The organism is Pseudomonas typographi, from assembly GCF_014694385.1.
Classification (GTDB): domain Bacteria; phylum Pseudomonadota; class Gammaproteobacteria; order Pseudomonadales; family Pseudomonadaceae; genus Aquipseudomonas; species Aquipseudomonas typographi.
The window spans coordinates 1-229628 of the sequence record NZ_JAAOCA010000003.1 but is presented as its reverse complement, the minus strand read 5'-3'; the positions used below and the strand labels follow the sequence as shown (position 1 = coordinate 229628).

At 64.3% G+C, this 229628-nt stretch carries 193 protein-coding genes and 3 pseudogenes (1 of these 196 running past the window's edge); 102 read left to right on the top strand and 94 right to left on the bottom strand.

Going from position 1 to position 229628, the window contains the following annotated elements:
* From HAQ05_RS29365 to HAQ05_RS03515, 7 genes and pseudogenes are all read right to left on the bottom strand, one after another.
* Nucleotides 1-811: pseudogene (locus tag HAQ05_RS29365) on the bottom strand (cache domain-containing protein); its annotated part reaches 191 nt to the left of the window's first position; the annotation flags it as partial.
* 318 nt (nt 812-1129) lie between these two features.
* Nucleotides 1130-1627 carry a methylated-DNA--[protein]-cysteine S-methyltransferase gene (locus HAQ05_RS03540; protein ID WP_190417430.1) on the bottom strand — a complete coding sequence of 166 codons (498 nt, stop codon included), beginning with the start codon at nt 1625-1627 and terminating at the stop codon, nt 1130-1132.
* A gap of 123 nt (nt 1628-1750) precedes the next feature.
* Nucleotides 1751-2620 (bottom strand): c-type cytochrome, encoded by an 870-nt coding sequence (locus HAQ05_RS03535; RefSeq protein ID WP_190417428.1) that lies wholly within the window; start codon nt 2618-2620, stop codon nt 1751-1753.
* Nucleotides 2613-4190, bottom strand: coding sequence for a GMC family oxidoreductase (locus tag HAQ05_RS03530; RefSeq protein WP_190417426.1), 1578 nt, complete (start codon nt 4188-4190; stop codon nt 2613-2615). Before HAQ05_RS03530 ends, HAQ05_RS03535 begins: the two co-directional genes overlap by 8 nt.
* A complete protein-coding gene (locus tag HAQ05_RS03525) occupies nt 4183-4671 on the bottom strand; it encodes a sugar dehydrogenase complex small subunit (RefSeq protein WP_190417424.1) in 489 nt (162 codons plus the stop codon). Before HAQ05_RS03525 ends, HAQ05_RS03530 begins: the two co-directional genes overlap by 8 nt.
* Before the next feature lie 77 nt (nt 4672-4748).
* A complete protein-coding gene (gene mltA, locus HAQ05_RS03520) occupies nt 4749-5906 on the bottom strand; it encodes a murein transglycosylase A (protein ID WP_338050104.1) in 1158 nt (385 codons plus the stop codon).
* Between the two features lie 297 nt (nt 5907-6203).
* Complete coding sequence (locus tag HAQ05_RS03515) at nt 6204-7271, bottom strand: NAD(P)-dependent alcohol dehydrogenase (protein WP_190417422.1); 1068 nt, start codon at nt 7269-7271, stop codon at nt 6204-6206.
* A 260-nt stretch (nt 7272-7531) separates the two neighbouring features.
* Here HAQ05_RS03515 and HAQ05_RS03510 point away from each other — a divergent pair, with 260 nt between their 5' ends.
* From HAQ05_RS03510 to HAQ05_RS03500, 3 genes are all read left to right on the top strand, one after another.
* Complete coding sequence (locus HAQ05_RS03510; RefSeq protein WP_190417420.1) at nt 7532-7858, top strand: thioredoxin family protein; 327 nt, start codon at nt 7532-7534, stop codon at nt 7856-7858.
* Nucleotides 7859-8007: 149 nt separating this feature from the next.
* Nucleotides 8008-8787 carry an AraC family transcriptional regulator gene (locus tag HAQ05_RS03505; RefSeq protein WP_190417418.1) on the top strand — a complete coding sequence of 260 codons (780 nt, stop codon included), beginning with the start codon at nt 8008-8010 and terminating at the stop codon, nt 8785-8787.
* A gap of 69 nt (nt 8788-8856) precedes the next feature.
* Nucleotides 8857-9822 carry a quinone oxidoreductase family protein gene (locus tag HAQ05_RS03500; protein WP_190417416.1) on the top strand — a complete coding sequence of 322 codons (966 nt, stop codon included), beginning with the start codon at nt 8857-8859 and terminating at the stop codon, nt 9820-9822.
* Here HAQ05_RS03500 and metH read toward each other — a convergent pair.
* On the bottom strand, nt 9819-13517 hold the full coding sequence (gene metH / locus HAQ05_RS03495; RefSeq protein ID WP_190417414.1) for a methionine synthase: 3699 nt from the start codon (nt 13515-13517) through the stop codon (nt 9819-9821). The genes HAQ05_RS03500 and metH overlap by 4 nt on opposite strands.
* A gap of 217 nt (nt 13518-13734) precedes the next feature.
* On the opposite strand from metH, the gene HAQ05_RS03490 reads away from it, so the two are divergent.
* Nucleotides 13735-14772 (top strand): acyltransferase family protein, encoded by a 1038-nt coding sequence (locus tag HAQ05_RS03490; RefSeq protein ID WP_190417406.1) that lies wholly within the window; start codon nt 13735-13737, stop codon nt 14770-14772.
* A 57-nt stretch (nt 14773-14829) separates the two neighbouring features.
* Entirely contained in the window at nt 14830-15414 is a 585-nt protein-coding gene (gene nfuA, locus HAQ05_RS03485) for a Fe-S biogenesis protein NfuA (protein ID WP_190417404.1), read from the top strand.
* A 6-nt stretch (nt 15415-15420) separates the two neighbouring features.
* Here nfuA and cobM read toward each other — a convergent pair whose 3' ends face one another.
* Both cobM and HAQ05_RS03475 read right to left on the bottom strand, forming a co-directional pair.
* The gene (gene cobM / locus HAQ05_RS03480) at nt 15421-16173 is read right to left on the bottom strand and encodes a precorrin-4 C(11)-methyltransferase (protein ID WP_190417402.1); all 753 of its coding nucleotides are present in this window, start codon (nt 16171-16173) and stop codon (nt 15421-15423) included.
* A gap of 3 nt (nt 16174-16176) precedes the next feature.
* Nucleotides 16177-16575, bottom strand: a complete 399-nt coding sequence (locus tag HAQ05_RS03475) for a cobalamin biosynthesis protein (RefSeq protein ID WP_190417400.1) — start codon at nt 16573-16575, stop codon at nt 16177-16179.
* A gap of 264 nt (nt 16576-16839) precedes the next feature.
* Here HAQ05_RS03475 and HAQ05_RS03470 point away from each other — a divergent pair, with 264 nt between their 5' ends.
* Both HAQ05_RS03470 and HAQ05_RS03465 read left to right on the top strand, forming a co-directional pair.
* A complete protein-coding gene (locus tag HAQ05_RS03470) occupies nt 16840-17040 on the top strand; it encodes a hypothetical protein (RefSeq protein ID WP_190417398.1) in 201 nt (66 codons plus the stop codon).
* 60 nt (nt 17041-17100) lie between these two features.
* Entirely contained in the window at nt 17101-17280 is a 180-nt protein-coding gene (locus HAQ05_RS03465) for a hypothetical protein (protein ID WP_190417396.1), read from the top strand.
* 127 nt (nt 17281-17407) lie between these two features.
* On the opposite strand, the pseudogene HAQ05_RS03460 reads toward HAQ05_RS03465, so the two are convergent.
* Nucleotides 17408-18246: pseudogene (locus tag HAQ05_RS03460) on the bottom strand (c-type cytochrome); the annotation flags it as partial.
* A gap of 383 nt (nt 18247-18629) precedes the next feature.
* On the opposite strand from HAQ05_RS03460, the gene HAQ05_RS03455 reads away from it, so the two are divergent.
* From HAQ05_RS03455 to HAQ05_RS03420, 8 genes are all read left to right on the top strand, one after another.
* Complete coding sequence (locus HAQ05_RS03455) at nt 18630-19586, top strand: site-specific integrase (RefSeq protein ID WP_190417394.1); 957 nt, start codon at nt 18630-18632, stop codon at nt 19584-19586.
* A 214-nt stretch (nt 19587-19800) separates the two neighbouring features.
* On the top strand, nt 19801-20781 hold the full coding sequence (locus HAQ05_RS03450) for a DNA-binding protein (protein WP_190417392.1): 981 nt from the start codon (nt 19801-19803) through the stop codon (nt 20779-20781).
* Nucleotides 20782-21013: 232 nt separating this feature from the next.
* Nucleotides 21014-21466 carry a MarR family winged helix-turn-helix transcriptional regulator gene (locus HAQ05_RS03445; RefSeq protein WP_190417390.1) on the top strand — a complete coding sequence of 151 codons (453 nt, stop codon included), beginning with the start codon at nt 21014-21016 and terminating at the stop codon, nt 21464-21466.
* Nucleotides 21467-21494: 28 nt separating this feature from the next.
* Complete coding sequence (locus tag HAQ05_RS03440) at nt 21495-22058, top strand: cysteine hydrolase family protein (protein ID WP_190417388.1); 564 nt, start codon at nt 21495-21497, stop codon at nt 22056-22058.
* Between the two features lie 2 nt (nt 22059-22060).
* Nucleotides 22061-22390, top strand: a complete 330-nt coding sequence (locus HAQ05_RS03435; RefSeq protein ID WP_190417386.1) for a hypothetical protein — start codon at nt 22061-22063, stop codon at nt 22388-22390.
* A complete protein-coding gene (locus HAQ05_RS03430) occupies nt 22387-23631 on the top strand; it encodes an MFS transporter (RefSeq protein WP_190417384.1) in 1245 nt (414 codons plus the stop codon). Before HAQ05_RS03435 ends, HAQ05_RS03430 begins: the two co-directional genes overlap by 4 nt.
* A gap of 724 nt (nt 23632-24355) precedes the next feature.
* Nucleotides 24356-25051 carry a response regulator gene (locus tag HAQ05_RS03425; RefSeq protein ID WP_190417382.1) on the top strand — a complete coding sequence of 232 codons (696 nt, stop codon included), beginning with the start codon at nt 24356-24358 and terminating at the stop codon, nt 25049-25051.
* Nucleotides 25048-27390, top strand: coding sequence for an ATP-binding protein (locus tag HAQ05_RS03420; RefSeq protein WP_190417380.1), 2343 nt, complete (start codon nt 25048-25050; stop codon nt 27388-27390). The genes HAQ05_RS03425 and HAQ05_RS03420 overlap by 4 nt, the downstream gene beginning before the upstream one ends.
* On the opposite strand, the gene HAQ05_RS03415 is transcribed toward HAQ05_RS03420, so the two are convergent.
* The 4 genes from HAQ05_RS03415 to HAQ05_RS03400 all read right to left on the bottom strand — a co-directional run bounded on the left by HAQ05_RS03415 (nt 27379) and on the right by HAQ05_RS03400 (nt 30967).
* Nucleotides 27379-28308, bottom strand: a complete 930-nt coding sequence (locus tag HAQ05_RS03415; RefSeq protein ID WP_190417379.1) for an AEC family transporter — start codon at nt 28306-28308, stop codon at nt 27379-27381. The two genes, HAQ05_RS03420 and HAQ05_RS03415, sit on opposite strands and share 12 nt — an antisense overlap.
* Nucleotides 28309-28453: 145 nt before the next feature.
* A complete protein-coding gene (locus HAQ05_RS03410; RefSeq protein WP_190417377.1) occupies nt 28454-28867 on the bottom strand; it encodes an NUDIX hydrolase in 414 nt (137 codons plus the stop codon).
* A complete protein-coding gene (locus HAQ05_RS03405) occupies nt 28864-29949 on the bottom strand; it encodes a tartrate dehydrogenase (RefSeq protein WP_190417375.1) in 1086 nt (361 codons plus the stop codon). Before HAQ05_RS03405 ends, HAQ05_RS03410 begins: the two co-directional genes overlap by 4 nt.
* A 100-nt stretch (nt 29950-30049) precedes the next feature.
* Nucleotides 30050-30967 (bottom strand): LysR family transcriptional regulator, encoded by a 918-nt coding sequence (locus HAQ05_RS03400; protein ID WP_190417373.1) that lies wholly within the window; start codon nt 30965-30967, stop codon nt 30050-30052.
* Between the two features lie 99 nt (nt 30968-31066).
* On the opposite strand from HAQ05_RS03400, the gene HAQ05_RS03395 reads away from it, so the two are divergent.
* On the top strand, nt 31067-31930 hold the full coding sequence (locus HAQ05_RS03395) for an aldo/keto reductase family oxidoreductase (protein WP_190417371.1): 864 nt from the start codon (nt 31067-31069) through the stop codon (nt 31928-31930).
* 22 nt (nt 31931-31952) lie between these two features.
* Here HAQ05_RS03395 and HAQ05_RS03390 read toward each other — a convergent pair whose 3' ends face one another.
* The 3 genes from HAQ05_RS03390 to HAQ05_RS03380 are packed head-to-tail and all read right to left on the bottom strand — an operon-like array spanning nt 31953 to nt 36041.
* Nucleotides 31953-33392: an efflux transporter outer membrane subunit gene (locus HAQ05_RS03390; protein WP_190417370.1), complete on the bottom strand. Its 1440-nt coding sequence runs from the start codon at nt 33390-33392 to the stop codon at nt 31953-31955.
* A complete protein-coding gene (locus HAQ05_RS03385; RefSeq protein ID WP_190417368.1) occupies nt 33389-34960 on the bottom strand; it encodes a DHA2 family efflux MFS transporter permease subunit in 1572 nt (523 codons plus the stop codon). The genes HAQ05_RS03390 and HAQ05_RS03385 overlap by 4 nt, the downstream gene beginning before the upstream one ends.
* Nucleotides 34953-36041: an HlyD family secretion protein gene (locus HAQ05_RS03380; RefSeq protein WP_190417366.1), complete on the bottom strand. Its 1089-nt coding sequence runs from the start codon at nt 36039-36041 to the stop codon at nt 34953-34955. Before HAQ05_RS03380 ends, HAQ05_RS03385 begins: the two co-directional genes overlap by 8 nt.
* Before the next feature lie 101 nt (nt 36042-36142).
* Between HAQ05_RS03380 and HAQ05_RS03375 the strand changes: the two genes are divergently transcribed.
* Complete coding sequence (locus tag HAQ05_RS03375; RefSeq protein WP_190417364.1) at nt 36143-36850, top strand: CerR family C-terminal domain-containing protein; 708 nt, start codon at nt 36143-36145, stop codon at nt 36848-36850.
* Between the two features lie 62 nt (nt 36851-36912).
* Here the strand turns inward: HAQ05_RS03375 and HAQ05_RS03370 are convergent, their stop codons facing one another.
* From HAQ05_RS03370 to tauA, 7 genes are all read right to left on the bottom strand, one after another.
* Complete coding sequence (locus HAQ05_RS03370; protein ID WP_190417362.1) at nt 36913-38289, bottom strand: CoA transferase; 1377 nt, start codon at nt 38287-38289, stop codon at nt 36913-36915.
* Between the two features lie 60 nt (nt 38290-38349).
* Nucleotides 38350-38880, bottom strand: a complete 531-nt coding sequence (locus HAQ05_RS03365) for a Dps family protein (protein ID WP_190417360.1) — start codon at nt 38878-38880, stop codon at nt 38350-38352.
* A 149-nt stretch (nt 38881-39029) separates the two neighbouring features.
* On the bottom strand, nt 39030-40217 hold the full coding sequence (locus tag HAQ05_RS03360) for an MFS transporter (RefSeq protein ID WP_190417358.1): 1188 nt from the start codon (nt 40215-40217) through the stop codon (nt 39030-39032).
* An 80-nt stretch (nt 40218-40297) separates the two neighbouring features.
* A complete protein-coding gene (gene tauD / locus HAQ05_RS03355) occupies nt 40298-41131 on the bottom strand; it encodes a taurine dioxygenase (RefSeq protein WP_190417356.1) in 834 nt (277 codons plus the stop codon).
* A gap of 25 nt (nt 41132-41156) precedes the next feature.
* Nucleotides 41157-41990, bottom strand: a complete 834-nt coding sequence (gene tauC / locus HAQ05_RS03350; protein ID WP_190417354.1) for a taurine ABC transporter permease TauC — start codon at nt 41988-41990, stop codon at nt 41157-41159.
* Nucleotides 41987-42775: a taurine ABC transporter ATP-binding subunit gene (gene tauB / locus HAQ05_RS03345; protein WP_190417352.1), complete on the bottom strand. Its 789-nt coding sequence runs from the start codon at nt 42773-42775 to the stop codon at nt 41987-41989. Before tauB ends, tauC begins: the two co-directional genes overlap by 4 nt.
* Before the next feature lie 9 nt (nt 42776-42784).
* The gene (gene tauA, locus HAQ05_RS03340; protein WP_190417350.1) at nt 42785-43768 is read right to left on the bottom strand and encodes a taurine ABC transporter substrate-binding protein; all 984 of its coding nucleotides are present in this window, start codon (nt 43766-43768) and stop codon (nt 42785-42787) included.
* Nucleotides 43769-44067: 299 nt separating this feature from the next.
* Here tauA and HAQ05_RS03335 point away from each other — a divergent pair, with 299 nt between their 5' ends.
* From HAQ05_RS03335 to HAQ05_RS03315, 5 genes are read left to right on the top strand one after another with little or no spacing between them, the layout of a single operon-like run.
* Nucleotides 44068-44886 carry an ABC transporter permease gene (locus HAQ05_RS03335; RefSeq protein ID WP_190417348.1) on the top strand — a complete coding sequence of 273 codons (819 nt, stop codon included), beginning with the start codon at nt 44068-44070 and terminating at the stop codon, nt 44884-44886.
* The gene (locus HAQ05_RS03330) at nt 44873-45631 is read left to right on the top strand and encodes an ABC transporter ATP-binding protein (protein WP_190417346.1); all 759 of its coding nucleotides are present in this window, start codon (nt 44873-44875) and stop codon (nt 45629-45631) included. The genes HAQ05_RS03335 and HAQ05_RS03330 overlap by 14 nt, the downstream gene beginning before the upstream one ends.
* Nucleotides 45632-45659: 28 nt before the next feature.
* Entirely contained in the window at nt 45660-46670 is a 1011-nt protein-coding gene (locus tag HAQ05_RS03325) for an ABC transporter substrate-binding protein (RefSeq protein ID WP_190417344.1), read from the top strand.
* Nucleotides 46671-46672: 2 nt separating this feature from the next.
* A complete protein-coding gene (locus HAQ05_RS03320; RefSeq protein WP_190417342.1) occupies nt 46673-47884 on the top strand; it encodes an acyl-CoA dehydrogenase family protein in 1212 nt (403 codons plus the stop codon).
* On the top strand, nt 47881-49182 hold the full coding sequence (locus tag HAQ05_RS03315; protein ID WP_190417341.1) for an LLM class flavin-dependent oxidoreductase: 1302 nt from the start codon (nt 47881-47883) through the stop codon (nt 49180-49182). The genes HAQ05_RS03320 and HAQ05_RS03315 overlap by 4 nt, the downstream gene beginning before the upstream one ends.
* A 42-nt stretch (nt 49183-49224) precedes the next feature.
* Here HAQ05_RS03315 and HAQ05_RS03310 read toward each other — a convergent pair whose 3' ends face one another.
* The 4 genes from HAQ05_RS03310 to HAQ05_RS03295 all read right to left on the bottom strand — a co-directional run bounded on the left by HAQ05_RS03310 (nt 49225) and on the right by HAQ05_RS03295 (nt 54279).
* Nucleotides 49225-50853: a rhodanese-like domain-containing protein gene (locus HAQ05_RS03310; protein WP_190417339.1), complete on the bottom strand. Its 1629-nt coding sequence runs from the start codon at nt 50851-50853 to the stop codon at nt 49225-49227.
* A 142-nt stretch (nt 50854-50995) separates the two neighbouring features.
* Nucleotides 50996-52333: an LLM class flavin-dependent oxidoreductase gene (locus tag HAQ05_RS03305; RefSeq protein ID WP_190417337.1), complete on the bottom strand. Its 1338-nt coding sequence runs from the start codon at nt 52331-52333 to the stop codon at nt 50996-50998.
* Nucleotides 52330-53289, bottom strand: coding sequence for an aliphatic sulfonate ABC transporter substrate-binding protein (locus tag HAQ05_RS03300; protein ID WP_190417335.1), 960 nt, complete (start codon nt 53287-53289; stop codon nt 52330-52332). Before HAQ05_RS03300 ends, HAQ05_RS03305 begins: the two co-directional genes overlap by 4 nt.
* Nucleotides 53290-53433: 144 nt before the next feature.
* Complete coding sequence (locus HAQ05_RS03295; protein ID WP_190417333.1) at nt 53434-54279, bottom strand: LysR substrate-binding domain-containing protein; 846 nt, start codon at nt 54277-54279, stop codon at nt 53434-53436.
* Between the two features lie 206 nt (nt 54280-54485).
* Here HAQ05_RS03295 and HAQ05_RS03290 point away from each other — a divergent pair, with 206 nt between their 5' ends.
* Genes HAQ05_RS03290 through metC form a run of 10 tightly spaced genes read left to right on the top strand, consistent with a single transcriptional unit; the run spans nt 54486 to nt 64927 of the window.
* Nucleotides 54486-55283, top strand: a complete 798-nt coding sequence (locus tag HAQ05_RS03290; protein ID WP_190417331.1) for a transporter substrate-binding domain-containing protein — start codon at nt 54486-54488, stop codon at nt 55281-55283.
* Nucleotides 55284-55298: 15 nt separating this feature from the next.
* Complete coding sequence (locus HAQ05_RS03285; RefSeq protein WP_190417329.1) at nt 55299-56135, top strand: transporter substrate-binding domain-containing protein; 837 nt, start codon at nt 55299-55301, stop codon at nt 56133-56135.
* Nucleotides 56132-57562, top strand: coding sequence for an FAD-binding oxidoreductase (locus tag HAQ05_RS03280; RefSeq protein WP_190417328.1), 1431 nt, complete (start codon nt 56132-56134; stop codon nt 57560-57562). The genes HAQ05_RS03285 and HAQ05_RS03280 overlap by 4 nt, the downstream gene beginning before the upstream one ends.
* Nucleotides 57559-58773: an aminotransferase class I/II-fold pyridoxal phosphate-dependent enzyme gene (locus tag HAQ05_RS03275; protein WP_190417326.1), complete on the top strand. Its 1215-nt coding sequence runs from the start codon at nt 57559-57561 to the stop codon at nt 58771-58773. Before HAQ05_RS03280 ends, HAQ05_RS03275 begins: the two co-directional genes overlap by 4 nt.
* A complete protein-coding gene (locus HAQ05_RS03270) occupies nt 58770-59504 on the top strand; it encodes an amino acid ABC transporter permease (protein ID WP_190417324.1) in 735 nt (244 codons plus the stop codon). The genes HAQ05_RS03275 and HAQ05_RS03270 overlap by 4 nt, the downstream gene beginning before the upstream one ends.
* Nucleotides 59494-60168 carry an amino acid ABC transporter permease gene (locus tag HAQ05_RS03265; protein WP_190417322.1) on the top strand — a complete coding sequence of 225 codons (675 nt, stop codon included), beginning with the start codon at nt 59494-59496 and terminating at the stop codon, nt 60166-60168. The genes HAQ05_RS03270 and HAQ05_RS03265 overlap by 11 nt, the downstream gene beginning before the upstream one ends.
* Entirely contained in the window at nt 60155-60976 is an 822-nt protein-coding gene (locus tag HAQ05_RS03260) for an amino acid ABC transporter ATP-binding protein (RefSeq protein ID WP_190417320.1), read from the top strand. Before HAQ05_RS03265 ends, HAQ05_RS03260 begins: the two co-directional genes overlap by 14 nt.
* Before the next feature lie 29 nt (nt 60977-61005).
* Nucleotides 61006-61602: a cysteine dioxygenase family protein gene (locus HAQ05_RS03255; protein WP_190417318.1), complete on the top strand. Its 597-nt coding sequence runs from the start codon at nt 61006-61008 to the stop codon at nt 61600-61602.
* The gene (locus HAQ05_RS03250; protein ID WP_190417316.1) at nt 61599-62240 is read left to right on the top strand and encodes a glutathione S-transferase family protein; all 642 of its coding nucleotides are present in this window, start codon (nt 61599-61601) and stop codon (nt 62238-62240) included. Before HAQ05_RS03255 ends, HAQ05_RS03250 begins: the two co-directional genes overlap by 4 nt.
* A 2-nt stretch (nt 62241-62242) precedes the next feature.
* Nucleotides 62243-64927 (top strand): cystathionine beta-lyase, encoded by a 2685-nt coding sequence (gene metC / locus HAQ05_RS03245; protein WP_190417314.1) that lies wholly within the window; start codon nt 62243-62245, stop codon nt 64925-64927.
* Nucleotides 64928-64952: 25 nt separating this feature from the next.
* On the opposite strand, the gene HAQ05_RS03240 is transcribed toward metC, so the two are convergent.
* Nucleotides 64953-65804 (bottom strand): LysR family transcriptional regulator, encoded by an 852-nt coding sequence (locus HAQ05_RS03240; protein WP_190417312.1) that lies wholly within the window; start codon nt 65802-65804, stop codon nt 64953-64955.
* A 109-nt stretch (nt 65805-65913) separates the two neighbouring features.
* Between HAQ05_RS03240 and HAQ05_RS03235 the strand changes: the two genes are divergently transcribed.
* Entirely contained in the window at nt 65914-66459 is a 546-nt protein-coding gene (locus HAQ05_RS03235; protein ID WP_190417310.1) for a DUF4865 family protein, read from the top strand.
* A 63-nt stretch (nt 66460-66522) separates the two neighbouring features.
* Here HAQ05_RS03235 and HAQ05_RS03230 read toward each other — a convergent pair whose 3' ends face one another.
* The 10 genes from HAQ05_RS03230 to HAQ05_RS03185 form a co-directional block, all read right to left on the bottom strand.
* Complete coding sequence (locus tag HAQ05_RS03230; protein WP_190417308.1) at nt 66523-68205, bottom strand: dipeptide ABC transporter ATP-binding protein; 1683 nt, start codon at nt 68203-68205, stop codon at nt 66523-66525.
* The gene (locus HAQ05_RS03225) at nt 68202-69077 is read right to left on the bottom strand and encodes an ABC transporter permease (RefSeq protein ID WP_190417307.1); all 876 of its coding nucleotides are present in this window, start codon (nt 69075-69077) and stop codon (nt 68202-68204) included. The genes HAQ05_RS03230 and HAQ05_RS03225 overlap by 4 nt, the downstream gene beginning before the upstream one ends.
* Before the next feature lies 1 nt (nt 69078).
* Entirely contained in the window at nt 69079-70029 is a 951-nt protein-coding gene (locus HAQ05_RS03220) for an ABC transporter permease (protein ID WP_190417305.1), read from the bottom strand.
* Entirely contained in the window at nt 70026-71684 is a 1659-nt protein-coding gene (locus HAQ05_RS03215) for an ABC transporter substrate-binding protein (protein WP_190417303.1), read from the bottom strand. Before HAQ05_RS03215 ends, HAQ05_RS03220 begins: the two co-directional genes overlap by 4 nt.
* Nucleotides 71685-71809: 125 nt before the next feature.
* Nucleotides 71810-73396, bottom strand: coding sequence for a rhodanese-related sulfurtransferase (locus HAQ05_RS03210; RefSeq protein ID WP_190417302.1), 1587 nt, complete (start codon nt 73394-73396; stop codon nt 71810-71812).
* The gene (locus tag HAQ05_RS03205) at nt 73393-74001 is read right to left on the bottom strand and encodes a cysteine dioxygenase family protein (protein WP_190417300.1); all 609 of its coding nucleotides are present in this window, start codon (nt 73999-74001) and stop codon (nt 73393-73395) included. Before HAQ05_RS03205 ends, HAQ05_RS03210 begins: the two co-directional genes overlap by 4 nt.
* Nucleotides 73994-75094 carry an LLM class flavin-dependent oxidoreductase gene (locus HAQ05_RS03200; RefSeq protein WP_190417298.1) on the bottom strand — a complete coding sequence of 367 codons (1101 nt, stop codon included), beginning with the start codon at nt 75092-75094 and terminating at the stop codon, nt 73994-73996. Before HAQ05_RS03200 ends, HAQ05_RS03205 begins: the two co-directional genes overlap by 8 nt.
* A 233-nt stretch (nt 75095-75327) precedes the next feature.
* Nucleotides 75328-76122 (bottom strand): class II aldolase/adducin family protein, encoded by a 795-nt coding sequence (locus HAQ05_RS03195; protein WP_190417296.1) that lies wholly within the window; start codon nt 76120-76122, stop codon nt 75328-75330.
* Between the two features lie 13 nt (nt 76123-76135).
* A complete protein-coding gene (locus HAQ05_RS03190) occupies nt 76136-77350 on the bottom strand; it encodes an acyl-CoA dehydrogenase family protein (protein ID WP_190417295.1) in 1215 nt (404 codons plus the stop codon).
* A 168-nt stretch (nt 77351-77518) separates the two neighbouring features.
* Complete coding sequence (locus tag HAQ05_RS03185; RefSeq protein ID WP_420825739.1) at nt 77519-81634, bottom strand: type III effector; 4116 nt, start codon at nt 81632-81634, stop codon at nt 77519-77521.
* A gap of 998 nt (nt 81635-82632) precedes the next feature.
* Here HAQ05_RS03185 and HAQ05_RS03180 point away from each other — a divergent pair.
* From HAQ05_RS03180 to HAQ05_RS03165, 4 genes are all read left to right on the top strand, one after another.
* On the top strand, nt 82633-83181 hold the full coding sequence (locus tag HAQ05_RS03180) for a GNAT family N-acetyltransferase (RefSeq protein WP_190417293.1): 549 nt from the start codon (nt 82633-82635) through the stop codon (nt 83179-83181).
* Nucleotides 83182-83419: 238 nt separating this feature from the next.
* Nucleotides 83420-84217: an energy transducer TonB gene (locus HAQ05_RS03175; protein ID WP_190417291.1), complete on the top strand. Its 798-nt coding sequence runs from the start codon at nt 83420-83422 to the stop codon at nt 84215-84217.
* A 24-nt stretch (nt 84218-84241) separates the two neighbouring features.
* Nucleotides 84242-84955, top strand: coding sequence for a MotA/TolQ/ExbB proton channel family protein (locus HAQ05_RS03170; RefSeq protein ID WP_190417289.1), 714 nt, complete (start codon nt 84242-84244; stop codon nt 84953-84955).
* Between the two features lies 1 nt (nt 84956).
* The gene (locus tag HAQ05_RS03165) at nt 84957-85358 is read left to right on the top strand and encodes an ExbD/TolR family protein (protein ID WP_190417288.1); all 402 of its coding nucleotides are present in this window, start codon (nt 84957-84959) and stop codon (nt 85356-85358) included.
* Nucleotides 85359-85385: 27 nt separating this feature from the next.
* Here the strand turns inward: HAQ05_RS03165 and HAQ05_RS03160 are convergent, their stop codons facing one another.
* Nucleotides 85386-86294, bottom strand: a complete 909-nt coding sequence (locus tag HAQ05_RS03160) for a LysR family transcriptional regulator (protein WP_190417287.1) — start codon at nt 86292-86294, stop codon at nt 85386-85388.
* A gap of 391 nt (nt 86295-86685) precedes the next feature.
* Here HAQ05_RS03160 and HAQ05_RS03155 point away from each other — a divergent pair, with 391 nt between their 5' ends.
* From HAQ05_RS03155 to HAQ05_RS03120, 8 genes are read left to right on the top strand one after another with little or no spacing between them, the layout of a single operon-like run.
* Nucleotides 86686-87861, top strand: a complete 1176-nt coding sequence (locus HAQ05_RS03155; RefSeq protein WP_190417286.1) for an LLM class flavin-dependent oxidoreductase — start codon at nt 86686-86688, stop codon at nt 87859-87861.
* On the top strand, nt 87858-88841 hold the full coding sequence (locus HAQ05_RS03150; RefSeq protein WP_190417285.1) for an ABC transporter permease: 984 nt from the start codon (nt 87858-87860) through the stop codon (nt 88839-88841). The genes HAQ05_RS03155 and HAQ05_RS03150 overlap by 4 nt, the downstream gene beginning before the upstream one ends.
* Complete coding sequence (locus HAQ05_RS03145) at nt 88838-89662, top strand: ABC transporter permease (protein ID WP_190417284.1); 825 nt, start codon at nt 88838-88840, stop codon at nt 89660-89662. Before HAQ05_RS03150 ends, HAQ05_RS03145 begins: the two co-directional genes overlap by 4 nt.
* On the top strand, nt 89659-90447 hold the full coding sequence (locus tag HAQ05_RS03140; protein WP_190417283.1) for an ATP-binding cassette domain-containing protein: 789 nt from the start codon (nt 89659-89661) through the stop codon (nt 90445-90447). Before HAQ05_RS03145 ends, HAQ05_RS03140 begins: the two co-directional genes overlap by 4 nt.
* On the top strand, nt 90444-91448 hold the full coding sequence (locus HAQ05_RS03135; RefSeq protein ID WP_190417282.1) for an ABC transporter ATP-binding protein: 1005 nt from the start codon (nt 90444-90446) through the stop codon (nt 91446-91448). The genes HAQ05_RS03140 and HAQ05_RS03135 overlap by 4 nt, the downstream gene beginning before the upstream one ends.
* Nucleotides 91445-92644 (top strand): acyl-CoA dehydrogenase family protein, encoded by a 1200-nt coding sequence (locus HAQ05_RS03130; RefSeq protein ID WP_190417280.1) that lies wholly within the window; start codon nt 91445-91447, stop codon nt 92642-92644. Before HAQ05_RS03135 ends, HAQ05_RS03130 begins: the two co-directional genes overlap by 4 nt.
* A gap of 18 nt (nt 92645-92662) precedes the next feature.
* Complete coding sequence (locus tag HAQ05_RS03125; protein ID WP_190417279.1) at nt 92663-94312, top strand: ABC transporter substrate-binding protein; 1650 nt, start codon at nt 92663-92665, stop codon at nt 94310-94312.
* Between the two features lies 1 nt (nt 94313).
* A complete protein-coding gene (locus tag HAQ05_RS03120) occupies nt 94314-94712 on the top strand; it encodes a hypothetical protein (protein ID WP_190417271.1) in 399 nt (132 codons plus the stop codon).
* On the opposite strand, the gene HAQ05_RS03115 is transcribed toward HAQ05_RS03120, so the two are convergent.
* Nucleotides 94709-98401 (bottom strand): autotransporter outer membrane beta-barrel domain-containing protein, encoded by a 3693-nt coding sequence (locus HAQ05_RS03115; protein WP_190417269.1) that lies wholly within the window; start codon nt 98399-98401, stop codon nt 94709-94711. The two genes, HAQ05_RS03120 and HAQ05_RS03115, sit on opposite strands and share 4 nt — an antisense overlap.
* A gap of 376 nt (nt 98402-98777) precedes the next feature.
* Here HAQ05_RS03115 and HAQ05_RS03110 point away from each other — a divergent pair, with 376 nt between their 5' ends.
* Genes HAQ05_RS03110 through HAQ05_RS03100 form a run of 3 tightly spaced genes read left to right on the top strand, consistent with a single transcriptional unit; the run spans nt 98778 to nt 104468 of the window.
* Nucleotides 98778-101048, top strand: a complete 2271-nt coding sequence (locus HAQ05_RS03110; RefSeq protein WP_190417262.1) for a TonB-dependent receptor — start codon at nt 98778-98780, stop codon at nt 101046-101048.
* Nucleotides 101049-101058: 10 nt separating this feature from the next.
* Nucleotides 101059-103800, top strand: a complete 2742-nt coding sequence (locus HAQ05_RS03105) for an exo-rhamnogalacturonan lyase family protein (RefSeq protein WP_190417260.1) — start codon at nt 101059-101061, stop codon at nt 103798-103800.
* A gap of 35 nt (nt 103801-103835) precedes the next feature.
* Nucleotides 103836-104468 (top strand): DUF6250 domain-containing protein, encoded by a 633-nt coding sequence (locus HAQ05_RS03100; protein WP_190417258.1) that lies wholly within the window; start codon nt 103836-103838, stop codon nt 104466-104468.
* Here the strand turns inward: HAQ05_RS03100 and HAQ05_RS03095 are convergent.
* Nucleotides 104449-105420: a LysR family transcriptional regulator gene (locus HAQ05_RS03095; RefSeq protein WP_190417256.1), complete on the bottom strand. Its 972-nt coding sequence runs from the start codon at nt 105418-105420 to the stop codon at nt 104449-104451. The two genes, HAQ05_RS03100 and HAQ05_RS03095, sit on opposite strands and share 20 nt — an antisense overlap.
* Nucleotides 105421-105640: 220 nt before the next feature.
* Here HAQ05_RS03095 and HAQ05_RS03090 point away from each other — a divergent pair, with 220 nt between their 5' ends.
* Nucleotides 105641-106435 (top strand): MetQ/NlpA family ABC transporter substrate-binding protein, encoded by a 795-nt coding sequence (locus HAQ05_RS03090; protein ID WP_190417254.1) that lies wholly within the window; start codon nt 105641-105643, stop codon nt 106433-106435.
* A gap of 133 nt (nt 106436-106568) precedes the next feature.
* On the opposite strand, the gene HAQ05_RS03085 is transcribed toward HAQ05_RS03090, so the two are convergent.
* Nucleotides 106569-106850, bottom strand: a complete 282-nt coding sequence (locus HAQ05_RS03085; protein ID WP_190417253.1) for a hypothetical protein — start codon at nt 106848-106850, stop codon at nt 106569-106571.
* Between the two features lie 454 nt (nt 106851-107304).
* Here HAQ05_RS03085 and HAQ05_RS03080 point away from each other — a divergent pair, with 454 nt between their 5' ends.
* The 5 genes from HAQ05_RS03080 (at nt 107305) to HAQ05_RS28530 (ending at nt 111159) form a co-directional block, all read left to right on the top strand.
* A complete protein-coding gene (locus HAQ05_RS03080) occupies nt 107305-107970 on the top strand; it encodes an ABC transporter permease subunit (RefSeq protein WP_190417251.1) in 666 nt (221 codons plus the stop codon).
* Complete coding sequence (locus tag HAQ05_RS03075; protein WP_190417249.1) at nt 107951-108607, top strand: ABC transporter permease subunit; 657 nt, start codon at nt 107951-107953, stop codon at nt 108605-108607. The genes HAQ05_RS03080 and HAQ05_RS03075 overlap by 20 nt, the downstream gene beginning before the upstream one ends.
* A complete protein-coding gene (locus HAQ05_RS03070) occupies nt 108607-109368 on the top strand; it encodes an amino acid ABC transporter ATP-binding protein (protein WP_190417247.1) in 762 nt (253 codons plus the stop codon). Before HAQ05_RS03075 ends, HAQ05_RS03070 begins: the two co-directional genes overlap by 1 nt.
* On the top strand, nt 109365-110252 hold the full coding sequence (locus HAQ05_RS03065) for a transporter substrate-binding domain-containing protein (RefSeq protein ID WP_190417245.1): 888 nt from the start codon (nt 109365-109367) through the stop codon (nt 110250-110252). The genes HAQ05_RS03070 and HAQ05_RS03065 overlap by 4 nt, the downstream gene beginning before the upstream one ends.
* A 418-nt stretch (nt 110253-110670) precedes the next feature.
* A complete protein-coding gene (locus HAQ05_RS28530; protein ID WP_238935040.1) occupies nt 110671-111159 on the top strand; it encodes a hypothetical protein in 489 nt (162 codons plus the stop codon).
* A gap of 1 nt (nt 111160) precedes the next feature.
* Here the strand turns inward: HAQ05_RS28530 and HAQ05_RS03055 are convergent, their stop codons facing one another.
* On the bottom strand, nt 111161-111778 hold the full coding sequence (locus tag HAQ05_RS03055) for a helix-turn-helix domain-containing protein (protein WP_190417243.1): 618 nt from the start codon (nt 111776-111778) through the stop codon (nt 111161-111163).
* Nucleotides 111775-111942 (bottom strand): hypothetical protein, encoded by a 168-nt coding sequence (locus HAQ05_RS03050; RefSeq protein ID WP_190417241.1) that lies wholly within the window; start codon nt 111940-111942, stop codon nt 111775-111777. Before HAQ05_RS03050 ends, HAQ05_RS03055 begins: the two co-directional genes overlap by 4 nt.
* Before the next feature lie 215 nt (nt 111943-112157).
* Here HAQ05_RS03050 and HAQ05_RS03045 point away from each other — a divergent pair, with 215 nt between their 5' ends.
* Nucleotides 112158-112976 carry a CmcJ/NvfI family oxidoreductase gene (locus tag HAQ05_RS03045; protein ID WP_190417239.1) on the top strand — a complete coding sequence of 273 codons (819 nt, stop codon included), beginning with the start codon at nt 112158-112160 and terminating at the stop codon, nt 112974-112976.
* A 72-nt stretch (nt 112977-113048) separates the two neighbouring features.
* Here the strand turns inward: HAQ05_RS03045 and HAQ05_RS03040 are convergent, their stop codons facing one another.
* Nucleotides 113049-114623 (bottom strand): alkaline phosphatase D family protein, encoded by a 1575-nt coding sequence (locus HAQ05_RS03040; RefSeq protein ID WP_190417237.1) that lies wholly within the window; start codon nt 114621-114623, stop codon nt 113049-113051.
* Nucleotides 114624-114632: 9 nt separating this feature from the next.
* A complete protein-coding gene (locus tag HAQ05_RS03035) occupies nt 114633-116918 on the bottom strand; it encodes a TonB-dependent receptor (RefSeq protein WP_190417235.1) in 2286 nt (761 codons plus the stop codon).
* 361 nt (nt 116919-117279) lie between these two features.
* Here HAQ05_RS03035 and HAQ05_RS03030 point away from each other — a divergent pair, with 361 nt between their 5' ends.
* Complete coding sequence (locus tag HAQ05_RS03030; RefSeq protein WP_190417233.1) at nt 117280-118365, top strand: sigma-54 interaction domain-containing protein; 1086 nt, start codon at nt 117280-117282, stop codon at nt 118363-118365.
* A 12-nt stretch (nt 118366-118377) separates the two neighbouring features.
* On the opposite strand, the gene HAQ05_RS03025 is transcribed toward HAQ05_RS03030, so the two are convergent.
* The 7 genes from HAQ05_RS03025 to HAQ05_RS02995 are packed head-to-tail and all read right to left on the bottom strand — an operon-like array spanning nt 118378 to nt 127358.
* The gene (locus HAQ05_RS03025; protein ID WP_190417231.1) at nt 118378-119499 is read right to left on the bottom strand and encodes an LLM class flavin-dependent oxidoreductase; all 1122 of its coding nucleotides are present in this window, start codon (nt 119497-119499) and stop codon (nt 118378-118380) included.
* Nucleotides 119489-120505 carry an LLM class flavin-dependent oxidoreductase gene (locus HAQ05_RS03020; protein WP_190417229.1) on the bottom strand — a complete coding sequence of 339 codons (1017 nt, stop codon included), beginning with the start codon at nt 120503-120505 and terminating at the stop codon, nt 119489-119491. Before HAQ05_RS03020 ends, HAQ05_RS03025 begins: the two co-directional genes overlap by 11 nt.
* Nucleotides 120506-120542: 37 nt before the next feature.
* Nucleotides 120543-121580: an LLM class flavin-dependent oxidoreductase gene (locus tag HAQ05_RS03015; protein ID WP_190417227.1), complete on the bottom strand. Its 1038-nt coding sequence runs from the start codon at nt 121578-121580 to the stop codon at nt 120543-120545.
* A 5-nt stretch (nt 121581-121585) separates the two neighbouring features.
* Nucleotides 121586-122602, bottom strand: a complete 1017-nt coding sequence (locus HAQ05_RS03010; RefSeq protein WP_190417225.1) for an LLM class flavin-dependent oxidoreductase — start codon at nt 122600-122602, stop codon at nt 121586-121588.
* Nucleotides 122599-123540 (bottom strand): 5'/3'-nucleotidase SurE, encoded by a 942-nt coding sequence (locus HAQ05_RS03005; protein WP_190417223.1) that lies wholly within the window; start codon nt 123538-123540, stop codon nt 122599-122601. The genes HAQ05_RS03010 and HAQ05_RS03005 overlap by 4 nt, the downstream gene beginning before the upstream one ends.
* Nucleotides 123537-124877 (bottom strand): LLM class flavin-dependent oxidoreductase, encoded by a 1341-nt coding sequence (locus HAQ05_RS03000; protein ID WP_190417221.1) that lies wholly within the window; start codon nt 124875-124877, stop codon nt 123537-123539. Before HAQ05_RS03000 ends, HAQ05_RS03005 begins: the two co-directional genes overlap by 4 nt.
* Nucleotides 124878-124922: 45 nt before the next feature.
* The gene (locus tag HAQ05_RS02995) at nt 124923-127358 is read right to left on the bottom strand and encodes a TonB-dependent receptor plug domain-containing protein (protein WP_190417219.1); all 2436 of its coding nucleotides are present in this window, start codon (nt 127356-127358) and stop codon (nt 124923-124925) included.
* A 404-nt stretch (nt 127359-127762) separates the two neighbouring features.
* Between HAQ05_RS02995 and HAQ05_RS02990 the strand changes: the two genes are divergently transcribed.
* Nucleotides 127763-128773 carry a P1 family peptidase gene (locus tag HAQ05_RS02990; protein WP_190417217.1) on the top strand — a complete coding sequence of 337 codons (1011 nt, stop codon included), beginning with the start codon at nt 127763-127765 and terminating at the stop codon, nt 128771-128773.
* Here the strand turns inward: HAQ05_RS02990 and HAQ05_RS02985 are convergent.
* The gene (locus HAQ05_RS02985) at nt 128721-130115 is read right to left on the bottom strand and encodes a tetratricopeptide repeat protein (protein ID WP_190417215.1); all 1395 of its coding nucleotides are present in this window, start codon (nt 130113-130115) and stop codon (nt 128721-128723) included. The genes HAQ05_RS02990 and HAQ05_RS02985 overlap by 53 nt on opposite strands.
* A gap of 246 nt (nt 130116-130361) precedes the next feature.
* Between HAQ05_RS02985 and HAQ05_RS02980 the strand changes: the two genes are divergently transcribed.
* From HAQ05_RS02980 to HAQ05_RS02955, 6 genes are read left to right on the top strand one after another with little or no spacing between them, the layout of a single operon-like run.
* Nucleotides 130362-131954 (top strand): ABC transporter substrate-binding protein, encoded by a 1593-nt coding sequence (locus HAQ05_RS02980; RefSeq protein WP_190417213.1) that lies wholly within the window; start codon nt 130362-130364, stop codon nt 131952-131954.
* A complete protein-coding gene (locus HAQ05_RS02975) occupies nt 131951-132940 on the top strand; it encodes an ABC transporter permease (RefSeq protein ID WP_190417211.1) in 990 nt (329 codons plus the stop codon). Before HAQ05_RS02980 ends, HAQ05_RS02975 begins: the two co-directional genes overlap by 4 nt.
* The gene (locus HAQ05_RS02970) at nt 132940-133779 is read left to right on the top strand and encodes an ABC transporter permease (protein ID WP_190417209.1); all 840 of its coding nucleotides are present in this window, start codon (nt 132940-132942) and stop codon (nt 133777-133779) included. Before HAQ05_RS02975 ends, HAQ05_RS02970 begins: the two co-directional genes overlap by 1 nt.
* Nucleotides 133776-135413, top strand: a complete 1638-nt coding sequence (locus tag HAQ05_RS02965) for a dipeptide ABC transporter ATP-binding protein (RefSeq protein WP_190417207.1) — start codon at nt 133776-133778, stop codon at nt 135411-135413. Before HAQ05_RS02970 ends, HAQ05_RS02965 begins: the two co-directional genes overlap by 4 nt.
* On the top strand, nt 135410-136636 hold the full coding sequence (locus HAQ05_RS02960; protein ID WP_190417205.1) for an LLM class flavin-dependent oxidoreductase: 1227 nt from the start codon (nt 135410-135412) through the stop codon (nt 136634-136636). Before HAQ05_RS02965 ends, HAQ05_RS02960 begins: the two co-directional genes overlap by 4 nt.
* Nucleotides 136629-137510: an alpha/beta fold hydrolase gene (locus tag HAQ05_RS02955; RefSeq protein WP_190417203.1), complete on the top strand. Its 882-nt coding sequence runs from the start codon at nt 136629-136631 to the stop codon at nt 137508-137510. The genes HAQ05_RS02960 and HAQ05_RS02955 overlap by 8 nt, the downstream gene beginning before the upstream one ends.
* A 35-nt stretch (nt 137511-137545) precedes the next feature.
* Here the strand turns inward: HAQ05_RS02955 and HAQ05_RS02950 are convergent, their stop codons facing one another.
* Nucleotides 137546-138364, bottom strand: a complete 819-nt coding sequence (locus HAQ05_RS02950; protein WP_190417202.1) for a class I SAM-dependent methyltransferase — start codon at nt 138362-138364, stop codon at nt 137546-137548.
* A gap of 219 nt (nt 138365-138583) precedes the next feature.
* On the opposite strand from HAQ05_RS02950, the gene HAQ05_RS02945 reads away from it, so the two are divergent.
* Together HAQ05_RS02945 and HAQ05_RS02940 are read left to right on the top strand one after the other, a co-directional pair.
* Nucleotides 138584-139507: an aliphatic sulfonate ABC transporter substrate-binding protein gene (locus HAQ05_RS02945; RefSeq protein WP_202988034.1), complete on the top strand. Its 924-nt coding sequence runs from the start codon at nt 138584-138586 to the stop codon at nt 139505-139507.
* The gene (locus HAQ05_RS02940) at nt 139504-140823 is read left to right on the top strand and encodes an NtaA/DmoA family FMN-dependent monooxygenase (RefSeq protein WP_202988033.1); all 1320 of its coding nucleotides are present in this window, start codon (nt 139504-139506) and stop codon (nt 140821-140823) included. Before HAQ05_RS02945 ends, HAQ05_RS02940 begins: the two co-directional genes overlap by 4 nt.
* Nucleotides 140824-140860: 37 nt before the next feature.
* Here the strand turns inward: HAQ05_RS02940 and HAQ05_RS02935 are convergent, their stop codons facing one another.
* From HAQ05_RS02935 to HAQ05_RS02870, 14 genes are all read right to left on the bottom strand, one after another.
* Nucleotides 140861-142081 carry an acyl-CoA dehydrogenase family protein gene (locus HAQ05_RS02935; protein WP_190417198.1) on the bottom strand — a complete coding sequence of 407 codons (1221 nt, stop codon included), beginning with the start codon at nt 142079-142081 and terminating at the stop codon, nt 140861-140863.
* A gap of 81 nt (nt 142082-142162) precedes the next feature.
* The gene (locus HAQ05_RS02930; protein WP_190417196.1) at nt 142163-143851 is read right to left on the bottom strand and encodes a dipeptide ABC transporter ATP-binding protein; all 1689 of its coding nucleotides are present in this window, start codon (nt 143849-143851) and stop codon (nt 142163-142165) included.
* A 19-nt stretch (nt 143852-143870) separates the two neighbouring features.
* Complete coding sequence (locus tag HAQ05_RS02925; protein ID WP_190417194.1) at nt 143871-144746, bottom strand: ABC transporter permease; 876 nt, start codon at nt 144744-144746, stop codon at nt 143871-143873.
* A gap of 22 nt (nt 144747-144768) precedes the next feature.
* The gene (locus HAQ05_RS02920) at nt 144769-145719 is read right to left on the bottom strand and encodes an ABC transporter permease (protein WP_190417192.1); all 951 of its coding nucleotides are present in this window, start codon (nt 145717-145719) and stop codon (nt 144769-144771) included.
* The gene (locus HAQ05_RS02915; RefSeq protein ID WP_190417189.1) at nt 145716-147329 is read right to left on the bottom strand and encodes an ABC transporter substrate-binding protein; all 1614 of its coding nucleotides are present in this window, start codon (nt 147327-147329) and stop codon (nt 145716-145718) included. Before HAQ05_RS02915 ends, HAQ05_RS02920 begins: the two co-directional genes overlap by 4 nt.
* 100 nt (nt 147330-147429) lie before the next feature.
* Nucleotides 147430-149106, bottom strand: a complete 1677-nt coding sequence (locus HAQ05_RS02910) for a dipeptide ABC transporter ATP-binding protein (protein ID WP_190417187.1) — start codon at nt 149104-149106, stop codon at nt 147430-147432.
* On the bottom strand, nt 149103-149969 hold the full coding sequence (locus HAQ05_RS02905) for an ABC transporter permease (RefSeq protein WP_190417185.1): 867 nt from the start codon (nt 149967-149969) through the stop codon (nt 149103-149105). The genes HAQ05_RS02910 and HAQ05_RS02905 overlap by 4 nt, the downstream gene beginning before the upstream one ends.
* Nucleotides 149959-150975, bottom strand: a complete 1017-nt coding sequence (locus HAQ05_RS02900; RefSeq protein ID WP_190417183.1) for an ABC transporter permease — start codon at nt 150973-150975, stop codon at nt 149959-149961. Before HAQ05_RS02900 ends, HAQ05_RS02905 begins: the two co-directional genes overlap by 11 nt.
* Nucleotides 150976-150988: 13 nt before the next feature.
* Nucleotides 150989-152659, bottom strand: a complete 1671-nt coding sequence (locus HAQ05_RS02895) for an ABC transporter substrate-binding protein (protein WP_190417181.1) — start codon at nt 152657-152659, stop codon at nt 150989-150991.
* Nucleotides 152656-153852, bottom strand: coding sequence for an acyl-CoA dehydrogenase family protein (locus tag HAQ05_RS02890; protein ID WP_190417179.1), 1197 nt, complete (start codon nt 153850-153852; stop codon nt 152656-152658). Before HAQ05_RS02890 ends, HAQ05_RS02895 begins: the two co-directional genes overlap by 4 nt.
* A gap of 23 nt (nt 153853-153875) precedes the next feature.
* Nucleotides 153876-155258, bottom strand: coding sequence for an NtaA/DmoA family FMN-dependent monooxygenase (locus tag HAQ05_RS02885; protein ID WP_190417177.1), 1383 nt, complete (start codon nt 155256-155258; stop codon nt 153876-153878).
* A gap of 59 nt (nt 155259-155317) precedes the next feature.
* Nucleotides 155318-157366, bottom strand: a complete 2049-nt coding sequence (locus tag HAQ05_RS02880) for a TonB-dependent receptor family protein (RefSeq protein ID WP_238936449.1) — start codon at nt 157364-157366, stop codon at nt 155318-155320.
* 372 nt (nt 157367-157738) lie between these two features.
* On the bottom strand, nt 157739-158674 hold the full coding sequence (locus HAQ05_RS02875) for a LysR family transcriptional regulator (RefSeq protein WP_190417169.1): 936 nt from the start codon (nt 158672-158674) through the stop codon (nt 157739-157741).
* A 123-nt stretch (nt 158675-158797) separates the two neighbouring features.
* Nucleotides 158798-159751: a Bug family tripartite tricarboxylate transporter substrate binding protein gene (locus HAQ05_RS02870; protein ID WP_190417167.1), complete on the bottom strand. Its 954-nt coding sequence runs from the start codon at nt 159749-159751 to the stop codon at nt 158798-158800.
* 143 nt (nt 159752-159894) lie between these two features.
* On the opposite strand from HAQ05_RS02870, the gene HAQ05_RS02865 reads away from it, so the two are divergent.
* The 4 genes from HAQ05_RS02865 (at nt 159895) to HAQ05_RS02850 (ending at nt 164194) form a co-directional block, all read left to right on the top strand.
* On the top strand, nt 159895-161214 hold the full coding sequence (locus tag HAQ05_RS02865; RefSeq protein ID WP_190417165.1) for an LLM class flavin-dependent oxidoreductase: 1320 nt from the start codon (nt 159895-159897) through the stop codon (nt 161212-161214).
* On the top strand, nt 161211-161672 hold the full coding sequence (locus tag HAQ05_RS02860) for a tripartite tricarboxylate transporter TctB family protein (protein WP_190417162.1): 462 nt from the start codon (nt 161211-161213) through the stop codon (nt 161670-161672). Before HAQ05_RS02865 ends, HAQ05_RS02860 begins: the two co-directional genes overlap by 4 nt.
* Nucleotides 161673-161678: 6 nt before the next feature.
* Nucleotides 161679-163181, top strand: a complete 1503-nt coding sequence (locus tag HAQ05_RS02855) for a tripartite tricarboxylate transporter permease (RefSeq protein ID WP_190417160.1) — start codon at nt 161679-161681, stop codon at nt 163179-163181.
* A gap of 107 nt (nt 163182-163288) precedes the next feature.
* On the top strand, nt 163289-164194 hold the full coding sequence (locus tag HAQ05_RS02850) for a LysR family transcriptional regulator (protein ID WP_190417484.1): 906 nt from the start codon (nt 163289-163291) through the stop codon (nt 164192-164194).
* A gap of 55 nt (nt 164195-164249) precedes the next feature.
* On the opposite strand, the gene HAQ05_RS02845 is transcribed toward HAQ05_RS02850, so the two are convergent.
* From HAQ05_RS02845 to HAQ05_RS02835, 3 genes are all read right to left on the bottom strand, one after another.
* Entirely contained in the window at nt 164250-166493 is a 2244-nt protein-coding gene (locus tag HAQ05_RS02845) for a TonB-dependent receptor (RefSeq protein WP_238936450.1), read from the bottom strand.
* A gap of 142 nt (nt 166494-166635) precedes the next feature.
* On the bottom strand, nt 166636-167754 hold the full coding sequence (locus HAQ05_RS02840; RefSeq protein ID WP_190417156.1) for an aryl-sulfate sulfotransferase: 1119 nt from the start codon (nt 167752-167754) through the stop codon (nt 166636-166638).
* Nucleotides 167755-167823: 69 nt separating this feature from the next.
* Nucleotides 167824-168807 carry an ABC transporter substrate-binding protein gene (locus HAQ05_RS02835; RefSeq protein WP_190417154.1) on the bottom strand — a complete coding sequence of 328 codons (984 nt, stop codon included), beginning with the start codon at nt 168805-168807 and terminating at the stop codon, nt 167824-167826.
* A gap of 31 nt (nt 168808-168838) precedes the next feature.
* On the opposite strand from HAQ05_RS02835, the gene HAQ05_RS02830 reads away from it, so the two are divergent.
* Complete coding sequence (locus HAQ05_RS02830; RefSeq protein ID WP_190417152.1) at nt 168839-169945, top strand: GlxA family transcriptional regulator; 1107 nt, start codon at nt 168839-168841, stop codon at nt 169943-169945.
* Between the two features lie 13 nt (nt 169946-169958).
* On the opposite strand, the gene HAQ05_RS02825 is transcribed toward HAQ05_RS02830, so the two are convergent.
* On the bottom strand, nt 169959-171086 hold the full coding sequence (locus tag HAQ05_RS02825; RefSeq protein ID WP_190417150.1) for an LLM class flavin-dependent oxidoreductase: 1128 nt from the start codon (nt 171084-171086) through the stop codon (nt 169959-169961).
* A 279-nt stretch (nt 171087-171365) separates the two neighbouring features.
* Between HAQ05_RS02825 and thiM the strand changes: the two genes are divergently transcribed.
* The 3 genes from thiM to HAQ05_RS02810 are packed head-to-tail and all read left to right on the top strand — an operon-like array spanning nt 171366 to nt 174224.
* The gene (gene thiM / locus HAQ05_RS02820) at nt 171366-172202 is read left to right on the top strand and encodes a hydroxyethylthiazole kinase (protein ID WP_190417148.1); all 837 of its coding nucleotides are present in this window, start codon (nt 171366-171368) and stop codon (nt 172200-172202) included.
* A 3-nt stretch (nt 172203-172205) separates the two neighbouring features.
* Nucleotides 172206-173054, top strand: coding sequence for a sulfurtransferase (locus HAQ05_RS02815; protein WP_190417146.1), 849 nt, complete (start codon nt 172206-172208; stop codon nt 173052-173054).
* 39 nt (nt 173055-173093) lie between these two features.
* The gene (locus HAQ05_RS02810; RefSeq protein WP_190417144.1) at nt 173094-174224 is read left to right on the top strand and encodes an LLM class flavin-dependent oxidoreductase; all 1131 of its coding nucleotides are present in this window, start codon (nt 173094-173096) and stop codon (nt 174222-174224) included.
* A gap of 78 nt (nt 174225-174302) precedes the next feature.
* On the opposite strand, the gene HAQ05_RS02805 is transcribed toward HAQ05_RS02810, so the two are convergent.
* The 10 genes and pseudogenes from HAQ05_RS02805 to HAQ05_RS02760 form a co-directional block, all read right to left on the bottom strand.
* Nucleotides 174303-175493 carry an acyl-CoA dehydrogenase family protein gene (locus HAQ05_RS02805; RefSeq protein ID WP_190417142.1) on the bottom strand — a complete coding sequence of 397 codons (1191 nt, stop codon included), beginning with the start codon at nt 175491-175493 and terminating at the stop codon, nt 174303-174305.
* The gene (locus HAQ05_RS02800) at nt 175490-176119 is read right to left on the bottom strand and encodes a peroxidase-related enzyme (RefSeq protein WP_190417139.1); all 630 of its coding nucleotides are present in this window, start codon (nt 176117-176119) and stop codon (nt 175490-175492) included. Before HAQ05_RS02800 ends, HAQ05_RS02805 begins: the two co-directional genes overlap by 4 nt.
* Nucleotides 176120-176137: 18 nt before the next feature.
* Nucleotides 176138-176710: a peroxidase-related enzyme gene (locus HAQ05_RS02795; RefSeq protein WP_190417137.1), complete on the bottom strand. Its 573-nt coding sequence runs from the start codon at nt 176708-176710 to the stop codon at nt 176138-176140.
* Between the two features lie 232 nt (nt 176711-176942).
* Nucleotides 176943-177365, bottom strand: a pseudogene (locus HAQ05_RS02790) (dienelactone hydrolase family protein); the annotation flags it as partial.
* A gap of 86 nt (nt 177366-177451) precedes the next feature.
* Nucleotides 177452-178363, bottom strand: a complete 912-nt coding sequence (locus HAQ05_RS02785) for a hydroxymethylglutaryl-CoA lyase (RefSeq protein WP_190417135.1) — start codon at nt 178361-178363, stop codon at nt 177452-177454.
* Nucleotides 178360-180267: an acetyl/propionyl/methylcrotonyl-CoA carboxylase subunit alpha gene (locus tag HAQ05_RS02780; protein WP_420825738.1), complete on the bottom strand. Its 1908-nt coding sequence runs from the start codon at nt 180265-180267 to the stop codon at nt 178360-178362. Before HAQ05_RS02780 ends, HAQ05_RS02785 begins: the two co-directional genes overlap by 4 nt.
* Before the next feature lie 2 nt (nt 180268-180269).
* Nucleotides 180270-181061 carry a gamma-carboxygeranoyl-CoA hydratase gene (locus tag HAQ05_RS02775; RefSeq protein ID WP_190417132.1) on the bottom strand — a complete coding sequence of 264 codons (792 nt, stop codon included), beginning with the start codon at nt 181059-181061 and terminating at the stop codon, nt 180270-180272.
* A 4-nt stretch (nt 181062-181065) separates the two neighbouring features.
* Nucleotides 181066-182673 carry a carboxyl transferase domain-containing protein gene (locus tag HAQ05_RS02770; protein WP_190417130.1) on the bottom strand — a complete coding sequence of 536 codons (1608 nt, stop codon included), beginning with the start codon at nt 182671-182673 and terminating at the stop codon, nt 181066-181068.
* Between the two features lie 47 nt (nt 182674-182720).
* Nucleotides 182721-183902: an isovaleryl-CoA dehydrogenase gene (locus tag HAQ05_RS02765; protein ID WP_190417128.1), complete on the bottom strand. Its 1182-nt coding sequence runs from the start codon at nt 183900-183902 to the stop codon at nt 182721-182723.
* A gap of 25 nt (nt 183903-183927) precedes the next feature.
* On the bottom strand, nt 183928-187494 hold the full coding sequence (locus tag HAQ05_RS02760; RefSeq protein ID WP_190417126.1) for an indolepyruvate ferredoxin oxidoreductase family protein: 3567 nt from the start codon (nt 187492-187494) through the stop codon (nt 183928-183930).
* 315 nt (nt 187495-187809) lie between these two features.
* On the opposite strand from HAQ05_RS02760, the gene HAQ05_RS02755 reads away from it, so the two are divergent.
* From HAQ05_RS02755 to HAQ05_RS02720, 8 genes are all read left to right on the top strand, one after another.
* Nucleotides 187810-189471 (top strand): DUF1302 domain-containing protein, encoded by a 1662-nt coding sequence (locus HAQ05_RS02755; RefSeq protein ID WP_190417124.1) that lies wholly within the window; start codon nt 187810-187812, stop codon nt 189469-189471.
* A gap of 113 nt (nt 189472-189584) precedes the next feature.
* Complete coding sequence (locus HAQ05_RS02750; RefSeq protein WP_420825741.1) at nt 189585-190919, top strand: DUF1329 domain-containing protein; 1335 nt, start codon at nt 189585-189587, stop codon at nt 190917-190919.
* A gap of 48 nt (nt 190920-190967) precedes the next feature.
* Nucleotides 190968-191768, top strand: a complete 801-nt coding sequence (locus tag HAQ05_RS02745; protein ID WP_190417121.1) for an SDR family NAD(P)-dependent oxidoreductase — start codon at nt 190968-190970, stop codon at nt 191766-191768.
* A gap of 24 nt (nt 191769-191792) precedes the next feature.
* Nucleotides 191793-192239 carry a limonene-1,2-epoxide hydrolase family protein gene (locus HAQ05_RS02740; RefSeq protein ID WP_190417120.1) on the top strand — a complete coding sequence of 149 codons (447 nt, stop codon included), beginning with the start codon at nt 191793-191795 and terminating at the stop codon, nt 192237-192239.
* A 54-nt stretch (nt 192240-192293) separates the two neighbouring features.
* The gene (locus tag HAQ05_RS02735) at nt 192294-193670 is read left to right on the top strand and encodes a phosphotransferase family protein (protein WP_190417118.1); all 1377 of its coding nucleotides are present in this window, start codon (nt 192294-192296) and stop codon (nt 193668-193670) included.
* 26 nt (nt 193671-193696) lie between these two features.
* Complete coding sequence (locus tag HAQ05_RS02730) at nt 193697-194512, top strand: SDR family NAD(P)-dependent oxidoreductase (RefSeq protein WP_190417116.1); 816 nt, start codon at nt 193697-193699, stop codon at nt 194510-194512.
* A gap of 25 nt (nt 194513-194537) precedes the next feature.
* Complete coding sequence (locus tag HAQ05_RS02725) at nt 194538-195773, top strand: MFS transporter (RefSeq protein ID WP_190417114.1); 1236 nt, start codon at nt 194538-194540, stop codon at nt 195771-195773.
* A gap of 81 nt (nt 195774-195854) precedes the next feature.
* Nucleotides 195855-196781: a quinone oxidoreductase family protein gene (locus HAQ05_RS02720; RefSeq protein WP_190417112.1), complete on the top strand. Its 927-nt coding sequence runs from the start codon at nt 195855-195857 to the stop codon at nt 196779-196781.
* 130 nt (nt 196782-196911) lie between these two features.
* On the opposite strand, the gene HAQ05_RS02715 is transcribed toward HAQ05_RS02720, so the two are convergent.
* On the bottom strand, nt 196912-197820 hold the full coding sequence (locus HAQ05_RS02715; RefSeq protein ID WP_190417110.1) for a helix-turn-helix domain-containing protein: 909 nt from the start codon (nt 197818-197820) through the stop codon (nt 196912-196914).
* A gap of 153 nt (nt 197821-197973) precedes the next feature.
* On the opposite strand from HAQ05_RS02715, the gene HAQ05_RS02710 reads away from it, so the two are divergent.
* The gene (locus HAQ05_RS02710; RefSeq protein ID WP_190417109.1) at nt 197974-198885 is read left to right on the top strand and encodes a LysR family transcriptional regulator; all 912 of its coding nucleotides are present in this window, start codon (nt 197974-197976) and stop codon (nt 198883-198885) included.
* 102 nt (nt 198886-198987) lie between these two features.
* On the top strand, nt 198988-200034 hold the full coding sequence (locus HAQ05_RS02705; RefSeq protein ID WP_190417107.1) for an amidohydrolase family protein: 1047 nt from the start codon (nt 198988-198990) through the stop codon (nt 200032-200034).
* Between the two features lie 120 nt (nt 200035-200154).
* On the opposite strand, the gene HAQ05_RS02700 is transcribed toward HAQ05_RS02705, so the two are convergent.
* Entirely contained in the window at nt 200155-200997 is an 843-nt protein-coding gene (locus HAQ05_RS02700) for an SDR family oxidoreductase (RefSeq protein ID WP_190417105.1), read from the bottom strand.
* Between the two features lie 389 nt (nt 200998-201386).
* On the opposite strand from HAQ05_RS02700, the gene HAQ05_RS02695 reads away from it, so the two are divergent.
* The 8 genes from HAQ05_RS02695 to HAQ05_RS02660 all read left to right on the top strand — a co-directional run bounded on the left by HAQ05_RS02695 (nt 201387) and on the right by HAQ05_RS02660 (nt 212609).
* Nucleotides 201387-203006 carry a DUF1302 domain-containing protein gene (locus HAQ05_RS02695; protein ID WP_190417104.1) on the top strand — a complete coding sequence of 540 codons (1620 nt, stop codon included), beginning with the start codon at nt 201387-201389 and terminating at the stop codon, nt 203004-203006.
* Nucleotides 203007-203089: 83 nt separating this feature from the next.
* Nucleotides 203090-204397: a DUF1329 domain-containing protein gene (locus HAQ05_RS02690; protein ID WP_420825740.1), complete on the top strand. Its 1308-nt coding sequence runs from the start codon at nt 203090-203092 to the stop codon at nt 204395-204397.
* Between the two features lie 138 nt (nt 204398-204535).
* Nucleotides 204536-205675, top strand: a complete 1140-nt coding sequence (locus HAQ05_RS02685) for a WD40/YVTN/BNR-like repeat-containing protein (RefSeq protein WP_190417100.1) — start codon at nt 204536-204538, stop codon at nt 205673-205675.
* A gap of 35 nt (nt 205676-205710) precedes the next feature.
* A complete protein-coding gene (locus HAQ05_RS02680) occupies nt 205711-208218 on the top strand; it encodes an efflux RND transporter permease subunit (RefSeq protein WP_190417098.1) in 2508 nt (835 codons plus the stop codon).
* Nucleotides 208219-208295: 77 nt separating this feature from the next.
* The gene (locus HAQ05_RS02675) at nt 208296-209267 is read left to right on the top strand and encodes a VOC family protein (RefSeq protein WP_190417096.1); all 972 of its coding nucleotides are present in this window, start codon (nt 208296-208298) and stop codon (nt 209265-209267) included.
* Nucleotides 209264-210079, top strand: a complete 816-nt coding sequence (locus HAQ05_RS02670) for an enoyl-CoA hydratase/isomerase family protein (RefSeq protein WP_190417094.1) — start codon at nt 209264-209266, stop codon at nt 210077-210079. The genes HAQ05_RS02675 and HAQ05_RS02670 overlap by 4 nt, the downstream gene beginning before the upstream one ends.
* Nucleotides 210080-210116: 37 nt before the next feature.
* Complete coding sequence (locus HAQ05_RS02665) at nt 210117-210935, top strand: SDR family NAD(P)-dependent oxidoreductase (protein ID WP_190417093.1); 819 nt, start codon at nt 210117-210119, stop codon at nt 210933-210935.
* 63 nt (nt 210936-210998) lie between these two features.
* A complete protein-coding gene (locus tag HAQ05_RS02660; RefSeq protein WP_190417091.1) occupies nt 210999-212609 on the top strand; it encodes a phytoene desaturase family protein in 1611 nt (536 codons plus the stop codon).
* A gap of 8 nt (nt 212610-212617) precedes the next feature.
* Here the strand turns inward: HAQ05_RS02660 and HAQ05_RS02655 are convergent, their stop codons facing one another.
* The gene (locus tag HAQ05_RS02655; protein WP_338050094.1) at nt 212618-213277 is read right to left on the bottom strand and encodes a TetR/AcrR family transcriptional regulator; all 660 of its coding nucleotides are present in this window, start codon (nt 213275-213277) and stop codon (nt 212618-212620) included.
* Nucleotides 213278-213637: 360 nt separating this feature from the next.
* On the opposite strand from HAQ05_RS02655, the gene HAQ05_RS02650 reads away from it, so the two are divergent.
* The 5 genes from HAQ05_RS02650 (at nt 213638) to HAQ05_RS02630 (ending at nt 218593) form a co-directional block, all read left to right on the top strand.
* Nucleotides 213638-214918, top strand: a complete 1281-nt coding sequence (locus HAQ05_RS02650) for a cytochrome P450 (RefSeq protein ID WP_190417088.1) — start codon at nt 213638-213640, stop codon at nt 214916-214918.
* Between the two features lie 44 nt (nt 214919-214962).
* On the top strand, nt 214963-215994 hold the full coding sequence (locus HAQ05_RS02645; protein WP_190417086.1) for a hypothetical protein: 1032 nt from the start codon (nt 214963-214965) through the stop codon (nt 215992-215994).
* Nucleotides 215995-216065: 71 nt separating this feature from the next.
* Nucleotides 216066-216854, top strand: a complete 789-nt coding sequence (locus tag HAQ05_RS02640) for an SDR family NAD(P)-dependent oxidoreductase (RefSeq protein ID WP_190417084.1) — start codon at nt 216066-216068, stop codon at nt 216852-216854.
* Nucleotides 216855-216905: 51 nt separating this feature from the next.
* Nucleotides 216906-218177 carry an MFS transporter gene (locus HAQ05_RS02635; RefSeq protein WP_190417083.1) on the top strand — a complete coding sequence of 424 codons (1272 nt, stop codon included), beginning with the start codon at nt 216906-216908 and terminating at the stop codon, nt 218175-218177.
* Nucleotides 218178-218236: 59 nt separating this feature from the next.
* Nucleotides 218237-218593, top strand: coding sequence for a nuclear transport factor 2 family protein (locus tag HAQ05_RS02630; protein ID WP_190417081.1), 357 nt, complete (start codon nt 218237-218239; stop codon nt 218591-218593).
* Between the two features lie 30 nt (nt 218594-218623).
* On the opposite strand, the gene HAQ05_RS02625 is transcribed toward HAQ05_RS02630, so the two are convergent.
* The 4 genes from HAQ05_RS02625 to HAQ05_RS02610 are packed head-to-tail and all read right to left on the bottom strand — an operon-like array spanning nt 218624 to nt 222384.
* Nucleotides 218624-219463, bottom strand: coding sequence for an oxidoreductase (locus HAQ05_RS02625; RefSeq protein ID WP_190417079.1), 840 nt, complete (start codon nt 219461-219463; stop codon nt 218624-218626).
* 45 nt (nt 219464-219508) lie between these two features.
* Nucleotides 219509-220744 (bottom strand): NAD(P)/FAD-dependent oxidoreductase, encoded by a 1236-nt coding sequence (locus HAQ05_RS02620; RefSeq protein WP_190417077.1) that lies wholly within the window; start codon nt 220742-220744, stop codon nt 219509-219511.
* A gap of 33 nt (nt 220745-220777) precedes the next feature.
* Entirely contained in the window at nt 220778-221098 is a 321-nt protein-coding gene (locus tag HAQ05_RS02615; RefSeq protein WP_190417075.1) for a 2Fe-2S iron-sulfur cluster-binding protein, read from the bottom strand.
* Between the two features lie 17 nt (nt 221099-221115).
* Nucleotides 221116-222384, bottom strand: a complete 1269-nt coding sequence (locus HAQ05_RS02610; RefSeq protein ID WP_190417074.1) for an MFS transporter — start codon at nt 222382-222384, stop codon at nt 221116-221118.
* Nucleotides 222385-222697: 313 nt separating this feature from the next.
* Here HAQ05_RS02610 and HAQ05_RS02605 point away from each other — a divergent pair, with 313 nt between their 5' ends.
* The 6 genes from HAQ05_RS02605 to HAQ05_RS02580 all read left to right on the top strand — a co-directional run bounded on the left by HAQ05_RS02605 (nt 222698) and on the right by HAQ05_RS02580 (nt 228135).
* On the top strand, nt 222698-222922 hold the full coding sequence (locus HAQ05_RS02605; RefSeq protein WP_190417072.1) for a ferredoxin: 225 nt from the start codon (nt 222698-222700) through the stop codon (nt 222920-222922).
* 60 nt (nt 222923-222982) lie between these two features.
* Nucleotides 222983-223744: an SDR family NAD(P)-dependent oxidoreductase gene (locus HAQ05_RS02600; RefSeq protein ID WP_190417070.1), complete on the top strand. Its 762-nt coding sequence runs from the start codon at nt 222983-222985 to the stop codon at nt 223742-223744.
* Nucleotides 223745-223804: 60 nt separating this feature from the next.
* The gene (locus tag HAQ05_RS02595; RefSeq protein ID WP_190417068.1) at nt 223805-224746 is read left to right on the top strand and encodes a VOC family protein; all 942 of its coding nucleotides are present in this window, start codon (nt 223805-223807) and stop codon (nt 224744-224746) included.
* Between the two features lies 1 nt (nt 224747).
* Nucleotides 224748-225629 (top strand): fumarylacetoacetate hydrolase family protein, encoded by an 882-nt coding sequence (locus HAQ05_RS02590; protein ID WP_190417482.1) that lies wholly within the window; start codon nt 224748-224750, stop codon nt 225627-225629.
* Nucleotides 225626-227257, top strand: coding sequence for an MFS transporter (locus HAQ05_RS02585; protein ID WP_190417066.1), 1632 nt, complete (start codon nt 225626-225628; stop codon nt 227255-227257). Before HAQ05_RS02590 ends, HAQ05_RS02585 begins: the two co-directional genes overlap by 4 nt.
* An 83-nt stretch (nt 227258-227340) precedes the next feature.
* Nucleotides 227341-228135, top strand: coding sequence for an IclR family transcriptional regulator (locus tag HAQ05_RS02580; protein WP_190417065.1), 795 nt, complete (start codon nt 227341-227343; stop codon nt 228133-228135).
* Between the two features lie 26 nt (nt 228136-228161).
* Here the strand turns inward: HAQ05_RS02580 and HAQ05_RS02575 are convergent, their stop codons facing one another.
* On the bottom strand, nt 228162-229352 hold the full coding sequence (locus HAQ05_RS02575; RefSeq protein ID WP_190417063.1) for a thiolase family protein: 1191 nt from the start codon (nt 229350-229352) through the stop codon (nt 228162-228164).
* Nucleotides 229352-229627, bottom strand: a complete 276-nt coding sequence (locus tag HAQ05_RS02570; protein WP_338050093.1) for a Zn-ribbon domain-containing OB-fold protein — start codon at nt 229625-229627, stop codon at nt 229352-229354. The genes HAQ05_RS02575 and HAQ05_RS02570 overlap by 1 nt, the downstream gene beginning before the upstream one ends.
* Nucleotide 229628: the final 1 nt, after the last annotated feature.

The window sequence follows — 229628 nt, the reverse complement described above, 5'->3', positions numbered from 1 at the left end:
CGACGATCAACCAGGTCAGATGCACGGCCTTGGCCATGACTTCATCGCGTTGGATCAAGCCGATGAAATGCCAGCCCAAGCTTTGCGAGGTCACCACGTTGGCCATGTAGGTCACGCCGCCCAGAGTCACTTCGGTGCTGCCCTGTTGCATGCCATTGAGCGCCGCGTAGTCCGGCCCCAACGTGCTCAATTGTTTGAAGGTGTGCTGGGCATTGGCCGGGTTCACCAGCACGTTGCCATCAGCCTCGGTCAACATCAGGTAGCCGCTGTTACCCAAGTGAATACTCTTGACCCGCTCGGTCAATTGCTTGAGCGACACATCCAACCCCACCACGCCGCGCACGTTGCCCGCCGGGTCGGCCACCGTGTGCACGGTGCCAATCAATACGGCGTCGTCTGGCGCCCAGTAATACGCGCCGGTGCGGGTGGTTTTACCCGGCGCGGCCATGGCTGCCTCGTACCACGGGCGTTTGCGGGGGTCGTAGCTGGCGGTCTTGGGGTCGTCCGGCCAACTGGCGTAGCCACCGTCCTGCAGCCCAACGGACAAATACGCGGTGCTGGGATGGGTTTTGGCAAAACTGTCGAAAATGCTCAGCATCGCTTGGTTGTTGGGGGTTAGCGGCAACGACGCGGCGTCGGCACCCAGGTAGTACTTAAGGTCCGAGACGCCGGCAATGCGCGGGTCTCTGGCTAGAAAATCCACGTTCTGGCTGATACCGTCGAAAAACTGCTGCATGGTGTTGTCGATTTGGCGGATCTCGCGGCCGCTGTTATCGACGAAATCATCCTTGGCCTGCTCGCGCTGGTTCATGATCACCAGGCTGGCGATAACGATCACGGGTAAACAGGCGATGGTGGCAAAGGCGAAGGTAAGCTTGTGTTTGATATTCATGAAGCCAATCCCGAAACGTGGTGACCGCATGGGCATGCGGCGGCGGGGCAGCAAAAAGCGGGTTTTTTAGCGGCTTTACAACGGCCGGGTGTTGCCCTATGGCCACCCCATCGGCGCGGGCTGGGCGAACTTGAACGAAAAGAAAGGATCCAGGGCCAACGGTATGCCGGGCTTAGGCCGCCCAGCGGCAGTTGGCGCGCAAGCGGTGGTGGCGTAGCCGCCGTATCAGCCGCGTCGCTATTGAAACAACGGCCCCTGGGGGCATTCGTGGCCCAGCAGCCACTGCTTGGCGCCAAGGCCGCCGGCGAACCCAGTGAGGGCGCCGCTGCTGCCCACTACACGGTGGCAGGGGGCGATGATCGAGATCGGGTTGCGCCCGTTGGCGGCGCCCACCGCACGCACCGCCAGCGGGTTGCCGATGTATTCGGCGACCTGCCGGTAGCTACGGGTTTCGCCGAAAGGGATGGCCAGCAGCGCCGCCCACACTTGGCGTTGAAACGGTGTGCCGTTGAACGCCAGCGGTAGGTCGAAGCGGCGGCGGGCGCCGGCGAAGTATTCCGCCAATTGCGCCGCGGTGGCCTGCAATACTGGGTGCTCGCCGGTAGGCACCCATTCGCCCAACGGCACCCGCGCGGCGTGATCGTGCTCCCACAGTACAGCGCACAGGTGGCTGTCGTTGGCGATCAGGGTCAGGGACCCCACCGGGGTGGGCAGGCACTGCGAATACAACGGCATCGGGGGACCTCAAGGTTGCAGGGGGCCTCGGCGCTGGGCCGATTTCGCTGCGCAGCAGCGCTCGGTAGCGCGGGGTGGGCCTGTTCGTTTCGTCCCCACCGTACCAGCCTTCGCTGCTGGTCGCTATAGCCGGCGCCGCGCGCGGGCTGCAGCGAAACGCCAGGCTACCACGCACAGCGCCAACAGGCTCGCGCCGACCACGGCCCAGGTGGCCCCCTGCCACCCAGCGGGCCCCTGTGCGCGCCGGCGCCTGGCTACGTCGGCCGGCTGCAACGCTGTTGCACCCTCGCCGGCCAGGGCGTTGGCCAGGGTAGCGACCTGGCGGTCGGTCAGGTCCCGGCTGAAGCTCGGCATGCGGGTGCCATCGGCGCGCTGCACCCCTTGCAGAATCACCATCACCACGTTGGCGCCGCTACGCCGGGCAAGCGCGCCGGTATCGTCCAACGCCGGCAAGCCGCGCCCGGCTTGCCAGTGGCAACTGGCGCAGTAGGCATCGAACAATTGGGCGGCGTCCAGCGCCTCGGCGTCGGCGGGCCGTGCTTGCCCGCGCGGCACAGCCAAGGTTAGGGCCGGTGCCGGGGCCGCTGCCGGGGCGGGTGCCGCGCCGGGCAGTTGCTTGAGGTAGCTGGCGATGGCGGCGAGGTCCTGCTCGCTGAGCCGGCTCACACTGTGGTCGATCACCTCTGCCATGGGCCCGGCGGCGCGGGCTTGGCCGGGGACGTCGCCACTGCGCAGGTACTGCACCAACTGCTGCTGGGTCCAACCTTGCAGGGCTTGGGCATTGATCGCGGGCGCCGCCCAGCCCTGCACCCAGCCACCCTGTAGCGGCGCGTCGCCGCGCTCCTGTAGCCATAGGCCCCGGGGCGTATGGCAGGTACCGCAGTGGCCCAGGCCGCGCACCAAGTATTCGCCACGGCTGGCGCTGGCCCCAGCCTGGGCGATGTCGGCCAGCAGGCAAACCCCTATCAGCCAGCCCCAGCGCACGTTAGGCACGCGCCGCAGGCATCGGCCGAATCTGCTCGGCACTGCGCAATGCCAACGCCACGGCGGTGAGCGTGGCGTTCATGGTCCCGGAGGTGGGCATCACTGCCGTACCGCATAGGTAGAGGTTGTCATGGTCATGGGCTCGCCCGTAGCGGTCGCACACCGAGCGGGCTGGGTCGTCGCCCATGGCCAATGTGCCGGTAATGTGGTGGTTGGCGGAAAACTTGCCGGCGGCGCTGTAGCGCAAACGCTGCCCGCCCATGCGCTCGGCGATAAGCGCGAAGTCCTGCTGCGCTGCCTGGGCGCCACGGCGCACATAGTCGTCGATGCGGTAATGCACCTGGGGGGTGGGTAGGCCCAAGGCATCGGTGCGGCCCGACAGCACGATGCGGTTGGCAGGGTCTGGCAGCACTTCCAGCACATTGCGCACTCCCATCTCGTGGGCCACGCGTCGGCGCAGTTGTTGTTCGAAGGCTGGCCCGTAAACACCTTTTTCGAGCAAATCGTTGGTCACGCTGTCAACTCGCGAGATGTTGGTAAAGTCCAGCCGATAGGCGGCGTGTTCGCGGCGAAACTCTCCGTCGCGGCGGCTGTTGATCGCGCTGGGGCTTTGCGGGCCCCGGCCCAGCCACAAGGGTTCGTCGGCCTCGAAGGTGAGCGCGGTGCTTAAGTGGTCCATCAAGTTACGCCCCACCTGGCCGGAGCGGTTGGCAAGGCCCGACATCAACAACAGCTTGGGGCTTTCCACGCCATTGGCCGCCACGATGAACACCTGCCCGCTCACCTGCCGCGGCTGCCCGTCCGGCGTGAGGTAATGGGCGGCGCGGATACGCCCGCCGGCGTCAGCCTCTAGGCGGTGTACCACGGCATGGCTTTGCAGGCGCGCGCCCGCATCCAGGGCCGAGCGGATGGCGAGCCCGCCGTGGTACTGCGCATCGATCGGGCAGATCGGTTGGCAGCTGTTGTTGCCACAGCATGCGGGGCGGCCGCCATAACTGCGGCTGTTGCGCGCGGCGGTGTTGGCCGTGACCGCGTACAGCGGCGCCAGGCGTTCGCGAATGCGGCGCATCGCCCAGGGCTCGGCCACCGGCGCCATGGGGAACGGCTGGCTGCGCGGCGAGCCGGTGTCTTCGGCGCCTGCCACGCCCATCAATTCTTCGGCTTCCTGGTACCAGGGGTCGAGTTCCTCGTAGCTGAGCGGCCAGTCGACGCCGACGCCGTATAGGCTGGCCAGGCGCAAGTCACTGGGCAGCAAGCGCCAAGCCTGCGCGGCCCAGTGCCAACTGGTACCGCCAACGCCACGCAGGTATTGCACCGGCCACGGGTCAGGGCCGGCCTGCACGAGGTAATTGTTTTCTTCGGGTAAATACAGCGGGTGGGGCGCCCACGGGTGGTAAGGGTAGGGCGCTAGCCAATCGCTTTTGCGCGGACTGTCCCGAAACGCCGCCACGACCTGCCCGCGCTCGATCGGCCCGCCCGCTTCGAGCACCAGCACGTCGGCCCCGGCCAACGCTAACCGGCGCGCCGCCAGTGCACCGCAAATCCCCGAACCGATCACCACCACTTCGGCGTCAGGCATCGCTGCGCTCCGCGCTGGCCCAGCTGCCGTAGGCACCGTAGGCATAGCTGGGCGGGCGTAGTACGTCGCCGACCATCTGCGCGTTCAGGGCGGTTTCATAGGCCAGGCAGCGCGCCTTCGTGCCGCTGCCCACCACGCCTTGCAACCAGGCCCGCGCGACCTGCCGCGGCAGTGCGGCCAGGGGCGAGGCTTCGGCGTCGAGCACGCGCTGCAATGTGGCGGGGTCCAGTTGCCGCGCCTGAATTTGCGCCAGCAGTGCCAGGCAGCGGTTGGGAAAGTCCCCCGCCTGCGCCTTGAACGCTTCGAACAACGGCTTGCCTTGCGCGGGGTCAACGTAGCTGCGCCCCACCAGCAGCGCGCTTAAATCAAGGAAGGCCGCTTGCCCGGCATCGCCGGGGGCCGCCCACGCGGTAGGCAGCCAGGCGGTGGCATAGCCAGCGAGCACAGCCTTGAGCAGCAAGCGGCGGGTAGGTGAAGGCATGGGGTAATGTCCGTGACGCGGTATTCCACTAGGAGCGATCGGGCCGAGGTTCGTTCCGCCGGCCCACTGACATTGCTTCAGGGCGCCACTGCCGGCACCGCAGGCAAGGCTGCGCCCTTGGGCCACAGCAGCCAGAGCTGCCCACGCTGTTTCATGTTGCCGGCCAGTTCCCCAGCGGCATCGCCCGTGCCCCAGAACAGGTCGGCGCGTACTTCACCGGCAATGGCGCCGCCGGTGTCTTGGGCGGCAACCGGGCGGCTGACCGGGCTGCCATCCGGGCGGGTGGTGCCCAGCCACAGCAGGCTGCCCAGCGCGATCACCTTGCGGTCGATAGCAACACTGTAGCCGGCAGTAAGTGGCACATTGAGCGAGCCGCGCGGGCCCTCGTTGCTGTCCGGGCGGGTGCTGAAGAACACATAGCTAGGGTTGCTGTCGAGCAACTCGTTCAGCCGCTGTGGGTTGGCATCGGCCCAGGCGCGGATACGCGCCATGCTGATTTCTTCCTTGGGCACTTGCCCCTGTTCGACCAACCAACGGCCCACTGGCTTGTACGGGTAACCGTTTTGATCGGCGTAGCCGATGCGCAGTTGCCGGCCGCTTTCCAATTGCACACGGCCAGACCCTTGGATCTGCATAAATTGCAGGTCCATGGGGTTCTCCAGCCAGGCCAGCACCGGCGCATTAGCGCCGCGGGCACGCAAGGTGGCGGCGTCGTCGTAAGGTTTGAGCACGTGGCCCTCCAGGCGACCGCGCAGGCGCTTGCCCTTAAGCTCTGGGTAAACGCTGTCCAGGGCCACCACGATCAGGTCGTCGGGCACGCCATACACCGGCACGGTGTGCTCGGCATCGCGGGTGAGCGAACCGCTGTACACCGGTTCGTAATAACCGGTAATCAACCCCTCGGCGCCAGCCGCTGAGCGCAGGCTGTACACCTGCAACTGCGCCTGCAGGAAGGCGCGGATGGCCTGGGCCTCGGCCGGCACTTGCATGGCGCTGGCGCACACCGGCGCCCACACCGGGTCACGGGTGAGCTTTGCGCAACCCGTGCGCCAGGCGGCGAAGCCTGCGGCCAGTTCGGTATCGCTGGTAGTGGGTAGGTCTTGCCACTGTGCTGGGGCGTAGGTGGTGGGTGCGGGCGGCACCTTGCCCCTGTCGCAGCCGGCGAACAGGGCGCAAGCCAATACCAGGGGCAGGGCGCGCCCTAAGCGCAAAGAGGTACACAAAGCAAAAAGCACGGTGGCAGGCTCCGATGGAACAAAGCCGCCTAGCTTGCGCAAGGTGATCGCGGCCGTCAAATGCTGGCGAAGTAAACGACCTGCCACGAACCGGGTATGAGCCGAAGAATGCATCGCCGCTGGGCGGTGCTGATCAGCCTGGGGTGGGGCGAAGTACGGTCCGTGCGCCTTCATCAGGCATGAACCGACTTTCACTTAGCGGGCGAAGGGCAGGGGTATGCTGCTCAACGATTGCTCCTTCAATCAATCTTACCGCCGGGGCTGCTGCCAGCGCCCGGCGGTTTTTTTACCAAGGTGTCACGCCGCTTCGGCTTCCTTCTTCAGCGATGCGATGTCGATCACGAAACGGTACTTCACGTCACTTTTGAGCATGCGCTCGTAAGCGTCGTTGATGTAGTTGATGTCGATCTGCTCGATGTCCGAGACGATGTTGTGCTTGGCGCAGAAGTCGAGCATTTCCTGGGTTTCGCGAATGCCGCCGATCAGCGAGCCTGCGATGCTGCGGCGCTTGAAAATCAGGTTGAACACCGTAGGCGAGGGGTGCGGGTGTTCCGGGGCGCCCACCAGGGTCATGGTGCCGTCGCGCTTGAGCAAGTTCAGGAACGGGTCCAGGTTATGCGGGGCGGCGACGGTGTTGAGGATAAAATCGAAGCTGCTGGCGTGCTGCGCCATCTCTTCGGGGTTCTTCGACACCACCACTTCCTTGGCGCCCAGGCGCAGGCCGTCGGCGCGCTTACTTTCGGAAGTGGTGAACAGCACCACGTGCGCGCCCATGGCCGCCGCGATCTTCACCCCCATGTGGCCCAGGCCGCCGAGGCCGACGATGCCAACTTTTTTACCGGGCCCGGTTTTCCAGTGAGCCAGCGGTGAGTAGGTGGTGATGCCGGCGCAGAGCAAAGGCGCGACCGCCGCCAGGTGTTTTTCCGGGTGGCCGATATGCAGCACGAACTGCTGCTTGACCACGATTTGGGTGCTGTAGCCCCCGTAGGTATTCTCGCCGCCGAACACCGGGCCGTTGTAGGTGCCGGTGAACCCGTTTTCGCAGTATTGCTCTTCGCCTTCGTTGCACGAAGCGCACTGCTGGCAACTGTCGACCATGCAGCCCACACCCGCCAAGTCGCCGACCTTGAAATTTTTCACATTGGCGCCGACGGCGGTCACCCGGCCAACGATTTCGTGGCCCGGCACCGAGGGGTACAGGGTGTTAGCCCACTCATTGCGGGCCGTGTGCAGGTCGGAGTGGCAAACGCCACAGTAGAGAATGTCGATTTGCACGTCATCCGCGCCCGGGTCCCGCCGTTCGATCACGAAGGGCGCCAGTTTGGCTTTCGGGTCTTGGGCGGCGTAGGTGTAGGTCTTGACCATTGCGGATCATCTCCTAGGGGTGGGTAATGGGCTGAGTATACCGGCGCTCACTCGCTTTACCGTGAAATCACTTGGAACACTGCAGCCATGCTGTGTTTCAGCGATTCGCACGGGCATTGACGCGTGAGTACTGTTGTTGCGCGCTGCGGCGCAGCAGCAGTAGGCGCGGTAAAATTGTGCAGCCAATGCTGGAACATCACATTAGCCTGCTGTTCTATTGCAACACGGGCTGGGCCATGGTTCTGAAGAAGGAGCAAAAGATGCAGACCACCTACACCGCCGAGACGTTCGACCGGGCTGCGGTAGAACAGCATAAAGGTTTGCAGGTGCTGGAGTTCGGCACAGGTTGGTGCGGCCACTGCCAGGCGGCGCAGCGGTTGTTGGCGCCAGTGTTCGCCGAGTACCCGCAGGTCGAGCACCATAAGATCGAAGACGGCCCTGGCCGGCCCTTGGGCCGCGCGTTTCGGGTCAAGCTGTGGCCGACCTTGGTGTTTCTACGCAAGGGCCAGGAAGTGGCCCGGCTGGTACGCCCCGGCGACGTTGGCCAGGTCGAGGAAGCGTTCGAACAGTTAGCTGGTGAGGGCTGAACGGCCTGCGCCTTTGCTTTAGAGGGGCGCCCCATGGTTGGTTGCCCCCCTTGGCGGTACCTTTCGCTGCCGGGCCGCGGGTTAATTGCCACAGCTTGCGCGAAACGCTGCAACATTCCGCCCGCACTGGAATCGGTGATAGCAACTTTATGGCCCTGGCTACCCCTCCTGAACTTCCCACCCGCGGTGCGCCCGTGCAACCGCTGGCGCGCACGTATCCGCGTGGGCTGCGCATCGAACCGCACAGCCACGCATGGGGCCAATTGCTGTATGCCATGAGCGGCGTGATGTGGGTAGACACCCCCGAGGCGGCGCTGGTGGTGCCGCCGCAGCGGGCAGTGTGGTTGCCGCCAGGGCTGGCCCACGGCATTCGTGTGGCCAGCGACCTGCAACTGCGCAACCTTTACCTGCGCCCAGCGTTGGCGGCCGAGGTGGGTGGCACGATGCGGGTGCTGCAAGTACCCTCGCTGTTGCGCGAGTTGATCATCGCCCGGGTGGCCCAAGGCGACCAGCCTGGCGAGTACCAGCAAGCACTGGATGCGCTGCTGGTGCTGGCACTGCAACGGGCGCAGCCGGCCGGCATGCAGGTACCGTTGCCTACGCAGGGGGATCGGCGCCTGCGCGCGGTATGCGAGGCGGTGCTGCGTGAACCGTCGTTAGTGGTTTCATTCGAGCAGCATGCCGAGCAGGTGGGCGCCAGCACTCGCACCTTGGCCCGCCTGTTCAAGGCCCAGTTAGGCCAAGGCTTTACCGAGTGGCGCCGGCAAGTGCACTTGGCCTATGCCACCACCCAACGTTTGCAGGGGGTGCCGGTAAGCCGTATTGCCGCACAGTTGGGGTATGCGCCGGCTAGCTTCAGCGACATGTATCGCCGCGCGCTGGGGGTGGCGCCGTCGGCGGTAAGCGGCCCAGTATGTCCGATTGGCTGAAGCCTCTGGCCGGTAGCGGGTGTGCTGGGTGGGTAGGCTTGTAGGCCTGTTCAACCAGAGGATACCGCCATGCAAGCGCTGCAATTTACCGCCACCGGGAGCTTGGACCACCTGCGCTTGGTGGACCTACCTAGACCCGTACCGGCCGAAGGCGAGCTACTGGTGCGGGTAGAGGCGGCTGGCCTGAATCCCAGCGACGTGAAAAATGTGCTCGGACGCTTTCCTTACACTACCTTGCCGCGGGTGCCGGGGCGCGATTTCGCCGGGGTGGTGGAACAAGGCCCCGCCGAGTGGGTAGGGCGGCCAGTATGGGGTACCGGCAGGGGGCCGGGTTTTACCCGTGATGGCGCCCATGCCCGCTACCTGGCGGTGCCGGCGGGCGGGGTAGCGGTAAAGCCGCAAGCGCTCAGTTTTGTGCAGGCCGCGAGCCTTGGCGTGCCCTATACCACTGCCTGGGACGCGGTCGAGCGCTGCGTCGTGGCGGCCGGCACCACCTTTTTGGTGCTCGGCGCCAAGGGTGCAGTAGGCAGCGCTGCCTTGGCGCTGGCCAAGGTGCGGGGCGCGCGGGTGCTGGCGGCGGTGCGCCGGCCCGAACAGGCGCAGGCGCTGCGTGATCAGGGCTTCGAGGTGCTGCTGCTGCTGCTGGCCGCGCCCGAGCAATTGGCCGCACAGGTGCAGGCCATATGGCCGGGCGGCGCGGAAGTGATCTTCGACACTACCGGCTTCTGGCTGCCGGCAGCGGTGAGCGCACTGGCCCCGTTCGGCCGGGTCGGCATCATCGCCGCCCCGGCCGACGGTATGGTGGCGTTCCCGGCGTTGGCGCTGTACCGCAAAGGCGGCGTGCTGGTGGGGGTGAATTCGCTGCTGTACGACACGGTACAGTGCGCGGCGATGCTCCGGCAGTTTGGGGCCGACTTCGACCGCGGCGTGTTGCCGGTGCCCCAGCATATCCGCGCAGTACCGCTCGGCAATGCGCTGGGGCAATACCGGGCGGTGGAGGCGGGCAGTAGCGAGAAAGTCGTGTTGGTGCCTTAAGGTACAGGGTCATAACCCAAATTCGGCGACAACCACCGTTCGCTCACGCTCACCGGCTGCGCCTTGCGCTTGGAGTAGGCCTCGATTTGGTCCTTGTCGACCTTGCCCACAGCGAAGTACTGCGCCTGCGGGTGGGCGAAGTACCAGCCGCTGACAGCAGCGGTGGGGAACATGGCAAAGTGCTCAGTGAGGGTGACGCCGCTCTGGTTGTTTTCATCGAGCAAGGCGAACAGCGTGGCTTTTTCGGTGTGGTCCGGGCAGGCTGGGTAGCCAGGGGCCGGGCGAATGCCCTGGTACTGCTCACGAATCAAGGCGTCGTTGTCCAGCGCCTCCTGCGCGGCGTAGCCCCAGAACTCCTTGCGCACGCGTTGGTGCAGCCATTCGGCGCAGGCCTCGGCCAAACGGTCGGCCAGGGCCTTGACCATGATCGAGTTGTAGTCGTCGCCTTGGTCCTGGTAGTGCTTGGCCAATTCATCGGCGCCAATGCCGGCGGTGGTGATGAAGCCGCCTACGTAGTCCGTCAGGCCGCTGCTTTGCGGCGCGACGAAGTCGGCCAGGCACAGGTTTGGCTTGCCGTCGGGTTTGATGGTTTGCTGGCGCAGGTGGTGCAGCTTGGCCAAGGGGGCGCCCTGGTCATCGAACAGTTGTATATCGTCGTCGTCGACCTGGTTGGCCGGCCAAAAACCCACCACCGCGCGGGCCTTGATCAGCTTTTCGTCGATCAATTTGCGCAGCATGGCTTGGGCATCGCTGAACAGCGCCGTGGCGGCCTCACCCACCACCTCGTCGGTGAGGATGCGCGGGTATTTGCCGGCCAGGTCCCAAGAAATGAAGAACGGCGTCCAGTCGATGTACTCGGCCAGGGTGGCCAGGTCGATATCATCGAGCACGCGCACCCCGGTAAAGCTCGGTTGGGCCGGCCGGTAGCTGGCCCAGTCGAAGCCGGCCTTGGCCTTGAGCGCGTCGGCATAGGGTAGGCGTTCGCTACGGCTGTTGCGTGCAGCGGTGCGTTCACGCACCTGGGCGTAGTCGGCGCGGGTACGTTCCACGAAACCGGCCTTTAACTCCTTGGACAGCAACTGCGTGGCCACACCCACCGCGCGCGAGGCGTCGGTCACGTACACCACCGCATCGTTGCGGTAGCCGGGCTCGATCTTGACCGCGGTATGCGCCTTGGACGTGGTTGCGCCACCGATCATCAACGGCAGGGTAAAGCCCTGGCGCTGCATTTCGCGGGCAACTTGGACCATTTCGTCGAGCGAGGGGGTAATCAGGCCCGACAGGCCAATGATGTCGCACTTTTGTTCACGGGCGGTTTGCAGGATCTTCTCCGCCGGCACCATCACCCCCAGATCGACGACGTCATAGCCGTTGCAGCCAAGCACCACACCGACGATGTTCTTGCCGATGTCATGTACGTCGCCCTTGACCGTGGCCATGAGGATCTTGCCCTTCGCCTCGGGCTTGTCGCCTTTCTCCGCTTCGATGAAGGGGATCAAATGGGCCACCGCCTGTTTCATCACCCGCGCCGACTTCACCACCTGCGGCAGGAACATCTTGCCGGAGCCGAACAGGTCGCCGACCACGTTCATCCCGGCCATCAAGGGGCCTTCGATCACTTCGATCGGGCGCGTGCACTGCTGGCGGCAGGCTTCGGTGTCTTCTACGATCCAGGTGGTAATGCCCTTGACCAGCGCATGTTCCAGGCGTTTTTCCACAGGGAAGCTACGCCACTCTTCGGTTTCGGCTTCCTTGACGGCGCCGCCGCCCTTGAACTGGTCGGCGATGGCCAGCAGCGCTTCGGTGGCGTCGGGGTTGCGGTTGAGCACCACGTCTTCGACCTTGTTACGCAACTCGGCGGGGATTTCGTCGTAGATTTCCAACTGGCCGGCGTTGACGATGCCCATGGCCAGGCCGTTCTTGATCGCGTGGTACAGGAATACCGAGTGGATGGCCTCACGCACCGAGTTGTTACCACGGAAAGAGAACGACACGTTCGACACACCGCCGGAACTGAGGGCGTAGGGCAGGTGGTCGCGGATATAAGCACAGGCGTTGATGAAATCGACGGCGTAGTTGTTGTGCTCGTCGATGCCGGTGGCCACGGCGAAGATGTTTGGGTCGAAGATGATGTCTTCCGGCGGGAAGCCCACCTCGTTGACGAGGATGTCGTAGGAGCGTTTGCAGATCTGGGTTTTGCGCGCTTCGGTGTCGGCCTGGCCCTGTTCGTCGAAGGCCATCACCACCACCGCGGCGCCATAGCGCTTGCACAGGCGGGCGTGGTGCTTGAAGGCCTCGACGCCTTCCTTCATGGAGATGGAGTTGACGATGCCCTTGCCCTGGATGCATTTGAGGCCTGCTTCGATCACTTCCCATTTGGACGAGTCGATCATGATCGGCACGCGGGAGATGTCCGGCTCGGAGGCGATCAGGTTGAGGAAGGTGACCATGGCCGCCTTCGAATCGAGCATGCCCTCGTCCATGTTGATGTCGATCACTTGCGCGCCGGCTTCAACTTGCTGCTGGGCCACCTCCAGCGCTTCGCTGTACAGCTCTTCACGGATCAGCCGGGCGAATTTGGCGGAGCCGGTGATATTGGTGCGCTCACCCACATTCACGAACAGCGATTGGCGGTCGATGGTGAAGGGTTCGAGGCCGGACAACCGGCAAGCACGGGGGATCTCGGGAATGCTGCGCGGGGGGTATTTGGCCACCGCGTCAGCGATGGCCCGAATGTGCGCTGGGGTGGTGCCGCAGCAACCGCCGATAATGTTCAGCAGCCCGGCACTGGCGAACTCTTCGACCACCGCGGCCATTTGCGCCGCGGTTTCGTCGTACTCGCCAAAGGCGTTAGGCAGGCCAGCGTTGGGGTGGGCAGAGACGTAGGTGCCCGCTTTGGCCGATAGCTCGGCCAGGTAGGGGCGCAGTTCCTTGGCCCCGAGCGCGCAGTTCAACCCCACCGACAGAGGTTGAGCGTGGCGCACCGAATTCCAAAACGCCTCGGTGGTTTGCCCAGAAAGCGTGCGGCCAGAGGCGTCGGTGATGGTGCCGCTGATCATGATCGGCAGCTCGACGCCGGTTTCTTCGAACACCCCTTGCACCGCGAAAATCGCCGCCTTGGCGTTGAGCGTATCGAAGATGGTTTCGATCAGGATCAGGTCGGCACCGCCTTCGATCAGGCCGCGGGTGGCCTCAGTGTAGTTTTCGACCAGTTCGTCGAAGGTCACGTTGCGATAGCCCGGGTCGTTCACGTCAGGGGAGAGCGAGCAGGTGCGGCTGGTGGGGCCTAGCACGCCGGCAACGAAGCGCGGTCTGTCGGGGGTTTCCAGGGTTTTGGCGTCGGCCACCTGGCGTGCGATGCGCGCGCCCTCGACATTGAGTTCATACACCAGCGCTTCCATGCCGTAGTCGGCCTGCGACACGCGGGTGGCGTTGAAGGTGTTGGTTTCGAGAATGTCGGCCCCGGCATCGAGGTAGGCCTTCTCGATTTCGCCGATCACTTCAGGGCGTGTGAGCAGCAGCAGGTCGTTATTACCCTTCACGTCGCTGGGCCAGTCGGCGAAACGCTCGCCGCGGTAGTCGGCCTCTTGCAGCTTGTAGCTCTGGATCATGGTCCCCATGCCACCATCGAGGATCAGGATACGTTGCGAAAGGGCGTGCTGAAGTGCCTGGCGGCGGGCGCTGCGATCGGGCATGAGGGAAACTCTGCAATAAACCGGTGAAAGGCGCTGATCATAGCAAAGCTGAAGCGTTTTTGAGCCTCTGTGGCTGCTGCATGAATGGGATTCATGTTCACGCGATTCGACGGCCGCTGGTCAAACCGACCGAGCAGCCTAACCATTTTGTAGTCACAACTTCGGTGGGTGCATGCAGTGGGTGCACATTAGCCGTCGCAGTAAAGGGCAATACCCGATGTTGATTTCGATTCAGGCGCTACGGGCGCTCGCCGCGTGGATGGTTGTGTGCCACCACTTCATGCAGATTTTTTTCGATTTTCATGCCGAAGGCCCCATTGGCCATTTCTTTAGCAGCCGAGGGGCTGCAGGGGTGGACATTTTCTTCGTGATCAGCGGGTTGGTGATCTACTTGTCGACCCTCAGCAAGCCCCAGACACCGCAACGTTTTTTGCTTAACCGGCTGCTGCGCATCGTCCCGGCGTACTGGTTCTATACGGTGCTGACGGGGTTGCTGTTGGTCAGCGCGGGGGCCTACCTGCCGCATCCAGAAGTGACCTGGGCGACTTTCGTGCAATCGCTGCTGTTCATCCCCACCGAAAACCCGGGCGGTTACGGCCTGTATCCCACGTTGAACGTGGGCTGGACACTTAACTACGAGGTGTTCTTTTACCTGGTGTTCTCGTTGATGTTTCTGGCGCCGCGGCGGTTACGGCCGATGCTGGTAGCGGTGGTGCTGTTCGTGATCGTGGAAGGCGCAACGCGGTTTGGCTGGGCGAGCCGATTTTACGCCAATACTATTGTTTATGAGTTTCTGCTTGGTATTGCCATTGGTGTGGCTTGGCGGCGGGGCTGGATCCGAGCGGGGCTATGGTGGCCACTGGCATTGGTCGGCATGGGCGCTGTGGCGATCTACTGGCTTGAGCCGAACGACCGGCTGATGGATTGGGGGTTACCCAGCGCGTTGATCGTGCTCGGCTGCGTAGCGCTGGAGCCCTATTTCAAAGGTGCGCGGGTGCTCAAGGCATTGGGGGACCGGTCGTATTCGGTGTACCTGGTGCACCTGCTGGTGTTGTACGCCGGCCGCTGTATCGTTCAGCAATGGGGCGCCAGCGCCTATGGGGTGTTTTTCGGGTTCTGCGTGCCGCTGATCGCGGTCGTATCGTCGCTCAGTTACGCATTACTAGAAAAACGCCTGTATCGGTGGGCCAAGGCCTGGGCACCTCGCACGCGCGCTCAACCGGTGGCCCTACCTCTTACCCGACAAAATTGGTAGGACTTTATTCCGGGGTAGGGTTGGCGTACACTGCCGGTAAGTCTGTGAGGAACCTACATGAGCGCTATAACCATTACCGACGCCGCCCATGATTACCTGGCTGATCTGCTCTCCAAGCAGAACACCCCGGGCATCGGCATCCGCGTATTCATTACCCAGCCGGGCACCCAGTACGCCGAAACCTGTATTGCCTACTGCAAGCCAGGGGAAGAAAAACCCGACGATACCGCCCTGGGGCTGAAAAGCTTTACTGCCTACATCGATGCGATCAGCGAGCCGTTCCTGGAAGCGGCCGTGGTCGACTATGCCAGTGACCGCATGGGTGGCCAGCTCACCATCAAGGCGCCGAACGCGAAAGTGCCGATGGTGGGTGAAGACAGCCCGCTGAACGAGCGCATTAACTACTACCTGCAAACTGAGATCAACCCGGGGTTGGCCAGCCATGGCGGGCAGGTGAACCTGGTGGACGTCGTCGAAGACGGTGTGGCCGTGCTGCAGTTCGGCGGCGGTTGCCAAGGCTGCGGCCAGGTAGACCTGACCTTGAAAGACGGCGTGGAGCGTACCCTGCTGGAGCGCATCCCCGAGCTTAAGGCGGTGCGCGATGTGACCGACCACACCCAGAAAGAAAACGCCTATTACTGAACCCGGTTATTTCCCCGGCCGGTACAGGTGGGCGTGGCCGGCCCGGTAGAGGTTCGACGCCTCGAACGGGTCGCTGCCCAGCACCCGCCCCACCAGGATCAGCGCCGTGCGGCGAAACCCTTGCTCGGCCACCTGCCGTTCGAGGGTGGCCAAGGTGCCCCGGGCGATGGCTTGGTCTGGCCAACTGGCCCTGTGCACCACCGCAGCCGGGCAGTCGGGGCCGTAGTGCGGCAACAGTTCGCCGACGATCGCTGCAAGGTGTTTGACCCCCAAATGGATTGCTAGTGTGCTGCCGTGGCGTGCGAGGTCTGCCAGCGTTTCGCCGGCGGGCATCGGCGAGCGGCCAGCATAGCGGGTAAGGATCACGGTTTGCGCAAGCCCGGGCAAGGTCAACTCGGTTTCCAAGGCGGCCGCGCAGGCCGCGGCGGCGGTCACCCCGGGGACGATCTCGAAATCGATGCCGAGGCGGCGCAGCTCACGTATCTGCTCACCGATCGCGCCATATAGGCTCGGGTCACCGGAGTGCACCCGTGCTACATCTTGGCCGCGGGCATGGGCCCGGGCCAGGTGCTCGATGATTTGCCCAAGGTTCAGCGCTGCGCTGTCGATCACTGCCACGGCGCGGTGGCCGTCAAGCACCGCCGCTGGCACCAGCGAGCCCGCGTAGACGATCACCGGGCAGGTTCGGATCAAACGTTGGCCCTTGACGGTGATCAACTCCGGGTCGCCTGGCCCGGCCCCAATAAAATAAACGGTCATGAACTAAGCATCGTGCAGTAAAAGAGGTTCGGCCAGCGCCAGGGTTGCTTCGGCACTGGCCAGGCGCGGCATGCTGAGGGCTGCCGGGCGCCCGGTCAAGTGTTGGCAATGGGCGAGGGCGGCGCTTTCGGCCACGCCCGCGCAACCGGTGTGGCGCAGGCTGGCGGCCGAGCGGTGGCTGAGCTGGCTGTCGAAGGCGCTTAACCGCGCCGCGCTGTACACAGCCAATGGCAGGCCCAGGTGCTGCGCTAAGCGCTGTAGCCCCGGCTCATGTTGTTTTTGCTCGATGCTGGCCAACCCCTGCACAGCGCCGAGCGGGCGCCCGGCCAAGCCGTGTTCGAGCAGACCGAGCAAGGCTTCGAAGCTGGTGCCACGGCGGCAACCGATACCGGCAATCAACATGGTGCACCTTCAAGTGGGGGCGGCAAAGGCCGGTAGGGTATTTGAGACGCTCGCACAAGCATTGATGGGTGAATGTTGTTGTTGGGCAAGGTGCCTGATAAGCCATCGAGGGCTGTGGCGATGGGCGGCCTGGCAACGAAAGGCACCGCTGGTGTTGTGCAGCGAGCTAATGAAACACCCTAACAGCATTATAGGCCAGTGCTATATTTCGACCCCGGCCGCCCATAGGTTATGCTCTGCCGGTGAGCTACCAAGGGGGGTGCAGTGCAAAGAGAAGAGCGCGATGCATTGGAGTTGGAGCGGCTGATCGCAGAAGCCCGCAAGCTTAATGCCGAGGCACGCAAGCTCGTGGCCGAGGAGCGCAAATACCGCCGCGACGCGGTATTTTACCCGCTGTTCGTCGGTGCCGCGATCTTGACCGCGATTGCCGCGATGGCGCGTTTTCTGCTTCACCCTCTTACTTGAAATTTTGATGGCGAAGGTTCACATTGGCCCTGCGCACCTGAGCCAGCACAGAGGTAAGACATGAGCCGCCAGGAACTTCAAACACAACTTGACGCCATCCGCCGCGAAGGGGCCGCCGTCGACGCCTTGCTGCAACGGCGCGAAACGTTCTTGACCCGCTATGGCGTGATTCCGTTTGGCATCGGTGCCGGGTTTGCCGCAGCGGTATTGTACTCGATGGGCGTGTTCAAGCTGTTTTAATGTGGTGCACAACCATTGGCGCAATCACGGCTCTGCTGAGGCCCAGCGCTCTACAACTGGCACTGAACATCGCACAAGGGCGATAAAGGCAGTTTGAAAGCCGCCTTCATCGCTGTGCCAGCCGGCACTAAGGTGACGTCACCTGCCCCACGTCGTCCTTGGAGGCACGGGGCAGGTCGGTTTTACGCACATCGGCCACTTGCCCCGCCGTGACCGCGCCGGCCTGGTTGCCCCCCGCTGCTGCGAATGAAGTTCACCACGTCGGCCACTTGTTGGTCCTTCAGCCACCAGCCGAAGCTGGGCATGGCGAACGTCGAGGGCGCCGTGCGGGTGGCCACCCACCTATTGCCGCGCAGTACGGTGTGACTCAGCGACGTGGCATCAGCCGTTTGCACCACCGGGTTGCCCGCCAACTGGGAACACCCGGGTTTAGCCGCGGCCGTCGGTGCGGTGGCAGGCGGCGCAATTGTCCAGGTACGCCGAGGCCCCGGGCTTGGTGTCGTCACCCTTCCACAACGCGTGGCCGACCGCGCCATCGTACTGATAGGGCGCGTCGCCGGCATTCACCGGCGGCAGGCTTTCAGGTAACGGGCGATCGCGGTCAGGTCTTGATCGCTCAGGTGCTGCAAGCTGTGCTCGACTACGTCGCTCATGCCACCGAACACCGCACTGCGGTCGCTGTGGCTGGGCTTGAAGAAGGCCATCAGTAGGTCTTCGCTCCAGCTACCCAAGCCGTCCTTGTGGTCGCCCCGCAGGCTTTTGGCGATCCAACCCTCCAAGGGTTCGCTGCCAGAAAGAAACGCGTTACCGTCGGCCTCGTTCAGGGCTTTTTCCTGCAGGGTCAGGGCCCGCGGCGTATGGCAAGCACCGCAATGACCCCAGGGTTTGCACCAGGTAGGCAGCCCGGTTGACCACCGGGTCGGCTTGCGGGCTTGGCGTGAACGGCGCCACCTCCGGGGTGAACAGTTTGCTTGCCATAGTGCTGGTTGCACCAAGCATCGGTTTCGCTGATGCCATGGCGGTAGATCCCCTGGGGGGGTGGCGGGTACGCCTGCTGCGCAGGCGGTTCTGCGTTATCTGTCGCGCTGCGTGCATATAGCGCCGCCGGGCTACCACGCCACGGTTTGGCGAAGATGGCAGCGGCCGCCCCTTTGCGGACAGCGCTGATTACGACCAGCAGGTGAATTTTCAGGGGTCTTCTGTACCATGGTATGTATCCAAATGGTATGTACTATAAAACGGTAATAAAATTTATTAGCTCCTAATAATCTGATATTTGATAATATCGGTTATCAAACGTTGACCGCCATTCGGGTGCCCAGGGCCGCCCCTCCCGTACTGGAGCCGTTATGCAAGACCCCTCGGCAGTCGAGCGCTACCGTGCCGCTGGCCGGCGCGCCAATACCCAGCGCAGTTACCAGGCTGCGGTGGACCATTACGAGCAGCATTGGGGTGGTTTTTTGCCGGCCACCGGCGACACTGTCGCGGCGTACCTGGCGGCCTACGGCGCGGCGCTGTCGATCAATACTCTCAGGTCGCGGCTGGCGGGCCTGGCCCACTGGCACGCCGCACAGGGTTTTCCCGACCCCACTAAGGCGCCCATCGTCAAGGAAGTATTGCGTGGCATCCGCGCCAGCCACCCGCAGCCAATCAAACAAGCCCAGCCGTTGCAGTTGGCGGCGCTCCAGCGTTGTGTGCGCTGGCTGCACGGGCAAATCGAACAGGCCCGTAGCGGCGGCGACGTGCGCCGGCTGCCGCGCCTTTATCGCGACCAAGCGTTGTTGTTGCTGGGGTTCTGGCGGGCGTTTCGCAGCGATGAGCTGTGCCGGCTGCAGGTGCAATGGAACGTGGTGCAGCGGGGGCAAGGCATGAAGCTGTTCCTGCCAACCACCAAGAACGATCGGCAGAACCTTGGCACGCACTTTCACGTGCCATCGTTGCAGTCGCTGTGCCCGGTGCAGGCTTACGAGGCCTGGATTGCACACGCCGGCCTGGCGCATGGCCCAGTGTTTCGCCGGATCGATCGCTGGGGCCGGGTGGGTGAACAGGCGTTGCACCCGTATAGCGTCGGCGGCCTGTTACGTAGGCTGCTGTGTGAGGCGGGGGTGGCGGAGCAGGGCATCTCCAGCCATTCGTTGCGCCGCGGCTTTGCCGGTTGGGCGGCCAGCAACGGCTGGGACCAGAAATCATTGATGAGTTATGTGGGCTGGCGCGACCCGGTTTCGGCGCTGCGCTACCTCGATGCCAACAGCGGGCTCACCGACGGCCGCTTGTGGCGCCTGCCCACCGCGCAAGCCCCGGCATGACGGGCACTTACGGTAGAATCAGCGTCTAGTGTGGTGTTTCACACGTTCGCACAGGCAGTGATTCATGAGTGTTGCTCGCAGGCACGGCGCCCTGATGCGTCATAGCAGGCTATGGCGAGCAGGGGCAATGCAGGCCGGCACAGTGAACAGGGTGCAGGCAACTTCTGAAACACCACACCGGCATTAACAGCGGTATGAAAGGCGGAGCAGGCAGATGGCCCGAGGTGGCATCAATCAAGACAGCGTGCAGCAGGCACGTGACGCAATACTGGCGCGTGGCGAGCACCCCAGCATCGACGCCGTGCGTATCGAGCTTGGCAACACCGGCTCGAAAACCACCATCCATCGTTATCTCAGGGCATTGGAGGCAACCGAGGGCTCGCTCAGCGCAGGCGCGGGCTCGATCAGCGATGAACTCACTGCGTTGGTGGGGCAACTGGCGCAGCGCCTGCTGGGGGAGGCGCAAGCGCGTATCGACGAGCTCCAGGCCCAGCACCAGGGCGAACGTGACGAATGGGCGCGGCAGGCAGGCGATTACCAGGCGGCGCTGGAACAGGCGCGGCAACAGTTGCAAGTGACCACCCAGGCCCTGGCCAGCGAAACCGAAGCACGGGAAACCGCCCAAGCCTCGTTGCAGGCTGAACAAACACGCAATGCCGGGCTGGGCCAAGCCAATGCCGGCCTGCAGATGCGTGTCGACGACAAACAAGCCCAGGTCGCGTCGCTCGAAGAAAAACACCGCCATGCCCGCGATGCGCTGGAGCATTATCGCACCGCCGCCAAGGAGCAGCGCGAGCAGGAACTGCGCCGGCATGAGTTACAGGTGCAGCAAGCCCAGGCCCACGCGCTGCAATTGCAGCAAAGCTTGGTGGTGTGCCAGGGCGAATTGAGCCGGGTAGAGCGCGAACGCGAGCGCCTGCTGGCTCGCTGCGAGCAAAGCGAGCAGGCGCTGGTGGGCGCGCAACACGCGGCCGCCGAGCAGGCCCATGCCCTGGCCGGGCTACAGGCGCGCACCGCCCAAGCAGAGGGCGCCCGAGGCGTGCTGCTGGAGCAACTCGCCGAATTCAAGGCCGAGCGTGTGGCATTAGAGCAGTTGCTGCAGGGCAGCCACCAGGCACTGGCGCAGGCACGCGAAGCGCTGGCCGTGGCCAATGCCAACAACGCACGCTTGGCCGCGTTAGAAGCCGCGCGATAGTAACCGCTTATCGCTGGGCCCCACTGCCCTGCCAGGGCGGGGCGGGGCGCCAAGCGCTTTGCCGTGGGCAGGCGCAGCCAGATGTTTTGTGCGTATGCTTGGGCAGATTTCAATGAATACCACAGGCTTGATCCCGCAAAAAAGCCATACAGGGTAGGCACCCTGCGCCGCCCTACAACGTTAAATACAGCTAATCTGTACAGGCTTTCTGCATATATGGTAGGGTCGGTGCATGGTTAAGTCATCACTCACATCCGCAGCGCCGTCGGCGGCCTCGCTGGCCGGTGAACTGCGCATTTCCCTGGGTAAGCTGGTCAGGCGGCTGCGGGAGCAAGCTCATCCCAATGATTTCACGTCTGCGCAAAAGTCGGTGCTTCTGCGCCTGGACCGCGACGGGCCGGCGACGGTGTCCGCGCTGGCCCGGGCGGAAAGTGTTCGCCCGCAGTCCATGCGGGTCACGGTGGCCGGGCTGGAGGCGTTGAAGGCCGTCAGCGGTAAACCCGACCCCACCGATGGGCGGCAAACCCTGATCGACCTGACGCCACGTTTTCGCAAAACCCTTACGGCAAACCGGGCCGCTAAAGACGATTGGCTGTTCCGTGCCCTGCAAGAGCAACTGACCCCCGAGGAACAAGGCGAATTGGCAGCCGCGGTGAAGCTGCTGCAGCGCCTCGCCGACTTCTGAGCCCATCCCTGCCATTTCAGGAAACAACATGGCCGTCACCACGCTCGACCCCCATAGCGCCCTGATCATCGTCGACCTGCAAAAAGGCCTCGTTGGCTTCCCCCTCAGCGAGCCCATGGGCCGAGTCGTGGAGCGCGCCCGCGCGCTGCTTGACGCATTTCGCGAACGCGGCTTGCCGGTGGTGCTGGTCAACGTCACTGGGGGCGCTCCGGGGCGCACCGAACGGCGGCGCCAGCGCGGGCCGTTTCCGGACGATTGGGCGCAGTTCATCCCCGAGCTCGGCCAGCAGCCCAGTGACATCGTGGTAACGAAGCGAACCTGGGGGGCATTCGCCAGCACCGACCTGGACAGCCAATTGAAGGCGTTGGGCGTGACCCAGGTTGTGATCAGCGGGGTGGCCACCGGTACCGGGGTCGAGTCGACCGCCCGCGAGGCGTATGAGCAGGGCTTCAACGTGACCCTGCCCCTCGACGCCATGACAGACCCCCGCCCGGAGGCACACCAGCACAGCACCCAGCATGTGTTCCCGAAGCTGGGCGGAACCGGCACCGCTCAAGCCATCATCGAGCTGCCCGCCACGAGGAGCGCCTGAATATGCAATGGCTTTATTGGGTGGCCTACGTCTGCGGCGGTGCTCTGTTGGTGAACGCCGTGCCGCACGTCGTCAGCGGCGTAATGGGTGGCCGGTTCCAGAGCCCGTTCGCGAAACCGCCGGGGCAGGGGTTGTCATCATCGACCGTGAATGTGCTCTGGGGCTCGTTCAATATCGCTATCGGCTACTTGCTCGTTGGCCGCGTCGGTGATTTCGGCTTCAGAAATACAGCCGATGCCCTGGCGCTTGGGCTCGGCGGCCTGGCTATGGGCCTGTTTTGCGCGCGCTATTTTGGCCGTTTCCACGGTGCCCATACGCAGGGGCAACCGTGAACGCCCAGCGAACAGGCGTCTTTCGTTCGCTGAGGAACGCCAATTACCGTATCTGGGCGGCCGGCGCGCTAGTCTCGAATGTGGGTACATGGATGCAACGCACCGCCCAGGATTGGCTGGTGCTGACCCAACTCACGCATCACAATGCCTCGGCGGTGGGCGTGGTCATGGCGCTGCAGTTCGGGCCGCAGTTGCTGCTGTTGCCCTGGACCGGCTTCGCAGCCGACCATTACAACCAGCGCAAGCTGCTGATGGCCACACAAGCGGCCATGGGCGTTCTTGCCTTGGCGCTCGGCCTGCTCACCGTCACGGGTATCGTCCAGCTTTGGCAGGTGTACGTGTTTGCCTTTTTGTCGGGCTGCGTGGCGGCATTCGATGCGCCGGTGCGCCATACCTTCGTGGCGGAGCTGGTGGGCGACGCGGACCTGCCCAACGCGGTGGCGCTCAACTCGACCTCGTTCAATGCCGGGCGAATGATCGGGCCGGCGGTGGCCGGGCTGGTCATCGCTTCGGTAGGCACGGGCTGGGCGTTCCTGCTCAATGGCGCCAGCTTTATGGCGGTGCTGGCTTCGTTGAACCTGCTGCGCGTCTGCGCCTTGCGAGCGAATGCGCGGGCACAACGGGCCAAGGGTAGCCTCACCGAAGGGTTTCGCTATGTATGGGCCCGGCCGGACCTCAAGGCGATTCTGTTCATGCTGTTCTTGATCGGTACATTCGGGTTAAATTTCCCGATCTTTATCTCGACCATGGCCGTCAGTGCATTGCACACCGATGCACGGGGCTACGGCCTGCTGTCGGCGACCATGGCCCTCGGCACCGTCTCAGGTGCGCTGCTTGCCGCCGGCCGCGGGCGGCCACGGTTCACGTCGCTACTGATCGGCGCCATTGTTTTCGGCCTGGGCTGCACACTGGCCGCCATCGCCCCAACCTATCGGCTGTTCGCCGGCGCGCTGGTCATCATTGGTGTGGCCGCGTTGACTTTCACCAACACCACCAACAGCCTGATGCAACTTACTACCGAGCCGGCCATGCGCGGCAGGGTAATGGCACTGCGCCTGGCCATAGCGCTTGGCTGTACGCCGATTGGCGCACCGGCCGTAGGTTGGGTAGCTGACCATCTAGGCCCACGCTGGGCATTGGGCGTCGGCGCCGCATCGGGCTTCGCCGCGGCTATCGTGGCCATCTACGCCATGAAGCGGCAGCTTCATCAGCCTCGGCAGGCCGAACTTCCGAAGGCGTAGCCCCCGGTTGATATCGCACGGCACGGCCCACGGGCCGTCGATCAGCAGTCGTTTTGGCTGGGTTGTGCCGATTGCCATGGGGTACCGTGCCCCCAATAGCAACTTCGCCTTACCGAGCCGGTGGCAGCAGCAGGCCCTAGCAACAGTGAATGATGAGGGCGGGGTAGGGCGTGAACTTCGCTGCCAGCGCTGGGCTGAAATAAAAAAGGCCACCGCCCAAACGGGGGTGGCCAACAAGTATCACCAAAGGACTGAAGTGGAAACGGCCCGCCACGCCAGACGGCGGGGGGTGCCTGGCAGGCCGGGCAGGTTCGTGCTTCAGGAACTACCCTATCACCGTTCAAACGAATAGCCGCATTACACCTATCGATAGCAATTATCATCCGAATGCATTAAGGCCAGCGCAGCCGCCGGGTTGGCCCGGGCAGCGCCTGTGGTGAACATTTGCCTGCACGCGTGCCTGCCTTCCATCAGTTTGGGATTAATCTTATATTCCCCGGTGTGGGGGTTACATTAAAGTCGGCGAAGGCTAATAAAGGGCCGGCACATCAACTATATACTGTCGTAATAAACGGCTGCAGGGCAAGGTGCAAGTGTATGGGTTACTTGCAGCGGTATAACCGCCGAAACTTTTTTTTCATAACGCCTACTTTTGAAAAAAAAGGCCGACGATAGATAGCGAACAGGCCGGCGTCCCGGCGATCCAGGCTTCAGGAAGAAAATGATGAGCGTAAAGTTGAAAGGCGCCCCGGTTCGAGTCGCGTTGCTCGATGATCACGAGCTAATCTTGGAAGGCATGGCGCAAGCCTTGCGCAGTGACCCCCAGATCGAAATCGTGGGCGCCTATACTCGCAGTGTAGAGATGTTCGAAGCGTTGGCCGGCAAGCCGGTGGATATCATACTGACCGATTTCTCACTTGCGCCGTCGGAAAACGACGGGGTGAACCTGATCCGCCAGATCGAACGGCGCTTTTCAGGTACTTATTGCATCGTAATCTCCGCGCTGCATACGCCGGCCATGGTATCTCTAGCCCTCAAGGCTGGCGCGCGGGGCTTCTACGGTAAAGAACTCAGGGCCGAAGACTTACTCGAAGCGGTGCACAAGGTGGCCCAGGGTGAAGTCTGGGTACATGCGCCCATGCAGGAGCGCATTAGCGAGGCCAGTATTCATAGCGTGCCACTGGATGCGGACCTACCGCCGGTAGAGTCTTACGTACGCAATATCAGCGTGGCGGCACTGACCCCGCGGGAAAATGAAGTGCTGCGCTGCATGCTCGAAGGCATGACGGTTACCGATATTGCAAATAAATTTTCACGCAGTATTAAAACGATCAGCGCGCAAAAACAATCGGCCTTCCATAAGTTGGGCATTTGCAATAACAACGAACTGTTCAAAAACCGCGAGCGCTTGGGCATTTGAGCAGGTGCCATTACTGGGGCCGCATCGTTTGGGCTTGCGCCTGGCTGCTGTTGCCCTGGTCGGCCAGCGCCGCCATTTTTACCGAGGCAGAGCAGGCATGGATGGCGCAGCACCCGGTGGTGCGTTATGCCATCCGGCCCAATTGGCCCGTTGAATATGTGGTTAATGGTGAGCACCGCGGCCTCACACGGGCGTATATCGACCGGATAGCGTCCATCACCGGCCTGCGCTTTGAATTGGCCCCGAGTGCCAGTTGGCACGAAACCGTTCGGCGCCTGCGCAGTGGCGACCTCGACCTCGTGCCTGCGGTGTCGGTACGCCTGGCCAGCGACCGGGTGCTGGACCAAATGTTACTGAGCGACCCCTTTTTTGTTGGCGCCTCGGTGATCATTGGGCGCGACGACAGCCCATTGATGTTCAGCCCACAGAAGCTCAAGGGTAAAGTGGTCGCCATTCGCCGCAGTGGCGGTTATGAACATTACCTGCGCGAAGTGTGTGCTGATATCACCTTGTTGCAATTCGACCGTAGCGACCAGGCGCTTAACGCGGTAGCCAATGGCGAGGCGTTCGCGGCGGTGGGCCTTGACCTGGTGCTGCAGCCGGCCATGCGCCGGGATTACCCCGAAACCCTACGCATCGCTGGCATCCTCGCGGATATGCCGGTGGTGCTCAGCATGGGCGTTGCCCCCGGCAACCCGACACTGCAGCATATCGTCGACAAAGCCCTGGCGCAGTTAAGCAGCATGGATCGCAATGCCATCGAAGCACGCTGGGTCGACACCGGGAACCTGGGCAAACCGACCCTGGCAGCCATCGCCTACCACCGCTGGCCGGAAGCGGCTGGCTTGCTCGGTGTGTTGTTGCTGCTGGCCTGGCTGGCACGGCGCGCCCGGCTGGCGCAACGGGTCGCGCAGGCGAGCGAAAAAGCCAAGTCCAGCTTCTTGGCGGTCATGAGCCACGAAATTCGCACACCGATGAATGCGGTACAGGCATCGTTGGAGTTGTTGCGCCGTACCCCCCTCAACGACAGCCAGCGTAACCTGTTGAACTTGGCCAACGACTCTTCCAGCGCCTTGCTCGAACTGCTCGATGATGTACTGGACGTATCGCGGCTCGACGCGCGCAAGCTGCAACTCGACGAGCAGCCCACCCATGTGGTGCGCTTGCTTGAATCGGTCGCCGACATCCATCGCCTGCAGGCCCAAACCAAAGCGGTAAGCCTGGTGCTCGACAGCCAGGGTTTGAGCGCCCAACCGGTGATGTGGGTAGACCCCGTGCGTTTGCGCCAAGTGCTGTCGAACTTGTTGTCCAACGCAGTGAAGTTCACCGAGCACGGCGTTATCGACGTGCAAGCGCAGTTGCGGCCGGGGCCGGAGTTGTACGTGAGCGTGCGCGATTCGGGTATCGGTATTACCGCCGGCCAGCAAACCAAGCTGTTTCAAGCCTTCAGCCAAGCTAGCCAGGCGACGGTGAGGGAATACGGCGGCAGCGGCCTGGGCCTGGCGATCTGCAAGCAATTGCTGGAACTGATGGGTGGCAGCATTGCCGTTCGCAGCCAATGGGGGCAGGGCAGTACCTTCAGCTTTAGCCTGCCGGTGCGCCTGGCTGATGCCGCCGAAGCCACGGTCGCGCCGGGTTGCGAGGCCGAAGCCAACCACGCGTCAGGGGCGGCGGGCACGGTGTTGGTGATTGAAGACCACCCGATCAACCGCCAGGCGTTAGCGTTGCAACTGAACGCATTGGGCTATGCCTATGTGATGGTCGCCGACGGCCACCAGGGCCTTGCCCGGCTTCAGGCGGGCGAGGCTTACGCGGCGTTGCTGCTCGATTGTTATCTGCCGCAAATCGACGGCTATGAAGTGGCCCGGCGCATCCGCCAGTTGGAAGCCCAGCGCGGGTGGCGGCGCCTGCCGATCATCGCCATATCCGCGGCGACCGATGAGCGCCATCGTACCCGGGCGCTCGAGGCTGGCATGGACGCGATACTCACCAAACCCCTGCGCCTGGCCCAATTGACCGAGCAGTTGGCCCATTGGCTGCCGGCAGCCGACGAGCCTGCGCCGGCCCCGGCGAAGCCATCGCTGCAGGCCATGTTCGTGACCGCCTGCGAGGCAGACCTGGCCGAGCTTCGGCAGGCATTGGCCGGTAGCGATTGGCCGAAGGTGCGGCACCATGCTCACCGAATCCTCGGCGCTGCCCTGGTGGTCAAGGTACAACCGGTGGCCGACTGTGCCGCGCAAATCGAAGCCTGCGCCAGTGCCGAACCGCCAAAAGCGCCCGGCGAAGCCCTGCTCGGTGCGCTGGAGCACGCCCTACGGCAGTGCCGCTCAAGCACCTAACCAGAACAGGCACAATGACAAGGTGAGCAACGAACACAAGGTGGATAACAAAATGCTGCGCGACACCACGCCCGCTTCGCGCTGGTAGTACTCGGCCAACATAAAGGGGCCGGTGCCGGTCGGTAGCGCACTGAGCAGCAATGCTGAATGGGCCCACAGCGGCGGGAGGCTGAACACCCGGTAGGCCAAAAAGGCCGTGAGCGCCGGTTGGCCTACCAGCTTGATCAGCACCAACGGCCAGGCCCCGGTTTGTCGGCCTTGCTGTTTTTGCGCCAAGAACAGCCCAAGGGAAATCAGCGCACAGGGTGTGGTCGCCGTGGCCAACATATCGAGCAAGTGCAACACCGGCTCGGCCAGCCCGAGGCCGCTGGCCGCCCAACCGGCACCAAGAATAGGAGACACTACCAGCGGGTTACGGGCCAAGGCCTTGATCACCGTGAACAGCGCCCGGCCAAGGTGTTTTTCTTGCTGCAAGCCCACCTCGATACACACCACGGCGACGGCAAACAGCACACAGACCACGATCAACGAGGCGATCAGTGCCGGCTCCAAGCCTTGTTGGCCGAACACCAACAGGCACAACGGGATGCCGATGTACCCGGTATTGGCGTAACCGGCGCTTAACCCGTCGATGCTGGCCTCTACCAGGTTATGACCTTGGCGCAGGCGCCAGCCCACGGTAGCCGCGAACACCAGCAGGCAGCCGGCGCTGAACGACAGCACGAAACCCGGCTGCCAGATCTGCGCCCAGGTGGTGGTGGCGGTTACCTTGAACAGCAGGGCGGGCAGGCACAGCCATACCACCATGCGGTTGATCTCCGAGGCCGCCGCCGGCCCCAGCCGGTCAGTGCGCCGGCACAGATAGCCGAGCAGGATCAACGCGAAAATCGGCAATACGACAGCAACGACGGTGTGCATGTAAGGCTCTAGCGCAAGGTTTTGGAACCGGCGAGGGTACCCCTGACGGTTTATATCGTCCAATGCTTAATGCGCCCGCTGCGATGGGGCTGCCAACCATCGCTTACCCTGAGGCTAATGGTGCAGCGCCTTGCCCAGGGGCAAGTCAGCGGCCCAGTAAGGCACGCAAGCGCTGTTGCAGGTGCGGCACCGCGTCGTCGCGGGCGATAAAGTCGCCGATGGGCAGCACCGCCCAGCGCTGGCCTTCATCACCGAAGCGCACCTGGCCAAAGGTGCCCGGCCCCACATGGGCGATAAAAAACCAGGTGGGCAAGGCCCCGGCGCTGCGCCCCGGATACACCTGGCCCACGCTGACAGTGGCCGGGTCGATGGTCAGTGCGAACTCCTCGAAGGTTTCGCGCAGCGCGCATTCCAGCGGGCTTTCAGCGCCTTCGCGGCCGCCGCCGGGCAGGTCCCATAGCCCTGGCCAGGGAATATCCGGCTTGGCGTCGCGCTGGTAGGCCAGTACCTGCCCATCACACAGCACGGCTATTTTTGCCCCGGAAAACGCCCTGCTCATCCGCTCACCGCCGCAGCGATGGCGCGGCCCAAGGCCTCGGTGCTGCCGCTGCCACCGATGTCGCGGGTCAACGGGGCGTGGTCCGGGCCCTTGGCGAGCACCGCCTCGATGGCCTGGACCACCGCCGCGCCCGCTTCGGCATGGCCCAGGTGTTCGAGCATCATGGCGCCACACCAGATCTGCCCGATCGGGTTGGCGATGCCAAGGCCCGCGATGTCGGGGGCCGAACCATGTACCGGCTCGAACAGGCTGGGGAAGGTACGCTCCGGGTTGATGTTGGCGGACGGCGCAATACCAATGGTGCCCGTGCACGCAGGGCCCAGGTCGGAAAGAATATCGCCGAACAAGTTGCTCGCCACCACCACGTCGAACCAGTCCGGGTGCAGCACGAAGTTCGCGGTGAGGATGTCGATGTGGTACTTGTCGACCTTTACCTGCGGGTATTGCGCGTGCATGGCAGCGACGCGTTCATCCCAGTAAGGCATGGTGATGGCGATGCCATTGGACTTGGTGGCTGAGGTGAGGTGTTTCTTCGGCCGCCGCTGGGCCAACTCGTAGGCGAACTTCAGGATGCGGTCCACGCCCACGCGGGTCATCACGGTTTCCTGGATCACGATCTCCCGTTCGGTGCCGGGGAACATACGCCCGCCCACGCTTGAATATTCACCCTCGGTGTTCTCGCGCACCACCCAGAAGTCGATATCGCCCGGTACGCGCCCGGCCAGCGGCGCCTTCACGCCGGGCATTAGCCGGCAGGGCCGCAAGTTCACGTACTGGTCGAACTCCCGACGAAACTGCAACAGCGACTGCCACAACGAGATGTGATCCGGTACCACGTCTGGCCAGCCAACCGCGCCGAAGTACAGCGCGTCGAAGCCTTTGAGGGTGGCAAACCAGTCGTCTGGCATCATCTTGCCGTGGGCCAGGAAATAGTCGGCACTGGCGAAATCGAACCACGCCCAGTGCAGTTCGATACCGAACCGCTCGGCCGCGGCGGCCAATACCCGCACGCCTTCGGGCATCACCTCCTTGCCGATACCGTCGCCCGGAATTACTGCAATCGTGTAACGCGGGGTGCTCATACTCGCCTCCAAGGTCAATGTAAGGCACCAGTCTAAGCTTAACTGGCCAGGTGAAACCAACGGTTGGCCGGTAGCAAAAGCCACCGTCGAAACGATGCAGTCAGCTTTCCTCCACGGGCCACGGCGTTTGCTTGATGTAATCCACGAACGCGCGCAACGGGGCGGGCAGCAGGCGCCGCCCCGGGTAATACAAAAACGGCCCAGAAAAGCTTGGCCACCAAGGCTTGAGCACTGGCGCCAGCGCACCGCTAGCCAGGTGTGGGCGTAGCCAGTCTTCGAACAGAAACACGATGCCGCTGCCCGCCATCGCCAGCTCGACCGCCAGTTCCGTGCCGGCACCGATGCGCACCTCCAGCGGCCCTTCGGGGTCGACGTGGATTACCTGGCCGTCGCGCTCGAACTCCCAGCTGGCCACTACGCCGCTGGGAAAACGACCGCGCAGGCAGGCGTGCTGCAGCAACTCATTGGGGTGCTGCGGCTGGCCATGCCGGGCCAGGTAAACCGGCGCCGCTGCGGCAGCGAAGCGTTGCAGCCGGGGGCCGATCGGCACCGCGACCATGTCTTGCTCCAAACGCTCTTCGTAGCGAATGCCGGCGTCGCAGCCGCTGGCCAATACGTCGACGAAGCTGTCTTCGGTGATCACCTGCACCTGTATATGCGGGTACGCCGCGAAAAAACCCGGCAACAGCTTGGGCAGCACCAGCCGCGCCGCCACCACGGGCACGTTCAGCCGCAGCGTGCCGGCCGGCAGGTCACGAAAACCATTGACCACATCCAGCGCGCTATTCACCTCATCCAGCGCCGGCAGCAAACGGTCGAGTAATTGCTGGCCGACCTCAGTGAGCACCACGCTGCGGGTGCTGCGGTGTAATAGGCGCACGCCCAATTGCGCCTCTAGCCGGCGCAGGGCATCGCTCAACCGTGACGCGCTGCTGCCCGTGCGGCGGGCACCGTCACGAAACCCCCGGGCTTGGGCGACGGCGATAAATGCACGCAAGTCGTTCAGGTCGACGTTCATTGTTCGTGATTCCGTACAGGTTGTGCACACTATAGCCGATTGTCGTGCAGTGAAAGTGCGCCTATCGTGAGCCTTGTTGCCACTTACGGAGAGATCAACATGAGCTTATCGACCGCCGCCGGTACCTACCGGCTGGGAGACCGCACGGTGACCCGCTTGGGCTATGGCGCCATGCAATTGGCCGGCCCTGGTGTGTTCGGCCCGCCGAAGGACGTGGATGGGGCGCTACAGGTGTTACGCGAGGCAGTCGCCCAAGGTGTGGACCACATCGATACCTCGGACTTCTATGGGCCGCACATCACCAACCAATTGATCCGCCAGGCGCTGCAGCCATACCCCGAGGGGCTGACGCTGGTCACCAAGGTCAGCGCCCGGCGCGGCCCCGACGGCGCCTGGTTGCCAGCGATGGCGCCGGCGGAACTGGTGGCCGCCGTGCACGATAACCTGCGTAACCTCGGCCTGGAGCAGTTGGAGGTGGTGAACCTGCGCAGCATGCACGGGGTGCACGGGCCGGTCGAGGGCTCGATCGAGGAAGCCGTGACAGCCCTGGCCGAGCTGCGCGAGCAGGGGCTGATCCGCCACGTGGGGGTGAGCAACGTCACTGCGGCGCAGGTGGCCGAAGCGCGGCGCATCGTGCCCATCGCCTGCGTGCAAAACTTCTACAACCTGGTCAATCGCGCCGACGACCCATTGATCGACGTGCTGGCGCAGGAGGGTATTGCCTACGTGCCGTTCTTCCCGCTTGGCGGCTTCACCCCGTTGCAGTCGAGCGAACTAGACGCCATCGCGCAATCACTCGGTGCCACGCCGATGCAGGTGGCGATCGCCTGGCTGCTGCAGCGCTCAGCCAACATTTTGCTGATCCCCGGCACCTCCAAGGTCGAGCACCTGCGGCAGAATTTGGCCGCCGCGCAGTTAAAGTTGCCGGCCGAGGTGGTGGCGCAGTTGGATGCCCTGGCTTAACCTGCCCAGGCGGCGCTGCACCTTAGCCGTGTTGCGCCGTGGTGACCGCCGCCACTTGCCAGCCCATGCCCAGGGCCTTGTGCAGGGCGGTGAAGTCCTTGAGTAACTGGGCATCGGCGCCGATGCGATTTTGCCGGGCGTCGTACAGTGTGCGTTCAGCGTCGAGCCAATCCAAGGTGCTGGCGGTGCCGGCCTCATAGCGTTGGCGGGTGAGCCCGGCAGCGCGCTCGGCGCTGGCTTGCACTTCGGCCAACAGCACCGCGTTCTGCCGTTGATGGCCGTAGCGGGCCAGGGCCACATCGGCATCCTTAAGGGCGTTGAGCACCACGCCTTGGTAATGGGCCAAAGCTTCGTCGCGGCTGCCTTCGGCGTTTTCCACCCCCGCGCGCACGCGGCCGAAATCAAGAATGTTCCAGCTCAGCCGTGGCAAGGCCAGCCAAGTGCCGTTCGCATTGCGCAGCAAGTGGCCGGGGTCGGCGGCGCTGAACGACAAGTCCCCGGTCAGGCTCAGCTTGGGAAACCATTCGGCTTGTTGTTGGCCCACCTGCGCGGTGCGCATGGCCAACTGCCGTTCGGCGGCGCGCACGTCTGGGCGCGCCTTGAGCAGGGCGGCCGGGTTTGCCAGTGGCACTTGGGCCGGCACCTGCGGCAGCGGCGCGGCGGCCGCCAGGCGGTTGTCCAGCTCGCCGGGTTCAAGTCCGCATAGCAGGGCCAGTTCATCCTGCGCTTCGATCAACTGTGTTTGCAATGGCAGGCGCTGGGCCTGGGTGTTTTGTGCCTGGGTCAGCACCTGTTCGAACTGCAATTGCGAGGCCACACCGCGCTCCAGCCGCTGTTGGGTCAAGCCCAGCGCTTGTTGCTCCACCGCCAGTGTGGCATCTACCAGCGCCAGCCGCGCCTGGCGGTCGCGCAGGTCGGTATAGGCCTGCACCACCTCGGCGGCCAGTTGCACTTGGGCGTCGGCCAGGTTCGCCCCGGCCGCCTGTGCCTGGGCGTCGGCGGCCTGCACCGCGCGGCGGGTGCCACCGAACAGGTCCACCTCCCAACTGGCGTCAAAGCCTGCCAGGTACAGGCTCAGCGGCCCGCGCCCTGTGCCATCGAAGCCAAAATCGGAGGTGTCTGGCGAGCGCATGCGCAGCAGCATGGCATCGCTGCTGAGCTTGGGCCTGCCAGCGGCCACTTCGCTTTGCAGGTTGGCCCGGGCCTGGCGCACCCGCGCTTGGGCCTCGGCCACGTCGGGGCTGTGCGCCAGCGCCTGGCTGACCAACAGGTCCAACTGCCGGTCGCCCAATGTTTGCCACCAGCGGGCGATGGCCCCAGCGCGGCCGGGCGTGGCGGTGTCATGGGCCAGGTGGCCGGCTTGCAGGCTGTGCGGGGCCACCGGTGGCGCGCCGGTGTAGTCCGGGCCCACGGTGCAGCCGGCCAAGGCGCACAGGGCAAACAGGTAAAGGGGTGTGTTCATCGTGCTGGCGCTGCCTGTGCCGTGCGCTGCTTGATCAGGAAGGCCAGGGGCAGGCAGGCGAGCATGGCCAGGCCCAAGGCGAAAAACGCGTCGTTGTAGGTCATCGTCGAGGTTTGCTGGGCAATTTCGTTGGCCAGTTGGCCCAGCGCCTGCAGGTTGGCCCAGGCCGGGTCGCCATGCTGGGCGAGAAAACCGGCGCTGCGTTCGGCCATTTGGCTTTGCGCCGATTGGCTGTTGGCCAATACCGTTTCGCGCAGCGCGGCGTCATGGAAATGCTCGCGGCGGTCGATCAGCACCCCCAGCAGGGCCAGCCCGAGGGTGCCGCCGAGGTTGCGTGACATGTTGTAGAGCCCGGCCGCATCGCCGGCCTGGTGCGTCGGCACTGAACGCATCGAGAGCTGGCTCAGCGGCATCATCACCAGGATCTGCCCCACGCCGCGCAGCAATTGCGAGGTCGCGAAGTCGTGGCCGACGCTCTGGCTGGTCAAGGTGGTGTCGACAAAACAACTGGCCCAATACAGCACCAAACCCAGCACCACCAGCAGGCGTAGATCGTAACGGCCCAATAGCCGCGGCAATATCGGCATCATTAAAAAGGCCGGTAGGCCAGAGAGCAGCATCACCGAACCTGCCTGTTCGGCGTTATAGCCACTGATGACCCCGAGAAACTGCGGCACCAGGTAGGCCGTGCCGTACAGGCCGGCGCCTACCACGGTGCCGATCAACAGCACACTGGCAAAGCGCCTGTTGGCCAGCAGGCCCAATTGCAGGATGGGTTGCCGGGCAGTGGCTTGGCCTGCGGCCAATGCGGTAAAGCCGCAGGCGCAGGCCACGCTCAGCCAGCAGATCAAGCTGGAGTCGAACCAGCGCTCGCGCTGGCCTTCTTCGAGCACCACGGTCAACGTCGAAAGCCCCACCGCTAAACCGAAAATGCCCAGCCAGTCGGCCTTGAACAACGCCTGCAGGTTGGCTTTTTCCGCGGGCAGGCCGGTCCACAGCAGGGTGACCAACGCCGCGGTGACCGGCAGGTTGAGAAAGAAACACCAGCGCCAACTGAAGTTTTCTGTCAGCCACCCGCCGATCACCGGCCCCAACAGCGGCCCGAGGATCACCGTCATGCCAAACAAGGTGGTGCCGATGGGTAATTGGTGGGCGGGCAGCCGGGTGCGCATGATGGTTTGCGCTGTGGGGATCATCGCCCCACCGGTAAAACCCTGGCCGATGCGGCAGAGGATCATCCCCGCCAGCGAGCCGGATAACCCGCAGCCGACCGAAAACACGCTGAACAGTACCGCCATTACGATCAGAAAGCGCCGCAACCCCATAATCCGGGTGAACCACGCCGCCAGCGGAATCATCACGATTTCCGACATCAGGTAGCCGGTGGAAATCCATGTGCCTTCGGTGCCGGTGGCGCCGATCTGGCCTTGTATCTGCGGCAGCGCGGAGTTGGTGATGGAAATATCCAGGGTCGCCAGCAAGGCACCGAGCGAGCCGGCCACCACCGCGATCCAATCGGTCAGCGAAGCATTGGCTACCGGCGTGGCGGCGCTCGAGGTATCAGCCATGGGCGGCGCCCCGGGTGTCGACCTCGACGGTGGCCGACAGCCCCGGTAGCAGCACCCCTTGCAGGTCATCGGGCACGTCCAGGCGGATGCGTACTGGCACCCGCTGCACGATCTTGGTGAAGTTACCCGTGGCGTTGGCCGGCGGCAGCAGGGCGAACTGCGCCCCGGTGCCCGGTGAAAAACTGTCGATGTGGCCGAGCAAGTCACGGCCGGGCAGGGCATCGACATGCACGGTGACCGCTTGCCCCGGGCGCATGCTGCCAATCTGGGTTTCCTTGAAGTTAGCACTGAGGTACAGCGCTTGCAGCGGCACCACAGTGAGCAAGCGGGTGCCGGGCTGCACATATTGGCCTAGGCGCACGCCGCGGTCGCCGACACGGCCGTCGATGGGGCTACGCACCTCGGCGTCGTTGAAATCCAGCCGCGCCTGGACATCGCTGGCGCGGGCGACGCCCAACTGCGCTTTGGCCTGTTGTACCTGGGCTTGCAAGGTCGCATAACGGCTTTGCGCCGAACGCAGCGCGGCCTGGCGGGCGGCCAAGGTGCTTTGCGCGCGGGCTTGTTCGTTGGTCAGCTCGGCCAGGCGCTCTTGGGTTTCCGCGCCGGAGCGGGCCAACGGGGCATAGCGCTTGACCTCGGCCTCGGCGTGCAGCGCATCGGCTTGGGCGCCGAGCAATTGCGCGCGGGCTTCGGCGATGCTCGCGTCCTGTTGGGTGAGGTCGGCCTCGGCCTTGGCCTGGTCCGCTTCCCGTGCGGTAATAGTGGCTGAGGTTTCGTCGGCGGCGGCGCGATACTTGCGGCCGTCCAGGCGTACCAGCACGTCGCCGCGGTGCACCGGTTGGTTATCGGCCACCAACACCTGCGCCACGTAGCCGCTGATTTTCGGTGCCACGGTCAGGCTGTCTGCCTGCAGGTAAGCATCGTCGGTGCTTTCGATAAAGCGCCCGGCCAACCACCACCAGGCGCCCCAGGCCATAGCCCCGGCCGCTGTCACCGCGGCCAAGGCGAGCAGGGCGCGGCGGGCTTTACCCCGTTGGGTATCATTCGAAGGCGAGGGGGGGGCTGCGAGCGTGCCGGCCATCAAGGGGTTCCAAATTATTCCAGTTGGAATAAAATCGCCGGGGAGACATATTTTGTCAACAGTTATACGCTGGGCCGGTTTACATTCAGGGCACTTCGAACATGGCACGCTACAAACCCACCCATGAAGGCGGCTACCAACGCGGTGCGCAAACTCGCACCAGGCTGGTCGAGGCGGCGGTGCGGGTGTTCGGCGAAAAAGGCTACGATGCCGCGTCCACCCGCGACATCGCCAGTGCCGCTGGCCTTAACGCCCCGGCGTTGCAGTATTACTTCGAAAACAAAGAAGGTGTGTACCTGGCGTGCGTGGAACACATCATCGAGCGCTTGTGGGAGCAATTGGGTAGCGCCACCGCTGCCGCCGAAGGCGTACTGGCCGACCCCGGCGCCGCGGATGCGCGGCGGGTCGACGCGGTGCTGGGCATTCTTTCAAGGATGATCGCGTTGATCGACGATGGCTCCGGCGCCAAGCCCTGGCGTGAGTTCATGTCACGCCAGCAAGCTGGCCAGTGCCCAGCCAGCGCCCACGCGCTGATGAACGAGCGCTTCAAACCGCGCATCGCAGGGGTCATCCGTGGCCTGGTAGCACACTTGAGTGGCTACCCGGTGGACGACGAACGCACGATTTTGCACGCCTTCGGGGTGTTCACCCAGGTGGCGGCGCTTCGTGTGCAACGGCAAAGTTTACTCGACTCGCTGGGCTGGGACGCCATAGGCCCGGTGCGGATGGAAAAAGTGCGCGACGTGGTGTTGGCGCAGGTGCGTTTCGCCCTGGAGGGGTTGGTCAGGTTGCGGGCGGGCGCCCGGTAATGGCTATGCGCCCGTGAGCCTGGGCCGGTTCCACGCCCGTGTGCAGGGTAGCCGCGCTCGGGTTACCACGTGGGCGCATCCGTGCCCGGCGGGCTCGACGGTCGGCCGTACCCCAGCGGGGTGCGTGCCAGTTGTGGGCTGGGCCGCACGGCCCGCAGTTCGCCGAAGCCTGAGCGGTAGGTTTCAAGGTAGGGCTCCAGGTAGGGCGCCTGTTCGCTCTGCGCCGTGCCGATACGCGGCAGCCCGCGCAACCACTGCGCGGTTTGCGCCAGCGACAGCTGAACATGCCAACTGCCCCCTTCCAGTTGCTGCCTGCGCAGCGCTGCCGCCACGGCAAAGGCAATCAGGTAACCGGTGGCTTGGTCGAGGATCTGCATCGGCATGGCCCGTGGCCGGGTATCGCCGAAGGCTTCGGCCTCGGCCTGGTTGAAACCCATGGCGGTCTGCAGCAATGAATCGAACCCCCGGCGCTCCGCCCATGGCCCGCGGTTGCCATAGGCCGAGAGTGACACGTAGACGATGCCCGGACGGCGCTCGGCCAAGGCCTCGGGGGAAAACCCGCGCGCGGCCAGCGCACCGGGGCGGTAGCCCTGGAGGAACACATGGGCCTGGCCCGCCAACTGCCACAGTTGCTGGTGGCCACTGGCGGCGCGTAAGTCGATGTGCACAGAGCGTTTGCCACGGCTGGTATCGGCGATTGCGGCGATATTAGGCAGGTAGGGCGCATTGACCAGCATCACGTCGGCCCCCGCCTCGGCGAGGGTTCTTCCAGCGACTGGGCCTGCGAGGATACGCGTGAGTTCCAGTACACGCACACCGGCCAGCGGCCGCTGGCTTTGGTCTAGAGTGGGCAAGGGCAAAGGCGCGCCCTCGCCGATACGCTCCACGGTGAACAAGGGCTGGCTGGCCACCGCTTGCCCCTGGGCAGTAGCGTCCCATTCAGCGAAGCTGCGCAGGGCACTGATCACCAGCCCGCGTTCGGCGGCCTGGGCTTCCAGGCTCAACGCCTGCCATTGCAAGGCAGCCGATTCCGCCATCGCGCGGGTGGCGGTTGCCGGGTCAAGCCCTAGCAATGCCAAGGCACCGTTACGGTGGTGTTCGAAGTTGGCGTGTATGCGTACGTAACCGTCGGCGCAGCGGTACAGGCCACTGAAAGCGTCCCAGGCGCTGGGCACCTCGCCGTTCACGCTGAACCAGCCACTGGCTTGGGCCTCGGCGTGCCGCCGTTCAACAGCCACATGCTGGCGCGCCGCACCGCGCAGAAAGCCCAGCTCACAGGCGGCCAACGCCGCCGCGCCGAGGCAAGCCTGGGCGGCGAGGCCCACGGCGAACGACGAGGCGAACAGCCCCGGCCCGGCCGGTAGGTAGCCATGGCCCAGGGCCTCTTCGGGCAGGTGCTGGCTGTGCCATAGCCCCACCAGGAGTTGCTCAGCGATCATGCGAATCCTTCGGAATAAGCAAAGCCCCGGGCGGTGCCGGGGCCTTTGGGCAGTGCAGTGTTATTGACCGACGGTTTGGCCGAGGAACCAGGCACGTTCTTCGGCTTGGTCGACCCATTCCTCCAGCAAGCTGGTGGTGGCAATATCGTTGGCTTCGTCGGTAATCGTGTGGGTGGAGCGCATGAACGCTGCCAGCGATTGGTTATCGTCGTGCAGTTCAATCAGCATTTGCTCAGGCGTCAGGCCTTCGACTTCGCTGCTGGCCAGGCGCTTAAGCTGAACCATTTGCTCAAGCGAGCGCACGGTAGGTTGGCCGATCTTGCGCGCCCGCTCGGCGATCACGTCGGTGATGGCATACAACTGGGTGGCTTGTTCTTCCAACAGCAAATGGTAGTCACGGAAGTGGCTGCCGCTCATATGCCAGTGGTAATTCTTGGTTTTGATGTACAGCGCGAACACGTCAGACAACAGCACCGCCAATGCTTTGCCGACTTCGGCTTGGTTCTCGATGCGGGTGTCTTCCGGCTGCTCGGCTTTAGCCTTGACGTTAGCGACGGTCTTGAGTTCGGCTTTGGTATTGGCAACGGCCATAAGGTTTCTCCCCTTTTAGGTGACAATGAGCGGATGGCGGCTGCGCCACCCGGCCTTAATGAATCGACCACAACCCGGTGAAAAGGGTCAGTGGGTTTTCTCTATCACAACAATAGGCCTGGCTAAACATGCCGGTGGCTGTGACCCCATTATAGAGCATCGGCGCATGGCGGGCGCTGCGCCGCAGTGATCCATGCGGGGCATAGGCTGAGCAAGCCGAGCAGGGCCATGCCAGCGCCCACCCACAGTGGCGCGCGCAGGCCAAAACCGGCATCGATCACCCAGCCGCCGGCCCAACTGCCAAAGGCGAGGCCCGTGGTAATCACGGTAGTGTGCAGGGTGTTGACCAGCGCTCCGGGTTCGGCGGCGTTCATTACCCGGGCCACCATGGCAGGGTTGAGTGCCACGCCGGTCAGGCCGATGGCGACGAAGCACACCAAACTCAGCCACTGGGGCCCGCTTACTAATGCCAGCGCCGCCAGGGCCAGTACCAGCAAGGCCAGGCCCCAGCCCTGGGCACCTAGGGTGTGGCGGTCGGCGACCCGGCCGACGACCATATTGCCCAACACGTTGGCCACACCATACAGCGCCAGCAGCGGGGCCACCTGCGCAGGTTTCACGCCCACCACGTCGATGAGAATCGGCGCGCAGTAGCTGAAGGCGGCAAAGGTGGCGCCAATGATCAGCCCGCTGGTGCTGTAGGCCGCCCATAGGCGGCGGTTATTCAATGCCCGCAGTTGCTCGCGCAACGGCGGCGCGCTGCCGGCAGGCGAGGCGGGCAGGCGCCACGCCGCCAGCCAGGTACACAGCAACGCCAGCAGCACCACCAGCCAGCCGCTGGCACGCCAACCGAAGTGCTGTTGCACCCAGGTGGTCAGCGGCACACCCGCCACCGGGGAGAGCATCAACCCGGCCAACACCACCGACACCGCGCGCCCGCGCACCTGGGGCGCGACCAGCCCGGCGCACACCGTCATGCACAGGCCGATGCAGGTAGCGCTGGTCACCCCCATGATCACCCGTGCCCAGGCCAGCACCGGGTAGCTTTCGGCCAGTGCCGCCATCACCCCAGCGGCCACGTACAGTGCCAGCAAACCCACCAGTGCGGCCTTATGGCCGACGCGCAAGGCCAGCAGCACCACCGTGACCGGTGGCCCGCCCACGGCCATGCCCAGGGCGTAGAAGGCGATCAGGTTGCCCACCTGGGCCAGGCTTACCGAAAACGCCTCGCTCAAGGCCGGCAGCATGCCGGCGACCATGAATTCGGCGGTGACCAACGAAAAGATCGTCAAACCCAGGAGGTAAACGGTGGGGGGCAAGGCGGGGCGGGCGGCCATGGTTACGTTTCCTCACAGTGGGGCGCTACCCTAAGCGCTGCTGAACACGCGGTCAAATAGCGCCGGGGCATACCCGCCCCTCAGTGTGGCGCATCCCCCAACACCGTCGCGCGGTGCATCACCCGCCGTTGCGGGCGGTAGTCGTCCACCGCGTAATGCTGGGTCACGCGGTTGTCCCAAAAAGCCAGGTCGCCGGTGCGCCATTGCCAGCGTACGCAGAACGGCGGCAGGGTCGCGTGCTGGAACAACAACCTGAGCAGCGCATCGCTTTCATGGGGCTCCAGCTCGTTGATGCTCAAGGTAAAACCTTCGTTGACGAACAGCGCTGGGCGCCCACTGGCCGGGTGCGTACGCACTACCGGGTGGGACACTGGCGGGTGGCGCCGGCGGGTGGCTTCCCAGCGTTGCAATGCTTCGGGGGTGTTGCCGAAGCGTGCCAGCGGGAACGACTTGCTGAAGTCGTGGGTGGCGCTCAAACCGTCGAGCAGGCGTTTGAGCGGGGCGCTCAGCGCCTCGTAGGCGGCCGTACCGCTGGCCCACAGGGTGTCGCCACCGTAGGCGGGCACCTCGCGGGCCAACAGCACGCCGGCCATCGCCGGCTTGGGCAGGAAGCTCACATCGCTGTGCCACAAGGCGTTGTCGCGTACATCGGTGACCGCGGTGTCCAGCACCAGGATCTGCGGCTGCTCCGGTAGGTGGGGGTAGATCGGGTGAATGTGCAGCTCGCCGAAGCGCTGGGCGAAACCCATGTGTTGGGCCGGCGTAAGCTGCTGGCCACGCATAAACAGTACCTGGTGATCGAGCAGCGCCTGCTCGAACCGGGCCAGGTCGGCATCGCCCAAGGGCTGGCGCAGGTCCAGCCCGTCGAGTACTGCGCCAAGCGCTGGGCTTAAAGGGCGAAGGGTAAAAGCCATAAGTGGCTACTCGGCTGAACAAGGGTCAATGGGACTGCCCGTGCCACGGCACCAGGCGCCGCTGCAGGGCGCGCAGGCCCAGCTCCAGGGCGAAGGCAATGATCGCGATCAGCAGGATGCCCAGGATCACCACATCGGTGACCAGGAACTGTGCCGCGGACTGCACCATAAAGCCCAGCCCCTCGGTGGCGGCGATCAGCTCGGCGGCCACCAGGGTAGACCAGCCTACCCCCAGGCCGATGCGCAGGCCGGTGAGGATGTCGGGCAGCGCACTGGGCAAAATCACGTGGCGCAGCAACTGTGCGCGGCTGGCCCCCAAACACTGCGCGGCGCGAATCCGCGCCGGGTCTACGGTGCGCACGCCGCTGGCGGTGGCGATGGCAATGGGCGCGAAAATAGCCAGGTAAATCAGCAGCACCTTCGACAGTTCGCCAATCCCACACCAGATCACGATCAGCGGCAGGTAAGCGAGCGGCGGCACGGGCCGGTAGAACTCGATCAACGGGTCGAAAATACCCCGAACAATGCGTTGGCGGCCCATGGCCAGGCCCAACGGAATGGCCGTAAGCACCGCCGCCACCAGGCCAATGCCGATGCGCCCCAGGCTCGCCCCCAGGTGGCGCCACAGGCTCACATCCATATAGCCCTGGTTCAACAGCTCCCAGCCCTTGGCCAGCACCGCCCCAGGCCCGGGTAAAAACAACGGGTCGATCCACCCCAGGTGGGTCACCGCCCACCAACTGAACAACAGCGCCGCCACCGTGGCGGCACTCACCCAGCGGGTGCCTTTGTCGCGCTGCCGTGGCACCGGTGTGGCGGCGTCGGCCGGCGGGCTGGCAGGCAGTTCCAGTGCGCTCATGGGGTGGCCTCCAGTTGGGGTTGTTGGGCGAACACCTGGGCCAGCACATGCTCGCGGGTGGCGATGAAGGCGGGGTCCGATTTGATCGCCCGCGCCGGTTCCCCAGCCGAATGGCGGCGGCCGAAATCCAGCGCCAGGCGCTCAACGATGCGCCCCGGGTGTGGTGCCAGCAGCACCAGGTCGGTGGCCAGGAACACCGCCTCTTCGATGTCGTGGGTGATCAAGAACACCGGTTTACCGGTGCGCCGCCAAACGTTCAACAGCAGCACCTGCATCTGTTCGCGGGTGAACGCGTCCAGCGCGCCGAACGGTTCGTCCATCAGCAGCACCCGCGGGTCGGCGGCCAGGGCGCGGGCCAGGCCCACCCGCTGGCGTTGGCCGCCGGAAAGCTCCCACACCTTGCGTTGCTCGAAGCCTGTAAGGTTAACCAGCGCAAGCAGCTCACGCGCCTTGGCCTCACGCTGGCGCCGCGATACACCCGCCAATTGTAGGCCGAAGGCGACGTTGGCGAGTACGTTCTGCCAGGGCAGCAGCACATCGTCCTGGAACACCACCCCGCGGTCCGCGCCAGGGCCGTGCACCGCTTGGCCATCGAGCGTCAGCCGCCCCGCGCTCGGCGCCACGAAGCCGGCGATGAGGTTGAGCAGGCTGGTCTTGCCGCTGCCGGAAGGGCCCAGCGCCACCAGCAACTGGCCGGGGCCCAGTTGCAGCGATAGGTCATGCAGTACCGGTTGCGCTGCGCCTGGATAGTGGGCGCTCACGCGGTGCAGTTCGAGGGTCGCCATGGCTGCGGCTCACTGAATGAATTGGGCGCTGACGTAAGGGCTGTAATCGGGTAACACGTCGGGGATCTTGCCTTGCTCCTTGAGAAACGCCGCGGTGCCGGCGATGTCCTTGGCGGTGCCGCCACCCAGTAACGTGGCACTGGTTTGCGCTTGGGCATCGGGATAGGCGGCGCCGGCCAGCAACTCAGGCACGTCGCTGGCGTTGGCGCCGGTCAGCCGGGCGATTTTCTTCACGGGGTCCGACTCTGGCGTCCACTCGGCCTTGTGCGCGGCGTAGTCGGCATAGGCTTTAAGGGTCACGCCGGCGAACTGGGCGATCACCTCGGGGTGCTTCTCGGCGTAATCCTTGCGCGCCACCCACACTTCGAAGGTCGGCGCGCCCCAGGTGCCGACTTCGGCGGCATCGGTGAGGGTTTTGCCGGTTTTGCGAATCTCGCCGAGGGCCGGCGACCACACGAATGCGCCGTCGATGTCCCCACGCTTCCAAGCTGCGGCGATTTCCGTGGGGTTGAGGTTCACCACCTTCACTTGCTTGCTGTCCAAACCCCAATGCTTGAGGGCCCCCAGCAGGCTGTAATGGGAGGTCGACACGAACGGTGTGGCAATGGTCTTGCCCTTGAGGTCTTCGGGTTTGTCGATGCCGCTGCCGTTACGCACCACCAGGGCTTCGGAGGAGTGGATCTGCGCTGAGACGATGAACGCGACGATCGGCAATTTGCGCGAGGCGGCCGCCGCCAACGGGCTGGAGCCCAGGTTGCCGATTTGCACGTCGCCGGAGGCCAGCGCCGTGACCACTTCCGGCCCGCTGTTGAAACGGCGCCAGTCAATGCGCTGGCCGGTGGCTTTCTCATAGGCGCCATCGGCTTGCGGCACTTTGCTGGGGTCTACACCGGTTTGGAAGCCGACCGTGAGATCGGCCGCCTGGGCATGCCAGGCAGCGCCAGCGAGCAGTACGGCAGTGAACAAACGGCGAGTGGTGGGCAGTGCGCGCATGGTACGGGTGGCCTTATTAGATGTGATAAGGGCACCAATCTATTGGATCTAAAAAAGAACGATCCAATACTATTTGTGAATAAGAATATGTTGCCAACGCACACTTCCAGCGGTGGCGCACGGGCCGAAAAGTGCGTGCCGCGCCCTTCGCTATCGGCATAACGATAGTGCCGTAGCGTATTGGCCGGTGGTTAATTTCCGTGCCTATAGTCGGCCGCACATTCGTTCTGCCACGGAGCCGTGCTCATGCGTTACCTGTTCAAGCAAGGCCGCCCAGCGGCCGGGGAGGGGCCGGGCCGATGACGGTGAAAACCCTCGAATACCGTTTCGACAGCCAAGCGCCTGCCAGCCGCGCGCACGGTTCCAGCGCCGCGCTGCGGCTGTTGGTGCCGGTGGTGTTGGTGGTGGCCTGGCAACTGTGTGCCAGCCTGGGCTGGCTCGACGACTTCGTGCTGCCCTCGCCCTGGCACATTTTGCTGGCCTACCAAGAACTGTGGCACACCGGCGAGTTACAGGCGGCGCTGCCGGTATCGCTGGCCCGCGCCGGCTTGGGCTTGGCCATCGGCGGGGGCTTAGGGCTGGTGCTGGGGGTGATCGCCGGTTTGTCGGCCCATGCCGAGCGCCTCTACGACGCGCCGTTGCAAATGGTCCGTACCATTCCCTTCATCGCCTTGGTACCGCTATTCGTGGTGTGGTTCGGCATCGGCGAGCTTGCCAAGGTGTTGCTGATCGTAGGCGCGGCCATTTTTCCGGTGTATCTAAATGCCTACCACGGCATTCGCGGCATCGACAAAAAGCTGCTGGAACTGGGCAACAGCTTCGCCATGAGCCGTGCCGAACAAGTTCGTTTGATCGTATTGCCCTTGGCCATGCCGTCGATCCTGGTGGGCTGGCGCTACGCTGCCGGCAGCGCGCTGTTGGGGTTGGTGGCGGCCGAACAGATCAACTCCAGTGCAGGGTTGGGCTACATCCTCAATAACGCCAACCAGTTCCAACGCACCGACATCATCATCGCCGGCATCTTGATCTACGCCCTGCTGGGTGTGTTGGTGGATATCATCATGCGCCAGTTGGAGCGCGTTCTTCTGACCTGGAGGCCCCGCCATGACCAGCCATAATGCCGCACCACGGTTTGCCACGGCCACGCCAAGCCCCCTGGCTGGCGCCGCGCCGGTGGTGCACATCCACGGCCTGAGCAAACATTACGGCGAACAAACCGTGCTCCAGGCGCTGGACTTCACCTTGCAAAAGGGCGAGTTCGTCGCCTTGGTCGGGCCCTCTGGCACTGGCAAAACCACCTTGCTGCGCATCATCGGCGGCCTGGAGCAGGCCAGCAGCGGGCGAGCGCGCATCGCCGAGAAAACCGCCATCGTGTTCCAAGACCCACGGCTGATCCTGGCCCAGCGGGTGTGGAAGAACGTGGTGCTGCAAGACGCGCGCAAGCCCGGCGCACAGGCCAGGGCCCTCGATGCGCTGGCCGAGGTGGGGCTGGCCAACAAAGCCCAGGCCTGGCCGGTGAGCTTGTCGGGCGGCGAGGCGCAGCGGGTGGGCATTGCCCGTGCACTGTACCGCGAGCCCGACCTGTTGCTGCTCGATGAACCGTTCAGCGCACTGGACGCCTTCACCCGGCGCAAAGTCCAAGACCTGGTCGTGGACCTGTGGCAACGCCACCGCCCCGGCGTGTTGCTGGTCACCCACGACATCGAAGAGGCGGTGCTGCTCGCTGACCGTGTGCTGGTGCTGGGCGGCGGGCTGGTCAAGGCTGACGTGCCAGTGACCCTGCCGCGCAAACGCGACACCACCTCGGCGGAGTTCAACGCCATCAAGCGCCGCATCCTGGAACATTTGGCCAGCGCTCACTGAAACCCCCAACTGCCATACGGAAAACCCCATGAACCACACCCTCAAGGGCCTGTTGCTAGCGGCCTCGGTTGTGCTGTCGGCGCACGCCGGCGCGGCCGACCGCGTGACCCTCAACATCGCTTACCAAGATGCCGGCTTCCCGGCGCTGATCCAAAAGTCCGGGGTGCTCGACGGCGCTTCGTTCGACGTGAAATGGGTATTGCTGACCGGCCCTGCGGCCAACCTGTCGGCGCTCTACGGCAAGGCGATCGACCTGGGCCATATGGGCGATACGTCGTTATCCATCGAGCAGGCCAACGCCCGTGAACCATGGACGGCGCAGAACGCCCCGCTGAAAATCGTCGCTGGCTGGCGCAACGATTATTCGGCCAGCTTCGCGCGGCTGGTCACCGCCGTGCGCACCTCGGCGCACATTGACACCCCGCAGGCGTTGGCCGGGCATACCTGGGCCTGGAACTACGGCGGTTACAACCACGCCCAATACCTGGTGTCGTTAGTCAAGGCCGGGATTACCGAAAAAGACATCAAGCCGATCAAGTTCAACGACGGCGCCTCCTCGGCCGCCGCGTTCGTGTCGGGGCAAACCGATGCATATTCCGGCGACTTGGGGGCGATCCTGCCGGCGGTTAAAAAAGGCGACGCCAAGGTACTGCTCAACGACCGCGACACCGGCATTCCGGCCCTCGGCGTATGGACCGCGCGCAGCGACGTGCTGGCCGACCCGGCCAAGAACAAGGCGCTCGAAGAATACTTCAGCCGGCTCTCCGGGTATTGGGCATGGCACCGCGACCATCAGGCGGAGGCGACCGAGGTGTTGCAAACCACGCTTAAGCTCACCCCCGAGCGCGCCGCCTACGAATACCAGGTGCGCGCCGGTGCCTTCCGGCCGTTCGACGACGCGCTGCTGGCCCAGGAGCAAAAGGTCGCCGATGCGCTGTACGACGGCGGCGCCATCAAGCGCAAGGTAGATGTGCGCTTGGGCTTCGACGGCCGCTATAACGCTGCACAGCAAGCGGTACCGGCGCGCGAGGTGCAATGAGCATGGCCCATGCAGACGCTTTTATTGGCGAACTCAAGGCACTGTGCGCCACCATTGCCAAAGGCGCCGCCGAGCGTGACCAGCAGCGCCAATACCCGCTGCAGGCCATCGCTGCGCTGCGTGCGCTAGGCTTCTGGCGCCTGAACGTGCCCGTTGAATACGGCGGCCTGGGCTTCGACCAGCAGGTGCTGGTGCAAGCGCTGGCGCTGCTGGCCGCCGCTGACGGTAGCCTGGGGCAAATACCGCAAAACCACTTCAATGCCGTGGAGCGCCTGCGCCTGGCCGGTACCCCGGCGCAGCGCGAGCATTACTTGGGCCGGGTGGGCGCTGGGGATTTTTTCGGCAATGCCACCGCCGAACCCGGCGAAAGCCACCCGGGCCAGGCGCAAACCGCGTTGCGCCGCGAGGGCGAGCAGTGGCGCCTGGATGGCCACAAGGTGTACGCCACCGGCGCGCTGCTGGCCAATCACATCAGCGTGCAGGCATTGGACGCCGCCGGGCAGGTGGTGTCGGTGATCGTTGACCGGCAGCACCCGGGTGTAGAGGTAATAGACGACTGGGACGGGCTTGGCCAGCGCACCACCGCTTCGGGCAGCGCGCGGTTCACCGCGGTGCCGGTGCAGCCCTTGGCGATCGTGCGCCTGCCCGGCGACCCACAGGTGGCCTATCGCATCGCCGCGCAGAGCCAACTGTTGCACGCGGCTATCGACGTCGGCCTAGCCGAGGCCGCGCTGGAACAGGCCATAGCCTTGGCCCGCCAGGTTCACGGTGGGCGCGGCAGCGGCGCGGCGGCGTTCGCCGACGATGCGCTGGGGGTGAGCCTGCTCGGTGAATTGGCCCTGGAAACCCGCGCGGCGCGGCGCTTGACCGAAGCCGCCGGGCGCCTGCTGGCGCTGCTGTCGCCGGCCAGCGACCTGCGCGAGGTACTGGAGGCCTACTACGAAGTGGCCCAAGCCAAAATACTCAGTACCCGTGCGGTGCTCAGCGTCACCAGCAAACTGTACGACATCGGCGGCACCCGCGCGGCGCGCCAAGGCAATGGCCTGGACCGTTATTGGCGCGATGCCCGCACCCATACCTTGCACGACGCCGTGCGCTGGAAACCTCACGCGTTGGGGCGGTGGTTGTTGCAAGAAGCCGTTGCCGACCCCTGGAGCGTCGCCCACCCCTACCGACCGTTGGCCGAGCTTCAGGCCAAGGAGCCCACAGCATGAGTACACGCACCCTGCATTTGAACGTGAACGTGAACAACAGTGGCCGCCATCCCGCCTCATGGCGCGTCGCCCAAGACCCGCTGGCCTTTCTGGACTTGGCCTTTTACGAAAACATCGGCCGCCTGGCCGAGCGCGGCAAGCTCGACGCGGTGTTTTTCTCCGACGGCTTCGACTACGGCCTGCCCGAGGTGTCGCGCCCCTGGCAAGCACTGGACCCATTCATACCGCTGACCGCCATCGCCCGGGTCACCGAGCGGGTAGGGCTGGTGGCCACGGTGTCGTCGAGTTTTAACCACCCGTACAACATCGCGCGCAAAATTGCTTCGCTCGATTACGTCTCTGGCGGGCGCGTGGCATGGAATGTGGTAGCGACTCGCAATGCCCATTCGGCCGGGCTGTTTGGCCTGGAGCAATTGGCCGGGCACGATGAACGCTACGGCCGCGCGGCCGAGGCGGTGGAAGTGGTCAAGGGGCTGTGGCGCAGTTGGCGCCGCGATGCCCTGGTGGCCGACCAGGCCAGTGGCCGTTTCGCCGACCTGCAAGGTATCGTGCCGATCGACCACCAGGGCGATTACTACAGGGTCAAGGGCGCGCTGAACGTGCCGCGCTCACCGCAAGGCCAGCCGGTGTTGTTGCAGGCCGGGGGTTCGCCGCAAGGCATCGCCCTGGCGGCCCGCCACGCCGATGCGGTGTTCACGGTGAACCACAGCCTGCCAGCGGCGCAGGCGTTTTACCGCGAGTTGAAGGCCCAGGCCAGCCACCATGGGCGCAACCCGGACCATGTGTTGATCCTGCCAGGGCTGTTTCCCATATTGGGCGGCACTGAAGAAGAGGCGCAGCGGCGCAAGGCATGGTTGGATGAGGTGTCCGGTTTCGATGAAGAACTGCGCACCCTGGCCGCTGCGCTGAACATACCGGCCGAGGCGCTGGAACTGGACGCACCGTTGCCCTGGGCGCAGATCGACGCCGCGGGTGCCAAGAGCAGCCAGGGCTTCGTTGGCGCAGTGCTCGACCTGGCCCGCCGCGAGGGCCTGAGCGTACGCCAAGTGCTGGCACGCAACCCCAACGGGCACCGCAGTATCGTTGGCACCCCCGAACAGGTCGCCGACTCCATTGCCCAGTGGTTCAATGAGCGCGGCGCCGATGGCTTCAACCTCAACGCCGACTTCTTCCCCGAAGGGCTCGAGGCGATCGTCGAGCACCTGGTGCCGGAGTTGCAAAAGCGCGGGCTGTTTCGCCGTGACTATGAAGGCAGCACACTGCGCAGCCACTTGGGCTTGCCGTTGCCGTTCGATTGACGGTTGCCTGCCGCGGCCCTTGGCGGGGCCGCGGCAGAACGGTCACGCCGCCGGGGCGTGGGTGAAAAAGCCCACGGTGCCATCGCGTTGGATTTGTTCGACCAGGCCCACTTCCCAATCCAGGTAGGCCTTGAAAGCTGCCAGGCGATCGCCACCGGTGTGGTATGGCGAGCGCGGCACATCGTCGGTGTCATCCCACAGGTGGCTGGGGCCGGTGTCCAGCGGCAAGCCGGCCGCTACCCAGCCAGCGGTGCCCTCGGCCAACGCCTTGAGCGGCCGGCGCAACACCGGCGCCAATTCGGCCACGGCGTAGCGGGCCAGCACACCGTCGGGGGAGGTCAGTATCAGCGGGCCGCTGCCGGGCAGGCTGGCCGCACGGTCAAGCAATTTGGCGCGCACCGCGAACCAGGCGCCGGGTATGTGCCCGGCCTCATAGCGCGGGCTGTCGGCAAGGTCGAGCAGGGTGGCCTCGCCCGCCCGCAACGCGGGGGCGAGGTCTTGCGCGGTCACCAGCGGCACCTGCGGCACCGCCCCGGGCAACGGCGGCTGCGGGGCCCCACGCACCAAGGACTGGGCGGTGGCCAGCGGCAGGATGCTCACCTCGCCCCAGCCCAGTTGTGCCAGCCACGACCCGGCCACCGCCGCGCGCAACGCGTGCTCATCATCGATGAGTACGATTCGCGCGTGCTGGATACCCACATGCTGGTCCACGCCCTGCACCAATTGCCCAGCCTCGGCCCATTGCGCACCGGGCAGGTGGCCTTGGCGGTACTCCTGCGATGTGCGCACGTCCAGCAAGTACAATGCCCGGGCCTCGGCTTCGGCTTGGTAGCGCGCCAACGTATCGCTGTCGATCAGCGCCAGGTCGAACCGCCGGCGCAGCCGTTCGGCGGCCTCGACGGCCGCGCCCAGCGCCTCGGGGCCCGGCGCGGGGGCGGCATTGAGCACCCCATGCTGCAGGCTGAAGCCTGCCTTGAGCCAGTCCATGGTGCCGTTTTCTAGGGCCACCACCGGGTTGGGCAAACCGGCATTGATCAGGGTTTGTGCGCCGATGATCGAGCGCGTGCGCCCAGCGCAATTGACCACCACCGTGGTGGTGGGCGAAGGCAGCAAGGCCGGTAGCCGGTGCAACAGCTCGCCGTTGGGGATGGCGTAGGCACCGGGAATGCTGAAGGCCTCGAACTCGCTCAGGGTGCGGCCATCGACCACCAGCAAGTCTTCGCCCGCTTCGAGCCGTTCATGTAATTGTTCGGCACTGATGTGCGGGGTGCTGTAATGCAGCTCGACGAACTCGCCAAAGCCTTTGGACAACGCGCTGGTGCCGGTGAACAACTCACCGCCCTCGCGTTGCCAAGCGGCGGTGCCGCCGGCCAGGATGCGCACCTGGGTGTAGCCGAAGCCGGCCAACGCTGCCGCCGCGCGCTTGGCTAGCGCGCCGTCACCGCCGTCGACCACCACTATCGGCACCGCCCGGCGTGGCAGCAGGCGCACCAGGTTCAGCTCCAAGGTGCTCAGCGCCAAGTTCACGCTGCGCAGGATATACCCGTCACGGGCTTGCACGCCGGGGTCGCGCACGTCGACCACGGCCAGTTCGGTTGAACCGGCCAAGGCCTGGCGCAGTTCGGCGGGGGTGATGGGCAGCACGGGGTGAAGGGGCTGTTGGGCAGTCATGGCAGTTACCTTACTGGAAAATGAAGGCCTACACCCTGCGGCAGCGGCGCCGCGGTTTCCAAGACCGTATCGGCATAACCACATAATCACGCGTGCGTAGCCGGTTGGCCCGTTGAACACCGTGAAGGCGCCGCACCATGTGTTACGCCCGCTGGCTGAAACGGCTCGGCGGCCGGGCCAGGCCCAAGTGCTCGCGCAGGGTACTGCCCTGGTAATCACGGCGGAACAAGCCGCGCCGTTGCAGTTCGGGCACCACCTGCTCGACGAACGTGTCCAGCCCCTCGGGCAGGTACGGTGGCATGATGTTGAAGCCGTCGCAGGCGCCGCCCTCGAACCACTGTTCAAGGTCATCGGCGATGTCTTTGGCGGTGCCGGCCAATACCCGGTGCGAGCGGCTGCCGCCAAACCGCTTGCCCAGCTCGCGCAAGGTCAAACCCTCACGCTGAGACAGCTCCTGCACCAGCTTGAAACGGCTTTGGTTGCCGCGAATCTCGGCCAGCGCCGGCAGCGGTTCATCCAACGGGTACACCGACAGGTCGTGGTTCATGCTGTCTGCCAGCAGCGCCAGGCCTGCCAGCGGGTGCACATTGGCTTCCAGCTCCGCGAAGCGCGCTTGCGCTTGCTCGCGGCTGGCGGCCACGAACGGCATCACCCCGGGCATGATCTTCAGTGCGCCCTCGGCGCGGCCATGTTCGCGTACCCGTTGCTGCACCCGCTGGTAAAAGGCCTGGGCCTTGGTGATGTCTGGCTGCGCGGTGAAGATCACATCCGCCAGTTCGGCGGCGAAATCCTGGCCGGTATCGGAAGAGCCGGCCTGGATCAGCACTGGCCGGCCCTGGGGCGAACGCGGCACATTCAACGGGCCACGCACGCTGAAGTATTCGCCCTGGTGGTTGAGGTAATGCACCCGTGACGGCTCGGCGAACTCGCCCGTATGGCCGTTGTGCAGCAGGGCGTCGTCTTCCCAGCTGTCCCACAGTCCTAGGGCGACCTCGACGAATTCCTTCGCCCGGCGGTAGCGCGCCTCGTGCTCGAGGATCGGCTGGTCGCCGAAATTGAGCGCTTCCCCGTCGTTGGTGGACGTCACGATGTTCCAGCCGATACGCCCTTCACTTAGGTGGTCCAGGGTGGCGAAGCGCCGCGCCACGCTAAAGGGGTCGTTGAAGGTGGTCGAGGCGGTGGCCGCCAGGCCAATGCGCGATGTCGCCCCGGCGAGCAGGCCCAGCAGGGCGACTGGGTCCAGGCGGGAGCCGGCCAGGTAGCGCACGCTGGCATCGAGGTTGTTGCCGTAGCGGTCAGAGAGCGCCAGGCGGTCGGCAAAAAACAGGTAATCGAACTTGCCGCGCTCCGCCGTTTGCGCCAGCGCCTTGAAATAGCCCGGCCGGGTCAGGTTGGCCGGCGCAGCGCCCGGTAAGCGCCAGGCGGCGGCGTGGTGGCCGACGCCCATGATGAACGCGCCCAGGTGCAGTTGCCGGCTCATGGCTTGACCTCCACCACGGCGTCCGCCACCCGCACCGGTTTGGGGATCAAATGGTAGCGGTAGAAGGTATCGGCCACCTGCTGCTGGCTGGCCACCACCTCGGCCGGGAATGGGTAGTGCACGCCCCAGTTCTGCCGCGCCAGTGCCTTTCGCCACACCGGCAGCGGTACCCGGGTGTCGTCGCTCAGTACCTGCGCGGCGTCATCGAGGTGGGCCTTGGCGTATTGCTCGGTGGCATTCAGTTGCGCCAGCACCTGGGCCAAGGCTTTGGGGTACTGCTCGGCAAAACCGCGTGGCGCGATGTAGAAACTGTATTGCGGCGGCAGTTGCCGGGCGCTGAGTACGGCGCGCGCGCCGTTGGCCAGTTGGGTGTCGGCCAGGCGCGGGTCGGGCACCACCCAGGCGTCGACATCGCCACGCTCGAACGCGGCGCGGCCTTCGCTGTAGCCCAGGTAGGCCTCGTTGATAGCGGCCAACGGCCAGTGGGCTTGGTCCAGCGCCGAGAGCAACAGGTATTCGCCGGCCGAACCCTTGGCCACGGCGATGCGCTTGCCCTTGAGGTCGGCGAAGCTGTTGGCGGTGCTGCCCTTAGGCACCACGATGGCGTAGTTGTCCTGGTAAGGCTCGCTGTAACCCACGTACACCACCTCCGGTGCGGCGCCGGCCTGGGCGAGCACCGGCGGCGGCGCGCCGACGAAGCCGATATCGATACTGCCGGCGTTGATGCCTTCGACCAGCGGCGGGCCAAAGGCGAATTCGTGCCACTGCACCTCAACGTGGTAGGGCGCCAGGGCTTTTTCCAGGGTGCCGCGGCTTTTGAGCAGCACCAGGCTGTTGCCCTTTTGATAGCCGATGCGCAGTTGGGTGGGGTAACCGTCGGCAGCCAACGCCGGGGCGCTGGCCAACAAGGCAGTGGTGAACAGCACGGCTAGGGAATAAGCGAAACGTTTTGGCAACACGGCGGCACGCTCGGATCATGGGTGGGTTTGACGCGCAGGGCGCACGAAAGGGCCGGTGATCCGGTGCGCGGCACTTTAGCGGCGCTGCCGGTAGCGCTGAAATGCCGTTTGCGACTGAGCTTATAACGCCGGGGCGCCCGCTTATGGCTCGCTGATCAGCTCGTAGGCCTTGCGCACCAGCGGGTTCACCGAGCCTGGACGCACCCACAGGTAATAGGTCACGTCCGGCAGGCGCGGCAGCCCGTGGTGCTCACCCAGCACACGCATGTCCGGGCCGAGCAGCTCCATGCTGCGCGGGGTGATGCCCAGGCCCGCGCGCACCGCCGCCTTGATGCCGATCAGGTTGGAGGCCACGTAGGCCTGGCGCCAGGCGATGCCCTCGCGCTCCAGCGCTTCGAGCGCATAGCGCCGATAAATGCTCGGCTCATCGACCAACACCAGCGGCAGCGGTTGGCTGGGGTCATGGCGGTAATGGGCAGCGCAAATCCACCACACCGGCGAGGTACGCAGCGCCAAGCCTTGCAAGCGTTCGTCACGGCGGGTGGAAATCACCATGTCGACCTTGCCCCGGTGCAGGTCATCCATCAAAAACGGGCTACGGCCCACGTCGATCTCCAGCCGCACATTGGGCGCGGCGCGGGCGATACGGGTGAGCAGCGGCGGCAGGATGGTGTCGGCGATATCGTGTGGTGAACCAATGCGCAGTACGCCGCTGGGCCCGTCCTGGCGCAAGGCACCGACTGCTTCATCGTTGAGCGCCAGCATCTGCCGGGCATGGCGCAGCAATTGCCGGCCGGCGTCGGTGAGCTGTTTGCTGCGCCCCTGCTTGCGCAGCAACGCCACCCCGACGCTGTGTTCCAGCCGTTGCAGGTGCTGGGTCACCGAGGATTGTGTACGCCCCAGTAGTTGGCCGGCTTCGGCGAAGCTGCCGGCATCGGCCACGGTCACGAAGGTGCGCAGCAGGTCCAGGTCCAGGGCAGGGGTCATATCAAGGCCATCAATTTTCTAATAATGGTTCGTAATGTATTTCAATCCCGGCAACAAAGTGAACCCTTATTTTACGGGGTATATATCAAGGAAGTCGTCCGGCCTTGGGTGGAAAGTTATAACGATAGGAAATATTTGAATTTCCCCTGCGGTGGCCACCTCCCTAGCATGCCGCAGCGTGATCGTCCGCTTTCAAGGAGTGCCCCATGGGCCTGTGCCGCGCTGTAAGGTTGTGTGTGGGTATGCTCGCCGTGCTGTGCGCCGGGCAGGTAGTGGCCGATGCCACGTTGGAGCGAGCCCAGGGCCGCCAGCAGTTGAATGTTGGCGTGATGCTCTCCGGCGGGCCGTTCGGCGCCCTGGACCCAGCCACCCAACAGCCGGTGGGGCTGAACGTGGACTTGGCCGAGGAATTGGGCCGGCAATTGGGCTTGAAGGTCGAGCTGGTGCCGGTGCTGCCGGCCAACCGCGTGCAATTTTTGCAGCAGGGCAAGGTAGACCTGCTGGTCGCCAACATGGAATGGAACCCCGAGCGCGACGCGCTGCTCGGCCATGTGCCTACCGCGTACTACAAGGTCGGGGGCACCGCCGCGCTGCCGCCGGGAAGTGCGATCAAAACCTGGGCCGACCTTGCCGGCCAGCCGGTGTGCACCTCCCAGGGCAGCAGCTACGTCAAGCCGCTGACCGAGCTAGGGGCCACGATCAAGGCGTTCAAAAGCTCCTCCGAATCGCTGCTGGCGTTGCGCGGTAACAACTGTGTTGCCGCCGTGCATGACGGCACCCTGATCAAGCCGTTACTGGCCAACAACCCGGAATGGCAGGGTTACACGGCATTGGCGCCAGAGCTCAACCCTGCGCCCTCGGTGATCTGGACGCGCCTTGGCGAAACCGACACCCAGGCCCGCCTCGACCCGATCATCCAGCAGCTGCACCGCAGTGGTTGGCTGGTGGCCACCGAACAGCGCCACCACATCGAACCGCTGCCCGCCGACCAATTCGGCCTCTGACACAGGACGCTCTGCATGAAACTGAAAACCCTCGGGCTGCTGCTCGCGCCTTGGCTCGCCCTGCACGCGGCCAGTGGCAGTGCCGATGCCACCCTCGACAAGATCAATGAACGCCACCGCATCAGCGTGGGGGTAATGCTCACCGGGCTGCCGTTCGGCACCCTGGACCCGAAAACCCGTGAGCCGGTGGGCTACAACGTGGAATTGGCCAATGAACTGGGCAAGCGCCTGGGCGTGGAGGTGGAAACGGTGTCTGTGCTGCCGCCGAACCGTGTGCAGTTTTTGCAGCAGGGCAAGGTCGACGTGCTGATCGCCAACATGCAGTTCACCGACGAACGCGCGCAGATTCTCGATTACCCACCCACCCCTTATGAACAAGTCGGTGGCGCGGCGGTGATCCGTAAAGGCGCCGGCATCACCCAGTGGGCCGACCTGGCGGGCAAACCGGTGTGTGTGTCCCAGGGCAGCAACTTCATCGAGCCGTTGGTGCAACAGTACGGCGCACAGATCAAAGCCTTCCGCAGCCAGTCAGAATCATTGTTGAGCCTACGCGGCAACGGCTGCGTGGCGGCGGTGCACGTAGCGCCGACCATGCGTGCACTGCTTAAACAGGGAGAATGGGCCGATTACGAAACCCCGCTGCCCAACGAGCTGATTCCGTCGAATTCGGTGATGTGGGTGCGCAAGGGCGAGCATGACTTCCAAGCGCGGCTGGATGCGATCATTCGTGACTGGCACCGCAGCGGTTGGTTGATCGAGTTGGGCAAGCGCACCGGCATGGAACCTTCGCCGGCGTTGTATGCGCTGCACGACAAATTCAGGGACGCCGCGCCGTTGCAGGCCGCCCAATGACCGACCCGTTATTGCATGCCCTGGTGGCGCTGCTCGGTGAGCGCTACGCTGAACCGGGCGCTGCCGCCGGCGCGCGCCTGAGCGACAAACACCAGCGTTACCACGGCAAGGCCCGCGCCTTTGTGCGCCCGGCCAGCACCGAACAGGTGGCCGCGGTGGTGCGCCTGTGTGCTGAACATGCCGCCTGCGTGGTGGTGCAAGGCGGCAACACCGGGCTGATGGCGGCGGCCACCCCAGACGACAGCGGCCGCGCGGTGCTGGTGAGCCTTGAGCGGATGAACGCCATCCGCGAGGTCGACACCGCCAACGACACCCTGACCGCCGAAGCGGGCTGCATCCTACGCCAGGTACAACTGGCCGCCGAAGGCGCCGGCCGGCTGTTCCCGCTCAGCCTGGGTGCCGAGGGCAGCTGCACCCTGGGTGGTAACCTAGGTACCAACGCCGGCGGCACCGCGGTGCTGCGCTACGGCAACGCCCGCGAACTGACCCTGGGGCTTGAGGTGGTCACCGCCGAAGGCGAGATATGGCACGGCCTGCGCGGGCTGCGCAAAGACAACACCGGCTATGACCTGCGCGACTTGTACATCGGCAGCGAAGGCACCTTGGGTATCATCACCGCCGCCACCCTCAAGCTGTACCCGCTGCCAGCCAGCCGCGCCACGGCCTACGTGGCATTTGCCAGCCTGGCCGATGGCGTCGCCTTGCTCGCCCATGCCCGCGCGGGCTTCAGCGCCGCGCTCACCGGTTTCGAGCTGATGGCGGCCGATTGCCTGGCATTAGTGGCCGAGCAGTTCCCCGGCAGCGTGTTGCCGTTCGACCGATTGACGCAACCCTGGTACGCGCTGTTGGAAGTGTCTTATCACGGCGACCATGCCGACGCCGTGGCGCTGATGGAACGGGTGCTCGAAGGCGCCCTGGAGCAGGGGTTGATCACCGACGCCAGCCTGGCCCAAAGCGTGGCGCAGAGCCATGCGATGTGGCAGTTGCGCGAGCACATGAGCGAAGCGCAAGCCCGTGAAGGCCGTAACATGAAGCACGACATCTCGTTGCCGCTGTCGCGTATCGAAGCCTTCGTCGCCAGCACCGCGGTGCAATTGCAGGCGCAGTTCCCTGGGGTACGCCATTACACCTTCGGCCACCTGGGCGACGGCAATCTGCACTACAACATCGCCAGCCCGCGGGGCATGAGCGTGGCCGCACACATGGCCCGCTACCACGCCCTAAGCCGGGTGGTGCACGACAACGTGCACGCCCACGGCGGCTCGATCAGCGCCGAGCATGGCATCGGCCAGCGCAAGCGCGATGAACTGCCGCGCTACAAAAGCACCGTTGAGCTGGGCCTGATGCGGCGTATCAAGCGCGCCCTCGACCCGCACAACCGCCTGAACCCCGGCAAGGTCATTGCCCTGGAGAACGACACCCTATGAGCCTACGCCTGTCCCAACGCGTGCAGCGCGTGGACCTTTCGCCCAATGCCGCGGCCAAGGCCCGCGCCAATGAACTGCGCGGCAGCGGCCACGACATCCTCGACCTGACCACCGGCGAGCCGGATTTCGACACCCCGGCGCACATCAAGGCGGCCGCCTGGGCGGCGATCCAGGCCGGCGCCACCAAATACACCGCCACCCCGGGGGTGAAAGCCCTACGTGAGGCGGTGCTGGCCAAGCTGGCGCGGGAAAACCAACTGCAGTACAGCTTGCCCGAGGTGGTGATCGCCAACGGCGCCAAGCAGGTAATATTCAACGCCTTTGCCGCCACCCTCGACGACGGCGACGAGGTGATCGTGCCGGTGCCGTACTGGCCGACTTTTCCCGACGCGGTGCGCTTCAACGGTGGCCTGCCGAAGCTGCTTGAATGCCCGTTGGAACAGGGCTGCAAGCTGCTGCCCAAGCAATTGGAAGCGGCGATCGGCCCGCGCACCCGCTGGTTGATCCTCAACAGCCCCGGCAACCCTAGCGGGGCGCTGTACAGCGACGCTGAGCTTGCCGCCTTGGCCGCCGTGTTGCGCCGCCACCCACAGGTGTGGGTGCTGCTCGATGAGCTGTACGAGCATATCCGCTTCGACGGCGGCCAGCCGCGCAACCTGCTGAATATCGCCCCTGACCTGCAAGGGCGCACGCTACTGGTGGGGGGCGTGTCCAAAACCTATGCCATGACGGGTTGGCGCATCGGTTTCGGTGCGGCGCCAGCGGCCTTGGCCAAGGCCATGGCGGTGGTGCAGTCGCAGGCGGCCTCCGGCGCCAGTTCGGTGAGCCAGGCCGCCGCATTGGCGGCATTTGAAGGGGGCCTGGGGTTTTTGGCCGAGCACCTGGCCGCCTACCGCGAACGCCGCGATTTGTTGGTCGGGGCATTGCTGGGCGTGCCAGGCCTTGAGGTGCTGCAACCCCAAGGCGGTTTTTTCGTGTTCGTGCGCTGCGCCGGGCTGATCGGGCGCTATCGCCCCGATGGGCAGCGTATCGACAGCGACGCCGACCTCGTCGCCTGGCTGCTCGAACAGGGTGTAGCGGCAATTGCCGGCAGTGCTTACGGGCTCTCGCCCTGGCTGCGGTTTTCCATCGCCACCGAAACCGCCGCCGTTGCCCAGGCGGGCCCGCGGGTGGCTGCGGCCTGTGCGCTGTTGGCCGAGGCGCAACCATGAACGAGGCGCTGCATGCCTTGGTGCAGGCAGTGGCTGGGTGGGGGCTGGACTACCGTTTTTTGTTCGATGCCTATAGCCGCGCCAGCCTGGTCGATGGTGCGCTGACCACCTTGGCGCTGTGCCTATGCGCCGCGCTGGGCAGCCTGGCCGTGGGCCTGGGCTTGGCCTGTGCGCTGGTCAGCCCGCGCCCTGTGCTGGCTATGCCAGCGCGGGCGTTCGTCGATGTGACGCGCAATACCCCGACGCTGGTGCAGCTGTACTGCGCCTTTTTGGTGTTGAACATGCTGCTGACCCAAGCCGTGGGCACTGGCAACCCATTCACGCCGTTCGCCTGGGTGGTGATCGTGATCTCCCTGCACAAGGGCGCCTTCCACGCCGAAGCCCTGCGCGCGGGGTTGCAAGCGGTGCCGGCGACCACCTTGGAAGCGGCAGGCTCGCTGGCCTTCAGCGCACCGCAGCGGTTTATCTACGTGCAGTTGCCGCTGGCGTTGCGCTTTGCCCTACCGGCCTTGGTGAACAACCTGATCGACCTGGTGAAAATGACCGCGATCGCCTCGGCCATCGCGGTCAACGATGTGACGTATGCCTCGATCATGATCTGGACGCAAAGCGATAACGTGATCGAAATGATGGTCCTGTTGCTGGCCTTTTATGGCGCGCTGGGGTTGCTGGTAAACGCTATTGGCCGCTGGCTCGAAGCGCGCCTGAGGATGCCCGGCTATGGCCAATGACACACTCGCGGCATTGGTTGAATGGGCACCGGCGCTGCTGGTGGGCCTGGGCCAGAACGTGCTGATCAGCCTGACCGCCATCGCCGCTGGCAGCGCCGCCGGATTGTTCATCGGCGCGCTTAACTTCTCCCCGCTGCGCCCGCTGGCGCGGCTGTGGGTTCAGGTGTTTCGCAACGCGCCGTGGCTGGTGCTGATCTACTTCACCACCTACGTGTTTCCATTCGAGGTGCACCTGTTCGGCCGCTACCTGGCGTTCCCGGACTGGCTGAAGGTGACCCTGGGCCTGGCCTTGCCGGCCAGCGCCAATGTGGCGGAAATTCTCCGTGGGGCAGTGGGGTCGATCCCCGCTACCCAGTGGGAGGCGGCCCGTTCTATGGCGTTCAGCCGCGCCCAGGTGTTCACCCAGGTGATTCTGCCGCAGTGCTTCACGCGCATGCTGCCGCCGTGGATGAACCTTTACGCGATCATCACCATGGGCACCGCGCTGGCCTCGCTGGTGGGCGTGCACGACGTGATCGACACCGCGCAAATCGCCAGCAACACCGTTAACCGCATCCCCTTCACCGTGCTGATCTACTTCAGCTTGCTGGCGCTGTTTTTCGCCTGGTGTTTTCCGATTTCCCGCCTCACCCAACGCCTGGAGCGCCGCTATGCCTTCCACTGACACCCCTTTGGTCCGCTTGCGCGACGTGCATTTGGCCTTCGGTGCCACGCCGGTGCTCAAGGGCATCGACCTGACCGTGGGCAAAGGCCAGGCGGTGTCGATCATCGGCCCCTCGGGCTCCGGCAAGTCGACCATCCTGCGCTGCCTCACCGGGCTTTTGAAACCGCAGCGTGGCGAACTCACCGTGGCTGGTACGGCCGTGCATCAGTTGCACGGCGAGGCCGCCCACCGACCACTGCGCCAGCGGGTGGGGTTCGTGTTCCAGCAATACAACCTGTTCCCACACCTGTCGGTGCTCGACAACCTCACCGTGGCACCGCGCAAGGTACTCGGGTTGCCGGCGCGGGAAGCGCGCGAGCAGGCGCTGGCGCTGCTGGCCAAGGTGCGCATGCAGCATAAGGCGGCGGCCTTTCCCGGCGAATTGTCCGGTGGCCAGCAGCAGCGGGTGGCCATCGCCCGGGCACTGGCCATGCGCCCGGAGTTGATCCTGTTCGACGAAGTCACCTCCGCGCTGGACCCTGAAATGGTGGGCGAAGTGCTCAACGTGATCGGTGAACTCACCGAAGAGGGCATGACCTGCGTGCTGGTGACCCACGAGATGCGCTTTGCCGAAGGCATCAGCGACCAGGTGTATTTCACCGAGCACGGCGTGATCGTCGAGCACGGCAGCGCCGAGCAACTGTTCAACCATCCCGGCGAGGCACGAACCCAGGCGTTTTTGCAGCACGCCCTGGGCCAACCTGGCCGCCGGCGCATACCGGACACCTACGTGCTGCGCAACCTCAGCCCCTATCACTTGAGCGTGTGAAGCGCTCGCCGCCACCAGAGGAACGACACATGAGCCACCCCCGTGCCGCCGTGATCCAGGGCTTTCTCGAGCAAATCCGCGCCATCGACGCCGCCGGTGTCGACCGTGCGGCCCTTGGCCGCATCACCGCCCTGCTCGAAGGCCTGACCGCACACACCGAACTGTTCAATTTCGATGAATTCCCACCCCCCGCGCCGGGGCAGGGCAAAAGCGCCTTTCGCTACCGCCTCAACGATGACGGCGAAGGCCCCACGCTGTACCTGAACTCACTGCTGCCGGGCAAGCGCACCGTGGCCCATAACCACGAAACCTGGGCGGTGATCGTGGCGGTACAGGGCCAGGAACTGAACACCGTGTATCAGCGCGAAGACGACGGCAGCGACCCCACCCTGGCGCGGCTGGCAGTGGCGCGCCAGGTGGTGGTGCAGCCGGGTACGCCGATCAGCTTTTTGGGCGATGACCTGCACAGCATCCAGGTCGATGGGCAAACCCCCACCTTGCATTTTCACCTCTATGGCCGGCCGCTGGAGTCGCTTGAGGGCCGTTACGGGGTGCAGGACGACGGCCGCGTGGTGGCCTACAACAAATCACAAATGGAACCGTCCATCGAGGCTTACGGACAATGATCGACCTCTACTACTGGCCCACCGCCAACGGCCTTAAAGTCGGCATCCTCGCCGAAGAACTGGGGCTGGATTACCGCCTGGTGCCGGTGAACATCCGTACCGGCGAGCAACAGGCCGAAGCGTTTCAGGCCATCAGCGCCAACGGCCGTATTCCCGCCATTGTCGATCACAGCACGGGGTTGTCGCTGTTCGAGTCCGGGGCGATCCTCAACTATCTGGCCGGCCAGCAGCAGCGCCTGCTGCCCCCGGCCGGCAGCGCGGCCTATCACCAGGTGCAGCAATGGCTGTTCTGGCAGGTGGGCCACGTGACGCCTTACCTAAGCCAACTACAGCTGTTCCGGGAAAAAGCCCCCACGCCGATTCCGTTCGCCCTGGACCTGCTACAGCGGGAAGCCGAACGCTTGTATGGAGTGCTTGAACGGGCCTTGGCCGGTGGGCAGTACGTGGCCGGCGAGTATTCGATTGCCGATATCGCCATCTTCCCGTGGCTACAGCCTATGCGCCAAGGCATCGCCCTGGCCGCGTACCCGGCGATCGCCGCCTGGCGCGAACGGATCAAGGCCCGGCCGGCGGTGCAGCGGGCCTATGCGCGGGGGCGTGACCTGGCGCCAGCGGAAAAATCCTTGGTGGTGCAATGACCATGAGCGAAACGATCACCAGTGCCGAACTGGAACAGTGGCTGTTCGACGGCCAGGAGCTGGCCCTGTTCGACGTGCGCGAACACGGCCAATACGGCGAAGCCCATTTGTTCTTTGCGGTGCACCTGCCCTATAGCCGCCTGGAAATAGACGCCCCGCGCCTGGCCCCAAACCGCCACGTGCGGGTGGTGCTGTACAGCCAAGGCGACGATGGCTTGGCCCCCCGCGCCGCCGCGCGTTTGCGCCAGCAGGGTTACGGCAATGTGCGGGTGTTGGCCGGTGGCGCCGAAGGTTGGAAGGCCTCGGGCCGCGAGCTGTTTGCCGGGGTGCATGTGCCGTCCAAGGCCTTTGGCGAACTGATCGAGCTGGCCTGCCACACCCCCCACGTGAGCGCCACCCAACTGGCCGCCTGGCAAGCCAGCGGGCAGCCGCTGGCGGTGCTCGACGGCCGGCCGCTGGATGAGTTCAGCAAGATGAGCATCCCCGGCGCGGCGTGTTGCCCCAATGGAGAGCTGGGCCTGCGTGCTCAGGCGATGGTACCGGCGCCGAGCACGCCGATCGTGATCAACTGCGCCGGGCGCACCCGTAGCATCATCGGCGCGCAAACGCTAATCAACCTCGGCGTGCCCAACCCGGTATTCGCCCTGGAAAACGGCACCCAAGGTTGGTTTTTGGCAGACCTCGAACTGGAGCACGGCCAACATCGCCCGTACCCGCCGGCACCGGCGGAACAGGCGGCCCAGCGCCAGGCGGCCGAACGCCTGGCCCAGCGTGCCGGGGTGGTGAGCGTGGCCGCTGGCCAGGTCCAGCAGTGGGCCGATGACCCCAGCCGCAGCCTGTTCCTGTGCGATGTACGCACCCCGGAAGAGTTTGCCCAAGGCTCATTGCCCGGCGCCCAGCACGCCCCTGGTGGGCAGTTGATCCAGGCCACCGACCTGTACGTGGGTGTGCGCCGGGCGCGGGTAGTGGTATTTGATGACGACGGCGTGCGCGCACCCATCGTTGCCAGTTGGCTGCGCCAGTTGGGCCATGAAGCATTCGTGCTACAGGGCGGATTGCACAGCGGCCTGGCCTTGGCCACGGTGCCGCTACCCGCGGTGAACCTTGCGCCAGCCACGCCTGCCGAAGGCTCGGCCACGGTGTTCGACCTGCGCGCCAGTGCCGCCTTCATCAAGCGTCGTGCCGCCGGTTCGCGCTGGTCGAGCCGTAGCCGCCTGGCCACGGATGCCGAAGGGGTGCAGGGCCCGTTGTGGCTGCTGACGCCCGAGCCTGCCGTGGCTCAGTTGGCCGCCGACGAACTGCCGCCGGCGCAACGCGCCCAAGCGCGCTGGCTGCCGACGCTGGAGGGGCTGGCGGTGGAAGAGGGCGGTGCGCCGCTGACTGAGGCCGAACGTATCGACTTTTTATTTTTCGTGCATGACCGCCACGCCGGTAACAAAGCCGCCGCGCGCCAATACCTGGCCTGGGAAACCGGCCTACTGGGGCAGATGACCGCCCAAGAGCGCGCCAGCTTTCACCCGTTGGCGGCCACCCCCGCCGTGCAAACGCAGTTGGTGCATGCCGGGCGTGGCGCGGCCGCTTCCGGCCCGCGTGGGGTCAATGCGCCGGTGGCGCGGCTGAGCACGGTGCTGTTCGACAGCGTCGGGCAAATGCGTGAAGCACGCGCCCGCCGCGACCAAGAGCGGGTATTGAGTTATGGCGCGCGCGGCAACCCTAATGCCTATGCCCTGGAAGACCTGGTCACCGAGTTGGAGGGCGGTTACCGCAGCAAGCTGTTTGCCACCGGCCTGGCCGCCACCGCCCAGGTGTTTTTGGCATACCTGCGCCCGGGCGACCATGTGTTGATCACCGACGCCGTGTATGCGCCGGTGCGCCGGCTGGCCGAGCAGTTTCTCGCGCCGTTCGGCATTGCCTACGACTACTACCCGGCCGATGGCAGCGGCGTGGCCACGCTGCTGCGCGACAACACCCGCATGGTCTATGCCGAAGTGCCGGGGTCGTCACTGTTCGAGCTGCTCGACCTGCCGGCGCTGGCCGCGTTGTGCAAACCACGTGGGGTGCTGCTGGCGGTGGACAACACCTGGGGCGCCGGCTACCTGTACCGGCCGTTGGCCCTGGGCGCCGACATCTCGATCATGGCGCTGACCAAATACGTGGCCGGGCACAGCGACGTGATGATGGGCAGTGTGTGCACCCTTGAGGCGGCCTTTGCGCCACTGTCGAAGATGACCGACACCTTCGGCCATACGGTGAGCCCCGACGACGCTTGGCTGGTGTTGCGTGGCGCGCGCAGCCTGGCCGCGCGGCTGGCGGTGCAGCAACGCCAGGCGCTGGAGGTTGCCCAATGGCTGCAGGCGCAACCCTCGGTGGTGCGGGTGTTCCACCCGGCCTTGCCCAGCCACCCCGGCCATGCCCTGTGGAAACGTGATTTCAACGGCAGCAACGGCCTGCTCTCGGTGGAGTTCCGGCCCGGGTTCGCCGCTGAACGTTTCGTCGATGCACTGGCGTTGTTCGGCATCGGCGCCTCGTGGGGCGGCTTCGAGAGCCTGGCGGTGATGGTGGACGTGGCCGAACGCCAAGGCGGCTATCGGCCGGCAGGGCCGGTGGTGCGCCTGCACATTGGCCTGGAAGCCACCGCGTCGTTGCTGGCAGACCTCGCGCAGGGGCTGGCCGAGGCGGGCGGCTAAGCGGGCGTCCCGGGCCTGCCTCGGCCTAGGCGCGTGAACCGACCAGCGCCGCGCACAAGGCCCGCAAGCCGTCACGCCCAGGGGTATCGCGTACCTGCGAATGCAGGAGCACGTCACGCCCGGGTAGGCTTGGCAAGCCCAGCCGTGGGCCTACGTCTACGCTGCCGGGCGGTGCCACCCGCCGGCCGAGGGCGGCCACTGCCAACCCGGCCAATACGGCGGCGCCCAGGGTTATGATGCCGCCACCGACGAAGACTTCCCGCCAATCGATGCCCGCCGCGTCAAGGGTATCGACCGCCATGCGCCGCACATTGCACGGTTCGGCCTGGGTGGCCAGGCGCAAGGCCTCGCCCGCTGGCCATTGGAAATCCGCGAGGGCCATCCAGCCAAACGCCTCGTGCATCACCACCTCGCCGTCTGCACGCTGCGCGTCGTGGCCAAGCACCAGCGCGGCCTCCACCTCGCCGGCATCGAACGCCTGCAATGCCTCACGTGACGAGACAACCCGCACTTCCCACACCAAGGCCGGTGCAGCGGCGTTCAAGCGCTGGAGCAACGCGGGCAATTCACTGCCCACCAGGTGATGACTGAGCGCAACCGTCAGGCGCCGTTGAACCCGCCCGAAGGCTGCCAGGGCCCGCTCATGGGCAGCCAGCAAGGCCCGCGCTGCGCCCTCGAAGGCCGCCCCGTCGGCCGACAACCGCACCTGCCTTGGCGTACGCTCCAGCAGGCGGCGGCCAAGGTTGTGTTCCAGGCGCTTGATCTTCAGGCTGACCGCCGACTGCGTGGTGTCGAGCACTTCGGCGGCACGGGTGAAGCTTTTCAAATTCGCGGTGAGCACGAAGGCGTGTACCGCTTCCATATCCAGGCTTTTCATGGGCTGGCCATTTCTATATACAATCTCTGAAATATACAGCCATGGCTTTTTGTAATCTATGTGCAGAGGTAGGCTGAAGGCTCATCTCAGCGGCCCAGGAGCGCCTACCATGCCCGTCGTACATTATTCGCACCGCCTGCCCAGTGATTACGACCTGGCGATCATCCGCCGCCGTGCGCTGCAGCGCGGCCCGCAGTGGGATGCGCTGCCAGGGCTGCGCTTCAAGGCGTTCCTGCTAGGTGAGCAGGGCGCCACGGCCCGTTATGGGTCGTTGTACCTGTGGCAAGCGACACGCGACCTGCGCGACTTTTTGCTCAGTGGCCGCTACCAGGGGGTGATCGACAGCTTTGGCCGCGCGCCGATCAGCACCTGGTTACCCCTGGACGCACGGCTGGGCGACCCCGGCCTGGCACGCTTTGCCCACCTGGCCTACAGCGACCTGCCGCAGGGCCTGGACCTGGCGTCGCAGTTGGCCGAGGCGTGCCAACAAAACCAGGCCCATGCCCGCGAACCGGGTGTCGCCGCCAGCGTGCTGGCCGTGGACGCCGAGCGCTGGCGGCTGCTGCAGGTGGTGCTTTCAGCGGACCCTGGGCAAGCCCCGGGGCAGGTGCATGAAGTGTTGTACTTGGCGCGGCCGCACTGGGCCGAGGGCTGAGCGCAGGGTAGCCCCACGCGCTGTGACGGTCAGCCGGTTGGCCACGTGGGGGCTGCCCATCGCCTACTGCGCCCGCCTCAAAGCGGCCATAGGCGCGGGCCGCTCAAGCAACTGTTCGCCGTTGCGGGCTGCCGCGCGCTGGCCCGGGATAGCGCCGAGCAATTCACGGGTGTACGCACTGTGCGGTTGGCCCAGCACCTGGCCCGCCGCGCCATATTCGACCACCTGCCCTTGGCGTAGCACCAGCACCTGGTGGGCGAGGCTGCGCACCACGGCCAAGTCGTGGGATACCAGCACATAGGCCAGCCCTAATTCGGCCTGCAGCTGTGCCAGCAAGGCGAGAATCTGCCCCTGCACGGAAACGTCCAGGGCCGACACCGGTTCGTCGAGCAGTAGCAGCTGTGGTTGCAAGGCCAGGGCGCGGGCGATGGCCACCCGTTGGCGTTGGCCACCGGACAGCTCGCGCGGCAGGCGGTCGAGGTAGCTGGCCGGGAGTTGCACCTGCTCCATCAGCCGCTGCGCGGCCTGGGCCAGCGCAGCGCCCTTCAGGCGCTTGAACGACACCAGTGGCTCGACCACGCTCTGAAACACCGTAAAGCGCGGGTCGAGGGCGGCGAACGGGTTTTGCTGCACCAGTTGCATACGTTCACGCAGGGGGCGGAACTGGCTCCAACTGAGGTCCGTGACGTCTTGCCCGGCAAAACGCACCCGGCCCTGGTCGGGCTTTTCCAGGCCCAAGGCCAGGCGCAACGCGGTGCTTTTGCCCGACCCGGATTCGCCGACGATAGCCAGGGTTTGCCCGGCCCAGGCTTGCAGGCTCAGCGCCTGCAGGGCCTGAAAGTGGCTGGCTGAGCCCTGCACCGCGGGTACCCGGTAGGCTTTGCTGATACCGTCCAGCGCCAGCAACGGCACGCTGCCAGCGGCCGCTGTTGGGGCCACCGGTGGCGGGGCGGTTTCGGCAAAGGCCGGGGCGGCGGCGAGCAATTGGCGGGTGTAGGGGTGCGCGGGTGTGGCCAATACTTGCGCGGGTGCGCCGTACTCGACCGCTTCACCGGCTTTCATCACCAGCACCCGGTCGGCGCGGTCGGCCGCCACGCCCAGGTCATGGGTGATGATCACCAGCGAGATGCCACGGGCCTGCACCCGTTGCTCCAGGTGATCGAGGATGCGCCGCTGAACCGTCACGTCCAGCGCGCTGGTGGGTTCGTCAGCCACGATCGCCCGCGGGTTGCCCGCCAAGGCAATGGCGATCAGCACCCGCTGGCGCATGCCCCCCGAAAGCTCATGGGGGTATTGCCGGGCGCGTAGCGCCGGTGAATCCAGGCCCACCTCGGCGAGCAGTTCCAGCACATCAGCGTGCACCCCTGGGTAGCGCCGACCGTGGGCTTGGGCCAGGCTCTCGGCGACTTGCCGGCCAATGCGCTGGGTGGGGTTGAGGCTGACCATCGGGTCTTGTGGCACCAGCGCCAGTGTGCGCCCGCGCACAGCGCGCCATGTACGCTCGCTGGCGTGGGTGAGGTTCTGCCCGGCAATCAGCAACTCGCCAGCGCTGACCTGCGCGTTGCTCGGCAGCAGGCCGAACAACGCACTGGCCAGTGTGGTCTTGCCCGAGCCGGATTCGCCGACAATGGCCAACGTCTGCCCTTGGGCCACGCTCAGGCTCAGCTCGCGCACGGCGTGGGTGGCTTGGCCACCGGCGCGGTAGGTCACGTTGAGGTTACGCACATCGATCAGCGGCGGGTTCATCGTTGGGCCTCTTCCAGGGTGCGGGCAATATGGTTGAGGCTGAACACCACCAGCACCACGAACAGGCCCGGCAGCAACGAAACCCACGGGGCGGTGATCAGGAACTGCCGGCCGTTGGCGATCAGCGTGCCCCATTCGGCGGCCGGCGGTTGCGCGCCGAAACCCAAAAAACTTAAGCCGGCAGTGGCCAGGATCGCCGCGCCCACGTCAAGGGTGGCCAGCACCGCCACCGGGCCCCAGGCGTTGGGCAGCACGTGGCGCAATAAGGTGCTGGCCCAACTCGCGCCACCGAGCCGCGCGGCTTCCACATAAGGCAAGGTTTTCACCCGCAGAACTTCGGCGCGGGTGGTGCGGGCGAAGCCGGGGATGATCCCCACGCCGACGGCGACCGCCACCGGCAGGGTGCCGAAGCCGATGGCGGTGACGATCGCCAGCGCCAGCAGCAACCCGGGCAGGGCCAGCATCACGTCGATCAGGCGCATGATCAGCGCGTCTACCCGCCCGCCGAGAAAGCCCGAGACGACCCCCAGCGCTAAGCCGCACAGCAGCGCCAAGCCCACGGCAGTGAGGGCGGCGAACATCGACAGGCGCGCGCCATGCACCACCCGGCTGTAAAGGTCGCGGCCCAGTTCGTCGGTGCCGAACCAATGGGCGCGGCTGGGCGCTTGGAGCATCTGCGCCGGGGTGGTGGTGTAGGGGTCGTAATGGCTGAACAACGCCGGCGCCAACGCCGCGAGCAGGGCGAACAGTACCAGCGCCAGGGCGAGCACGAAGCCGGGCCGGCGCAGTAACGGCCAGGCGGCCTCCCGCAGGCGCAGCAGGCGGCCGCGCGGGCGCCAGGTGGGGGTGAGGGTATCGCTGATCACGGGCATGTCAGGGCACCTTGGCGGTGTGGGCGATACGCGGGTCCAGCACCGGGTAGAGCAGGTCGACCACCAGGTTGACCAGCACGAAGGCAGCGGCCGACACCGCTACCACCGCCAGTACCAGGGGAATGTCCTGGCGCAACACCGCTTCCTGCACCAAGCGGCCGACGCCGTTGCGGGCGAAAATGGTTTCTACCAGCACCGCGCCAGACACCGTATTGCCCACCTGTAGGCCTACCAACGTCAGCAGTGGCAGGGCAGCGTTGCGCAAGGCATGGCGCGCCTGCACCTGGCCACGGCTGAGGCCCTTGGCGAACGCGGTGACGATATAGGGCTCGCGCCACACCCCGGCGAAGCCGCGTTGCAGCACCTGGGCGTACACCGCCGCGCTGGGAATCGCCAGCGTCACCGCCGGCAACACCAGGCTTTCGATACCGTCGCTGCCGGTGGCGGGGAACCAGCCCAAGGTAAAGGCGAACACTTGAATGAGCAGCAGCCCCATCCAGAACACCGGCACCGAAAAACCCAAGGCCGGCAGGCGCGCCAGCGCCACCTTAAGCGGCTGCCAGCGTACGTAGGCGGCCACGTAGGCCAACCCCACGCCGCCGAACAGCGACAGCACGATGGCGCTGCCGGCCAGGGCCAGGGTCGTCGGCAGGCGCTCGGCCAGCACCGCCGTTACCGGCCGCGCCAGGGTGAGCGACTGGCCAAGGTCGCCGTGCAACACGCCCCAAAGCAAATGCAGGTACTGCTCCAGCAGCCCCCGGTCCAGGCCGTAATAGGCCTTGGCTTTGGCGATGTCGGCCGGCGACATGGCGTCGATTTCCATGCCGGCGGCACTGAGCATGATCGACAAGGGGTCGCCCGGCAGCAAGTAGAGAATTAAGTAGGTAATGCTGTACGCGCCCCACAACACCAGCAGGGCCTGGCCGATGCGGCCGAGCAGGTAGCGGCTCATGGGCCCACCTCGATGTCGCTGAGCAGGGCAAAACCCTCGGCGGTCCATTTGAAGTGTTTCACCCGCGGCGAGGTTGCCGCCTGCCATAGGCGTTCATACACCGGGATCGCCGAGCCTTGGTCCACCAGCAGGTCTTGCAGTTGGCCGTAGGCCACGCTGCGCTGGGCATCGTCAGTGGCGCCCAGCCCAGCATCGAACAGCACTTGGGCGCGTGGTAGTACCTCGGCTGTGTAGGTGTTGGTGGCCAGCGTCGAGCTATTGGCGGTGCGTGGGTCGAGAATGGTCTGCAGCACGATGGGGTCGGCACGGGTCATATAGGTGCTGGTCAGGTCGTAGTTCCCCGAGGCGTTGGCCGCGGCCCATTCGGCCTTGGTTTGCACCTTGAGCTTCAGGTCGATGCCAACCTGGCGCAGTTGGTCCTGGATCAACACGTCACCGGCGGTTTCCTTGGTCGCCACGTTGTATACCAGGGTCAGGCGCTGGCCAGCCTTGTAGCGATAGCCGTCTTCACCCTTGGCCCAACCGGCGTGGTCGAGCAGTTGCGCGGCGCCGTCGGGGTCATAGCCGAGCTTATCGCTCTGATCGCGAAAGTACGGCGTGGTGTCGTCGTAAACGCCCTTCACCACCGGGAACGTGGGGTTGTAAACGGTGTGGGCGTAAGAGGTGCGGTCGATCGCCTTGAGTAGGGCATGGCGCACGTCGATGTCGGCCAGGATGCGCCCGCCACGGGTGTTCGGGTAGAGGTTCCAGGCGGGGCCCGGCAACGAGCGGCTCTGCAGGGTGGCTTTGTTCGCTTCGAGCAGTTTCAGGTCTACGGCGGCGAACGGGTTGCGCGGCCAAAGGATATCCACCTTGCCCTGCAAGAACAGCCCATTGCGCACGCTGTCTTCGGGGATGTAGCTGAACTCGACGCTGTCCACGTGCGCCTCGCCGGGGTTGCTCACATTTGCCGAGGGCCAGGCGTAGCCCTGGCGCTTGACCAGCTTGAGGTCTTTTTCCGGGGTGTAATGCTCGACCACGAACGGCCCGGTGCCAATGATCTTGCCGCGCGAGCGCTCCTGCGCGGGCAGCGCGTAGGAGGCCGGCGCGAGAATGGCCAGGTTGGTGGTGGAGGTGGCCTGCAAAAAGCCCGCGTTAGGCTTGGCCAGCACCAGCTTCACGGTATGCGGGTCGAGCACTTCGGCATGGTCGTAACCGGCCAGGTAGGTGGCGCCGAACGCACTCGGCAACTGCTGGGCAAAGGCTTTGTCGGCGTCGAAGGCGGTTTTCACCGCCTGGGCGTCGAACGCTGTGCCGTCACTGAAAGTCACCCCCTGGCGCAGGTAAAAGGTGTACTCGCGCGCGTCGGGGCTAATGGCCCAACGCTCCGCCAGCCAGGGGATGATCTTGCCGCTCTGCGGGTCTTGGTCGGTTAGCGATTCGGCCACGTTGCGCAGCACCACGCGGTGCTCCAGCCAGTACACCTGGAACGGGTCGATACTCACCAACTGGGTATTGTCGCTCCAGAACGCCACCTTCAAGGTGTTGCCTGCCGGCTCGTTGCTGCCTTTGCAGGCGCCCAGTGCCAACACCAGTGCCAAGGGTGCCGCCACGGCCAGGGCGGTGCGGGTGAAACCTTTGAATGAATGGAAAGCGGGCGTGTTCAGCGTAGGCATTAGGGGCGTCATCCGTTACAAGTCCGTGTTAACCGGCCCTGGCCCGTGGTGCGGGTACAGTCAGCGCAAGCGCTTGAGCAAAAAAAGACTGAACGAGGCTGGCGCAGGCCGGCCCCGCCAGCGGTTTAGATCACCCGAAAATGATGGGTGCCGTCGCGGCCCAGTTGCGCCACCAGGCCAAATTCCCAGTCGAGGTAGGCTTGCATCGCTTCGCGCGGCGCATCGGTGCCTTCATAGGGGCGCCGGTAGCGGTCGTTACGCGGCACCGCCAGATGAGCCTCGCCGGCCTCCACGGGCAACCCGGCGGCCACCCAAGCGGCGGTGCCGCCTTGCAAAATGGCAACAGGTTTGTTCACCAATGCCTGCAGGTCGGCGGCGGCAAAGCGCGCCAGCAGGCTGCTACCGCAGGTGATCACATAGCGCTCGGCCACTGGCAGTTTCTCCAGTGCCTGGGCCAGTTGCGCGCGGATGGCCCAATGCGCACCGGGGATGTGGTGTTTGACATAGTTGGCACTGGTGGTCACGTCCAACAGCACGGTGTGCCCTTCATCCAGCCAGGCCTTAAGTTCAGCGGCCGCCACGCTCGGGGGCTGTGGCAGCGCCGGCAGTGGCGCTTGCCAGGCCCCGGTTTCATGCCAATCTTCGGTACCCAAGCCATCGATCACCGCCACTTCCCAACCCATTTGCGCCAGCCACGATGCGCTCATGTTGGCGCGCACGCCGTCATCATCGACCAGTACAATGCGCGCACCGCGCACGCTGGCCACATGGTCGGTTTCCTGCACCAACTGGCCGCCCGGCACAGGGCGTGCGCCGGGGAGGTGGCCAGCCAGGTATTCTTCCTCGCTGCGCACGTCGAACAAGTAGGTGGTGCGCCCAGCCTCGGCCTGCCATGCTGCCAGGCCGGCCAGCGACAGCCGCGCCACACCGGCGCGGTCGGCCACGGCGCGGGCCCGTTCGGCGGCCTGCGCAGCCTCTTGCGTGGCACGGTTGGGCAGGTAGCGGCGCTGCTGGCCGTGCTCCAGGGCAAGCCCTGCCAATGTCCAGCCGATGGTACCGTTGCGCAGCGCGGCCACGGGGTTGGGAATGCCGGCGTTGACCAGCGACTGGGTGCCGATCAGGCTGCGCGTGCGCCCGGCGCAGTTGACGATCACCTGGGTGGCGGGGTCTGGCGCCAGCTCGGCCACCCGCAGTGCGAGTTCGGCACCGGGTACGCTAATGCCGCCGGGGATGCTCATGGTCTGGTATTCGTCGAAGCGGCGGGCGTCGAGCACCACCACGTTGGCGTTCGCATCGAGCAACGCCTTGACCTCTTCGGCGGCCAGCGAAGGGGTATGGCGTTCATGCTCGACCAGTTCACCGAAGGCTTTGCTGGGCACGTTGACGTCGATGAACAACTCGCCGCCCGCGGCGCGCCAGCCGGCCAGCCCGCCCTCAAGCAGCGCCACGTCGCTATAACCCAACGCCTGTAACCGCGCGGCGGCGAGCGCCGCGAGGCCCTCACCCTCGTCGTACACGGTTACCGGCGTATCGCGCCGGGGAATGCGCGCATACACCTCCAGTTCAAGCTTGGACAGCGGGATGTTAGCGGCGAACAGCGGGTGGCCTTCGGCGAACGGTGCCTCTTCGCGGACATCGAGCAGGGCGTTCTCCTGGCGCTCGAGCAATTGGCGGCGAACATCGGCATAGGTGCGGGTGGCAAGCGTAGTCATGCGGCGCTGATCTCTTTGGACTGGTCCCAGAAGTTGGGCAGGTGTGAGTTGGAGTAGCCGGAGATGAAGGGTTTTTCAGTGCCATCGGGCAGGAACACCGCACGCTTGACCGCGCCAATGTTGGCGCCGTACACGTGGATGCTGATCGATACTCGATCATCGAAGGCATTGCTGACCTGGTGGATGTCGCCAATGTTCGGCGACACCGCCTCCACTTGGCCGGGGACCAGGCGAATAGCCGCGCCGTCGGCGGTTAAGCTGCCATCGGCTGCGCGCACGAAGTTCTGTGAATCCTCGGCACCGCGCAGCATGCCGATCAGCCCCCAGGTGCGGTGGTCGTGTACCGGCGTGCGCTGGCCCGGGCCCCAGACGAAACTGACCACGCTAAAGCGTTGTTGCGAGTCGGCGTGCAGCAACAGCTGTTGGTAGCGTTCAGGGTCGGGCCGGGTGAATTCCTCCGGCAACCAATCGTCGTGGCGCACCAATTCGGCCAGCAATTGCTGGCCACGGTCGAGGATGGCCGCTTCGTCGGTTTCAACGGCCAAGTAATCACCCAGTTCGGTGACGAACCGGCGCAGCCGGTCAAGGCGCAATTGCTCAGCCATGGCGCACCTGGGGGGCCTGGTCGTAGGCGGCAACTTGGCTGCGAATCTCCGGCAGCAGGTACTGGCCGTATTCCACCGCGTCGCGTAATTGGTCGAAACCGCGAAACAAAAAGGTGGTCACGCCCAGCTTGTAGTATTCCAGCACCGCTTCGGCAACCTGCTCGGGTGTGCCCACCAGCGAGGTGGAATTGCCGGCGGCACCGGTGAGCGCGGCGATTTCCGTCCACAGGCGTTTGTCGTGCACCTTGCGCTGGCCGGCCAGCGCCACCAAGCGCTCGGAGCCGGCGTTGCTCTTGCCGAAATTACGGTCACGCCGGCCGCCCTGGCGCTGGGCCACATTCACCCGCGCCTCTTCGAGAATCCGCTCGGCACGTGCCCAGGCTTCTTCTTCGGTGGCGCCGAGGATAGGCCGCAGCGACAAGCTGAAGCGAATGTGCTTTTCCCGGCCATACTGGGCAGCGGCTTCGCGGACCTTGGCGATGCGCTCGCGCACCTGGGCCAGCGGTTCACCCCACATCATGTACACGTCGGCGTGGCGTGCCGCCACTTCCACGGCGGCGTCCGAGGCGCCCGATATGTACAGCGGGATGCCTTTGACCGGCTTGACACGGGTGAGGTTGTCTTCAACGCGGTAGTGCTCACCGTGGTGCGCGAACGGCTGGGTTTGCGTCCACACCTGTTTCATCACTTCCAGGTATTCGCTGGTGCGGGCGTAACGGGCGTCTTTGTCGAGGTAATCGCCGTCGCGCTGCAAGTCACCGCTGTCACCGCCGGTGATCACGTTGATCGCCGCGCGGCCGCCGGAAAGCTGGTCGAGGGTCGCGAATTGGCGAGCGGCAAAGGTCGGTGCCTGGAAGCCGGGGCGGTGCGCCACCAGCAGGCCCAGCTTGTCGGTGACCGCGGCAATGTGAGTGGCCAATATCAGCGAGTCGGGCGAGGAAGTGTGCACGGCCAGCAACACTTGGTCGAAGCCGCCGTACTCCTGGGCCTGGGCGAATGCGCGAATGAACGGTAAATCCACCAACGGGCCTCGGGCGGCTTGGGATTCGCTGCTTTCTTGGGGGCCAACCAGGCCAATGAACTCCAGGCTCATGTTCGGTGCTCCTTGGGGCGGTGAGTGAAGAAGGGCGTAGCCGCCATCGACGGCCGCCCCTGGCACAAGGTTCGGCAACCCACCGCCGGGGGAGGGGGCGGGCCGGGTTATGACCTTATGCGCTGGGTTATGCGCTGTGAAAGGTTTTGTGGTTATAAGCTAATCGCTGCCCATCGGCACCGGCAGGTGCCTGCGCCGGCCTGATGGGCGGTGGCCGCGGTCAAGCGGCGTATTCACAGGGCGTAGTCTTGGCCGTGGCGGTCAAGCTGGCGGATCAGCGCATCCCAGTGGCGCTGTACGGCAGGGCTGTCGCCGCTGCGCTGCGGCCCGGTTTGCTCGCGGACCTTGTCGATGGCCGCCTGCGGCGCATGCAGCAGGCCGTCGTTACCGCCCGCCTGGGCGGCGATCTGGATGTTGCAGGCGCGCTCCAGCCCATGCAGTTCGCGGAACGCATGCTCCACGCTGGTGCCGGCGGTGAGCAGGCCATGGTTGCGCAAAATGAGGATATTTCCCGTGCCCAGGCTGGCCGTGAGCCGCTGTTGTTCGTCCAGGTCCAGGGCCACGCCTTCGTAGGTGTGATAAGCCACCCGGCTGTAGTAGATCAGCGCATGCTGCGACAACGGCAACAGCCCGTCACGCTGGGCCGACACCGCGGCGCCGTCGCGGGTGTGGGTGTGCAGCACGGCCTTGAGGTCGGGGCGGGCACGGTGGATGGCGCTGTGGATCACGTAGCCGGCCTGGTTGATGCCCAGGCCCAGTGGGTCGTCGATGATCGTGCCATCCACGTCGACCTTTACCAGGTTCGATGCGCTGATCTCGTCGAACAACAGGCCGAAGGCGTTGATCAGAAAGTGTTCCTCTGGCCCCGGCACCCTTGCGGAAAAATGCGTGTAGATGTGGTCGGTCCAGCGAAACAATGCGGCCAAGCGGTAGGCGGCGGCGAGCTTTACCCGCACCTCCCATTCTTCGGTGCTCACGCGCTGGCGCACGCTGGTTTGGCTGTCGGCTACGGCGGTCAAAGCAGGCATGTTGGGGCTCCGTTCAATTCGAGGTGGGCAGTGGATGTACGGCGGTCTGGGCCAGCGCGGCTTGGCCCACGGCGGTGAATACGCTGTCGTCTTGCGGGGTGTGCACACGGCTGCAGAGCACGTCGCGGTAATGCCGCTCCAGCGGGTTGTGGCGGCTCAGCCCAGGGTTGCCTACCGCCTCGATGGCCAGCTCTACCGCGGCAATGGCATTGCTGCTGACCAGTTGCTTGACCTGCCCGGCATGCGCCGCGGCCACCTGCCCGGCTGCGGCGTTGTCGAGCAGGCTGCGGTTGGCGAACAGCAGGGTGTCGATGCGCCCGAGGCGCTCCTGAAAACGCGGCAGGCTCGCCAGCGGCGCGCCCAGGTTGGCCGGCGTGCGCTGTTGCAGAAACGCCACCAGCCAGTCCCGCGCGGCCTGGGCCACGGCGTCGTAGACACTGGTCAACAGCACCGCCATCCACAACAATGCCTCGTCGTTGGTTTCCGCGTGCGGCGCGTGGGCCGGCCCCACCGCCACGGCGTGGTCCAGCGGCAGCAACACATCGGTGAATTCGACACGGTGGCTACAGGTGCCGCGCATGCCCAAGTGGTCCCACTCTTCGACCACCCGAATGCCGGGACTGTCTTTGTGCACCAAAAAGCCGCCTACCCGCGGTTCGGCCTCGTCGCTGCGTGCCCACACCACGTACCAGGTCAGGCCATAGCTGCCAGTGGAGTAGATCTTGCTTCCGCTCAGCCGCCAGCCTTCTGCCGTGCGCCGTGCCACGGTGGCGGGCAAGCCGCCGCGCGCCGGGCTGCCGAGTTCGGGTTCGACGCGCAGGGCGTTGAGCAATGCACCGTCCAGCACGGCATCGCGCGCCACCCGTTCACGCAGGTGTGCCGGCCAGCGGCTGTCATCTTGCAGGCGCGCGTGCTGCAGGTAGTGCATCACCAGGATCAACGCCGTCGAGGGCTCGCCGCGGGCCACCGCGGTGATCACCCGGCGCGCCGTGGCAAGGTCCGCGCCAGCGCCGCCGAGGGCGCGTGGCACGGTCAGGGCCAGCAAGCCATGGCGGTGCAACAGCGCGAAGTTGGCAGCAGGGAAGGCGCCGCTGCGGTCGATGGCGGCGGCGCCCTCGGCCAATTGCTGGGTAATCGCCTGCAATTGGGCGTCGAACGTGGGGCCGTGTAGGCGAGGGGGCACCGCTTCGCTGGCGGCGGGCAGGCTGGGCGTGGAAAACAAGCTCATCGGGCGCTCGTGTAGGCAATGGCGGTGCTTGACCCTATGCGCAGGCACCGCGCAGGTGAAGGTTTATTTGGCTATAAGCTCATGGCGCTTACCTAGGGAAGCGCCCGGTAGGGGCGACGGGTAGGGGCGCCGTCCAGGATCGCCCGGTAGGGCCATGCCCTGCGCAAATCAAGGCGGCGGAAACTGCGCTGCCGTGCGTTGGCCCTCGACGTTGGTCACTTTTTGCCAGCGCGCCAGGGCCCGCCAGCCCAAGGTGGTGGAGTCCCGTGCACGCTCGCGCACGATCAACATGAAGGGCCGCCAGGTGCTGCGCATCAGCAGCAGTTCATCGATGGCGTGCTGGGCATGCTCCCGCGTTTTGGCGTCGCCGCGCTGCCGCGCCAGGGCCTCGATACCACGATAGCCGTCGATCTGCGCGCCGGCGCTGCCCTTCATCGAGTAATTAACGTTGTAATGGCAGTAGTGGCTTTCCTTCTCCAGGCGGCGCAGGTCTTTCTCGAAATCGTTCAGCAACGTGGCCGCGCGCAGCCGGTTATCCGCGGTGTTGCGTTGGTCGTTTTCGTCGGGTTCCAGCGTTTCGATACAGCGCAGTAGCCACAGGTCGCGGTTCTGCTTGATCTCGTTGAGCATGGCGCGCGGTTTAGCGGCATGCCGGTCGAGGTCGCCATCTTGCTTGTCGCCCAACAGAAACGGTGAGATCTCGTGCTTCTCCATGCTCCAGGCCAAGTCGCGCGAGGCCCCCAATTGCAGGCCCAAGCCCTGGCGTTGGGCGCCATGGGTAGAGGCCAGGGGAATCGCCCCGCTGGAGAGGGGCGCCACATTCAACTGGGCCGATACCCCGGCACGTTGCTGCGCCGTATCGCCTTTACTGGCGACGATACGGGTGTGGCCGCCCTGTTCCTCGCGTTGGTCCTTGATCCGCTCGGCTTCGGCATACACCCCAGGCTCCACGCCCAGGGTCTGCGACAGGTTATGCCCATCGGCCAGCGCCGCGCTAGGCAGGCGCGCGGCCAAGCGCGCGTTGAGCGCGCGCGTATCGGTGGTGGCCTCGACCTGGCTTACGGAAACCTGCGGGTTACGGGAGAACACCGCCTCCAGCGGCCCCCGGTAGTGCCGGCCGCGTTCAGGTTCGAGCACGTCCCACCCCACCATGCTGCTCAGTGCGTCAAGCATGTTCTGGCGCATTTCGTCGTCTTTGTGGCGGGTTCTGAAAAAACGCATCAAGGTCGATTGGGTGGTCGTTCGCTGCTGGGCGAAGCGCCCCGTCACGGCGCCCTGCAGGGCCACCCCCGGCGCTAACTGCGGCCCAGCCGCAACGCCGCCGGTAGCCTCCCAGACGCGGGTGCGCGCCTTGCCGAACGACAGCTCCATGCCCAGCACAGGCATGAACAACTGGGCATAGGCTTCGTCGGTACGGGAGATTTCCGCGGAAAAAATCGGCGAAACGATCGGTGCTATCAGCCCGTAGGGCAGCCCCGGAATGCCGCCACCCACGCTACCGCCGCCGCCCAAGCGCACACGGTCGCGCAAACGGCTGTCGAGAATGAATGGCTTGAAGAAGGTCACGATGTCGCTTTTCTCGCTCAGGTGGCGGGTTTTCAGCAGCTTGATGGCGGCGGCCAGGTCATTGCTCAGCGGCGCATCCAGTACCTTTGGCCGATGCTGCGCGGGAAGCGAGGCGCGCAGCTGTTCCTCTACGCGGTTGAGTGCCTCGTAAGCGCACAGCCGGCCTTCGACCATGTCGGTATAGAGCCGGGGCAGTTCGACCGGCGGCGCTTTGCGTAAGGTGTTGTGCCCCACCTTCTCGCCACGGGCGGCGGCCTGGTTGCGGTAGGCCAGGTGGCGGGCCATGGCCTGTGCGCCGAGCCGCTTGCGCAGCGCCTTGGCGTCACCTGCCTGCAGCCGCACGTCGGCGAGGTGGGCGCCGCCTTTTTGCAACGCCGCCAGGTGATCGACCAGCGCTTGCGCGGCGTCAGCGGCGCGGGCCCGTTCGGCATTTGCCGTGGGGCAGTCGTGGCAGGCCTGCAGCGTTTGCTGCAGTACCTGCAGGCGCTCGGCAACCGCCTGGTCAACCTGGCGCCGAGGTGAGTCCAGCCCCATGCTTTCGCCGACCGCATAGGCGCGCTGCAAACCGCGGCTACCGAAGGGCGTCTTCCCCAGCGTCGGCACGGCCTTACGCCATAGGCCGGCTTCGGGCAGGGGCCCGGCGCTGGCAGGCGGCGGGGCCTTCGCCGCCAGTGCACGCATCACCCACTCCACGGTGGCTTTTTTCATCCGCTGGTCATGTTGGGCATAGGGGCTGCCCGGCGCGTTGCTCAGGTAACCGTTGCGCACCGCGGCGTAAGCGCCGTGGTCGACATCGTCGAACTCAAGCGCCTGTTCACCCAGCGTGGCGGCCGCCACCTGCTTGGCCTGTTGCAGCCACCCCCGTACCGAGTGGCTCGATTCCAACTGCTGCGCTTCATCGGCATTCCACAGCACCCGCAGCGCCTGCCCTTGAGCCGAATCCAGCGGTGCTTCCCCGTCACGGCTGAGTAATTGCAATAGCTCCGTACCGCGCGGCAGGCCGGCCAGCTTACGGTTGAGGGCAATGATATCGCGCTGGAGGGCGCTTGCTTCGGTCGCGCCAGGCTTGCGCACGGTAACGGCAAGGTTGATCCAATGCGTCACCGGCTGTTCGTTGAGGGCGGCCAGCAGGCGCGCGGCGCGCTCGCTGTCTTGGCCAGTCACATCAGCCAAGGCGCTGGTGATGATCTCTTGCACTAAATGGGCGGGCATGGGCGAGGCCGGCGTCGGGCCGGCCAGGCGATCGCTGAGGGTTTTCAGTGCGGCGCGCAACGGCGTACTCGTCTGCGCACCAAAGGCATTGCCGACCTCGCGTTGGTGCAGTAGGAAGCGCTCACGCAGCTGTTTCAGCGCGGCTTTGTCGGCGCGTTCGGCGCCGGCCAGGCCATTGGTCTCAGCCGGCTGGGTGGCCGCCGCACGTACCTGCTCGCCGAGCGTATCGAGCACCCCCAACTCGCGCTGTGCGCGATGCTGGGCGCGCATCTGTTGGTTCAGCCGGGCATACAGCGTGCCTATTTGTTCATTGAGCTGGGCAAACTGGCGGTCGGCCTGTTGCAGCTGCTGCAGTAGCGCTTGGTGCTGTTGGTGCGCCTGTTCGCGCTGCTGCTCGGCGTGTTGGATGGCGGGGGCCAGCGCGTTGGCCGCCGGGCTGCCGGACGCGGTCGCCCCAAGCTGGGCGTGTAGGTCGTTAAGGTCGCTATCGGCCTGGGCCGCTTGCCGTTCGGCGGCGGTCAGTTGTAGGTCGAGGGCCTTCAACGTACGGGTTTCTTCGGCCTTGACGTTCAGCTCCAGGCTAATCGCCTCGCCCCGGCTGGCAATACTCGCCAGCAGGGCCGCGCCGTGCGCCTTCAGCTCCACCAGGCGCTGCTGGGTGAACGTGCTGCGCTCATCCTGCTCATCCTTGGCCTGGCTCAACTCGGCCAGCCGGTGCAGGTCGGTACTGGCCAGCAACTCGCGTAATTGGCCGCTGCTTTGGGCGGTGCTGTGGTCGGCTTGGGCCAACCGGGCGCGGGCCGCAGCCAGCCGTTGGCTGTGCTCCACCGCCAAGGTGCGGCCAGCATCGGTGGTGGGGGGCGATACCGCTGTGCCCTGTTGCAACTGCCGCAGTTGCTCGCGCGCCAGCGCTGACTGTTCCACGGCAGCCTCCAGCGCCTGCCGGCGTGCATCTACCCGCGCGGCCAGCTCCTGGGCAGCGTCACGGATCGCTTCTGGGCTGGGCGGTGGGCTGGCGGCTTCGGGCGCGGCGTTTTTACCCACTCCAGCACCGAAGCGGGCAAAATGGGTCAATGGCGCCGGTTTCAGCCAAGGCCATAGGCGTGTTGCGACGCGCCGCCCCAGCGATTGCTCAGGGCGCTGCCAAAGGGAAAGGTCCGGGGCCTGCAGGCTGCTCAACAGTGAGTCAGCCAATTCGCGCAGTTGCTCGGCTTCGGCCAGTTGCGCATCCGGCCCATCGCCATGCGGGTGTTCTGCCTCGGCCCCGGTATTGCCCAGGCGCCCCGGCGCATCGGCCCGCAGCGGCCGGTTAAGCACACGGCCGGTGCCCGGTATGCCGAGGGTGAGGTTAACCTGCCGGCCGGCCAATTGGCTTTGCAGGCGCGCGTTCCACGAGCGCTTGGGTTCGGCGGCATCGAGGTTCTTAGCCGTGGCGGCTACGCGGCCCGGGGTGGTGCGTTCGGGGTTGCCTTGAGCTGGCTCAGGCTCAGGCTCAGGCTCAGGCATTGTGGATTCGGGCGCGTCTGGCAGTTCCGACAGTGGGATTGCGGAAGTGTCACCCAAGATTCTCATAACGCCCACCGCTGAGTGGGCCGATACTCTGTTATTGCCAGCAAACGTTTAATGATAACAGGCAGCAAGATCATTTTAATGTGCCCCGAGGAGAGAGAGTCGGGGCAGTATAAAAATGCCAGGTACTATTTATTAAATACTCGTTGGTCACATAGTTATAATTAAACGCTTAACAAGCTTTTACCCGCTGGGTAGGCGTGAATATAAAGTGGACATATGGCCGTTACAGCGGCACTGTCATCTGCCGAAGCTCTAAAAATGGCGGTGTAGGGCACCGATGGCCACCACTGGCCACTCACCGTATTAGAACCACAACAGTTCGAGGCGTGCATGAAAGGCCGGCGCAACCCGTGCAGCTACCCGTATCAGCGTGAACGCTACCAAGCGGGCATTACACACCCATAGCGATCAGCGACACCTAGTGGCTAAAGAGGCTGAACATTAAGGCGCCGGGCCATGTCGTTATAGCTGAACAGCACCCTCACCCCGAAGTTGACGTTAAGGCTGCACTTTAGAAGAGTCGGTCGTTCATGGGCGCCGTTCGTTAACGAATGAAACTGCCACGGCATCGTTGCCAAACGATTGAGGGTGGAAGTTATACGCGGGTGGGCGAGCTGGCTCGGGTTAAGGGACCGGCAAACACGAATGTCTCCCACGCACAGCCGCCATAACACGTACCACAGAGGTTTATAAAACCGTTGCAATCGGTAGCGTTGCAATGTTGTGCTTTTAACTCTGGTCGCCAAACCTGGTCGCCGATAGGCGACGAACGACGAACGACGAACGACAAGGGCCAAGGCAACGTTACGCAGGCACGGCCCGGTGCTTTTCATGGCGCAGGTGCTGCACGCGCGCCGCTGCGGTACGCTGCGGGTTGGCCCGTTCAACCGGCTGCCGCGGTATACCCTGGCGGCGCAGCGCGTGGAGGTGACATGAGTGGGGTGTGGGTGCGCGAAGCGCAAGCCGAAGATGCCGCGGCCATCGCCGCTATACAGATCGACGCCTGGCAGGTGGCCTACGCGCACCTGCTACCGGCGGGCTACTTGCAGGGTCTAAGCCAACACACCGAGGCACGTATGGCTTATTGGCGTGAACAACTGGGCGCCGACCGGTTGATATGGGTGGCGCAGTGGGGCCCCGACGTGGTTGGCTGGGCCGCTGCCGGGCCCAGCCAAGATCCGGACGCCCACATCCTGGTGGGCGCGGTCGAAGCTATCTACCTGTCACCCCTGCATTGGCGCCTTGGTATCGGCACGCCCCTGTTGCGTACCGCCTTGGCCAAACTGCTGCGGCAGGGCTTCACCGAAGCGACGCTGTGGGTGGTGCAAGGCAACGTGCGCGCTCAGGCGTTTTGCCAGGCCCTCGGCTTCGTGCCGCAGCCCGCGGCCGCCAAGCCAATGGCGCGGGGCGGCGCCACGCTGACCGAGCAACGTTACTGGCGCTCGCTCAAACCGATCACCTCGCCAAGGCCTGCACCCTAGAGCCAATGCCGGCAGGGCATTTTTCTCATGCCTGCCGCGCATCGGAGGATGGCGGGTAGGTTGCAACCCCCGTAAACAGGGGGCATCGCGCTCTATTATAGTTTTTTAATAACTTTTAAATCTTTACAAGTGCAAACAAGTTCCTTCTAGGAATAATTGCTGCGGCGGCATGATCGCTGCCCGTGAAGTTGGCGCTGCCCGCCAGCTTTGGGTCTGTGTTCATGAGGAGTCCTTTTCAATGACGAACCTTCAGTCCGCCGCGCGCGCGGTACCGCTGCCGGGTACCGTAGCGCCTGTGGACGCCGTCGCGGCACCTCGGCAGGGCGCCTTGTCGCAGTGGCAACTGCAACGCCCCACGCGCCCGGCTACCAGCCGCCGAGAGGGCTGGCTGCTGGGTGCGTTGGTGGTGGCTTTGCATGGCGCGGTGCTTTATTGGGCCACCCAGCGGCCGACTCCGGCGCTGCCGGTGGTGCCACCTGAAATCCCGCCGATGACCATCGAGTTCAGCCAGCCGGCGCCGCCACCCCCACCAGTGGTAGAACCGCCGCCGCAGGCCGTACAGCCGCCCGAGCCGCCACCCCCGGTGGAGGATGAGTTGGCCACTAAGCCGCCGCCCAAACCCAAGCCCAAACCGGTGGTCAAGCCGCCACCCAAGCCGGTGCCCAAGCAAGAGGCCAAACCGGTCGAGACGCCGACGCCACCGCCCAAGGCCGAAGCACCACCGGCACCGCCTGCGCCACCAGCACCGGCACCGGTCACGCCGCCGTCGGCCACGGCTGGTTATTTGAAAAACCCAGCACCGGAGTACCCGGCACTGGCGCAGCGGCGGGGCTGGGAAGGCACGGTATTGATGCGTGTGCACGTATTGGCCAACGGCCGCCCCGGGGACATTCAGATTCAGCAAAGCGCTGGCCGGCAGCAGCTCGATGACGCCGCATTGGCGGCCGTTAAGCGCTGGAGCTTCGTACCGGCCAAGCAAGGCAACCAGCCAGTCGATGGTTGGGTCACCGTACCTATTGATTTCAAGATCCGCTAATGCGGCGCAACGAGGAAAAACACCATGGCATTCGTTTCCCCCACTGAATCGGTCGAAGGCGCCGTCATCTGGCTGCTGGTTGGCTTCTCTGTGCTGACTTGGGGCCTGGCCCTGCTCAAGGCCGCGCAGTTCGGCCGCTTGAAAGGCCAAGACAAGCGCTTTCTGAAGCGTTTCTGGACCGCGCCGAACCTCGAAGCCGGCGCGCAGATTTCCGACAGCCAGCCCGGTGCGGCCGCACGCGTGGCCTCAGCCGGGTATGCCGCCATCGCCGTGGGCGAGCAGGGCACCCCCAGCGACCTGGCCCATGCCATCAACCACCAAGACCGGCTCGAACGCGCCCTGCGTCAACAGATCGTACGGGAACGCCGGTCACTGGAAACCGGCCTGGCCGTGGTGGCCAGTATCGGCAGCACGTCGCCCTTCATCGGCTTGTTCGGCACGGTGTGGGGCATCATGGAAGCGCTCAAGGGCATCAGTGCCGCAGGCTCCGCCAGCCTGGAAACGGTGGCCGGCCCGATAGGCTCGGCGCTGGTGGCCACCGGCGTGGGGATCGCCGTCGCGGTGCCCGCAGTGTTGGTGTACAACTATTTCCTGCGCACCTTGAAGCTCAAGGCCGCGGACCTCGACGATTTCGCCCACGACTTCTACAGCTTGGCGCAAAAAAGCGCCTTCCGTGTGCTGGCGCACCCTGCTGCGCGCCGGGCACAGGGCCAAACCGCCGTGAAGGAGGCGTCCTGATATGGCGTTCTCGACCCAAGACAGCGATGAAGTGCTCAGCGAGATCAACGTGACTCCGCTGGTGGATGTCATGCTGGTGCTGCTGGTGGTGTTCATCGTGACCGCGCCGCTGTTGACCAATTCGATCCCGATCAATTTGCCCAAGACCGAAGCCGTGGCCCCGGTCGAGCAAAAGGAGCCGCTGGTGGTGAGCATCGACGGCGATGGCAAATGGTTCATCAACAAAGACGCCATCAGCCCGGATTTGCTGCAAAGCAATTTGCAAGCGGCCAAGGCACAGAACCCGGACTTGCGCGTACAGTTGCAGGCCGATGACGGCACCAATTACGGGCAGGTGGCCAAGGCCATGGCGGCGATCGAAAAAGCCGGCATTACCAAGCTGGCGGTAATCACCGCACGTTGAGCCGTTGACCTGCCTGCCCCAGCAGGGTCAAGCAGGGTGTTTATCCACCGCCACCACGCTGTCGATAAAGGCCCGGGCGGGTGCGCCGAGGCGGTAGCCTTCGCGCACGATAATACCGCCCCGGTAATGCAGTGCTGCCAGCGCCGGCGGCAGGTCGCGAAAGCGCAGCGTGGCGACCTTGCCCGTGGCCAACGGCAGGTCGCACAAGGGCTTTGCCGCCACCCCGATGGCGTCGCTGGCCAGCACCAGCTCCAGCAGGGTGTTGAAATCCTCGCCTTCGAAATGCACCCGGTAATCCGCGCGCCCGGCCAGGCTCGCCAGGCCCTTGCGCAGCGCAGGCTGCGCCCGGCTGCTGGCCAGCGGGTAGCACACCAGTGCCGCCGCCTCAGCCAAATCGCGGGCGCGCAGCGGGTGCTGCGGGCGGCAAAAGAACACCGCCGGCTGGGGCGTCAGCGGCTGGATGTGCAGCGCAGGGTCGGCTTCGAACGGGCGGCTGTCGGCTAGCAGCAGGTCGACGCTTTGCCGCGCCAGCGCCGCGCCGGCTTCCTGGCTGTCCATCAAGCTCCATTGCACCTCCAGGCCGGGGTAACGTTGGTGTAACCGGGTAATGGCCGCCGCCAACAGGGGCAAAGCGACGTTAGCCTCGATACCCACCCGTACCAGGCCGGCGTCCAATGCGCTCATGCCGCCGATCTCGCTGGCCATTTCGGTCACCCCTTGCAGCAAGCGCCGGGCGTGCTGAACCAGGATTTCCCCCTGGGGGGTAGGGCGCAGGTTACGGTCGCTGCGGTCTACCAACGCACAGCCCAGCGCCTGTTCCAGGTTCTGGATGCTGCGGCTGAAGGCCGGTTGGGTGATGCCCATGGCCTGCGCAGCGCGGCCGAAGCTGCGGTGCTCGGTCAGGGCGAGGTAATAGCGAAGCTGGCGTAAATCCATAGGCGAGGGTTCAACGGCGGTAAACAGGCGCAGAGCTTAACGGCTTGGCAAGCACGGCAAAAATCACCGAAAAACATATGGTTATGCCCTGGACGGTGAACGAGCGACAGTGCTGCTGCGCAGGGCTAGGAAGCCCTACCGGGCGCGCCCCGTAACCTATTACCGGCAAGGCGTTTCATATAATGATCCGTAATGTACGGGCAGGTGCCGAGGCTGGGCAAATGTTATAAATTCCCCGTATGCCGGGGCCTTCAGCCTGTATGTTCGAGGGCGACCGTGGCGGGCTCACGCTTCGTTCATAACGATATTCGATTAGAGTATTTCTCCACACGCCTGTGCCGTTTCTAGCATTCGCCCCTCTTTTGTAGTTTTCGGCGGGGCACCTACGCGCATGGCATTGCATTTCAATGGGTCGCAACACTGTCCACAGGGGCAGGGGCCGGCTGAGTTCGACCATAGCCCACTGGCGCGGGTGTTAGCCCAACCCTTTTTGCTGGGGCTGTTCTTGCCCATCCAAAGCGGCGCTTGGAGCCCGTCGCAACTGCCGCGCGGCACCGACTGGCACTTCGACTACAACCGCCGGTTAACCCAGCAGGCCGAGGCGCTTGGCCTGGATTTGGTGTTCGGCCTGGCGCAATGGAACGCCAAGGGCGGCCACGGCGGTAGCATCCGCTACCGTGAAGACAGCCTCGACCCGTTCGTGACCACCGCAGCGCTGGCCGCGGTCACCGAGCGTATCCTGCTGATCTCCACTATCCATGTGCTGTACGGGCCCTGGCACCCGCTGCACCTGGCCAAGTTCGGCGCCACCCTCGACAGCATCACTGGCGGGCGCTTTGGGGTGAATGTGGTCACCGGCAACCTCGAGAGCCATGCGCGGATGTTCGGCACCGCTCAAGTCGAGCACGATACCCGCTACCGCATGGCCGATGAGTTCGTGCGCATGCTCAAGGCCTATTGGGCCAGCGACGAGAACCTGGACCTGGCCGGTGAGTTCTGGCGCAGCGAACAGGCCTACGTGACCCCCCGGCCTGCTTTCGGCCGGCCACTGTTGGTCAACGCCACCGGCTCGCCGGCCGGGGTCGAATTCGCCGCGCGGCATTCGGACCTGGTGTTCATCACCAGCCCCGCCGGTGCCGAGATCGAAGCGGCGCTGCAGGCCTTGCCGGCTCACACCGGCGCGATTCACGCCGCGGCTGCCGGCCATGGCCGGCGCGTGCGAACCTTGATCAACCCGATGGTGATCTGCAAACCCACCGACGGCGAGGCCCGGGAATATCACGACGCGATCGTCGCCGCCCAAGACCGGGTCGCGGTGGATAACTTTTTCGCCTCGTCCCAAGCCCGCGACAGCCTGGCCTTCAAGGGCCACCAACGCGACCAGAAGGCTGTGGGCGGCAATATCCAGTTGGTGGGCAGCCCGAACACCATCGTCGAGCAGCTGCTACGCCTGCGCCAGGCAGGCTGCGACGGGGTGCAACTGGCCTTTTACGACTTCGAACCGGACCTTGCGTATTTTGGCGAGGCGGTGCTGCCACTGCTCAAACAGGCGGGGCTGCGCCGATGAGGGCGCTGAAGGCGGCGTTGTGGCGCCTGGCCCAGGCAGTGCCGGTGGCGTTGATGGTGGTGGTGCTGAACTTCTTTTTGCTCAAGGCGGTGCCGGGAGACATGGCCGATGTGATCGCCGGCGAAGCCGGGGCGGCCACGCCTGAATTCATGGCGCAATTGCGCAGCCAATTTGGCGACGATCAGCCATTGCCGGCGCAATTCATAGCCTATGTGAAAAAGGTCGCCACCTTCGACCTCGGCTGGTCGTTTCGTTACAACGCCTCGGTGGCGTCGCTGATCTTCGACCGGCTGGCGGCCACCTTGCTGTTGATGGGCTTGGCACTGCTGCTGGCGGTGCTGCTCGGCTCGGCGCTCGGGGTGGTCGCGGCCACCACCCGGCAAGGGTGGCTGCGGCGCTTGATCGGCCTGTTCGCCACCCTAGGCTTCGCCTTGCCGGCGTTCTGGCTGGGGCTGATGATCGTGGTGCTGTTCACCCTCAAGCTCGGTTGGCTGCCCTCCAGCGGCCTGGACACCATGGGTAGCGACGCCCACGGCTGGGCCTACCTGCGGGATGTGACCGTGCACCTGGTGATGCCGGTGGGTTGCCTGGCATTCAGTTACCTGGCCATGTACATCCGCTTGATGCATGAGGCGGTCAGGGATGTGAGCCAACTGGATTTCGTGCGCACCGCCCGGGCCAAGGGCAGCAGCCGGCGCCGCCAGGTATGGCGGCACGTAGTGCCCAATGCACTGGTGCCGGTGGTGACCCTCACCGGCGTACAGTTCGGCGCCTTGCTCAGTGGTAGCGTCACCCTGGAAACCGTGTTCGCTTGGCCGGGGTTGGGCCAATTGGCGCTGGCGGCGGTGTCTTCGCGCGACATCAACCTGCTGTTGGGGTTGTTGTTCGTGACGTCGCTGTTCGTGGTGGTGGTCAATTTGCTCACCGAGGCCGTGCATGGCTGGCTCGACCCACGCATTGAACACGGGGCCCGGCGATGAACCTGCCGTGGCGGTCTATCCCGCTGTGGCTGGGCGCGCTGTGCCTGCTGGCCATAGGCGTCGCGGCATTGGCGGCGCCGGTGCTGGTGGGCAGCGACCCGCTGGCGATGGTCGCGCGGCCGTACCTGTGGCCAGGGCAGAACGCGGCCCACTGGCTGGGCACCGACATGCTCGGCCGCGACCTGTGGAGCGGGCTGGTGTATGGCGCGCGGGTGTCGCTGCGCATTGGCTTGGAAGCCGGTGTGTGCACCGCGTTGCTGGGGCTGGCGATCGGTTGCCTGGCCGGTTACTTCGGCGGCTGGGTCGACAACCTGCTGATGCGGGTGACTGAGCTGTTCCAGATCATGCCGTCGCTGATCTTCACCCTGGTGCTGGTGATCATTCTTGGCCCGCGCGTCGACACCCTGGTGCTGGGGATCGCCGCCACCGCCTGGCCCAATGTCGCGCGGCTGGCCCGCGGCGAAGCGCAACGCCTGGCCGGCATGGAGTTCGTGCAGGCCGCCCGGGTGATCGGCATGAGCGAAGCGCGCATCCTCTGGGTGCATATTTTGCCTAACGCGTTGATGCCAGTGTTGGCCATGCTGGCGATGCTGGTGGGCCATGCGATTCTCACCGAGGCCGCGTTGGCGTTTCTCGGCCTGAGCGACCCTAACGTGGTGTCGTGGGGCAGCATGATCGGCGCCGGGCGCGACGTGTTGCGCACCGCTTGGTACATGACCGCGCTACCTGGGCTGGCGATTTTTTTCACGGTGGCCGCCTTGGGCTTACTCGGCGGCGCCCTCAATGATTGGCTCAACCCCCGCCGTGGAGGCTTGCAATGAGCGTGCTGAGCGTAGAGGGGCTGTGCGTGCGTTATGCCGGCCAGCAGAACCCCGCTGTCGACGACTTGAGTTTCAGCGTGGAGGCCGGCCAAACATTGGCCCTGGTGGGGGAATCGGGCAGCGGTAAATCCACCACCGGCTTTGCCATCCTCGGGCTGTTGCCTGCCCAGGCGCAGGTGCGCGCACGGCAGTTGGCGTTTGCTGGGCAAAACCTGCTCGGCCTGAGCGAAAACGCGCTGTGCGCGGTGCGTGGCGGCGGTATCGGCATGGTCTTCCAGGATGCGTTGTCCGCGCTCAACCCGCTGATGACCGTGGGCGAGCAAATTGCCGAGGCGGTGCGCCTGCATCACCCGGTCAGCCGGGCCGAGGCGCGGGCCAGGGCCCTGGCGCTACTCAAGCGGGTGCGTATCGCCGAGGCGCAACGGCGCCTGGATGAATACCCGCATCGGCTCTCCGGCGGCATGCGCCAACGGGTGGTGATCGCCATGGCCCTGGCCGGTGAGCCGCGGATGCTGATCGCCGACGAACCGACCACGGCGCTGGACGTGACCATCCAAGCGCAGATCTTGCGCTTGCTGGCCGACTTGCAAGCCGAAGCAGGCTTGGCCCTGCTGCTGATTACTCATGACCTGGGCGTGGTCGCGGAAATGGCCGACCGGGTATTGGTAATGCGCCATGGCCGCTGCCTTGAACAGCGCGATGTGCTGGACCTGTTCAACGCGCCGCAGCACCCCTATACCCGCCAGCTACTGGCGGCATGCCCACCGGTGGGAAGCCCAGTATGAGCGACACCCCTTTGTTGCAAGTCAACGACCTGCACGTGCGTTACCACACCGCCCGTGGCAGCCTGGCCGCGGTCGATGGCGTGAGCCTCACGGTGCGGCGTGGCGAAACCCTGGCAGTGATCGGTGAATCCGGTTGCGGCAAAACCTCGCTGGGCAAAGCCTTGGTGGGCCTCACCGCCGTGACTGCGGGCGAAATCTACTACCAGGGCCAGGCCCTGACCGGGCTGTCGCGGCGCCAGATGCAGCCGCTACGCCGGGCGATCCAGATGATTTTCCAAGACGCGCTCGGGGCGTTGGACCCGCGCCAGCGTGCGGCCTTGGCTTTGGACTGGCCATTACGCCTGCACAGCAGCCTCGACCGTGCGGGCCGGCAAGCACGCGCCCGCCAGTTGCTGGCCCAGGTAGGGCTGGAGGAAACCCTGATGCAGCGTTACCCGCACCAGCTCTCCGGCGGCCAGCGCCAGCGCTTGAACATCGCCCGGGCGTTGGCCACGGAGCCTGCGCTGATCGTCTGCGACGAACCGGTGTCGGCGCTGGACGTCAGCCTGCAAGCCCAGGTGATCAGCCTGCTGCAAAGCCTGCAGCAGCGCCTGGGGGTGGCCTATGTATTCATCAGCCACGACATCGGCGCGGTGCAGCACATCGCCGACCGTATCGCGGTGATGTACCTGGGGCGGGTGGTCGAAGTATTGCCCAAGGCATCGCTGTGGCAGCACGCCGCGCACCCCTACACCCGCTTGTTGCTGGCCGCGGTACCGCGGCGCGACCCACGCGAGCGGCGCTTGCGCAACACTCCGCTGCTCGAAGGCGACCCGCCCAGCCCATTCAACCTGCCGGCCGGGTGCCGCTTTCATGACCGTTGCCCACATGCCAGCGCACTGTGCCGGCAAACCGAGCCCCCATTGGCGCCGCTAACCCAAGGGCACAGCGTGGCGTGCCACCACCCACAGGCCGGGGCGGGCGAGGTGCAAACCCTTCACCTTGCCAGGAGGGCGATATGAGCCCAAACCCTGTGGCCACGCCAGCCGAGTTACTGGCGCGGGCCGATACCCTCGCGCGCAGCCTTGCAGAACAATCGGCCACGCGGGACCGCGAGCGGCAACTGCCGTTCGAGGTATTCGAGCAGGTCCGCGCGTTGCGCCTGGGCACCGTGCACATCCCCCGCGCGTTCGGTGGTGCCGGCGGCGACTGGCGGGATGTGGCACAGCTATTCATCACCTTGGCCCGTGGCGACTCCAACGTGGCCCAGGCGTTTTTGTCGCACTTTGTGTTTATCGAGCGCTTGCGTTTGATGGGGTCGCCCGCCCAGCACCAGCAATTTTTGCCGCAAGCCGCCGCGGGCGTGTTGTTCGGCGGGGCGGCGGCAGAGCGCGGCGGGGCGTTTCGTGGCGAAGTGGCTACCGGGTTGGTTCGCCAAGGCGGCCAGTACCGCTTGAACGGCACCAAGCACTACTGCACCGGGGCGCTGTTCGCCGATGTGCTGAAAGTGCGCGCCGTCGATGAACACGGGCAGATGGTCGCTGCACTGGTGCCGGCCACGCGTGCCGGCGTCACCCGCCTCGACGATTGGGACGGCCTGGGCCAACGCTGCACGGCCAGTGGCACCACGCTGTTCGACGACGTGGTGGTGTTCAGCGAAGAGGTGTTGCCCATGGCACGCTGGCAAACCGAACGCCACCACAGCGGGGCCAGCGCGCAGATTATCCATTGCGCCATCGATGCCGGCATTGCCTTGGCCGCGCTGGACGACGCACTGGCCTGGGCGCGGCGAGGCATTCGCCCGGTGAAGGAAAGCGGTGTGCAGCGAGCCCAAGACGACCCGTTCGTGCTGCACACCCTGGGCACCATGGCGACCCAGGCGCGGGCGGCCGAGGCGTTGACGTTACACGCCGGCAGCCAACTGGCGCAGGCGGCCGAAGCGCGTTTCAGCGGCGCGGCGGCGGCCACCGAGTTGGCCCTTGAAGCCTCGCTGGCGGTGGCCGCGGCGAAGGCGGTGAGCACCCAGGCATGCCTGGCGGTGGCGCAAGCGCTGTTCGATGTGGGCGGTGCCAGCACTACCCTGGCCCGGCACAACCACGACCGCCACTGGCGTAACGCCCGCACCCACACCACCCACGACCCGGTGGCCTACAAGTACCGCGCCCTGGGAGATTACTGGGTAAACGGTACTGAACCGCCGCTGACCTTTTCCTATTGATTGCCTGGATACCCTTCGATGAGTGCCGATACATACAACCTTGAACGCCGCCAGTTCCTGCGCTTGCTTGGCGTGGGCGCTGGTGCCGCGACCCTGGCGGGTTTTTTGCCCTCGGCGCTGGCCGACGAAGTGGCCGGCCAAGCCAGTGGCCAGGCCATCGTCAAGGGGGGCACGTTGTTTGCCAACGTGACCCCCGAGCCGGCCGGCCTGGTGGCCGGGATCAACATCTCAAGCCCGGCGGTGGTGATTTCCTCGAGCATTTTCGATGGCCTAGTCACCTACGACGCGCAGTTCCGCCCACAACCGCAGTTGGCTGAATCCTGGGAGGAGGCCGCAGACGGCAAGCGTATTACCTTCCACTTGCGCAAAGGGGTGAAGTGGCACGATGGCACACCGTTTACCTCGGCCGATGTGCAGTATTCGATTCTCAACGTGGTGAAGAAAACCCACCCGCGCGGCGCCTCGAACCTGGCCAAGGTCACCGATGTGCAAATCCCCGACGAGCACACCGTGGTGTTCATCCTCAGCGGCCCCGCGCCAGTGCTGTGGGCCACGCTGTTCGGCACTGAAACCCAAATCGTGCCCAAGCATCTGTACGAGGGTACCAACCCGCTGACCAACCCCTGGAACAGCAAGCCGGTCGGGACAGGGGCGTTCAAGTTCAAGGAGTGGGTGCGGGGTAGCCACGTCACGCTGGAGCGCAACCCTGACTACTGGGACGCCGGCAAACCCTATCTGGACCGGATCATCTTTAAGATGATTCCCGACGCCGGCGCCCGCGCCGTGGCCCTGGAAAGTGGCGAAATCCAGTTCGCCGCCAACAACCCGGTGCCGGAAAGCGAGGTGGCGCGGCTGCAGCAGAACCCTGCGCTGCAACTGGACACCACCGGGTGGCAGGTGCCGGCGCCGATGTTCTTTTTCGATTTCAACTTGCGCCGCAAAACCTTTCAAGACCTGCGCGTACGCAAGGCCTTCGCCCACGCCATCGACCGCCAAGGCTTGGCCGATATCGTTTGGTATGGGCTGGCCGACGTCGCCCAAAGCTGCGTGCCAAGCTTTCAACAGCAGTTCTTCAAGCCGGGCTTGCCGCAGTATGACTTCGACCCGAAAAAAGCCGAACAGCTGCTCGACGAGGCCGGCTACCCGCGCGGCGCCGATGGTGTGCGCCTGCGCATCAACCACGTGACCGAGGTGTCGTATGGGCAGGTGTACCTGCGGGCGGCCGAGTACATGCGCCAGCAGTTGAAGAACATCGGCGTGGAAATGGAACTGATCAACCTAGAGCTGGCGGCGATGATCCGCCGGCTGTTCACCGACTACGACTTCGACACGGTTTCGCAATGGTATTCGGCCTACCCCGACCCGCAAATCGGCGTGACCCGGCGCTTTTGGAGCAAGAACATCAAGCCCGGCACGCCGTCGAGCAATAACTCGGGGTACTCGAACCCAGAGATGGACCGCATCATCGAGGGCATCCAGGAGGAGGGCGATGTCGCCAAGCGCAAGCTGCTGATCGACCAGATGCAGGAACTGGTGCAAACCGACGTGCCGTCGGTGAACCTGTTGGAGTTGAAATTCTTTGGTTTCTACTCCAGCAAGCTGCAAGGGCTGCGCAAAGGGCCGTTGCTGTTTTACTCGTCCCTGGCCGATGCCTGGTTGGAGCCCTGAGATGGGCACCCCACAGGCTACACTGGCCCAGGCGGCCGCCAGCCTGGCCGTTGCCCGCGGCGCCTGGCAGCAGGCGCTGGCCCAGGTGCGTAGCGGCGCCGCCGGCGAGCGGCGTGATCCCTACCTGCTGCGCCGGGTGGGCGAAGTCGGCGTAGAACTGCAGGCCGCCGAAGCGCTGTTGGCCCTGGCCGGCAGCAGTGAACAGCAGGCGGCGCTGCTCGCTGCTCAGGCCTTGGCGCAGTGCGCCCTGGCCGCGACACGGGCCGGGCAATGGCTGCACGAGGTTGGCGGCAGCGCCCCGGCGCCTACGCTGAGCGCCCCGGCACAGGGCCAGGGCTTGCGCGCGCTGGGCGACCACCTGCTGAACCGGTGCCCGCTGTGGCCAGCGCCCCCTGCTTAAAACGGCCGGCTCAGCTGCAGCAGCGCCACTTGCTGGTCATAGCCACCGCGGGTTTGGGCGTTCCACGACACCGACAGCGCGGTGCCGCCGCGGCGGCGGGTGGTGAATTCGAGGCCCGCAGAGAGTACCCAAGCGCCGAGCTCATCACCCGGCGTGGTGAAGCGCTGGCTTGGCGCCGCGGCGTAACTGGCGGTCACTTCATTCGGCTGGTGCAGCACGTCATACGCCACGCCCAGGCGTGCTTTTATCTGGGTGGCCGGTGCCAGGTCGTGGTTCAGGCGTGTGTCGAAGCCCAGCAGCAGTTGGTCGTTGTTGCGCGCCTGCACTTGTAGCAGCAAGGGGTTTAGCGCCGCCGGGCCGCCTTCGTGATAGCCCGGCTCGTGGATTCGCAGGTAGTCGCCGGTGAGGCTGGGGACCACCCGGGTGCTGTCGCCGACGCTGAAGTGCTGTGACAGCGCCACCCCGGTGTTCAATACCTGGCTGCTGAAGCGGCTTTGCGCCTCGCCCAGGGCGCCCCCGACGTTCAGCGTACGGCGGCCTTCATTGGCGTCGCGGCCCATACCGGCATGGGCGCTGAACTCGGTGGTGGCATCCAGGCGATGGCTGGCGTACACGGTGAACTGGTACAGCTCCATTTGCGCCTGTTGCCCGCCGCCGCCCAAGCGCGCGCCAGCCCCGCCGGTGCCGTAGGCAAAGGCCACGCCCACGCGGGTGCCGGGCGATAACAGCGCGTCGGCGCCCAGCAGCGTGCCCGCCACGTTGGCTGGGGTCGCGCTGCGTTGGCTCGGCGCCAGTTGCGCGCCGAAGGGCGTAAGCCAAAGCCCGTTGGCTGCCGGCGTGAACGCCCCGGCGGCCGTGTAGCCGACGGCCTGGAGGTGATCGCGCAGGCTGTCGGTGAGCTGCGCCTGCAAGAACTGGCTGGCGGGTAGGGTGCTGGTCAGCGGTAGGCTCTGCTGCACGGCATTGGCCACTTCGGCATTGCTGGTGGCACTGGCGAAATACGGGGCCAACGCGCTCTGCTGGCCACTGGCAAGCTGTGCGTCGAGCACCCGCGCGGCACCCTGGGCGCTGGCATTGCCGGCCACCGCGGCGCTCACGCCGTCGGCTGCCTTGGCGGCGAGCGCCAGGTCGACCGTGTTGCCGTCCTTGATGCCGCTGAACGTGAACAATTGCGAGTTGCTGGTCACGTTGTAGGTGCCGTCCGACACCAGCGTACCGGCACTGATCACATCGCTGAGTTGGCTCACGTTGAACAGTTGCCCTGCGTTGCGTACATCTACGTCAAGGTGCGCGTTCGAGGGCAGCGTGGCCGTGCCGGTCACTACCAAGCGGCCGTAATGCTGGCCATCGACCACGCGCGTGCTTAGGGTGGCTGCGGCGCCCTGGGTGTAGTCCCCTTGCACTGTTGCCACGGCGTCGTGCGGGGTCTCGGTATCGGCGCTTTGCGCAGCCACGGCGAGGGTGCCTTGGTTACTGAAGCTGGCCACCTCGAAGCGGTTGCCGTCTTGCAGGGTAAAGGTGTTGCCCTGGGGCACCTCCACGTCGGTCGCCGGCGCGCGCACGCTGCCCTGGATAAGGGCGCTGTCTTGGCCGAGCAGGCGCAGCACCGGCACCTCGGAGGTGTCATCGACATACACCGCATAACCGCCGGCCACATCGCCGAGCACGGCGCCGCTGATGTCCAGCCCGCCAGCGAGGGTCGAGCCGATCACGCTGATGCCGTTCACCCCGTGTACGCTGCCGCTGTTGAGCACCTTGCCATCGACTTGGCTGCCCTGGAGCAACAAGGCCGAGGGGGTATCGCTGTCGCCTTGCAGGGTGCCGGCGTTGATGACATTGCCGGTGACCTGGGTGTCGATGAAGCTGGCCACGCCATCGCTGCCGCCCTGGATGCGTCCACCGTTGTAAAAAGTGCTTAGCGTGCTGCCGCCCACCATCACCCCACCGGGCGCGTCGAGGCTGCCGGTGTTGCTGATGCCGCCATTGAGGGCGCTGCCCTGTACGCGCAGCGCCTGGGTGTGGCTGCTGATGGTGCCGCTGTTGAGCAGGGCACCCCCCAGGGTCGTTTGGTTAAGATCGATGCCCACGTCGCTGCCGTAGACCTCGCCACTGTTGTTGAGGTTGCCGCTGATAGTGGCGCCAATGGCGCGAATGCCAGAACCGTCGGCATGGATGCTGCCACTGTTGAGCAGGTTGCCGGCCAGTACACTGGTGCCTTGCAAGGCAATACCGGCGCCCAAGCCGGTGAGCGTGCCGCTGTTGCGCAGGTCACCGCTCAGGGTGCTGTCGGTTAACGACAGCGCGGCGTAATCACCGCCCACGCTACCAGTGTTGGCCAACCCGCCGGCCACTTGGCTGCTGGCCAGGCGAATGCCCACGCTGTCTTCGCTGTTGTCCAGGGCATCGATGGCACCGGTATTGATGATGCCACCGGCCACTGTGGCGGTGGCGACGTCGATGCCCACATGGCCGTTGACCGTGCCACCGAGGTTGCGCACCCCGCGGCGGGTAATGGTCGCGGCGTTGACCTGGATCGCCGCCCGGCCCTCGCTGAGCAAGGTGCCGCTGTTGAACAGCCCGGCCACTGAAGAGCCGTCGTGCACGCCGAGGGCTGCCTGGCCGCCAACCGTTTGCACCACGCCACCTTGCAGGCTGATGATGCCGGTGTTCACCAGCGCGCCGCGCACCGTGGCGTAGTAGGTGCCCAGGCCGCTGCTGCTGGCGCTGATGCGCCCGGCATTGGCCACATCACCTGCCACACGGCCATTGACCAGCATGCCCACCGGGGCGGTGATCGAAGCGCTGTTGCTTACGCCCCCGGCCACGGTGCTGTTGGTGAGTTCCACGCCTAAGTAGCCCGAGGTGATCGTGCCGTGTGTGGCCAGGCTGCCGCCGACATTGCTATAGGCCACGCGCACCGCGGCCGTACCGCCATGAACGGTACCCGAGGTGCTGATAGTTCCGGCGACCTTACTGCTGGTGACTGCCAGGCCACGGGCGGTACCGCGCAGGCGGCCGGCGCTGGCCACGTCGCCTTCGACCTTGGTGGCGGTGACCGCCAAGCCATTGGTGGCCTGGATGCTGCCGGTATTCACCACGTTGCCATTCACGGTGCTTTCCAGCACCAGCAGCCCGTAATCGGCGGCCTTGATCTCGCCCCGGTTACGCAAGGGCCCGACGATACTGGATTCGATGCTCACGCCGCGACCCGATGAGGTGCCACTCTGGATACTGCCGTTGTTCACCAGCCCCTCGGCCAACCGGCTATCGACCACCGTCACGCCGCTGCCGGACGGGGCATTGCCAGTGATAACCCCGGCGCTGTAGTTCACCACGCCGCCGCGCAGTTGGCTGTCGCTGATGGCGACGCCAGGTGCGCCGGACAGCGTGCCGGCGTTGAGGATCGATACCGCCCCGTTGATGCCGGAAACGGCCACACCCGGGGCGCCATGACTGCTGACGGCCCCCGCCTGGGTGATGCTCAGCGTACCGGGTGCCACCAGGTTGCAGGGCCCGGTTATAGGGGTGCGCAGCGTGGCGTTCCCGGATGCCTCGCAGGCGGCCCGAGCCACCGGTGCAGCCGCCGCGAGGGCCACCGCCAGCGCCAAGGCCGTGGGTACGGCGCACCGTTGTAGCGATTCGCAAGAGGCACCCCGACGACCTTGCCCTTTAAGGTTCAACCGCCCCATGGTCCGCCCCTGGCGTGCGCCGTGTGGTGAGGGTGAGTTGGGTATAGTTGCGTCGCCAAGGTGTGTCAAAGCTGAAACATATTTCTGCAAGGCCTGGCCGGACCAACGGCGCTGGCGAGGGTGGGCAGAGCCACGGCACTCACGGCGACAAGGCCTATACACCGCACAGGGCGCTTAGTTAACCGGGGTTTTATCCAAATGGCCAATGCGTTTGCCTCAAAACATTTTTGCGGTCTGTACATAACCGCTAAGGCCCTTAAAACTTCTGGCTTATGCGTTATAGGAATAGTAAACGGGCATTCCGATATTTAGCGCTCAGGGGGCAGGTGTGATTAAACGGCGCCGCTGCTCAATGATCGCCCCAAGGATTGCGCCCATGTTCCGTTTCAACCGCCTGGTTTGTTCCCTCTGCTTCGGCCTTGGCTTAACCTCGGCCCAAGCAGCACAACCGCCCGCCGTGGCCACCACCGATACCCGCGCGGCAAGCCAGCCGGCCGGCGCCGTGCCATTGGCCACCGTACGGGTTGAAGGCCAGCGCCAAGCCGACCCGCAGCAACCGCCGGCCTCCACCCGCGAACTGAGTGGCCAGGTGCTCGAACAGCAGGGCATCTACCGCCTCGAGGACTTGCAGCAGCTCGCGTCGGGCCTGGACGTTGCGGTAGTCGACCCTTACGACACACGCCTCACCTTGCGGGGTGTGGGCGACGGTGGCGGTAGCGAGATCAATATCGGCATGCCCAGTAGCGTCGGGCTATTCCTGGATAACGTTTACCTAAGCCGCCCGGGCATGCTCTCCAACGATTTACTCGACATCGAACGCGCCGACGTACTAAGTGGCCCCCAGGGCACCCTGTATGGGTTCAACACCACCGGCGGGGCGATTGCCATCCAAAGCCGCAAGCCCACCTTCACGCCACAAGGCTCGATCCGCCAGTCCATCGGCCAACGTGGCTACACGCAAACCCAGGGGATGTTCTCTGGGCCGTTGAGCCAGACGCTCGCCGGGCGTATCAACCTGTCGCACACCGAGAAAGGCGGCTATGTGCACAATGAATACACCGGGCATGAACTGGGCGGCAGTAACCAGGATGGCCTGCGCGGGCAACTGTTGTGGGTGCCCAGCAGTGACTTTAACCTGCGCTTGATTGCCGACCTCAACCGCGCCACCAGCTACCCGGTCGCGGTGCTCGATGAGGCCAACGCGGTGGGCGTTACGCGGCCATACCTGGACCGAACCCAACTGGTAGGCGCCCACGTGGTTGGGGGCGGTTACAAGGTCAACACCGACGATGAGAACAAAGCCTATGTGCGCCAGGGCGGGCTCTCGGCCGAGGCCAATTGGGCCTTGGCCAATGGCTTCAACCTGCGTTCGGTGAGCGCTTACCGTTACTTCGGCTTTCAGCCTAACGCCACCGACAGCCTCGACATACCGTTGTACGCCGGCAGCGGCGCAGACGTGCGCGATCGCGTGTGGTCGCAGGATATTCGCCTGGATTCGCCCAAGGGAGCGTTATTCGACTACGCCCTGGGCGCCACCTACTGGGGCGAGAACCTCGACACCTTTGCCCACGACCACTACGCGGCAGGCAACCAGACCACCCAGTACTACGGCTCGACCAGCAACACCGGCAAGTACGTGCAGCGCTGGGGCAAAATCGACGATTCGATTTTCTCGCTCTATGCCCAGGGCACCTGGCACCTGAGCGATGTATGGGACGTTACCGCCGGGGTACGTGACAGCTACGAGAAAAAATCCGGGCGGTTTCGCCGGGTCAACAAGAACGATTTCGACTCCGGCGACTTGAACCAGTACGAGCAACTGCCGGCGGCGATGCTTAATGTCAGTTACTTTTTCTTGCCCAATGTGCAGGGGTACCTGACCTTGGCCTATGGCGAGAAGTCCGGCGGCATGAACGTGTCCTCCGGGGCGGCGGCCAAGGCAGGTTACGACAGCTTGCTGGTGGACCCGGAAAGCACCCGCGGAGGCGAACTGGGTGTAAAAAGCCAATGGCTCGACGATCGCTTGGGCGTCGACGCCGCGCTGTTTTGGTCTGAGGTGCGCCAGTTCCAAACCACCGCCTACGACCTCGAAAGCCAGAGCAGCTACCTGATCAACGCCGGCACCATGCGCTCGCGGGGGCTTGAAACCAACGTTACGCTCAAGCCGCTGCAGGGCCTGACGCTGAACTTCAACGGCACGCTGCTGGACAACAAATACCTGGATTTCGAAAACGCCAAATGCCCGGCCGAAGTCTCTTTGGCCGCCAATGCGCCGGCCACTTGCGACATGAGTGGCGACCGGGTGTTCCGCTCGCCCAAGCTGACCTATAACCTCAGTGGGCGCTACGAGTGGCAGACCTTCGCCGCGCTCGACGCGTTCGTGTCGGCGCGCTACGCCTACCGTACCTGGGCCTACGGCACCGTGGACAACTCGCAGTTCAGCCGCATCCCCGGTTACGGGCTGCTGAACCTGGCCACCGGCCTCGGTGGCCACTACGGTGACGGCCGCTGGAACGCGTCGCTGTGGCTGAACAATGCCACCAACAAGCGTTACTACCGCACCCTTAATACCGGCGATTACGGCTCAGCCTTCGGTGTGCTCGGCGAGCCGCGCACCTTGGGCATGACCGTTGGCTACGACTTCTGAGTACCTTGCTATGAACCGATTTGTATTGCACCGGCGCGGTTTCCTCGGTGCCAGCGCGGTGCTCGCCAGCGGCGCGGCGTGGGCTGGCCCGGCGAATGCTGCTGCCCGCGCCAGTGCCCCGGCCGAAGCGCCGTTGGGCTGGCTCGGCACGCAGCCGCCGGCATCCTTCGAAGGGGTAACCTGGGGCACGCCCTGGCCTCGTGGCCACGTCGCGGCGGGCAGCAGCTTCGGCCTTCATGGCGGCGACGGCAGCGCGCCCGTGCTGCAAAGCTGGCCGCTCGCCTACTGGCCAGACGGTAGCCTGAAATGGACCGGCCATGCGCTGGGCCCGCAACCGTCGGTACCGCACCATTACCGGGTAACACCGCTGGCCACGCCACCTACCGCTGCGCCCACGCTGGCATGGGAGGAGGGTGGCCAGGTGGTGATCGACACCGGTGTGTTGCGCTGCGTAATTCCCCTGAGCGGGGAGAGGCTGTTGGAGCGGGTCGAACGCCAAGGCCGGGCGGCATTACTGGCGGGGCACTTGGTGCTTGAGGTCAAGGGCGACCCAGATCAACCGGCCAGCCCTGCGCGGCGCTACCGAAGCCACGTGTCGCGGGTGGTGGTGGAGCAACACGGGCCGGTGCGCGCGGTGGTGGCATTGTATGGCGCCCATGACGCAGTGGAGGGGCACGGGCAACTGCTGCCGTTCGTGGTGCGGCTGTACGCCTATGCCGGCAGCGATACCCTGCGCCTGGTCCATACCCTGACGTTCGACGCCGATGCGCAGCAGGACTTCATCAGTGGCGTGGGCGTGCGTTTCGACACCCCGTTGCAGGCACCCTTGCATGACCGCCATGTGCGCTTCGTCGGGGCCAACGGTGGCGTGTTCGCTGAAGCGGTGCGCGGCCTCACCGGGCTGCGCCGCAGCCCGGGCGAGGCGGTGTTGCGTGCCCAGGTCGAGGGCCGCAGCACAGGGCCCTTGGCCGGCTTCGGCGAGGCCGTGGCCAGCCGCCTGCAGTACATTCCGGCCTTTGGCAGTTACCGGCTGCTGCAGGCACACCCGGATGGCTTTCAGATCAGCAAACGCACCGCGGCCGGCTGCAGCTGGCTGCACAGCGCCACCGGCGAGCGTGCCGCCGGGGTGGGTTATGTGGGCTCGCCCGAGGGTGGCGTGGTGTTCGGCCTGCGCAACTTCTGGCAAAGCTACCCGGCGCAGTTGGACATCGTTGACGCACACCTCGACCAAGCCCAGGTGACCGTATGGCTGTGGGCACCACAGGCCGCGCCGATGGACCTGCGCCAATACCACGACGGCCTCGGCGAAGACACCTTCACCCGCCAGCGCGAGGCGCTGGAGATCACCTACGAAGACTACGAACCGGGCTTCGGCACGCCCTACGGGGTGGCACGCACCAGTGAACTGGTGTTGCAGCTGGTGGCCGCGACGCCCAGCCACCGGCAATTGCAGCGCATCGCCGAACGTATCCAGCATCCACCGCTGCTGGTGGCGCCACCGGCCTACCTGCACAGCACCGAAGTGTTTGGCCCGGCGTGGGCCCCGGCGGGGCAGCAAACCGAGCGCCAGCAAGCCATCGAAGCGCAGTTGGCGTGGTATTTCGATTTCTACCGCGATGAGGTCGAGCAGCGTAAGTGGTATGGCTTCTGGGACTATGGCGACGTGATGCACACCTACGACGCGCAGCGCCATGTGTGGCGTTATGACGTGGGCGGCTATGCCTGGGACAACTCCGAACTGAGCACCGATTTGTGGCTGTGGTATTACTTTTTGCGCACTGGGCGCCAAGACGTATTCCGCATGGCCGAGGCCATGGCGCGCCACACCGGCGAGGTCGATGTGCATCACCTGGGCCGCTTCGCACCACTGGGTTCGCGGCACAACGTGCAGCACTGGGGCGACAGCGCCAAGCAATTGCGCATCTCCACCGCCGCCAACCGGCGGTTTCTGTATTACCTCACCGCCGACGAACGTACCGGCGATTTGCTCAGCGAACAGGTGGAAGCATTGCGCACCCTGCGTGAAGTGGTGCCGGGGCGTAAGGTGGGCCAGCAGGGTGACCCGCGCGCGGGCTATGCCAGTATCAGCTTTGGCACCGATTGGGGGGCCATCGCCGCGGCTTGGCTGACCGACTGGGAGCGCAGCGGCGACCCGGCCGTGGCACAGCGGTTGCGCGCCAGCATGGAAAGCATCGCCGCCCAGCCCCATGGGTTCTTCACCGGGGTGGGCAACATGGAGCTGGCCACGGGCCGTTTCGACATCGACGCGCGCGGCACGCTGCAGGTGTCGCACCTGTCTGCGGTGTTCGGCCTGGCGGAGATTTGCGGCGAACTGATACAACTGCTGCCCTCAGCCCGCTTCGAACAGGCCTGGCTCGACTATTGTCGGCTCTACAACGCGGCGCCAGCCGAGCAGCAAAAGGCGCTTGGCGCGCCATTGGCCCGTCTAAACCTGGCCCAAGGCCATGCGCGCCTGACCGCTTATGCCGGCTACCGCCTCAAAGACCCGGCGTTGCAGGCCCGCGCCTGGACCGTGTTTTTCGCAGGTTCCGGCGGCATCCCCGCGCCCAACCGGCGGTTGCACCGGGTGCAGCCGCCAGCGTACCTGTACGGGTTGAACGAGCCTGACCCGGTGTCGGTGATAGATGCCCATTCCGACACCCGCGCCGAGGCCAACCTGTCGACCAATGCCGTGGCCCAGTGGGGGCTGGCCGCCATGGCCTTGCTCGCGCTGGACCATGCCCTGCGCTAAGCGCCGCCCCCAGAGCTATCCAAGAGAGCGCATGTATGCCTTGCCCTGCAACTTTCGCACTGCCCGCGCCGATACAGGATGATTTCCACGGCCTGGCCCCCGCGCGCTGGCGCGTCGAAACCGAGCGCCCGGCACAGTCACGGGTGGCCACTGAACAGGGGCGGCTGATCATGGACACCGCCGCCGGCATGACGGTATGGCTGAACCAGCCGCTGGGCGGCGCCTACCGCATCGAGTTCCTGCGCCAGGTATTGGTCGCCGGCCAGCCCAATGATCGGCCTTCAGACATGAACGTGTTCTGGGGCGCCCATGAGCCGGGCCTGGCCGCTTTGCTGCCACGGGACGGCGCCTTGGCATCCTATGACTCTATGGTGTGCTGGTACGTGGGCATGGGCGGCAATGGCAACAGCACCACGCGTTTTCGCTACTACGATGGCAGCGGGGCGCGGCAGATGCTGGGCGAAACGCTGGGGCCGGCCCACCTGCTCGAACCCGGGCGAATCTACCGCATCGCCATCGAGGTCAGCGCGACGCACACTGCCTATTGGGTAGATGGGGTGCGCGTGTTCGAGCAGCCATTGGCTGGCCTGCCGCGCCCGGGCTATTTCGGTTGGCGCTCCGTCTGGTCGCGCCAGGCGATCAGCCGTTTCAGCGTGCAAGCATTGTAAACGGGGGCTCGGTGCCCTTGCCTTGCGGCGGGTTGGCCTCCAACGCCTGCATCGCACTGTCGGCTTCGAGGAAGGCGTCGATCAACGCCTGGGCCAGGAACGAGCGTTTGTAGCCGGCGCGGCTGACCACACCGTAATGGGTAAAGAATTCCGGCGCATGGGCATCCAGGCCGCACACATTGAGAATCTTCAAACCTTGGCGCAGGTAGGGGTTGTTGCGGCTCACATTGGTGGTGCCGATGGCGTCGGAGTGTTGGATCACGCTCACCAGGCTGTAGCCATTGTCGCATTCGATGCGGGTTTGGAAGTCGGGCCGCCCGCTCAGTTCTACCAACGCTTTGCGCAGGTTCGGCGCACGCACGCTGCCGGCCAATGGGTAGCTGAACAACTGCTCGACGCTGACCTGCTCCAGGGCCGCCAGGGGATGCTCGCTGCGGCAACAGAAGCCCCACCGGTGCGGGCTGAGCAACTGCACGCGGTAGTCTGGGTCGTGCTCAAAATTGCGCGCGTCGGCCACGAAGAATTCGCATTCCTCGGCCTGCAGCCGCTGCGCCAATGCCTGCCAGTTGTCGACATGAAAGCGCACGCGCACTTTGGGCAGGCGCCGGGTGAACAGGCCCAACGCTTGCGGCATCAGCCACGCCGCTGGTGCCGGCCCGCAGGCGAATGACAACTCGCCGGCCTCCTGCTCGTTGAACTGGCGCACCGACTGGACCAGGTCATAGGCATTACCGATCAATAATCGCGCATGCTCCAGCACGATCAGGCCCTTTTTGGTCGGTGCCAGGTTACGGGTTCGGTCGACCAGGCGCGTGCCGAAACTGTGCTCCAGCGCCTGGATGCTTCGGCTGAATGCCGATTGCGAGAGGTTGACCGCCTGTGCGGCCAAGCCGAAGTTGCGGTGCTCTACCAAGGCGATGAAATGGCGAAGTTGGCGCAGGTCCAGGTGCATAGGGCAGGGGGCTCGAACGCGAAGGCGGGCGGCACTGTGCCTGAGGCCGGTGGCAATGAAAAAGAATGAATGGTTATCGGAGGGCGCCTGGGCGGCATAAGCTGCGGTCTATATATATTCAAAAACGCTATTTCTCGGTTTTCTTATTCCGTACTACGGTGCCGCGCAGTACTCAGGGCTGCCGCGGTGTGCGCGGTGGCGTATTTTTCAAGGACTCGCCATGCGCCTTCGTTTCCGTCGTTTGCTGTTTCCCGTATTCGCCGCCCTGTTGGGCAGCGCCTCGCTGGCGTGCGCGGCACCGCTGAAAATAGGCACCACCGCAGCCTTCGCGCCGCCGCTGGAAGCTGCTGTGGCCGAAGCGAAAAAACAAGGCCTGGAGGTGGAGCTGGTCGAGTTCAACGACTGGGTAACGCCCAACACGGCACTGGCCAACAAAGACCTGGACGCCAATTACTTCCAGCACATCCCGTTCCTGGAAAACGCCAATAAAACCGCCGGCCTGAACCTGGTGGCGGTGGCGCCGGGGATCATCAATAATATCGGCCTGTACTCGAAGAAGTACCAGCGCGTGGAAGACCTGCCCCAAGGCGCGAAAGTGGCGATCGCCAACGATGCCATCAACGGCGGCCGCGGCCTGTTGTTGCTGGAAAAAGCCGGGCTGATCAGCCTCAAACCCGGGGTGGGCTACCACGCCACCCTGGCCGACATCAGCGCCAACCCCAAGGATATCCAGATCACCGAACTGGAAGCGGTGCAGTTGGCGCGGGTGCTGGACGACGTCGACTTGGCCCAAGGCTACCCGCACTATATTCGCCTGGCCAAGACCATCGACCCGAACGCGGCGCTGCTGTTCGACGGCGTAGACCACCCGGAATACGTGATCCAGTTCGTCGCTCGGCCAGACAACCGCGACGACCCGCGTTTGAAGCAGTTCATCGACGTGTACCAGCACTCGCCGGTGGTGCGCCAGGCGCTGGATACGGCGTATGGGAAGCTGTACCAGCCGGGGTGGTGAGTGGGCCTGCCGCCCTGTGGTGGGGCGGCGGCTTCGGTCAGCTATAAGGGGGGGGTTATGGCGTTCCAGCCACCGCCTCTATGATCTGACGCCCGTGTTCCTCACGGCGACCGCCAGGGTTTCGATTACCGTTTTATAACGAATCGCTTTCCTTCGCGGAAAGTAATTTAAATGAGGGCCCTTCCCACGGTACAACCAGTATTTCGACCCGGTATTGTTTGCCCTGACTGGAAAGCAAAATGATCTGTTTCTCACCTGAAACCACTTGAGAAGCGGCTTTGAGAATTTCGAAATCAACCAATGCCGCAGCGGTTTCTTTAGTGATATCACGCTTCACCGCTGTTACCGATTTGCGTAAGGATTCAACAGTCGCTTCGTCGAGCTTTTTTTCTACTGCGCCGCCGATAGTGCTCATCGTATAGACCTCTATGGGTTTCTTCTAGAAGGCACCTTGGCATGGCTGAGCCATCATCTATGAACGTAAATGAGGTGCTTGCCGAGTCTGCCACACTTGCCCATACCGTCTACTGGTAGACGTGTGAGGTGGCAGTTATAAACGATAGGTATAGGCTGAAGCGCCGCAGCCTCGACCCGCAATGCCAGCACTTCGAATTCATGACCGCACCACGCGTTCTAGCGTGAAGGCAACTTTTAAACAGCAGGATGAGTTGCCCGTTGCCGGGACAGGCCCAACCCGTGCGGGCGCTGTATTGCGGCAAGTCTATACTTATAATTAAAGGGTATTAATAGTTTACAAACAGTTTCAATAAGCTATAAAAAACTCGTGGGATACACCCGCATCCACTTGAACACCCCTTTGCAGACTGCCTTATGCTTCTATCCTGTTTTTGCCCAGGGAGTTCACACCCGTGACCTTCGACCTGGCGTTCATGCTGTCTACCTTACCTGCCTTTGGCCGCGCCGTACTGACGACCTTCAAGGTCGGCCTGCTGGCCATTGGGCTGTCCTTGCTGGTGGCGTTAATGGCGAATGTGCTGCTGAGCTTCAAGCGGCGCGCGCTCGACATGCTGGTGCGCGCCTATGTGGAATTGGCGCGCAATACGCCGTTGTTGATCCAGTTGTTCTTTATTTATTTTGCGTTGCCCAGTGTGGGCGTGCAGGTCAGCGGCTTCACCTCGGCCATCGTGGCGATGACCTTCCTCGGCGGGGCCTACCTTACCGAAGTGCTGCGCGCGGGCATCGAGGCGGTGCCGGTGCAGCAACTCGAAGCTGGCCGCGCCATTGGCCTCTCGGGCGGGCAGTTGCTGCGCTATGTGATATTGCCGCAGGCCGGGCTATTGAGCCTGCCCGCGGTGTTTGCCAATGTGATCTTCCTGCTCAAGGAAACCACTGTGGTTTCCGCGGTGGCGGTGCCGGAGTTGTTGTACACCACCAAGAACTATATCGCCCTGTACTACAAAACCTACGAGATGCTCGCGGTACTCACTGGGCTGTGCCTGGTGCTGTTCCTGCCGTTGTCGTTGGTGTTGGGGCTGCTGGAAAGGAGGTTGCAACGTGGCCACCTCGGGTTTTGAGCTGCTGTGGCAAACCGCGCCGCAACTGGCTACCGGGGCGGGCCGTACCCTGGCGATCTCAGCCTGCGGCATCGCCTTGGCCACGGTGTTGGGGTTGGCTTACGGCATCGGCCGCACCCTGGGCATTGCCTGGCTAGATCGCAGCCTGCGGGTTTACCTGGCAGCCTGGCGGGCGATCCCGGTACTGGTGTGGCTGTACCTGTTTTTCTTCGGCCTGCCGATGTTCCTCGGCCTGAGTGTGCCGGCGTTTGCTTGCGTGGTGTGCGTGCTGGGCTTGTGGGGTGCCAGCGAGGTGGGTGAGGTGGTACGTGGCGCGCTGCGCTCGCTGCCGGCCGGGCAACGCGACGCCGCACTGGCCATTGGCCTGGGCCGCTTGCAGGCGTATGCCTGGGTGCTGCTGCCGCTGGCGCGCAAGCGCATGACCCCTGGGGTGATCAATGTGTACACGCGGATCATCAAGACCAGCTCACTGGCCGTGCTGATCGGCGTGGTCGACGTGACCAAGATCGCCCAACAGATCATCGAGCGCACTTACGCCTCGGTGACCCTTTACAGCTTTTTGTTCGTGTTTTTTTTCCTCGCCTGTTACCCGCTGTCGGTGCTGTCGCGGCGCCTGGAACAGCGCTGGAGCCATTGATGAGCGATGTGATCGAGTTACGCGGGTTCAGTAAACATTTCGGCGCCCACCCGGTGCTGAACGGCATCGACCTGGCGGTACGCCAGGGTGAGGTGGTGGTGATCCTGGGCCCCAGCGGTTGCGGCAAAAGCACGTTGCTGCGCTGCCTCAATGGGCTGGAGCAGGGCAGTGCGGGCGAACTGCGCTTCAACGGCGAACGCCTCGATGCCCGCAGCGATTGGCGCGCCGTGCGCCAGCAGGTGGGCATGGTGTTTCAGAGCTACCAGTTGTTCGGGCATTTGCGGGTGCTCGACAACATCCTGCTCGGCCCCCTGCGGGTACAAAAGCGCGCGCCGCAGGAGGCCCAGGCCCAGGCCCTGGCGCTGCTGGAGCGGGTGGGCCTGGCGGACAAGGCCCTGGCCTGGCCACGAGAGCTCTCCGGCGGCCAGCAACAACGCATCGCCATCGTGCGGGCCTTGTGCATGAACCCGAAGGTGATGCTGTTCGACGAAGTCACCGCGGCGCTAGACCCGGAGATGGTCAAGGAAGTGCTGGAGGTGATTCTGGACCTGGCCGAGGCCGGCATGACCTTGCTGATCGTGACCCACGAAATGGCCTTTGCCCGCGCGGTGGCCGACCGCATCGTATTCATGGACGGCGGCCGTATCGCCGAACAAAGCCCCCCGGAGGCCTTTTTCAGCAACCCGCAAACCGCACGCGCGCAGCAGTTTCTGGAGCGTTTCTCCTATGTCGAAAACCTGCCAAGAAGGAAAGCATCGTGAGTTTCAAAACTGCCCTGTTATTCCCCCTGGTCGCCGCCTGCCTGCTGGCCGGCTGCGACAAACCCGAAGCGCCGAAAAGCGCCGCGGCGCCTGCGGCCACACCCTCCGCCGCAAGCTACCTGGACACCATCAAGGCCCGCGACAAACTGGTGGTGGGTGTGTTCAGCGACAAGCCGCCGTTCGGCTTCGTCGACGAAAAAGGCCAGTACGTGGGCTTCGACACCGACCTTGCGAAACGCTTCGCCAAGGACCTACTCGGTGATGAACACAAGATCGAGTTCGTGGTGGTGGAGCCGGCCAGCCGCATCCCGTTTTTGCAAAGCGACAAGGTCGATCTGATCCTGGCCAACATGACCGTGACACCGGAGCGCCGCGAGGTGGTGGACTTCACCAACCCCAACTTGCGCGTGGCGGTGCAGGCACTGGTGCCGCAGGGCAGCGCGGTGCAACATTTGGATGACCTCAAGGGCAAGACCATTATCGTGACCACCGGCACCACCGCCGACCTGTGGCTCACGCAAAACCACCCGGATTGGCCGCTGCTCAAATTCGAGAAGAACTCCGAGTCGCTGCAGGCGCTGGCCAACCACCGCGGTGATGCCTATGCCCAAGACAACCTGGTGCTGTTCAGCTGGGCCAAGCAAAACCCCGGCTATCGCTTGCTGCCGGAAACCCTTGGCGATGAGGCGCCAATCGCCCCCGCGGTGAAAAAGGGCAACAGCGACCTGCGCGACTGGGTGAACCAGGAACTGGCGCGCTTGGGCCAGGAAAAATACCTGCTCAAGCTCTACGACCAGTATGTGCGCGACCAATTGGCGCCCGACACCGACCCGAACGCGGTGATCGTCGAAGGCGGCGAGTGGAAGCCAGGCGGCGGGGCATGAGGGCCTACGGCAACGTTTGAGCATGAGGGGCCGCTTGGAAAAACTGGCCCCCTTTAGATACTCGCGTAATCAGGTGCCCCACCCGCGGCGGGGTTGTCTGTTCCCACGTGCTGTATCGCCCCGTCCGACACAGAAAAGGCGCCCAAATAGGGCGCTTTTTTATACCGTTTATTCATCAGGGTTCTAAGCATAGATCTATGACGAATATCGTTAGCGTGTTTATCGACTTCATGGCATTGGTATTGGTCGTGATAGCGTCTATAAAGATGTAATAGCGACTGTAAGCACTTCTATTGTCTCTAATTGAACGCTGCTGTGCCCATCCCTGGCGCCGTGACGCCACCTTGTAGTGGGTGAGCTGAGGCCTAGAATCGCCTCCAGACAGTAGTACCGACCATTCGATAACGGAGTTTCGATCATGATGAATGCAATGCAAATGCCGATGAACACCACCATGCCTATGATGGGCATGCCGATGATGATGGCGACCATGGATTGCCAGATGATGGCCGACGGTATGATGTGCACCCTCAAGCCGGCCGCTGGCATGGACATGAAGATGTTCTGCAACAGCGCCGAAATGATGGCGATGATGATGAAGTGCGGCATGCCGATGGCGATGCAGTGCGGTGGCATGATGATGATGGGCATGAGCGAGGAGTGCATGGCCATGATGAGCATGATGCCGGCCATGAACATGCCCATGATGAACATGCCCATGATGCGCTGCATGATGACCTGCACCCTGGAGGCTGATTGCATGAAGTGCATGATGACGCCAATGCCCGGCATGCCCATGGCGATGATGGAAAACTGCTGCAAGCTGATGAACAAGATGATGACCGACTGCAGCATGCCGATGATGATGAGCTGCAACGGCATGCCGATGATGTGCTGTACCTGCTGAGTCAGCGTTCTGGCTGAGTGACCACCAGGTAGGCCAGCGTTTCGCTGTCGGCCGGGTTACGGTAGCGGTGTGGCTGGTCGGCGTAAAACACCACGGCATCGCCAGGGGAAAGCAGGTAAGCGGTTTCGTTCACGCTCACCTCCAGCACGCCTTGGCTGACCACCAGGTTCTTGTACACCCCTACCCGTTGCGCCGGGCAGCCATGCTCGCCCAACGCGGCCAAGCGCAGCTCATGGAATTCGACCACGCTGGGCTGCTCCACGGGAAACAACGCCCGGCTCACCAGCGCGCCGTCTGCGCTGACCAGGCGTTTTCCTTCCCGCGCCGGCAGCACGTGCACGCCTTCGAACCCCTGTGTATCGAGAAACGCCGCCACTGACACCTTCAACGCGCGCGCCACTTTGCACAGTGTCTTGATGGACGGCACGCTGCGACCGGATTCGATCTGCGCCAACATCGCCCGGCTGACCCCCGATAACCGCGCCAACCCATCCAGCGACAGATAACGCTTGGCCCTCAGGCGTTGCAGATTCAAGGCGACCTGTTCGACGCTGCGGTCTTCCTCCTCGAACCGTTCTTCCACCCCCTCACTGCCCAACCCTTGGGGCTGGCCATTCATGGTCGTGCCTGGCGGCCGTTGGGGTCGGCCTTGAGCTGGCCGAGGGTGAACAGTGCCAGGCTGGCTTGCGCGGCGTACATCGCCCACATCAACTGCGCGTTACGCTGGGCCTGGCGGCGTTGGCGGTAACGAACGAAGTCGAAAAGCTGGGCGGTCGGTTGCATGGCAGGCACCTAATGCAGGAAAGTTGTGCGTACAGTAACGCGCCGGCGATAGATCGAATAATAATGAGTTGGCATGTGCTAATACCTTTAGGTTCTTGATCGCTGCCGCGCCTAAGGTTAGACACCGATGTTCTTATCCCCACCCCCGGTCGATGCCGCAAAATCAGGGCTTGTGCGCCTGCTTTGGCGCCCCATATCGAACCCAGGAGGCAGCGATGGGAAGCCTGAACAGTAGCAACGCCCGTGTGGAAGGGGTGGTGAATTACCTGCTCGACACCGGCAAGCGCCCGGTCACCTACGCCACGGCAAACCCTGAAGGTGCCGAACCTTACCAACGCGAAGTGGACCCGACGCGGGTGCTGATCCAAGATGCCCGGCTGCTGAGCCATGCCCCGCGGTTGGACGTGGAGGGCTTCGAAAAGGTCGTGCAGCCCACCGAGCTGGACTTGCAGGACGAAGCGCAGATCATCGAGCGCTATTACACTGAAACCGAAAACCTGCTCAAAGCCGCCACGGGCGCGGTAAAGGTGGTGGTATTCGATCACACCGTGCGAATTGACGAACCGGGCCGCGAAGTGAGGGGCCTGCGTGAGCCGGTGCGTTACGTGCACAACGACCAAACACCGCGCTCGGCACAGCGGCGGGTGTTCGACCACCTGCCCAAGCAAGAGGCCGAGTACCGCAGCCACCGGCGTTTCGCGATCATCAATGTCTGGCGCCCCATCGGCGCGCCGGTGTACAGCACGCCGTTGGCCCTGTGCGACGCCCGTACCCTCGCCGACGCCGACTTGGTGGCCAGCGACCTGGTATACCCCGACAAAGTCGGCGAAACCTGGTCGATCAAGGCCAACCCGGCACACCGTTGGTATTACTACCCGCAACTGCGCCCCGATGAGGCATTGCTGCTGAAAATCTACGACAGCCAGCCCGGCGTGGCGCAGTTGACCGCACACACCGCTTTCGATGACCCAAACAGCCCACCCGGCGCGCCACCGCGGCGCAGCATCGAACTGCGGACATTGGTGTTTTATTGAAGGGCGCGTTGGCGGCAACGAAACACCTATACGCGCGGGCGGCAGCCTTGAATGGGCGCCGCGCCGATGCCCTTACGCCTCGTGCAACACGGGGCTACCACTTTCGACCACGAAGCGTTTGAGTGTCGATACGCTCGCGTTCGGGTCCAGGCGGTCGGATATCGCCTGCATCTTCACGTCCAGCCGTTCGCTGGTCAGGTCCAGTGACAGGTAACCCCGGGGCCGGCTGTCGTAGAAGCGTATCTGCGGGTTGTCGGGCAATATCGCCTGTACGGCGCTGTAACTGGGGCCATTGGAGGTGATGGAGGTGCCGACGAACTCCGCGGCAACCAGGCGCGAGGTTGGGTCTTCGGGGCGTTCATAGAGGTGGTTGGCCCAGAACGAATGGTAATCGCCACTCAACACGATCGGGTTGGCGGCCTGGCTGTCGCGCAGGTTTTCGATCAGCCGCCCACGTGCGGCCTGGAAGCCGTCCCAGGTATCGGTCCAATAGCGGGCTTCGTCGCTGCCCGGCTTCTGTGCCCGCAGCGGGGCGACCAGCAGGTCCTGGGCGAGCAGGTTCCATCGGCTGGTGCTGCGGCGCAGGCCGTCGTAGAGCCATTTTTCCTGTTCGAAGCCCAGCAGGGTACGGCTGGGGTCGGCCAAATCGGCACAGCTATTGGCTTGCATATGCCCTTTACCGAAATCCGGCGCGCGATAACACGGTTGCTTGGAGCGGTATTGGCGGCCATCGAGCACGGGCAGCGCGGCCAAGTCGCCATAGGTGAAGCGGCGGTAGATTTGCGGGCTGCCATTGCTGCCCAGCGGCGGGCGGCGCAACGGCATGTTTTCCAGAAAAGCCTGGTAGGCCGCGGCGCGACGTTGCTGGAAACGGGCGAGGGAGACGTTTGGGTCTTTGGAAAAACGCCCGGAATAATCGTCCTGCACTTCGTGGTCGTCCCAGGTCGCGATCCACGGCGCGCAGGCATGTAACCGTTGCAAGTCGGGGTCGGTTTTGTGCAGCGCATAGCGGTAGCGGTAACCGGCCAGGTCGGTGGCGTCCGGTGCCCCGTATGCTCGCGCAAGCCCCGGTGTGCCAGCGGCGTTGGTGTATTCGTAGATATAGTCGCCCAGGAACAAGACCAAATCGGGCCGCTCGTCGGCCATATGCCGGTAAGCGCTGAAAAATCCTCGCTCGTAATGCGCGCACGAGGCCACACTCAGCCGCAAGCGCTGCACGTGGCTATCCAGCGCTGGCAGGGTCAATGCCCGGCCGCTGGGCCCTTGCTCGCCCAGGGTGATGAAGCGATACCAGTATTCACGGCCAGGTTGCAGCCCGCGCAGTTCGACATGAACCGCATGGCCATTGATGGCCAGCGCCTGGGTTCGGCCACGCTGGGCGACACGGGTGAAGGCTTCATCCAGCGCCACCTCCCAGTCGACCGGGATGCTCGGCGGTAGCTCACGCTCGTTACCCGGGTACAGCGGCAAGGCGGTCAAGCGTGTCCAGATCACGAACCCGTCTGGCCAGGGGTCGCCACTGGCAACGCCGAGCGCGAAGGGGGTGGGGGTCGCGCCCAGCGCACGGCCGAAACGCAACAAAGCAGGTGCTGCGGCAGCCCCGGCCAACAGGCGCAGCGCACGCCGCCGATCGATATCGAAGGTCATCGCGGGCTCCTAGAATTCGTAATTGGCTTGCACGCCGACCGTGCGGGGTTCACCTGCCGTGGCAATTTGCGCGTTGCTCAGGAATGAGCCGTGGTACAGGTCGTAGTCTTTATCGAACAGGTTGTGGGCCCACAACGCGACGGACCAGTTGCTGCCCGCCGGCGCCAGGCCCAGGCGTGCGTTGGCCAGCCAATAGGCACGGGTGGTGGTGCCGCTACTGCCTTGGATGCTGTCATGATAGGAATAATCGCTCTGCGCCGAGAGGGTAAAACCGGGAACGTTCCAGACGTACTGCACCTGGCCGCCATAACTGGTTTCTGGGAAGTTGCTCAGGGCTTGCCCGGAGAAGTCGGTGTACACCGGGTACGCGTAATGGGCGGCCCGCGTTGCGGTGCTGTTGAGGCCTTGATAGTCGACGTATTTACCTTTTTTGGTGCCGAAGTATTGGCCCAAGGTCAGCCCGCTGATCGGTTCCCATTGCAGTTCCAGTTCATAGCCGTAAATCTTCGATTTGGGAATATTCACCAACCGGCCGACATTGCCGACGGTTTGGCTGATCCACACTTGTGACTGATACTGCTGGTCACGGTAGTCGTAGTAGAACGCCGAACCGTTGAGGCGCAAGGTGCGGGTCAAGTCGCTCTTGAAGCCCACTTCATAGGCCAGCAACTTCTCCGGTTTCACCGGCGCGATTTGCTCGGCGTAGCTGGAGTTATAAGCGGTGAAGCCTCCCGACTTGATGCCCCGGCTGATCGTCGAATAGAGCAAGGTCGACGGGCTGAACTGATATTCCAAGCCCAGCTTCCAGGAGGTCGAGTCGCTGCGCAGGTCACTGTCCGCCGCCGGGAAGCTCGCGGGGCCGAGGCTGTAGACGCCGCTATTGACCAAAATACGCTGGGTAGTGAAGTCTTCGAGCTCGCGGTGTTCCCGTTCCTGGCGCACCCCGGCAATCAGCTTCAAGGTGTCGGTAAGGCGGTAATCGCCTTGGGCGAATACACCATAGGTGTCTGCCTTCTGCTCATAGGAGGTGAACGTGCCGTAGCCCAGGTTGGCGCTGAAGTCCGAGTAAAACTGCTCGTCGAGCTTGTCCTTGGCGAAGTACAGCCCGGTTTGCCAATTGAAACGTTCGTTATCCTGGGACGCCAGGCGCAATTCCTGGGAGAACACGTTGATCTTCGAGTCGAAATATTCATCCGATTGTGGAATCACCGAGGCGTCCCAATCGATGTATTCACGCCGGCGGAAGCGGTCCACCGCAGTGATGCTGGTCACACTGAGGTGGTCGTCGAGGTCGAACTTGCTGGTCAGGGCCAGCCCCGTGTTGTCATTATCGCGGTGCGGTTTATCGTGGGCCGACAGGCCGGTGAACTTGGCAAAGCCCGGCGTCAGGCCCCAGCCGGTTTGTTTGCTATTGCTCTCCGGGGCGATGGTGGCATAGCCGCCACCATAGGTGGCATTGGGCACTAAGCCTTGGTACAGGCGGGAGCCCAGGCTGTCGGACTGGTCTTTGCCGCCATGCACGGTCAAGTTGAAGTTGATGCCTGGGGTCGCATCCCAGTCGAACTGGGCACGCAAGGAGGTGTTGTCCTTGTCGCCCAGGCTTTGGCCGGTCACACGGTTGTCTTGCCACGCGCCACCTTGCTCGGTGATAAACGCCAAGCGCGCGCGCAAGTCTTCGGTCAAGGGGCCTGACAAAAAGCCTTCCAAGCTGCTGGCGTGGTACGAACCGTAGTTGGCTGTCAACCCGCCGTGCAACTCGCGGGTGGGCTTGTTGGTAATGAAGTTGATAGCACCCGCGGTGCTGTTGCGCCCATATAACGTCCCCTGCGGGCCGCGCAGCACTTCCACCCGTTCCAAGTCGAACAGTTGTCCTTGGGTTTGGATCGGGTAGGGCAAGGCGACTTGGTCCAGGTAAACGCCCACGGTGGAGGTATTATTGCTGCCGTAGTCTTTCAGGCCCACGCCACGGATACGAAACAGCGGGTTGCCGCTGCCGTATTGGGGAACGATGTCGAGGTTGGGCACATAATTCTGTAGGTCATTGACCTGGGTAACGCCTTTGTCTTTCAAGTCTTGCCCTTGCAGGGCGGTCAAGGCGATACCAACGTTCTGGGCGGATTCTTCGTAGCGTTGCGCCGTCACCGTCACGGGTGCCAGCGCGGCAGTGGCTTGTGGGTCCGCCGTTTGCGCCAAGGCCTCGGCACCGAACAGCGACATCAGTGGCGCGCTGGCCAGCACGAAAGGATAGTGGGCAAAGCGTAAGCGATAATAGGCGTTGCAATGGCGTGCAGGCATGGCAGGGTCCCTTTATAAGTTCTGCGCTTCGGGCGGCATGCCAGGTGCCTTGCCGTCCGAACCGATTAAGGGCCGCTCTTCGAAGAGTAAGCTGAGGCTGCCCCAGCAACCGCCATGCCAACCTGTTATTTTTTTAAGCTCTTGTGTGACGGGGTTTTTTTAATAATGACCAACGCGCTGCGCTGAATTAGCAGCAGCCATTAGGGCAAACTGTTGCGTTATCAACAAAGTGCCATCAAACCCCGCGCACACGCCGCGCCATGGGTAGCGCAGTTATGTTCTAATGCTTTTTAGATCTTTCTAGTTATAAGTTAGCCTGAGTACAGTACGCGGCGAGTACCTTCGCCGAGAACCCACTGCCATGAGAGGTCCACAAGGGCATCCCAGCCCGATCCTAACGTTACCTCAGGGCGAAAAAGACCCGTTATCCATCCGGGCCAAAGCGTTGGTATTCGCCGACCCGCGATCGCGCCAACTTTTGGAGTTTCTGCAACGGGTCGCGCCCAGCGTGGCGCCGGTACTGATCCATGGCGAAACCGGCACCGGCAAAGAGCTGGTGGCGCGTTATATCCATAGCGCCAGTGGCCGGGCCGGGGCCTTCGTCGCGGTCAACTGCGGGGCCGTGAGCGAAAGCCTGGCCGAGAGCGAGTTCTTCGGGCATGAGGCGGGGGCGTTCTCCGGTGCCGTGGGGCGGCGCGCGGGTTGGTTTGAGGAAGCCGACGGCGGCACCCTGTTCCTGGATGAGATCGGCGACTTGCCGTTGCCCCTGCAGGTCAAGCTGTTGCGGGTGCTACAGGAACAGGAAGTGGTGCGCGTAGGCTCGCGCAAACCCATCAAGGTCGATATTCGCTTGGTCACGGCCAGCAACGTCGACCTTGAGCGGGCAGTGGAGGCGGGCAACTTCCGCCTAGACCTGCTGTACCGCATCAACGTCGCCGCGGTAAAGGTGCTACCGCTGCGCGAACGGCCGCTGGACATCCTGCCGCTGGTCGAGCACTTCAAGAAAACCTACAGCACCCGCCTGAAGATCGCCGAGCCCATGCTGTCGGAGGCTGCGGCGCAGGCGCTGCTGGACTACCCCTGGCCAGGCAACATCCGCGAGCTCGAGAACGTGGTGCACCTGGCATTGTTGGTCGCCGGTGACAAGGCCTTGCGGGTTGAACACCTTAAATTCTCAGCGGGGCTCAGCGCCCTGCATGCCGGCCCTGTCGGGGCGGCACCCACCCTGCCGCAGGACGTGCTGCGCGAGCAATTATTGCGGCTGTTCGAAACACCCGGGGACGCATTGCTGCATGACATCGAAGACCTGATCGTGCGCGAAGCATTTTCCTATTGCAGCTTCAACCAGATGCGCACCGCGCAATTGCTGGGGATTACCCGTAACGCGATGCGCACGCTGCTGGCCAACCACGGCATGCTCAAGGGCCGTAACAAGGCCTGCCCTTGAGCCGCCTGGGTTTCACCCTTGGCCAGCGCTGATCCGGCGTAACCGCGGCAGCAGTTCAGCACCCAGGTGGATGGCTTCTTCCAGGTGCGGAAACCCTGACAGAATGAAGCAGTCGACACCCAAGGCATGGTAGTGCTCGATACGTTCGGCCACGTGCTCGTAATTGCCCACCAACGCCGTACCGGCGCCGCCCCGCACCAGGCCGACGCCTGCCCAAAGGTTGGGGGACACTTCAAGCTCCCGGGCGCGGCGGCCACGGCCCTTGACCAAACTCGTTTGGCGGGACTGGCCCACCGACTCATAGGCGGCCATCTGCCGCTGGGCGCGGTCGATGGCATCTTTTGGGATTTCGTCCAGTAAGCGTTCCACATGGGCCCAGGCCTCGTCGTCGGTGGCAGCGGCGAAGATATGCAAGCGCAGCCCGAAACGCAGTGTGCGGCCCTGGGCAGCGGCCAGCTCGCGCATCCGTTGGATACGTTCAGCGATCATCGGCGGCGGTTCGCACCACATCAGGTACGTTTGCGCGTAAGCGGCGCCGACCTGTTCGGCGGCGGCCGAGGCTCCGCCGAAATAAATCGCCGGCACGCGCGCGTCGGCCGCGAGTGGGCCGCCGGCCTCTTGCCGGTAGTAGCGCCCCTGGTGCGGGTAAGTTTGGCCATGCCAGGCGCCCTGGAACACCTGAAGGAATTCGGCGGTGCGCGCATAGCGCTCGTCATGCTCGAGAAAATCGCCCAACGAGCGTTGCTCGAAGCGGCTGGAGCCTGACACCAAGTGCAGGTCCAGGCGGTTGTCACTGAGCCGTTGCAACGTCGCCGCCCGGTGGGCGCTATAGGCGGGCGACTCCACGCCGGGCCGCAGGGTGAGCAGAAAGCGCAGGCGGCGCACCTCCTGGGCCAACACCGCGGTGATCAACCACGGGTCTTCAAAGCCGCTGGCGGTGGGCACCATGATGCCGTCGAAGCCCGCTTGCTCAGCGGCCCGGACCACTTGGCGCAGGTAGCCCAGGGTGGGCGCCCGTTCGCCTTGCTGGAACAGCGCCACCTTCGGCAGGCCGCTGCTGGTCAGGTGGCGGCCATCCCCATTGGTGGGGAGGAACCAATCGATTTCGAGGGCTTGGCGACGTTCAACGGGCATGCTGTACCGCTTCCTTACGCAGGCCTAGCTCAGCCAGCAACGGTAGCACCCGCTCACCAAAACGCAGCACATCGCTGACGGCTGCGTGGCCCTGAATCACCACGTGGTTCAGGCCCAGCCCGTGCAGTTCTTGCAGGCGGGTGGCCAACTGCCGAGGTGTGCCGATCAAATAGAGCGGCAGCCCAGGGCCCAGTTGCACCAGGTTGGGGGCGATTTCGAAATGGCGCAGCGGGTTGCCAGGGCCGCCGAGGCGGGGGGGCGAATCGGCCGGGACGAGCCGCGCAGCGGTCTGTTCACTCAGTTGCCGGGCGGCCGCTTCCCACGCCTGGGCCTCGCTGTCGCCCTGGATCAGGCTGAAGCCACAGGCGAAGCGTAACGCCCGTTTGGCCGGGCGCTGCAGCGCACTCAGGCGGCTGATCTGCGCCTTCAACTGCGGCCCTGGCGCCGAGCGCAGCAAGCAAGCGTCCGCGTGGCGAGCGATGAGCGAAGGGCTTTGGCTGGCATCCAGAATGATCGGCGGTGCCGGCAGGTCGCGCCGGGCAAACCCTGCGTTTTCCAATTGGAAATACCGGCCGCTGTAGTGCAAGCCGCCGTCGCTGCCGTTGAGCAGTTGCGCGAGGATCTCCAGGTATTCGCCGGTGCGTTCACTGCGTTGGTCGCGGTTGAGCCATTCGCCGAACAGGCTGCGCAACTCACCTTGCTCAGCGTCGGGCAGGTGTAGGCGCACACGGTGGGCGCTGATCGATTGCAGACTTTGCAGCGTACTGAACAGCGCCGCCGGCAGCATCACTTGCGGCGCCACGCTCACGGTCAATTGCACCTGGTGAGTATGGGCACACAGCGCCGCCGCCACCCCTAGGCTTTCGGCACACTGCGCGCCCGCCAGCACCCAAAGCCCATCGAGGCCCGCGTACTCCACAGCTTGGGCCAGTTGAATCCACTGCCCGGGCGGGGTAGCCCCGTTTGGGCTGCACAGCGGCAATTGCCAGCTGAATTCCAGTGCCATGCTCAGGCTCCGTGAAAATACACTTGCGAACGCGGCATCATCCCACTGTCGGCTGGGGCTGGGTAGGTCGGGCCGCGCGGGGTTGCCAACCCAAGGCCGGGGCGATGGCCTGGGCTATCAGCCGCAAGCGCTCAAGCACCTGCGCCTGGGTGGAGCTTTCCGCCTGGGCCACCACGATCAAATAATCGGCATAGGGAAACAGCGCCGGGTCTTGGCGCAGGCTGGCGATCACCTGTTCGGTGTCGCCATGGTGCACGTTCATCAGCCGTAGATGTGCGTCCAGGCCCAGCGCTTGCTCGATCAGGCCCTCACGTTGCAGGCGCGGAATATGTTTTTCGATATCGACGGCTAGCTCCGCTTGCGCGGTGGCGCGGTCCGGCGCCGGGAATACGGCCCGGACCACGCCGATACGCGGCGGGTGGGCAGGGTCGGCCCAGGCCGCCAGGTACGCCTCGGCCAAAGGTTTCTGCACCGTCAGCGGGTCATGGGTGGCGGTGCCCAGCAGTAGCCCGTTGCCCTGGCTGGCCGCATAGCGCGCGCCGGCTTCGCTGCCGTGCGAATGCCACAAGCGTTGCGCAAGCCCTGGCGCAGGAGGCTGCAGGGTGAGGCCGCCGCTGCCGGGCAGCGGGTAGCCTTGCAACAGGCGCTGAAGCTGTTGCTGGCGTTGCTCGAACTGCGCCTGGCGATCCTCGGCGGCCTGGCCAAAGGCATCGAAGTTGCCCAGGTTCGCGCCACCGCTGCCGATGCCCAGTTGCACCCGGCCAGCGCTGAGGTTATCCAGCACGCTGGCGTCTTCGGCCAGGCGGGTCGGGTCTTCGAACGGTAGCACCACCACCGCGGTACCCAGCTCGATGCCCGGGACCTGTTCGGCGATAGCGGCCAGCAGCACCAGCGGCGATGGCAACCGGCCAAACCCCTGGTCCAGATGATGCTGGGCGATCCAACCGCCGTCGAAGCCCAGCGCCTGTGCGACTTCGAATTGTTCGATCAGGTGATCATAAGCCTGTTGCGGGTCGGCGCCGAAGGCGTGGCTCAGAAAGCCCAGTTTGAAGGGTTTACCCAGTTGTCGAGGCATGGCAGTCAGTGCTCCGTGGCCAGCGGCGAGCCTTGGGCGCCACGGGGGCGCCAGCCCAGCACCGGGGCAATACGTTCGCGGAAGGTTTCAAGCGCGCGGATAGCGTCGCGCAACGACGTGCTGGCGGTCTGCACCTGCACCACCCAATGGTCACCAACCCCTAAGCGGGGGCCTTCGCCAAGTACGTCGATGATCGCTTGCGAGGAGCCGTGCAGTACGCCCAGGCGCTTGAGCAGCACGCTGATGTCGTCGTCCAATGGCCCTTGGTAAACGCCGATGTGCCGCTGAAGCTGAGCGTAGGCGAGGATGTCCCGGCGCAGGGTGCTGTCCTCCCGATCGGGGTATTGCTCAGGAAACACTGCCTGCACCCACGCCGCCCGTGGCCGCGTCGGCTGCTGCGCGGGCCAGGCCTGGCGATAGCGCTGCAACCACGGGCCCGCGGCTTCGCTGGGCAATTGGGGGTTGGGCGCCATGATCAAGCCATTGCCTCGGGCGGCGACCGCCTCGACCCGCGAGGTCGCCTCCCATAACCGCTGGCCCAAGCCCGCCGTGCGCGGCTGCAGGCGCGCACCGGCGGCGTTCAACGGGCGGTCGCTGAGCGCGCTGTACAGCCGCTGCAAATGGTCGTCGTAGTCCTGATGGCGGCGGGCATGTTCGCCGCCGAAGGCGCTGAAGGTGGCGGGATCGAAGCCTGCGCCAAGGCCCAATTCGAGCCGGCCGCCGCTGAGCAGGTCGAGCACGCTGGCGTCTTCGGCCAGGCGCAAGGGCGGCTCTTGTGGCAGCACGATAACCCCGCTGCCCAGGCGAATGCGGCGGGTCGCCTGGGCGATCGCCGCCAGTAGCACTAACGGTGACGGCAAACGCCCTTGTTCGCTGGCGAAGTGATGTTGGGCGACCCAGCCGCAATCGAACTCCAGGGCTTCGGCCGCTTTGAACAGCTCCAGGGTTTCGTGGTAGACCTTGCGATTGAACGCCGGTTGATACACCCGGGTGAGAAAGCCCAGGCTAAAACCGCCGCTCATCGCTGCGGCCCTTGCTGCTCCAGCAATGGCAATGCGGCAAGGCCTGGCAGGCGCTGATCCTCGCGGGGCGATTCCAGCAAACCGGTGAAAGGGCTGATGGTCAGGTACCCCTTGGCCACCCATACGGCCTCGTCATCTTGTTCGTCGGCGGTGGCGGGGGGGCTGTATTGGAAGCCAATGCCGGGCTTGCCGGCGAGTTTACTGTCGAGCTTGCCCAGATCTTCGGTGTACAACGCGTCGAAACCCACGTAACGGCCTATCCGGGTGAGCTTGATGCCCTTGATGGTGGGCCCGGCCGGTAGGTTCACATTCAGCCCCACGCCGTCGGGCAACAGCTTGCCGTTAGGTTGTCGATGCTGCTGCAGGGCCGTGACCAGGCGGGCCACCAGGGCGGCGGCGCGCTGCGGGTCGTGGTCTTTCAAGTCGGTGCTGACGGCGAGCGCCGGCACCCCGGCAAACAGGGCGGCGCTGGCGGCATTGAAGGTGCCCGAGGCGCTGTTGATCGCGCCCACGTTATTGCCGGGGTTGGGGCCGACGATGACCAGGTCGGGCGCCGGCAGGATTTTTTTCAACCCCATCAGCACGGCCATCACCGGCGTACCGCTGATCTCGATGCTCACGCTTTGGCCGTTACAGGCCGGGCTGGTACAGGTACCGGTCTCGTAGGTGCTCAGGTAATAGCTGTCGGGGTAGGCAGGGTCATCATCATGGCCGATGGTCACTTCCCGGCCATAGATGAACGCGCCGCCACGGGCGCTCTGCTCGGTTTGCGGGGCCGCGATCTTGACGTTATGCCCCTCGGCCTTAAGGGCGGTGTACAGGGCGCGAATGTTGGGGTGGCGATAGCCGTCATCGTTGCTCAACAGGATATTCAGCGCGAAGGCCGGCGCCGCCACCCAGGCGCACAGTGCCGCGAGCAGGCAAGCCGTGGTTTTCATGGGCGGGCCCCGACGTCGCTGAAACGATTGCCGGGCCGCGGCAAGCCGAGGTTCTCGCGCAGGGTCTGGCCCTCATAGTTCAGGCGGAACAGGCCACGTTGCTGCAACAGCGGAATGACCTGGTCCACGAAGGTGTCGATGGCGCCGGGAAAGTACGGGAAGAACACGTTGAAGCCATCGCAAGCGCGGGCTTCGAACCACGCCTCGAAGGTGTCGGCGACATCCTCGGCGGTGCCGATCACCGGGTTACCCCCGGCCAGGCGCAAATACAGCTGGCGGATGCTGAGGTTTTCGCTGCGCGCCAGTTCCAATACCTTGTCCCGCCGGCTGCCGCGTTGGCCGGCGGGGGTAGGCGGCAACGGCCCGTCCAAGTCATGGCCAGACAGGTCGATGTCATCGCCGAGGGTGTCGGCCAGCAAGCGCAGGCCCAGTACCGGGTCGATCAATGCCTGGAATTCCTCGAACAGGGCCTGGGCCTGTTCGCGGGTGTCGGCGATGAACGGGGTTACCCCCGGGAGGATTTTCACCGTGTCGGGGTCGCGCCCAAAGGCGGCCGCGCGTTGCTTGATGTCACGGTAAAAGGCTTGCGCGGCCGGCACCTCGCTGCTGCTGGCGAAAATAACTTCGGCGATGCGCGCCGCCAGCGTGCGGCCGGCCTCGGAGGCACCGGCCTGAACCAATACCGGGTGGCCCTGGGGCGCGCGGGCAACGTTCAACGGGCCGCGCACCGAGAAATGCTCGCCACGGTGGTTGAGGGTGTGCAGCCTTTGTACATCGAAGTACACACCACTGTCCTTGTCGCGCACGAAGGCGTCATCGTCCCAGCTGTCCCAGAGGCCTTTGACCACTTCGACGAATTCCTCGGCGCGCTGGTAGCGGTCGCCATGCTCGACATGTTGCTCGCGGCCGAAATTCCAGGCCTCGTCGCTGACCACCGAGGTCACCACGTTCCACGCGGCGCGGCCTTTGGACAGGTGATCCAACGAGGCGAACTTGCGCGCGATATGGTACGGCTCGTTGTAGGTGGTGGTGGCCGTGGCGATCAGGCCGATGTGTTCGGTGACCGCGGCCAATGCGGCCATCAAGGTCAGCGGTTCGAAATGCTCGGCGCGCGCGGTGCGGCTCAAGGCGTCGTAGTGGTGACCCCAAAGGCCGACCACGTCGGCGATGAACAGCGCATCGAGCTTACCCCGCTCGGCGGTTTCGGCGATGTGTTTGAAGTGCTCGAAATCCTGGCTGGCATCGGCTTGCGCCAAGGGGTGGCGCCAGGCAGCGACATGGTGGCCGCTGTTGGCCAGAAAAGCCCCCAGCTTGAGTTGGTCGGTACGGCGGGGCATGGGCAGTCTCCATGGGAAGCGCCGCGCCTACGCGCGGCGTGTGCATCAGAAGTTGTAGGTCAGGCCGGTATACCAGTAGCCACCGGTGGTGCCGTAAGGCGAGAAGTTGCCGTACGGGTAACCGCCCGAGGTACTCGCCAAGTGGGTGCGCTCGGGGTACTTGTTGAACAGGTTGTTGGCCCCGGCGTTGAGCGTGAGGTCGTGGGTCAGGTGGTAGTCGATATTCAGGTCGGTGATCCAGGCCGCCGAGAACGTGCGGTCGTAGCTGGCCGTGGTGCCGTATTGGGTGTATTCGCCGTAGCGGGTCAGGTTAAGGCCCACATCGAACTGCCCGATGCTCCAGAGGGTGCCCAGCAGCAGCTTCGACTCGGGCAGGCCATGCTTGAGGTTGCCCTGGCGCTGGCGATCGAAGCCACCGTCGGCGCCCAGCGCCGCCGCCGCGATGTCGGAGGCGTGGATCTTGTCGATTTCCGTGGTGTTCCAGTTGAAACCCAGGGTGTAACGCAGGTTGCCGTAGGCGCCCAGGTTCTGCCGATAGTCGCCGACCAGGTCGACGCCACGTGTGGTGGTATTCAGGGCGTTGGTGAAGTAGGTCACGTACTGGTTGGTGTTCAGCCCTGCGGCGGCGAGGATGGCGCTGATTGCATCGGTGCCACCCAGGTAGCCGGTTTGCGCGATGCGGTCCTTGATCTTGATTTGGTAGGCATCGAGGGTCACGCTGGTGGCGTCAGTCGGCTGCAGGGTCAGGCCGAGGCTGATGTTGGTGGATTTCTCCGGTTTCAGCGTGGTGGCGCCCAACGCTTTGGCAACGGATGAGTCCACCGCCACGTTGCGGTAGTCGATCAGGTTGCCGTTGATACTGCTTTGCGAGGTGGAACTGTAGATCTGCTGCGCCAGTGAGGGCGCGCGAAAGCCGGTGCTGAAGGTGCCGCGCAGCGCCAGGATCGGCGTGAGCTGGTAGCGGGTCGAGAATTTGCCGTTGCGAGTGGTGCCTGAGCCATCATTGTAATGCTCGTAACGGCCGGCCAGGTCGACGTGCCATTTATCGGTGAGGTCCTGGCCAATTTCGCCATAGCCGGCCAGGCTGGTGCGGCCTTTTTCGGCGGCGTCGGCCGGTGTGGTACCGGCGCCGGAAATGGTCCCCGGGGGGATCGGGTTGCCGCTGGCGCCGGTGCTGTAATCACCGAGGGCGTAAGACTCATAGTCCCCCTTGCCGATCTTGTAGTTTTCGTAGCGCTGCTCCAAGCCCCACGACACCTGCGTGGGCTTGGGCAGGCCAAAGTCGAAGGCGCGGCTCAGGTCGAGGTTGTTGGTCCATTGGCTGAAGGTTTTTACCCCGGTGTCCACCGAGGTGGGCGAGTCGGGGCCGTAACTCAGGTTATAGGTATGGCGCAGGGTCGCCTCGGCATGGTCCTGGCCATAGGTGGTGGACAGGTCGTAGTCCCAGCCGGCCAATTGCCCCTTGCCACCTGCGGCGAATTGGTAGTCGTTTTCGATAAACCGCAGCGAGTCTTCGATACCCTCCGGGAACGGCGTGGCGATGCCATCGAAACTGGCCGGTGCATGGAAGGCCAGGGGTTTTTCCGAGTTGCGCCGGGTGTAGGTCGAGAACGAATACAGCGTCAGTGCGTCGTTGACCGGCAGCTCGGCGTTATAGCCGAGGCTGAAATTGCGCGCTTCAGGTAGGCCCGTGCCGTAATAGATGTGCCGCAGGCTGGTGTTGCCTTCCGCGTCAGTGTAGGACGCGTCATCGGAGCGGTCGGAGATCCTTTGTTTTTTCACGTCAAGGGCGAAGTTAATGAAACCGTCGTTGGGCAGCGCAAGGCCCGCGTCAGCCGTTTGCCGGGCGGTTTCACCGTCACCGTTTTCATAGTTCTGCCCATAGCTGGTCGACAGGCTGCCGCCATGGTCGTTCTGCTTGAGGACGATGTTGATCACCCCGCCAATGGCGTCGGACCCATACTGTGCCGAAGCACCGTCCCGCAGAACCTCGATGTGGTCCACCAATGCGGTAGGGATCATGTCCAGGTCGACCGGCTGCGACCCGGAATTCAAGTACGTACCGTTGTTGAGCAGGGCACTGTTGTGGCGCCGCTTGCCGTTGACCAACACCAGTACCTGGTCGCCGTTCAGGCCGCGCAGGCTGATAGGGCGCACCACCGAGGTCGAACCGAAGCCCGAAGAGGCCGGTTGGTTCAGTGATGGCAGCGCGCGCGCCAGCGCCGCGGTCAAACTCGATTGGCCGGTCGCCTGTAGCTGTTTGGCAGAAATCACGTCCACCGGCGACGGGCTCTCGGCCAGGGTGCGGGCCTGGCCACGGTTGCCGATCACCACCACGGTGTCTAGCGGGTTGTCGTTACTGGCATCGGCGGCCAGCGCTGGCCTGCCCTGGGCAAGGGCTTCGCAGACGGCGAGGAACAGCAATGACTGGGTGAACAGGTGGCGGGGCCGCCGCGAGCCGGCCAATTGGATCGGGTTCATGTGTGCAAGGCTCCTGAAAAGGTCCGCGGGCCATTCCGTTCAGGGTATGGCGCGGGCGTATGGCCTGTTCATGGGTGAACAGCACCTGTTGCATAGCGCGGCTTGTTGGGTTCAAGCGCTGGTGAGCCGGCTGGAGCAAGCGCTGTGCCATCTCATAAAATCCATTGGAATCAATCGGATGGGTTGCCGGGGTGGATTTTATTGGTGGTTTTTTAACAATCGCCAGCCAGGCTGCTGGTTTTTCCACAGTCGCGGGCAGGGGCCCCACGCGGTGGTGTACGCTGTGGATTTTTCAGCAGCAGCGCCCGCTGGCCCGACCGCCCCATACTCTGCGCTGGCACATGCCTTGCTCGCCGCGTTGCACCGGCCACGCGGCCGGCCCTTTTTTCCTGATGGAGAGCAGCATGCCGTTACCCGGCCCACGAAACCTGATCACCGACATCCCTGGCCTGCGCGTGGGGCATTCACTGGATGAGCGCGTACGCACCGGCGTGACCGTGCTGCGCCCCGACGGCCCCTGGGCCGCCAGTGTCGATATTCGCGGTGGTGGCCCGGGCGGGCGGGAGTCGGCGGCGCTGGAGCCGGAGAACATGGTCGGCCTGCTGCACGCCGTGGTGCTGGCCGGCGGTTCGGTGTTCGGGCTGGGCGCGGCCGACGGTGTGGCTGCGGCGTTGTCGCTGGAGGCAGTGGGGTTGCAGCTTAAACCTGGGGGTAAATCCATTCCTATCGTGCCCTGCGCGGTGTTGCACGATCTGGCCAACGGCGGCGATAAAAACTGGGGGCTGGAACCGCCGTATCGGCAACTGGGCCTGCGGGCCTTGGCCAGCGCCACGGCCGATTTTGCCTTGGGCGCGGTGGGTGCCGGCCGCGGCGCCATGGCCGGCGTGCTGCCCGGCGGGTTAGGCTCTGCGTCGCTGGCGATCGGCGAAGGGTTACTGGTGGGGGCGCTGGTAGTCGCCAACCCCATCGGCTCGGTGTACATGCCCGACGGCAAGACCTTCTGGGCCTGGCCTTGGGAAATCGACGGCGAGTTCGGTGGTGCGCGCCCGCGTTTCGACCAGGATGCCAGCGAGCCGATCCCTGAGTTGGCGCGGCTCGATGCCCTGGGGCGGCTGCAGGCCGGCGCCAACACCACGTTGGTGGTAGTGGCTTGCAACGCTGCGTTGACCACCGCCGAATGCAAACGGCTGGCGATCATGGCCCAAGACGGCATCGCCCGCGCGGTGCGCCCGGCGCACTTGCCGTTCGACGGTGACACCGTGTTTGCCTTGGCATCGGGTGCCGAAACGCTGGCCCAGGGGCCGCAGCGGCAGGTGGAGATTGGCCGCATCGGCTCGGCGGCGGCGGATTGCGTGGCGCGGGCTATCGCCCGTGGTGTGCATGCGGCTCGCCATGGCGGGCCAGGGTTTGGTTGATTCTGTCTTGTGCCTGTTCGGCCTGCTCCGGCAGCCCGAGCGCCGCATACACCCGTACCAACTGCTGGTTGGTGGGTACATCCCACGGGTCGTAGCGCCGGCGCAGTTCCAAGCGTTGTTGGCTGCCGAGCCAGTCGCCGGCATGCAGCCCGGCATCCAGTTCAATCAAAGCGAACAGGTCGCGCTGGGCGTGGCTGCCGCCGATGGCATTCAAGCGCGGCAAGGCCAAGGCCAACAGCTCGCTGCTGCGCCCGAATTGCCTACGGGCATGGGCCAATAGGCCCTCGGCCAGCGGTAGGGTGATGTGCGCCCACGTCTCGCGGCGGTCGGTGGTGGCTTCTTGTGCGCGGGTACGCAGCGCGTCGAGCAGTTGCTCGGCCTGCGGCTGGCCGGCCCGTGCCAAGCCGTACAGATACTGCACGCTCAAAAATGGCTGCACGGTGTCGCCCGCGCGTGCGGCCAGGTAGGGCGCCAACGCTTGCCAGCGCTGACCAACGTCGAGGCCCGCCAGTTCCAGGCGCGCCAGCATCGACACTGCGCCAATTTGGTCTTGGGAGTAGCCCGGCTCGATACCCCACAGGTGCTCATCATAGATTTCCAGCACCCGCCGTTGATTGCCGCGCGCCAGGTAGAACAGCGCCAGGTGCCACCAATTGTGGGTGTACATGAAGGAATTCAGGTTGTTCCAGCCACCCTTGACAGCTTCTAGGAACTCGGTGCCTTCATCGATACGGCCCTCGGTGAGCATTACATGGGCCAGCGCATGCTGCGCCCACGGCTCGTCGGGCTGCAGGTTCAGCGCATCGCGCGCCGCCGCTTCGGCGTCGGCCAGCAGGTGGCACTGCTCGAATGCAAACGCCAGCATGCCCAGGGCTTGGGGGTTGCCGGGGTTGTGCGCGCGGGCCTTCAGGCCGATGCGCAACAGCGCCGGCCAATTGCCGCGGTTGAATTCCACATACTGGTTGAGCTTGGCGGCGAACAGATCATGGGGGTACTGGTGCAGCAACTGCTCGGTGAGCGCAAGCACCGCGCCAAGGTCGTCGGCGGTCCAGGCTTGCAGCACCTGCATATACAGTTCGGCGCGCAATTGCCCGGTGCCGGCCGCCTGCGCCCTGGCCAGCCACGGGGCTGCCAGGCCGGCGGCAGCCGGCGACTCGTCGAACATCGTCAGGATCCCGGCCAAGGCGTTGGTGAGTGTGGATTCAGGCGCCTGCTCGGCCGCCGCGAGGATGCGTAGGGCGCGGGGGTGGTAGCCGAGCATGCCGCCAATGAAATCATTGATGGCGGCGACACTGTCGGGCCGCTCCGTATCGAGCGGGTTGCCGAGAAAATCCTGTGACATGGCGATGGCTCCGGCTTGGGGTGCAGGCTCGAACGCAAAGGGCATGCCACCGCGGTGGGCCCGAGGGCGCGGCACATGAGGCGCCGCTGCTGCTGCTTTTTCCACACTTGGCCGGAGCCGGTGTGTGTTTTTCATCACCGCCCAGGGCGATGCCGGCCCCAGCGTACCGTAAAACCTGAGCCGTGGGCCGTGGCACAGCCCTTGCTAAATCCCTCGCATCGAACCATTTGCCGTTCAGGAGGGTGCATGCCCAACCCCTTGCGTCGTCTGCAACACCGCCTCAAGCGCCTGGGCTTGCTCGGCGCCACCTCCCTGTTGCTGGCAGCCGCCGCGCAGGCCGCGCCCCAGGAGGGGGGTGTGCTCAACCTCGTGGCACAACCGGAGCCGCCGTCGTTGTCCCATGCGGTGGTCAGCCATGTCGCCACCCAGTACGTGAGTGGCAAAATCCTCCAGGGCCTGTTGACCTTCGGCACCGACCTCAAACCGATACCCGTGCTGGCCAACCATTGGGACATCAGCACCGATGGCCTGACCTATACCTTTGCCTTGCAGCCCGGTGTGGCCTGGCACGACGGACATGCCTTCGGTGCCGACGATGTGCTGTTCACGTATCAGCAGTTTTATCCGCAGCTCGATAAGCGCATGGCGGATATCTTCGGCGAATACCTGGGGAGCATCGACTCGCCGGCGCCCGATACGGTGGTCTTTCACCTGAAAAAACCCTTCGCGCCCTTGCTGTCGCTATTGGGCAGTGGCCTACGCCCGGTGGTGCCGAAACACCTCTACGAAGGCACCGACTTTCGCGACAACCCCTATAACCTCAAGCCGGTCGGTACCGGGCCGTTTGTATTCGATGAGTGGAAGCGCGGCAGCTACATCAAGCTGAGTAAGAACCCGCATTACTGGAAACCCGGCCTGCCGTACCTGGACGGCGTGGTGTTCCATGTGATCCCGGACGCCAGTTCCCGCGCCGCGGCGTTCGAGCGCAATGACGTGCAGGTGCTGCGCGCCGGCGATGCCGACTACGCCGACATCAAACGGCTGAGCGCCTTGCCCGGCGTGCAAACCTCGACCAGCGGCTATGAACTGTATTCAGGGCTGGCGTTGCTGCAGATCAACACCCGCAAACCACCGCTTAACAACCCCAAGGTGCGCCAGGCGATTCTCTACGCGCTGAACCGCCCGTTCATCGTCAATAATATTTTCTTTGGCGCGGGCAAGGTGGCGCAGGGGCCGTTCCTAGGGGCCTACCATGACCCGCAGTTGCGCCAGTACCCCTATGACCCGGCCAAAGCCAAGGCGTTGATCGCCGAGGCCGGCGTAGACCTGAGCCAGGTGCGGCTGCGCCTGCTCAACGGTGAAAAGGGCGGGGCCTGGGAACGGTTGGCCGAATACACCAAACAGGCGCTGCTGCCGCTGGGTATCAAGGTGCAGGTGGTCACCTCCGACGCAGCGACCTGGTACCAGCGGGTCAGCGATTGGGATTTCGACCTGACCTATAACTTCATTTTCCAGGTCGGCGACCCGTACCTGAACAACGCTTACCTGTATCGCGCCGACTACATCCTCAAGTCGACGCCGTTCGTCAATGTGGGCGGCTACAATAGCCCGGAAGCGGACGCACTCTGGCAAAAGGTGGCCAATACCCCCGAGGGCCCGCAACGCCAAGCGGTCTATAGCCAGCTTGAACGGCGCCTGAACGATGACCTGCCGATCGCACCGATGTTCGAAATGAGCTATTCGACGCTGTATCACCAACAGGTCAAGAACCTGTTGCGCACGGCCACCAGCCTGAACGAAGACTACGAAAGCGTTTACCTGGATGGCCCTGGGCAATGAGCGACCTGCTGTATGTGCTGTCGCGGCTGCTGCGCGCCGTGGCCATGATCCTCGGCGTGGTGGTGCTGTGTTTTGTGTTGGTGCGCTTGGCGCCCGGGGACCCTGCGCAGTTGATGGCGGGCGATGCGGGTATAGACGACCCGGCCTACATCGCCCAGTTGCGCCAGAGCATGGGCCTGGATCGGCCGTTACCCGAGCAACTGTTGGCCTACGTCACCGGCATCGCGCGCCTGGACCTGGGGTATTCCTACCCGAACCGGGCCAGCGTCTGGTCGCTGATCAGCGAGCGTTTGCCGGCGACCTTGCTGCTGATGGGTTCGGCGTTGCTGCTGGCAGCCACCGTCGGTGTACTGCTCGGCGTGGTGGCCGCGCGCAGCCGGCAGCGGCGGCGCTGGCTGGATGGGCTGATCGCCCAGGGGGCCTTGCTGTTGTACGCCATCCCGCCGTTCTGGCTGGCCATGGTGCTGGTGCTGGTGTTCTCGGTGCAATTGAACTGGCTGCCGGCGTTCGGCATGCAAGAGGTCGGTGGGCAGTTGCACGGCTGGGCGCTCTGGCGCGACAGCTTGGCCCATTTGCTGCTGCCGTGCTTGTCGTTGAGTTTTCTGTATTTGGCGATGTACGTGCATCTGGCCCGCTCGGCCATGCTGGAGGTGATGGCGCAGGACCACGTGCGCACCGCGTACGCCAAGGGCCTGGGCTATTGGCGGATTCTCTTGGCCCACCAGTTGCGCAATGCCTTGCTGCCAGTGGTGACCATGGTCGGGTTGCAGTTCGGCCAGTTGGCCAGCAGCACGCTGCTGATCGAGGTGGTGTACGCCTGGCCGGGTATCGGCCGGCTGCTCTACGATGCGTTGTCGCAACGCGATTATGCGTTGTTGCTCGGGGTATTCCTGGTCATCGGCACGGTGGTGGTGGTGATGAATGTGCTGGTGGACTTGCTGTGCCGGCTGCTGGACCCACGGATTCAGGCAGGGGCGTTATATTGATGGCCACGGTGTTCAAACGCTATTGCCGGCAACCTGCCGCCGTGCTCGGCGCGCTGTTCATCGCCGTGCTCGCGGCGTTGGCGTTGGCGGCACCCTGGTTGAGCGCCTCGCCCTGGGAAATGAACGCCCACCCCTTGTTGTTGCCCTTCACCGAGCGCGCGCATTGGCTCGGCACCGACATGCTCGGGCGCGACCTGGGCGCCGGTTTGTTGTATGGCGCGCGGGTGTCGCTCGGCGTGGGCGCACTGGCCAGTGCCGCGAGTTTGCTGGTGGGCTTGCTGGTGGGTGCGGCCGCCGGCTACTTCGGCGGTTGGGTAGACGCTGTGTTGATGCGCGTGGCGGAGTTTTTTCTGATCATGCCGTCGTTGGTGTTGGCGGTGTTATTGGTGGCAGTGTTGGAGCCGTCGACCACCTCGGTGGTGATGGCGATCGCGCTGGTGGCCTGGCCGGGTATCGCGCGCTTGGTACGCAGCGAGTTCATGACCCTGCGCCAACGCGAATTCGTGCAGGCCGCGCAGGTGCTGGGCCTGAGCCCCTGGGCGATCATCACCCGGGAGATTCTGCCCAATGCCATGGGGCCGCTGCTGGTAACCCTGACGTTCGTGATGGCCAGCGCGATTCTCACTGAAGCGGCGTTGGCGTTTCTCGGCCTGGGCGACCCCGAGGCGATGAGCTGGGGCTATATGATCAATGCCTCGCGCAACCTGTTGCGTGATGCCTGGTGGATGAGCCTGTTGCCGGGGCTTGCGATCGTGCTGCTGGTATTGGCGGTCAACCGCGTCGGCGAGGGCTTGCGTAGCGCGTTGCAGGTGCCCGGCCGCACGGAGGCAAGCGCATGAACAGTGCCCTGTTGGAGGTCGAAGGGTTACACATCGCCTTGCCGCCCGGCGGTGACCGTAGCCATGCGCTGTTCGATGTGTCGCTGGCCCTGCAGGCGGGTGAAACGCTGTGCGTGGTCGGAGAATCGGGGTCGGGTAAGTCGATGCTGGCCAATGCGATTTTACGCTTGCTGCCCCCGGCGTTGGCGCCGCGGCAAGGGCGTGTGCGCTTTCGGGGCGAGGACATCGCGGCCCTGGACCGTCAAGGTTTGCGCCAACTGCGCGGGGTGGGTATCGGCATGGTGTTTCAGGAACCCATGAGCGCCCTGAACCCGTTGTTGCGGGTAGGCGTGCAAATTGGCGAAACGCTGCGCGCCCATGGCATGAAGCGCGCCGGCGAACGGCGCCGGCGCGTGATCGAATTGCTCGGCTATGTGGGCTTGCCGGCACCTGAACAGCTGCGCCGGCGCTTTCCCTTCCAGTTATCCGGCGGCCAACGCCAACGGGTGGCGATCGCCATGGCGCTGGCGTTCTCGCCGGCTGTGCTGATTGCCGACGAGCCGACCTCGGCCCTGGACGTCACCACTCAAGCGCAGATCCTTCAACTGTTGCAACGCATCCAGCGGGAAACCGGCATGGCCATGCTGTTCATCACCCATGATTTGGCCCTGGTGCAGACCATCGCCGACCGGGTGTTGGTTTTGCAAAAAGGCCAGGTCGTCGAGCAGGGCGCGGCCCAGGCTGTGCTCGGCGCGCCTGCCCAAGCTTACACCCGACGCTTGCTGGCCGCCGCGTTACCCGCGGCGAACCCGCGCCCGTCGCCCGCTGATGCGCAGGTGGTGCTGGGCGCCCAAGGCTTGAACAAAACCTACAGCAGCCGCCATGGCGGTTGGCGCTGGCAACACACGGCCGCGCTGGTCGATGTGAGCATGGCCCTGCGGCACGGGCAAACGGTCGGCGTGGTCGGTGAGTCCGGCTCGGGCAAGTCGACCTTGGGTAAGGCCCTGGTGCGCCTGCTGCGCCCCGACAGCGGGCACATCCAGTGGCAAGGCAGCGAGGTTGCCGAGTGGCCGCAGCGCCGTTTGCGGCCATTGCGCCGGAGGGTGCAGATGATTTTCCAAGACCCGGTGGCGTCGCTGAACCCGCGCCAGACCGTCGCGGCCATTCTCATGGCCGGCCCAGTGGCCCACGGCGCCACACCGGCGCAAGCGCGCGCCCGGGCCGAGCTGGTGCTTGGCTGGGTCGGCTTGCCGGCGGCGGCCCTGGAGCGCTATCCGCAGGCATTCTCCGGCGGCCAGCGCCAACGCATCGGCATCGCCCGGGCACTGTCGGTCGCCCCCGATGTGCTGATCGCCGACGAATGCGTGTCGGCGCTGGATGCGTTGGTGCAAGCGCAGATTCTCGACCTGCTGGAGACGTTACAGCAGCGCCTGGGCCTGAGCATCGTCTTCATCACCCATGACCTGCGCGCTGCCGCCCGCCTGTGCGATCACTTGCTGGTGATGCAACACGGGCGGGTGGTGGAGCAGGGCGCTAGCGCCGCGTTGCTGCGCCACCCCAGCCACGCGTACACCCGCACCTTGCTGGCGTCGTTGCCGGGCCCTGGGTTAGTCGAAAGCCGTGAATTACCCCCGGCGCAGCAGGAGGCCCGATGAGCGCTACCCGAACGATGAGCCTGAATGCTTTTTTAATGGCCACCGGGCACCACGTCGCGGCCTGGCGCGACCCGGCCAGCCGGGCCGACGGCGGCCTTGATTTCGAGCACTATCGCCAACTGGCGCGTACGGCGCAGCGAGGCTGCTTAGATGCGATTTTTTTGTCCGATACCCTGGCGATGTTGCCCGGCAACCTGGGCGCGGTGAGCCGCATGGCGCGCACCGAGCACTTCGAACCCTTGACCCTGCTCGGGGCCCTGGCCGCGGTCACCGAGCGTATCGGCCTGGTGGCCACCGTGACCACTTCGTACAACGACCCGGCCGCCGTGGCGCGCAGTTTTGCCTCACTCGAACGCCTGAGCGGCGCCCGCAGTGGCTGGAACTTGGTGACCTCGAGCAATGCCCAGGAAGCGCCGAATTTCGGCCGCGCGCAGCATTTCGATCACGCCGCGCGCTATCAACGGGCCCAGGCGTTTCTCGCCGAGGTCCGCAAGTATTGGCAGCGCGAAGGTGTTGCCCCAGTGCAGGTACTGGCCGGTGCGTCGCCTGCCGGGTGTGCCTTTGCCGCCGCCCATGCGGAGGTGGTCTTCACCGCGCAACCGGACCTGGTTGCCGCGCAGGCCTTCTACCGCGACCTCAAGGCCCGCGCCAGCGCCGCCGGCCGTGACCCTGCCCAGGTCAAGGTGATGCCAGGCGTGTTGCCTATCGTGGCGGCGACACACGATGAAGCGTGGGCCAAGTACGAGGCGCTGCAGGCGCGTGTGTTGCCCGAGGTCGGGCTGTCGTTGCTCGGTGATATTGCCGGTGGCACCGACCTGTCCACGGCCGACCTCGATGGGCCGTTGCCGGCACTGCCCAGCACCGAATCGGGGGTCAGCCGCCGTGAGTTACTGATCAACGTCGCCCGGGCCGAAGGCTTGAGCATTCGCCAGTTGTACCTGCGCATGGCCACGGCACGTGGGCATTGGGTGGTGATCGGCGAGCCGGGCGAGGTGGCCGACCAGTTGGAACATTGGTTTCGCAGCGAAGCGGCCGACGGCTTCAATGTGATGCCGGCGACCCTGCCCGGCGGGCTCGACGATTTCGTCGACACCGTGGTGCCGTTACTGCAGGCCCGCGGGTTATTCCGCCAGCGCTACCAAGGCACTACGTTGCGCGAGCACCTTGGGTTGAGCGCGCCACCCTCACACCCTTACCCACAGGAGGCCGGCCGCCATGGTTGAGGCACGTTCGTTCGACGGGTTACCAAGGTTGCACGGGCAGTGGGTCGAGCTATCCCCTGGGCGCCGGCTCAACATCACCCACCAGCCTGGCAGCGGTATAAACGCCGATACCGTGGTGTTCTTTTGCCACGGTGGTGGTGGCAACCAAGACCAGTGGCGCCTGCCATGGCGTGCATTGCAAGGGCTGGGTTACAGCCTGGTGGCGTGGGACCTGCTGGGGCATGGGCTGAGCGATAAACCCGATGCCCCCGAGGCCTATCGCTGGGCAGCGCTGGTCGATGACTACCTGCGCATCGTCGAACGCTATGCCGGCACGCGCAACGTGCTGGTGGGGCATTCATTCGGCAGCGGGCTGACCCTCAGCGCGGCGGCCCATTGGCAAGAGCAAGCGCGCCAGCCGGCGCTGAGTGCGCTGTTACTGCTGGGGTCGCAATTGCAGCGCCCGTTGGGCAAAAGCCCGCTGCTCAGCCTGCCCGTGTGGCTGTTGGCGCTGGCGCGGCCCCTGCTTGCCAAGGGCTTTCGCGAGCGCGCCTGGCACCCCAGCACCGATCCACGGCTGGTGGCCTACGAAGAATCGCTCACGCGGCATAACCGTTTGGCCGTATTCAAGGCCTTGGTGGCCGGCGCCCAGTGGCCCTCGGTGCAAGCATTGGCGAGCCTGCATTTGCCCATTCACATCTTGGCCGGCGAAACCGACGGCCTCACACCCCCCGAGGCGGGGCGGGCCCTGCACGAACACTTACCCGGCTCGCAATTCGAAGTGCTGGCCTGTGGGCATCAATTGATGTTGGAGCAACCGGGCGAGGTCACCGATAGGCTGTTGGCGTTGCTGGCCAGGGTGGCCGGGGCGCGGCCGGGCGAACGGCTGGCCTAGCAGCGGTGCGCCGGCCGCTGTATCAGGGGTATGGCTCACTGGCCGCTTGGTGCCGGCCCGCCCGGTTTTACGAAGCGCAGGGTGAAGCGGTCCGACTCACCGATCGCCAGGTAACGGGCGCGGTCCTGCTCACCGAGCCTGAGGACGGGCGGCAGCGTCCAGACCCCGGCGGGGTAGTCTTTGCTGTCCTTGGGGTTAGCGTTCACTTCGCTTTGCCCCTGTAACTGGAAGCCGGCCTGGCGTGCCAGCTCGATCACATAGGTGGTGGGCAAGTAACCACTTCGCTTGATAGCCTCCAGCGATTCCCCCGCCGGCCCGCGGTGGTCCACTACGCCCAGCACACCGCCGGGTTTGAGTGCTTTGAAAAACGCCGCGAACATGGCCGGTGCGGTGTCGGCCATCACCCAGTTGTGCACGTTGCGAAAGGTCAGCACCAAGTCGGCCGAGGCGGGTGGGCCGAACACCGGTGCCTTCGGGTCGAAGAGCAGGCTGCGCACGTTGCCATAGCGCGCCGGGTCGGCTGCGAACTTCTGCGCCAGCGCCGGGCTGCCGGGCGCCTGTACCGCGGCGATGTACTGGCCGCGATCCTTGAGCAGCGGCGCCAGCACTTCGCTGTACCAGCCATTGCCGGGGGTGATCTCGATCACCGTTTGGGTGGGGGCCAGGCCAAAGAAACTCAAGGTTTGTTGCGGGTGGCGATAGCCATCGCGGGCGCGGTTTTCCGGCGCGCGCCAGGGGCCGGCCAGCACCTGCGCGTACTGCGCTTCGCTGACGCTGGCGTCGGCGGCATAGGCCTGGCCGGTGGCGGGGATGAGCAGCGCGGCAAAGGCCAGGGCGGTGAACGTGGGTTTCATGGTTCATCCTGATTAGAAGGGTCCAAGGAACCCTACCATGGCCGCCCGGCGCTGGCCTCTGCCGTTTTTGCCAGCGCCCCGGATATGCGGTTCTAAGCAGGGTACTTGCCACCGGGGGAGATAAGCATATGCCTAACCGATATTTGCCTGGCTGGCCGCGCATCCTCACTGTGCGTGATTTTATCGCCACGTGGGGGCTACATGTTATTGAGATGGGGTGTGAGCTGTGTATTGATGTGGGCCGTGGCGGGGGTTGCGCGCGCCGACCTTGACGTGGGCGACCAACGCGGCAACGCACGGGCGGTGATGGAGGCAGCCGGCGTGCTGCAAGGCATTGGCTACCCGATACACTGGCACGAATTCCCCAATGCCGCGCCGGTGCTTGAGGCGCTCAATACCCAGCACCTGGACGCTGGCCTGCTCGGGGATGCGCCGCTGACGTTCGCCGCGGCGGCGGGCGTTAACGTCAAGGCGATCTTTGCCTCCCGTTACCTCGGCAATGGCCTGATCGTCGCCAAAGGGTCGAGCATTCATGCGCCGGGCGAACTGAAGGGGAAGAAGATCGCCACGGTCAAGGGCTCCTCCGGCCACGCCATGGCCCTGGCCGCGCTCGCGGCCAGCGGCCTGGGCGAGGATGACGTGACGTTCGTGTTCACCACCCCCGCTGAAGCGACGCTGGCGCTGAGTAACGGCGCGGTGGATGCGGTGGCAACCTGGGAACCCTACATTTCATTTGCCATCGAGCAATCCCAGGTGCGCTTGATCGCCGATGGCACCGACTATCCTTCACTCAACTACCTGGTGGCGACCCCACAAGCCATCGCGACCAAGCGCGCGGAGCTTGGGGATTTCACCCAACGCCTGGCCAAGGCGCGCCAATGGGGCACGCAGCACCCGCAGCCCTACGCCGCGGCCATCGCCCAGTTACTGCGGTTGCCCGAAACGGTGGCGCTAAGCAAGGTGCGCCGCGAGTCCAATGCCCCTGTGCTCGATGCGGCAGCGATCCGTGACCAGCAGCAAAGCACCATCGACCTCTATGCCAAAACCGGCCTGATCAAGCAGCGCCTGAACGCCGACGACCTGCTGGACACGACGTTCACCCCAGTGCCCGTGACAGCCGCGCGCGAGGTGCCCACACCATGATGCATTTGGCACTTTACCTTGAGGCCGGCACCCATCAGGGCGGTTGGCGCCACCCCGACTCGGCAGCCAGCGGTGGCGTCGATTGGCGCCTGTACAAGCAGATTGCACGGCGCGCCGAGGCCGCGTGCCTAGACATGCTATTCGTCGCCGACAAACTATCGATCGATGACAACTATGGCGGGCATTTCGCCAATACCGTCAAATACCGGCCGGTGGTGCGCCCCGAACCGTTGACGTTGTTGGCCGCACTGGCGGCGGTCACCGATCGCATCGGCGTCGGCGGTACGGTGTCGTCATCCTATTCGGCGCCTTATACGGCGGCCAGGATGCTCGCCAATATCGACCACATCAGCGGCGGCCGCGCCGCCTGGAACGTGGTGACCTCGGTCAGCGATGGCGAGGCGCGCAACTTTGGCCGTGCGCAACACTACGCCCACGGCGAGCGTTACCAACGGGCCAATGAGTTTATCGAGGTGGTGCAAAAACTCTGGGACAGTTGGGGCGACGGCGCGCTGATAAAAGATGTGCAAAACGGCCTGTACGCCGACCCTTCGCGCTTCCATTATGTGGACCACCATGGGGCGAATTTCGATGTGCGCGGGCCCATCAACATCCCGCGGCCGCCCCAGGGCCAGCCGGTGTTGATTCAGGCCGGGGTGTCCGAAGCGTTCATCGACCTCGCGGCGCAGAACGCCGAAGTGGTGTTCGTGGTACAGGCGACCCTGGAACGGGCCCAGGATTTCTATCGGCTGATCAAAACCAAAGCCAAAGCCTTTGGCCGCGACCCGGCATCGATCAAGGTATTGCCGGGGATTGTGCCGGTGGTGGGGCGAGACGAGCGCGACGCCCAGGAAAAAGACGCCTTGCTCAAGGCGCTGATTCGCCCTGAAGCAGGCTTGAGTTTTATGTCTGCCAGCATGAACCATGACATGGCGCGGTACCCGCAGGATGCGCCGATGCCAGACATCAGCGCGCAGATCACCGGCAGCAAAGGGCGTTTCGAATACGTGATCAAGCAAGCGGTAGAGCGCGGCCTTAGCGTGGGGCAGGTGGGCAAAGGGTATGCCGAAAGCCTGTCGTTTTTCTCGCCGGTAGGCTCGCCGGCGCAAGTCGCCGAGCAGTTGTTGAGCTGGTACCGCGCCCAGGCCTGCGACGGCTTTGTGATACTGCCGCCGTACCTTGAGGAGGCCGACGACCTGTTCTTGAGCCAGGTGGTCCCTTGCCTGCAAGCGGCCGGAGTGTTCCGCACCGCTTACCCGGGCAGCACACTGCGCGACACCCTCGGCTTGGCGCGGCCTGCTAGCCGCTACGACTAGGCGCGCGGCCGATACGCCAGGTAGCCGCGCCTGCGCCTCAGGCAACGCCAATGCGCCACTGAAACGGCGGTGGCGTACCGTTGACCACGTAATCGCCAACGATGCGGTCTTTGTAGATGCGCGGGTTGTGCGAAGACAGCGTTCGCGCGTTGCGCCAGAACCGATCCAGCGCGAGCGGTCGCAGGGTCGCCGAGGCGCCCAAGGCATCGAACAGCACGGTGGTGGCGTTGAGGATAAGGTCCATCACGATGGTTTGCGATTGCGCCACCTCCAGCTCAGCGAGGGTGTTCGCCTCATCCTGCGCGGCTTCATCACCCGCCAGGCGGCTGTCGAATGCGCGCTGCAGGGCCTCGGCGTTTTTCAGCACGATGGCGCCGGTGGTGTAGGCGGCGCCCCGTAGCTGGCCAACCACTTGCAGCACCTGCGGGTCTTGCGAGGCGCGCGGAGCGTTGCCGTGGCTGTAGGTGCGCGTGCGCGCCGCCACCGCGTGTGCGACTTCGCCGCTGAGGGCGCGGCCGATGCCCGCCAGTGTGGCGAAATGCACCGCCTGGAAGAAACCGCTGGCGTAGCGAAAGCGCTGCTCGCGGTTCAGGTCCGCGGCGTCTACCCGCACGTTGTGAAACTGCGCGGTGCCGCTGGCGGTGAGGGTTTGGCCGAAGCCGTTCCAATCGTCCAACACGGTCACGCCGGGGGCATCACGGGCCACGGTGGCGGCGACGGTTTCGCCGTTAGCATCACTGACGCCGACGTCGATCCAATCTGAATACAGCGAGCCGGTGGTGTAAAATTTGCTGCCATTCAACAGCCAATGTTCGCCTTCGCCTTGCAAACGAGTGCTGAATTCGCTCTGGCCGGCATCACCGGTTTCGCTCCATGCGGGGCCTACGAGCTGGCCCTCGCCCAGGCGTGGTAACCAGCGTTCACGGCGGCGCGGGTCGCCGCTGTTGAGTACACTTTCGACAAACCCCAGGTGGCCGCGAATCGCCTGCACCAGGTTGGAGTCGGCTTCGCCCAGCTCGATCAGCAGGTTGAACAGTTGTGGCAGGGTGGCTTCGCTGCCGCCGTAGGCCTTGGGCACACGCAACGCGGTAAAGCCACTGTGTTTGAGCCATTGGATTTGCTCCAGCGGCCATTGGCGGTTCAATTCTCGATGAATGGCGCCTTCGCGGATACGTGCGAACAGCGGGCGAAAGCGTTCGGCGATGGCCTCGTAGCTGGCATCGGGGCCTGCGCCCCAGGCAGCACTGATTTGTGACATGGCAGATGAGTCCTTACTGGTTGAGTTGAACACGTTGTGCTGGGTGCGCGCGCGCCGTACCGTGGGTGGAAGGGAAGTGCATCAGGCGTGCCGCGCTTGGCTGTCGTTTTGGGCTACCGGGCGCACCGGCAGCACCGAGGCCAGCAACGTTTGCGTGTAAGGGTGATGGGCATTGGCGAGTAGGTTTTGCGCGGCGAAGGTTTCGACAATGCGCCCGCGCTGCATGACCGCCACGCGATCGCAGAGAAACTCGATCACCGGCAGGTTGTGGCCGATGAACAGGTAGGTCAGGTCCAGTTGTTCGCGCAGCTCCAGCAGTAGATTGAGGATCTGCGCCTGGATCGACACATCCAGCGCCGAGGTGGGTTCGTCGAGGATGATCACCTTTGGCTGCACCACCAATGCCCGGGCGATGCCGATGCGTTGGCGCTGGCCACCGGAGAACGCATGCGGGTAGCGGTGCAACTGCTCGGCCTGCAGGCCCACCCGTTCCAGCGCCTGCACGGCAAGGTCGCGCGCCTGCGAGTGATTGCTCGCCAAGCCCAGGCGCAAGGCCGGTGTGCTGAGCTGTTCAAGGACGGTCCGGCGTGGGTTGAGCGAGGCGTTGCTGTCTTGGAAAACGTATTGCAGTTGCTGGCAAAAGCCCAGGTGTTCGGCGGCGGTGCTAAAAGGCAGGCGCTGCCCGTTGAAGGTGAGCGTACCGGCGCTGGCCGGGAGCAGTTGCGCGATCAGCCGGCCGAGCGTCGATTTGCCCGAGCCGGACTCACCGATCAACCCGAGGATTTCGCCGGCATACACCTCAAGGTCCACCTGCTGCACCGCCTGCACCTGGTGGCGCCCGCGCCACCAGCCGGTGCCGCTGCTGAAGGTTTTGCTCAGGCCCTTGAGTTGCAACAGGGGCAATGGCTGCGGGCGTGGTGCCGGCGCCGGCAACGGCACGTCCGCCCGGCCCAGGCGCCGGCCTGGGCCGGGGTTGGCCAAGCGTGCACCGAGGTCTGGCACCGAAGCGATCAAGCGCTGGGTGTAAGGGTGTTGCGGGGATTGCAGCAGCGCACGGGTAGGGCCTTGTTCAACGACTTGCCCTGCCTGCATCACGGCCACTCGCTGGCTGACCCACGACACCACGCCAAAATCATGGGTGATGATCAAGATGGCGGTGCCATAGCGGCGGTTGATGTCGAGTAGCAGGTCGAGGATCTGTTTTTGCACCGTCGCATCCAGCGCCGTCGTCGGTTCGTCGGCTATCAGCAAGGCAGGGCGGCTGAGCAGCGCCAGCGCGATCATTACCCGTTGGCGCATACCTCCACTGAGCTGGTGTGGGTAGGCCCTGAGCACGCGCGCCGGGTCGTGGATGCCGACCCGTTCGAGCCAGGCGTGCGCTTCGGCGCGGGCCGCGGTACCTTTCAGGCGATGTTGATGGCGCAGGTTTTCGACCAACTGTTGGCCGACCCGGAACGACGGGTCCAGGGCGCTGAGCGGGTTTTGGAAGATCATGCCAATGCCCTGGCCGCGCACGCGGTTGAGCGCAGCCTCCGGCAGCCCGAGCAGTTCGCGTTCACCAAAGCGAACGCTGCCGCGCACGGCGGTACCGCGGCGGGGCAGCAGCCCCATCAGGGCGGCAGCGGTGACGCTCTTGCCCGAGCCGGACTCGCCCACCAGGGCAACGATCTCGCCGGCGTCGATGTTCAATTCGATGCCGCGCACGGCAGCGTGGCGGCATTTACCATCGATGAAATCGACCTGCAGGTCTTTGATGCTCAACACACTCATGGTGGGTTCCCCTGGGCAGTCAGTCACGAGGGTCGAGGACGTCGCGCAAGCCATCGCCCAACCAATTGAAGGCCAATGCCACGGCCACGATCGCCAGGGCCGGCACCGTGGCCACGTGGGCGTGCCCCTGCAGCATCACCGTTGCCCCTTCACTGACCATGCGCCCCCAATCAGCCTGCGGAGGCTGCACGCCCAGGCCCATGAAGCTCAACCCCGCAAGGAACACCAGCATGCCGCCAACCAAGGTGGTGGCGTACACCACCACCCCGGTCAGCACATTGGGCAGTAGCTCCTGCACCAGCAACTCGCGGGGGCTGGCGCCCAGCGCACGGGCAGCCTCCAGGTATTCCTTGTCGCGCTCGGCCTTGACCTCGGCATAGACCACCCGGGCCAAGTACGGCAGCGCACTGAACAGGATGGTCAGGCTGACCGCCGCCAGGCCCGGGCCAAACACCGTGGCCAGGCCAATGGCCAGGAGCACCATAGGAAACGCTAGTAGCATGTCCAGGGTACGCATGATCAGCGCGCTCATGCGGCCCTGGCGGAACCCTGCGAACAACCCTAGCAGCAATGCCAGCAGCGCCGCGCCCAACACTGGCGGTAGGCAGGCGAGTAACGCGCTGCGCCCGCCCCAGAGCACCCGGCTGAAGAGGTCGCGGCCTTGTGCATCGAGGCCCAGCCAGTGGCCTGGCGTGCCCAGGCCGCCAAGGCGCAAGCGTGGCTGGCTGAAGTTCGGGTCGTAAGGTGCCAGCCACGGTGCCAGGGCGCTGCCGACCAGCACCAGGCAGATGAACACCAGGCTGGCGCAGGCCAGCCGGTTGCGCCGCAGGCGCCGCCAGGGCGATGGGCGGCGAGTGCTGCCCACGGGCAATGTGGTGGTGATGGGGGCCGTCATCGAGGCAGTTCTCCTGGGTATGTCACGCCGCCCGTGCGCGCGGGTCGAGCGCATCGAGGGTGATGTCGGTGAGTAGGTTGATCACCAAAAAGCACGCGGTGACCAATAACACCCCAGTCTGTATCACCGGGTAATCCTGGCCCGCGGCGGCGTTGTAAAGCTGGCTGCCGATGCCCGGCCAGGCGAATACCTTTTCGACGAAAATCACCCCGCTGAGCAAGTAGCCAACCTGCAACCCGGTCATGTTCACCACCGGCGCCAACAGGTTGCGGCCCACATGCCGGCGAAGGATCCGGCCATGGGAAAACCCCTGGGAGCGACAGGTACGGATGTAATCGGCATTCATGATGTCGATGACGGTGGCACGCACCAACCGCGCCAGGATCAACATGGAGATGATCGCGGCGGCGAACGCCGGCAACACCAGGTGGCGCAGCAGGTCGATGAGGCCACCGCCGCCGCGCAAGTCGTACATGCCCGACACCGGCAGCCAGCGTAATTGGATGGCGAACAACCAGATGAGCGCCAGGCCCAGCCAGGCCACCGGCAGGTTGTGCCCGAGCTGAATCAATAGCAAAGCCAGGCGGTCGCCCGCACTGTCGCGGTGCAGCCCGCCGTAGAGCCCGACCAGCACGCCGAACAGCACACAGATCAACACTGCGGCGGCGGCCAGAAGCAACGTATTGGCGAAGGCCGGTGCCAGCACGTCGAACACCGGTACCTTCAGCGCCAGCGAGGTACCCCAGTCGCCGTGCAGCAAGTGGCCGAGCCAGTCGGCGTACTGCACCGCCAGGGAGCGGTCGAGGCCGTAGCTGGCGCGGATGTCATCGATGGACTGCTGTGAGATTTGGCCCTGCAACGCGTTGCTGATAGGGTCGCCAGGGGCGAGGTGGGCGACCCAGAACACCAGCACCGAGATCACCACGAACAGCGGAATGGCCTGTAACAGGCGCGTAACGATCAGCCTCATCATGCTTGCAACCATACGTTGCTCAAGTCATAGAAGTTCTGCGCCGGCACATTGAAGCCGCGCACGTTCGGCGCGCTGGTGAAATAGCGGTTGAAGGTGAGCAGCGGCACGACCCCCGCCTGCTGCTGCAGCAGTGCGTTGGCCGCTTGCCATAGGCCGATGGCGTGTTCTTCATCCTCCGCCTGAGCGGCGGCTTCGATCGCCGCTGCCAGTTGCCCGCCGAGCAAATCGCCGCCACCGCCGCGGGCCTTGACGTAGCCGTCATATACCAGTTTGAGCCAGTACGGGGTGACGAAGCCCCACTCCATGCTGAACAGCGCGGTGTCGGCGTCCAGGCTCGACAGGTGCGAGCTATAACTGAGCCATTCCTGAGAAACGATCCGCACGTCGATACCGACTTTGGCGAGGTCATCGCGGATCCACTCGATGGTCGGCTGGTTGGCGACATCGGTGGCAATCGTGAAGCTAACGCTACCCTCGCCATGCCCGGCCTCGCGTAACAGCGCCCGCGCCGCCTGCGGGTCGTAGGGGTAATCCTGCTGGCGGGCGTCGTAAGCATCGTTGCCGATGTTGAGGATATTGCGGTTGGGCAGCGCGTAGCCGCTGAACAGGGTCTTGGCCAGGCCGTCGCGGTCGATAGCGTGGATCACCGCCTGGCGCACCTTAAGGTCTTTAGCGAAGCGGTTATTGAAGTTCCAGCCGAGAAATAGCTCGCCGGCGTTGCTGCTGTCGTGCACGTGGAAGCCGCCGGCCTGCAAGGTTTCGACGGCATCGGTGGGGGTGCGCGTGAGGATGTCGATCTCACCGGTTTGCAAGGCACTCAGGCGCGTAGCGTCATCGGCGATCGGGCGAAACACCAGGCGCTCCAACCAAGGCTTGCGGCCCCAGTAGTCGTCGTTGCGCAGCAGTTCGGTTTTTTCCCCGCGCACGCGGCTTACCAGTTTGAACGGGCCGGTGCCACAGGCATGCTCGGCCAGGCCGTTCTGGCCATAGGTTTGCAGGGCCAGGGGGCTGAAGAACCCTGACACGTAGTTGCCTTGTGGCAGCAGGCGCAAAAAAGCCATGAAGGGGCGCTCGAACACGTACTGCACGCGGTGGCTGCCGAGCACGTTAAGCGCTTTGAGCTGGCCATACACCGGGCGCATCGAGGCGCTGGCTTGCACGTCGAAATGCTCGAACTGTTTGTCGGTGAAACGCCGAACGTTGAAACGCACCGCCTCGGCGTCGAACGGCGTGCCGTCATGAAAGCGCACGCCCTGGCGCAAGTCGAACGTGAAGGTGGTGAAATCCGCGCTGGCCTCCCAGTGTTGCGCCAGGGCCGGTATAAGCGGTGGCGCACCGGCGCTGGCCGGTTGGCTGAGGTCTTCTCCGACCAGCGATTCATAGAGGTGCCGGTCGACCCGAAAGGTTTCCCAGGAGTATTGGCGGTTGGGGTCGTAGACGGTCGGCTCTTGGTACTGACCGATGATCAACGTGCCGCCGCTGCGCGGTGCCTCGCCGGCGGCGAAGCCCCAGCCGTTGTTGAGGGCGAAGGGCGCCGCCAGGGCTAGGGTACCGCTGGCCTTGAGAAAGTGGCGCCGATGCAGGGCGCTGGCGGGGGTGTTCAGGGGCATTGGGCCTCCAGGGTGGGGCGATGGGCAATAGGTTTGGCCCGAGCACCATTCGGGCAAGGTTTCTTGATCGCTTCAGGGCGCGATAACGGGGCAGGGCGCCTCATGGGGACACCCCGTTGGCCCGTGAGGCGGCCAGCAACTGCCGGGTATAGTCGTGGCTGGGGTGAAACAGCACCTGGTCGGCTTCACCGTGTTCGACGATGGCACCGTCCTTCATCACCACCACCTGCTGGCTCATGTGGTGCACCACGTCGAGGTCGTGGGAAATAAACAGGTAACTGACGTGCAACTCTCGCTGGATCAGCAGCAGCAAATCGAGGATCTGCGCTTGGATCGACACATCCAGTGCTGACACGGCTTCATCGCACACGACCAGCGACGGTGAGTGCGCCAATGCGCGGGCGATGGCGATGCGTTGCCGTTGGCCGCCCGACAAGTACCGTGGATGGCTGTGCAGGGCACTGCGGGGCAGGCCCACGGCATCGAGCAGGGAATGCGCCTGGGCGGTGACGGTGGGCCCTCGTTTGCGCGCGCCGAACAACAGTGCGTCTTCGAGGACCTGCGCCACCGACCAGCGCGGGTCGAATGAACTCAGCGGGTCTTGGAACACCACGCCCATGCGCGGGCGCAGCGGCCTCCGTTGTGCTTCGCGCTGTTGCCGGGCGACCCAGGCGTGACCGTCGAGGTCGACCTGCCCGGCATCCGGGGTGAGCAGGCCGAGGACGATATTGGCCAGCGTGCTTTTGCCCGAGCCCGATTCGCCAACGATGCCCAGCGTTGCCCCGGCCGGGACCTGGAACGACACATTATCGACCGCGCGGCGCGGCTGCGCCGGGTGGCGGTGAAAGGTCTTGGACACGTTGCGCACCTCCAGCCGGGGTCCGCGCAGCGCCTCGGCCGCTGGCCGGGCAATGGCCGCCAAGGCGTGGGCGGGCAGCGCCAATGCCGGGCCCGGGCTCAAGCGTTGGCCTTTACGCTGCGGATGGGGGATCGCCGCTAACAACTGGCGGGTATAGGGCGATACTGGCGCACTGCGCAGTTGGGCACTGGGCGCATATTCGACGATCTTGCCCTGATGCATTACCGCGATATGGTCGGCCACCTTGGCCACGGCGGCCAGGTCGTGGCTGATCAGCAGAATAGCGGTGCCGCGCTGCTTCAACGCCAGCAATAGCGCCAGGATCTGCGCCTGGACGCTGGCGTCCAACGCAGTAGTGGGCTCGTCGGCAATCAGCAGCGCCGGCTCCAGCGCGATGGCCGAGGCAATCAGGGCGCGTTGGCGCAAACCGCCGGAGAGCTGTGGCGAGCGTAGGTCGATACGTTGTTCAGGGTCGGGAATACCGACCCTGGCCAAGGTTTCCAGCACCTGTTGGCGCCGCTCGGCGGCGGGCATGGCGCGGCGGTGCAGGCGAAATGCGTCGCCGACTTCCTCGCCGACCGTACGCAGTGGGTCGAGCGACACCAGCGCGTCCTGCAGCACGAAGCCCACGCGCTCGCCACGCACACTTCTCCAGTGGGCCTGGCTCAGCGCGAGCAGGTTGTGGCCTTGAAATTCGAGCTGGTCGGCGCTGACCCGGGCGGCATCGCCCAGCAGCCCGACCAGGCTCTTGGCGATCACCGACTTGCCCGAACCCGACTCACCGACCAGCGCCAGGCATCGCCCAGGCTGCAAGGTGAAGTCCACACCATGGAGCACTTCGCGGTAAGCGCCGGCTACGTCAAAGCCGATACGCAAATTACGCGCGGCCAGCAGGGGGGAAGGAAGTAAGTCGCTCATGGGTTACGGTTCCGCGATTCGAGGGCGCGCCCAAGGGCTGTGGCGGCGACCGAGGTGGCAGCGATCAATAGCCCGGGGAACAGGGTCAGCCACCAGGCCGAATAGATGAAATTCTTACCGCTGGCCAGCAACAGGCCCCATTCCGAAGCCGGCGGCGCCGCACCCATGCCGAGGTAACCCAGCGCGGCGCCCCAAATGATGGACTGGCCGATGCCGAGGGTGAACAACGCCAGCAATGGCCACATCACGTTCGGTACCAGGTGGCGGACCAGGATGAACCGCGGTGAGCGCCCGAGCGCGACGGAAGCGTTGATGTACTCGGCATTTTTTTGCACCCGCACCTGCGTGCGGATCACCCGCGCAAACCCCGGGAACATCGACAGCCCCACGGCGACGGCGGTGGTGTAGGCACCATTGCCGAACACGGTGATGAACAACAACGCCAGCACGATCGAGGGGAAGGCGAACATTACTTCGACAAACCGGGTCACGGCCCAGTCCAGCGCGCGGCCGCCCAGGCCACCGATGAAACCGCAGAGCATGCCCAGGCCCAGGCCGATCAGTGTGGCCAACACACCGATTGCCAAGGAGTCGTGGGCGCCGTGCACGGCACGGCTGAACACATCGCGGCCGTTTTCATCGGTGCCGAACAGGTGCCTCCATGACGGGCTTTGCAGTATGTAGTTGGTGTCCATGTCGGTGGGCGAGTAGGGCGCGAGGGTGGCTGGAAACAGCGCCGCCCAGGCCAATACGGCGAGCACCGCCAATGCCAAGCCGGGTAACCAGCGGGCGGGCAAGGGGTACCAGCGCTGCCCCTGCCGCAACGCTGCGGCCAGGGGAGCGGGTGGCTGTTCAATGTTCATGGGCAGCCCCCGGGTCGACCCAGCGCACGAGGTTGTCTGCCGCCAGGTTGGCAATCACATACAGCAGCGCCGCCACGGTGACCACGGCGGCCACCAGCTGGATATCGCGGCCATCGACCCCTAGCATCAGTACGCGGCCAAGCCCCGGCCGGCTGAACACGCTTTCGACCACCACCGCACCGCTGATCAGCGCACCGAAAAAGCTGGCCGAGGCACTGATCGCCGGGGCGATGGCATGGCGCAGGGCGTGGCGTAACAGCACCCCCCACTCACTTTCACCACGCGCCCTGGCGCTCAGCGCAAAGGGTGCTTGCAACGCATTGGCCAATGAGCCGCGCAGGATCTGCGCCAAGTACCCGGCACAGGGCAGCGCTAGCGTCAGCACCGGCATCACTAGCCCGGGCACGCTGCCTGGCTCGCTCACCGCCGGTAGCCACCGCAGTTGTACCGAGAAAAGCATGATCAGCAGCGCCCCTAGCCAAAAGTGCGGTAGCGAAGCGCTGAGGGTTTCGACCACCGCGCCGAGGGCTGACGCCAGGCGGCCGCCGCGCGCCGACCAGAGCACGAAGGCCAGGGCCAGCAACCAGGCGCAGGCCAAGGCCGTTACGGCCAGCAGCAAGGTAGGGCCAAGGTAGCGCTGCAGGATGCTGCCGATATCGTCACGCATGATGTACGAGTAGCCGAACTGGCCCCGGCCGAAGTCGTAGAGCATGCTCAGGTACTGCTGCAGCAGCGGCCGATTCAGGCCGTATTGTTCGCGGATCTGTTGCAGCACCACCTCCGATACGTCGATGCCGCTGCCTCCTCCGGCGATCAGCCGCGCCGGGTCCCCCGGCACCACACGCAGGGCAATGAAGGTGACGCTGACCACCCCGAACATCACCAACAGTGCGCTGAGGCCTTGCGTCGCCAGGCGCCACAGGGCCAACCTTGCCCCCAGGTGCGCGCCCAAGGGGGTGAGTGTTGCCAACCCCTTTCGGTGGCGCTTGAACACTACCCAGCTCATGCGTATTCCTCCGTCAATGGCCGGGGGCCAGCCATACATCGTAAAGCGCCACATAATTGGACGCCGGCCACAGGCGCAGCCCGTGAACCTGGGGTTTGTAGGCCAAGCGGGTTTGTTGGTCGGCGATGGGCAACAGCACCCCCAATTCGCCGATACGCGCCTGCACCTGCTCATACAACGCCTGGCGCTGTTGCGGGTCACCGGCACGGGTGGCTTGTTCGAGCAAATGGTCGAGCGTGGGGTCCAGTACCGGAGTTGGCGACTTGTGCGAGCCATCGGCATTGGTCGCGCCGCCGGCGGAATGGAACAGCGCACGCTGGATGTCCGGGGAGTTCTTGCTATAGCTCAAGCGCACTACTGCATAGTTCCAGCCGTAGGCACTGGCGAGCGCGGAAGCGCCGTCAAGCTGCTGGATATCCAGCTTGAAGCCGACTTTCTTCAGCGCTTGCTGCGCTTGTTGCACGGTCGAGACCAGCGCCGGAACTTCGCTGGCGGCGAGGGTGAAGGTCGAGCCCAGGCGCTGGCCGCCTTGGGTTCGGTAGCCTTCGCTGTCACGGCCGGTCCAGCCAGCCTCATCGAGCAAGGCGTTGGCCTTGGCTTCGTCATGTTGGTAGTACTCCGGCCGGTCGATATGGTAGGTGGTGGTCGAGCTGATCGGCGAATACAACGGCGCGTACTGGCCGAAAAACGCGGTTTTCAATGACGTACCCACATCCACGGCATGGATGAATGCCTTGCGTACCCGTTCATCGGTCCACGGTGCTTGGGTGCGGTTGAGGAAAAACACGTCGGCGATGCCTTTGCGTGCTGCGGTGATCAGCGTGATCGACGGGTCGGCCTGGAAGGTGGCGGTGTTCTCGACGTTGGCCCCCTCGATGGCATCCACCGCGCCGGATTGCAACGCCGCCAGGCGCGCGGCGTTGTCGGTAATGAAGCGATACTCGACCTTTTCCAGGTAGGCCGGCCCCTGGTGGGCGACGATGGGCGGCCCCTGGGTGAAGTGCTCGTTGCGCACGAAGGTCACCCCGGTTTGTTGGTCGAACGCCGCCACCTTGAAAGGCCCGGTGCCGGCGGGTGTACTGCAGTTCTGTTTGGCGCCCTGTGCCAGCGCGGTAGGCGATTGCATGGGCACGATCGGGTCGGCCAGGGCTTCGAGGGTGCCGCTGTCCGGTTCAAGCAGCTTGATCGCGACCGTATAAGGGCCCAGTACCGTGGCCGATTCGACACGCAACAGAGAGGTGCGTGTCCATGACGTGCTCTGCAGGATGTAATCGATGTTCGCTTTCACCGCCTCGGCGTTGAAGGGCGTGCCATCGGAAAACACCTTGTCTTGGCGCAGCGTGAACACGTAGGTCAAGCCGTCGTCGGATACCTTCCATGAGGCGGCTAGCCACGGATGGATCTGGCCGTGTTCATCTTGGAACACCAAGTTCTCGAAATACTGCTGGGCAATCGCCCCGGCCGCGCGGTCGGCGTACTGCACGGTGTCGAGGCATTTCACTACTTCAGAGATGGCGAAACGCAGGGTGCCGCCCGACACCGGCTGGCTGGGTGCCTGTTTGTCGTCATTGGGTTGTGAACAGGCAGCCAGCGTCGCAACCAGGGCCCATAGTGGCGCGCGGCGCAGAACGTTGTGCAGCGTAGTTGGGAAGCCGGACGGGGGAAGTAGCGGGTGGGCGGTCATTTGGCCACCCGCTGGCTGAGGTCGACGCCGCTGTACCACTGGCGCAGGGCTACTTGGCCATTGAGCTCATAATTGCCGATGGCCTTCAGGCGAAACCCGATCGGGTTGTGGCTCGCCAGCGTGCGCGCGTTGCGCCAGAAACGGTCCCAGTTGCGGTCGGCGTCCAACGCCGAGGCACCGCCGACGTCGAACAGCCGGGTGGCGGCCTCCAGTACGGTGCGGGTGACCGCTTGCTGGGCGCGGAACACATCGTGCTCCAGGGCTTCGAGCTGGCCTTTATCGCTGTTTGGGTTCGCCACCAGTGCCACCAAGGTGTCGAGCCGCTGGCCGATATCACGGACGATCACCTCGCTGGTGTAGGCCGCGCTGCTCAACTCGCCGACCACCACTTGCACCACCGGGTCGTCCTTGGGCAGCGCGCCGGTGCCTTGGCTGAAATAGCGGGTGCGCTCGCGCACGTAGCGCACGGCCTCCGCATGGGCGGCGCGGGCGATACCGGCGAGCCCGAGCAAATGAAAATGCTGGGCCAGCGAGGTGCCGTAGGGGGCGAATGCTTCGAACGTCGGCAGGGTGTTTTCCGCGCTGACCGCCACTCGCTCGAAGCGCGTCGTGCCGCTGGCGGTCAGGCGCTGACCGAAACCGTTCCAATCGTCCACCGTGGCCAGGCCTGGGGCGCCCTTGGGTATGGCCAGTAGCGTGAGGCGGTCATCCTCGCCCTCGGCCAGGGTCGCGACCCAGTCAGCGTATAGAGAACCGGTGGAATAGTACTTCTCGCCACTGAGCCAGCGAGCCTCGCCGTCGCGGTGCACCCGCGTGGCAAAATGATCAGTGTTGACCGCGTTGCGCTCGGTGTGAGCGCCACCGATGATCGCCCCCTCGGCGATGCGCCGCAGCCAGGTGTCGCGTATTGGCGAAGAGGCCGCCAGCAGCAATGATTCAACGAAAATGAAATGCGCCCTGAAGATTTGCACGAAATTCGAATCGGCCTCGGCCAGTATCAGCAGTTGCTCGCTCAATTCAGCGACGGACAAACCACCGCCGCCTTGGCCAAGGGGCACACGCAGGGCACCAAAGCCCAGCGCGGCCAGTTCGGCGATGTCTTCATAGGGCAGCCGGCGAGCTTTGTCGCGCTCGGCGGCCTGGGCCCGGATGCGGGCGATGATCGGGGCAAACTTAGCGGTGTGAAGCGGCATGGTAGTGTGTCCTTCAACAGCGTTTACGAGCGGATCGATAGGGTGCGGCCGTGATGCTGCGGCGCCAGCCTGTCGCCCTCGCCGAACAGTTTTTCGCGCAGGGTGCCGGGCCGGTAGCGGGTTTGCGCAAGGCCACGTTTCTGTAGCACCGGGACCACGTGGTCGACCCATTCGCCCCACCAGCCCAGGGTGGTCAGCGGCACCACGTTGAAACCATCGACGCCGGCATCCGCCCATTGCTGTACCAGGTCGGCGATTTGCTCCGGGGTGCCGGCGAACCGCCCCGGCAGCAGCGCCTTGTTGAGCAGGTACTCGCCCCAGGTGAGGGGCTTGCCGTTGCCGTGGTCGGCGTCCACCGCGGCACGAAAACCCGAACGTACGTGGTCGCCCACTTCTGCCAAGTGTTTGAGTTCGGTCAGTGGCGTGTCGGGGTCGACCTTGGCCAGGTCGATGCCGCTGCCGCCGCTGTGGAACGCCTGCAGCGCAGCGATATCGATGTTTTCGAGCAGGTGGCGCTGTTTGCGCTTGGCTTCTTCTTCGGTGGAACCGATCACCGTGGACAACATCACGATCTTCTTCAGGGCCGACGCCTGCCGGCCATTGGCCGCGGCCAATTGGTCGAGGATGGCAATGTCGCGCTGCGCCACCTGTGGCGTGTGCGAAGGCAGGAAGGTGACCTCGGCGTTGCGCACCGCAAAGGCGCGGCCGGCGCTCGAATTGCCGGCCTGGAACAGCACCGGTGTGCGTTGCGGCGAGGGTTCGACGATATGCGGGCCTTCGACGCGGTAGCGTTTGCCGGCGTGGTTGATCTTGTGGATTTTATCGGGGTCGAAAAAGCGGTTGGTCGCCGGGTCGTGGAGCACGGCGCCGTCTTCCCATGAGTGTTCCCAGAGCTTGTAGGCGACGTCGACGTATTCCTGCGCCCACTCGTAGCGGTCGTCATGGGCGGTGATGGTGTCGTAGCCGTAGTTCCTGAACCCATTGCTCAAGTACGAGGTGACGATGTTCCAGGCGATGCGGCCGTGGGTGAAGTGGTCCAGCGATGAGATCTGCCGGGCGAATGAAAACGGATGGCTCTGGATGATATTGCTGGTCACCGCAAAGCCCAGGTGTTCGGTGGCATGGCCCAGCGCCGAGACGATCGACACCGGGTCTGGCTCGGGGAACTGGGAACCGGCCCGGATGGTGGTTTTACCATCGCCGAACGCCAGATCGTAGACGCCGACCACATCAGCGATGAAGAGGGTATCGAAAAAACCGCGCTCCAAGGTTTTGACCACCTCGATGTACGGTTCAAGCTTGCTGTAGCCGTACTGCACCTGGCCTTCGGGGGTACGCCAGTAGCCGTGGCTGTGATGGTTGGGGGTCAAGTGCAAAAAGCCGTTGTAGATCAGTTCGCGAGACATGCTTACCTCTTGGCGCCGTGGGGGGCGGCCCGGGGCCAGGCCGGCCGGGCGGTGGTGGGTCAGAAGTGGTACGACACGCCGCCATACGCGGAGAAGCCGTCGCCGGGGTAGAACACCGCGGCGTCGGCACCTTTCAGGTCGTAGGAATTGCTTACTGCCGTCACGTATTTCTTGTCGGTGAGGTTGCGCAGGTCCAGGTACACGCTCCAGCGCTTGCTTGGCGCTTCATAGCCGAGCTTCATCCCCAGCAGGGTGTAGGCGGGCGCTTTCAAGGTGTTGGCGTAGTCGGCGTAATAACTGGAGGTGGAGCGCAGGTTGAGCCCGATGTAGAAGCCCGAATGTTGCTGGTACTGCAGTTCAGCCTGGTACACGGTTTCCGGCAAACCGGGCAATTTGTTGCCACCGAAATCCGCGTCATGCCGGTAGTAGTAGCGGCTTAGGGTGAGCGCTTGGCGCAGGCTCAGCACGTCGCCATGGTTGCCTTGCCAAAGCCGCGCGTTCAGGCCCGCTTCGATGCCCTGGTGGATGGTCGGCGAGGCATTGGACCAGCCGATGACCTCAGCGGTGGTGGATGTCGCCGGCTCTATCACCGTGGAGAGGATTTCGTCCTTGATCCAAGAGCGGTATACCGCCAGGCTGCCGTCGAAGATGCCGTGCTGGCCGCGCAGGCCTAATTCAGCCGTGGTGCCCTGTTGCGCGGCGCGTGGCATCACATAACGTGTACCGACATTGCCGCCTTCGTAGTTCCACACCGCCGGGCCATCGATCGAACGGGTAACGTTACCGAACAGCTGTAGCTCGGGGTTGAACTGGTAGCGAAAGCCCAGGCGCGGTGCGGTGAACCACTTGTTGTAGGAAACACTTTCGCGATCGTGGCTGGCGTCGACCGAGATGCGGTAGGGAAAACTAACGTCGCGAACAATGTTCACGAAGGACACGCCGCTGACCAGCCAGACGTTGTCGGCCACTTCAAGCTCATTGCCGATGGCGAACACCATGTCGCGGGAATTATCGTAACGCGCCTTCTCGGTGTAGGTACGGTTATTGGCCTCACCGCTGTAGTAGCGTGCGCTGCCCTTGACCAGGCGCACATCGCTTACCGCGACCGTGGTATCGCTGGGCTTGCCGAACAGCGTGTCACCCTTGCGCAGGTATCGCACCGAAGAGTTGATGTCCGAGTAACGCCAGAGGCTGGGGGTGGTAGTGTTGTAGCTGACCTCGAGTGGGTAACGGTTATGCTGCAGGCCGAACTCCAGGGTTGAACCATCGTCCAGGGTGTAGGTGGTTTTGTTGCCAATTACAGTGGTACCGGTGGCGCTGCGCTTCGACACTGCGCCGCCCTGGCGTGAGTCGTCCTTGAGCTGCCGTCGCGTCAGCGTGCCGCCGTTGTAGAGCGAGCCCTGGCCGAAACGGATGAAGAAGCGTGTGTCCAGTTTGTCGTTGAAGTAATAGCCGACGTTACCCACGTAATAACGGTGGTGGTTAGGTGTGTCGTCTTGGAAACCATCGCGCTCGTCGGACACGGCGGTGAGGTGATAGTCCACCGCACCCACGACTCCGCCGGTACTGATTTCGCGTTTGCGATAACCGTAGCTGCCGGCTTCGAATTTCAGCGTGGTACCCGGGTCGGTGTAGCCGGTTTTGCTGACGAAGTTGATCGCGCCACCCAGGGCGGTGGCCGTGTACGTGAAGGCATTGCCGCCATACAGCACCTCGGTGTGGTCAACGCCCACCAGGTTGAGTTGATCTTCGTGGGTGCCGGCGACGCCGGTGACCGGCAAGCCGTCGTAGAGGTATTTGATCCCAAGGCTGTTACCACCGTAAAACACGCCCAGCCCGGAGCCGCGAATGGACACCTTGTTGGCAGTGGTACCGCTGGTGGCTTGAGCGAAAATGCCCGGTTGCAGCGCAAGTACGTCTTCGGCGTTGGCATCGCGGCCCTGTTCGACCTTGGCGTTGTCGATCAACGCGGTGTTGCCGGCGACTTTGGCAAGGGTGGCCTTGGCCTCGGCCTGCTCGGCGTTGTCACTGCCTTGCACCACCACAGTGGCCAGCTTTGACTCTTCGGCCTGCACGCTGCAGGCGAAACTTCCGATGCAGACGGACAAAGCGCCAATCTTGAATAAAGGTAGGTAAACGGGGCGGCGGCTTGAGGCTAAACGGGGGGGGCGGTGCTGCATCAGCAGGTGGTTCACGCAGTAGGCTCCTGTCCATAAATGGCACGCTCGGTACAGCGAGCATTTCCGTATGGCGGAAGCGAATCGCGAGGGATGTGTCGGCAAACCGTAATGCTATTTAGGAATTAAAAATTCAGTTGTGCTTACTTAAGCTTGCCGACGTAGCGCTTTATAAAGCCTCCCTCAGCGCGATCACAATTGCGAAACACCGAATCGCCAATTGTAAAAAATGCATGGCATCGGCACCGAACGGTGCTACCGCGAGGTTGCTAGGGCGTGCATCCGCAACGCCTTTGGCGGTGTTCAAATACTGAAATTGCGCAGGCTGGGCTGCATGGGTTGATCCTGCTCCTCGATAACCTGCACCAATGCGCTGGCTAAGGGCGAGAGGCGCTCGGCACGCAGCTGGACGATGCCGTTGTGGGTGTGGCGCTCGCGCAGGGCGGCGGGCATGTCGCTGATGTCGAGCACATGGGCGCCTTGCTCGACCAGGCTCGCCCGGCAATCTTGGGTGAGGATGCCGACCGCGTCGGTGAGGGCAACGATGTTGAATAGCGATTGGTTGTTCGCGGATTCTACGGTGGGGGTGAAGTGTGGGTCGGCGCTGAACTCCGCCAGCACCTTGCGAATATTAAAAGGTTGAAACGAGGTGGCCAGCGGGTAGCTGAACACCTCGGCGCAGGTCACAGCGCCGCGCCCGGCCAGCGGGTGCCCCTGGCGGCAGTAAAAGTGCCAGGATTGCGGATGCAGCGGCGTGACGGCGTATTGGGGCTCTGCCTCGAAATACCGAGTATCGGCGATCAAGAATTCGATTTCGTGATTGCGCAGGCGCTGGCCCAGCTCGCGCCAGTGATCGACCTTGTAATACACCCTGGCGCGCGGGTAGCCGGCCATGAACGCGGCGATGGCGCGAGGCACCAAACCCGCGGCCAGCGACGGCCCGCAGCCAAACTGCACCCGCCCGGTACCTTGCGCGGAAAACGCCCCCAGCGCCTCGGTGAGGGTTTGCGCCTTCAGCAATAGCCCACGGGCATGATGCAACAGCAACTGGCCCTGGGCGGTGGGCGGCAGGTGTTTTTGCGCGCGGTCAACCAACAGGTGCCCGGTTTGCGCCTCCAGGTTCTGGATGCTGCGGCTGAACGCCGATTGCGACAGGTTCACCGCCGCCGCCGCGGCCGCGAAGCTGCCGTGGTCCATCAGGGCGATGAAGTGGCGCAGGGTACGCAGGTCCAAATGCATAATTCACACGTGGCGATTCAACGTTTGCAAGGGCGTCTTAATGCGAGCGGGCCATATAATGCGCGTGCCGGTTAAATAAGAAATAACCAACGGTTATAGCGCTATGCCTATGTTCAGCAACGCTTACCCCGCCTTGATATGCGCCTGGGCAATGATCTGCTGGCTCACGTCATGGGTCGCGCGGATCAGCGCCGCGCTTTGCTCGGTACTCAGGCGCTGCGGCGCCATGCCCAGTGCTTTCAATTCGCTGATCGTTTCAGGCTCGGCCAGCACGTCGTCGAACGCTTGGCGAATGCTCGCCAGCACGTCGGGCGGGGTGCCGGCCGGCGCCATGGCCAGGTACGAGCCTGAGAACTTCCACTGTGGGTACGTTTCGGTGAGCGACGGAATGCCTGGCAGGTCCGGGGCCTCATCGGTGCCAAAGTAGGCCAGGCCACGCAACTTGCCGGCCTGGACGAAGGTGTTGGCCAGCGGGTCGCTGACCAGGTCGATGTGCCCGGCGGTGGCATCGGACAGCGCTTGTGCACTGCCTTTGTAGGGAACGTGGACCAGATCGATACCGGCCAGCAGCTTCAGGTATTCGGTGGAAATATGGCCGGGCGTGCCGTTGCCCGAGGTGCCGTAGGTTAACTCCCCCGGGTGCGCTTTGGCGTACGCGATCAACTCGGCGATGGAGTGGATCGGCAGTGCCGGGTTCACCGCGATGACTGAGCGCGACCCTGCCAAGTGCGCAACCGGTGTGAGGTCGTTGAACGGGTCGAACTGCACCGCCAGCAGTTGTGGGGCGATTGCCAGGTTACCGATGGAAGCGTTCAACAGCGTGTAGCCGTCGGCGGCGGCATGGGCCACATACGCCGCGCCCAACGTGCCGGCGGCCCCCGGCTTGTTCTCGACCACGATGGGCTGGCCCAGGCGCTCACCCAAATGGCGGGCGATGATCCGCGCAATGTTGTCGTTGGTGCCACCAGGGGTATAGGGCACTACGTAGGTAATGGGTTTGTCGGGGTATTGCGCCAGGGCGGTACTAGCACACAGGGCTACCAGCGCGGCAACGGTCAGTTTTTTGAGCAAATTCATCGGGGTTCTCACGGCCAAGTAGACTTCTAAGATGATTTCTATTTATTATCTTTTCAGTATTGCATGAATATTATTAATAACGTTTTGATCTAACCTTAGGCTCAAGAGCCAAAGCCACCCTGCTGCTCGGTAGTGAGATATTGATGAGCCAAACACTTCAACAGATGCGCCTGGGCCTGTTCATTCAGGCGGCCGGCCACCATGCCAGCGGCTGGCGTTACCCCGGGGCGCAAAGCGGCAGCGAAAATATCGCACTGATTCGCAACCTGACCCTCGCGGCGGAACGTGCCTGCCTGGACATGGTGTTCTTCGGCGATAAGCTGGTCACCAGTGGCAAAGACCATCCATCGATGATCGTGCGCTTCGAACCCCTGACCTTGCTCGGCTCACTGGCCGCGGTGACCGAACGCATCGGCCTGGCCGCCACAGCATCGACCACCTACAACGAGCCGTACACCGTGGCCCGGCAATTTGGCACCCTCGATCACCTCTCCGGCGGGCGCGCCGCGTGGAATGTGGTGACCACCGGTTATGACAGCGCGGCGAATTTTTCCCGGGCCAGCCACCCCAAGCACGACCAGCGCTATGCGATCGCCGAAGAGTTCGTCGATGTGGTGCGCGGCCTGTGGGACAGCTTTGAAGACGACGCCTATGTGCGCAACGCCGAGACCGGGGTATACCTCGACGTCAACAAGATGCATCGCCTCGACCACCAGGGCGAGCACTTCGATGTGGCTGGCCCGCTGAACCTGACGCGCAGCCCGCAAGGGCATCCGGTGCTGATCCAAGCGGGTTCGTCCGGGCCGGGCATGGCCCTGGCCGCGCGCATCGCCGAGGTGGTGTTCACTGCCCAGCAGGCCCTGGACACGGCGCAGGATTTTTACCGCGAGCTCAAGCGCGAAGTGGTCGCCCAGGGCCGCGACCCGCACCATTGCCTGGTGATGCCAGGTATCATGCCGATCATCGGCGCCACCCCGGTAGAGGCGCAGGCCCGCTTCGAACAACTGCAGCAATGGACCGACCTGGACGCGGCCCTGGTGCTGGTGAGCGATCGCCTCGGCCAGGACCTCAGCGGTTTCGACCTCGACCAGCCGTTACCGGACCTGCCGCTGCCGGAAAACATGAAAAGCCGGGCCAAGTTGCTGCTGGACATGAGCCACCGCGACGGGCTGACCCTGCGCCAACTTTGCCACCTGGCTGCCGGTGCCCGCGGCCATAAGATCCTGGTCGGTACGCCCGAGCAAGTGGCCGACGAGATGATCGCCTGGTTCGAAGGCGAGGCGGCTGATGGTTTTAACCTCATGCCGTCGCATTTCCCCGAGGGGTTGGAATTGTTCATCGACGGGGTACTGCCGATCTTGCGCAAGCGTGGGCTGTTTCGCCACGCCTATGAGGGCCGCACCCTGCGTGACCACCTCGGGTTGCCGCGCCCGGCGCACCGGCGCTGGGCAGGCGAACCATGAACGCACCCCGCCAACATGTGGATTTCAGCGTAGGGTTGCTGTACCTGCTGCTTGGCTGCGGCAGTGCCGGGGTTGCCTATGGCTATGGTTTGGGCACGCCCGCGCGCATGGGCGCCGGGTTCTTTCCATTCTGGCTGGGCATTGGGCTGGGCCTGTTGGGGCTGGGGGCGATCCTGCGTGCGGGGTCGCGCCAACGCCCGGCCCAGCGCCTGGAACCTTGGGCTTGGAAACCTCTGGGGTGGGTGCTCGGCGCCCTGGGGTTGTTCGCATTACTGCTGCCCACCGCCGGGCTGGTGATCGCCAGCGCCGTGCTGGTGCTGGTCAGCAGCCGCGCCAGCGCGCAGTTCAATTGGGCCGCGAGCCTGGCCAACGCGGCGGCGATCAGCCTGTTCAGCGCTTTGGTCTTCGTCGCCGGCCTAGGCCTGCCCATGCCGCTTTGGCCCACCTTTATCGGTTAATACCCAATGGAACTACTCGACCACCTGGCGCTGGGGTTCTCCACCGCCTTGACGTTACACAACCTGCTGTACGCCTTTATCGGCTGCCTGCTGGGTACGTTGATCGGGGTGCTGCCCGGCCTGGGGCCGGTCGCGACCATCGCCATGTTGCTGCCGGCGACCTATTCGCTGGCGCCCACCAGCGCACTGATCATGCTGGCGGGGATTTACTACGGCGCGCAATACGGCGGCTCTACCACCGCCATTTTGGTCAACCTGCCAGGCGAGTCGTCTTCGGTAGTCACCACCTTGGACGGTTACCAGATGGCGCGCCAGGGCAGGGCGGGGCTGGCACTGGCCACCGCGGCGCTCGGCTCGTTCTTCGCCGGCACCGTAGGCACGTTGCTGTTGGCTGCTTTCGCGGGGCCACTGACGGATTCGGCAATGGACTTCGGCCCTGCCGATTATTTCTCGTTGATGGTGTTTGGCCTGATCGGTGCGGTGGTGCTGGCCTCCGGTTCGGTTTACCAAGCCATCGGGATGATCTTGGTTGGCCTGCTGTTGGGCATGGTCGGCACCGATGTGAATTCCGGGATCGCCCGTTTCAGCTTCGGGCGCTTGGAATTGGTCGATGGGTTGAACTTCGTTTGCCTGGCCATGGGGCTGTTCGGCGTCGCCGAGATCGTGCGTAACCTGGAAGACCAGTCGGTGCGCCAGGCCATCAGCCCAGGGTTGGACCGGCTGTGGCCACGGCGCGAAGATTTCAAGGGCATGGCCGCGCCGATCATCAGGGGCACCGCACTGGGGGCGTTCCTTGGCGTATTGCCCGGCGGTGGCGCGGCGTTGGCGTCGTTTTCGTCTTATGCGCTGGAAAAGAAAGTCTCCCGCCACCCGCACCTGTTTGGCCACGGGGCGCTGGAGGGGGTAGCCGGGCCCGAGTCGGCCAATAACGCCGCGGCGCAGACATCGTTCGTGCCCCTGTTGACCTTGGGGATACCGTCCAATGCGGTGATGGCGATGATGATCGGTGCCATGTTGATTCACAACATCCAGCCGGGCCCCATGGTGATCAGCCAAAACCCCGAGTTGTTCTGGGGGCTGATCGTTTCGATGTGGATCGGCAACGTGATGCTGCTGGCCTTGAACCTGCCGATGCTGGGCCTTTGGGTGAAGCTACTGAAAGTGCCTTATCGCTTGATGTACCCGGCCATTCTGGTGTTCTGCGCCATCGGCGTGTTTTCGGTGCAGAACTCGATCTTCGACCTGTGGCAGATGCTCGCCTTCGGCGTGGTCGGCTACCTGTTCGCCAAGCTGCGGCTTGGCCCGGCACCGCTGCTGCTAGGGTTCGTGCTGGGGCCGCTGATGGAAGAGAACCTGCGCCGTGCGTTATTGATCTCGCGCGGCCATTTTGCCGTGTTCGTCGAGCGGCCGATCTCGTTGGTGTTGCTGTGCGCCGCCGTGGGTTTGGTCATCGTGATGGTGCTGCCGGCGTTGCGTCGTAACCGTGCAGAGGCCTTCGAGGCCGAGTAGCCCATGGGCACGCTCGCAGCAGCTGGTGCCCCGGTGCCGGCTAGCCGTGGCGGGATGAATACGATTATGCTTTTTCCCTATTTCGTGGTAGGCGCTGTGCTTTGAGTATGAAGATCGACGACATCGGGGCGTTCGTGAGCGTGGTCCGCTACCAGTCCATCAGCCACGCCGCCCTGGCCCTCGACCTCACGCAGCCGGCCATCACCCGCCGGGTCCAGAACCTTGAGCAGGCGTTGGGCGTGGCGCTGTTCGACCGCCAAACCAAACCGCTGAAGCCGACGCCGCTCGGCTTGCAGGTGTACCAGCGCTGCCTGGGTATTTTGCGAGAAATGGACGGCCTGCGCGAGCTGGTGGCCGAGGGCGCGCCGCCGGCGGGGCTGTTACGCATCGGCGTGCCGCAGACGATCGGCGACGTGGTGCTGCTCGATACGCTCACAACCCTGCGCGGTGCGTTTCCCGAATTACGCACCCAGGTGGTCACGGGCTGGGGCGGGCACCTGATCAATAAACTCGAAAACGGCGAGCTCGACGCCGCCGTGGCCTTGTTCCCTGCAGGCAAGGTGTTTCCCTGCAACTTGATGGGGGCGTCGATCGGCAAGGTCGAGCTGGTGGTGGTGTGCTCAGTGGCCGATGGGCCCAAACGGCCGACCACACTCGCCCAGTGCTATGCCCGCGGCTGGGTATTGAACCCGGACGGCTGTGGGTTTCGCGCCGGGCTGCAGCGCGCACTGGCCGACCAGGGCCTGTCGCTGAAGGTGAACCTGGAAACCTTCGGCAGCGAGTTGCAACTGGGGCTCGTGGCCGCCGGCATGGGGTTGGGCCTGGTGCCAAGGCTGTTGCTCGAACGCAGCGCCCACCGCGACCAACTGGCGCCATTACCCGTCAAAGACTTCAAGCCGGTGATGGACCTATGGTTGGTCCACCCACGCTTTTTGGGCAATTTGCAACAGCCGGTAGCGCTTTTTGGGCAGTGGGTGGCCAAGGCGCTGTTGCACGCTCGCACGGCGGCATGAGGCGCGGTGGGGCAGCGTTGTGATACTGCCGCGCGCGGGTAGTACCTGCGGTGGGTCAAAAATCATAGCGCGCCGTCATGCCCAGGGTACGCGGGGTGCCGAGCACGCCGGTGTAGGCGCCATTGGGCGAGTTCCACAGGGCGGTGTAGTAGGTCTTGTTAAAGGCGTTCTTCAGCCACAGCGACACATCCCACTGCCCCTGGCCCCAGTCGCCGCGTAGGCCGGTAGAGAGGTTGACCAGCCCATAGCCGGGCAACTGCGCCTCGCGCGAATCGTCCACGGTGCCCACGGCATGGGAACGCCAGGCATAGCTGCCATTAAGGTATGGCTGCAGGCCGTTGGCCAGGTGCCATTGGTAGCTGGCGCTGGTGTTGAAGATCCATTTCGAGGCCCCCACCACCGTATGCCCGCTGAGGTCGCAAGAGGCCGGTGCACCGGGGCGCAAGGCGACCTCGGCCGGGCAGGGGGCATCGTCGTAAGACACATAGCGCACATCATTCCATGAACCGTTGGCGTTGATCGTCAGGCCACGGCTCACACGCCACGTGCTGTCCAGTTCCAGGCCGCGGCTGCGCACGGTGCCGGCGTTGGTCAGGTAGCTGGAGAGGGTGGCGTCGTCGTAGGCATTGGTCTGGTAACCGTGCACCAGGGTCCAGAACAGGTTCGCATTGAGCAGCAGGCGCTGGCCTAGCAAGGTGGTTTTGATACCCAACTCGGCGTCGTTGGCTCGTTCGCTGCCGATCAGCAACGAGTCGGCGCCCGCCACCGGTGCGCTGGCGACACTGAGGTTGACGCCACCGGACTTCTCACCATGGGACAGCGAGGCATAGCCCAACAGTTGCTCGTTGATATGCCAGGCCAGGCTGGCCAACGCCGACGGGCTGAAGCTGTAAAGGCTGAGTTCAGCGGAATCGTAGGCACCCACGCGGCTGGCCCGGGCCGCGGCAACCGCAACGCTGACCTCGGCACCGCCCACCGGCGCATCGCGGGTGACCCGCGCCCGCTTGCGTTCATAGGTGCCGCGCAGCCCCAGGGTGAAATCCAGGCGCGGGGCCAGGTGCCAGGTGCCTTGGGCGAAGGTGGCGAAACTGTCGGTATCGACATGGCCATGGCCAAGGCTGTCGACATTGTTCAGCGCCCCTTGCGGGGTACCGTTCCACGTGTCGGCGAGCGGCCCGTAATAGGTGAACACAGTGTTGTGCATTTGCTGGCGGAAATAATAGCCGCCCAGCACGTAGTCGAAATGCTCGCCCAGTGGCGAAGCCAGCCGCAGCTCCTGGGAATATTGCTTATCCCGGGCGGACTGGCCGACGTTGCGCATCACATCGACGTTGAGTTCGTCGTCATTGCGCGGGGTGAAATCCCACCAGCGATAGGCGCTGATCGACGTCAGGGTGAAGTCGTTGGGCAAGGCCCAATGGGCTTCCAACGAGGTGCCGCCCTGGAATACCTTGACCCGTTGGTCGGCATCCAGGTTGACTTTGCGCCCATTCACCAGCGTGGCACCCACGGCGGCGGCACGTTCGGCATAGCGGTTGGTGCCGTCGATCGTCGGCCCGGTGCTGAACAGTGAGCGGGTGCCGGCGCTGGAGTCCTCTTCGTTGTAGTCGGCCAGCCAGCGCAGGCTGAATGCTTCGTTGGGCTTGAACAACAACTGCCCGCGCAGGCCCTGGCGCATGCCACCGCCGAGGGTATGGCCGTCGTATTGGTTTTTCACATAGCCATTTTCATGGCTGCGGTAGGTGGCGATGCCCCCGGCCAGAGTGTCGCTGAGCGGCCCGGAAAAACTGGCCTGGGTCTGCGTGTAGCCGTCCTCGCCCAGGGAGCTGGCGAGGCTGCCTTGGGGGGTGAAACTGGGCTGGCGTGTGGTGATGTTCAGCACACCGGCGGCGGTATTCTTACCAAACAGCGTGCCCTGCGGCCCCCGCAGCAGTTCCATCTGCTCGATGTCGAGCAGGTCGAACACGGCCATGCCAGGCCGCCCTAGGTAAACATTGTCGAGGTAGATCCCGGCGCTGCCCTCCAGGCCGTCACTGGCAGGGTTATTACCCAGGCCGCGGACCGACAGGCTGGCCTGGCGCGGGTTCATGAACGAGACGTTCAGGCTGGGCATCGCTTGCTGCAAATCCTGCAGGCGATACAGGCGCTGCGCCTCCAGCGCTTGGCCACCCAACACCGCCATGGCCGTGGGTACCTGCTGCGCATCTTCGCTGCGGCGCCGAGCCTCGACCGTGACCGGCTGCAGCTGATTATCGGAGGTCATTGGCACTTCGTTGGCCGCCACCGGCAGCAGGGGCATCAACGACAACAAACCCAGGGCGCTGGCCGACAGGCCGCGCGGATAAAGCAGATTCATCAGGTATTCCTTGTGATGAGTCGATACTTCGCTGCGCGTGGCTGGCGTAAGCGTGATCGTTAAGGGTGCGGTGAGTCGAACGTGTTCAGTTGCGCAGCCACGGGATGTCCTGGCGCTGATAGCGGTGGGCGCGGAAAACACCGTTGTTCTGGCCGGGTAGGTACTGGCGCGAGGCGGCATCCGGGTAGGCCGCGAAATACGGGTTGATGTATTCCCACACCACGTCTCCTGCCCGGGTGATTTCGAACAGGCGGCCAAAATTGGCTTCTGTGACCAGCGTGTTGCCGTTGTGCAGGCGTTGCGCCCCGCCCATGAAGGGGCTGAAAAAGGCATAACCGGGGGTATCGGCGTACTGCCACTCGATGTGCTGGGCGTGGGGGTCGATTTCCAGGATGCGCGAGAATGGCATGGCCACGTTCGGCCGGAAGATACCGTTGTCGAATACCAGGATGCGGCCGTTGTCCAGCTCGCTGGGGCAGTGCTGCTGGGCAACCAGATCATGGCCCAGGCGCCACAGCACTTGGCCGCTGCCGCGTTGGACGGCGATCACCGACGAGACACTGCGCAAGCTGAGGATCACCTTACCGTCACGCCCCGGGGTAGCGGCATTGGCCATCGGCCAGTGGTAGCGCTCGAACGTCGGGTGCAGCGGATAGTCTTCGGGCCGCAAATGTTCCCAACTGCGCCACTCCCAGACCACTCGCCCCTGGCGGTCGACCTCCTTGACCACGTCGGCATAGATCACTCCACCGGCTGCCTCGCTGCCGGGAATGCCGCCCACTACGCGGCTGGCCAGCGCCGGGCTCAAGGGCTCCACCGTGGTATAGAGCAGGTGGCCGTTGCCCAACCACTGGGCGTCATGGTGGTGAAACAGGTCGGTGTGCTGCCAAACGATTTCGCCCTGAGGGGTTACTTCACTGAACGCGCCACCGTGCCACACCGACCAGCCCGGAAACAGGTCTGGCGAATCGGGGTGGTTACCGTTGTAGCCGAGGTTGCCATTGGGCAGCAGCACGGCATCACGGCCCGGGCGCTGGGGCAATTGCCAGCGGTGCACGGCCTCGCCGTCGAGGTCGATCAGGAACACCTGGCCGGCGGCGGTCTGCGGGGCGAATAGCGTATAACCGCCGGCGCTGCGGGCATGATCGACCGCGACCAAGCCGGTCTTGTGGCGCCTGAGGGTGGTGGTATCCAGGGTAGGCATGGTGTTTCTCCGGGTGAGTGCCGCCCTACCGATGAGGGATCGGCATGGCGAACAGGGGGTTTCAGCTAATCAGCGGGGGGAGGGCAGCGACGCGTTGAAACGCGGGTCGAACATCTCCTGGACCTTCACCGGCCGGGGTATCAGGCGCTCGGCCGCGAATGCGTCGGCCAGGCGTTGTTGCAGGGCGATGATGGCGGGGTCGATGGGTACGTAAAGCAGGTGCTGCTCGGCGAGCATCCGCTGCACCAGCGCCAGCGGCAGCCGGGTGATGCCGGCCAGGGCCTGGCCCCACTCGGCAGGATGCGCGGTGGCCCAGGCCTGTGCGCGGGCCAGGCGCACCAGCCAGTCCGCCAACTGCTGGGCACGGCTTGGGTCATTCAGGGCCTGCACGCTGGCGACGGTGAAGTTCGTCCCGGTTTCCGCCCAGGCACTGCCGTCCACCAGCACCCGCGCCCCACGCCCGGTGGCCTGACCCACAAAGGGGTACCACACCGCCCAGGCGTCCAGGTGGCCACTGGCAAAGGCATTCTGGGCGTCCACGGGGCTGGCATAGACCAGGTTCACGTCATGGGGCCCGAGGCCGGCCTGGCGCAGCGCGGCCAGCAGCAGATAGTGCCCGCTGGAGCCCTTGGCGACAGCGACCCGCCGCCCCTTGAGGTCCGCCACCTGGCGCACGCTCGAGCCTTCCGGCAGCAGCAGCGCATTGTTGTTTTGTGCACCCTGGGCCACGCCGATGATACGAACGTCAAAGCCACCCGCCTGGGCGAAGACCGGTGGTGCGTTACCGACCACGCCAGCGTCGATGGCCCCGGCGTTCAGCGCCTCGAGCAGCGCCGGGCCAGCCGGGAAGGGGTGCCACACCAGGCTGTAGGGTACGGCGGTGTCTTCGCCGGCGGCGTGCAGCAGCGCCTGTATCAACCCACTTTGGTCGCCGACCTGCAAGGCGTTGGCCGCGGTGGCGACCTGGGCCAGCAGCAGCGCGGCGCCACCCAGTAGCCCACGCCACCCCAGGGTAAAACGAAGACGCTTGGCAGGCGCGGATATTAACGGCATTGTCCGGTTCTCATTGTGCGTTGAAACCAGTATGTCGAGGCTCGCCGTGCCGCTCCATGCCAAACACCCCTCCTTTGCTGCCACGCCTGAGACGCGCACGGTGGTGGTACTGACCTTTACCGATGCGTTGCTGCTCAACAGCACGGGGCCGCTGGAGGTGTTCGCCGCCATCCCGCGCGTGCTGGGCGGGCCCTTTGCAACGCAGGCGCCCTATCGCCTACTGCTGGCCTCGCCCTGCGGTGGGCGGGTGACGTCGGTGTCTGGCATCGAGGTGATGACCCACTCACTGGCTTGGCTGGATGAGCAGGCTCAACGGATCGACACCTTGATCGTGGTGGGCGGCCCCGGGGTGGCGGCGCTGGAGGCCGATGACCGTGTGTGCGCCTGGCTGCGGCGGCGGCAAGCCACTACCCGCCGGCTGTGTTCGGTGGGCAGCGGCACCTTCGCGCTGGCTGGGGCAGGCCTACTGGAGGGCCGCAGCGTGGTGACCCACTGGAAATTTACCGAACAGTTGCAGGCCCTTTACCCCGGGGTACAGTGCCGCCAGAACGCGCTGTACCTCAATGATGGCCCGTTCTGGACCTGCGGTGGCGCGGCCGCGGGCATTGATTTGGCCCTCGCCCTGGTAGAACAGGACCTCGGCCCCCATGCCGCGCTGGCGCTGGCGCGTTATTTCACGGTGTTCCTCTGGCGCTCGGCCGAGCAGCCGCAGCTCAGTGCTTCGCTGCAGGCACAATCCAATGCCTTGCGCACTGACCCTGACGTACGCCTGGCACGGCTGCATGCCTGGGTCGCCGCGCACCTGGGCGAAGACCTGCGGGTAGAGCGGTTAGCCGAACAATTCGGCATGAGCCCCCGCCATTTTGCCCGCGCCTACGTGGCCGCCACCGGCGAAACCCCGGCCCAAGCCGTGGAGACCCTTCGCCTTGAAGCCGCCTGCCGGCTGCTGGAAACCACCCGCGAACCGATCAAACGCATTGCCGAAACCGTTGGCTTCGGCCGTGAAGAACGCATGCGCCGGGCATTCCAGAAACAACTGGGCACAAGCCCCCAAGGCTACCGCCAGCAGGCGACGCGCCCGTTGCCCGCGGCCGGGCAAACCGGCTACCGCTTCGCGGTGGAGAACCTAGCCTGCTAACCCGCGGATGCGCTTATCGATCGGTGGCCGGCAGGGGCTGGGCCGACAGCAGGGGCAGTAGCCAGCGTGCCGTGTGGCCGGCTTCTTCAAGCAATGGCCAGCCCGACAAAATCAACGCACTGAGCCCCAGGCTTCGCTGGTAATCCTGAAGCTGCCGCGCCACCTGCAGGCCATCACCTACAAAGTAAGTAGCCGACGACCCGATACCGAATACATCAAGTGTTGCCCAGGCGGTGATGCCGGCATAGAGGTGACCTTCCAGCTGCAACGACCGAAGGCTCGGCAATTGCCGTTTGCGCAGTTGCTCGAGCCAGCCCTGGCGGCGGGCATCCGCTGCCTGGAAGGTGTTGAAGTCCCGGCGCCCGGCGGTGCGCCGTAGAATGGCTTCGTTGAGCTTGGCCGCGAGCGCTTCGGCACCGGTGTGCTCGAACATCGCGTAGAACGCCTCCCGGGCCTCGGCCTCGGTTTCCCTCACGGTCACGCTGGCCAGGGCGCCCAGGTCGGTGAACTGCCGCCCTTGGGCAGCAGCAGCGGCGCGGGCATTGGCAAACTTGGGGCCGATCACCTGGCTTTCACGCATCATGGTCAGGTATACATCGGCCAGCTCGGCGGTGTGGGCGATTCCGGCGGGGGAATCGCCAGTGCCCCACAACTGTACGCCGCCCGGTTGGGTGGGCGGCAGCACCAGGGGCGTGTTGGGGAACCACGACTGCGCACCTTGCTTGTAGGAAAAACAAAACTTGCGCCAGTAATCGATCCCCAACGCGTAGCGCTCGGCATGGGCTGCGGTCATGCCATAGGCGCGCATGATGTTGTCGCGGCCATTGATCAGGTTGAGCAACAGCCGGCCGCCGGTCAGGGTGTCGAAGGTCAGCATCTGTTGCGCCAGCAATTTCGGCGGTGTCAAACGTGCATAGCTGGCGACCAGCAGTTTGATGCGCTGCGTGTGGCTGGCCACGTACGCGGCACTCACCAGCGGGTCGTTTGGCCAGGTCGCAACCATCGCGCCATAAAACCCGGCGGCCTCGATGGCCTTGGCCAGCTCGAGATAGCGCCCGGCATCCACCGCTAGCAGGCCATCGGCGCACCAGGGATAACGGCCATCGGCGAAGCTCAGATACCACAAAACTTTGATCGGCATAGGCCATTGCGGGGGGTAGGAGATGACTCGGCGAAGCATACCGGTACGGCGCGACACCTTGAAGCGTCATTGCGGACCGTTGGGGCACCGCTACGGTAAGGCGGGTTATTCCCGAAAAGGCTAGGGTGCTTTAGCTGGGGCATAAGCACCTGGGGGTTATGCCTATTTACCTATGCGTTATCGGTATTTTGGCTATAAGCCGCGTTCGACTAGTCTGCGTTGCGCAGCCTGCCGCATGCCCTATCCACGTGCCTCAACCGTTTTCAAGGGACGCAAGCAATGACCGATTTCGCTAAAGACCTGATCGACGCTGTAATCGCCACCCACGTAGCGTTGCGTACGCAAACACCGTTGGTGCAGTGCCTGACCAATGTGGTGTCGAGCAACTTCATGGCCAATGTGCTGTTGGCTGCCGGTGCGGCGCCGGCCATGGTCGATAACCCCGAGGAGGCCGCCGCCTTCGTGCAGGTTGCCGGCGCGGTGCTGGTGAACCTCGGCACGCCTACCGCGGCGCAGGTCGAGGCCATGCGCCTGGCGGTAAAGGCGGCGGCCGATCTCGGGCGGCCCTGGGTGCTGGACCCGATCGGTGCCGGCGGCTTGGCCTGGCGCGGCGGCGTGGCCGCGGAGCTGTTGGCCTACCGGCCAGCGGTGATCCGCGGCAACGCCTCGGAAATCATCGGGCTCGCCGGGCTGGGCAGCTCAAGCCGAGGCTTCGACAGCTCCAATGACCCTGCCGACGCAGTGCCAGCAGCACGGGCATTGCTCGCCCACAGCGCCGCAGTGTCAGCTTCGGGGCCGGTTGACCATGTGCTCGGCGAGTACGAAGGTGCGCTGCGGCTGTTTCGCATTGCCGGCGGCAGCGCACTGCTGCCCCGGGTGACGGCCACCGGCTGCGCGCTAGGCGCGCTGGTCGCGGCCTATACGGCGGTCGCGGCCACGCCGGTACTGGGGTTGATTACCGCCCATGTGCACTTCGCCCTGGCCGCCGAACAGGCACAAACCCAGGCGCAAGGGCCGGGGAGCTTCGTGCCAGCCTTCATCGACGCACTCGACGCCGTCGATGGCCCGTTGATCAAGGCGCGGGCGCGTATCGACGGCACCGTGCTGGAGGGCTGAACAATGGCCCTGCAGCCGCTGCTGTCGGCCGCCACCCTGGCCAGTGACCTTGACGGCTACCGCATACTGGAGGCCGGCGCGCGCGCAGTGGCCGCCGGCACCGCCGAAGATTTGGCACAGCAGTCGTACCGGCAGGGGCACCTTCCGGGGGCACTGTTTGCCGACCTCTGGGCGGCGTTTTCCGACCCGGCATCACCTTGGCCCTACCAGCGGCCGGGTGCCGAACGTTTCACCCACGCCGCCCAAGCGGTCGGGGTGCGCGCTGGCCAGCGGGTGGTGGTCTACGACCGCGCCAACGGTATCTGGGCCGCGCGCCTATGGTGGCTGTTCCAGGCGTACGGCCACACGGCGGTGCAGGTGCTCGACGGCGGCTTGGATGCCTGGTGTGCCGCCGGGCTGCCGCTGGAGCAGGGCGAGGAGAGTGCAGCACCGGGTGATTGGGTCACCAGCGCCGAGCGCCCGGGCTATTTCGTTGGCCGCGACGAGGTGTTGGCAGTGGTCAACGGCCAGCGCCCCGGGCAGTTGCTCAACGTGCTGCGCCGGCCGGTGTTCACCGGCGAGGAGCTGCGCTATACGCGGCGCGGGCACATCCCGGGCAGCCAGCATATGCCCCACGGCGCACTGATCGATCCGGGCAGCCACCAGCTTTTACCGGTGGCCGCGTTACAGGCGCGTTTTGCCGCGCTGAACCCCGGTACCCCAATCATCACCTACTGCGGCAGTGGCATTACCGCCGCCGGCACTGCCTTGGCGCTGGCCGTGGCGGGTTGGCACAACGTGGCGGTGTACGACGGTTCCATGGCCGAGTGGACCGCTGACCCAGGCTTGCCACTGACCACCCTGGGCGGCTGAGTGGCTGCGCCTTCATTTTGAGCAAGGAGTCACCCCGAGATGGCAATTAAGGCCCTCTGGTACCTGAGCATGGCCGATGGGGACTACCCCTGGATGGCCAACGGTTTCTACGGCGTAGACCTGGCGCGCTACCGGCGCCTGGCGCAAACCATCGACCGGGGCGGTTTCTACGGCGCCCTGGTCGCCACCTGGCCCAATGACCCACTGGTCTCGGCCAGTGCCGTCGCCGGCGCTACTGAGCGCATGAAATTTCTCGTGGCCGAATACGCCGGCATGACCTCGCCCAAGCTGTTGGCCGAACAGGCGTTGACCTTCGAGGCGTATTACGGCGACCGCTTGCTGTTCAACCACATCAACGGCCGGGACGAACGTGCGCGCACCTATGCGATCACCACCGGCGCCGACGACCGTTACCAAGTGGGCGAGGATTACTGGAAGGCCTTTCAGGCCGCGTACCTGGCGGGTAACCCATCCCTGTTCCCCAATACCCGCTTCGGCCTTGAGCCCAAACAGCCACGCGGGGTGCCGCTGTGGGGCACCGGCGAATCGCCCGCCGGGGTGCAGCATGCTAGCAAGGTGGTGGATGTGTACCTGCTGATGCTGCGTGAGGTCGAGGTGATGGCCGGGAAGTTCGGCCGGGCCGTGGCCGCCGCCGCGGGGCAGCAGCGCCGCTTCGATGATCTCGGCGCACTGGCCAGCGTTACCGTGCGGCCCACCGCCGCCGAAGCGGGTAAACACTTCTACCGGCTGTTCGAACGTACCGGCGTCGAGCTGCTCAAGGCCAAATTGGAGGAAGTGATCGGCCGGCGCACCCAGGGCGAATTCAACCTGGCCACCTACCAGGCGCCCGATGCCCAACGCCAGGAGTGGCTGGGCTACCTGCGCCAGAACAAACTGCCGCCACTGGGCGCACTGCGCCTGGAGCACAACCTGTACGCAGGCATGACGGCGTGGTCGTCGCTGGACGTTTTCGGTACTGGCTCGTCGGCGGCTTACCTGGTGGGAAGCCCGGAGGGCATTGCGCAGGACATCGAGCGGTATCACCAGCGCAGTGGCCTGTCTGCGCTGATATTGTCTGGCTGGCCGTTGATCGATGAAGCCCGGCACGTGGCCGATCTTTTGCTGCCCCGCCTGAACGAAATCGGCCCGGCCCCGCTGGAAGGGGAGTGATGCCCGATTTAAACGCCGGTGGGGTGGTGCCGATCAAGGGCGCGGGGCGGTGAACACGCTCACCGCCCCCCTGGCGTTTCAGGCCGGGTCAGCCAACAGGTACGACTGGCCGATCACCTCGTAGCTGGTGTGTGCATTGGGTGGGTGGAAGCCGCCGGCCCGCACATCTCGATAGAGGCGCTCCAACTCGTTACGCCTGGACAGCGACGCCGCCCCGGCAATCTCAAGCGCCAGGTTCACCACCGTTTGCGCAGCCTCTACCGTATGCTGTTTGGCCGCCAACACCTTTGCCGCCCACAGCGGGCCGTGATCGACACGGCCGTCCAGGTCGGCGGCGACCTGGTATAGCAGGGCGCGGGCACTGTCCAGTGTGATCGCGGCCTGGGCCACGGCGTGCTGGGTAAGAGGTTTGTGGGCGAAGGTTTTTCCGCCCAGAACCAACGAGGTGCGCTGCCGAGCGCTGGCGACGGCCAGATCGAAGGCGCGCTGGGCGATGCCCAGGTACACCGCGGCAATCCCCGGAATGGCCGCGGCCAAAATGGCATTGGTGAATGGCGTATCGGGCGGCCCTACCGGCTGCACGAGCGCTACCTGGTCGGCCTCGGCCACCACCCCTTCGAGCAGCGTATCGTCGCTGCGCGTCGCGCGCAGGCCTAGCGCGTCCCAGGTTTCCACGCTGCGGTGGCCGGGGCTGGAGCGGGCGATGAACGCGTGCACCACCTGCGGGTTGGCCGGGTCGGTGTCGTCCCGGCCGTGGATGCCCAGCCAGTCCCATACCGGAGACAACGACGTGAGCACCTTGCGCCCCTCGAAGCGGTAGCGGCCGCCGCCCAACGGTATGGCCTTGACCGTCGAGTCGGCCAAGCCCGCATCGCTTCCCGGTTCGCCGTGGCCTGCCGCAAACACCTTGCCGGCCGCGGCTTCGCGCAATATCCACTGCAAGCTAGGGTCGCCATCGGCCCACAGCCGCGCGGCGGTGCCCACCCAATATTGGTGCATGTTGATGGCCAGCGCAGTGGCCGGCGCGCGGGCGGCCAACTGGCTGTGCTCACGCACATAGTGCTGCAGGGTCAGCCCCGCGCCCCCCAGCACCTCGGGCACCAGCGCCTTGAGGTAACCGGCTTGCCGGAGTTCGGCCAGGTCTTCGTGAAAAAAGCTGTTGTGCTGGTCGTAATGGGCAGCACGTTCACCGATGCGGGCCAACAGCGCCGCATCCAGCAACGGTACTGGCGCAAGAGCGCGAGGGGTGTACTCGTCCAATAGCGTCATGGTGCGGCCTGCTCGAAAAAAGCATTGTCGGGGGTAACCTGCAAAGCGGTCGACAGCCGGTTACAATAGGCAAAGAAGGCGCTGATCTCGAAAATTTCCAGCACCGCGGCTTCGTTGAAACCTTGCGCGGCCAGCGCCTGGAAATCATCCGGGGCGACCGAACGGGCGTCACGCGAAAGCTTCTGGGACACGTCCGCCAAGACCTTCTCCCGGGCATTCAATGGCACTTCATGGTGATCCCGGGCGATTCGCTGGGCTTTAACCGGATCGTTCAATGCCTGGCTCAACGAAGCCGTGTGGTTGAACACACAATAGCTACAGCCGTTAGTGGCTGAACTGACGACCGCGATCAATTCCCGGTCGCGGGCTTGCAACTGGCTGCTACTGGGGTCGAACAAGTGTTCATAAAAAGCAACCATACGAATGACGGTGCCGGGGTTTACCGACAGCGCCAACAGCCAGTTGGGCACAAACCCATAGTGCGAACGAAAGCGCTCGAATAAGGCGGTTATTTCAGGTGGCTGCGCTGCTTCATTTGGAATACTCAGCCTTGAAATGGCTTCGGTTGGGGGCGGGGCAGGGAACGTATCACTGGGCTGCGCGCGGGTGGCCAAGAGTGCCGACATAGGAGGGGCCTCGTTCGGTCAATTGAAAAATTTATCGTCGGGCAGAACGCCCAGGGCAATCGTCAAGCGGTTGGTGTGGTTGAACCAGGCACTGGTTTCCAGCACTTCCAGCGCCTGCTGTTCGCTGAGGCCATGTTCGCTTAATGCGTGAAGGTCCCCCGCCGTAATGGTTTTTGGCGCGGTGGTGACTTTGAGGGCCAAGGCGGCGATGGCCTGCTCGCGGGCGCTCAGGTTCACCAGATGGTGGTCCAGTGCGATGCGCTTGGCCCGTGCCGGGTCGTCCAGCACCTGCCCCAGCGCATGGGTATGGTGTGCGGTGCACACCCCGCAGCCATTGGCAACCGACACCACCACGGCGATCAGTTCACGGTCGGCCAGGGGCAGCCGGTGCTGGCCGGTGGCGAACAGGTCCTCGAAGTAGCCGGTGAACCGGCGGGCCGTACCGGGGTTCAGGCTCAATGCCTGAATCCAATTCTCCTCATGGTGGCGGGCACGCAGGTTGCGGGTGGCGTCATCCAATGTTTCGGTGTCGGGTATGCGCAGCCGCGAACGCGGCAGGGCAGTGCGGGTCGCTTCAGATACGCCGGGCATTAGTTTATTCCTCGCTGGAACTTAGACGTTCATACCTAAAGAGGTACAGGCGTTTACGATCCTAGCGGTGCGGGCAAGGGTTTATAAGAAACGTTTCGGTATAAACTAAGACTTGGTTTTTAAGTATATAAATGGAGTTGCCAGCACTTTAACTGCGGCTGGCGTTTCCCGCGCGGGGTCGCCCAGGCGATCCCGGTGGCGGTTGCGGAACGTTACGCTGTCTAGGCGTCAGTTACGCCGTAGGTTGGGACGATGCACTTGATGACCAGTTGGCCATTAACGTATTCGACGGTAGTTGCTCATCGAGAAGTTTTTTGGCCGTCTCGATTCCCGCGACGGGCATCTCAGTCGGGTCCAACAGGCCGATCTGTACCAGTACGCTTGCCTGGTCCCAATAGATATGTTCATGGTAGAGCTTGTCGCCGCGAAACTTGACCACGCCTAGCATTGGAATTTCCACATATCGGCCGGTCGGTGCAACATTGGGCAACATCCAGTCGATGGCGGTGGTGTGGGTGAAGCACATGATAAATTCATCGACGATCTGTAGGGCGCCCACGGTGCGCGAGATCGGGATCAGCTTCATGTCGGGCGGGTTGCCGTGGACGAAGTGGTGTTGGTAAAAACGGCTCAGTTCCTTGTAGCCGACACCGCCGTCGTGGAGACGGGTTTAACCGCTCATCCGAGCCTTGAAAGCCTCCGGGTTGATATGTCCCAGTGCTGCCCTTGCCGCTGATATGCCTACTCTGCGCGGCTGGCCGCGCCAAGCGCCGCCCCCACCCGCGAGCCGTTGGTTTTACCCAACACGTTACAGATACGTTGCCCAGCCGTGCTCAGTGCCGCCAGATCAATGCCTGTGCGGATGCCCAGCCCATTGAGCAGGTAGAGCACGTCCTCAGTCGCTACATTGCCGGTGGCACCCTTGGCGTAGGGGCACCCACCGAGCCCCGCCACCGAAGCGTCGAATACCTCGACGCCCTCCTGCAGGCTGGCGTAAACGTTCACCAGGGCCTGGCCGAAGGTGTCGTGAAAATGCCCCGCAAGGCGTTCGCGGGGTACCTCGCGGCCGACCGTTTCGATCAGGCGGCGGGTGGCGTTCGGTGTGCCGACACCGATGGTGTCGCCCAGGGAGATTTCGTAGCAGCCCATGGCGAACAGCGTCTTGGCGACGGCGGCGACCTGTTCTTTGGCAATGGCGCCTTCGTAGGGGCAGCCGAGCACGCAGGATACATAGCCACGCACGCGCAGGCCTTGTTCGTGGGCTAACTGCATCAGTGGCTCGAAGCGCTGCAGGCTTTCATCGATAGAGCAGTTGATGTTGCGCTGGGAGAAACGTTCAGATGCCGAGGCGAACACCGCGACTTCGCGTACGCCAGCCGCCAGGGCCGCTTCAAGACCTTTGAGGTTGGGTGTCAGCGCGGCGTAGGTGACGCCAGGCCGCCATTCGATCGCCGCGAACACCTCGGCGCTGCCGGCCATTTGTGGCACCCATTTTGGCGAGACAAAACTGCCCACCTCAATGCAGGAAAGCCCGCAGGCGCTGAGGTCATCGACCAGGCGCACCTTGTCGGCGACGCTGATAGGGCGCTGTTCGTTCTGCAGGCCGTCCCGTGGCCCGACTTCGACCAGGCGTACATACTCTGGCAGGTTCATGGCGCGCCCTCCAACTCCACCAGCGCGGTACCTTCGCTGACCATGTCACCTTCGCCACAGTAGAGCGCCTTGACCGTGCCGGCATGGGGGGCGCGGATGCTGTGTTCCATCTTCATCGCTTCCAGCACCACCAGCGCCGTGCCGGCCTCCACCGGCTGGCCGGCTTCAACCAGTACACGCACGATGCTGCCGTTCATAGGGGCTGCCAACCCGCCGTGCTGCGCCTGCCCGTGCTCGACGGCGGCGATGGGATCGACGCGGGTGATGGCCTGCAGCTCGCCATTCCATTTCAGGAAGAGAACCCCGCCACGGCGGAATGTCTGCAAACGACGGCTGGCATCCGTCGGCGCCAGCTTCACCTTGCGCTGTTCGGTGCCGCACGCCAGATGCAGCGTGGTTTCCATCGCCAAGCCGCTGCGCCAGATGCTGGTCGCGCTCCACGGCGAGTGCGGGTCATCGGCCCGCACGCAGGCGGTTTCGCTCTGCACGAAAGCTCTCGCGGCGGCGTGCCAGAAGGCGTCCGGCAGCTCGGTCAGCGCTGGTAACAGCTCGGCCTGGTGGCGTTCGATGAAGCCGGTGTCCAGCTCGGCCATGGCGAACGCTGGGTGCGCGAGGGTGCGGCACAAGAACGCCAGGTTGGTTTTCAACCCTGCCACGGCGGTTTCCTCGAGCATCGCCAGCAGGCGCTGGCGGGCTTCTTCGCGGCTGCCGCCCCAGGCGATCAGCTTGCCCAGCATCGGATCGTAGAACGGCGACACCTCGTCGCCCTCACGCACGCCACTGTCTACCCGGCGCCCCGGGCCGGCGGCCGGTTCGTGATACAACTCGAGCGTGCCGCTGGCCGGCAGGAAGTCGTTCTGCGGGTCTTCGGCATACAGCCGCACCTCGATGGCATGGCCGAGCAGGGGTACTTGCGCTTGGCTGATCGGCAGCGGCTCGCCCCGTGCCACGCGGATTTGCCAGGCAACCAGATCAAGGCCGGTGATGGCCTCGGTCACCGGATGCTCGACCTGCAGGCGGGTGTTCATTTCCATGAAGAAGAACTGCCCACGGGCATCAAGCAGAAACTCCACGGTGCCAGCGCCGACATAGCCGATGGCCTGTGCTGCCTTGACCGCGGCTTCGCCCATGGCCCGGCGCAACTCGGCCGACAGGCCAGGCGCCGGGGCTTCCTCGACCACCTTCTGGTGGCGCCGCTGGATCGAGCAGTCGCGCTCGTTGAGGTACAGGCAGTTGCCATGTAGGTCGGCGAATACCTGGATCTCCACATGGCGCGGCTGCAGCACGTACTTCTCGACCAACATGCGTGAATCGCCGAATGCCGATTGCGCCTCGCGCTGGGCGGACTCGAGCGCCTGCGCCAGTTGATCCTCCGTTTCAACCACCTTCATGCCTTTACCGCCGCCACCGGCCGCAGCCTTGAGCAATACCGGGTAGCCGATGCGCTCGGCGGCATGGCGGAAGGTCTGCACGTCCTGCGCCTCGCCATGGTAGCCGGGCACCAGGGGCACGCCGGCGGTCTCCATCAGCGCTTTGGCGGCCGATTTGCTGCCCATGGCATCGATGGCGCTGGCCGGCGGCCCGAGGAACACGAGCCCGGCGGCTTCGACAGCGCGGGCGAACGTGGCGTTCTCGGAGAGAAAACCGTAGCCCGGATGAATCGCCTGGGCACCGCTGGCCTGGGCGGCGGCGATGATCTTGTCGATCAGCAGGTAGCTGTCCGCCGGCTTGGCGCCGCCCAGGTCAACGGCGATGTCCGCCTCGGCCACATGCCGTGCGTCGCGGTCAATGGCGCTGTGCACCGCCACGGTGCTCAGGCCGAGGGATTTCGCGGTGCGCATCACCCGGCAGGCGATTTCGCCGCGGTTGGCGACCAGCAGGGTGGTGATGGTTTTGATGCCCATGTTCATGGCTCCTGCCAGGCGGGTTTGCGCTTGTTCAAGAAGGCATCGAGGCCTTCCTGACCTTCGGCGCTGATGCGGATGGCGGCGATGGTGCTTTCGCAACGCTCGCGCAATGGGGGCGACAGGGCGCCAGGGCCTACTTCGCTGAGCAACGCCTTGGTCACCCGCATGGCCCGTGGGCTGTTGAGGCGCAGGTTGTCGATCCAGTGGTGTAGCGCCGCCTCGAGCTCCTCTGTGGCATAGCACTCGGCGAGCAGGCCCAATTCGCGGGCGCGCTCGCCACTGAAGCGTTCGGCGGTCAATGCGTAGCGCCGGCTCGCCCGCTCCCCGATGGCCTGAACGACATAAGGGCTGATCACCGCAGGGGCGAGGCCGATGCGCACTTCGGACAGCGAGAACTGTGCGTCCCGCGCACCGATGGCCATGTCACAGCAGGCCACCAGGCCGAGGGCGCCGCCAAAGGCGGCGCCCTGAACCACCGCCAGCGTTGGCAGCGGCAAGCGATACAGGTGCTCCATCAGCTCGCCGAGTTCGTGGGCATCACTGAGGTTGGCGTCGTAGTCAAGCGTTGCCGAATGCTGCATCCAGGCCAGGTCGGCGCCCGCGCTGAAGTGCCGACCACGCCCGCGCAGCAGTAGAACACGCACGCTTTTGTCGCCCGCGACGGCAGTGAGCACCTGGATCAGTTCGCGGATCATCTCGGCGTTGAAGGCGTTGTGCTTATCTGGGCGGTTGAGCCAGAGGGTGGCGATGCCGTTGTCCATTTCAAGCTGAAGTGTTTCGAAGTCGTTCATCGCGTTACATCCTGAACACGCCGAAGCTGCTCGGCTCGATGGCTGCGTTGAGTGCGGCGGAGATCGCCAGGCCGAGCACGTCGCGGGTCTGCGCCGGGTCGATGACGCCGTCGTCCCACAGCCGGGCGCTGGAGTAGTAGGCGTGTGCCTGGCGTTCGTACTGCTCGACGATGGGCTGCTTGAGGCGCTGCTCGTCTTCGGTGGAAAACGCCTGCCCGCTGCGTTCGCCCTGTTCGCGCTTGACCTGTACCAACACCCCGGCGGCCTGTTCCGCGCCCATCACCCCGATCCGCGCATTGGGCCACATCCACAGAAAGCGCGGGTCATAGGCGCGGCCGCACATGCCGTAGTTGCCGGCGCCGAAGCTGCCGCCGATGATCACGGTGAACTTCGGCACCCGGGCACAGGCCACGGCATTGACCAGCTTGGCGCCGTGCTTGGCGATACCGCCGGCCTCGTACTTTTGCCCGACCATGAAACCGGTGATGTTCTGCAAAAACAGCAGCGGAATGCCGCGCTGGCAGGCCAACTCAATGAAGTGCGCGCCTTTCTGTGCCGACTCCGCGAACAAAATACCGTTGTTCGCCAGGATCGCCACCGGGTAGCCATAAAGGTGGGCGAAGCCGCAAACCAGGGTGGCGCCGAACAGCGCCTTGAATTCGTCGAAGGCCGAGTCGTCGACCAGGCGGGCGATCACCTCGCGCACATCGAAGGGCTGCTTGGCGTCGGCCGGGATTACCCCGTACAGCTCTTCGGCGGCATAGCGCGGCGCGATCGGCGCGCGGCTGTTGAGCACGCCTTGTTTGCGCCAGTTGAGGTTGGCGATGCAACGGCGGGCCAGGGCCAGGGCGTGTTCGTCGCTCTCGGCATAGTGGTCGGCGACACCCGAGGCCTTGCAGTGCACATCGGCCCCGCCCAGCGCTTCGGCGCTGACCACCTCACCGGTAGCCGCTTTCACCAGCGGCGGGCCGGCGAGGAAGATGGTGGCTTGGTTGCGCACCATGATGGCTTCGTCGGCCATCGCCGGCACATAGGCGCCGCCGGCAGTGCACGAGCCCATGACCACGGCGATCTGAGGGATGCCCATGGCGCTCATGTTGGCCTGGTTGAAGAAGATCCGACCGAAGTGCTCGCGGTCCGGGAACACTTCGTCCTGGCGTGGCAGGTTGGCGCCGCCCGAGTCCACCAGGTAGATGCACGGCAGTCGGTTCTGCTGGGCGATGGTCTGAGCGCGTAGGTGCTTCTTCACCGTCAGCGGGTAGTAGCTGCCGCCTTTTACCGTGGCGTCGTTGGCGACGATCATGCATTCCACGCCCTCGACGCGGCCGATGCCGGCCACCACGCCGGCGGCCGGCACATCTTCGCCATAGACCTGGTGGGCGGCCAACTGGCCGATCTCGAGAAACGGCGAGCCGAGGTCGAGCAATTGGTCGATGCGTTCGCGCGGTAGCAATTTGCCGCGCGAGGTGTGGCGCTCCTGCGCCTTGGCGCCGCCGCCTTCCTGGACGCGGGCGAGCAGGGCGCGCAGTTCGCTGACCTGGCCAAGCAGCGCGCTGCGGTTGGCGGCGAACTCCGGCGAACGCGGGTTGATCTGGCTGTGCAAAATGCTCATGGATGCCTCGTTGTTGTTATTGTCCTCTGCCGCACGGAAAGGGCGTTTCAGCGGGTCTCGTTGAACAGCTCACGGCCGATCAACATGCGGCGGATCTCGCTGGTGCCGGCACCGATTTCATAGAGCTTAGCGTCGCGCCACAATCGGCCGACCGGAAATTCGTTGATGTAGCCGTTGCCGCCGAGAATCTGGATCGCTTCGCCCGCCAGCCAGGTCGCCTTTTCCGCAGCATAGAGAATCACCCCGGCGCAATCCTTGCGCACGTGGCGTACGTGGCCACTGCCCAGCGCGTCGAGCTGTTTTCCGACCGCGTACAGATAGGCACGGCAGGCCTGCAAGGTGGTGTACATATCGGCGACCTTGCCTTGGATCAGTTGGAACTCGCCGATGCTCTGGCCGAACTGCTTGCGGTCGTGAAGGTAGGGCACCACCACATCCATGGCGGCCTGCATCAGCCCGATCGGGCCGCCGCTGAGCACGGCGCGCTCGTAATCGAGGCCACTCATCAGTACCTTGACGCCTTCACCGACCTGGCCGAGCACGTTTTCTTCGGGGACCTCGACGTCCTGGAACACCAGCTCGCCCGTGTGCGACCCGCGCATGCCCAATTTGTCGAGCTTCTGCGCCACGGAGAACCCCGCTGTGCCTTTTTCCAGGATGAACGCGGTCATGCCCTTGGCGCCGGCGGCCAGGTCGGTTTTGGCGTAGACTACCAGCACGTCGCAGTCTGGACCGTTGGTGATCCACATTTTGGTACCGTTGAGCACGTAGCGATCGCCTTTCTTGTCGGCGCGCAGCTTCATCGAGACCACGTCGGAGCCGGCGTTGGGTTCGCTCATGGCCAGTGCGCCGATGTGCTCGCCGCTGACCAGCTTAGGTAAAAAGCGATCTTTCTGCGCCGGTGTACCATTGCGATTGATCTGGTTCACGCAGAGGTTGGAGTGGGCGCCGTAGGAAAGGCCGATGCCGCCGGCAGCGCGGGAGATTTCCTCCATGGCGATCATGTGCGCCAGGTAGCCCATGCCTGAACCGCCGTATTGCTCGGGCACGGTCAGGCCGAGCAGGCCCATGTCGCCAAGCTTGCGCCACAGGTCCATGGGGAATTGGTCGGTACGGTCGGCCTCGGCGGCGCGCGGGGCGATTTCCTTGGCCGCGAAATGCGCCACGGAATCACGCAGCGTGTCTATGTCTTCGCCGAGGAAGAAATTCAGTCCGGGCAAGTCGCTCATTTCAGGTTCTCCGTTCTTATAAGGTTTACAGCTGCGTCGCTTCGATGCGTGCCGGGCTCGTGCCGGTTTGCGCGGCGTCGTAATAGCGATCACCACCGCGCCATTGCGCCAGCAAACGGTCGCGGTGCTCGCGGGCATGGGCCAGATAGCGCTCCTTGACCGGGCCGTAGCCACGCACCGCATCGGGAAGTTGCGCCAACTCGGCCGCAAGCTTCAGGTTGTTCGGCGACAGGCCCGCCAGCAGCTCGTCGAGGATTTGTTCATACTCGCGTAGCCAGGCGCGCTCGACCTTGCGTTCATGGGTATAGCCGAACGGATCGAGTGGCGTGTTGCGGATGAACTTGAGCTTGGCCAGCAGCCTGAAACCGCGCAGCATCCACGGCCCATAACTGCTCTTCTTCGGCGCCTTGCCGGCCTTTGCGCGGTTTAGCAGCGGCGGGGCGAGGTGGAATCGCAGGCGGTAGTCGCCTTCGAAGGTCGCTTCGATCGTCTTGAGGAAATCGCCCCGGGTAAACAGGCGCGCCACCTCGTATTCGTCCTTGATCGCCAGCACCTTGAAGTAGAAACGCGCCACCGCTTCGCTGATCGCGCCGGGCTGGCCGATGAGCGAGCTTTCCGCCGCGCGGAAGCGCTCGACCCGCAGCAGATAGCGCTGCGCGTAAGCTTCGTTGTGGTATTCGCGCAGGACGGCGGCGCGCCGGGCAATGGTTTGTTCCAGGCTCTGCGACAGTTGCCGATCGGGATGCTGCACCTTGTTGGCTTCGAGTTTGGCCAGCACGCGTGGTAGGTCGACCGCGGCGCGGCGGCCCCAGGCGAACGCCGAGAGGTTGAAGGCGACTGCCGTGCCGTTCAACTCGATGGCCTGGGCCAGCGCGTCCTCGCCCACGGGCAGCCAGCCTTTCTGGTAGGCGTAGCCGAGCATGAAGGTGTTGGTGGCGATGGAGTCGCCCATCAGTGCGGTGGCGATGCGGCTGGCGTCGATGAAGGTGGCCTGGCGCTCGCCCACCGCTTCGATGATCTGCGCCGACATGCCCTGCGTGCGGAACTGCGGATCAGCGTGTTTTTCCAGGTCGCCGCTGTCCGCCTGCGCTGCGAAGGTGCGAACGAAGGCACTGGTAAGGCTTTCCTCGCTGTTCACCAGGGCGTGGGTGACGCCGTGGCGCAGCTTGGCCAGGGTTTCGGTATTGGCACTGACTACCAGGTCACAGCCCAGCAGCAGGCTGGCTTCACCCTCGGCGATGCGAGGTGCGAACAACTGTTCCTGGCTGGCGGCGATGCGAATGTGCGACCACACCGCGCCGCCTTTCTGTGCCATGCCGGCCATGTCGAGGTTGAGCGCGCCCTTGCCCTCGATGAAGGCGGCCATGCCGAGCAGCGCGCCGATGGTCACCACGCCGGTGCCGCCGACACCGGTTACCAGAATGCTGTAGGGCTGGTCCAGCGCCAGTGCGACGGGCTCGGCCAGGGGCCACGTGTCCTCGGCATTGTCCGCCAGGGCTTTCGGCTTGCGCAGCGCGCCGCCCTCTACGGTCACGAAGCTTGGGCAGAAGCCGTTCAGGCAGGTGTAGTCCTTATTGCAAGAAGACTGGTCGATCTCGCGCTTGCGGCCGAACTCGGTTTCGACCGCGACCACCGACATACAGTTGGATTTACTGCTGCAATCACCACAGCCTTCGCAGACCGCCTCGTTTATCACCACCCGGCGCGCCGGGTCAGGAAACGTGCCACGCTTGCGCCGGCGGCGCTTCTCGGCGGCGCAGGTCTGGTCATAGATCAGCGCCGAAACGCCAGCGAACTGGCGCAGTTCGTCTTGTATCTTGTCCATCTGGTCGCGACGATGAACCGGCACGCCCGCCGCCAGGTCATGGATATCCCGATATTTGTCGGGGTCGTCGCTGACCACCACGATCCGCTGCACACCTTCGGCGGCCAACTGGCGGGAGATCTGCGCGACGCTGATACTGCCATCCACCGGCTGGCCGCCGGTCATCGCCACCGCGTCGTTGTAGAGAATCTTGTAGGTGATGTTGACTTGGGCAGCGACCGAGGCGCGGATCGCCAGCAGGCCGGAATGGAAGTAGGTGCCATCGCCGAGGTTGGCAAACACGTGTTTGGTTTGCGTGAACCGCGACTGGCCGATCCACGCCACGCCTTCACCGCCCATCTGGCTGAAGGTTTGGGTTTGCGGATAGATCCAGGCTGCCATGTAGTGGCAGCCGATGCCCGCGAGCGCGCGGCTGCCTTCCGGTACCTGAGTCGAGGTGTTGTGCGGGCAACCGGAGCAGTAGTGCGGGACGCGGTCCATCAGGTTGGTGAACTGGCCGCGGCTGGCCAGTTGCGCGTCCAGTACCGCCAGGCGTACCTGCAGTGGGCCGCTTTGATGCAGCCGCAGGATGCGCCGGGCGAGGGCGCGCGCGATTTGCGCCGGGGTCAGCTCGCCAATGGCCGGCAACAGCCAGTCGGTGTGGGGCAGGGTCCATTCGCCCTTATCGTCGAATTTGCCGACGATGCTCGGGCGCACGTCCTCGCGCCAGTTGTAGAGCTCTTCCTTGAGCTGGTATTCGAGCATGTGGCGTTTTTCTTCCACCACCACGATCTCGCTCAGCCCTTCGGCGAACTGCCGTACGCCTTCGGCTTCCAGCGGCCAGATCATCCCCACCTTGTAGACGCGCAGGCCGATCTGATGGGCGAAGGCGTCATCGATACCGAGGATCTTCAGCGCCTGGCACACATCGAGGTACGACTTGCCCGAGGTGATGATGCCGAGCCGGGCATTGGGCGAATCCATCACGATCCGGTTCAGGCCGTTCGCCCGCGCATAGGCTGCCGCCGCGTACAGTTTGTGCTCCAGCAAGCGCTGTTCCTGCGCCAGGGGTGGGTCTGGCCAGCGGATGTTGAGGCCGCCTTCGGGCAGCTCGAAATCCGGTATCATCGGCTGCACCCGCTGCGGGTCGAGGTCGACGATGGCGGCGCTTTCCACGGTGTCGGCCACCGCTTTGAGCGCGACCCAACAACCCGAATAGCGTGACATCGCCCAGCCGTGCAAACCGTAGTCGAGGTATTCCTGCACGCCGGAGGGGGCGAGAACCGGCATCATCACGGCCTTGAAGATGTGCTCGGTCTGGTGCGGCAACGATGAGGAACGGGCGCCGTGGTCGTCGCCAGCGATCACTAGCACACCACCGAATTTCGAAGTGCCGGCAGCGTTGGCATGGCGGAACACATCGCCGCAGCGGTCGACGCCAGGGCCTTTGCCGTACCACATGCCGAACACGCCGTCGTAGGTGGCGCCCTCGAACAGGTTGACCTGCTGGGTGCCCCACAGGGAGGTGGCGGCGAGGTCTTCGTTCACCCCGGGCTGGAAATGCGTGTGATGGGCCTTGAGGTGGTCGCGGGCCTTCCACAGGGCCTGGTCGAACCCACCCAGCGGCGAGCCGCGATAACCGGAAATGAACCCGGCCGTGTTCAGGCCGTTGTCGAGGTCGCGCTGGCGCTGCATCAACGGCAAACGCACCAGCGCCTGGATCCCGCTCAGCAGGACCTTACCGGTGTCCAGCGTGTATTTGTCGTCTAGCGAGGGAGAAGTACTCACGGCTAACCTCCGATTTGTTCTTGTCGATGCGGGCCGCCAGGGCGTCGCATAGAGGTTTTGAACAAATCATAAGTTAGTGTGCACGTATCTCAGAGTGATAAAAATGCGTGACTGGTATTTGAAAAACAGATACCAGGTTGTACCACCCCGTTCGCTTCCAGGCCTGTGCAGTTCAGCAATGCTGCTTTGCATTTGGGCGATAGTCACTTTCGTTGTCTGCCGCCGCCGCCTTGCGTTTACTCGGTACGGCGTAGCGAAGTCACTTCGACGCAACCGACCGAACAATAAAAACAATCAGCGTGACGGAGGTTCCTGATGCCTAGCCCAACCCCGCCGAGGGTTCGCCTGGCGCTGAGCGTGGCCGCGGCCCTCGCCAGCGGCCAGCTCCACGCCAAGGAGTTCCAGCTCGATAATCCCGACCTGAACATTCGCTGGGACAACACCGTGCGTTACAACCTCGGGGTGCGCGCCGAGGGGCGTGAGCACGCGTTGGCCAATAACGCCACCTACGACGAGTCCGACTCCAAATTCAAACGGGGCGACGTGGTGACCAACCGCGTCGATTTGATGAGCGAGTTCGAGCTGGCCTACAAACAGTACCAGGGCTTTCGCGTCAGCGGCGCGGGCTGGTACGACCAGGCCTACGCGGACACGGACGTCGAGACCAATACCGGCAATGTTTACTATTCCGGTGTCGGCGCCGGGGCCAGCACATCGAGTTATGACAATGGCCATTACTCCGGCTTCACCCGACGCTATCACCGTGGCCTCAGCGGCGAGCTACTGGACGCCTTCGCCTTCACCCGTTTCGATGTCGGTGATGTTCCGGTCAGCCTGCGTGCCGGTCGCCATACAGTGTATTGGGGTAACGGCCTGCTCATCGCCGGGCATGCGATTTCCTACTCCCAGGCGCCGCTGGACGGCCGCAAGGCGGTCAGCAATCCAGGCACCGAAACCCGGGAAATCTTCCTGCCGCTGACACAACTGTCGGCCCAGGCACAGGTGACCGACCGGCTGTCGCTGGCGGCGCAATATTTTCTCGAGTGGGATAACACGCGCGCGCCGGAAGGCGGCACGTACCTGGCTTCCGCGGATGTTGCCCTGGAGGGCCCCGACCGCCTGCCGGTGTATACCGGCGTGACCCGCCCCATCGGCGACCCGCTCAGGCCGCACAACCGCGGCAATTGGGGTGTGATGGGCACTTATTCGCTGGATTTTCTGCATTCGGATATCGGCCTGTATTACCGCGAATACGACGACTACAACCCTTGGGGCCTGCAGGTGGGCGCCGACTCCGCGCGCTACGTGTATGCGCGCAACACCCAGCTCTACGGGCTGAGCTGGTCGGTCGGGCCGATGCTCGGCGGCGGTTCGCTGGGCGCGGACCTGTCGTACCGCAAGAACGCCGCGCTGGTCTCCAGCAACATCAGCACCGTCGACGACCAGGGCGCGCGGGGCGACACCGTGCACCTGGTGGTCAACGGCCTCTGGCTGCTCCCACAAACGAAATTTTTCGACACCGGCAACTTCATCGCGGAGTTGGCGTACAGCCATTTGCAACGGGTGACCAAGCACGCCGAGCTGTTCAAAGGCGAAGGCTATGCCGGCTGCCCTGCGGGGCAAGACAAGGCCTGGGGCTGCGCGACGCGCAACTATGTTGGCGTGGCCTTCAGCTTCGCCCCGCAATGGCTGGGTGTGTTTCCTGGCTGGAACATCTCGGCGCCGATGAGCCTGGACTATGGCCTGTCGGGCAACGCCGCCAACGGCGGCGGCAACGAGGGCAAGTACAGCTACAAGGTCGGCATCAAAGGCACCTTCGATGAACGCTACGAGGTCACCCTGGCTTACATCGGTTATGGCAGCCAACGCAAGTACGACGACGTCCCCGGCATCGGCAAGACCGTCGTCGGCGGCAACGGCGACATCGGCCTGTCCGATCGCAACTGGCTGTCCCTGACCTTGAGCACGGCGTTCTAGCCGCCAGCGGCGGCCACGCCGAACAGCCCATGGCCGCTGCGAAAAGTCCCATACGGCGCGGCGTTGGGCTGAACCGACATCCACTGGAGACACCCATGAATCCGAACACCTGCATGACAGCCATGCTGGCCCTGCTGATCGCCTCGCCGCTGCTGGCTGAGGAGCATCATACCCCGGCAGACCTGGGCAACACCCTGACGCGCTTCGGTGCGCTGGCTGCCGGTAACGCCGAGGGCACCCTTCCAGCCTACGACGGCGGCCTCAAGGTGCCCGCCGGCATGGTGCCGGGCGATGGCAACTGGCCCGACCCTTTCGCCGGCGAGAAGCCGCGCCTGCGCATCACCGCGGCCAATGCGGCGCAGTACGCCGAGCAGTTGTCCACGGGGCAGATGCAACTGCTCAAGCAGAACCCCTCCAGCTACTACATGGATATCTACCCGACCCATCGCACGGCGGCGTTTCCAGAGGCCTACCTGGCCGCCACCCAGCGTAACGCCGCCGGTGGGGACTGTAAGCTGTTCAATGACGGGCTTTCGGTCAGCGAAGGCTGTCGTGGTGGCCTGCCGTTTCCATTGCCAACAAACGGCAATGAAGCGATGTGGAACTACATCCTCAATTATCAAGGGGTCAATGGCTGGGACTGGAACCACAGCGCCTACGTGGTCAATCAGGGCCACCCCACATTGACCAATACCAACCGCTCCACCGGCGAGAAGCCCTACTACCAGGTTGGTGTTGTGGGGCGCGATACGAAGATCGCCCAGCGTATCTGGTCGAAAATCGTCGCGCCCGCACGCACCGCCGGGCAGGCCAACGGCTACTGGGACTACCTCGACCCGGTGGCCAACGCGCGCTATGCCTGGAACTACTCCACCGGCCAGCGGCGCGTGAGCAAGGCCCCGGAATTCGCCTATGACACGCCTAACTCGAGCTTCGGCGGGGTCGCCTTCTTCGACGAGATCTTCCTCTTCTCCGGCAAGTTGGATCGCTTCAACTGGAAGCTGGTGGGCAAGAAGGAAATGTTCATCCCCTACAGCAACTACAAGCTGAAGTGGGGCTGTGATATCGAAACGAAGTTGATGCCCAAGCACATCAATCCGGATTGCGAACGTTGGGAGCTGCACCGCGTTTGGGTGGTCGAGGGAACGCGCAAAGAGGGCGTGCGCCATGCCCAGAAACGCCGCCAGTACTACATCGACGAGGACACCTTCGGCGCAGCGCTGTATGACGCCTGGGACGATGCCGGCAACCTGTTTCGCTCCGGTGCGCAGTACAACATCCAGGCCTACGGCATACCGAACAACCCACAACAGGATTCGTACTCGCTGTACGACTTCACCCGTAACCAATACGGCATGTTCGGCAACGGCCCGACCCGCTACCGGAAGGAACCGGTGCCCGAACGCGAAGCCAATCCGCAGACCATCGCGGGCGGCGCGACCCGCTGACGCGCTGACCGGTGCCCATTTGGCGCCCCATTAAAAGGAGGATTGCTGATGAATCGCCTGCAAGGAAAAGTGTGCGTGATTACCGGTGCCGGGAGCGGCATTGGCCGCGCCTCGGCGCTGCGTTTCGCCGAGGAGGGCGCCCAGGTGGTGGTCACCGACCTTTACGGCGATGCTGCTGAGGCCGTGCTGCGCAGCATCGAGGCGGCAGGGGGTAGCGGCCACGCGCTGAAGGTAGACGTCGGCGTCGAGGAAGACGTGCAACGGATGATCGACGCCACGCTGGGCCGCTTCGGCCGTCTCGACGTACTGTTCAACAATGCCGTTTACCGCAACCCGGCCACTGTGCGCGACACCGATTTCATCGCGTTCGATACCGCGCTGTTCCACAACTGCATGCGGGTCAACGTGCTCGGCGGTGTGCTGGCCTGCAAACACGCGTTGCCGCACATGCTCGAACGCGGCAGCGGCTCGATCCTGTTCACCTCGTCCACCAGTTCTATCGCCGGCGAAGTCTCGCAGTTCAGCTACGGCGCCTCCAAGGCGGCGCTGAACTGGTATGTGCAGAGCATCGCCGCGACCTTCGGCAAACGCGGCATCCGCTGCAACGGCATCCTCCCTGGCGTGATCCGCACGCCGGCGATGGAGAGTTGGGCCAACGAAGACATGAAGCAGGCGTTCCTCGAGCTGCAGAACGTGCCACAGCTCGGCGAGCCCGAGGACATCGCCGCCATGGCGCTGTTTCTCGCCTGCGATGAGGCGTGCTACGTCAACGGTGCGCTGATGCGCGTCGATGGCGGCATGAGTTGTGCCACACCCATGGCACCGGTGGTGCGCCGCTACCTGTTGTGAAATCACGTAGAAAAGGAGCCCAGCATGGGACTTAAACAGGAACAACGAGTACTCGACATGCTTGGCGCTTGGGGCGACGGCAGCGACGGTAGCCGCCCAGACGTAGAGCGCATCATGGCGGCCTTCGCCGAGACCATCGAATGGCAGCTATGGGTACCGGGCGGCCCGATCATTCGTGGCCGGGCGGCGTTGCGCGCCGAGATTCTGCGGCAGATGAGCTACGTCACCCATAACCATTGCCGGACCCGCCACATCGTCTCCTCCGATCGTGTGGTGATGACCGAGCGCGACGACTACTGCGTGAGCAATGGCATACCGATGCCGCACTCGATGGTCGCTGTGTACGAACTGGACCAGACCGGTTTGATCTGCGCCTGGCGCGAGTACCTGGACACCGCCGACCTGGCGAAGAAGAAGGGTGTCGCCCTCGACCAGGTTGGCGGCCCGAAGCCGCTCAGCGCTGCCCCATGACCCCAACTGCGCCCGCGGCGTCGGCGCGGCGCGGTTGCCACCCAGGAGAAACAGATGCAAACCGCAGACCCCTCAGCGAGCGCCAATACGCTCATCGAGCAGAAACTCCGCCGCTTCGTCGAACACCTCACCGGCGGCACCGTGACGTCCATGCAGCGGCTGCCGCGTTGGCGGCCAGCCTGGAACCTGGACGTGGAAAAGGGCGCAGAGACTATCCCATTGCACATCCGGGGCGATCGTGGCGGCGACGTCAGCCCGTTTCCAGAATTGCGCCGCGAGGCGGATATCCTTCGCCTGCTGGGTGAGCAAGGGATCCCGGTGCCCCGTATCTACGGTTTCTGCGAGGACCCGCAGGCGATCGTTATGCAACGGGTGGCCGGCGTTCGCGATGTGTCCATGGCTGCCAGCGACGAGGAGCGCCGTTCGGTGGCACGGCAGTACGTGAAGGCCATGGCGGCCATGCACCAACTGCCGCTGGAGCCCTTCGCCAAACAAGGTATCCGCCTGCCCCGGGGCGCCGACGACATCACCCTGGCTGGGCTGGAAGCCTATTATCCACTGTATGCACGGAACAAGACCCAACCGCAGCCGCTGGCCGAGTTCGCCGCCGGCTGGCTACGCCGCAACGTACCCCGGCACCGTACGAAGGCCGCTTTCGTGCAGTACGACTCCGGCCAGTTCCTGTTCGAAAACGGCAAGGTGAACAGCCTGTACGACTTCGAGTTCGCGATGATCGGCGACCCGCTGGCGGACCTCGCATCGGCACGCATGCGCGATAATTACGAGCCGTTGGGCGAGCGCTTCAGCGAGCTGTACCGCTATTACCAAGAGGTGACCGGTGAACCGGCCGACCCCGCCGTGGTGCGCTACCACACGGTGCTGTTCGCCACGGTCAGCACCTTGCAATTTTCCGCCACCGTCGCCACACCGCAGCCGGGCGATCCGCATGACACCTACATCGAGTTCGATATCGCCCTGCGCCGGGTGGTGGTGCATGCACTCGCCGAAGCGATGGGCATCGCGATCGAGACGCCGGCCTTGGACATCGTTACCCATGGTCCGAACGCGGCGCTGCTGGCGATGCTCGCCGATGCCGTCGAACAGCTCGAAGTGCACGGCGAGTTCCAGCAATCCAAGCGCCGTGCGGTGAGCAAGATCGTCGAATACCTCGGGCGCGCCGACGCCATGGCGCTGCGCCTACAACGCCTGGATCAGCAGGAGGTGGAAACGTTGCTGGGCCGTCGCTTCGATGACAATGGGCAAATCGACGCGGCGTTGGAAGCGTTCGTCAAACAGGCCGGGCCGGAATACGACGAGCCCCTGCTGCGCCTGTTCATGGCGCAGATCGAACGCCGCGTACGGGTGTTCGGCAGCACCGCGATCGGCGCTTCGGCCAGCCATATCAACCTGCCGCCGATTGAGCCGCGCTGAAGCCTCGACCTTATCAAGGAATATCCATGAAGCTATCGTTCAAACACCGCTATGGGCCCTGGGCGGTTATCGCCGGTGCCTCCCACGGCATGGGCGCCGCCTTCGCCGAGTTGCTCGCCGAGCGCGGGGTCAACTGCGTATTAGTAGCGCGCCGTACCGAGGCCCTGGAGAAGCTCAAGGCTGAGCTCACGGCGCGGCACGCCGTCGAGGTGCTGTGGGTCAGCCAGGACTTATCCCGCCCCGGCGCGGCGCAGAAGCTGATCGCCACCGTCGGCGCGCGCGAGGTGGGCCTGTTCGTCTACAACGCGGGCGGCGACCCCTTCATCACCCGGTTTCTCGACAGCTCCCGCGCTGACTGGGCCTCGCTGCTGCGGCTCAATGCATTGACATTGATGGAGTGCGCCCATGCCTTTGGCGGCGCGATGCTCGGGCGCCGCCGCGGCGGCCTGATTCTGGTCGGCTCCCAGGCGGCGCTGGGTGGCATCCGCAAATTGGCGGTGTACAGCGCGACCAAGGGCTTCGCGATGAACCTCGGCGAATCCTTATGGGCCGAATGGCGCGATCACGGCGTCGATGTGCTCAACTTGCTGATCGGCACGGTGGACACGCCGACCATGCGCGAAGCGATGGTCAAGCTGAAGATTCCCGATGCGCTGAACATGCCGTTGCCCAAGGCCGAAGACATCGCCCGGCTGGCGCTGGCCGAACTGGGCAATGGGCCGACCCTGATCCACCCGGAAGACGTCGGCCTTACCGACCCGCAACGCGGCCCTGGGTTCGCCCGCCGCAAGCAGGTGATTGGCAAGAGCGCCGAGGCGGCGGTGTTCATTGGCAACGACTGATCGCACAACCCTGAGAGGGCCGAACATGAAAAATTTCAACACGGCGGAATTCAAGCGTGGATGGCGCGTGCTGATCCTGGCGGTCGTTGGCGTGGCGACCAGCTCCAGTTCGTTGCTGCTGTACAGCTTCAGCTCGATGGTCATCCCCCTGCAGCAGGCCATGGGCTGGACGCGGGCCGATTTACAGGCGGCGATCACGGCGCTGTCGCTGGGCACTATCGTCGCCGCGCAGCTGGCCGGATGGCTCAACCTGCGTTATGGCTTACGCCTCGTGACCCTGCTGTCGTTACTGGCGCTTGCACTGAGCCTGTTCGCCATGACCCGCGTCGGCGGCTCGATTTGGTCGCTGTACCTGGGCTTTTTCCTGGTTCCCCTGGCGGGCCTCGGTACGCTGCAGATTACTTGGTCGCACCTGGTCAACTTGTGGTTCGAGGAGAACCGCGGGCTGGCCTTGGCGATCATTCTCAGCGGCTCTGGCATGGCGGCGATCCTGCTGCCGCTGATCACCACTTGGGCCATCGGGCGCTGGCATTGGCAGGCCGGTTTTCTCGCGCTGGGCGTGCTGCCGGTGTTGCTGGCGTTACCGTTGGCCTTTCGTTGGCTGCTGCCGATCGCCGGAGCCACTAAGGTTGTCGAGGCTGTGCGCGAACGCCCTGGGCTGTTGCTGAGGCATGCACTACGGTCTTGGCGCTTCTGGCTGTGCAACCTGTCGATGACGCTGGTGGTGTCTTGCGTGGTCGGCATGGTCACCAACATTGTGCCGCTGTTGCAGGATCGCGGCCTGAGCGCTGCGCAGGCCGGGCAGATATTCAGCAGCTTCGGCATTTCGCTGATTCTCGGCCGGCTGCTGGTTGGGTACCTCATCGACCGCCTGTGGGCGCCCGGTGTGGCCGCGCTGGCGTTATTGATGCCGGCTTTCGCCTGCCTGATCTTCGCTTACGCCACGCCCAACGTGCCGCTGTATGTGCTTGCCACGCTGCTGGTGGGCCTGGGTGCCGGCGCCGAATTCGATATCGCCGCGTTTCTGATCGCCCGCTATTTCGGCATGCGTGATTATGGGCGGCTGTTTGGCGCACACCTTGGGTTGATCACTGCGGGGGCGGCCGCATCACCGTTGCTGTTTGGTGCCTTGCTCAGGAATACCGGCAACTACTCGGCGATGCTGGGCTTGTGTTTGGTCTGCTTCGTGGTGGGCCCTTTACTGCTGCTGACCCTGGGCGGTTACCCCGTATTCAAGCGGGAAGCGCTGCCGGTGCATTGATAGAGCAGTCAAATTGATGTACAAATATTTAATATGTGTTCAATTATTGTTTCCAACAACAAAACAGACAAGGAGATACCTATGCGTGCAGCGATCATTTCCGAGCGCAATGCAGCGCCGGTGGTCGATGAGTTCCGTGAGCCCGGGCCACAGCAAGGCGCTGTGCTGATCGACGTCGACACCGCCGGCCTGGGTGGCTGGGACGTACTCGGCGCTTACCGCCTGGGGGTGGAGTATCCCTGTGTGGTTCGCGGTGAAGGCGTTGGCCGCGCGCCGGACGGGCGCCGTGTCTACTTCGGCGAGCGCTCTGTGCAGCCCTTCGGGGCTTGGGCCGAACGCACGCTGGTGCCGCAAGCGGAGGTCTGGAACGTACCGGACGACGTCGACGACAAGACGGCGATCAGCATGGGTATCGCTGCCACTGGCGCGATCGTGCCATTGGAAAAAGCCGATATCCAGAAGGGTGAGAAGGTCCTGGTGCTCGGCGCCACCGGAACGCTTGGGCAGATCGCCCTGCAATTGGCGCGCGGCCTGGGGGCCGGCAAGGTGGTGGGGGCCGCTCGTTCGGCAGAGGCACTGGCGAGGCTGAAGGCCCGTGGCATTGCCGACGAGGTGGTGGCCTTGGGTGGGGCAGACGATGTCGCGGCGCTGAAGGAGGCTGCCGGGGGTGGCTTCGACGTGGTCCTGGATTTAGTCTGTGGCCAGCCCATGCTGACGTCGCTGAAGGCCACCAACTGGGGCGCACGGATCATGACCATCGGTACCGGTGCCGGGCGCAAGCTCGACCTTGACATCGCCGACCTGCTGTTTCGCTCGCTGTCGTGTATCGGCACGGGCCAGCGCCCGCCGGCGGACCGTGAACAGATCTGGCTGCGCCTGCTGAAGATCGCCCGCGAGCAGTCGATTCAAGTGGATTACCTCGACTACACATTGGATCAAGCCGCGCAAGCTTGGGCCGCGCAGGTGGCCGGCCCGCACGCGAAGATCACGGCGACGATCAAGCGTTGACGGCCAGGCCGTTTGCAGGGTGCCGAGGGCGGCCTGGCATACTGGCCGTTCCATTGCGGCAGCAGCACCGCGTAGTTGCCACTGCGCAGCGTTCCTTATGCAGTCTAATGGCGTGAAGCCGCCGCCTAAGTCAGCCGCTGCGTTGCCGGCGGAACTCCTCCGGCGTCATACCTACTGCCTTACGAAAGGCGGCAGTGAACGCCGCGGGGTTCTGAAAGCCGGCTTGGTAGGCCACCTGCTTGACCAGTAACTGGGGGTCGGCGAGTAACGCCATGGCTTTTTCTACGCGGCTTTCGGCAGCATACCGTCGCAGCGTTTTGCCGGTGGTGTTCTTGAAATAGCTGGACAGCTTGCGTACGGGGAGGGCGCAGGCATTCGCCAGGTACTGCAGCGAAAGGGCTGTTTCCGGCCCGGCGTCGAGCAGTTCACGCAACACGCTCATCTGCCGTGGGGTCAATTTGCCGTTCCCGTCTTCACAAGGGCGGATGCCGAGAAACTGCCGGCGCAAATCCAGGGCGATGCACGTCAGCAGGCTCTCGGTATGCAGTTCGCTGGCGAACCCGGGTGCCGCTACCTCTTCAGCGAGGCGCTGCAGGGCCGCTCGCAGATACAGGCTCTGCAGGTTGAGCATGCTCGCGTCGACGCAGCCGTCCCAATTCCAGCGATAGCATGCGAGGGTAGCGAGCGCCGCGGGGTCGAATACGCAGATCAGCGCTTTCTGCTGGCAGGCCCGGTGCTTGAGATGGAATTCACTACCGTTGGGGATGAACAAAAGTGGCCCCAGCGGCCTGAAACCCTGTGACGCGGGGCCGCAGAGGCGGCCAAGGTTGCCTGCCGGCTGCGTTCGTTCCCCAGCATCGCTGGGTAGCATGAGGCGGATGAGGCAACTGTGATGGTGGGTTTGGATCAGGGCGCTGCCCGCGTTTTCCCAGCGCGCATGTTCAAGGCGTATGTCGAAACCGGTGCTTTTTAGCGAGGCTTCGGTGAGGAAATTGCCCGAGTGCTCGGGCTCGTACTCGCTATAGTTGATCGCGTTCATTTTCAACCTTCAGCAGTTATTATTCTTGGCGCTGAATATCAAACGGTGGCGAACCGTATAAGCGCCGACACAGGGCCGGACTGAGCATCGAGTGTACCCAGCGGCATCGGGTCGCTGATTCATAAATACAAAAAACGGGTATCAGAAAAACAGATGGCTACGCCCAAAGATATTTCCATGCGGCAATTGCGCTACTTCGTTGCGGCGGCGGATGCCGGGCAGTTTTCCCAGGCAGCGCTCAAGGTTCATGTGTCGCAGTCGGCGATCACCGCCGCGGTGTTGCAACTGGAAGAGGCGCTTGGCGTAAGCCTGTTCGATCGCCTGCCTTATGGCGTCGCGCTGACGGCCGAGGGCAATAAGTTCGCCCAGCATGCACGGCATATCCTCGACACGCTGCAGGATGCGCTCAGCGAACCACTGTTTCTGAGCCATGCGATGCAGGGCACGGTGCGGGTTGGCGCGTCCTATACGGTACTTGGGTACTTTCTGCCCGCGCTGCTGGCGCGCTTCAAGCGCAGTTACCCGCAGGTGGAAATCGACTTGGTCGACATGGATCGGCAAAGCATCGAAACGGCCGTTTACCAGGGTAGCCTCGACCTCGGCCTAGCCCTTGTGTCCAATACCACCGACCTGCAATGCCTGGAGCACCAGGTGCTGATCCGCTCGCGGCGGCAACTGTGGTTATCCAGCCAGCACCCGTTGATGGCCGCGCCGTCGATTACCCTGGAGGATGTGGCCGAGCATCCTTATATCCTGGCGACGGTGGATGAGGGCGAGACCTCGACGTTTCGCTACTGGCAGTCGCGCGGGCTACAACCGCAGGTAGCCTTCCGAACCTCCTCGATGGAGGCGCTGCGCGGGCTGGTGGCCCATGGTTTCGGTGTCACCATCCTGTCCGACATGCTCTACCGGGCATGGTCCCTGGAGGGGAAGAAGATCGACATTCGCCCGCTGGCGGATGCCGTTCCGCCCATGGAGCTAGGGCTGATTTGGAAACCCGGCACGGACTTGCCGGAACCGGCGCAGGCTTTTCGCCAGTTCTTGATCATGGCCTGTGCACCGTAGTGTTTGCTTATTTATGAACACTTATTTTGTTTTTGCCTATATTCTCCTTCAGGCTTCCGCGCGTTATTCGCCGCGGGCGATGAAAACAAAAAGGAGAACCCGATGCTGATCGACGTGCACGCTCACCTGCTGACCGCAGGCATGCTCAACCGCCATGAATTCTGGGGGCCGTTCATGAAGCCACAAGGGCTGACCATGGGGCATTTTTCCCTCGGCACCAAGCAACCGGCCAAGGCCACCACCGACGAGGAAGCACAGGCCAATCTGTTGGCACGCATGACCCACGCTAGCCGGCGCGCGCTGATGGCCGAACGGGGCGTCGACAAGCTGGTGATGTCCACGCCTTCTCATTGTTTCATGTACTGGGCGGGCGAATTCGCCAATGAGTACGCACGCATCTGCAACGATGAACTGTCGGCGTTTTGCCGTGTCGACCCCGCGCATTTCGATTTCTGGTGCCACGCCAACCTCGCCGACCCGGAAAGCGCCGCCCAGGAAATAAAACGCGCCGTGACCCAGCTGGGCGCTAAAGGGGTGTGTGTAGGCGGTGCCAATTTCAACGGTCTGCAAGCCCATGACGAGCGCCTGTTCCCGGTGTGGGAAACGCTTTCCCAGCTGGACGTACCGATCATGGTCCATGGTTTCAACCAATCGATCTACTGGGGCGAGAAGCATACCGACGACAAGTTCGAGACAACCTCCATTGTCGGTGACTGCGTCGACGAAACGCTGTTCTTCTGGTACCTGATCTGCGGCGGTGCGCTGGATGTATTCCCCCAGTTGAAGACGTACATTACCCACGCCGGTGGCATGGCGGTTTTCCAGCTCGGCCGCCTCAGCGAACTGAACCGTGCGATGGCGCCCGACGCGCGCAACCAGCGCCCGCTGCTGGAGTATATGCCCAATTTTTATTTCGACCTGGACGTACATGCACCGGGGCTGCGCCGTGGTGTGGCCGAAGTGGTCGGGGCGCAACGCCTTTTGTACGGCACCAACTTTGGTGGGGCCTACGACCATGGCGACCTCACCGACGGTATCGGCCTGTCCGACGGCGACCGCGAGCGGGTCCGCAGTGGCAACGCCATCGAGCTGCTGAAGCTGGAAGTGCCGGCCATTCAGGAGCAGGGCGCGGCGGCGAAATCGGTGTGATATCGGCCCAATGACTGAACGTGGCAGGTGCCCTGCCACCGCTAACCAAAACATAGGGAGCGACAGTGTTGACCCGGTTACGCCACCGCTAGCGGGCAGACTCGCCAAGCCATTACAGGCTTACTGGCCACTGTTGCGCTTCTGCACCGCCGCCGCAAAATCACGTTTGAGTGTCGGGAAATAGGCGATCTGCCCGCCCATGCCACCCGCAATGTCAATGGAGGCGGCGCTGATGAAGCTGGCGTATTCGCTGGCGAGGAACAGCGCCATGCCGGCTACGTCTTCCGGCTTGCCGTAGCGGCCCACCGGCACCACTTTCATGACCATCTCGTCGAATTCCTCACGGCTCACGCCAGGCCCCATTTCCCGATAGTGGCGGTCCCATTGCCCAGTGTCGATCCAACCCATGTTGAGGCTGTTGACCAGGATGTTCTCCTTCGCCAGCGACATGCCCAGCGAGCGCGATAGCGCGATGCAGGCGGCGCGGTTGATCACCGACGGGATACCGTCGGGCGTGGGAACAGTCCCGGCCAGCGCGTTGATCTCGATGATCCGCCCCCAGCGCTGCTTGCGCATATGCGGCACCACCGCCTGGACGAAGCGAAAGTGCCCCATCTGCAAGATATTGGCGTGCTCCAGGATGGCCTCCGCGGTCAAGGTGTCGAGGTTCCCACCGCGCCCCTGGCCCGCGTTGTTCACCAGCACATCGACGCCACCCCAAGTGTCGGCGACCTCGGCCACGAACGCGCGCACACCCGCGCTATCGGTAACGTCCACGGCGCGCGCGATCACCCCCTGGGCGCTGTTCTGCAGTTCCCGGCCGGCCGCCGAGACGGCTTCCTGGCCCCGAGCGCAAATCGCCACGCGCGCGCCTTCGGCGGCAAAAGCGCGCGCTATGGCGTGGCCGATACCGCGTGAGGCACCTGTGACGATGACACGTTTATCGCTGAGATCGATGTCCATATGGGCTCCGTTTGTTTTTGTTGTACGGGCCAAGCCGCCAGAAAACGACTGCCTGGAGGAGGGCGATTCGCCGCCAAGACAAATGAACATTAATACTTATTGTGTGCAATATCCACTGCAAAAGGCTACTCTCGAGCGAGAGCTACGTGAATGGCCCCCTGGCAAATAATTCTGGATGAAGAATTAAAATCTTTATGTGGAATTTTGGGATTCAATCCGCTACGGTTGCAATCAAGCTGGAAAGGGTTTCGTTGTACCTGCCGTCGATAGAGCCCTGGTCATGCTTCGCAAGTTGCAGGTGAAGCCGGTGTACCGCCCTCTGATGGGCAACGGTGAATGACCGGTAAATCGAATTAAGTTACTGAAAAATAAAAATAAAAGGTGGCTTCATGAACGATATGACCAAGCGCGGCCGGGGTTTCCTCAGCCAGGGCGCAGCAGCGTTATTGGCCTTTGTCGCAAGCAGTGCGTTTGCCGCGTCCTTCGACCTTCCCAACCCTGACTATCGCCTGCGGGTGGATACTACGATTCGCTACACCCTGGGTATTCGTGCGGATGGTCAGGACAGCAGGATCATGAATACCCCCACATACGACGAGTCGGATGGCAAGTTCGACAAAGGTGATGTCGTAACCAATCGCCTCGATCTGTTAAGCGAAATCGACTTTTCCTACCTCGACGATTGGGGCGCCCGCCTCAGCGCCTCTGGCTGGTACGACCAGGCCTACGACGACGGCAAGGTGCATAGCAATGTGCCTGGTTACTCCACCAGCTACCACAATAGCCACTACAGTTCGCAGGTGAACCGTTACGTAAACGGCCCCTCGGGGGAAATTCTCGATGCGTTCGTGTGGCGTAACTTCAGCGTTGGCAGTGTGCCCGTGAACGTGAAAATCGGCCGCCACACTAACTACTGGGGCGAGGGCCTGTTGTTTGGTGCACATGCAATTTCTTACTCGCAGGCGCCGTCGGACGGAGTGAAGGCCGCTACCAGCCCCGGTATCGAGACCAAGGAGGTGTTCCTGCCGGTTGGCCAGATATCCGCCAAGGCCCAGGTGACCGACAGCCTGTCGGTGGCTGGGCAGTATTTCTATGAGTGGGATAACACGCGCATTCCCTATGGCGGTACCTATTTCGGTAGCGCTGACCCGTTCTTTGAAGGGCCCGATCAGTTTCCCGCTTCGGCAGGGTTGGACCTGCAGCGGCGTTCATCGAGATTTGGCCGCGACAACGCCAACTGGGGGGTGATGGCGAAGCTCAACGTGGAAGCCATCGAGTCCACCTTCGGCGTTTACTATCGCCAGTTCGATGACTACCAACCCTGGCTGGTACCGGAGCTTCGGGTCGCACAGGGCGACTATCGAATTGTTTATCCACGCGGTGTCAAACTGCTTGGCTTAAGCTTTTCGCGGGTATTCGACTCCGTGGCGGTGGGCACCGAGGTCTCCTACCGTAAGGACGGTGCGTTGAATACAACCGGCGTAGACGCTGCAGACGAAGAGGGGCCACGCGGTGACACCCTTCATGCAGTGGCGAACGCGGTCTATGGGTTACCGCGCACCTTTATCTCCGATGGCGGAACCTTGGTTGGCGAGTTTGCTTTCAGTCACCTGAACAAGGTCACCGAACATGAGGAACTGTTCAAGGGCGGCAGCAACTGCTCCGGCGGTACGTCGCAGGGGTGTTCGACACGCAACTACTACGCTGTCGCGGCCAACTACACCCCGCAATACCAGTCCATTTTTCCCTCCTGGGACCTCGACATTCCGCTGACGGTCAATTACGGCCTGCATGGTAATGCCGCGTCAGCCGGCGGTGGTAACGAGGGTGCTCTGTCCTGGTCGATCGGCGCCAAGATGACCTACCGCGCCGAGTACGAGTTCACCTTGCGATATGCCGATACACACGCTCAGTCGAAGAATGGTTCGGACAATACCGTAGCCGGGAACGGCGCGGTCGGCACCACGGACCGCGGCTGGTTGGCGCTCACCTTTAAGACGTCGTTCTAAAAAAATCAATAAAAACGGAGACAAACCGTATGAACAGAAGATTCGCCGTGCCTCTGGCTTCGATAGGTTTGACCCTGTGCGCAATGGCCCACGCCGACGATGCCCAAGAGCTCGGCAAAAGCCTGACGTCGTTCGGGGCCATCCAGGCGGGTAACGCTGACGGCAGCATTCCTGCCTACGAAGGCGGCCTGACCAAGGCACCGGCGGGCTTCAAGCCTGATAGCGGTTTCTGGGTCGACCCTTTCAAAGACGAGAAGCCGCTGTTCCGGATCACCGCCAAGAATGCCGATCAATACGGCGACAAACTCAGCGCCGGGCAGAAGGCGCTACTGAAGAAAAACCCCGATACCTGGTACATGGATGTCTACCCTAGCCACCGCACCACGGCTTATCCGAAGGAAGTGCTCGAGGCCACGGTGCGCAATGCGACCAGTTGCAAGATCCTCAGGGACGGCCTGGCCGTGGACACCGCCTGCCGAGGTGGCCTGCCGTTTCCCATTCCAAAAACGGGCAACGAGGTGATGTGGAACCAGCAATTGCGCTACAAGATCGGCCACGGCTACTCCACCACGTCCTCTTCGAATAGCTGGCTGATCGATGCCAACGGCCAGGTCACCAAGGTGGCCGAGCAGGCCACCTTTGAGGAGCAGCCGTACTATCAGACCGCCCTGAGCGATCGCGAGCCGATGATGTATGCACGGGTCTATTCGCTGAACAACTATCCAGCGCGACGCGCCGGTGAGGTCACCGTACTCAACGACTACCTGGACCCTCTGCTCAAGCCACGGCGTTCGTTCAGCTACTCGCCCGGCCAACGCCGGGTCAAGCTGGCGCCGGAGTACGCCTACGACACCCCGGTCCCTAGCCAGGGCGGCGTGACGTTGTTCGATGAGCTGCAGATGTTCTCCGGTGCCCAGGACCGCTTCGACTACAAGCTGGTCGGCAAGCGGGAGATGTACATCCCGTACAACGCCTATAAGTTCTACTTCGGCTGTAAGCAGGACGAGCAATTTCTCAAGAACCATGCTAACCCGGCCTGCGAACGCTGGGAGTTACATCGTGTGTGGGTAGTCGAGGCCACGCTCAAGCCGGGCAAGCGCCACGTTTACAGCAAGCGCACCTATTACCTGGATGAAGACACTTATGGGATCGGGCTTTATGACGCCTGGGACGCCAGCGGTGCGCTGTACCGTTCCATTTTCTTGAGTGGTGTGCAGCTGTATGACAAGACGCTTCCCTACAACGTCAAGAACGTGGTTTACGACTTCAACAAGAACATGTGGGTGCTCCTCAACGACGGCCTGAAGGGTGGCTACAAGTTCTATGACAAGGCCTTCTCCGAGCAGGAAATGAACCCTGAGGCGATCGTTGGCAGGGTCACCCAGCGCTGAAGTGGGCCGCTGGCCACAAGGGCTGGCCTGGCAAGCCTGCGTGCCGACAACGGCGGGGGCTAACGGTGCCGGGCCGGTATTGCGAACGAGTGGCTGTCCGCTGCTCAGTAACAAACGCTTTGGTTGAGGATAAAAATAATGACCAGCCCCTGCCTTCAATGGGTTCAACAGATCAGCGAGCCACGCCCCGGTGTAAGGCGGGGTGTTCTGGCATTGTGCGCGGCACTGCTGTGGTCTGCGCAGGCTTTTTCAGCGACTGCCGTTCGCGGTATCGACCCGCTGCTGGAGCCGGCACCGAACGCCAACCTCAGCTTGCCGGCGACACTGTTGGGGGTGGCGCAGGCGGGGGATACGCTGGTTGGCGTAGGTTTACATGGGCTGATCCAGCGCTCCAGCGATGGCGGCAAGCGCTGGCAACAAGTGCCCAGCCCGGTTTCCAGCGACCTGGTTCAGGTGCGTTTCAGCGATGCGCGCAACGGTTGGATCGTTGGCCACGATTCCCTGCTGCTACACAGTGACGACGGCGGTGCGAGTTGGAAGGTACAGCTCGACGGCCGCTCACTACTGGCCCTCTTGCGCCATAGCTATGGGGAACGCGCCGGCAAGGGCGACACCACCGCGCAGGACCTGCTCGCTGAGCTCGATCTGGCGATGACCACATCGGCCACCCCCGACGTGCTCGCCGCGCCTTTTCTCGATGTGCTGTTCGACGCCAACGGCACCGGCTTCGTGGTCGGCGCCTTCGGCATGATCCTGCGCAGCAGCGACTTCGGTGCCAGTTGGGAGCCCTGGGTGGAGCGCAGCGACAACGGCCGAAGTATGCATCTTTATGGCCTGGCCGAACACGGCGGCATCTTTTACGTCAGTGGCGAACAGGGGTTGCTGATGCGCTTGGACACCGCGGCGCAACGCTTCGTACAGGTTCAAACGCCCTACAACGGCACCTACTTTGGTGTGCGCGCCATGGACGGCCTGCTGCTTGCCTATGGCCTGCGCGGAAACCTGTTCGCCAGCCGCGACGACGGCCAGACGTGGAAAAAGGTCGAAACGGGATTGAATTCGAGCCTGGTCAGCACGGTGGAGCAGGGTGGCCGGCTGATCGTGATCAGCCAAAGCGGGGAGATGGTCAGCCTCGACCGCCACAGCCTGGCGGTTATCCGCTTGCAAACCGAGCGCGGCGCAGATGTGTACGGAGCCAGTACGACCGGTAACGCCAGTGAAGTGCTGGTGGCGGGGTTTGCCGGCGTCAAGGTCATCCAGATCGCCAGGGCGGATTGAATCCGCCGGTACGATCCTTCAGCGAGAAAGCAGAAATGGTTGAGCAAAAGTACAACAGCGGAATGCCGGTGATCCAGGACCCGCGCGACTTCGACAAGTCGTCGGGCGGGCTACTCGAACGCGTGGTGTTCAACAACCGCATTCTCGTGGTCGTTGCCTGCGTGCTCGCCACCCTGGTGCTAGGTTTCTTCGCTACCCGGCTGCAAGTGAACGCCAGTTTCGAGAAGATGATTCCGAGTTCCAGCCCTTATATCAAGAACTACCTGGCCTATAAGAACCAGCTGCCTGGCCTGGGTAACAGCATTCGCGTGGTGGTCGAGAACAAAACCGGCGACATCTACGACCCCGAGTACCTTCAGGCGCTGCAGAAGGTCAACGATACGCTGTACTTGATTCCTGGCGTCGATCGCTCCTGGATGAAGTCGCTGTGGATGCCGATCGTGCGCTGGAAGGAGGTCACCGAGGAGGGTATCGATGGCGGCGCGGTGATGCCAGCCGACTACGACGGCAGCCCGGCAACGATCGACGCACTGCGTCGTAATATCGCCCGTGCCGGTATCGTCGGTAGCTTGGTGGGCAACGATGGTAAGTCCAGCATGATCGTGGCCCCACTGTTGGATATGAATCCGCAGACCGGCGCAGCGCTGGACTATGGTGACTTTTCGCACCAGTTGGAAGACAAGATCCGTGCCCTGCAAAGCGACAAGATCGGCATCCATATCGTCGGCTTCAGCAAGCTGGTCGGCGATCTGATCGACGGGCTCTACGCCGTGATGCTGTTCTTCGGCGTATCGGTGGTGATCGCCGGGGTATTTGTTTACCTCTATACACGCTGCCTGCGCAGCACCTTGCTGCTGCTCGGCGTGGCGGTGGCCGGGGTGGTCTGGCTGCTGGGCCTGATGCAACTGCTCGGCTACGAGCTCGATCCCTACTCGATCCTGGTGCCCTTTCTGATCTTCGCCATTGGCATTTCCCATGGCACCCAGAAGATGAACGGCATCCTCCAAGACATCGGCCGCGGCACACACAAATACGTTGCGGCACGGTACACCTTCCGCCGGCTGTTTCTCACCGGGCTCACCGCGCTGCTAACCAACATCGTCGGCTTCGCCGTACTGGTGATCATCGACATCCCGGTGATACGTGACCTGGCACTGACGACGAGCATCGGCGTCGCCGTGCTGATCTTTACCAAACTGCTGCTGATCCCGGTCGCACTGTCCTATCTCGGCGTCAGCAAAAAGGCCGCCCGCATCGCCATCGAGAAGGACCGGGCCGGTGCCGAGAACCGTGGGTTCCTTGGCCATTTGTGGCACGGGCTGGACCATTTCACCGAGCGGCGCTGGGCGACCCTGGTGATTACCCTGTCGCTGCTGGTCACGGCCGCCGGGACCTGGGTGATGCTCGGGCTCAAAGTGGGCGACCTCGACCCGGGCGCGCCGGAGCTGCGCGCCGAGTCGCGGTACAACCGCGACAATGCCTTTATCTCGGCGAACTACGGGTTATCCAGTGACCAGTTCGTGGTCATCGTGAAGACCGCCGAAGACAGTTGTCGGCTCTACCAATCGCTGCAGGCGATGGACCTGCTGGCGTTCAAACTGCGGCAGACAGCCGGCGTGCAGACCACCAGCTCGCTGGCTGAAACCACGCGTTTCATTACCTCCGCAATGGCCGAAGGCAGCGGCAAATGGCTGACCATCAGCCGTGACCAGGCGATCACCAACTCCTCGGTGGACGCCGCGATGGTTTCGTCGCCGGGCATCACCAACCAGCAATGTTCGGTCACCCCACTGATCGCCTACCTCGCCGATCACAAGGCCGACACCCTAACGCGTGTGCTTGCCGTGGCCGAGCGTTTCGCCAAGGAGCACAACACGCCCGCCGATGCCGAGCACCCCGAGGAGTTTCTTCTGGCGGCTGGCAATGCCGGGATCGAGGCGGCAACCAATATCGAAGTGGAAAAGGGCATCGTGACCATGTACCTCGCCGTCTATGGTGCTACCGCGTTGCTCTGCCTGTTGACGTTCCGCAGTTGGCGGGCGGCGATCGTCGCACTGATCCCGCTGCTGATGACCACGATCATCTGCAAGGCCTTGATGGTCTGGCTGGGCATCGGTTTGAAGGTGGCCACGCTACCGGTTATCGCCGTCGGTGTCGGCGTCGGTGTCGACTACGCGCTTTATCTGCTCAGCGTTCAACTGGCGGTGCAGGAGCGCGGCGGCAGCCTCCTGGTCGCCTATCGCCGTTCGTTGGATTTCACCGGGCGGGTAGTGGCGCTGGTCGGCTTGACCATGGCCGCCGGCGTGGTGACCTGGGTCTGGTCGCCGATCAAGTTCCAGGCCGACATGGGCATCCTGCTGACCTTCATGTTCCTCTGGAACATGCTCGGCGCCTTGGTGTTGATACCCTCGCTGTCGCACTTTCTGCTCAACCCCAAGACCACCGATGGCGCCCACGAGGCGGGGCTGCTGGCCGGTGCGGTGCCGGTGCCGCACGAGCCATCGCGGGCAAAGGAAAACAGCAAAGCGCTCAGCGCTCATTGATCGGCCCGGCGCTGGGCGCCGTGGTTCTTGCGTTTACGCTCCGGCCGCCTGGGCCGGCTATTGAAGGGGAGAGGGGTATGTTCGAATTGCTGTTGAGTGCCGACATGATGGTGCCGGACCCGGACGCAATGACCGAGAAACTGGTGGGCAAGCTCGGTATTTTCAAGCACGAGCGCTGGCGCCAGGCGTTCGACAATCATCCGTACATCGCACACTTTCTGCGCGTACACAAATCCCTGGCGGTAGCGCCAACGCGCATCGAGCCGCAGTGGCACCTGGATCGCCCGAATCCCGGCGATCCGCTGTTCCACGATTTCCTCGAAAGCCTGAAGGCGTTTCAGGGGCGCCATCGGCCGATGATCACCCACTCGATCGTGCTGGCTTTGCATGGCGATAAGTTCGATGCACTGGTGTCCAAGCTGATGAGCCGCCGCTTGCCATTCCGCATGGCGCAACGTACGCCGGAGATGCCCTTCGACCGCCTTTGGTTGGGGGCCACGCCGGAAAACCCTTACTACGATCCGTCGGTAGACGGTGGCCTGTGCATCGAGATCATGCCCACCGAGCCGCTGCAAATGCCGGCGGAAACCTACCAGTTGCCGGCGGCGAAACCACGCGATGCAAGCCCCGGCGATATGGTGCGGGTGACGGCGCGGGGCTTTCTGGTGCGTAATTTGGATGAAACCCTGCGCAAGGTGGCCAGCAACCTTGACTGGGAACCCAGCACGGCGGTGGAGAATATCCGTAGCGAAGGTTACCGCCGTGCGCGCATGGGCTTCACCGTGCCCAACAGCGCGACCCTCGATGTGCTGGAGGCAACCTACTGGAACACCGATGCCGGCCACTGCCTGAACAACTGGGGGCCGGGCCCTTATTACATCCGCATCGGCGTCAACGACCTTGCCGCCAAGGCCGAGGACTTGCGCGCGCGCGGCACGATGTTCAAGTGGATTGACTCGTGCGAAGCGGTTGATGGCCGGCCACTGATAAAAATCGATCCGAAGGCGCTGGATGGCCAGGTGTTCGAGTTCGAGGAGTGCCAGGGATGAGCGCCAACAAGGACCAGCGATCTTTGATCGTCAACGACGCGGTACGTGTCGAATGCGCTGCCGCGGTGGGCTGGATCGTGCTGACCCGGCCCGGCCAGATCAATGCGATCAACGATGCCATTCGCCAGGGGGTGCCGCAGGCGCTCGCGCTGCTCGACAAAGACCCGCAGATACGCGTCATCGTCATTCGTGGGGAGGGCGAACGTGGTTTTTGCGCGGGCGCCGACATCAAGGAGCGGCGCGGCGTGGAAACTTCGTTGCAGGTGCGCCAGCGCATGGAGGGTTCGCGCTGGATCGAAGCGCTGGACCGCGTCGCCAAACCCGTGATCGCTGCGATTCACGGTTATTGCATGGGCGGTGGGCTGGAACTTGCCTTGGCCTGCGACATCCGTTTCGCCACCGCCGATGCCGTATTCGCCTTGCCTGAAACGGGCCTGGGGCTGATCCCTGGCGGGGGCGGAACACAGCGCTTGGTACGTGTCGTGGCGCCGGGGAGGGCGCTGGACATGCTCCTCACCGGCGACCGCGTGCCGGCCGAGCAGGCCCTTCAGATTGGCCTGGTCAGCCGCCTGGCCAGCGAGCCAAAGAATCTGCTCGACGAAGTGGGCGCCTTCGCCTTGCGGATTGCCGCCAAGCCGCCTGCCGCGTCCGCGTTCGTCAAACAGGCCGCGCGGGCGGCATTGGAGATGGACCTGAAGAGTGGGTTGAATCTGGAACTGGACTTGTTCGCCTTGCTGGCGACAACCCAGGATGTGAAGGAAGCGGCGCTGGCCTTTAGCGAGCGCCGCGAGCCGCGCTTTACCGGCGAGTGAAAGGCTGGCCCCTAATAATTACAACAGGTGAGCAAACATGAGCACAGGAAAACTCGCGGGCCGGGTAGCCGTCGTCACCGGCTCGGGCAATGGCCTGGGTGCCGAATGCGCCAGGGTGCTGGCTGAGTTGGGCGCCCGTGTCGTGGTCGTCGATATCGACGGCGAAGCGGCGGCGACCGTTACCGACGCATTGGTCGCCAGCGGCGCCCAGGCGATGGCGGTGTGCACGGACGTTTCCTCGGAAGACGCGGTGCAAGCGATGATCGCCGAGGTCAAGGCACGCTTCGGCCGCCTCGATGTGTTGCACAACAACGCCGCCGTACTGGGGGCCGAACAGCGCAACCGGGACCGCGACCTGGCTAACCTCGACATGCAGGCCTGGGACCGCGCCATCGCCGTGAACCTTCGCGGTGCGGTGCTCTGTACCAAGCATGCCATCCCCCTGATGCTCGAGCAGGGCAAGGGCTCGATCATCTTCGCCACGTCCGGGCTGGGCATGCAGGGCGACATGTCGCTGACCGGCTACGCCACCTCCAAGGCCGCGCTGATGATGCTGCCCAAACTGGTCGCTGCGCAGTACGGTAAACGCGGTATCCGGGGTAACGCCATACAGATCGGCCTGGCGCCGCAGCACCCACTGCCCGAGGCGCTGCTGGACATCATGCGTGACAATCATTGCACGCCGGAACTCGGCACGCCCCGGCAGATCGCCGATGTGGTGGCCTTCCTCGCCTCTGACGAATCGGCCTTCGTCACCGGTACCACGCTGGTGGCAGACGGCGGTTTTAGCAGCCATACGCCCTCGCTGGTGGCGATGCGCGCGCTGTTCGAGAAGCTGGGCCGCAGCGGCCTATAAAAGGCGGCGAGTGTGCCGCCTTTGCCCACTCACGGGCGCCGATATTCGAGACGGAAAAGGTCGATGAACACTGATCAAGCGATGAAAAGCGCCAACACCGGGTTCGACGTTATCGTCGTCGGCGGCGGCACCAATGGGTTGTCGGCGGGTTGTTATCTGGGGATGGAAGGCAAGAAAGTCCTGCTACTCGAAGCGCTGGAAAAGGTCGGAGGGATGGCGTCTTCGGGCTACCTGATCCCGGAGGCGCCTCTGCATCTGGTACATCCTTGCGCCCTGGACATGATGTCGATGCGTGTGCACGCCCAGGTGCCAATAGAGCTGCAATTGGACCGTCACGGTTTCCGCTCGGTCGAACTGACGCCCGGCTATGTATACCTGCATCCAGACGGCAGCTCGCTGGTCTTCTGGCGCGACCGCGAGAGAACCGCTGCTGAGATACGCCGCTACAGTGCTAATGACGCACAAGCCTTCTTGGCGTTCATGGGGGTCATCGATATGTTCCTCGATATAGCCCTGCCGATGATGCGGGTTGACCCTGCCCGAACCAACCTGGGCGCCAAGCTCAAGCTGGTTGCAACGGCCCTGAAACACCGCAAGCTCAAACCCGAACTGATGGCGTTGATGACCGGCTCAGCGCACCAGGCTGCCCGCGAGCGCTTCGAACATCCGGTGACGGTTTCGGCGATGTGTGCTTTGACCGGGCTGGCGGGTGACATCAGTGCCGATGGCGGCGGCATCTATTACGCACTGCTGGGCTTTCTGCACCGTTTCGGTGTCGGCCGGGTCGTGGGTGGCATGCAGCAGTTGAGCAACGCGATGCGTGCGCGCCTGGAGGAACTGGGTGGCGAGGTGATCACCTCGGCCACGGTGACCGAGATCGTGTCCAGGCAGGGGCAGGTCGAGGGGGTTCGGCTCGCTGATGGTCGACAGTTCAGCGCACGGGCGGTGATCGCCGGCTGCCATCCGAAAGTGGCCCTGGAGATGGTCAGCGAAGGTGAAATACCCAGGCAACTGTTGACCCGCATTGCCATGGCACCAGCCAATGCCAAGGGGTCGGGGCCGTTGAAGATTGACCTGGCGCTGGATGGGCAGATCGCAGTGCCGCGTTTTGAGGCCGCACGCGGCGACGGCCTGGACCTGCGCAAGGCGTGCTTGTTAATCGGTACCGAAGAAGCTGTGCTGGAGAATTTTTCCGCCTGCGCACGCGGCGAGATCCCCCGTTTGCCCTATATCACCACGGCGGCGCCGAGCGCGGTAGATCCATCGCAGGCACCCGAGGGGCAAGATGTGCTCTATATTTATCCGCCAGTGATGCCGGTCAATCCGCGCGAGGGTTGGGATGCGGTGCGCGAACGTGTAGCGGACCAGGTGGTCGAGCAGTTGTCGGCCTACGTCGACGGTATCCAAGGCCATGTGCTGGGGCGCTGGATCGAGGCGGCGCCGGACTTCACCGCCCGCCTGAACACGGTGAATGGCTGCGTGGTCCACATCGACACCACCTCACTTCGCTCGAGCACGATGCGGCCGGCCTATGGGCTGGGCGGTGATACGTTGCCTGTCGCTGGCCTTTACCTGGGCAGCGCGGGTATCCACCCCGGCGGCGGCGTGAACGGCATGGCCGGGCGGCTGGCAGCCAAACGCGTCAACGCCTACCTGCGCAAGCCCGCCAAATGAAGACACCCCTACGCAGAGCCCCCGGTGTTGTTTTTCCCGCCGGCGATGCTTGCCAGCACCCACTGCGCCGAATACTCACGCCAGGTGGCCATGCCCTCGGCGGACTCGGTATCGAGCCCGGTCAGCGCCGACACCGAATAGCGGTTGGTAAACCAGCCCGAGGTGAGCAGGGCGGCGCTGGCGAGCAACAGCCTTGGATTGATATCCGGCCTGAATTCGCCACTGAGCGCCCCGCGCTTGAGGATGCTGTCAAGCTTCTCGATCAGCGCCGGCGCCAACTCCAGGAAGCGGTTGCGCGGCGTCTGGTGGCTGTGGTGGTAGCGGATGCCTTCCAGCGCCAGGTCACCGAGCAAGGGGTCGTCGCGGTACTGATCGAAGAAGTGATTGAGCATCGCCCGCAGCGCGGCCGGGGGCGCCAGCGATTCGACGTTGAGGCCGACCAGCTCGGACATGATGGTTTCCGAGGACTCGTCGAGCACTGCCACGAACAGCCCGTCCTTCGAGCCATAGTAGTGGTAGACCAACTGCTTGGTGATCCCGGCATCGCGGGCGATGTCCTCGACCCTCGCGCCTGCCAGGCCTTTGCTGGCGAACTCCACCCGGGCGGCCGCCAGCAGCCGCTTGAGGGTGTTGCGTTTGCCGGGTTCAGCGTGATCCAAACGTTTCACCGTGGTGTTTTCCTTGTTCTGGCGGTTTCCCGGGGGCCCCATCGTTTTACTCCGGGTCAAACGAATCGGGCAACGCACCCGCGCGATCCCGATACCATTCGAACACCAGGGCGGGCGCGTTTGCGATGTCGCCGCCTAACCCCTGTGGCCTTCGCATCGAATTCCCGAACCTAGGGGCAGTCTTGATGCGGCAAACCATAAAAACAAGAGAAACGCGCATGGCATCAGCATCCTCAGCGGCCCTTAGCGGCCTGATCGAACCTACTGAGTCGACTGTTCAGTCGTTTTCGCCACAGCCCACGGGCGCGGCGCCGGCTGCTGCGTGTTTCGTGACCCTGACGTCAGGACAAGGAGATCATCATGGGTAACGACAGTGCTGCACTGGACCTGGAAACGGCCTACTCGGCCGTCTCGGAAACCTACCGCGGCGCGGCGGACCTCGACATCCACGCGATGTGCCGACAGATGCGCCATGACTCGCCGATCTACGAAGGGGATTTCGTCGCCCGCTTCGGCGTGCCGACCAACGCCGGCCTGCAGGCCGGAACCCGACCGACCTTTGCCTTATTCAAGTACCAGGACGTGCTCGCCGTTCTGCGCGACGGTACCCGGTTCACCAACGGCTTCATCGCCGAGGGCCTCGGTGCGTTCTTCGATGGCCTGATCATTCTCGCCATGGACGGCGAGCAGCACCGCCGGGTGCGCGCGTTGTTGCAACCGGCGTTCATGCCGGAAACCGTGAACAAGTGGCGCGACAAGATCGATGAAGTGATCCGCAAGGACTTTCTCGAGCCCATGGTTGTGAAGAAGAAGGCCGATCTGATGGAGTTCGGCCTGGAGTTTCCGATCCGCGAGATGTACGCGCTGATGGGCTTTCCTTCCGATGACCCAAGCAAATACCGACAGTATGCCGCCTGGGCGTTGGCAATGGTCGGCGGCAACCAGATCGACCCGGCCAAAGCGCCGGAGGCGCGGCGTGTGGCCGGCGTCGCGGTGAAGTCGCTGTACGACGCGATCAAGGCAGTCGTGGTCCAGCGCCGTGCCGATGGCAGCACCGGCGATGACCTGATTGGCCGCCTGCTGCGCGCCGAGTACGAAGGCAAAACGCTGGATGATCATGAGGTCGCTACGTTCGTGCGCTCGTTGTTGCCGGCAGCGGGGGAAACAACCACCCGCACCTTCAGCTCGATCATGACCCTGCTGTTCAGCACGCCTGGGCTGCTGCAACGGATCAAAGCCGATCGCAGCCTGATCCCGAAACTGATCGATGAAGCCGTGCGCTACGAGCCAGTGGCTACGTTCAAGGTCCGCGAGGCTTCCGAGGACGTGGAGATCCGCGGCGTGAAGATCCCCAAAGGCGCTTTCGTGCAATGCCTGGTGGTGTCTGCCAACCGGGACGAGGACGCGTTCGACAACCCCGATGTGTTCGATATCGATCGCAAAACAAAACCGTCGTTCGGCTTCGGTTTTGGCCCGCACATGTGCATTGGCCAGTTCGTTGCCAAAGTCGAACTGAACTGCGCGATCAATGCGATCCTCGACCTGTTCCCGAATGTGCGCCTTGACCCTGATCAGCCGGCCCCGGTCATTAGCGGCGCTCAACTGCGCGGCGCCCGTTCGATTCCGGTGATCTGGGACTGATTCGCCGGCCTTGCGTGCTCCTATTACAACAAGAGAGACATTCCATGAAGACATTCAAGACGATCCCCGAACGTGGGGACTTCGGGTTCCAGCAATTGGTCGGTCCGCAGAAGGTGACCGGCGCTTCGATGGGTGGGAGCCGAGGCTTCTTCGGTTTGCAACTGAGCAAGAGTGCGCCATTCGGATCGGTACGCGACGCGCAAGGCAATATCTACTCGTTCGTGCGCTCATTGATGGCCCCGACCGGCACCCCGAACCCAACCAAGTTCTTTTACCTGAACAACCATGTGGACGGTAAACACCTGCGCATGGATCACGAAAAGATGGCGAAGCAGGCACTGACTCCGCTGCCGGTGCAGACCCTCGAAGGCGATACCGTACGCTGGGCCAGCCAGCCCGGCGAGGCGGGCAACGGCTGGGAAATCACCGCCAACAGCGAGCGCGTGACCTGGAAAGAAGAGGGCCTGTTCAACCTTGAGGGCCGCCTGCTCGGCCCCGGCCTGCAGTGGTATCTGCCCGGCGTCGAGTGGGGCACCTTTTACGTCTCGCAACTGTGGGACATCGCCGGAGTCTGCGAAGGCAAACCGGTGAAGGGCGCGATGGCGCTCGACCAGTTCTACATGGCCGAAGGCGGCGCCATCCATTTCAAGAAAGACCTGGTGGTGAACAACAACAAGCATGTCATCTGGTGGTCCTTCGTGACCGTATACAAGGACGGCACCTGGGACATCGGTTCATTCATGGTCGGCCACGACCACCTCGGTTACGCGATCTTCAGCAACGAAAAGGGCGAGGTGCGGGTCACGACCGACATCGAGGGCCAGACGCACCACAAAGACGGCAGCTATTTTCTCGAATCGGCGAAGATCGTTCTGGAGGGTAAGGAACAATGGGAGTTCCTCCCCGATGCCAAGGGCGAAATGATCGACTTCGTCGGTGGCTTCCCGATCACTGCCCAGCAAGAAGGGCGCTGGCGCCGGGTCGGGGACACCCGTGAGCCGTCACACTGGCTCGGTTGGGGCGAGTCGGACCGGCGCAACGGTTCGGCCCGCAACGTCCCCGGTAACGACCTTTAGCACGCCAACAGCGCCGGCGGGGGCGCCAGGCCGCCGGCCTGTTCGAATAACAACAAGAAGAGGCAACAGCCATGCGTTTCAAAGACAAGGTGGTGCTGGTCACCGGTGCCGGACGGGGCATGGGGCGTGCGATTGCCCTGGCTTATGCGAAGGAGGGCGCTCGGGTCGTGGTTTCGGCGCGTACATCGATTTTTGGCGAGCAAACCATTTCCCAGATTGTCGCCCTCGGCGGCGAAGCCTGCCTGGCAGGCGGTGATATCGCCGATCGCGAATCGATCAGGGCGATGGTCGAACGGGGGGTAGAGGTGTTCGGTGCGCTGGATATCGTCGTGCACTGTGCGGCCGATGCGCCACACGGGCTTATCGTCGACACCTCCGACGAGACCTTCGATCACCTCGTGCGCAGCAATATCCAGTCGCTGTTCTGGTTGGCCAAGGATGCTGCGCCACATCTGTCCAAAGCCACGGATAAGGGCCGGCTGATCTACATCTCCTCCGGTGAGGCGAACCGAAAGTACACGCCGAGGCTTATTCCCTATGGCGCCAGCAAGGCGTTCATGAACGCGTTCGCCCGCGGGCTGGCGGTGGAGTTTGGAGCCCTGAACATCCTGGTCAACGTGGTCGAGCCGGGGCTCATTGGCACCGACCGGATGAACGAAGCACTGGGTGAGGCGCTGCCGCACAAGCTGGCCGCGCACTTTCCAGTAGCACGCCTTGGGCAGTCTCAGGACATCGCCTCGGCGGTACTGTTCCTGACCTCTAACGAGGCGTCATACATCACCGGTACCTCGTTGTTGGTGGACGGCGGCGCGACCATGGTCGCCCTGCCGCCCATGGAAGACATCCTCAAAGATCACTGACCGCAGAACCGCGCCCCGCAACCTCAGCGCGGGGCGCCAGGAGACGTTCTCATGTCCACGGTAGTTCCCCCGCAGCGCAAGGCTGCCAATGACTTCAGCGAATTCCGCCGCGGCTGGCGCATTGTTCTGCTTGGCCTGGCCGGCATCTGCAGCAGCATCACTGTCGCGTTGTTGTACGGCTTCGGTACCATGGTGATTCCACTGGAGCAGGCTTTCGGTTGGAGCCGTGGCGACCTGCAGGCCTCCATCACCTTTCTGTTTGCCGGGGTGGCGTTGTCCACCCAGATGGTGGGCCCCTTGTACCGCCGCTACGGGTTGAGAAAGGTGGCGATCACGTGCGTCGTGTTACAGGTGATCGGCTATGTGGCGATCACCCGCATCGAGCACTCCATTGGCTGGTTGTACCTGGCGTTCTTCGCCATGCCGATCGTCTGTTCGGGGACCATCGCCATCACCTGGACGCAACTGATCAATCTCTGGTTCGAGCGCAACCGCGGCCTTGCCCTGGCGGTGATCCTCTGCGGTACCGGATTGATGGCCATGATTCTGCCGCCCTTATTGGCCCGGCTAATCGCGCAGTTTGGCTGGCAGGCCGGCTTCCTGACGCTGGCGGCCATGCCGCTGTTAGTCACGCTGCCGATGGCATTGCTGTGGCTGCGCCTGCCCAGCGAGGTGGCGACGGCCGCCGCGCAAAAGGATGAGACCGAGTCGCTGCCGGGCTTGAGCTTGCGCCAGGCGCTGCGCTCCTGGGTGTACTGGGGTTTCAATGCTGCGCTGATCCTGTCGGTGTGCCTGATTGTCGGCATGGTCACCAACCTGGTGCCGATGCTGCAGGGCAGGGGGCTTTCGGCGCAGGCGGCGAGCCAGATATTCAGCAGTTTCGGCATTTCCATCATCGCCGGGCGCCTGCTCGTGGGTTACCTGCTGGATCGCTATCCACCTACCGTGGTGGCTGCCATCAGCCTTGTTCTGCCGGCGATCGGCTGCTCCATCTTGCTCTTCGCCCACTCACAGAACCCAGCGTTGCTGGTGCTCGCCACGCTCAGCGTCGGCGCCAGCGCCGGGGCGGAGTTCGACCTGGCGGCGTTCCTTATGGCGCGCTATTTCGGCTTACGTGATTATGCGCGGATATTCGGCCTGCACTTGGCCTTGATTACCATCATTTCTGGCTTGGTACCGTTATTTTTCGGCCATCTCTACCAGGCCTACGGCGGTTACTCCGGGGTGCTGGTGTGCTGCCTGGCGTGTGCGTTGATCGGCCCGGCGATCCTACTCTGGTTGAGGCTGGCCCCGACCATGGCGGCGCGCCAGCAACACGCTTGAAGCAACACCTCAAACGGGCGCCTGCAGCCGCCCCTCTTTAGCACGCACCAGGAGACACCATGAGTAATGAGTCTAAAGCGGCGATCGAACACTTCCTGCATGGCCAGATCGAATGCTGGAACAACGGCGATAAGGAAGGCTTCTTCGCGCACTACCGCAGCCTCACGCCGAGCGGCCTGAGCATCGAATTCGTCGGCCGGCCGATACCGACCAACCCCTGGGAAATACTCGAGGCGATGTGGGACCAGCAGCAACCACGCACGCGTGTCGAAGTCAGGGAAACGATCATCACCGACGAGGAGGCCGCTTGCTACCACTTCAATGCACGGCGTGACGGCAGTGGTGGCATCGAGACCATCGAGCTGTACCGCTTCGACGGCGGCAAGTTGTGGGTACGCTATTTCATCAAGAACTAGCTGAAGCGCAGCTTCAATTGAGCGCTGTGCTTAAGCGCTCAAACCGTCTGTGCTTCGCGAAAGCCCCTGCCATTGATCCAGTTCGGCGGCCGAGCGCTTGAGCTTGTCGGTGGCGACCTTCAAGGCGTCTGAACCCGCAGCGAAGTGCAGTGGCGGTAGGGCGCTGGCGGCCAGCGTCAGCAACGCTTCGCCCAGCTTGAGCGGGTCACCGGCTTGCTGATGGTTGCCGGCCGCCGCGCTGGCTTTGACCTTCGCAGTGAACGCTGCGTAGTCGCCGAGGTTGCGGCCACCGAATTGCGCGGAGCTAGCATCGAGGAAGTCGGTGCGAAAGCCACCCGGCTCGACGGCGGTGACATGAATGCCGAACTGCGCCACTTCTTGGGATAGCGCCTCGGAAAAGCCCGCTACGGCGAACTTCGACGCGCAGTAGAGTGCCGCGCCCCCCATTCCGGCGAGCCCGGCGACCGATGAGATGTTGAACACATGGCCGCTGCGTTGCTGGCGCATCACCGGAAGCACCGCGCGGCACAGGTTGAAGACGCCGAATACGTTGGTGGCGAACTGTTTGTCGGCGTCTTCCGGGCGGTTCTCCTCGAACGGCGCCAACTGGCCATAGCCTGCGTTGTTCACCAGCACATCGACCCTGCCGAAGCGCTGCAGGGCCGCTTCCACAGCGCGGGCGCCGGCCGCTTCATCGGTCACGTCCAGGTGCAACGCCAGCACCCGCTCCGGCGCTTGGTCTAGTAGCCGCTGCAACGCCTCGAGGCGGCGGCTGCTGACCACTAGATTGTGCCCCGCCGCCAGCGCCGCTTCAGCGATGCCGGCGCCTAGGCCGCGGGCAGCGCCGGTGATGAACCAGGTTTCAGCCATGCCAAGCGTCCTCTGCGGGGGCCCTGGAAGGTGGGCGAGTGGGTTTCAGTCGCGGTTCGCCGCTTCCCAGGCCTTCAAGTCGAAACCCGGCGCGGCGGCCTCTGCGGCGCTCAAGCGGGCTGGCCGGGCGAGTATTTTGCGCGCTGCCATGTGGTCGCCGACACGATTGCAGGATTCCACCGCCACGAGCTGGCCGCCACGGAAGCACAGCACGGAAAGCTGCTGGGCCTGGGGCGAGCCCAACAGCACGCTGCTGTCGTAGCCTGCCGACAGCCCGGCAATTTGCAGTTTCAAGTCACCCTGGTCGGTCCAGAACCATGGCAACGCGGAGTAGGGCGTGGGCTTACCCACCAGCCGGGCTGCGAGGGTGCGTGCCTGGTCGACGGCGTTCTGCACGGACTCCAACCGTGTGGGCTGCTCACCGTTGTGCAGGCAGGGAAAGCAGGCGACATCGCCCAGTGCCGATATCTGCGGGTCGGACGTCAGCAGGTAGGTGTCGACCTTGACGCCGTTCTCGATCTCCAGCCCGGCTTCGGTGGCGATCTGTGCATTGGGTATCACGCCGATACCGAACACCACCAAATCAGCGGGCAGGCGGCGGCCGTCCGACGTCACTACCGCGCAAGCCCGGCCGTTGTCGCCCTCGATGCTGGCCAGCCCCTGGAGAAAATCGAAATGTACCCCCCAGCCTTCATGGGCCGTGCGGAACAGCTCGGACATCTCCCGGGAGACGGCGCGCGCCATAGGCCGGTCGCCGAGTTCGAGTACATGAACGTTGGCGCCCAGCGCGGCGGCCACAGCCGCGAACTCCAAGCCGATGAACCCGGCACCGACCACCACCACGTTACGTGCGGCCTTGGCCAATGGCGCCAAGGCATCGGCATCCGCTTTGGTCTTGATCCCGAACACGCCACTGTGATGGGCGCCAGGCACCGGCAACGGCCGGTTGTGCGCCCCGGTCGCCAGTACCAGATGGTCATAGCTGGCAACCCCGCCCCCGGCGAGCAATACCCGGCGGTTCAGCCGGTCGATGGCGGTGGCCTTGTCGTGGACCAGGTCGATGCGCTGCGCCATGAAAAATTCAGCCGACCGGAACAGCAGATTGGGCTCGCTGATCTTACCCAGCAGGTAAGCCTTCGACAGCGGTGGGCGCTGATAGGGCAAGCCGGGCTCATCGCCGATCAGGGTAATGCGACCGTCATAACCCTCCTGGCGCAACGAAGCGGCAACTTGGAATCCGGCTTGTCCAGCACCGACGATGACCACCGAGGCAAGTGACATGGCATCTCCTTTTCGCTATCGCGTTGTGCGCATTTAGAACTGCGACTCGGGCAGGCGCAGCACCAGGCCGTCCATCTCTGCAGTGATCCACAACTGGCAGGTCAAACGGCTGGTGTCACGCCGCTCGAAGGCGTAGTCGAGCATGTCCGATTCACTACCTTCGGCTTCTGGTAGGCGGCCCACCCAGGCCTCATCCACATAGCAGTGGCAGGTGGCGCAGGCGCAAGCACCGCCGCAGTCGGCGGGGATCCCCGGGACCGAGGCGAACGTGGCGGCCTGCATGACAGACTGGCCAATGTCGCCGTGCACGTGATGCTCGGTTCCGTTGTGTTCGATGAAGGTCAGCGTGGGCATGGTCTTTCCTTGAGTAGTCAGGAGTGGGCCGCGATAGCCGGCGATGCGAAGCGTGGCACCCGGCCGAGTGTCAACAGAAGCAGCGGGCCTATCACGCAGCAGGCCAGGGAATACACCAGCATCGCGCTGTAAGACCCGGTGCGCGACAGCAGCAAGGCGAACAGCAGCGGCGCCAGCGCTGAGGCGACGGTGTTGAGCCCCTGATGAACGCCGAACAAGCGGCCGTACTCGCGCAAACCGAAATAGCGGGCTACCAGAAAGGCGGCGATATCGAATTCGGCACCGGCGCCGAAGCCAACCAGTACCGCCGCCAGCATCAGTGGGCCGAATTCCAGGGTGCCGCTGAGGTAGATGAAACAGCCGAGCGCCGGCAGCCCCAGGCTGAACGCGGAAACCGCCGGCGGCCAGAGCCGGTCGAGCAAATAGCCGATCAGCATCCGCCCGAAGATCAGCGAGAGCCCAAAGCCGCTGAAGATCAAATTGGCTTCTGCCGCGCTCAGCCCCTTGGCCTGCAGCATCGGCACGGTACTGGTGACCATGCCGACGATGGACGAGATCACCAGCGATAATGCCAGATTACAGGTCCAGAACTTCAGCGAGCCCATGCCTTCGCGAAAGCTCATGCCCGGCAGGCCGACCAGTTCGGCGCCTTTTGCCGCCCTGCTACCCTGGCCGGCACCCGGCAATTTGAACCAGATCAGGGCCAAGGGAACAAGCAACAGCAGGTTGAGTAGGGCGAGGATGATAAAAGCCGCACGCCAGTCCCAGTGCTCGATGCCCCAGGCCAGCAACCGGGGAATGGTCGCTGCGGTCAGGCCCGTGCCGGAAAGCCCAATGGCCAGTGCGAGGCCACGGTTACGGTCGTACCACAGGCTGAGCAACTGCGTCCAGGTCACCGCCAGTGCACCCATGCCAATGATCGGCAACACCGCAAAAGCGATGTACAACGACCCGATGGAAGCCGTTAATTGCGTGGTGGCCAGGTAGCCGGCGCTAAGCAGCAGCAAAGAGATCAGGGTGACCCGTTTCATGCCGTAGCGCAGGTTGAACCAGCCCACCAGTTGCAGCGACACGACGGCGCCACCGAACAGAAAGGTAATGCTTGCCTGCAGCTCGCTTTTGCTCCAGCCAAAGGCCTGCTCCAGCGGCACGACCAGGGTGCCGAAGCCGTAAAGCAAGGCCGCGTTGATGCTGATGGCGACACCGACCACCGCTAGGATGAGCACCTTCCACGCTTGGCGGAACTCACTCAGGTCGATTGCCGCTTCGCTTTTCGAAGAGGTCATGGATTGGCTTCCTTATTGGTTTTGTCGAGCCAAGCACTGCGCGCCACCCTTCGGCAGTTGCCAGGGTATGCAAGGATTACTTTATGTACATATTTTTAGTTACTGTCAATATAAGGTTTTATGAAATCCCCCCGTTCGGTAGATTTAGCCGTTTCTTGGGCTGATTTTTCAATCGATCGCTGCGCCTAACAAGGCAGAACCGTCGGTTTTTTGGGGCCTAGACAGCAGGCCTGAGGTTTTTTTTCGATCAACGTTTACACATGTTATAAAACTGTTCATTATCGTCTCAACTGAACCTGATAAGGAGAAAATAATGAGTTCAGAAAAAGCGCAATTTCGTGCGGTGGCCGACCGTAGCCGCTGCTGTGGCTATGGCCTGTGCGCTGCGGTGTGCCCGAGCATCTACAAACTCGATGCCGATGGTTTGGTCTACCTGGATGATGACCCGGTACCACCGGAGCTCGAGGAGGACGCCCGCGAAGGCGCGGCTGCCTGCCCCGCCGAGGCCATTTGGCTCGAACCGATCACACCTGAATAAGGCTCTGCCTGAGTTTCCTATCTAAAATCTCAGGGCATGAATAGGCCAAAGGAGGATGTGATGACGGGTCGTCTGGAAGGAAAGGTTGCGCTGATCACCGGCACCGGTGGCGGGCAAGGGCGCGTTGCGGCGCTGCGTTTCGCCGCTGAGGGCGCCATCGTGGTCGGCTGCGACTTCAATGGGGCAGCCCATGAGGACACCGCCGAACAGATGCGCGCCGCAGGTTTCAGGTTGTATGGGGCGGGGGCGGTCGACCTCGGCGATCATCAGCAAGCCAAAGCCTGGGTAGAGGCCGCGGTGGCCGAACACGGCCGTATCGACATCCTGTACAACAATGCGTCCGCAGCGCGCTTTGGGCCGGTGGCCGAGCTCTCGGTAGAGGACTGGCACTACACCCTCCGCAACGAAATAGACCTGTTGTTCTACACCACCAAATACGCGTGGCATCACTTGGCCGAGCAGCGCGGGGTGATCATCAATGTGTCCTCGACGGCCGCCTGGGGCGGGTCCAAGGTTGCAGGGCTGTGCGCCCATGCAGCGGCGAAGGGCGCGGTGGTTTCCTTTACACGGCAGTTGGCGGTGGAAGGGGCGCCGGTCGGTATCCGTGCCGTCAGCCTCAGCCCCGGGTTCGTCGCAACGCCCGGGACCCGGGCCTTCCTCGACGACCCCAAGGCGCGGGCTGCGCTACTCGACGGTGTATTGATGGATCGCCCCGGCGAACCGGAAGAGGTGGTAGCGATGGCAGTGTTCGTCGCCTCCAGTGAGGCCTCATTCATTACTGGTTCTGACTTCGTCATCGACGGCGGTCTGCTTGCGGTCTAGCCTCCAATGCGGGGTATCGGCCCCGCGACGAATCACATCTAACAATAAAAAGGTGATCCCATGGACATCATTGGCATCGGTTATCTGGGCTTCGAAACTCCCGAACTAGACGCGTGGCGCGAGTATGGGCCGCAGGTGATGGGCTTCGCTAAAGGGCGCAATCCGGACAGCGATCCCGACTCACTGTATTTCAAGATCGACGATCGTCGCCATCGCTTTGCCTTTCATCCCGGCGCGGTCGACCGGCTGAGTTATATCGGCTGGGAAGCGCTGGGCAGGCTGGCGTTCGAAGACGCCCTGAAGCGATTCACCGCGGCCGGGGTCGAGTTCGTACGCGGCGATGCCGAGCTGTGCGAAAAGCGTGGTGTACGCGAGCTGGTGTGTTTCCGGGACCCGGTCGGCTATCGCCACGAGCTGTTTTACGCACAGAAATGGACGCCGCGATCCTTCATTCCCGGGCGCCCCCACGGCGGCTTTTTGGCCAACGAGCGAGGCGCCGGGCACATCGTGCTCATCACCCCGGAATACGGCCCGGAACTGGAGCATTTTCTGGTCAACGTGATGGGCTTCAGTTGGTACGGCGCCGGTGCCGGCAAGGGGCGCACCGGCTTCTTTCGCTCGAAGCTCAACCACCATACCAGCCACGATATCGCCTACGGCCATAGCCCGGGGCGGATGGGTGTGCAGCATGTCGGGGTGTTCGTGAACAGTATCCGCGACGTGGGTGAAACCTATGACATCGTTCGCACGCGTGAACTGCCCATGATGATGACCCTCGGCCAGCATACGCAAGACCCGCACCTGTCGTTCTATCACTTCACGCCTTCGGGCTTCGCGTTCGAGACCATTGCCGAGATCGAGCCCTGGCAGGGCGACCCCTTCGAGCTCAATCCGGAACGCCTTAGCCTGTGGGGCCACGAGATGGTCGGGCCGGTTCTCGGGCTTAGCGTGAAAACCCCAGCCGAGGTGCTGGATGCGCAGTACCTGGGAGGTAAAGCCTGAGATGCGCCTGGCGCGTGTGGCATGTGCTGGCGAAGTGTTCTGGGCCGCGCTCGAGGGTGATGACCATCTAAGACATATTCGCGCACCTTTCGATCGTTGGGCTGGGCTGCTTGCCGCGCGGGGCGCCGAGGTGCTCGACTTGGCTGCGGAACCCATCGCGCTGGCTGGGTGCCGCTTGTTACCTCCGCTGGAACCCGGCGCGCGGGCATTCGGCATAGGGCTGAACTACCTCAGCCACCTGGAACGCCTGGGAAGCCAGGCGCCCGCCCATAGCCTGGGTTACATCAAGCCGGCGTCGGCGCTGATCGGTGCTTACGACGAAATAGGCTATCCGCCGCTGACCCGCGAACTCGACTACGAGGTCGAACTGGTCGCCGTGTTGGCGCGGCCGCTGGGCGAGGAGCCCCGCGCCAGCGCCTGCCTGTTGGGCTACACGGTAGGCAATGACATCAGTGCCCGCGACGCCGGCCGGCAGATCGCGCGGCTTGACCTGCTGACGCAGAAGGCGATGGACCGGACCACGCCGGTAGGCCCGTGGATCGTTACCCTTGACGAGTTCGGTGGCGCGGGCCAGCCGGCATTGGAGATCAGCCTGAGCGTAAACGGTGAAAGGCGGCAGTTGGACAACACCCGGCAGATGATCTTTGGCATCGACGAATTGCTCAATTATGTAGACGCGCGCATCACACTGCAGCCGGGCGACCTGCTGTTCACCGGCTCCAGCCACGGCGTTGGGCTGGAAAGCGGGCGCTTCCTCGAACCCGGCGATACCGTCGAAGCGCGGATAGAAGGCATCGGCCGCTTGTGCAACCGCGTAGGCGCGCGGCGCCGCCTGCCTGCTGCCCGCAGCGTCGGGCGCCTCGGAATGCCGGTCGGCCCATGAGTCACGATACGGACCACGCGCCCGCGACCGGCAACGCCGTGGCGACCGATTCAGCGCCGTTCTGGGCACCGTTGCGGCACAAGGTGTTCGTCGGCCTATGGCTTGCCTGCGCGGCGGCCAACATGGCGATCTGGATGCAAACGGTGGGGGCCGCCTGGATCATGACCTTGTTGTCGGCGTCGCCCTTGATGGTCTCGCTGGTGCAAACGGCGATCACCCTGCCCGTGTTCCTTTTTGGCCTGCCCGGCGGCGTACTCGCAGATCGCATGGATACTCGGCGCCTGCTGTTGCTCACCCAATCCACTGTACTCGTCGCTGCTGCGGTGCTTTGTGTGTTGGCTTACTATGGGCTGCTGCAGGCCTGGTCGCTGCTGCTGTTTACCTTCGTGCTGGGTACCGGAAGCGCGCTGGGAATGTCTGCCTGGATGGTCACCGTGGTCGGCGTGCTCCCGCGCGAGCAGGTGCCGGCGGCGGTTTCGCTCAACGGTATTTCGATCAATGCTACCCGTGCGCTCGGCCCAGCCCTCGCGGGGGCGCTGATCGCCGGGTGGAACGCCGCCTCGGTGTTCCTGGCGATTGTGCTGTGCATGGCCGGCGTGATCGGTTTTATCTTTCGCCTGTCGCCAAAGGTACGGCCGGAGGGCTTGCCCCCGGAGACGCTGGCCGGCGGGATGCGCAGCGGCTTGCGCTACATACGCCATTCGGCGGTGCTGTTCAGCGCGCTCAAGCAAGTGTTCGTTTTCACCAGTTGCGCCAGCGCGCTCTGGGCTTTGCTGCCGTTGGTGGCCAAGGATGAATTGGCCATGGACGCGGGCGGTTACGGCTTGCTGATGGCGTTCCTCGGTGCCGGTGCGGTGTTCGCCGCACTCAACCTGACCCAAGTGTACCGCCGTTTCCCGCTGCGCCGCGTGATAGTCGCCGGCGCCTTCGCTTTCGCTGCCGCCACGCTGGCCGCGGCGCTGTCCCACAATCGCCTGGTGGTCTGCGCCATGCTGCTGTTCGCTGGCATGGGCTGGATGGCGGTGAATGCCACGGTCTCCACGGTGGTACAGACCTATGCGGCCAATTGGGTCCGGGCACGGGTTGCCTCGGTTTACTTGCTGATGCTGATGGGCGCGATGGCGTTGGGAGGGGCGATCTGGGGCGCCCTTGCGCAATACCTTGGTCTGCAGTACAGCCTGCTGCTGTCGGCGCTGAGCATTCTTCTAGGGTTGCTGCTGACCCGCAACGGCCCCATCGAAATGGGCCGCGAGGCCGATTTTGCCGATGCGCAGCAAACTGACAAGCCACTGCTCAGCGTACCGGTGGCACATGAGGAGGGGCCGGTGTCGGTGGAGATCAGCTATGAGGTGAAGTCGGCTCAACGTCGCGAGTTCCTCGATATCGTCTATGCCGTCGGTAAGGCGCGGCGCCGCAACGGGGCGCAGAACTGGAGGCTGTATCGGGATATCGGCGAAGTGGATCACTACGTCGAGCGATTCATCGTGGCCTCCTGGCTGGATTACCTGCGCCAGCATGCGCGCCTTACGCTGGCCGATCAGGCCAATGAAAGGCAACTGCTGCGCTATCGCTGCGAAGCGCGCGCACCGCGGCGTTACCTCTATCAACCACCGAACGAAAAAAACTGACGGTTACCATACGAAACTACAGGCACCTTTTTATTCTCTGTATAGAATGCCCGCTATAGTAAGCCGGCTTATCGGAAATTTGCATGGAGACCACCGACGTTTTGGAAAGCAACGATCATCGCAAAGCGACCACTGCGGTCATCGTCAAGCCGGTTTCCAATGCCATCAGAATCCTGCGACATCTGAGCCAGGCTGGAGCGCCCGAGCGTTCAGTGGATATCGCCCGCCAGCTCGGCATCAACCCAAGCACGTGCTTCAATATATTACGCACCCTGCTGCAAGAGGATGTCGTCGATTTTAATCCGATGTCGAAGCGCTATTCGGCAGGCCTGGGGCTGGCCCGGCTGGTCGAGCAGTTGGTCACACAAGGCCAGCGGGTTCAACTGGCCAAGCCACTGCTACAGAATCTCGCCGCGCGCCAGCGGGTCACCATTACCCTTTGGCGGCGCATAGGACCGGATCGCATTGTTATTGTCAGCTCGGCCGCCAGCCCCGCAGACGTGCGCATCGACATGGCCGAGGGGCAGCGCCTGCCCTTGCTGATGGGGGCCAGCGGGCGCCTGTTCGCGACCCAGGTTGACTTGAACGACCCCCAAGTCCGCGGCGGATTCGACAATATCCGTTGGTCCCGGCCGTTGGCATTCGACGATTACGTAGAGGAGGTGCGCCTGGCGACCGAAAGGGGCTGGGCGACCGATGACGGGCATTTCTCGGTAGGCATCATGGCCATCGCCGCACCGGTCTATTCACCTTCGGGCAGCATCGAGTTCACTGTGTCCGCGGTGATGTTTCGCGGCCAGCGCGACGACGCGGGTATCGCCGAGCTGGGCGCAGCGCTGGTCGAGTTCTGCACGGAGCTGACCAGCGTACTGTTTTGAGCACCAGGCTGAAGCGCGCCGGGCAATTACTCCTTCACCAGCAGCAGGCTGCCGCCGAGTGGCCCGCCCCCTGCAGCGACGGCGCAAACACGGTTATCCACCAGTTGCCTGCCTTGCGCGCGCCCCCATAGCTGCAGGCAGGCCTCATGGACGTAGCCCAGGCCGTGCGTGCGCCCGCCGGACAACTGGCCGCCGTTGGTGTTGATCGGTAGCGGGCCGCCCAGCGCGATGCGCCTGCCGCCCTCGACGAACGCGCCGCTCTCGCCGACCGGGCACAGCCCCAGTGCCTCCAGCCAGATCATCGTGAGGATCGAGAAGCCGTCATACAGCTGTGCGCAGTCGACATCCTCGGGCCGGTAGTCAGTGCGCGCCCACATCATCCTGCCCACGTCGAAGGCCGCCATTTGGGTCAGGGATATCTGGTCCCACGACCATGGTTGGTTCAGCGCGGCACCGATGGATTCGATGCGGATCGGCGCGTTGCGTGTGTCCCGCGCGGCGTCGCGGCGCGACAGCACGATGGCGGTCGAGGCATCGCAGTGCACGTCGCAGTCGAACATGCGTAGCGGCGTGGAGATCACCCGCGAGGCCATATAGTCATCCAAGGTCATCGGCGTGCGATAGATCGCCTTGGGGTTGCTCATGGCGTTCTGCCGGCAGGTGAGGGCGATCTGCGCCAACTGTTCGGGGCGGGTGCCGTATTCGTGAAAATGCCGTTGTGCGTAAAGCGCCATCAGGTTCACCCCAGACAGCACGTTGAACGGTGTAAACCATTGCCAGGCGTAGCTGCTGTCACGGCCCTGGGTCTTGTTGGTCAGCGCACCGCCTTGTTTGCTCGTCAGGCGCGCCGATGCCTCGCTGATGGTGCGGAACACCAGCACATGGCGGCATAGGCCGGCAGCAATGGCCATGGCCCCGTTGATCACCCCGGCGAGTGGCCCTGGCCCTTCGTAGCCGCCGCCGAACCAGTTAACGTTAAGCCCCAGGGCGCTTTTTAGCGCGCTGGGGCCCACGGGGGAGAAGGGGTCGCCGTTGTTGTTGTCCCCGGGCCAGCAGGCCACGCCGTCTATGTCGGAGCGCTCCAGGCCGGCGTCGGCGATGGCTTCCAGGCAGGCATCCAGCGTCAAGCGCAGGGCAGGCTTCGATGCCGGCCGGCCGACTTCCGACTGGCCGATCCCGGTGATGGCCACATCTTTCTCGTAGCGCTGAGCGAGCATCATTGGTCCCTTTCGAAAAGTGGTAGCCAGACATCCTCGATATTCAGGAAGCGCACGTGGACCGGCATGTCGATATGCACCTGCAGCGGGTCCATACCCACCACATTGCTGACAAAGCGCAACCCCGGTTGCTCGGCCAACTCGATGATGGCCACCACGTAGGGGACCTCCAGCTCGGCTACCCAAGGTTGGTAGTTAACGGTGTAGCTGACCACTTTCCCACGGCCGGACACCGCGCGGGGCGCCACCTCGAAGCTGGCGCAGTGGGGGCAGATG

Bases quoted from the DNA above. Each gene is read 5' to 3' on its own strand.
- HAQ05_RS02980 (WP_190417213.1), top strand. From the start codon at position 130,362: ATGCCCAACCCCTTGCGTCGTCTGCAACACCGCCTCAAGCGCCTGGGC.
- HAQ05_RS03240 (WP_190417312.1), bottom strand. From the start codon at position 65,804: ATGAAAAGCCTGGATATGGAAGCGGTACACGCCTTCGTGCTCACCGCG.
- HAQ05_RS03155 (WP_190417286.1), top strand. From the start codon at position 86,686: ATGGCATTGCATTTCAATGGGTCGCAACACTGTCCACAGGGGCAGGGG.
- HAQ05_RS03110 (WP_190417262.1), top strand. From the start codon at position 98,778: ATGTTCCGTTTCAACCGCCTGGTTTGTTCCCTCTGCTTCGGCCTTGGC.
- HAQ05_RS03130 (WP_190417280.1), top strand. From the start codon at position 91,445: ATGAGCCCAAACCCTGTGGCCACGCCAGCCGAGTTACTGGCGCGGGCC.
- HAQ05_RS02645 (WP_190417086.1), top strand. From the start codon at position 214,963: ATGAAGACATTCAAGACGATCCCCGAACGTGGGGACTTCGGGTTCCAG.
- HAQ05_RS03095 (WP_190417256.1), bottom strand. From the start codon at position 105,420: ATGCACCTGGACCTGCGCCAACTTCGCCATTTCATCGCCTTGGTAGAG.
- HAQ05_RS02785 (WP_190417135.1), bottom strand. From the start codon at position 178,363: ATGAACCTGCCAGAGTATGTACGCCTGGTCGAAGTCGGGCCACGGGAC.
- HAQ05_RS02800 (WP_190417139.1), bottom strand. From the start codon at position 176,119: ATGTCGGCACTCTTGGCCACCCGCGCGCAGCCCAGTGATACGTTCCCT.
- HAQ05_RS03205 (WP_190417300.1), bottom strand. From the start codon at position 74,001: ATGGCTGAGCAATTGCGCCTTGACCGGCTGCGCCGGTTCGTCACCGAA.
- HAQ05_RS02905 (WP_190417185.1), bottom strand. From the start codon at position 149,969: ATGAACATTGAACAGCCACCCGCTCCCCTGGCCGCAGCGTTGCGGCAG.
- HAQ05_RS03335 (WP_190417348.1), top strand. From the start codon at position 44,068: ATGACGGTGAAAACCCTCGAATACCGTTTCGACAGCCAAGCGCCTGCC.
- HAQ05_RS02700 (WP_190417105.1), bottom strand. From the start codon at position 200,997: ATGGACATCGATCTCAGCGATAAACGTGTCATCGTCACAGGTGCCTCA.
- HAQ05_RS03090 (WP_190417254.1), top strand. From the start codon at position 105,641: ATGCGCCTTCGTTTCCGTCGTTTGCTGTTTCCCGTATTCGCCGCCCTG.
- HAQ05_RS02650 (WP_190417088.1), top strand. From the start codon at position 213,638: ATGGGTAACGACAGTGCTGCACTGGACCTGGAAACGGCCTACTCGGCC.
- HAQ05_RS02970 (WP_190417209.1), top strand. From the start codon at position 132,940: ATGGCCACGGTGTTCAAACGCTATTGCCGGCAACCTGCCGCCGTGCTC.
- HAQ05_RS02865 (WP_190417165.1), top strand. From the start codon at position 159,895: ATGAGCCAAACACTTCAACAGATGCGCCTGGGCCTGTTCATTCAGGCG.
- HAQ05_RS02685 (WP_190417100.1), top strand. From the start codon at position 204,536: ATGACCAGCCCCTGCCTTCAATGGGTTCAACAGATCAGCGAGCCACGC.
- HAQ05_RS03215 (WP_190417303.1), bottom strand. From the start codon at position 71,684: ATGCCTACGCTGAACACGCCCGCTTTCCATTCATTCAAAGGTTTCACC.
- HAQ05_RS02830 (WP_190417152.1), top strand. From the start codon at position 168,839: ATGTCGAGGCTCGCCGTGCCGCTCCATGCCAAACACCCCTCCTTTGCT.
- HAQ05_RS02975 (WP_190417211.1), top strand. From the start codon at position 131,951: ATGAGCGACCTGCTGTATGTGCTGTCGCGGCTGCTGCGCGCCGTGGCC.
- HAQ05_RS03225 (WP_190417307.1), bottom strand. From the start codon at position 69,077: ATGCCCGTGATCAGCGATACCCTCACCCCCACCTGGCGCCCGCGCGGC.
- HAQ05_RS03000 (WP_190417221.1), bottom strand. From the start codon at position 124,877: ATGCCCCGCCGTACCGACCAACTCAAGCTGGGGGCTTTTCTGGCCAAC.
- HAQ05_RS02795 (WP_190417137.1), bottom strand. From the start codon at position 176,710: ATGCCCGGCGTATCTGAAGCGACCCGCACTGCCCTGCCGCGTTCGCGG.
- tauC (WP_190417354.1), bottom strand. From the start codon at position 41,990: ATGAGCGCACTGGAACTGCCTGCCAGCCCGCCGGCCGACGCCGCCACA.
- tauB (WP_190417352.1), bottom strand. From the start codon at position 42,775: ATGGCGACCCTCGAACTGCACCGCGTGAGCGCCCACTATCCAGGCGCA.
- HAQ05_RS03515 (WP_190417422.1), bottom strand. From the start codon at position 7,271: ATGGTCAAGACCTACACCTACGCCGCCCAAGACCCGAAAGCCAAACTG.
- HAQ05_RS02985 (WP_190417215.1), bottom strand. From the start codon at position 130,115: ATGTCACAGGATTTTCTCGGCAACCCGCTCGATACGGAGCGGCCCGAC.
- HAQ05_RS03040 (WP_190417237.1), bottom strand. From the start codon at position 114,623: ATGACCTTCGATATCGATCGGCGGCGTGCGCTGCGCCTGTTGGCCGGG.
- HAQ05_RS02745 (WP_190417121.1), top strand. From the start codon at position 190,968: ATGAATCGCCTGCAAGGAAAAGTGTGCGTGATTACCGGTGCCGGGAGC.
- HAQ05_RS03140 (WP_190417283.1), top strand. From the start codon at position 89,659: ATGAGCGTGCTGAGCGTAGAGGGGCTGTGCGTGCGTTATGCCGGCCAG.
- HAQ05_RS03165 (WP_190417288.1), top strand. From the start codon at position 84,957: ATGGCGTTCTCGACCCAAGACAGCGATGAAGTGCTCAGCGAGATCAAC.
- HAQ05_RS03170 (WP_190417289.1), top strand. From the start codon at position 84,242: ATGGCATTCGTTTCCCCCACTGAATCGGTCGAAGGCGCCGTCATCTGG.
- HAQ05_RS02825 (WP_190417150.1), bottom strand. From the start codon at position 171,086: ATGCCGATCAAAGTTTTGTGGTATCTGAGCTTCGCCGATGGCCGTTAT.
- HAQ05_RS02805 (WP_190417142.1), bottom strand. From the start codon at position 175,493: ATGACGCTATTGGACGAGTACACCCCTCGCGCTCTTGCGCCAGTACCG.
- HAQ05_RS03280 (WP_190417328.1), top strand. From the start codon at position 56,132: ATGACCGACCCGTTATTGCATGCCCTGGTGGCGCTGCTCGGTGAGCGC.
- HAQ05_RS02605 (WP_190417072.1), top strand. From the start codon at position 222,698: ATGAGTTCAGAAAAAGCGCAATTTCGTGCGGTGGCCGACCGTAGCCGC.
- HAQ05_RS03125 (WP_190417279.1), top strand. From the start codon at position 92,663: ATGAGTGCCGATACATACAACCTTGAACGCCGCCAGTTCCTGCGCTTG.
- HAQ05_RS03540 (WP_190417430.1), bottom strand. From the start codon at position 1,627: ATGCCGTTGTATTCGCAGTGCCTGCCCACCCCGGTGGGGTCCCTGACC.
- HAQ05_RS02860 (WP_190417162.1), top strand. From the start codon at position 161,211: ATGAACGCACCCCGCCAACATGTGGATTTCAGCGTAGGGTTGCTGTAC.
- HAQ05_RS02730 (WP_190417116.1), top strand. From the start codon at position 193,697: ATGAAGCTATCGTTCAAACACCGCTATGGGCCCTGGGCGGTTATCGCC.
- HAQ05_RS02580 (WP_190417065.1), top strand. From the start codon at position 227,341: ATGGAGACCACCGACGTTTTGGAAAGCAACGATCATCGCAAAGCGACC.
- HAQ05_RS03135 (WP_190417282.1), top strand. From the start codon at position 90,444: ATGAGCGACACCCCTTTGTTGCAAGTCAACGACCTGCACGTGCGTTAC.
- metH (WP_190417414.1), bottom strand. From the start codon at position 13,517: ATGCCCGATCGCAGCGCCCGCCGCCAGGCACTTCAGCACGCCCTTTCG.
- HAQ05_RS03315 (WP_190417341.1), top strand. From the start codon at position 47,881: ATGAGTACACGCACCCTGCATTTGAACGTGAACGTGAACAACAGTGGC.
- HAQ05_RS02720 (WP_190417112.1), top strand. From the start codon at position 195,855: ATGCGTGCAGCGATCATTTCCGAGCGCAATGCAGCGCCGGTGGTCGAT.
- HAQ05_RS02890 (WP_190417179.1), bottom strand. From the start codon at position 153,852: ATGCCGCTTCACACCGCTAAGTTTGCCCCGATCATCGCCCGCATCCGG.
- HAQ05_RS03175 (WP_190417291.1), top strand. From the start codon at position 83,420: ATGACGAACCTTCAGTCCGCCGCGCGCGCGGTACCGCTGCCGGGTACC.
- HAQ05_RS02845 (WP_238936450.1), bottom strand. From the start codon at position 166,493: ATGCCCCTGCTGCCGGTGGCGGCCAACGAAGTGCCAATGACCTCCGAT.
- tauA (WP_190417350.1), bottom strand. From the start codon at position 43,768: ATGCGCGCACTGCCCACCACTCGCCGTTTGTTCACTGCCGTACTGCTC.
- HAQ05_RS03490 (WP_190417406.1), top strand. From the start codon at position 13,735: ATGTTGATTTCGATTCAGGCGCTACGGGCGCTCGCCGCGTGGATGGTT.
- HAQ05_RS03310 (WP_190417339.1), bottom strand. From the start codon at position 50,853: ATGACTGCCCAACAGCCCCTTCACCCCGTGCTGCCCATCACCCCCGCC.
- HAQ05_RS02635 (WP_190417083.1), top strand. From the start codon at position 216,906: ATGTCCACGGTAGTTCCCCCGCAGCGCAAGGCTGCCAATGACTTCAGC.
- HAQ05_RS02695 (WP_190417104.1), top strand. From the start codon at position 201,387: ATGAACGATATGACCAAGCGCGGCCGGGGTTTCCTCAGCCAGGGCGCA.
- HAQ05_RS03115 (WP_190417269.1), bottom strand. From the start codon at position 98,401: ATGGGGCGGTTGAACCTTAAAGGGCAAGGTCGTCGGGGTGCCTCTTGC.
- HAQ05_RS03330 (WP_190417346.1), top strand. From the start codon at position 44,873: ATGACCAGCCATAATGCCGCACCACGGTTTGCCACGGCCACGCCAAGC.
- HAQ05_RS03120 (WP_190417271.1), top strand. From the start codon at position 94,314: ATGGGCACCCCACAGGCTACACTGGCCCAGGCGGCCGCCAGCCTGGCC.
- HAQ05_RS03390 (WP_190417370.1), bottom strand. From the start codon at position 33,392: ATGAACACACCCCTTTACCTGTTTGCCCTGTGCGCCTTGGCCGGCTGC.
- HAQ05_RS02740 (WP_190417120.1), top strand. From the start codon at position 191,793: ATGGGACTTAAACAGGAACAACGAGTACTCGACATGCTTGGCGCTTGG.
- HAQ05_RS02710 (WP_190417109.1), top strand. From the start codon at position 197,974: ATGGCTACGCCCAAAGATATTTCCATGCGGCAATTGCGCTACTTCGTT.
- HAQ05_RS02615 (WP_190417075.1), bottom strand. From the start codon at position 221,098: ATGCCCACGCTGACCTTCATCGAACACAACGGAACCGAGCATCACGTG.
- HAQ05_RS28530 (WP_238935040.1), top strand. From the start codon at position 110,671: ATGATGAATGCAATGCAAATGCCGATGAACACCACCATGCCTATGATG.
- HAQ05_RS03475 (WP_190417400.1), bottom strand. From the start codon at position 16,575: ATGTTGATTGCCGGTATCGGTTGCCGCCGTGGCACCAGCTTCGAAGCC.
- HAQ05_RS03195 (WP_190417296.1), bottom strand. From the start codon at position 76,122: ATGCCTGCTTTGACCGCCGTAGCCGACAGCCAAACCAGCGTGCGCCAG.
- HAQ05_RS03530 (WP_190417426.1), bottom strand. From the start codon at position 4,190: ATGCCTGACGCCGAAGTGGTGGTGATCGGTTCGGGGATTTGCGGTGCA.
- HAQ05_RS02910 (WP_190417187.1), bottom strand. From the start codon at position 149,106: ATGAGCGACTTACTTCCTTCCCCCCTGCTGGCCGCGCGTAATTTGCGT.
- HAQ05_RS03290 (WP_190417331.1), top strand. From the start codon at position 54,486: ATGGGCCTGTGCCGCGCTGTAAGGTTGTGTGTGGGTATGCTCGCCGTG.
- HAQ05_RS03210 (WP_190417302.1), bottom strand. From the start codon at position 73,396: ATGACTACGCTTGCCACCCGCACCTATGCCGATGTTCGCCGCCAATTG.
- HAQ05_RS03030 (WP_190417233.1), top strand. From the start codon at position 117,280: ATGAGAGGTCCACAAGGGCATCCCAGCCCGATCCTAACGTTACCTCAG.
- HAQ05_RS03325 (WP_190417344.1), top strand. From the start codon at position 45,660: ATGAACCACACCCTCAAGGGCCTGTTGCTAGCGGCCTCGGTTGTGCTG.
- HAQ05_RS03005 (WP_190417223.1), bottom strand. From the start codon at position 123,540: ATGAAAACCACGGCTTGCCTGCTCGCGGCACTGTGCGCCTGGGTGGCG.
- HAQ05_RS02715 (WP_190417110.1), bottom strand. From the start codon at position 197,820: ATGAACGCGATCAACTATAGCGAGTACGAGCCCGAGCACTCGGGCAAT.
- HAQ05_RS02755 (WP_190417124.1), top strand. From the start codon at position 187,810: ATGCCTAGCCCAACCCCGCCGAGGGTTCGCCTGGCGCTGAGCGTGGCC.
- HAQ05_RS02895 (WP_190417181.1), bottom strand. From the start codon at position 152,659: ATGACCGCCCACCCGCTACTTCCCCCGTCCGGCTTCCCAACTACGCTG.
- HAQ05_RS02575 (WP_190417063.1), bottom strand. From the start codon at position 229,352: ATGCTCGCTCAGCGCTACGAGAAAGATGTGGCCATCACCGGGATCGGC.
- HAQ05_RS03250 (WP_190417316.1), top strand. From the start codon at position 61,599: ATGATCGACCTCTACTACTGGCCCACCGCCAACGGCCTTAAAGTCGGC.
- HAQ05_RS02840 (WP_190417156.1), bottom strand. From the start codon at position 167,754: ATGCCTACCCTGGATACCACCACCCTCAGGCGCCACAAGACCGGCTTG.
- HAQ05_RS02600 (WP_190417070.1), top strand. From the start codon at position 222,983: ATGACGGGTCGTCTGGAAGGAAAGGTTGCGCTGATCACCGGCACCGGT.
- HAQ05_RS02950 (WP_190417202.1), bottom strand. From the start codon at position 138,364: ATGAAACCCACGTTCACCGCCCTGGCCTTTGCCGCGCTGCTCATCCCC.
- HAQ05_RS03200 (WP_190417298.1), bottom strand. From the start codon at position 75,094: ATGAGCCTGGAGTTCATTGGCCTGGTTGGCCCCCAAGAAAGCAGCGAA.
- HAQ05_RS03500 (WP_190417416.1), top strand. From the start codon at position 8,857: ATGCAAGCGCTGCAATTTACCGCCACCGGGAGCTTGGACCACCTGCGC.
- HAQ05_RS02640 (WP_190417084.1), top strand. From the start codon at position 216,066: ATGCGTTTCAAAGACAAGGTGGTGCTGGTCACCGGTGCCGGACGGGGC.
- HAQ05_RS03145 (WP_190417284.1), top strand. From the start codon at position 88,838: ATGAACCTGCCGTGGCGGTCTATCCCGCTGTGGCTGGGCGCGCTGTGC.
- metC (WP_190417314.1), top strand. From the start codon at position 62,243: ATGAGCGAAACGATCACCAGTGCCGAACTGGAACAGTGGCTGTTCGAC.
- HAQ05_RS03385 (WP_190417368.1), bottom strand. From the start codon at position 34,960: ATGGCTGATACCTCGAGCGCCGCCACGCCGGTAGCCAATGCTTCGCTG.
- HAQ05_RS02630 (WP_190417081.1), top strand. From the start codon at position 218,237: ATGAGTAATGAGTCTAAAGCGGCGATCGAACACTTCCTGCATGGCCAG.
- HAQ05_RS02590 (WP_190417482.1), top strand. From the start codon at position 224,748: ATGCGCCTGGCGCGTGTGGCATGTGCTGGCGAAGTGTTCTGGGCCGCG.
- HAQ05_RS02920 (WP_190417192.1), bottom strand. From the start codon at position 145,719: ATGATGAGGCTGATCGTTACGCGCCTGTTACAGGCCATTCCGCTGTTC.
- HAQ05_RS02705 (WP_190417107.1), top strand. From the start codon at position 198,988: ATGCTGATCGACGTGCACGCTCACCTGCTGACCGCAGGCATGCTCAAC.
- HAQ05_RS02850 (WP_190417484.1), top strand. From the start codon at position 163,289: ATGAAGATCGACGACATCGGGGCGTTCGTGAGCGTGGTCCGCTACCAG.
- HAQ05_RS03220 (WP_190417305.1), bottom strand. From the start codon at position 70,029: ATGAGCCGCTACCTGCTCGGCCGCATCGGCCAGGCCCTGCTGGTGTTG.
- HAQ05_RS03505 (WP_190417418.1), top strand. From the start codon at position 8,008: ATGGCCCTGGCTACCCCTCCTGAACTTCCCACCCGCGGTGCGCCCGTG.
- HAQ05_RS03255 (WP_190417318.1), top strand. From the start codon at position 61,006: ATGAGCCACCCCCGTGCCGCCGTGATCCAGGGCTTTCTCGAGCAAATC.
- HAQ05_RS03265 (WP_190417322.1), top strand. From the start codon at position 59,494: ATGGCCAATGACACACTCGCGGCATTGGTTGAATGGGCACCGGCGCTG.
- HAQ05_RS03070 (WP_190417247.1), top strand. From the start codon at position 108,607: ATGAGCGATGTGATCGAGTTACGCGGGTTCAGTAAACATTTCGGCGCC.
- HAQ05_RS02690 (WP_420825740.1), top strand. From the start codon at position 203,090: ATGGCCCACGCCGACGATGCCCAAGAGCTCGGCAAAAGCCTGACGTCG.
- HAQ05_RS02670 (WP_190417094.1), top strand. From the start codon at position 209,264: ATGAGCGCCAACAAGGACCAGCGATCTTTGATCGTCAACGACGCGGTA.
- HAQ05_RS02815 (WP_190417146.1), top strand. From the start codon at position 172,206: ATGGCCCTGCAGCCGCTGCTGTCGGCCGCCACCCTGGCCAGTGACCTT.
- HAQ05_RS02770 (WP_190417130.1), bottom strand. From the start codon at position 182,673: ATGAGCATTTTGCACAGCCAGATCAACCCGCGTTCGCCGGAGTTCGCC.
- HAQ05_RS03380 (WP_190417366.1), bottom strand. From the start codon at position 36,041: ATGGCCGGCACGCTCGCAGCCCCCCCCTCGCCTTCGAATGATACCCAA.
- HAQ05_RS03050 (WP_190417241.1), bottom strand. From the start codon at position 111,942: ATGCAACCGACCGCCCAGCTTTTCGACTTCGTTCGTTACCGCCAACGC.
- HAQ05_RS03455 (WP_190417394.1), top strand. From the start codon at position 18,630: ATGCAAGACCCCTCGGCAGTCGAGCGCTACCGTGCCGCTGGCCGGCGC.
- cobM (WP_190417402.1), bottom strand. From the start codon at position 16,173: ATGACCGTTTATTTTATTGGGGCCGGGCCAGGCGACCCGGAGTTGATC.
- thiM (WP_190417148.1), top strand. From the start codon at position 171,366: ATGACCGATTTCGCTAAAGACCTGATCGACGCTGTAATCGCCACCCAC.
- HAQ05_RS03025 (WP_190417231.1), bottom strand. From the start codon at position 119,499: ATGCCCGTTGAACGTCGCCAAGCCCTCGAAATCGATTGGTTCCTCCCC.
- HAQ05_RS02995 (WP_190417219.1), bottom strand. From the start codon at position 127,358: ATGAACCCGATCCAATTGGCCGGCTCGCGGCGGCCCCGCCACCTGTTC.
- HAQ05_RS03055 (WP_190417243.1), bottom strand. From the start codon at position 111,778: ATGAATGGCCAGCCCCAAGGGTTGGGCAGTGAGGGGGTGGAAGAACGG.
- HAQ05_RS03400 (WP_190417373.1), bottom strand. From the start codon at position 30,967: ATGAACGTCGACCTGAACGACTTGCGTGCATTTATCGCCGTCGCCCAA.
- HAQ05_RS03270 (WP_190417324.1), top strand. From the start codon at position 58,770: ATGAACGAGGCGCTGCATGCCTTGGTGCAGGCAGTGGCTGGGTGGGGG.
- HAQ05_RS02625 (WP_190417079.1), bottom strand. From the start codon at position 219,463: ATGGCTGAAACCTGGTTCATCACCGGCGCTGCCCGCGGCCTAGGCGCC.
- HAQ05_RS03395 (WP_190417371.1), top strand. From the start codon at position 31,067: ATGAGCTTATCGACCGCCGCCGGTACCTACCGGCTGGGAGACCGCACG.
- HAQ05_RS02595 (WP_190417068.1), top strand. From the start codon at position 223,805: ATGGACATCATTGGCATCGGTTATCTGGGCTTCGAAACTCCCGAACTA.
- HAQ05_RS02925 (WP_190417194.1), bottom strand. From the start codon at position 144,746: ATGACGGCCCCCATCACCACCACATTGCCCGTGGGCAGCACTCGCCGC.
- HAQ05_RS02955 (WP_190417203.1), top strand. From the start codon at position 136,629: ATGGTTGAGGCACGTTCGTTCGACGGGTTACCAAGGTTGCACGGGCAG.
- HAQ05_RS03010 (WP_190417225.1), bottom strand. From the start codon at position 122,602: ATGAGCGGCGGTTTTAGCCTGGGCTTTCTCACCCGGGTGTATCAACCG.
- HAQ05_RS02675 (WP_190417096.1), top strand. From the start codon at position 208,296: ATGTTCGAATTGCTGTTGAGTGCCGACATGATGGTGCCGGACCCGGAC.
- HAQ05_RS02875 (WP_190417169.1), bottom strand. From the start codon at position 158,674: ATGCATTTGGACCTGCGTACCCTGCGCCACTTCATCGCCCTGATGGAC.
- HAQ05_RS03450 (WP_190417392.1), top strand. From the start codon at position 19,801: ATGGCCCGAGGTGGCATCAATCAAGACAGCGTGCAGCAGGCACGTGAC.
- HAQ05_RS02665 (WP_190417093.1), top strand. From the start codon at position 210,117: ATGAGCACAGGAAAACTCGCGGGCCGGGTAGCCGTCGTCACCGGCTCG.
- HAQ05_RS02810 (WP_190417144.1), top strand. From the start codon at position 173,094: ATGGCAATTAAGGCCCTCTGGTACCTGAGCATGGCCGATGGGGACTAC.
- HAQ05_RS02990 (WP_190417217.1), top strand. From the start codon at position 127,763: ATGCCGTTACCCGGCCCACGAAACCTGATCACCGACATCCCTGGCCTG.
- HAQ05_RS02900 (WP_190417183.1), bottom strand. From the start codon at position 150,975: ATGAGCTGGGTAGTGTTCAAGCGCCACCGAAAGGGGTTGGCAACACTC.
- HAQ05_RS03230 (WP_190417308.1), bottom strand. From the start codon at position 68,205: ATGAACCCGCCGCTGATCGATGTGCGTAACCTCAACGTGACCTACCGC.
- HAQ05_RS02935 (WP_190417198.1), bottom strand. From the start codon at position 142,081: ATGTCACAAATCAGTGCTGCCTGGGGCGCAGGCCCCGATGCCAGCTAC.
- HAQ05_RS03465 (WP_190417396.1), top strand. From the start codon at position 17,101: ATGAGCCGCCAGGAACTTCAAACACAACTTGACGCCATCCGCCGCGAA.
- HAQ05_RS03020 (WP_190417229.1), bottom strand. From the start codon at position 120,505: ATGGCACTGGAATTCAGCTGGCAATTGCCGCTGTGCAGCCCAAACGGG.
- HAQ05_RS02620 (WP_190417077.1), bottom strand. From the start codon at position 220,744: ATGTCACTTGCCTCGGTGGTCATCGTCGGTGCTGGACAAGCCGGATTC.
- HAQ05_RS03320 (WP_190417342.1), top strand. From the start codon at position 46,673: ATGGCCCATGCAGACGCTTTTATTGGCGAACTCAAGGCACTGTGCGCC.
- HAQ05_RS03410 (WP_190417377.1), bottom strand. From the start codon at position 28,867: ATGAGCAGGGCGTTTTCCGGGGCAAAAATAGCCGTGCTGTGTGATGGG.
- HAQ05_RS03440 (WP_190417388.1), top strand. From the start codon at position 21,495: ATGGCCGTCACCACGCTCGACCCCCATAGCGCCCTGATCATCGTCGAC.
- HAQ05_RS02835 (WP_190417154.1), bottom strand. From the start codon at position 168,807: ATGCCGTTAATATCCGCGCCTGCCAAGCGTCTTCGTTTTACCCTGGGG.
- HAQ05_RS03150 (WP_190417285.1), top strand. From the start codon at position 87,858: ATGAGGGCGCTGAAGGCGGCGTTGTGGCGCCTGGCCCAGGCAGTGCCG.
- HAQ05_RS02870 (WP_190417167.1), bottom strand. From the start codon at position 159,751: ATGAATTTGCTCAAAAAACTGACCGTTGCCGCGCTGGTAGCCCTGTGT.
- HAQ05_RS02750 (WP_420825741.1), top strand. From the start codon at position 189,585: ATGACAGCCATGCTGGCCCTGCTGATCGCCTCGCCGCTGCTGGCTGAG.
- HAQ05_RS03435 (WP_190417386.1), top strand. From the start codon at position 22,061: ATGCAATGGCTTTATTGGGTGGCCTACGTCTGCGGCGGTGCTCTGTTG.
- HAQ05_RS02660 (WP_190417091.1), top strand. From the start codon at position 210,999: ATGAACACTGATCAAGCGATGAAAAGCGCCAACACCGGGTTCGACGTT.
- HAQ05_RS03415 (WP_190417379.1), bottom strand. From the start codon at position 28,308: ATGCACACCGTCGTTGCTGTCGTATTGCCGATTTTCGCGTTGATCCTG.
- HAQ05_RS03365 (WP_190417360.1), bottom strand. From the start codon at position 38,880: ATGGCCGTTGCCAATACCAAAGCCGAACTCAAGACCGTCGCTAACGTC.
- HAQ05_RS03260 (WP_190417320.1), top strand. From the start codon at position 60,155: ATGCCTTCCACTGACACCCCTTTGGTCCGCTTGCGCGACGTGCATTTG.
- HAQ05_RS03305 (WP_190417337.1), bottom strand. From the start codon at position 52,333: ATGAGCCGGCAACTGCACCTGGGCGCGTTCATCATGGGCGTCGGCCAC.
- HAQ05_RS02855 (WP_190417160.1), top strand. From the start codon at position 161,679: ATGGAACTACTCGACCACCTGGCGCTGGGGTTCTCCACCGCCTTGACG.
- tauD (WP_190417356.1), bottom strand. From the start codon at position 41,131: ATGGCTTTTACCCTTCGCCCTTTAAGCCCAGCGCTTGGCGCAGTACTC.
- HAQ05_RS02735 (WP_190417118.1), top strand. From the start codon at position 192,294: ATGCAAACCGCAGACCCCTCAGCGAGCGCCAATACGCTCATCGAGCAG.
- HAQ05_RS02775 (WP_190417132.1), bottom strand. From the start codon at position 181,061: ATGAACGACTTCGAAACACTTCAGCTTGAAATGGACAACGGCATCGCC.
- HAQ05_RS02960 (WP_190417205.1), top strand. From the start codon at position 135,410: ATGAGCGCTACCCGAACGATGAGCCTGAATGCTTTTTTAATGGCCACC.
- HAQ05_RS03235 (WP_190417310.1), top strand. From the start codon at position 65,914: ATGCCCGTCGTACATTATTCGCACCGCCTGCCCAGTGATTACGACCTG.
- HAQ05_RS02725 (WP_190417114.1), top strand. From the start codon at position 194,538: ATGAAAAATTTCAACACGGCGGAATTCAAGCGTGGATGGCGCGTGCTG.
- HAQ05_RS03105 (WP_190417260.1), top strand. From the start codon at position 101,059: ATGAACCGATTTGTATTGCACCGGCGCGGTTTCCTCGGTGCCAGCGCG.
- HAQ05_RS03370 (WP_190417362.1), bottom strand. From the start codon at position 38,289: ATGATCGCTGAGCAACTCCTGGTGGGGCTATGGCACAGCCAGCACCTG.
- HAQ05_RS03185 (WP_420825739.1), bottom strand. From the start codon at position 81,634: ATGCCTGAGCCTGAGCCTGAGCCTGAGCCAGCTCAAGGCAACCCCGAA.
- HAQ05_RS02940 (WP_202988033.1), top strand. From the start codon at position 139,504: ATGATGCATTTGGCACTTTACCTTGAGGCCGGCACCCATCAGGGCGGT.
- HAQ05_RS03275 (WP_190417326.1), top strand. From the start codon at position 57,559: ATGAGCCTACGCCTGTCCCAACGCGTGCAGCGCGTGGACCTTTCGCCC.
- HAQ05_RS03445 (WP_190417390.1), top strand. From the start codon at position 21,014: ATGGTTAAGTCATCACTCACATCCGCAGCGCCGTCGGCGGCCTCGCTG.
- HAQ05_RS03045 (WP_190417239.1), top strand. From the start codon at position 112,158: ATGGGAAGCCTGAACAGTAGCAACGCCCGTGTGGAAGGGGTGGTGAAT.
- HAQ05_RS03285 (WP_190417329.1), top strand. From the start codon at position 55,299: ATGAAACTGAAAACCCTCGGGCTGCTGCTCGCGCCTTGGCTCGCCCTG.
- HAQ05_RS02680 (WP_190417098.1), top strand. From the start codon at position 205,711: ATGGTTGAGCAAAAGTACAACAGCGGAATGCCGGTGATCCAGGACCCG.
- HAQ05_RS03375 (WP_190417364.1), top strand. From the start codon at position 36,143: ATGGCACGCTACAAACCCACCCATGAAGGCGGCTACCAACGCGGTGCG.
- HAQ05_RS03160 (WP_190417287.1), bottom strand. From the start codon at position 86,294: ATGGATTTACGCCAGCTTCGCTATTACCTCGCCCTGACCGAGCACCGC.
- HAQ05_RS03015 (WP_190417227.1), bottom strand. From the start codon at position 121,580: ATGCCTCGACAACTGGGTAAACCCTTCAAACTGGGCTTTCTGAGCCAC.
- HAQ05_RS03035 (WP_190417235.1), bottom strand. From the start codon at position 116,918: ATGCCTGCACGCCATTGCAACGCCTATTATCGCTTACGCTTTGCCCAC.
- HAQ05_RS02885 (WP_190417177.1), bottom strand. From the start codon at position 155,258: ATGTCTCGCGAACTGATCTACAACGGCTTTTTGCACTTGACCCCCAAC.
- HAQ05_RS02965 (WP_190417207.1), top strand. From the start codon at position 133,776: ATGAACAGTGCCCTGTTGGAGGTCGAAGGGTTACACATCGCCTTGCCG.
- HAQ05_RS03100 (WP_190417258.1), top strand. From the start codon at position 103,836: ATGCCTTGCCCTGCAACTTTCGCACTGCCCGCGCCGATACAGGATGAT.
- HAQ05_RS03405 (WP_190417375.1), bottom strand. From the start codon at position 29,949: ATGAGCACCCCGCGTTACACGATTGCAGTAATTCCGGGCGACGGTATC.
- HAQ05_RS02915 (WP_190417189.1), bottom strand. From the start codon at position 147,329: ATGCCCCTGAACACCCCCGCCAGCGCCCTGCATCGGCGCCACTTTCTC.
- HAQ05_RS03085 (WP_190417253.1), bottom strand. From the start codon at position 106,850: ATGAGCACTATCGGCGGCGCAGTAGAAAAAAAGCTCGACGAAGCGACT.
- HAQ05_RS02610 (WP_190417074.1), bottom strand. From the start codon at position 222,384: ATGACCTCTTCGAAAAGCGAAGCGGCAATCGACCTGAGTGAGTTCCGC.
- HAQ05_RS03525 (WP_190417424.1), bottom strand. From the start codon at position 4,671: ATGCCTTCACCTACCCGCCGCTTGCTGCTCAAGGCTGTGCTCGCTGGC.
- HAQ05_RS03360 (WP_190417358.1), bottom strand. From the start codon at position 40,217: ATGGCCGCCCGCCCCGCCTTGCCCCCCACCGTTTACCTCCTGGGTTTG.
- HAQ05_RS03510 (WP_190417420.1), top strand. From the start codon at position 7,532: ATGCAGACCACCTACACCGCCGAGACGTTCGACCGGGCTGCGGTAGAA.
- HAQ05_RS03190 (WP_190417295.1), bottom strand. From the start codon at position 77,350: ATGAGCTTGTTTTCCACGCCCAGCCTGCCCGCCGCCAGCGAAGCGGTG.
- HAQ05_RS02930 (WP_190417196.1), bottom strand. From the start codon at position 143,851: ATGAGTGTGTTGAGCATCAAAGACCTGCAGGTCGATTTCATCGATGGT.
- HAQ05_RS02585 (WP_190417066.1), top strand. From the start codon at position 225,626: ATGAGTCACGATACGGACCACGCGCCCGCGACCGGCAACGCCGTGGCG.
- HAQ05_RS02765 (WP_190417128.1), bottom strand. From the start codon at position 183,902: ATGAGCGACTTGCCCGGACTGAATTTCTTCCTCGGCGAAGACATAGAC.
- HAQ05_RS03180 (WP_190417293.1), top strand. From the start codon at position 82,633: ATGAGTGGGGTGTGGGTGCGCGAAGCGCAAGCCGAAGATGCCGCGGCC.
- HAQ05_RS02780 (WP_420825738.1), bottom strand. From the start codon at position 180,267: ATGGGCATCAAAACCATCACCACCCTGCTGGTCGCCAACCGCGGCGAA.
- nfuA (WP_190417404.1), top strand. From the start codon at position 14,830: ATGAGCGCTATAACCATTACCGACGCCGCCCATGATTACCTGGCTGAT.
- HAQ05_RS03425 (WP_190417382.1), top strand. From the start codon at position 24,356: ATGAGCGTAAAGTTGAAAGGCGCCCCGGTTCGAGTCGCGTTGCTCGAT.
- HAQ05_RS03295 (WP_190417333.1), bottom strand. From the start codon at position 54,279: ATGACCCCTGCCCTGGACCTGGACCTGCTGCGCACCTTCGTGACCGTG.